The organism is Peribacillus sp. TH14 (genome assembly GCF_016651145.1).
Lineage (GTDB): Bacteria > Bacillota > Bacilli > Bacillales > DSM-1321 > Peribacillus > Peribacillus butanolivorans.
In genome coordinates this window covers 4,457,203-4,687,888 of sequence record NZ_JAEKEK010000001.1, presented here as the reverse complement: position 1 = coordinate 4,687,888, position 230,686 = coordinate 4,457,203, and the positions used below count along the sequence as shown (strand labels likewise).

At 37.0% G+C, this 230,686-nt stretch carries 215 protein-coding genes, 4 pseudogenes and 1 riboswitch (2 of these 220 running past the window's edge); of the genes and pseudogenes, 42 read left to right on the top strand and 177 right to left on the bottom strand.

Annotation, left to right across the window (positions count from 1 at the left end; genetic code table 11):
- On the top strand, positions 1-859 hold the 3' portion of the coding sequence (locus JFU50_RS22800) for a C40 family peptidase (protein ID WP_201185079.1). It extends 506 nt beyond the left edge of the window; 859 of the gene's 1,365 nt are visible here — the last part of the coding sequence; its start codon lies beyond the left edge, outside the window; the stop codon is at positions 857-859.
- 397 nt (positions 860-1,256) lie between these two features.
- Here JFU50_RS22800 and JFU50_RS22795 read toward each other — a convergent pair whose 3' ends face one another.
- The gene (locus JFU50_RS22795; protein WP_201185081.1) at positions 1,257-1,523 is read right to left on the bottom strand and encodes a hypothetical protein; all 267 of its coding nucleotides are present in this window, start codon (positions 1,521-1,523) and stop codon (positions 1,257-1,259) included.
- Positions 1,524-1,976: 453 nt separating this feature from the next.
- Between JFU50_RS22795 and JFU50_RS22790 the strand changes: the two genes are divergently transcribed.
- A complete protein-coding gene (locus tag JFU50_RS22790) occupies positions 1,977-2,441 on the top strand; it encodes a GNAT family N-acetyltransferase (RefSeq protein ID WP_201224258.1) in 465 nt (154 codons plus the stop codon).
- A gap of 494 nt (positions 2,442-2,935) precedes the next feature.
- Entirely contained in the window at positions 2,936-4,267 is a 1,332-nt protein-coding gene (locus JFU50_RS22785; RefSeq protein ID WP_201185083.1) for an oligosaccharide flippase family protein, read from the top strand.
- A gap of 808 nt (positions 4,268-5,075) precedes the next feature.
- Here the strand turns inward: JFU50_RS22785 and JFU50_RS22780 are convergent.
- The 3 genes from JFU50_RS22780 to JFU50_RS22770 all read right to left on the bottom strand — a co-directional run bounded on the left by JFU50_RS22780 (position 5,076) and on the right by JFU50_RS22770 (position 9,803).
- On the bottom strand, positions 5,076-6,701 hold the full coding sequence (locus JFU50_RS22780) for an acyl-CoA synthetase (protein ID WP_201224257.1): 1,626 nt from the start codon (positions 6,699-6,701) through the stop codon (positions 5,076-5,078).
- Between the two features lie 307 nt (positions 6,702-7,008).
- Complete coding sequence (locus JFU50_RS22775) at positions 7,009-8,241, bottom strand: acyl-CoA dehydrogenase family protein (RefSeq protein WP_201224256.1); 1,233 nt, start codon at positions 8,239-8,241, stop codon at positions 7,009-7,011.
- A gap of 338 nt (positions 8,242-8,579) precedes the next feature.
- Positions 8,580-9,803 (bottom strand): MFS transporter, encoded by a 1,224-nt coding sequence (locus JFU50_RS22770; RefSeq protein ID WP_242489079.1) that lies wholly within the window; start codon positions 9,801-9,803, stop codon positions 8,580-8,582.
- 332 nt (positions 9,804-10,135) lie between these two features.
- Between JFU50_RS22770 and JFU50_RS22765 the strand changes: the two genes are divergently transcribed.
- Positions 10,136-11,011, top strand: coding sequence for a LysR family transcriptional regulator (locus JFU50_RS22765; protein ID WP_201224255.1), 876 nt, complete (start codon positions 10,136-10,138; stop codon positions 11,009-11,011).
- A gap of 514 nt (positions 11,012-11,525) precedes the next feature.
- A complete protein-coding gene (locus JFU50_RS22760) occupies positions 11,526-11,717 on the top strand; it encodes a DUF3934 family protein (protein WP_201185089.1) in 192 nt (63 codons plus the stop codon).
- A 558-nt stretch (positions 11,718-12,275) separates the two neighbouring features.
- Here JFU50_RS22760 and JFU50_RS22755 read toward each other — a convergent pair.
- The 5 genes from JFU50_RS22755 to JFU50_RS22735 all read right to left on the bottom strand — a co-directional run bounded on the left by JFU50_RS22755 (position 12,276) and on the right by JFU50_RS22735 (position 17,563).
- Positions 12,276-13,199, bottom strand: coding sequence for a Gfo/Idh/MocA family protein (locus tag JFU50_RS22755; protein WP_201185091.1), 924 nt, complete (start codon positions 13,197-13,199; stop codon positions 12,276-12,278).
- 618 nt (positions 13,200-13,817) lie between these two features.
- Positions 13,818-14,444, bottom strand: coding sequence for a metal-dependent hydrolase (locus JFU50_RS22750; protein ID WP_201185093.1), 627 nt, complete (start codon positions 14,442-14,444; stop codon positions 13,818-13,820).
- An 829-nt stretch (positions 14,445-15,273) separates the two neighbouring features.
- Positions 15,274-15,663 (bottom strand): hypothetical protein, encoded by a 390-nt coding sequence (locus JFU50_RS22745; RefSeq protein WP_207198819.1) that lies wholly within the window; start codon positions 15,661-15,663, stop codon positions 15,274-15,276.
- A 70-nt stretch (positions 15,664-15,733) separates the two neighbouring features.
- Positions 15,734-16,192 carry a hypothetical protein gene (locus JFU50_RS22740; protein WP_201224253.1) on the bottom strand — a complete coding sequence of 153 codons (459 nt, stop codon included), beginning with the start codon at positions 16,190-16,192 and terminating at the stop codon, positions 15,734-15,736.
- 477 nt (positions 16,193-16,669) lie between these two features.
- Positions 16,670-17,563, bottom strand: coding sequence for a selenium metabolism-associated LysR family transcriptional regulator (locus tag JFU50_RS22735; protein ID WP_201185095.1), 894 nt, complete (start codon positions 17,561-17,563; stop codon positions 16,670-16,672).
- A 126-nt stretch (positions 17,564-17,689) separates the two neighbouring features.
- Here JFU50_RS22735 and JFU50_RS22730 point away from each other — a divergent pair, with 126 nt between their 5' ends.
- Entirely contained in the window at positions 17,690-18,715 is a 1,026-nt protein-coding gene (locus JFU50_RS22730; protein ID WP_201185096.1) for a YeiH family protein, read from the top strand.
- Positions 18,716-18,864: 149 nt separating this feature from the next.
- On the opposite strand, the gene JFU50_RS22725 is transcribed toward JFU50_RS22730, so the two are convergent.
- From JFU50_RS22725 to JFU50_RS22690, 8 genes are all read right to left on the bottom strand, one after another.
- Positions 18,865-20,223, bottom strand: a complete 1,359-nt coding sequence (locus JFU50_RS22725; protein ID WP_201224252.1) for an IS1182 family transposase — start codon at positions 20,221-20,223, stop codon at positions 18,865-18,867.
- A 259-nt stretch (positions 20,224-20,482) separates the two neighbouring features.
- Positions 20,483-21,319 (bottom strand): adenosylmethionine decarboxylase, encoded by an 837-nt coding sequence (gene speD, locus JFU50_RS22720; protein ID WP_201185097.1) that lies wholly within the window; start codon positions 21,317-21,319, stop codon positions 20,483-20,485.
- A 132-nt stretch (positions 21,320-21,451) separates the two neighbouring features.
- Positions 21,452-22,123, bottom strand: coding sequence for an ABC transporter permease (locus tag JFU50_RS22715; protein WP_053346307.1), 672 nt, complete (start codon positions 22,121-22,123; stop codon positions 21,452-21,454).
- A 17-nt stretch (positions 22,124-22,140) separates the two neighbouring features.
- A complete protein-coding gene (locus tag JFU50_RS22710) occupies positions 22,141-23,058 on the bottom strand; it encodes an osmoprotectant ABC transporter substrate-binding protein (RefSeq protein ID WP_201185098.1) in 918 nt (305 codons plus the stop codon).
- An 11-nt stretch (positions 23,059-23,069) separates the two neighbouring features.
- Entirely contained in the window at positions 23,070-23,723 is a 654-nt protein-coding gene (locus tag JFU50_RS22705; RefSeq protein WP_201224251.1) for an ABC transporter permease, read from the bottom strand.
- Between the two features lie 12 nt (positions 23,724-23,735).
- A complete protein-coding gene (locus JFU50_RS22700; RefSeq protein WP_201185099.1) occupies positions 23,736-24,890 on the bottom strand; it encodes a betaine/proline/choline family ABC transporter ATP-binding protein in 1,155 nt (384 codons plus the stop codon).
- A 209-nt stretch (positions 24,891-25,099) separates the two neighbouring features.
- Positions 25,100-26,275 (bottom strand): acyl-CoA dehydrogenase family protein, encoded by a 1,176-nt coding sequence (locus JFU50_RS22695; protein ID WP_201224249.1) that lies wholly within the window; start codon positions 26,273-26,275, stop codon positions 25,100-25,102.
- Between the two features lie 888 nt (positions 26,276-27,163).
- Positions 27,164-27,589: a VOC family protein gene (locus JFU50_RS22690; protein WP_053346312.1), complete on the bottom strand. Its 426-nt coding sequence runs from the start codon at positions 27,587-27,589 to the stop codon at positions 27,164-27,166.
- 171 nt (positions 27,590-27,760) lie between these two features.
- Between JFU50_RS22690 and JFU50_RS32030 the strand changes: the two are divergent.
- A pseudogene (locus tag JFU50_RS32030) lies at positions 27,761-27,880 on the top strand (IS3 family transposase); the annotation flags it as partial.
- Positions 27,881-28,004: 124 nt separating this feature from the next.
- Here the strand turns inward: JFU50_RS32030 and JFU50_RS22680 are convergent.
- The 7 genes from JFU50_RS22680 to JFU50_RS22650 form a co-directional block, all read right to left on the bottom strand.
- Entirely contained in the window at positions 28,005-28,433 is a 429-nt protein-coding gene (locus JFU50_RS22680) for a DoxX family protein (RefSeq protein ID WP_201185102.1), read from the bottom strand.
- Between the two features lie 70 nt (positions 28,434-28,503).
- Positions 28,504-29,358: a M56 family metallopeptidase gene (locus tag JFU50_RS22675; RefSeq protein WP_201185104.1), complete on the bottom strand. Its 855-nt coding sequence runs from the start codon at positions 29,356-29,358 to the stop codon at positions 28,504-28,506.
- A complete protein-coding gene (locus JFU50_RS22670; RefSeq protein ID WP_201185106.1) occupies positions 29,358-29,774 on the bottom strand; it encodes a BlaI/MecI/CopY family transcriptional regulator in 417 nt (138 codons plus the stop codon). Before JFU50_RS22670 ends, JFU50_RS22675 begins: the two co-directional genes overlap by 1 nt.
- A gap of 198 nt (positions 29,775-29,972) precedes the next feature.
- Positions 29,973-30,242, bottom strand: coding sequence for a hypothetical protein (locus JFU50_RS22665; protein WP_201224247.1), 270 nt, complete (start codon positions 30,240-30,242; stop codon positions 29,973-29,975).
- A gap of 87 nt (positions 30,243-30,329) precedes the next feature.
- Positions 30,330-30,998, bottom strand: a complete 669-nt coding sequence (locus JFU50_RS22660) for an NAD-dependent epimerase/dehydratase family protein (protein WP_201185110.1) — start codon at positions 30,996-30,998, stop codon at positions 30,330-30,332.
- Positions 30,999-31,090: 92 nt separating this feature from the next.
- The gene (locus JFU50_RS22655; protein ID WP_201187876.1) at positions 31,091-31,660 is read right to left on the bottom strand and encodes a histidine phosphatase family protein; all 570 of its coding nucleotides are present in this window, start codon (positions 31,658-31,660) and stop codon (positions 31,091-31,093) included.
- 28 nt (positions 31,661-31,688) lie between these two features.
- Positions 31,689-32,033: a n-acetylglutamate synthase gene (locus JFU50_RS22650; protein WP_201224245.1), complete on the bottom strand. Its 345-nt coding sequence runs from the start codon at positions 32,031-32,033 to the stop codon at positions 31,689-31,691.
- Positions 32,034-32,280: 247 nt separating this feature from the next.
- On the opposite strand from JFU50_RS22650, the gene JFU50_RS22645 reads away from it, so the two are divergent.
- A complete protein-coding gene (locus JFU50_RS22645; protein ID WP_056527290.1) occupies positions 32,281-32,802 on the top strand; it encodes a DUF2179 domain-containing protein in 522 nt (173 codons plus the stop codon).
- 199 nt (positions 32,803-33,001) lie between these two features.
- On the opposite strand, the gene JFU50_RS22640 is transcribed toward JFU50_RS22645, so the two are convergent.
- The 34 genes from JFU50_RS22640 to pdxS form a co-directional block, all read right to left on the bottom strand.
- The gene (locus JFU50_RS22640; RefSeq protein WP_201224243.1) at positions 33,002-33,409 is read right to left on the bottom strand and encodes a cytosolic protein; all 408 of its coding nucleotides are present in this window, start codon (positions 33,407-33,409) and stop codon (positions 33,002-33,004) included.
- A gap of 65 nt (positions 33,410-33,474) precedes the next feature.
- Positions 33,475-34,230 carry an exodeoxyribonuclease III gene (locus JFU50_RS22635; protein ID WP_201224241.1) on the bottom strand — a complete coding sequence of 252 codons (756 nt, stop codon included), beginning with the start codon at positions 34,228-34,230 and terminating at the stop codon, positions 33,475-33,477.
- A 74-nt stretch (positions 34,231-34,304) separates the two neighbouring features.
- Positions 34,305-35,810 (bottom strand): cardiolipin synthase, encoded by a 1,506-nt coding sequence (gene cls / locus JFU50_RS22630; RefSeq protein ID WP_201224239.1) that lies wholly within the window; start codon positions 35,808-35,810, stop codon positions 34,305-34,307.
- A gap of 115 nt (positions 35,811-35,925) precedes the next feature.
- Positions 35,926-37,365 (bottom strand): glycogen synthase GlgA, encoded by a 1,440-nt coding sequence (glgA, locus tag JFU50_RS22625; protein WP_201224237.1) that lies wholly within the window; start codon positions 37,363-37,365, stop codon positions 35,926-35,928.
- A 16-nt stretch (positions 37,366-37,381) separates the two neighbouring features.
- A complete protein-coding gene (gene glgD, locus JFU50_RS22620; RefSeq protein ID WP_201224235.1) occupies positions 37,382-38,488 on the bottom strand; it encodes a glucose-1-phosphate adenylyltransferase subunit GlgD in 1,107 nt (368 codons plus the stop codon).
- A 17-nt stretch (positions 38,489-38,505) separates the two neighbouring features.
- Positions 38,506-39,672 (bottom strand): glucose-1-phosphate adenylyltransferase, encoded by a 1,167-nt coding sequence (locus JFU50_RS22615; RefSeq protein ID WP_053346325.1) that lies wholly within the window; start codon positions 39,670-39,672, stop codon positions 38,506-38,508.
- Positions 39,672-41,612 (bottom strand): 1,4-alpha-glucan branching protein GlgB, encoded by a 1,941-nt coding sequence (glgB, locus tag JFU50_RS22610; protein WP_201185119.1) that lies wholly within the window; start codon positions 41,610-41,612, stop codon positions 39,672-39,674. Before glgB ends, JFU50_RS22615 begins: the two co-directional genes overlap by 1 nt.
- 243 nt (positions 41,613-41,855) lie before the next feature.
- The gene (locus tag JFU50_RS22605; RefSeq protein ID WP_201185121.1) at positions 41,856-42,869 is read right to left on the bottom strand and encodes a glycoside hydrolase family 15 protein; all 1,014 of its coding nucleotides are present in this window, start codon (positions 42,867-42,869) and stop codon (positions 41,856-41,858) included.
- 333 nt (positions 42,870-43,202) lie between these two features.
- Entirely contained in the window at positions 43,203-43,529 is a 327-nt protein-coding gene (locus JFU50_RS22600) for an AzlD domain-containing protein (protein ID WP_201185123.1), read from the bottom strand.
- Positions 43,520-44,260: an AzlC family ABC transporter permease gene (locus JFU50_RS22595; protein ID WP_056527315.1), complete on the bottom strand. Its 741-nt coding sequence runs from the start codon at positions 44,258-44,260 to the stop codon at positions 43,520-43,522. The genes JFU50_RS22600 and JFU50_RS22595 overlap by 10 nt, the downstream gene beginning before the upstream one ends.
- Positions 44,261-44,292: 32 nt before the next feature.
- The gene (locus JFU50_RS22590; protein ID WP_201185125.1) at positions 44,293-44,811 is read right to left on the bottom strand and encodes a mismatch-specific DNA-glycosylase; all 519 of its coding nucleotides are present in this window, start codon (positions 44,809-44,811) and stop codon (positions 44,293-44,295) included.
- 291 nt (positions 44,812-45,102) lie between these two features.
- Entirely contained in the window at positions 45,103-46,269 is a 1,167-nt protein-coding gene (locus JFU50_RS22585) for a MalY/PatB family protein (protein WP_201224225.1), read from the bottom strand.
- Positions 46,270-47,030: 761 nt separating this feature from the next.
- Positions 47,031-47,705 (bottom strand): C40 family peptidase, encoded by a 675-nt coding sequence (locus tag JFU50_RS22580; RefSeq protein WP_201224224.1) that lies wholly within the window; start codon positions 47,703-47,705, stop codon positions 47,031-47,033.
- A 774-nt stretch (positions 47,706-48,479) separates the two neighbouring features.
- Entirely contained in the window at positions 48,480-48,755 is a 276-nt protein-coding gene (locus JFU50_RS22575) for a hypothetical protein (RefSeq protein ID WP_242489078.1), read from the bottom strand.
- Positions 48,756-48,819: 64 nt separating this feature from the next.
- Complete coding sequence (locus JFU50_RS30920; RefSeq protein ID WP_242486033.1) at positions 48,820-48,969, bottom strand: hypothetical protein; 150 nt, start codon at positions 48,967-48,969, stop codon at positions 48,820-48,822.
- A 173-nt stretch (positions 48,970-49,142) separates the two neighbouring features.
- Positions 49,143-49,985, bottom strand: a complete 843-nt coding sequence (locus tag JFU50_RS22570) for a YitT family protein (RefSeq protein ID WP_098175024.1) — start codon at positions 49,983-49,985, stop codon at positions 49,143-49,145.
- Between the two features lie 473 nt (positions 49,986-50,458).
- Positions 50,459-52,027 carry a class I adenylate-forming enzyme family protein gene (locus tag JFU50_RS22565; protein WP_201185128.1) on the bottom strand — a complete coding sequence of 523 codons (1,569 nt, stop codon included), beginning with the start codon at positions 52,025-52,027 and terminating at the stop codon, positions 50,459-50,461.
- Between the two features lie 172 nt (positions 52,028-52,199).
- Positions 52,200-53,603 carry a helix-turn-helix domain-containing protein gene (locus JFU50_RS22560; RefSeq protein WP_201224223.1) on the bottom strand — a complete coding sequence of 468 codons (1,404 nt, stop codon included), beginning with the start codon at positions 53,601-53,603 and terminating at the stop codon, positions 52,200-52,202.
- Positions 53,604-53,625: 22 nt separating this feature from the next.
- A complete protein-coding gene (locus JFU50_RS22555) occupies positions 53,626-54,393 on the bottom strand; it encodes a hypothetical protein (protein ID WP_201224222.1) in 768 nt (255 codons plus the stop codon).
- A gap of 1,024 nt (positions 54,394-55,417) precedes the next feature.
- Positions 55,418-56,317, bottom strand: a complete 900-nt coding sequence (locus JFU50_RS22550) for a sulfite exporter TauE/SafE family protein (RefSeq protein WP_201185132.1) — start codon at positions 56,315-56,317, stop codon at positions 55,418-55,420.
- A 163-nt stretch (positions 56,318-56,480) separates the two neighbouring features.
- Complete coding sequence (locus JFU50_RS22545) at positions 56,481-57,110, bottom strand: NAD(P)-binding protein (RefSeq protein ID WP_201185134.1); 630 nt, start codon at positions 57,108-57,110, stop codon at positions 56,481-56,483.
- Entirely contained in the window at positions 57,091-57,852 is a 762-nt protein-coding gene (locus JFU50_RS22540; protein WP_201185136.1) for a sirohydrochlorin chelatase, read from the bottom strand. The genes JFU50_RS22545 and JFU50_RS22540 overlap by 20 nt, the downstream gene beginning before the upstream one ends.
- The gene (cobA, locus tag JFU50_RS22535) at positions 57,852-58,628 is read right to left on the bottom strand and encodes a uroporphyrinogen-III C-methyltransferase (protein ID WP_201185138.1); all 777 of its coding nucleotides are present in this window, start codon (positions 58,626-58,628) and stop codon (positions 57,852-57,854) included. Before cobA ends, JFU50_RS22540 begins: the two co-directional genes overlap by 1 nt.
- 18 nt (positions 58,629-58,646) lie before the next feature.
- Positions 58,647-58,862 (bottom strand): DUF3906 family protein, encoded by a 216-nt coding sequence (locus JFU50_RS22530; protein ID WP_201224221.1) that lies wholly within the window; start codon positions 58,860-58,862, stop codon positions 58,647-58,649.
- A gap of 21 nt (positions 58,863-58,883) precedes the next feature.
- Complete coding sequence (locus tag JFU50_RS22525; RefSeq protein ID WP_201185140.1) at positions 58,884-60,509, bottom strand: nitrite/sulfite reductase; 1,626 nt, start codon at positions 60,507-60,509, stop codon at positions 58,884-58,886.
- A 17-nt stretch (positions 60,510-60,526) separates the two neighbouring features.
- A complete protein-coding gene (gene cysC, locus JFU50_RS22520) occupies positions 60,527-61,126 on the bottom strand; it encodes an adenylyl-sulfate kinase (protein WP_201185142.1) in 600 nt (199 codons plus the stop codon).
- 41 nt (positions 61,127-61,167) lie between these two features.
- Positions 61,168-62,316: a sulfate adenylyltransferase gene (gene sat, locus JFU50_RS22515; protein WP_053346356.1), complete on the bottom strand. Its 1,149-nt coding sequence runs from the start codon at positions 62,314-62,316 to the stop codon at positions 61,168-61,170.
- A gap of 28 nt (positions 62,317-62,344) precedes the next feature.
- Positions 62,345-63,022 carry a phosphoadenylyl-sulfate reductase gene (locus tag JFU50_RS22510; RefSeq protein WP_342366361.1) on the bottom strand — a complete coding sequence of 226 codons (678 nt, stop codon included), beginning with the start codon at positions 63,020-63,022 and terminating at the stop codon, positions 62,345-62,347.
- A 214-nt stretch (positions 63,023-63,236) separates the two neighbouring features.
- Positions 63,237-63,380 (bottom strand): YezD family protein, encoded by a 144-nt coding sequence (locus JFU50_RS22505; RefSeq protein WP_082527691.1) that lies wholly within the window; start codon positions 63,378-63,380, stop codon positions 63,237-63,239.
- A gap of 178 nt (positions 63,381-63,558) precedes the next feature.
- A riboswitch (SAM riboswitch) is annotated at positions 63,559-63,667 on the bottom strand.
- A gap of 332 nt (positions 63,668-63,999) precedes the next feature.
- Entirely contained in the window at positions 64,000-64,536 is a 537-nt protein-coding gene (gene ssuE / locus JFU50_RS22500) for an NADPH-dependent FMN reductase (protein ID WP_201224219.1), read from the bottom strand.
- A gap of 426 nt (positions 64,537-64,962) precedes the next feature.
- The gene (locus JFU50_RS22495) at positions 64,963-65,550 is read right to left on the bottom strand and encodes a TetR/AcrR family transcriptional regulator (protein ID WP_201224217.1); all 588 of its coding nucleotides are present in this window, start codon (positions 65,548-65,550) and stop codon (positions 64,963-64,965) included.
- Between the two features lie 173 nt (positions 65,551-65,723).
- The gene (locus JFU50_RS22490) at positions 65,724-66,470 is read right to left on the bottom strand and encodes an SDR family NAD(P)-dependent oxidoreductase (RefSeq protein WP_201224215.1); all 747 of its coding nucleotides are present in this window, start codon (positions 66,468-66,470) and stop codon (positions 65,724-65,726) included.
- Positions 66,471-66,637: 167 nt separating this feature from the next.
- The gene (gene pdxT / locus JFU50_RS22485) at positions 66,638-67,237 is read right to left on the bottom strand and encodes a pyridoxal 5'-phosphate synthase glutaminase subunit PdxT (protein ID WP_201225157.1); all 600 of its coding nucleotides are present in this window, start codon (positions 67,235-67,237) and stop codon (positions 66,638-66,640) included.
- A gap of 1 nt (position 67,238) precedes the next feature.
- Entirely contained in the window at positions 67,239-68,126 is an 888-nt protein-coding gene (gene pdxS / locus JFU50_RS22480; protein WP_201224213.1) for a pyridoxal 5'-phosphate synthase lyase subunit PdxS, read from the bottom strand.
- Between the two features lie 373 nt (positions 68,127-68,499).
- On the opposite strand from pdxS, the gene pdxR reads away from it, so the two are divergent.
- Positions 68,500-69,897 carry a MocR-like pyridoxine biosynthesis transcription factor PdxR gene (gene pdxR / locus JFU50_RS22475; protein WP_201185153.1) on the top strand — a complete coding sequence of 466 codons (1,398 nt, stop codon included), beginning with the start codon at positions 68,500-68,502 and terminating at the stop codon, positions 69,895-69,897.
- Between the two features lie 43 nt (positions 69,898-69,940).
- Here pdxR and JFU50_RS22470 read toward each other — a convergent pair.
- From JFU50_RS22470 to JFU50_RS22430, 10 genes and pseudogenes are all read right to left on the bottom strand, one after another.
- Positions 69,941-70,707, bottom strand: a pseudogene (locus tag JFU50_RS22470) (D-serine ammonia-lyase); the annotation flags it as partial.
- Positions 70,694-70,840 (bottom strand): hypothetical protein, encoded by a 147-nt coding sequence (locus JFU50_RS22465; protein ID WP_201224211.1) that lies wholly within the window; start codon positions 70,838-70,840, stop codon positions 70,694-70,696. The gene JFU50_RS22465 and the pseudogene JFU50_RS22470, both read right to left, overlap by 14 nt.
- Positions 70,841-70,942: 102 nt before the next feature.
- Entirely contained in the window at positions 70,943-72,688 is a 1,746-nt protein-coding gene (gene pabB / locus JFU50_RS22460) for an aminodeoxychorismate synthase component I (protein WP_201224209.1), read from the bottom strand.
- A 105-nt stretch (positions 72,689-72,793) separates the two neighbouring features.
- Entirely contained in the window at positions 72,794-73,816 is a 1,023-nt protein-coding gene (locus JFU50_RS22455; protein ID WP_201225156.1) for an LLM class flavin-dependent oxidoreductase, read from the bottom strand.
- Between the two features lie 89 nt (positions 73,817-73,905).
- The gene (locus JFU50_RS22450; protein WP_201224207.1) at positions 73,906-74,904 is read right to left on the bottom strand and encodes an LLM class flavin-dependent oxidoreductase; all 999 of its coding nucleotides are present in this window, start codon (positions 74,902-74,904) and stop codon (positions 73,906-73,908) included.
- A 247-nt stretch (positions 74,905-75,151) separates the two neighbouring features.
- Entirely contained in the window at positions 75,152-76,549 is a 1,398-nt protein-coding gene (locus JFU50_RS30915; protein ID WP_342366297.1) for an AAA domain-containing protein, read from the bottom strand.
- Between the two features lie 41 nt (positions 76,550-76,590).
- Positions 76,591-77,457 (bottom strand): AAA domain-containing protein, encoded by an 867-nt coding sequence (locus tag JFU50_RS31570; protein WP_274606986.1) that lies wholly within the window; start codon positions 77,455-77,457, stop codon positions 76,591-76,593.
- A 245-nt stretch (positions 77,458-77,702) separates the two neighbouring features.
- Complete coding sequence (gene pepF / locus JFU50_RS22440; protein WP_201224205.1) at positions 77,703-79,499, bottom strand: oligoendopeptidase F; 1,797 nt, start codon at positions 79,497-79,499, stop codon at positions 77,703-77,705.
- Between the two features lie 120 nt (positions 79,500-79,619).
- The gene (locus JFU50_RS22435; protein WP_397329003.1) at positions 79,620-80,261 is read right to left on the bottom strand and encodes an FMN-dependent NADH-azoreductase; all 642 of its coding nucleotides are present in this window, start codon (positions 80,259-80,261) and stop codon (positions 79,620-79,622) included.
- Positions 80,262-80,560: 299 nt separating this feature from the next.
- Entirely contained in the window at positions 80,561-81,292 is a 732-nt protein-coding gene (locus JFU50_RS22430; protein WP_201224203.1) for a YqcI/YcgG family protein, read from the bottom strand.
- 354 nt (positions 81,293-81,646) lie between these two features.
- Here JFU50_RS22430 and JFU50_RS22425 point away from each other — a divergent pair, with 354 nt between their 5' ends.
- Positions 81,647-81,904 (top strand): alpha/beta-type small acid-soluble spore protein, encoded by a 258-nt coding sequence (locus JFU50_RS22425; RefSeq protein WP_201224202.1) that lies wholly within the window; start codon positions 81,647-81,649, stop codon positions 81,902-81,904.
- 465 nt (positions 81,905-82,369) lie between these two features.
- Here JFU50_RS22425 and JFU50_RS22420 read toward each other — a convergent pair whose 3' ends face one another.
- On the bottom strand, positions 82,370-83,257 hold the full coding sequence (locus JFU50_RS22420; RefSeq protein WP_201224201.1) for a R2-like ligand-binding oxidase: 888 nt from the start codon (positions 83,255-83,257) through the stop codon (positions 82,370-82,372).
- Positions 83,258-83,399: 142 nt separating this feature from the next.
- On the opposite strand from JFU50_RS22420, the gene JFU50_RS22415 reads away from it, so the two are divergent.
- Complete coding sequence (locus JFU50_RS22415; protein WP_201185167.1) at positions 83,400-84,086, top strand: response regulator transcription factor; 687 nt, start codon at positions 83,400-83,402, stop codon at positions 84,084-84,086.
- Between the two features lie 51 nt (positions 84,087-84,137).
- Here the strand turns inward: JFU50_RS22415 and JFU50_RS22410 are convergent, their stop codons facing one another.
- Positions 84,138-85,226 (bottom strand): branched-chain amino acid aminotransferase, encoded by a 1,089-nt coding sequence (locus tag JFU50_RS22410; protein WP_057218925.1) that lies wholly within the window; start codon positions 85,224-85,226, stop codon positions 84,138-84,140.
- A 757-nt stretch (positions 85,227-85,983) separates the two neighbouring features.
- Here JFU50_RS22410 and JFU50_RS22405 point away from each other — a divergent pair.
- The 3 genes from JFU50_RS22405 (at position 85,984) to JFU50_RS22395 (ending at position 90,132) form a co-directional block, all read left to right on the top strand.
- Positions 85,984-87,252: an L-lactate MFS transporter gene (locus JFU50_RS22405; RefSeq protein WP_201224200.1), complete on the top strand. Its 1,269-nt coding sequence runs from the start codon at positions 85,984-85,986 to the stop codon at positions 87,250-87,252.
- A gap of 604 nt (positions 87,253-87,856) precedes the next feature.
- Positions 87,857-88,669 (top strand): formate/nitrite transporter family protein, encoded by an 813-nt coding sequence (locus JFU50_RS22400; RefSeq protein WP_201185168.1) that lies wholly within the window; start codon positions 87,857-87,859, stop codon positions 88,667-88,669.
- A 395-nt stretch (positions 88,670-89,064) separates the two neighbouring features.
- Entirely contained in the window at positions 89,065-90,132 is a 1,068-nt protein-coding gene (locus JFU50_RS22395) for an AI-2E family transporter (RefSeq protein WP_201185170.1), read from the top strand.
- A 176-nt stretch (positions 90,133-90,308) separates the two neighbouring features.
- Here JFU50_RS22395 and JFU50_RS22390 read toward each other — a convergent pair whose 3' ends face one another.
- On the bottom strand, positions 90,309-90,761 hold the full coding sequence (locus tag JFU50_RS22390) for a YueI family protein (protein WP_082527393.1): 453 nt from the start codon (positions 90,759-90,761) through the stop codon (positions 90,309-90,311).
- 224 nt (positions 90,762-90,985) lie between these two features.
- On the opposite strand from JFU50_RS22390, the gene JFU50_RS22385 reads away from it, so the two are divergent.
- Positions 90,986-91,732 carry a L,D-transpeptidase family protein gene (locus JFU50_RS22385; RefSeq protein WP_201185172.1) on the top strand — a complete coding sequence of 249 codons (747 nt, stop codon included), beginning with the start codon at positions 90,986-90,988 and terminating at the stop codon, positions 91,730-91,732.
- A gap of 418 nt (positions 91,733-92,150) precedes the next feature.
- Here the strand turns inward: JFU50_RS22385 and JFU50_RS31565 are convergent, their stop codons facing one another.
- From JFU50_RS31565 to JFU50_RS32025, 10 genes are all read right to left on the bottom strand, one after another.
- Positions 92,151-92,273, bottom strand: coding sequence for a hypothetical protein (locus JFU50_RS31565; RefSeq protein WP_255264044.1), 123 nt, complete (start codon positions 92,271-92,273; stop codon positions 92,151-92,153).
- Positions 92,274-92,390: 117 nt separating this feature from the next.
- Positions 92,391-92,816 carry a nucleoside 2-deoxyribosyltransferase gene (locus JFU50_RS22380; protein ID WP_201185174.1) on the bottom strand — a complete coding sequence of 142 codons (426 nt, stop codon included), beginning with the start codon at positions 92,814-92,816 and terminating at the stop codon, positions 92,391-92,393.
- Between the two features lie 485 nt (positions 92,817-93,301).
- Positions 93,302-93,622, bottom strand: coding sequence for a type II toxin-antitoxin system HicB family antitoxin (locus JFU50_RS22375; RefSeq protein WP_201185176.1), 321 nt, complete (start codon positions 93,620-93,622; stop codon positions 93,302-93,304).
- A 108-nt stretch (positions 93,623-93,730) separates the two neighbouring features.
- On the bottom strand, positions 93,731-94,012 hold the full coding sequence (locus JFU50_RS22370) for a DUF4190 domain-containing protein (RefSeq protein ID WP_201185178.1): 282 nt from the start codon (positions 94,010-94,012) through the stop codon (positions 93,731-93,733).
- A gap of 174 nt (positions 94,013-94,186) precedes the next feature.
- On the bottom strand, positions 94,187-94,837 hold the full coding sequence (locus JFU50_RS22365) for an amino acid ABC transporter permease (protein WP_201224199.1): 651 nt from the start codon (positions 94,835-94,837) through the stop codon (positions 94,187-94,189).
- Positions 94,838-94,851: 14 nt separating this feature from the next.
- On the bottom strand, positions 94,852-95,490 hold the full coding sequence (locus JFU50_RS22360) for an amino acid ABC transporter permease (RefSeq protein ID WP_201185179.1): 639 nt from the start codon (positions 95,488-95,490) through the stop codon (positions 94,852-94,854).
- Positions 95,491-95,616: 126 nt separating this feature from the next.
- Positions 95,617-96,444, bottom strand: coding sequence for a transporter substrate-binding domain-containing protein (locus JFU50_RS22355; RefSeq protein ID WP_201224198.1), 828 nt, complete (start codon positions 96,442-96,444; stop codon positions 95,617-95,619).
- A 22-nt stretch (positions 96,445-96,466) separates the two neighbouring features.
- On the bottom strand, positions 96,467-97,195 hold the full coding sequence (locus JFU50_RS22350; protein WP_053346386.1) for an amino acid ABC transporter ATP-binding protein: 729 nt from the start codon (positions 97,193-97,195) through the stop codon (positions 96,467-96,469).
- A 506-nt stretch (positions 97,196-97,701) separates the two neighbouring features.
- On the bottom strand, positions 97,702-98,112 hold the full coding sequence (locus JFU50_RS22345) for a hypothetical protein (RefSeq protein WP_201185182.1): 411 nt from the start codon (positions 98,110-98,112) through the stop codon (positions 97,702-97,704).
- A gap of 500 nt (positions 98,113-98,612) precedes the next feature.
- Positions 98,613-99,080: a DUF421 domain-containing protein gene (locus tag JFU50_RS32025; protein ID WP_201224197.1), complete on the bottom strand. Its 468-nt coding sequence runs from the start codon at positions 99,078-99,080 to the stop codon at positions 98,613-98,615.
- Positions 99,081-99,538: 458 nt separating this feature from the next.
- On the opposite strand from JFU50_RS32025, the gene JFU50_RS22335 reads away from it, so the two are divergent.
- Positions 99,539-99,679, top strand: coding sequence for a hypothetical protein (locus JFU50_RS22335; protein WP_201224195.1), 141 nt, complete (start codon positions 99,539-99,541; stop codon positions 99,677-99,679).
- Between the two features lie 370 nt (positions 99,680-100,049).
- Here the strand turns inward: JFU50_RS22335 and JFU50_RS22330 are convergent, their stop codons facing one another.
- On the bottom strand, positions 100,050-100,256 hold the full coding sequence (locus JFU50_RS22330) for a hypothetical protein (protein ID WP_201224193.1): 207 nt from the start codon (positions 100,254-100,256) through the stop codon (positions 100,050-100,052).
- 161 nt (positions 100,257-100,417) lie between these two features.
- Positions 100,418-101,321: pseudogene (locus JFU50_RS22325) on the bottom strand (AEC family transporter).
- Between the two features lie 265 nt (positions 101,322-101,586).
- Here JFU50_RS22325 and JFU50_RS22320 point away from each other — a divergent pair.
- The 3 genes from JFU50_RS22320 (at position 101,587) to JFU50_RS22310 (ending at position 105,037) form a co-directional block, all read left to right on the top strand.
- Positions 101,587-102,039, top strand: coding sequence for a nucleoside deaminase (locus JFU50_RS22320; RefSeq protein ID WP_397443434.1), 453 nt, complete (start codon positions 101,587-101,589; stop codon positions 102,037-102,039).
- Positions 102,040-102,066: 27 nt separating this feature from the next.
- Positions 102,067-103,836 carry an adenine deaminase gene (gene ade / locus JFU50_RS22315; RefSeq protein ID WP_201224188.1) on the top strand — a complete coding sequence of 590 codons (1,770 nt, stop codon included), beginning with the start codon at positions 102,067-102,069 and terminating at the stop codon, positions 103,834-103,836.
- A 136-nt stretch (positions 103,837-103,972) separates the two neighbouring features.
- Complete coding sequence (locus tag JFU50_RS22310) at positions 103,973-105,037, top strand: lactonase family protein (protein WP_201224186.1); 1,065 nt, start codon at positions 103,973-103,975, stop codon at positions 105,035-105,037.
- 176 nt (positions 105,038-105,213) lie between these two features.
- On the opposite strand, the gene JFU50_RS22305 is transcribed toward JFU50_RS22310, so the two are convergent.
- The 6 genes from JFU50_RS22305 to JFU50_RS22280 form a co-directional block, all read right to left on the bottom strand.
- A complete protein-coding gene (locus tag JFU50_RS22305; RefSeq protein WP_201224184.1) occupies positions 105,214-106,011 on the bottom strand; it encodes an endonuclease I family protein in 798 nt (265 codons plus the stop codon).
- A 93-nt stretch (positions 106,012-106,104) separates the two neighbouring features.
- Positions 106,105-106,719 (bottom strand): NUDIX hydrolase, encoded by a 615-nt coding sequence (locus JFU50_RS22300; RefSeq protein ID WP_201185190.1) that lies wholly within the window; start codon positions 106,717-106,719, stop codon positions 106,105-106,107.
- 471 nt (positions 106,720-107,190) lie between these two features.
- Complete coding sequence (locus JFU50_RS22295; RefSeq protein WP_201224182.1) at positions 107,191-109,011, bottom strand: bifunctional metallophosphatase/5'-nucleotidase; 1,821 nt, start codon at positions 109,009-109,011, stop codon at positions 107,191-107,193.
- Between the two features lie 505 nt (positions 109,012-109,516).
- Positions 109,517-110,857: an aspartate aminotransferase family protein gene (locus JFU50_RS22290; RefSeq protein WP_098176458.1), complete on the bottom strand. Its 1,341-nt coding sequence runs from the start codon at positions 110,855-110,857 to the stop codon at positions 109,517-109,519.
- A 68-nt stretch (positions 110,858-110,925) separates the two neighbouring features.
- Complete coding sequence (locus JFU50_RS22285) at positions 110,926-112,383, bottom strand: CoA-acylating methylmalonate-semialdehyde dehydrogenase (RefSeq protein WP_201224180.1); 1,458 nt, start codon at positions 112,381-112,383, stop codon at positions 110,926-110,928.
- Between the two features lie 377 nt (positions 112,384-112,760).
- Positions 112,761-113,309 (bottom strand): GNAT family N-acetyltransferase, encoded by a 549-nt coding sequence (locus tag JFU50_RS22280; protein WP_201185196.1) that lies wholly within the window; start codon positions 113,307-113,309, stop codon positions 112,761-112,763.
- A 122-nt stretch (positions 113,310-113,431) separates the two neighbouring features.
- On the opposite strand from JFU50_RS22280, the gene JFU50_RS22275 reads away from it, so the two are divergent.
- Both JFU50_RS22275 and JFU50_RS22270 read left to right on the top strand, forming a co-directional pair.
- The gene (locus JFU50_RS22275) at positions 113,432-114,394 is read left to right on the top strand and encodes a D-2-hydroxyacid dehydrogenase (protein ID WP_201224178.1); all 963 of its coding nucleotides are present in this window, start codon (positions 113,432-113,434) and stop codon (positions 114,392-114,394) included.
- A 185-nt stretch (positions 114,395-114,579) separates the two neighbouring features.
- Positions 114,580-114,780 (top strand): cold-shock protein, encoded by a 201-nt coding sequence (locus JFU50_RS22270; protein ID WP_029714163.1) that lies wholly within the window; start codon positions 114,580-114,582, stop codon positions 114,778-114,780.
- Positions 114,781-115,024: 244 nt separating this feature from the next.
- Here JFU50_RS22270 and JFU50_RS22265 read toward each other — a convergent pair whose 3' ends face one another.
- The 10 genes from JFU50_RS22265 to JFU50_RS22220 all read right to left on the bottom strand — a co-directional run bounded on the left by JFU50_RS22265 (position 115,025) and on the right by JFU50_RS22220 (position 124,455).
- Positions 115,025-115,879, bottom strand: coding sequence for a crotonase/enoyl-CoA hydratase family protein (locus tag JFU50_RS22265; RefSeq protein ID WP_201224176.1), 855 nt, complete (start codon positions 115,877-115,879; stop codon positions 115,025-115,027).
- A gap of 232 nt (positions 115,880-116,111) precedes the next feature.
- Positions 116,112-117,104: an ABC transporter ATP-binding protein gene (locus JFU50_RS22260; RefSeq protein WP_053346400.1), complete on the bottom strand. Its 993-nt coding sequence runs from the start codon at positions 117,102-117,104 to the stop codon at positions 116,112-116,114.
- A 13-nt stretch (positions 117,105-117,117) separates the two neighbouring features.
- Complete coding sequence (locus JFU50_RS22255) at positions 117,118-118,131, bottom strand: ABC transporter ATP-binding protein (RefSeq protein ID WP_053346401.1); 1,014 nt, start codon at positions 118,129-118,131, stop codon at positions 117,118-117,120.
- Between the two features lie 50 nt (positions 118,132-118,181).
- Positions 118,182-119,111, bottom strand: a complete 930-nt coding sequence (locus tag JFU50_RS22250) for an ABC transporter permease (RefSeq protein ID WP_053346402.1) — start codon at positions 119,109-119,111, stop codon at positions 118,182-118,184.
- On the bottom strand, positions 119,111-120,040 hold the full coding sequence (locus JFU50_RS22245) for an ABC transporter permease (protein ID WP_053346403.1): 930 nt from the start codon (positions 120,038-120,040) through the stop codon (positions 119,111-119,113). The genes JFU50_RS22250 and JFU50_RS22245 overlap by 1 nt, the downstream gene beginning before the upstream one ends.
- A 128-nt stretch (positions 120,041-120,168) precedes the next feature.
- Positions 120,169-121,803: a peptide ABC transporter substrate-binding protein gene (locus tag JFU50_RS22240; RefSeq protein WP_242485407.1), complete on the bottom strand. Its 1,635-nt coding sequence runs from the start codon at positions 121,801-121,803 to the stop codon at positions 120,169-120,171.
- A 902-nt stretch (positions 121,804-122,705) separates the two neighbouring features.
- Positions 122,706-122,813, bottom strand: coding sequence for a DUF1572 family protein (locus tag JFU50_RS32020; protein ID WP_446728189.1), 108 nt, complete (start codon positions 122,811-122,813; stop codon positions 122,706-122,708).
- A gap of 233 nt (positions 122,814-123,046) precedes the next feature.
- Complete coding sequence (locus JFU50_RS22230) at positions 123,047-123,187, bottom strand: hypothetical protein (RefSeq protein WP_201224173.1); 141 nt, start codon at positions 123,185-123,187, stop codon at positions 123,047-123,049.
- 51 nt (positions 123,188-123,238) lie between these two features.
- Positions 123,239-123,673 (bottom strand): DMT family transporter, encoded by a 435-nt coding sequence (locus JFU50_RS22225; RefSeq protein WP_201224171.1) that lies wholly within the window; start codon positions 123,671-123,673, stop codon positions 123,239-123,241.
- Between the two features lie 245 nt (positions 123,674-123,918).
- Entirely contained in the window at positions 123,919-124,455 is a 537-nt protein-coding gene (locus tag JFU50_RS22220) for a GNAT family N-acetyltransferase (RefSeq protein ID WP_201224169.1), read from the bottom strand.
- A gap of 366 nt (positions 124,456-124,821) precedes the next feature.
- On the opposite strand from JFU50_RS22220, the gene JFU50_RS22215 reads away from it, so the two are divergent.
- Positions 124,822-125,715, top strand: coding sequence for a helix-turn-helix domain-containing protein (locus JFU50_RS22215; protein ID WP_201224167.1), 894 nt, complete (start codon positions 124,822-124,824; stop codon positions 125,713-125,715).
- A 389-nt stretch (positions 125,716-126,104) separates the two neighbouring features.
- Positions 126,105-126,704 carry an exonuclease domain-containing protein gene (locus JFU50_RS22210; RefSeq protein WP_053346408.1) on the top strand — a complete coding sequence of 200 codons (600 nt, stop codon included), beginning with the start codon at positions 126,105-126,107 and terminating at the stop codon, positions 126,702-126,704.
- A gap of 45 nt (positions 126,705-126,749) precedes the next feature.
- Here the strand turns inward: JFU50_RS22210 and JFU50_RS22205 are convergent, their stop codons facing one another.
- The 9 genes from JFU50_RS22205 to JFU50_RS22165 form a co-directional block, all read right to left on the bottom strand.
- Positions 126,750-129,134 carry a YhgE/Pip domain-containing protein gene (locus JFU50_RS22205; RefSeq protein ID WP_342366296.1) on the bottom strand — a complete coding sequence of 795 codons (2,385 nt, stop codon included), beginning with the start codon at positions 129,132-129,134 and terminating at the stop codon, positions 126,750-126,752.
- Between the two features lie 419 nt (positions 129,135-129,553).
- Positions 129,554-130,552, bottom strand: a complete 999-nt coding sequence (locus JFU50_RS22200) for an NAD(P)H-dependent flavin oxidoreductase (RefSeq protein ID WP_201224165.1) — start codon at positions 130,550-130,552, stop codon at positions 129,554-129,556.
- 171 nt (positions 130,553-130,723) lie between these two features.
- A complete protein-coding gene (locus JFU50_RS22195; RefSeq protein ID WP_201224163.1) occupies positions 130,724-131,467 on the bottom strand; it encodes a Cof-type HAD-IIB family hydrolase in 744 nt (247 codons plus the stop codon).
- 295 nt (positions 131,468-131,762) lie between these two features.
- Positions 131,763-132,755, bottom strand: a complete 993-nt coding sequence (locus tag JFU50_RS22190) for a cation diffusion facilitator family transporter (protein WP_201224161.1) — start codon at positions 132,753-132,755, stop codon at positions 131,763-131,765.
- A gap of 361 nt (positions 132,756-133,116) precedes the next feature.
- On the bottom strand, positions 133,117-133,875 hold the full coding sequence (locus JFU50_RS22185) for a hypothetical protein (RefSeq protein ID WP_201224159.1): 759 nt from the start codon (positions 133,873-133,875) through the stop codon (positions 133,117-133,119).
- Between the two features lie 445 nt (positions 133,876-134,320).
- Entirely contained in the window at positions 134,321-135,739 is a 1,419-nt protein-coding gene (locus tag JFU50_RS22180) for an amino acid permease (RefSeq protein ID WP_201225153.1), read from the bottom strand.
- 1,419 nt (positions 135,740-137,158) lie between these two features.
- Entirely contained in the window at positions 137,159-138,283 is a 1,125-nt protein-coding gene (locus JFU50_RS22175; protein WP_201185215.1) for a histidine kinase N-terminal domain-containing protein, read from the bottom strand.
- 390 nt (positions 138,284-138,673) lie between these two features.
- Complete coding sequence (locus JFU50_RS32015) at positions 138,674-138,811, bottom strand: helix-turn-helix domain-containing protein (protein ID WP_446728148.1); 138 nt, start codon at positions 138,809-138,811, stop codon at positions 138,674-138,676.
- Positions 138,750-140,525 (bottom strand): sigma-54-dependent Fis family transcriptional regulator, encoded by a 1,776-nt coding sequence (locus tag JFU50_RS22165; RefSeq protein WP_201224155.1) that lies wholly within the window; start codon positions 140,523-140,525, stop codon positions 138,750-138,752. The genes JFU50_RS32015 and JFU50_RS22165 overlap by 62 nt, the downstream gene beginning before the upstream one ends.
- Before the next feature lie 906 nt (positions 140,526-141,431).
- On the opposite strand from JFU50_RS22165, the gene JFU50_RS22160 reads away from it, so the two are divergent.
- Together JFU50_RS22160 and JFU50_RS22155 are read left to right on the top strand one after the other, a co-directional pair.
- Positions 141,432-142,913 carry an aldehyde dehydrogenase family protein gene (locus tag JFU50_RS22160; RefSeq protein WP_201185217.1) on the top strand — a complete coding sequence of 494 codons (1,482 nt, stop codon included), beginning with the start codon at positions 141,432-141,434 and terminating at the stop codon, positions 142,911-142,913.
- 203 nt (positions 142,914-143,116) lie between these two features.
- Positions 143,117-143,677: a cysteine hydrolase family protein gene (locus JFU50_RS22155; RefSeq protein WP_201224153.1), complete on the top strand. Its 561-nt coding sequence runs from the start codon at positions 143,117-143,119 to the stop codon at positions 143,675-143,677.
- A gap of 328 nt (positions 143,678-144,005) precedes the next feature.
- On the opposite strand, the gene JFU50_RS31780 is transcribed toward JFU50_RS22155, so the two are convergent.
- The 5 genes from JFU50_RS31780 to JFU50_RS22130 all read right to left on the bottom strand — a co-directional run bounded on the left by JFU50_RS31780 (position 144,006) and on the right by JFU50_RS22130 (position 150,693).
- Positions 144,006-144,926: an SRPBCC domain-containing protein gene (locus JFU50_RS31780; RefSeq protein WP_201224151.1), complete on the bottom strand. Its 921-nt coding sequence runs from the start codon at positions 144,924-144,926 to the stop codon at positions 144,006-144,008.
- 394 nt (positions 144,927-145,320) lie between these two features.
- Entirely contained in the window at positions 145,321-146,025 is a 705-nt protein-coding gene (locus JFU50_RS22145; protein ID WP_201185222.1) for a TerC family protein, read from the bottom strand.
- A 491-nt stretch (positions 146,026-146,516) separates the two neighbouring features.
- Positions 146,517-148,013 (bottom strand): tagaturonate reductase, encoded by a 1,497-nt coding sequence (locus JFU50_RS22140; RefSeq protein ID WP_201224149.1) that lies wholly within the window; start codon positions 148,011-148,013, stop codon positions 146,517-146,519.
- A 100-nt stretch (positions 148,014-148,113) separates the two neighbouring features.
- Positions 148,114-149,127, bottom strand: coding sequence for a zinc-binding alcohol dehydrogenase family protein (locus JFU50_RS22135; RefSeq protein ID WP_201224147.1), 1,014 nt, complete (start codon positions 149,125-149,127; stop codon positions 148,114-148,116).
- Positions 149,128-149,187: 60 nt separating this feature from the next.
- A complete protein-coding gene (locus JFU50_RS22130; protein ID WP_201224145.1) occupies positions 149,188-150,693 on the bottom strand; it encodes a UxaA family hydrolase in 1,506 nt (501 codons plus the stop codon).
- 199 nt (positions 150,694-150,892) lie between these two features.
- Here JFU50_RS22130 and JFU50_RS22125 point away from each other — a divergent pair, with 199 nt between their 5' ends.
- Complete coding sequence (locus tag JFU50_RS22125) at positions 150,893-151,762, top strand: AraC family transcriptional regulator (protein WP_201224143.1); 870 nt, start codon at positions 150,893-150,895, stop codon at positions 151,760-151,762.
- 204 nt (positions 151,763-151,966) lie between these two features.
- Here the strand turns inward: JFU50_RS22125 and JFU50_RS22120 are convergent, their stop codons facing one another.
- The 8 genes and pseudogenes from JFU50_RS22120 to JFU50_RS22085 form a co-directional block, all read right to left on the bottom strand.
- Positions 151,967-153,208, bottom strand: coding sequence for an MFS transporter (locus tag JFU50_RS22120; RefSeq protein ID WP_201185232.1), 1,242 nt, complete (start codon positions 153,206-153,208; stop codon positions 151,967-151,969).
- 172 nt (positions 153,209-153,380) lie between these two features.
- A pseudogene (locus JFU50_RS22115) lies at positions 153,381-154,381 on the bottom strand (substrate-binding domain-containing protein).
- Positions 154,382-154,600: 219 nt separating this feature from the next.
- Positions 154,601-155,437 carry an SDR family oxidoreductase gene (locus JFU50_RS22110; RefSeq protein ID WP_201185236.1) on the bottom strand — a complete coding sequence of 279 codons (837 nt, stop codon included), beginning with the start codon at positions 155,435-155,437 and terminating at the stop codon, positions 154,601-154,603.
- Positions 155,434-156,510, bottom strand: a complete 1,077-nt coding sequence (uxuA, locus tag JFU50_RS22105) for a mannonate dehydratase (RefSeq protein ID WP_201185238.1) — start codon at positions 156,508-156,510, stop codon at positions 155,434-155,436. The genes JFU50_RS22110 and uxuA overlap by 4 nt, the downstream gene beginning before the upstream one ends.
- Positions 156,511-156,522: 12 nt before the next feature.
- Positions 156,523-157,143, bottom strand: coding sequence for a bifunctional 2-keto-4-hydroxyglutarate aldolase/2-keto-3-deoxy-6-phosphogluconate aldolase (locus tag JFU50_RS22100; protein WP_201185240.1), 621 nt, complete (start codon positions 157,141-157,143; stop codon positions 156,523-156,525).
- Positions 157,144-157,156: 13 nt separating this feature from the next.
- Positions 157,157-158,176: a zinc-binding alcohol dehydrogenase family protein gene (locus tag JFU50_RS22095; RefSeq protein ID WP_201185242.1), complete on the bottom strand. Its 1,020-nt coding sequence runs from the start codon at positions 158,174-158,176 to the stop codon at positions 157,157-157,159.
- A gap of 8 nt (positions 158,177-158,184) precedes the next feature.
- Positions 158,185-159,195, bottom strand: a complete 1,011-nt coding sequence (gene allD / locus JFU50_RS22090; RefSeq protein WP_201185244.1) for an ureidoglycolate dehydrogenase — start codon at positions 159,193-159,195, stop codon at positions 158,185-158,187.
- 114 nt (positions 159,196-159,309) lie between these two features.
- Positions 159,310-160,266: a sugar kinase gene (locus JFU50_RS22085; RefSeq protein ID WP_201185245.1), complete on the bottom strand. Its 957-nt coding sequence runs from the start codon at positions 160,264-160,266 to the stop codon at positions 159,310-159,312.
- A 569-nt stretch (positions 160,267-160,835) separates the two neighbouring features.
- On the opposite strand from JFU50_RS22085, the gene JFU50_RS22080 reads away from it, so the two are divergent.
- The gene (locus JFU50_RS22080) at positions 160,836-161,753 is read left to right on the top strand and encodes a DMT family transporter (RefSeq protein ID WP_201185246.1); all 918 of its coding nucleotides are present in this window, start codon (positions 160,836-160,838) and stop codon (positions 161,751-161,753) included.
- A 461-nt stretch (positions 161,754-162,214) separates the two neighbouring features.
- Here JFU50_RS22080 and JFU50_RS22075 read toward each other — a convergent pair whose 3' ends face one another.
- The 25 genes from JFU50_RS22075 to JFU50_RS21955 form a co-directional block, all read right to left on the bottom strand.
- Positions 162,215-162,976 (bottom strand): SDR family oxidoreductase, encoded by a 762-nt coding sequence (locus tag JFU50_RS22075; protein ID WP_201185247.1) that lies wholly within the window; start codon positions 162,974-162,976, stop codon positions 162,215-162,217.
- Positions 162,977-163,628: 652 nt separating this feature from the next.
- The gene (gene larC, locus JFU50_RS31560; protein WP_098176427.1) at positions 163,629-164,105 is read right to left on the bottom strand and encodes a nickel insertion protein; all 477 of its coding nucleotides are present in this window, start codon (positions 164,103-164,105) and stop codon (positions 163,629-163,631) included.
- Positions 164,102-164,983: a LarC family nickel insertion protein gene (locus tag JFU50_RS31555; protein WP_201224141.1), complete on the bottom strand. Its 882-nt coding sequence runs from the start codon at positions 164,981-164,983 to the stop codon at positions 164,102-164,104. The genes larC and JFU50_RS31555 overlap by 4 nt, the downstream gene beginning before the upstream one ends.
- The gene (larB, locus tag JFU50_RS22060) at positions 164,964-165,731 is read right to left on the bottom strand and encodes a nickel pincer cofactor biosynthesis protein LarB (RefSeq protein WP_056520512.1); all 768 of its coding nucleotides are present in this window, start codon (positions 165,729-165,731) and stop codon (positions 164,964-164,966) included. The genes JFU50_RS31555 and larB overlap by 20 nt, the downstream gene beginning before the upstream one ends.
- Positions 165,728-166,543, bottom strand: a complete 816-nt coding sequence (larE, locus tag JFU50_RS22055) for an ATP-dependent sacrificial sulfur transferase LarE (protein ID WP_201224139.1) — start codon at positions 166,541-166,543, stop codon at positions 165,728-165,730. Before larE ends, larB begins: the two co-directional genes overlap by 4 nt.
- A gap of 224 nt (positions 166,544-166,767) precedes the next feature.
- Positions 166,768-167,400: a bifunctional 4-hydroxy-2-oxoglutarate aldolase/2-dehydro-3-deoxy-phosphogluconate aldolase gene (locus JFU50_RS22050; protein ID WP_201224137.1), complete on the bottom strand. Its 633-nt coding sequence runs from the start codon at positions 167,398-167,400 to the stop codon at positions 166,768-166,770.
- Between the two features lie 14 nt (positions 167,401-167,414).
- On the bottom strand, positions 167,415-168,371 hold the full coding sequence (locus JFU50_RS22045; RefSeq protein WP_201224135.1) for a sugar kinase: 957 nt from the start codon (positions 168,369-168,371) through the stop codon (positions 167,415-167,417).
- A gap of 23 nt (positions 168,372-168,394) precedes the next feature.
- Positions 168,395-169,258, bottom strand: a complete 864-nt coding sequence (locus tag JFU50_RS22040) for a fumarylacetoacetate hydrolase family protein (RefSeq protein WP_201224133.1) — start codon at positions 169,256-169,258, stop codon at positions 168,395-168,397.
- A gap of 14 nt (positions 169,259-169,272) precedes the next feature.
- Positions 169,273-170,232 (bottom strand): C-terminal binding protein, encoded by a 960-nt coding sequence (locus JFU50_RS22035; RefSeq protein WP_201185259.1) that lies wholly within the window; start codon positions 170,230-170,232, stop codon positions 169,273-169,275.
- Between the two features lie 75 nt (positions 170,233-170,307).
- Positions 170,308-171,255, bottom strand: a complete 948-nt coding sequence (locus tag JFU50_RS22030; RefSeq protein WP_201224131.1) for a U32 family peptidase — start codon at positions 171,253-171,255, stop codon at positions 170,308-170,310.
- Positions 171,255-172,163, bottom strand: a complete 909-nt coding sequence (locus tag JFU50_RS22025; RefSeq protein ID WP_201185261.1) for a dihydrodipicolinate synthase family protein — start codon at positions 172,161-172,163, stop codon at positions 171,255-171,257. The genes JFU50_RS22030 and JFU50_RS22025 overlap by 1 nt, the downstream gene beginning before the upstream one ends.
- A 19-nt stretch (positions 172,164-172,182) precedes the next feature.
- On the bottom strand, positions 172,183-173,331 hold the full coding sequence (dgoD, locus tag JFU50_RS22020; RefSeq protein WP_053346443.1) for a galactonate dehydratase: 1,149 nt from the start codon (positions 173,329-173,331) through the stop codon (positions 172,183-172,185).
- A 67-nt stretch (positions 173,332-173,398) separates the two neighbouring features.
- Entirely contained in the window at positions 173,399-174,868 is a 1,470-nt protein-coding gene (gucD, locus tag JFU50_RS22015; protein WP_201224129.1) for an alpha-ketoglutaric semialdehyde dehydrogenase GucD, read from the bottom strand.
- A gap of 21 nt (positions 174,869-174,889) precedes the next feature.
- Entirely contained in the window at positions 174,890-176,047 is a 1,158-nt protein-coding gene (locus tag JFU50_RS22010; protein ID WP_201225152.1) for a UxaA family hydrolase, read from the bottom strand.
- Between the two features lie 4 nt (positions 176,048-176,051).
- Positions 176,052-176,357: a UxaA family hydrolase gene (locus tag JFU50_RS22005; RefSeq protein ID WP_053346444.1), complete on the bottom strand. Its 306-nt coding sequence runs from the start codon at positions 176,355-176,357 to the stop codon at positions 176,052-176,054.
- A gap of 11 nt (positions 176,358-176,368) precedes the next feature.
- Positions 176,369-177,256, bottom strand: coding sequence for a fumarylacetoacetate hydrolase family protein (locus JFU50_RS22000; protein ID WP_201224127.1), 888 nt, complete (start codon positions 177,254-177,256; stop codon positions 176,369-176,371).
- 31 nt (positions 177,257-177,287) lie between these two features.
- Positions 177,288-178,055, bottom strand: coding sequence for an IclR family transcriptional regulator (locus JFU50_RS21995; protein WP_057219004.1), 768 nt, complete (start codon positions 178,053-178,055; stop codon positions 177,288-177,290).
- A 61-nt stretch (positions 178,056-178,116) separates the two neighbouring features.
- On the bottom strand, positions 178,117-180,321 hold the full coding sequence (locus tag JFU50_RS21990; RefSeq protein ID WP_201224119.1) for a dihydroxy-acid dehydratase domain-containing protein: 2,205 nt from the start codon (positions 180,319-180,321) through the stop codon (positions 178,117-178,119).
- Positions 180,322-180,385: 64 nt separating this feature from the next.
- Positions 180,386-181,636 (bottom strand): lactate racemase domain-containing protein, encoded by a 1,251-nt coding sequence (locus JFU50_RS21985; protein WP_201224117.1) that lies wholly within the window; start codon positions 181,634-181,636, stop codon positions 180,386-180,388.
- A 27-nt stretch (positions 181,637-181,663) separates the two neighbouring features.
- Complete coding sequence (locus tag JFU50_RS21980) at positions 181,664-182,704, bottom strand: TRAP transporter substrate-binding protein (RefSeq protein WP_242485406.1); 1,041 nt, start codon at positions 182,702-182,704, stop codon at positions 181,664-181,666.
- Between the two features lie 62 nt (positions 182,705-182,766).
- The gene (locus tag JFU50_RS21975) at positions 182,767-184,044 is read right to left on the bottom strand and encodes a TRAP transporter large permease subunit (RefSeq protein WP_201224113.1); all 1,278 of its coding nucleotides are present in this window, start codon (positions 184,042-184,044) and stop codon (positions 182,767-182,769) included.
- A complete protein-coding gene (locus JFU50_RS21970; RefSeq protein ID WP_201185271.1) occupies positions 184,041-184,616 on the bottom strand; it encodes a TRAP transporter small permease in 576 nt (191 codons plus the stop codon). The genes JFU50_RS21975 and JFU50_RS21970 overlap by 4 nt, the downstream gene beginning before the upstream one ends.
- Positions 184,617-184,647: 31 nt before the next feature.
- Positions 184,648-185,670 carry a TRAP transporter substrate-binding protein gene (locus tag JFU50_RS21965; protein ID WP_201185273.1) on the bottom strand — a complete coding sequence of 341 codons (1,023 nt, stop codon included), beginning with the start codon at positions 185,668-185,670 and terminating at the stop codon, positions 184,648-184,650.
- 1,469 nt (positions 185,671-187,139) lie between these two features.
- A complete protein-coding gene (locus JFU50_RS21960) occupies positions 187,140-187,358 on the bottom strand; it encodes a hypothetical protein (protein WP_201185275.1) in 219 nt (72 codons plus the stop codon).
- 171 nt (positions 187,359-187,529) lie between these two features.
- The gene (locus JFU50_RS21955; protein ID WP_053346454.1) at positions 187,530-189,245 is read right to left on the bottom strand and encodes an ABC transporter ATP-binding protein; all 1,716 of its coding nucleotides are present in this window, start codon (positions 189,243-189,245) and stop codon (positions 187,530-187,532) included.
- 221 nt (positions 189,246-189,466) lie between these two features.
- Here JFU50_RS21955 and JFU50_RS21950 point away from each other — a divergent pair, with 221 nt between their 5' ends.
- Positions 189,467-190,669, top strand: coding sequence for an MFS transporter (locus tag JFU50_RS21950; RefSeq protein ID WP_201224111.1), 1,203 nt, complete (start codon positions 189,467-189,469; stop codon positions 190,667-190,669).
- A 255-nt stretch (positions 190,670-190,924) separates the two neighbouring features.
- Here JFU50_RS21950 and JFU50_RS21945 read toward each other — a convergent pair whose 3' ends face one another.
- The 9 genes from JFU50_RS21945 to JFU50_RS21905 all read right to left on the bottom strand — a co-directional run bounded on the left by JFU50_RS21945 (position 190,925) and on the right by JFU50_RS21905 (position 199,708).
- On the bottom strand, positions 190,925-192,187 hold the full coding sequence (locus JFU50_RS21945) for a glycosyl hydrolase family 18 protein (RefSeq protein ID WP_201224109.1): 1,263 nt from the start codon (positions 192,185-192,187) through the stop codon (positions 190,925-190,927).
- A gap of 485 nt (positions 192,188-192,672) precedes the next feature.
- The gene (locus JFU50_RS21940) at positions 192,673-193,422 is read right to left on the bottom strand and encodes a (S)-benzoin forming benzil reductase (RefSeq protein WP_201224107.1); all 750 of its coding nucleotides are present in this window, start codon (positions 193,420-193,422) and stop codon (positions 192,673-192,675) included.
- Positions 193,423-193,504: 82 nt separating this feature from the next.
- Entirely contained in the window at positions 193,505-194,962 is a 1,458-nt protein-coding gene (gene cls, locus JFU50_RS21935; RefSeq protein ID WP_056520642.1) for a cardiolipin synthase, read from the bottom strand.
- 248 nt (positions 194,963-195,210) lie between these two features.
- A complete protein-coding gene (locus JFU50_RS21930) occupies positions 195,211-195,474 on the bottom strand; it encodes a metal-sensitive transcriptional regulator (protein ID WP_053346459.1) in 264 nt (87 codons plus the stop codon).
- A gap of 184 nt (positions 195,475-195,658) precedes the next feature.
- Positions 195,659-196,102, bottom strand: a complete 444-nt coding sequence (locus tag JFU50_RS21925; RefSeq protein WP_053346460.1) for a CoxG family protein — start codon at positions 196,100-196,102, stop codon at positions 195,659-195,661.
- 413 nt (positions 196,103-196,515) lie between these two features.
- Complete coding sequence (locus JFU50_RS21920; protein ID WP_053348102.1) at positions 196,516-197,124, bottom strand: flavin reductase family protein; 609 nt, start codon at positions 197,122-197,124, stop codon at positions 196,516-196,518.
- Positions 197,125-197,138: 14 nt separating this feature from the next.
- Positions 197,139-197,753, bottom strand: a complete 615-nt coding sequence (locus tag JFU50_RS21915) for an alpha/beta hydrolase (protein WP_201225151.1) — start codon at positions 197,751-197,753, stop codon at positions 197,139-197,141.
- A gap of 5 nt (positions 197,754-197,758) precedes the next feature.
- Complete coding sequence (locus JFU50_RS21910; protein ID WP_201185281.1) at positions 197,759-198,706, bottom strand: ring-cleaving dioxygenase; 948 nt, start codon at positions 198,704-198,706, stop codon at positions 197,759-197,761.
- Between the two features lie 24 nt (positions 198,707-198,730).
- Positions 198,731-199,708 (bottom strand): ring-cleaving dioxygenase, encoded by a 978-nt coding sequence (locus tag JFU50_RS21905; protein ID WP_201224106.1) that lies wholly within the window; start codon positions 199,706-199,708, stop codon positions 198,731-198,733.
- 446 nt (positions 199,709-200,154) lie between these two features.
- Between JFU50_RS21905 and JFU50_RS32010 the strand changes: the two genes are divergently transcribed.
- Complete coding sequence (locus JFU50_RS32010) at positions 200,155-200,277, top strand: hypothetical protein (protein WP_274608152.1); 123 nt, start codon at positions 200,155-200,157, stop codon at positions 200,275-200,277.
- A 189-nt stretch (positions 200,278-200,466) separates the two neighbouring features.
- Here JFU50_RS32010 and JFU50_RS21900 read toward each other — a convergent pair whose 3' ends face one another.
- Genes JFU50_RS21900 through JFU50_RS21890 form a run of 3 tightly spaced genes read right to left on the bottom strand, consistent with a single transcriptional unit; the run spans position 200,467 to position 202,827 of the window.
- Entirely contained in the window at positions 200,467-201,474 is a 1,008-nt protein-coding gene (locus tag JFU50_RS21900; RefSeq protein ID WP_201224105.1) for an alpha/beta fold hydrolase, read from the bottom strand.
- Between the two features lie 39 nt (positions 201,475-201,513).
- Positions 201,514-202,041: a hypothetical protein gene (locus JFU50_RS21895; protein ID WP_201185285.1), complete on the bottom strand. Its 528-nt coding sequence runs from the start codon at positions 202,039-202,041 to the stop codon at positions 201,514-201,516.
- A gap of 24 nt (positions 202,042-202,065) precedes the next feature.
- Positions 202,066-202,827, bottom strand: a complete 762-nt coding sequence (locus JFU50_RS21890; RefSeq protein ID WP_201225150.1) for an SDR family oxidoreductase — start codon at positions 202,825-202,827, stop codon at positions 202,066-202,068.
- A gap of 266 nt (positions 202,828-203,093) precedes the next feature.
- Between JFU50_RS21890 and JFU50_RS21885 the strand changes: the two genes are divergently transcribed.
- Positions 203,094-203,546: an OsmC family protein gene (locus JFU50_RS21885; protein WP_201224104.1), complete on the top strand. Its 453-nt coding sequence runs from the start codon at positions 203,094-203,096 to the stop codon at positions 203,544-203,546.
- A 45-nt stretch (positions 203,547-203,591) separates the two neighbouring features.
- Here the strand turns inward: JFU50_RS21885 and JFU50_RS21880 are convergent, their stop codons facing one another.
- On the bottom strand, positions 203,592-203,843 hold the full coding sequence (locus JFU50_RS21880) for a YkuS family protein (RefSeq protein WP_056520657.1): 252 nt from the start codon (positions 203,841-203,843) through the stop codon (positions 203,592-203,594).
- A gap of 98 nt (positions 203,844-203,941) precedes the next feature.
- Here JFU50_RS21880 and JFU50_RS21875 point away from each other — a divergent pair, with 98 nt between their 5' ends.
- Positions 203,942-204,076 (top strand): YuzL family protein, encoded by a 135-nt coding sequence (locus JFU50_RS21875; RefSeq protein WP_098176396.1) that lies wholly within the window; start codon positions 203,942-203,944, stop codon positions 204,074-204,076.
- A 36-nt stretch (positions 204,077-204,112) separates the two neighbouring features.
- Here the strand turns inward: JFU50_RS21875 and JFU50_RS21870 are convergent, their stop codons facing one another.
- The gene (locus tag JFU50_RS21870; RefSeq protein ID WP_162878628.1) at positions 204,113-204,274 is read right to left on the bottom strand and encodes a hypothetical protein; all 162 of its coding nucleotides are present in this window, start codon (positions 204,272-204,274) and stop codon (positions 204,113-204,115) included.
- Positions 204,275-204,374: 100 nt separating this feature from the next.
- Here JFU50_RS21870 and JFU50_RS21865 point away from each other — a divergent pair, with 100 nt between their 5' ends.
- Positions 204,375-204,569 carry a hypothetical protein gene (locus tag JFU50_RS21865; RefSeq protein ID WP_201224103.1) on the top strand — a complete coding sequence of 65 codons (195 nt, stop codon included), beginning with the start codon at positions 204,375-204,377 and terminating at the stop codon, positions 204,567-204,569.
- A gap of 31 nt (positions 204,570-204,600) precedes the next feature.
- On the opposite strand, the gene JFU50_RS21860 is transcribed toward JFU50_RS21865, so the two are convergent.
- From JFU50_RS21860 to JFU50_RS21850, 3 genes are all read right to left on the bottom strand, one after another.
- Complete coding sequence (locus JFU50_RS21860) at positions 204,601-205,539, bottom strand: magnesium transporter CorA family protein (RefSeq protein WP_201224102.1); 939 nt, start codon at positions 205,537-205,539, stop codon at positions 204,601-204,603.
- Positions 205,540-205,885: 346 nt separating this feature from the next.
- The gene (locus tag JFU50_RS21855) at positions 205,886-206,155 is read right to left on the bottom strand and encodes a hypothetical protein (protein ID WP_242486902.1); all 270 of its coding nucleotides are present in this window, start codon (positions 206,153-206,155) and stop codon (positions 205,886-205,888) included.
- A gap of 62 nt (positions 206,156-206,217) precedes the next feature.
- The gene (locus JFU50_RS21850) at positions 206,218-207,297 is read right to left on the bottom strand and encodes a nitric oxide synthase oxygenase (protein WP_201224101.1); all 1,080 of its coding nucleotides are present in this window, start codon (positions 207,295-207,297) and stop codon (positions 206,218-206,220) included.
- Positions 207,298-207,570: 273 nt separating this feature from the next.
- On the opposite strand from JFU50_RS21850, the gene JFU50_RS21845 reads away from it, so the two are divergent.
- Both JFU50_RS21845 and JFU50_RS21840 read left to right on the top strand, forming a co-directional pair.
- Positions 207,571-207,894, top strand: coding sequence for a winged helix-turn-helix transcriptional regulator (locus JFU50_RS21845; protein ID WP_053346472.1), 324 nt, complete (start codon positions 207,571-207,573; stop codon positions 207,892-207,894).
- Positions 207,895-208,039: 145 nt separating this feature from the next.
- Positions 208,040-208,960 carry an NAD(P)/FAD-dependent oxidoreductase gene (locus tag JFU50_RS21840; protein ID WP_201224099.1) on the top strand — a complete coding sequence of 307 codons (921 nt, stop codon included), beginning with the start codon at positions 208,040-208,042 and terminating at the stop codon, positions 208,958-208,960.
- Between the two features lie 110 nt (positions 208,961-209,070).
- Here the strand turns inward: JFU50_RS21840 and JFU50_RS21835 are convergent, their stop codons facing one another.
- On the bottom strand, positions 209,071-209,217 hold the full coding sequence (locus JFU50_RS21835) for a lmo0937 family membrane protein (protein ID WP_116820598.1): 147 nt from the start codon (positions 209,215-209,217) through the stop codon (positions 209,071-209,073).
- A gap of 298 nt (positions 209,218-209,515) precedes the next feature.
- Between JFU50_RS21835 and JFU50_RS21830 the strand changes: the two genes are divergently transcribed.
- A complete protein-coding gene (locus tag JFU50_RS21830) occupies positions 209,516-209,845 on the top strand; it encodes a YckD family protein (RefSeq protein WP_201224097.1) in 330 nt (109 codons plus the stop codon).
- 192 nt (positions 209,846-210,037) lie between these two features.
- Complete coding sequence (locus JFU50_RS21825; RefSeq protein ID WP_201224095.1) at positions 210,038-212,014, top strand: S9 family peptidase; 1,977 nt, start codon at positions 210,038-210,040, stop codon at positions 212,012-212,014.
- A gap of 40 nt (positions 212,015-212,054) precedes the next feature.
- On the opposite strand, the gene JFU50_RS21820 is transcribed toward JFU50_RS21825, so the two are convergent.
- The 6 genes from JFU50_RS21820 to JFU50_RS21795 all read right to left on the bottom strand — a co-directional run bounded on the left by JFU50_RS21820 (position 212,055) and on the right by JFU50_RS21795 (position 219,441).
- Positions 212,055-212,486 carry a CBS domain-containing protein gene (locus JFU50_RS21820; protein WP_201185302.1) on the bottom strand — a complete coding sequence of 144 codons (432 nt, stop codon included), beginning with the start codon at positions 212,484-212,486 and terminating at the stop codon, positions 212,055-212,057.
- Between the two features lie 327 nt (positions 212,487-212,813).
- Complete coding sequence (locus JFU50_RS21815) at positions 212,814-213,794, bottom strand: ABC transporter permease (protein ID WP_201224093.1); 981 nt, start codon at positions 213,792-213,794, stop codon at positions 212,814-212,816.
- Positions 213,787-214,701, bottom strand: a complete 915-nt coding sequence (locus JFU50_RS21810; protein ID WP_201185305.1) for an ABC transporter ATP-binding protein — start codon at positions 214,699-214,701, stop codon at positions 213,787-213,789. Before JFU50_RS21810 ends, JFU50_RS21815 begins: the two co-directional genes overlap by 8 nt.
- A complete protein-coding gene (locus JFU50_RS21805; RefSeq protein ID WP_201224091.1) occupies positions 214,701-215,489 on the bottom strand; it encodes a GDSL-type esterase/lipase family protein in 789 nt (262 codons plus the stop codon). The genes JFU50_RS21810 and JFU50_RS21805 overlap by 1 nt, the downstream gene beginning before the upstream one ends.
- Positions 215,490-216,004: 515 nt before the next feature.
- On the bottom strand, positions 216,005-217,192 hold the full coding sequence (locus JFU50_RS21800; protein WP_242485404.1) for an MFS transporter: 1,188 nt from the start codon (positions 217,190-217,192) through the stop codon (positions 216,005-216,007).
- A gap of 65 nt (positions 217,193-217,257) precedes the next feature.
- Positions 217,258-219,441, bottom strand: coding sequence for a PAS domain S-box protein (locus JFU50_RS21795; protein WP_201224089.1), 2,184 nt, complete (start codon positions 219,439-219,441; stop codon positions 217,258-217,260).
- A gap of 386 nt (positions 219,442-219,827) precedes the next feature.
- On the opposite strand from JFU50_RS21795, the gene JFU50_RS21790 reads away from it, so the two are divergent.
- Complete coding sequence (locus JFU50_RS21790) at positions 219,828-220,736, top strand: YitT family protein (RefSeq protein WP_053346480.1); 909 nt, start codon at positions 219,828-219,830, stop codon at positions 220,734-220,736.
- Positions 220,737-220,842: 106 nt separating this feature from the next.
- Here JFU50_RS21790 and JFU50_RS21785 read toward each other — a convergent pair whose 3' ends face one another.
- The 4 genes from JFU50_RS21785 to JFU50_RS21770 form a co-directional block, all read right to left on the bottom strand.
- The gene (locus JFU50_RS21785) at positions 220,843-221,037 is read right to left on the bottom strand and encodes a cold-shock protein (protein ID WP_053346481.1); all 195 of its coding nucleotides are present in this window, start codon (positions 221,035-221,037) and stop codon (positions 220,843-220,845) included.
- Positions 221,038-221,924: 887 nt separating this feature from the next.
- Entirely contained in the window at positions 221,925-222,131 is a 207-nt protein-coding gene (locus JFU50_RS21780; RefSeq protein WP_053346482.1) for a cold-inducible protein YdjO-related protein, read from the bottom strand.
- Between the two features lie 134 nt (positions 222,132-222,265).
- A complete protein-coding gene (gene recQ, locus JFU50_RS21775; protein ID WP_201224087.1) occupies positions 222,266-224,386 on the bottom strand; it encodes a DNA helicase RecQ in 2,121 nt (706 codons plus the stop codon).
- 145 nt (positions 224,387-224,531) lie between these two features.
- Positions 224,532-225,425 carry a 3D domain-containing protein gene (locus JFU50_RS21770; RefSeq protein WP_201224085.1) on the bottom strand — a complete coding sequence of 298 codons (894 nt, stop codon included), beginning with the start codon at positions 225,423-225,425 and terminating at the stop codon, positions 224,532-224,534.
- Between the two features lie 254 nt (positions 225,426-225,679).
- Here JFU50_RS21770 and JFU50_RS21765 point away from each other — a divergent pair, with 254 nt between their 5' ends.
- Genes JFU50_RS21765 through JFU50_RS21755 form a run of 3 tightly spaced genes read left to right on the top strand, consistent with a single transcriptional unit; the run spans position 225,680 to position 226,762 of the window.
- Positions 225,680-225,913, top strand: coding sequence for a spore coat associated protein CotJA (locus tag JFU50_RS21765; protein WP_053346484.1), 234 nt, complete (start codon positions 225,680-225,682; stop codon positions 225,911-225,913).
- Positions 225,914-226,180 (top strand): spore coat protein CotJB, encoded by a 267-nt coding sequence (locus tag JFU50_RS21760; protein WP_053346485.1) that lies wholly within the window; start codon positions 225,914-225,916, stop codon positions 226,178-226,180.
- Positions 226,181-226,192: 12 nt separating this feature from the next.
- Entirely contained in the window at positions 226,193-226,762 is a 570-nt protein-coding gene (locus tag JFU50_RS21755; RefSeq protein ID WP_053346486.1) for a manganese catalase family protein, read from the top strand.
- 47 nt (positions 226,763-226,809) lie between these two features.
- Here JFU50_RS21755 and JFU50_RS21750 read toward each other — a convergent pair whose 3' ends face one another.
- Entirely contained in the window at positions 226,810-227,682 is an 873-nt protein-coding gene (locus JFU50_RS21750; RefSeq protein ID WP_201185312.1) for a CvfB family protein, read from the bottom strand.
- A gap of 401 nt (positions 227,683-228,083) precedes the next feature.
- Between JFU50_RS21750 and JFU50_RS21745 the strand changes: the two genes are divergently transcribed.
- Entirely contained in the window at positions 228,084-229,277 is a 1,194-nt protein-coding gene (locus tag JFU50_RS21745) for an alanyl-tRNA editing protein (protein ID WP_201224084.1), read from the top strand.
- Between the two features lie 118 nt (positions 229,278-229,395).
- Here the strand turns inward: JFU50_RS21745 and JFU50_RS21740 are convergent, their stop codons facing one another.
- Both JFU50_RS21740 and JFU50_RS21735 read right to left on the bottom strand, forming a co-directional pair.
- Positions 229,396-229,809 carry a hypothetical protein gene (locus JFU50_RS21740; RefSeq protein ID WP_201185316.1) on the bottom strand — a complete coding sequence of 138 codons (414 nt, stop codon included), beginning with the start codon at positions 229,807-229,809 and terminating at the stop codon, positions 229,396-229,398.
- Positions 229,810-229,886: 77 nt separating this feature from the next.
- Positions 229,887-230,078 carry a hypothetical protein gene (locus JFU50_RS21735; RefSeq protein ID WP_056520676.1) on the bottom strand — a complete coding sequence of 64 codons (192 nt, stop codon included), beginning with the start codon at positions 230,076-230,078 and terminating at the stop codon, positions 229,887-229,889.
- Positions 230,079-230,219: 141 nt separating this feature from the next.
- On the opposite strand from JFU50_RS21735, the gene JFU50_RS21730 reads away from it, so the two are divergent.
- Positions 230,220-230,686, top strand: partial view of a GNAT family N-acetyltransferase gene (locus tag JFU50_RS21730; protein ID WP_201224082.1) — the 5' portion only. It continues 55 nt past the right edge of the window; the window shows 467 of its 522 coding nt (coding positions 1-467); the start codon lies at positions 230,220-230,222; the stop codon falls past the right edge of the window.

Below are 230,686 nucleotides of genomic sequence, written 5' to 3'. Positions count from 1 at the left end.
ATTAAAATCTAAAAACAATTTGACTAGTAATCTTATTTTTCCAGGTCAAGTTTTAAAGATTAATGAATTCAACAAATATACGAATAACACTACTAATACAACAGAAAAATATGTGGTTAAACTTGGGGATTCTTTATCTACAATTGCTAAAAGATATAATCTATCTCTTAGTGCATTAATTAAATTAAATCCTAATATTTCTAATTCAGATCGTATTCGTATTGGCCAATCTATCCGTGTATCTGGACAAGCCTCTACATCTAGTTCAACGGCTAGCAAAAGTAGTTCAAGTAAAACCTATACAGTCAAATCAGGTGACACCCTAGACAAAATTGCTAAAGCACATAATACAACTGTAAATTCTTTACTTTCTTTAAATCCAAGCATTTCAAATGCAAATACTCTTCATATTGGTCAGTCTATTAAACTTTCTGGAAAAGCTACATCATCTGTAGCTAAAAAAGAGTCCATATCAACTAATTCAGCACAAGCTGATAAAATATTAGCTGCTGGTGCGAAATATTTAGGGGCTAGGTATGTTTATGGTGCAAGCACATCACGTACAGATATATTTGATTGCTCTTCATTCACATTGAAAGCATTCCAAGCTGTAGGTATTTCCTTACCACGAACTTCATCGGCTCAATCCCAGGTTGGGAAACTTGTATCTTCGAACACCCTGCAAAAAGGAGATTTAGTATTTTTTGATACCAATAATGATGGAGTAATTAATCACGTAGGAATTTATGCCGGTAACGGTCAAATGCTTAATGCTTCAACATCTAAAGGTGTATCTTATGCAAACATTAACAGTTCTTACTGGGAACCTCGCTTTGTAAAAGCAGTTCGTGTTCTTTAACTAAATTCATATGTATCAAATAATAATTGTTAGCTACACTAAGTCCCCATTTTGATTTTAAATGGGGACTTAGTGTAAGATTCCAATTTAATTTGTAAGAGTCAATGGATGTTCGGAAACAGCTAGCCTTATCGAGTCAGTAAAGCAACAAGGCTAATAGTATTGTATTGTCCAAAAGAAACAAACTCTTAGTTTCAGATAAAAAAACTTCAAATCAGTAGCTAAAGGTTTAACTCGTTTACTAAAAGTTGAAAATTCGTTTGCTTCCAGCAATTGTAGACTTTGCATTAAAACGGAATCCCTTTACCATTTCACCCTCAAAAATAACAGCAGCTTTTAATTTAGGATAACAAATATGTAATTAATCAAAAAAATAAAATCATCTTAAACGATGATTTTATTTTTTTGCATATTCTTTTAACCGAGGTAGGATTGGCTCCAAAATTTCCTTGGCTATGTAATCTGTTTCTAATCCAATAAACTGTTTGCCTTCTAAATCGACTGATCTAGCCTTTTCCGGATCATTGCAAAAAATAAACGAGATTATTCCGTTATCTTCTGTCATATCTACATATTTGAATGTAATATCATGTTGTGTTAAACAACTTTCAAACGCAATGCATAATTCATCAATGTCTGACTTACTAATAGATGTAAATTTCATTTTGATCATCTCCTCTGAATACAGAATAGCAAAATATAGGCTGAATTACAAAGTGAATATATCCTCTAGTAGAAGGCCTTTACTATTTATCCGGCATTTCTAATCTAGTGGAAAATTGAAAAATCACTAAATTTTTTTAACTAAGTTCATCTGGTTTAGCCAAAACTTTTAATAATAAAACAAAGGTCACTTTAAGAGTGGACATCATGAGAATGAAATAATCAGCAAATATAGATAAAGCTTTGGTTTTTCCGCAAAATATGCGATGACTTGAATTAGAATTAATTTTTAAAAAAACTATGTTCTCTAAGCGTCTATTGTGGCTTTTGGATAAAGTCTCATCATTTATAAAAAAAGAGGAATTAACATTATTAAGCTAACAGGTATGCGATAGTTTTTTTAAAATATATTATGTTTAATAGAAGAATTATCAATATATTAGGAGGGAATTAAATGGTTACATTAAAACCTATTAAACAAGAGGATTTTAAGCAATATATTATTCATGCAATTGATGACTATGCAAAAGACAAAGTTGCTTCTGGAAATTGGAGTGAAGATGAAGCAATGGATCTTTCTAGGAAAGAATTTACTCAACTTTTACCAAAAGGTGAAAAATCCGAGTTTAATTATATATTCTCTATCTTTCACGACCAACACATAGTCGGAACGATTTGGATTGCACAAAAATCACCTAAAAATAATGACGAAGGCTTTATTTATGATTTTATTATCTTTGAGCAATATCAAGGGCTGGGATATGGTAAGAATGCAATGAAAGAAATTGAAATTATCGCTAAAGAATTAGGAATGAAGAAGATTTCACTTCACGTTTTTGGCCATAACAAAATTGCACGTGGATTATATGAAAAGTCGGGCTATGAAATTACGAATATCACGATGACAAAATCAATTTAAATAAACTATTGCATAGTGCATAAAGGTAACTTCCTATATAACGGAGAGTATTCGTCGTACTTAAACCCTGAAAATGATCAAACTTTATTCTAAAGTAACATCTATCTATACGCTCACCATACGATAATGTGCCATTAGCTGAAAAGAAAAATCTATGGATTAAATCAATGTGCCCCAAATAAAACAAAGAGGATTATCAACGATAAAAATGAAAATTCTTAGCAAAATCCAACAGGGTTTTGTTATTTTTATTTCCGTACTTTTTTCTGAACGATTTAAGGGGAAAAATATTAGTATGAAAAGATTAATGTGAAGGTTAAACTATGCTCACTTTCCATTAAGGTAGTTCTTAAAAAAACTTATATTCTTAATCTATATTTTTTTAGTAAAACCATGATAAGTCAATAAGTACCTCCGCTTTATGTCCTTCCTTATGAATATTCCATGGCATGTCTCATATCTTATACAAACACCTTTGTTAGGAGTGTGCCAACATGAAATCTTTCTATAAAGGAACGCTCATTTTGATTGTCGCAGCGTTTTTTGGTGAATGTATCGAATTTTTAGTGAACATGATCCTAGCCAGGGAATTACAAGAAGAAGGCATGGGGCTCTATATGTCTATATTGCCGATTTTCTTTTTGATATATGTGATTGCCAGTCTTGAATTACATATTTCCATTTCAAAATTCGTGGCAGAAAATAAACACACATTGCATTATAATCTTGTGATACATGCACTTAAAATGGCTATGGTTGTAGTGCTGGTTATGTGTGTCGTCATGCCTTTTATTCTTACCTTTTCATCCATAATGGACAGATACCACCCATATATAAAATGGCTGCTTATTACCTTAATCCCTATAGTCGCCTTTTCGTCGATTGCAAGAGGATATTTTATGGGCGTTCAGCAGATGGGAAAGATTGCATTTTCCAACTTTTTAAAAGATATTATTCAATTTGGCTTGCTGTTCTTCATCTTTACCTTATTTAATTTTAACCAGGAAAAGTCCCTGCTGATGGCCTTCTTTGTTTTAATAGGCAGTGAGTTCCTCGTCTTCTTATACCTGATTAGCCTATTGATTCTTCAAATGCGTATTATGAAGCGTGGTACAAACTCGCGTACCTCTGGTAGATATGCACGTCAAAAGTTGCTGGAGGTTTCACTACCTACTATGGGACTAAGAATCTTTCACGCAATAACAAATGCGATTCAACCTTTTCTGATTCATGCTGCCCTTCTCTCAGCAGGATTCGGCGCGGTAATGGCTACTGAACATTTTGGGATGCTCACAGGAGTTGCGATGACTATCGGCTTCTTCCCTGCTTTTATTGCTCATTCACTAATGATAATGCTTATCCCTAATGTATCGAATGCTTACAAGAGACAGGATGAGGAAAAATTGAGAGTTTTATTACAAAAATCGATGTCTTTTACAATCTTGTATGGGGTTCCTGCAGTGGTCTTTATTTATCTCTTTGCGGAACCTTTGACCTCACTCTTTTTTTCCTCCACTTCAGCTGCTTATTATTTAAAATTATTATGTCCTTATTTTCTTTTTCACTTTTTTGTTATTCCGATGCAAGCCTATCTTATTGGCTTAGGCTTAGTTAAAGAGGCTTTTTTCCATACTGTGTGGTCACATATCGTCGCCTTTGTGATGATGTATATTCTCGGCTCCCAAGCCTCTCTTAACATGGGAGGCATCATCTTAGGCATGAATACAGGTGCTGTATTATTAACCCTTATGCATTACTTAACTATATGTAAAAAAATAGGGATAAGCATCTGGTTAACAAAATCGAGATCTATAATAATGAAGTAACCTGTACTTATCTAGATAGTTAGTGAGTTTTCAACCTAATTTGATTTTAGTCAAGAATATTCTTTAAAATATCATACAATATTAATGAAGTGATATCATAAATAAAGCTAAGGCTAAGACCGGATAAACGTACGGGCAAGAAAGGTAAAAAAACCGAACGATCAACATAACATATGTAGTTAGACGTTAAACACTCGAATGATTCAAAATGTCAGCAATAATAACGGTGACAAAACTCAAAACCTTTTTAAAATATTCAAATAAAATGTGAAGAAAAAGACACTCCTCAATCAGGCTGTGTCTTTTCAATTCTTATGAGGTTAATTAATGTAGACTGCAACTTAAGGTAATTTATTGGATTGATTCTCGTTGTCGTTATATCTGTATTAAGGTCATTAGGTGCTTTTTAACCGTGCCTGTTACTCAATGAAAAATCACATACCAACAATTACACAAATCAAAAGCTTGATTTAGGGCAGTTCATCATTATTTTACCTTCTCTCCAATAAAAAGGAGGAATACTTATATTTACTTTTCGATATTCAGGAGGTAATACTAGGCCTTTTAATCTCTTCAAGACTTGGTTTTAGATTACTCATTAAAATACAAGGTGATTATTAAACTAGATGTGTCCACTCTACCGGTCTGTCCAATTTATAGTAACGCATGGTCTATGTGAAGCACCTCAGCTCCCCCTTGACATTAGCGAGCTCATTACTGTTTAAAAAATTATGTTAATATATGCTACGACTACGGAAACAACATTCACTATCATCATCATTATTATTAGAATTATTAATTCATAATATTATTCATCCTTAGGGACAGTTTGAGTTTTTATGTTTTCTATTTGTTTTCTTTGTTTTTCTAACTGACGTAATTTCCCTCTTTGAATCTTACCTGAGACGGTTTTGGGTAGTTCTGAAACAAATTCAATTTCTCTTGGATATTTATAAGGAGCTGTAATTGTTTTTACATAATTCTGTAATTCCTTTACTAGGTTATCTGACGGTATAACTTTTTTATCTATGACAACAAAAGCTTTTACAACGGCTCCTCTAACTGCATCAGGACTTGGTACAACAGCACATTCTTTCACATTTTCATAACTTAGCAGAGCCTCTTCTATTTCAGATGGTCCAATGGTGTAGCCAGAGCTTATTATGAGATCATCTGAACGACCTTCAAACCAAAAATATCCGTCTTGATCCATCTTCGCAAGATCACCAGTCATATACCAATCACCATGGAATACTGATTTCGTGCGTTCCGGATCATTATGATACTCTTTGAATAAACCTCGAACACTTCGGTGTACTGCAATCACTCCCACTTCCCCAAATGGTAATGGATTCCCATTATCATCATTAACTCTTACCAGATCACCCAGAGTTGATCTTCCTAGTGACCCTGGTTTTACATTCATGTCATTTAATGATGTAATTAGTAGAGTGTTTTCTGTTTGTCCATAACCATCTCCAACCTTCACGTTGAAGTGTCTCTTAAACTTATCGATAACTTGGTTATTAAGAGGTTCCCCTGCACTTAAAGCATTTTTTAGACTAGAAATTTTAAAACGATCTAATTGATCGACATTAGAAATTTTGCGATATTCAGTTGCGGTAGCACATAAAAAGTTTACATTGTATTTTTCTATCATTTGTAAATATTTCTCCCCATCAAGATGACCGTTATAAGCTAATCCTGTAGCACCAGACCCTAACGTGTTAATAAAGGCATTGTGTACCCACTTTATCCATGCTGGACTAACAGTGCTCCAAATCAGAGTATCCGGTCCACAGTTAAACCCAATTTTTACGGATAACGCTCGATGTGCATAAACCCATCCATGATCATGTATTACTCCCTTTGGATTCCCCGTCGCACCAGATGTATAGCAAAGGAAAGCGCTATCATCAGAACGGGTTGCAACAGGGTCAAATTTTGATGGCATTCCTTTGATTAAATTCTCGTAGTTTTGCCATCCTTCCACTTCGCCGCCAACCGTGAGATAATATCTAAGGCTCACCGTTTCTGAACTAATTTTATGGACCCGATCTGTTAAGGTATGATAACAAATGATTGCTTTAGCTTGTGATTGATTAATTCTATATAAAAGATCCTTAGGCATAAGCATATCTGAACCGGGAGATATAACTAACCCTAACTTTAAAGCAGCAATATAAGCAATATATGTCTCAGGAATTCTTGGAAGGACAATTAAAATCTTATCCCCTTTTGTTAAACCAATGTTTTTTAAGACATTAGCAAATTTATTTGATAAATGGCGGAGCTCTTGGTAGGTTAAGGTCTTTGTGATTCCTATTGCATCTTCCCAATAAATAGCTACTTGGGGCTCCCCATCAGCATAGCCATCAATGTCCCAAGCAATGTTATAGTATTCTGGGACAATTAGATCAAAATCTGTACCCATTTCATACCTCCCCCTAAAAAAATTAATGATATATACCTTAACTATTCGATTTGAAACTAAGAGGGCATTTCATTAGGGGATGCCCTCTCCAAAAAATACTGATATAGTATCTTACTGCTTAGTATGAAGCAATAATTGAAAGACAGTCTGACACTTATGTTCACACCACCCACCTTGAAGAGGAAGTAGACTAAAGGTATATCTTGTATTTCAACTCACTCTCATTTAGGATTTTATTTCAATAAATTTTATTACTCTCTTAAATGTAAACGCTTACTAATTTTCGGATCTTTTTCTAAAAATAGAGTTAATTCAAAACAAATTCACTACCTGCTTTCATCAATTCACCGACTTTTACTTTTTCTTTCAGTAAATTAGTAGCGATTGAACGGCGGAGCATTTCATCTGAACCTTCAAAAATACGCCAAATTCTTACCTCACGATACCAGCGCTCTACAGGCGATTCTTTTGTATAACCTAAACCTCCATGAATTTGTAAAACGCGGTCAACTACTCGACTTATCATATTAGTCGAATATAACTTTGAGATTGAGGACTGATGGCGGAATTGAATGCTATCTTGCCCAGTTTTCCATGATCCTTCTTGTTCAGCCATCCACGCAGAACGGAGAAAAATCCATTTTGCTGCTTCAATTTCGGTAGCAGAATCAGCGATCATCCATTGAATTGCTTGACGTTCAGCAAGTGGCTCTCCGAATGAAACACGATTATTTGCCCATTCTATTGCCATATTTAATAAACGTTCAGCACCACCAATAGCCCAAGAAGGAATAACCCATCCACGATTATGGTTAATGAACACCATTGCATATTTAAAGCCATCTCCCACTTCTCCAATAACATTTTCTTCAGGAACACGTACATTATCAAAAACTAGCGTTGCAGGTTCATGATGACTTCCAGACATCACCGGAATTGGCTCAGAACGGTACCCCAGTTCGCGGTCAACTAGGAAACAAGTGATTCCCCCATTCATACCTTTCTGTCTATCTGTTACTGCAAATACGATGGCAAAGTCTGATTCACTACCATGAGTAATAAATATCTTTTCCCCATTAATAATCCACTCATTTCCTTGTTTCACAGCAGTTGTTTCCATATTTGAAGCATCTGAACCAGAACTTGATTCTGTCAATGCAAAGCAAGCAATTTTCTCTCCATCAACAACTGGCAATAAATACTTCTTTTTTTGTTCTTCATTAAGTGCTATATATAAAAGATTTGGTGCATGTCCTCCAAAATCAAAAGGAACAATCGTTCTACCTAATTCCATTTGTATTAAACTACTCATTACAGGACCCAAGTCGGCTCCTCCATATTCCTCTGGAGAGTTAATTCCCCAAAAACCTATGTCCTTAGCTTTTAATTGAAGTTTACGTAATTCCTCCCTAGTAATTCCAGGTTTACCTTCACGTTCATTTCTTAACACTTGATTTTCGAGTGGCGCTAATTCTTTTTCAACAAAATCTCGAACTGTTTCTTGTACCATTCTTTGCTCATCAGTTAATCTAAAATCCATGTCTCTTCCCCTTTTCCATTTTAATTTTGGTGGCTTTTAAATTTATCTGAATATTCTAAATTTATTCTATCTTAGGTGATTTTAAGTGTAAATCACTTAAATTTTAAGGTTACTTCAATTTTTCCTAAAGAAAGAGTGAAGCGTTCAAGATTACCTAAATCAAAACATATATTTTTTACACTTTTAAATTTTAAGTAACATTAGCAATTTGAATCGAATAGTTTTCAATTATACGAGCAATATTTACATACGAGCATTATTTACTATGACTTCTGATTGATTATTTTTTATTCCTGGTTTAACAAAAATCATCAGGATGAATCCAATTAAGCAAACCACTACTGCTTTGCAATAAACATCGCTGGATAACCATTAGTCATGACAAGATAACCAGTTAAGGTCGGAGCGACTATAGCAATTGCGTTAATTATGAAATGGTTAACCCCTGTATATGCTCCAACTCTTGTAGGTGCAGTGTCCTGAATGACTACCCAAAACAAAGCACCACCTAAAAATGAAGAACCAGTCCCCAATGACATTAAGAGTAAAATGACTAATGGAGAATTAACAGTAAGAATGAGTGTAAAGAACAAACCTGTTAGGATAAATGAAATCATGCATAGTCCCGATCTTGCTATCCACAAGTTGTTCGTCCTTTTAAATAGAATATCTGAGATTTTTGGTCCCAGTAGAACAGTAATACAGGCTAATGCCCAAGGAATCATCCCTAGATAACCTAACGCTTTTAAATCGTAATTGAAGACGTCCTGCAGGTATTTTGGAGCCCAGGTTAAAATTAAAAAATTAATGTAGTTCGCACAAAAGTGAGCAATCGAATTTAACATTAATGTTGGACTTTTAAAAAAATGATACCAGGGGGAAATGGCCTTATCTCCACCTTCATTCTTTTTTATGTCATTAGAATAACGAATTACTTCTAGTTCTTCTTTTGAAACAAGGGGATGATCTTCAGGATAATCTGTAAATATTTTGCGCCATATAATCGCCCAAATTATACCAATCGCTCCCAATACGACAAACATCATTTTCCAACCTACTGTAGAAATTAAAAATACGGCAATTGGTGCCGTAATTAAAGCTCCAAATGGGACTCCTAATATACCTATTCCATTCAAAAATGCTCTTTCTTTTACAGGTGCCCAATTTGCCAACGTCCGGGCATTGCCTACAAGAGCAGGTCCTTCTGCTAATCCAAATAAGATTCGAAATACAGCAAATCCTGCAAGTGCAGAACCTCCAAAAACGGCAATACCAATATCCCCTGAAACCCCCATACCCAAAGCAAATATAGACCAAGTAACAGCCGAAAGCATCCACACAAATTTAGGACCTTTTTTATCGGCTAATAGTCCTCCAAAAAAACCGCCAAAAATATATCCGTATCCAAAAAAACCTAATACATGCCCCCATGATTTAGCATTTAATCCATATTCATTTATTATATACTCCTGTGCATAAGCCATTATAGAGCGATCAACATAATTAATAATTGTAATAAAGGTAATCATCATCATTAAGAAATAGCGGTATTTTCCACTCATCTGTTTCACCTCTTTTTAGTATTTTTGTAGAGTTTCTTATTCATCATTACTTAGTGAAATAAATTTAAAATCCAATCAATTTGTAAGGGCTTTCATTTCTAATCATTGCTTTCTTTTGAAAAATTCATTTAAAATATCTGTTACCAGCACCATACTTTATTCGTTGTGTACTCTTTCCATAATCACCTCTCCTCCTCACAATCGTATATTTAGCTGATAAATTATAATTATTGAAATATTCTAAATTTATCCTATAATGAATTTTAATAGGAGTATATCAGTTATATATTAAGGTTACTTTAGGTTTTCCTAAAGAAAGGAGGGAATATGCTATGCAAATACAACAAATTGAATATATTATTGAAGTGGCAAAAACAGGTTCGATTACTGAGGCGACAAATAACCTTCATGTTTCTGTAGCTACTATAAGTCAGTCTTTATCAAATTTCGAACAGAAATTTGGATTAAGCTTATTTAAAAGATCAAGGTTGGGAACCAAACCCACAGAACAAGGAAAAAGAATAATAGAAAAAGCATATAAAATTAGCGATTTGTTAGTAGACTTAGAAAGAGAAGCAAAATTTCAGAGCACAAATATCGATAAAGAACTTAGAATAGTTGCTAGCCCGAGTACTTTACTTACTTTTTTACCTAAAGCTATTTCCGCCTTTAATAAAAAATATCCAAACACAGAGATTATTATTGAGGAAAATCAGAATGTAATTAGGGAAATTTCAAACAATGAGCATGATCTAGGTTTCATCACGGTTGATGAAATGACTTGGATTAAGTGGGGAAATTCAAATAAAAATGTATTGCATTTTGATACATTATTTCAAGGAAGAATGTATATTTGTGTATGCGAAAATTCTCCTCTTGCTTTCAAAGAAAGTATTACACCTGAAGAATTACTAAATCAAAAATTAATTTTACATACCATAACCAAACCTATTTTAGATGATATAATACGCCAATATGGACCCCTTAAGGTTTTATTTGAATCTCCTAATACGGAAACGATAAAAAACTCGATAGCCGAAGGGATAGGGATTAGTTTCCTCTCTGAATTTACTGTAATTAATGATGAAAGAGTTATTAATGGTCAAATTATTATAATTCCCTTAGTTAATTATGAACGCTCCAATTTAACTTGTGGTTTTATCCGTTCAAAAAAAGATATTTTTCAACATCAGCAAGAGGTTTCTTAAAAATTATTAAGGAGCAAAATGGTAAGGGGATTTTTTAATTTATCATAATTCTTTCAATTAGGATCTTATTAATATCTCCATCAATAGGCTATAATCAACATTCATTACTATTAACTTCATAAAGTAAACTACAAATCCCTATAATTTTTGAATATTTTTAGTCCATTTCAGTAACCGCTTAAAAAAATCATTAGCTAAGATATTACACCGTACAGATGCATATGTAAGCTTTTGTACTATACTAAATAACTTTTTCACTTTTTAAAAAGATCTTCCCTTCTGTTCTCTCTTTGTTAGCATTATTTCTAATCAAAAAGTACCCCTTATTCAGTTTTTTATGTCTTATGTCAATATCGGATTCCCTTTGTATTTTGGTGAAAAAAATAAATCAATTTAAAATTTATTGAGCCTTTCTCTGTACTTATCTCCTTAGTTGATGTATATTTCAACATACTTGGATAATAATCAAGTAAAATGGTTTAAACTAACCATACAATATTAATGGAGTGATTTCATGAGTAAAGCTAAGGCTAAAACTGGAACAGGTAAGGGTACAGGTACGGGAACGGGTAAGAAGGGTTGGAATCGTTGGAAAACTAGTGCCAACAAGAAAAAGAGCGCAAAACCTTATGTAAGTAAAGGCGTTAAACACGCGAATGACTCAAAGACAACTACCAATAATACTGGTGATAAGTCTGAAAGATAATCATTATGTAATTCCTATGAGTTAAATTAAAGGTTACTAAATTATGTTCCATATTCTCATACAGGGTATTTAAAAATCTGTATGAGAGAAATGGGTCAAATAGATTAATAACTCTAACTTCCTTCACTCTATAGCTATTGAATTAACCAAGAGCATTTATATATAATAAAGAAAAAGACACTCCCAAACCGGTAGTGTCTTTCGTGTTCATTTGAGGTTTTTTTTAATTTATACAGATACAATCACGAAATGTTCATCTAATCTGACTTTTATGTTTGTTGTGTTAACTTTTTTCGATGATAACTTTATTGTAAAACCGTTTGTAGCCCTTTTTAACAGAGTTTGTTTCTGAATGTATGGCTTCACCAACAACTTGAGCAGATTCAATCAAAGGGGCTACATTATAAAAATGTACTATCTGTTTAGTTTTATTCATAAGCTAAGTAATTTTCGCCATAAGAAGGAACGAATTTTCTACTCTAAGAAATTTTGTCTCTTTTTTGCTAGACTCTTTGTAAAAAGTTAGAAAGCGCTCCAATATCATTAAATTGATATTATTTATTTGGCTACTGCTTTTAATAATTGATTGACTAACAATTGAGATTTCAGACCTTCTAGTCCATCAATCAGTGGTTTCTCATCATTTTGAATACAATTAATAAAATGTTGTACAGCATCTTCAAATCCTCTTTGCTTTAACGTTGTATCCCAAGATGGAGAAAATGAAGTTGAGTGGCTGTTATTAGAAGCAATTTCTAAAGTATTCATGTTCCTAACACTTAAAATTGCTCCATCTGTTAATAGTTCAAGCCTCTCAAGATTAGTACCTGCTTTTCGATGCATGTCTGTAAAGAAAGGTATACCCTCCTTGGATTTATAAACATGTCCTGCATAAACAAGGTAATTCTCACTACTGATATTTACTGTTCCATGCAGCACATCTAAATCACCATTAGCTAACCATCTTGCAGTATCAACTACATGTAAATAATCATCTAACATTCTAAAATCATAAGAATAAGGTCCCATACTATCTGTTCTATGTTTTTCTATACGAACTGATGCTATGTTTTGAGCTTGTTGTTTTGCTTGTACATACATAGGAGCAAAGCGGCGATTAAATCCAACCATAAGCTTTCTTCGTGATTTTTCACTTAACTCTACTAATTTTTCAGCTTCAGCAACAGTTGCAGCTAATGGTTTATCGACATAAACATCTATTCCTTTAGTTAATAGAGAAGATACGACTTCAAAATGTGAGCTAGTGGAACTATGTACGAAAACAGCATCACACTCTGCAGCGAGTGTTTGTAAGCTATTAAAATCTTGAATACGATACTGATTGCAAATCATTTTTCGTTTATCTTTACTTGGTGAAAAAGCACCTACAAATGACCAATCCGTTTCTTTAGTAAGGATTGGTAAATATGCTTTTTGAGCTATACTTCCTAAACCTATCATTCCAATACGAGGTTTTTTCATGTTTGACATCCTTTGCATTGATATTGTTAATAACAAAATTAGTTTACACTGTTTCAGTTGTAAAGCCAAATGAACAAATTATTTTTGCATGTGGTCGTGTAATAGGATTATCAAGTGAACATACTCGAGTCTGTCAAATCCCTTTGTTATTTTGTAGTTCAGATTCAATGCTACTATTTAATCAAGAACCTGGGGCGTACTACCATTTCATGTATGGTATTAACATCAAAACTCTCTTTTTCAAAATCTCCGAGAACGCGAATAATTTTCTCTATTTTTTCTCCTTCTTGTTGCGTTATAAACACCAAAAACGATTCTTCCATACACTCCATCAATTTTTATTCTTCCATTTTTATACTTTTTCACTTTGTTTGATTGCATACATTAATACGAATTCATGCAATCTCCACTATTCTATCTAAGCGTCTGTCCAAAAACTCTAACTGATCAAGAGTCGTATCATCTGAAAATGAGGAAGATAAGTTAAATTTACCCTATAATAGTTATCATTTCCTATTATTTTATATTTAATATTTTTTTACTTTATCAAAAAATACCATATCTCATGATGAATAGTAAAAGAAACAGTGGTTCTGACAGAACCACTGTTTCTTTTACTTAAAATTCCTTTGAGAAAAATGGCAAGAATAACTTTACTCCTCGTCTATTAAAAGGTAAAAATTTCATATCCGCAATTAAATGACTTATGTAGCCTAATATACAAGTAGTGAAAATCCCCTCTATCCCCAAAGATGATTCGAATTGATGAGCAATGACGCCAAAGAAAACGATGCCAGCAATCGAATGCGTATAACTTCTATGAGGTGTGAAAGATGCTAGAATTATATAGATACCTAACAGCCATAACCAGTTTTCCTGTAAAGATAGGCCGCCTCCTAATACCCCTAATCCTGTCAGGGTCAGCATATGCCTTTGCGTTATAAATGTAGATATTATAATAATGCCAATTCCTGCTCCTACACCAACCCACTTTTCCGTTTCAGAACCTTCCAAAACGCTATAAATAATCATGAGAATCCCGATGGTTTGTGCTAAAGTTCGGATGAACTTGTGTGAAAAGGTAATTCTATTGCTTAACTTTCCGTCAATATCCATGTCGGGCATTAGACCTGAAACACCCCCAACCCCAACTAAGAATAAAGTAGTGGTTGGATCGGTTTGAAGTGTGTTTGCTGTTAAAAATCCCACTGCTGCTCCTAATGCCATATGCGCTGTCCCGTTCACTGTCTCTCTCCTGTTCTTCTAAGAAGTTATCTTCCATATCACAATCGAATGTTTGTTCGAACACCTTGCTTTTTAACTATACAATATTTTTTACTGAATTTCTTTATTTCTTTTAAAAAATGGGATTATTCCTTGATTTCAAAATAAGAAGAACCTTATTCCCTCTTTGTAATGTTCTTAGAATCCTTTGAATTTTGTTCACTCACTTCTAGTCGTATCACCATTTTCAGGTTAAATAGTTATTGGGCTATCCTACTCGTGAAAATCATGAAAAACGAAGAGGCAATAAGTGCTAAAATTCAAAATAAATCATGAACAATATTACAAAGTACACAAAGAGGAATTGAAATAAAGAATATGAAAGCTCATCCTGGTGTCGCTAAGCTCGATGCAATAAGGCAGATTTCTCTTTTGAGAAAGAAACTCATAATGCTTAAGTAAATATAGCTACACAAAGCTAACCAGAAATGTTAGAGCCAAGTAGACTTCGTCTTGACTTACTCTATAAAAATATTATATTGAAATTAACCTTATTAAAGGCTCGTATTTATATACAAAACCTTTAAAATTTTTTTTCTAACGAGACTTTTTTATTAGAAACTTTATCAATAATATGAATATACTAATCTATAAGGGGAGTGATCCAAATAGCCTTTCTAAACGCCTTCAATAATTTTAAAAAAGGGAAAAAGTCTAAGAAAATAAAAAACATGGATTTTAGAGAGCAACACGTAAAGAAATCTTCTGAGCTTATTGGTAATAATGTAATCGTTCAAAATATAATTAACAATCACCTTACAAAAAAAAATAACCACTTGTAGGGTGGTTTTTATTTATTGTATGAAATTTCTTCATTCTTCACCATCGTCAACGTTACATCATATATATAGTTATATTGTAGATAATAATCGTATATGACATTGTGTAGAATTTTTATTAGTGATTTATCGAAGGTATCGAATTCCGTTTGATAACTGCTTAAAACCGTGACAAATTTGCCGTCTAGGTTTTCATAATAATGCAAGAGAAAATTCTTATAATATTCACTGTCACTGTTGCTTTTATTCGTTATACATGGATCACCAGTTTGGATGGACTTATCAAGCATCGATTTGATGGATTTAGGTAGCTTAGCTTTTTTGAATTGATTTAAGTTATAAATTTCATAAGTAAAGTCAAGTCCTAATTGATTGGAATAAAACTCGATCGTACTATCCAATGTATAAATTAAGGGAGCTTTAAAATCCTTGCTATTTGCAATCTCCTCTGATATCTCCAGCTGAAATTCCTCAGATGTTAAATATGCTTGCAAATTTCATTTTTGAACTGCTCACGCTAAACACCTCAAAAACAGCTGCATCTTGTTTTTCAATCTCAATTTCTATATTAAAAAACTTAAAGTGTTTTAGCCGGTAAAAAGCAATCGGTGCTAATAAAAAAAGTAGTATCCACACTAGGTAAAGAAATAATGTGTTGAAGATTATTTGATAAAACTCAGATGTTACAATCGGTTCTATGATTAACGTTATCAATGTATGTTCAAAGCCTTCAGAAATAGCTGGATTCTGTGTATTTACGGGATTGACGACTTTATCAGGCTCCTTCCACGTTTGGATTCCTAATAGGGCCATCGCAACCAGTGTATAAACAAAAATCAAAATAGTCCCAATCACATATAATTTTGGCATGAATCCTATAATTCTGTCGAAAACAGAAATTCGCTTATTTTTCTGCTCCTCTATAGCCAATGTGGACGCTCCTTTTACAAATTAATATAAAATAGAAAAAGTCAATAAAGGGACAAAAAAAGCATCCTAGTCTTTTCCTATTTAATAATATGTTTGTAATCAAGCGAACATACGTAAATGTTGGTTGAGGGTAACTGATTTCCTTTTTTCATCCATTCCGAAACAGATACCTTCCCGTTTGGCTTGATATCTACAGCCATTTCTAGTGTCATCTATGAAGTTTCACTTTCTAGTTTTATCCACACCAACATTATGACGTGGGTATTATCATATGTCCTAAATGTAACAGGATCTATGTACCTAGTGTCACGACGATTGCACCCCGAAATTCGTGAACTTCCCTTATACTTGAAATTAAGGCTATTACGGGTTCTTAAAAAAAAGGAATAATTCGAAAGCGCTTTCGATTAAATCAAAAATGCCAGGCTCCTCAATCGTGTAAATGAGGAGGTCAGCTTTTATACATAGAATTCCGTATCATTTTAGTTGTCCTTTTATCGCAAATTCTCTCACTTTATTTAAAAACATCTCCAATGCTTTTGATGCTTCGAAATCTTTCTTTTTCACCACTGAAAAAGGTCTAATAAAGGCTTCATTTTTCAAATGAAAGGTCTTCAATTCACCGGTTTTCAGTTCTTTTTGCACGGTTAATCGGGATAACAGTGCAATGCCAAGACCAGCCATAACTGCTTCTTTCACTCCTTGAATACTGGTAAAAATAAAGCTTCGTTTTATGTTTAGATCTAGTTTGTTTATAAGTTTATCTGAATACGTACGAGTTCCCGACCCTTGCTCCCTAAGTACCCATGTTTGATCCTGAAGCATGGCACCATCTATGATTTCCATTTGTGAAAGTGGATGATCAGGCGGAACGACGACAATCATTTCATCATTCATGAATGAGTTAACATCAATATCTTTATAATCCGTTTCCCCTTCAATCAGACCTATATCAATCTGGTTAGAACGTACGCCTTGAATAACTTCATTAGAATTTGAAATAATAATTTGAATATCAACTAGAGGATATAGGACAGAATATTCCGCCAAAACTTTCGGAAGATAATATTCTCCTATTGTAAAACTAGCCCCAATTTTTAGAGTCCCACTTACCACGTTATTAAAATCATTAATTTCTCTTATTGCTGTCTCATAGTGATTCAGCATTTGCTTTGCATGCCTATATAAGATTTTTCCAGGCTCTGTTATTTGAACCTGTTTCGGGGAACGGTAAATCAGTTTCGTCCCCAATTCATTTTCCAGATTCCTTATATGAAGGCTAACTCCCGGCTGTGACAGATTAAGAATATCACCTGCTCTTGAGAAATTTTTCTGTTCGATTACGGTTACAAAAACCTTTAAAGGATCCATAGTTACCTCCTCTTTATAATTTATTTTACCATAAGTAAAAGTGATTATTACAATAGCAAATATATATTTCACTTATTTTTAATTTACCCTTAAAGTAAAGGAAACAATAAAGATGGAGTGTTCAACTTGGGAAAAACAGCAAGAGAAACAATAAAGCTTGGCTTTATTAAAGGGATAGTTTTAACCCTACTAATTGCTATTGCAGCAAAATTCTTGGCAGAGCTCCCCTTCCTTCATATAATGGGGCAGCTCGTCATAGCGATATTAATAGGGGTGTTTTGGAAATCCATAGTCGGCTTGCCTGATTATGTGGTTGCAGGGACCAATTATTCTAGTAAGGTTCTTTTGCGATTTGGTATCATTTTGTTAGGGATGCGTTTGAACTTAAAGGATATTTTTAATGCTGGACCAAAAACTTTTGCTGTCGGAGCTATTAGTCTTGTATTTGCTATATTAATAGTTTATGGATTGACCCGTCTTTTTAAGGTCGAAAAAAAGCTGGGTATTTTGACAGCCTGTGGAACAGGAATTTGTGGAGCTGCGGCTGTCCTTGCGATTTCCACACAAATTAAAGCAAAAGAAAAAGATACAGCGATTGCCGTGGCAACGGTTGCGGTATTGGGAACAACCTTTACATTTGGTTACACCATTCTTTACCCATTCCTAGGTTTATCAGATCAGGGATACGGAATTTTCTCGGGAGCTACACTGCATGAAATTGCTCATGTAATTGCCGCTTCAGCACCAGGTGGAAATGAGGCAGTAGATATGGCAGTCATGGTCAAGTTAACAAGGGTTGCCTTACTCATTCCTGTTGCAATTTTTATTGGATTCATAATGAATTTGAAAGAGAGAACAGCTAATCCTGGGAAGAAATTTTCATGGAAATCTATCCAGATTCCTTGGTTTATTTTAGGGTTTTTAGCAACTAGTGCACTTTATTCTACAGGAGTAGTACCAGAAGCTATTGCTGAATACATTGTTTCACTTTCTTATATCCTCATGGCAATGTCTATGGCGGGACTCGGATTAAATATAGATCTTGTAATATTCAAGAAATATGGTGGAAAACCATTTGTTGCTGGTCTATTCGGTTCAATCTTATTATCAATTCTTGGTTATGTATTGGTCCGCGTATTACAATTAAATTAATATTCACAAAACAAGCATTCCTTAATTGGAATGCTTGTTTCAGTTTGTAGACAAAAGGGGTTCGGAATGTTTTAATTCCGGACCCCTTTTGAAATCCCCTTTGAATTTTGCTCAAGATTAAGAGATTGGGCCTCTACGAGCCCACTTTATTAAGCCATTCTTGGACCTTGCCATGTCCAATTGGCTATCTTCTTTAAATTCATGGCAGCGAAAGTAAGCATCGCCTGCATCGACAATTTTTTAAGTCCCCTTAAAGTAGTCCAACGCATACCATGCTTTTCTTTTGCATCTGCGAATACACGCTCTATTGTTTCTTTACGTTTCGCATATATAGGTTTTACATCCTTGTGATGACGCAGATGATCTGCTTCTTCCATATAATTTTGCCAGATATGGCGTGTCACCACTTTTTGATGGTCTTTGCTTACTGTACACTGTGATAAAAATGAGCATGTCGCACAAGTGTGTTTGGGTGATTTGTACTCGCGATAGCCCTCTTTATTTGTTGTTGAGTACTTTAAAATCTCGCCCGATGGGCAGAGGTAACTATCAAAATGTTCATCGTAAACATAGTCATGCTTGCGAAAGAACCCTTCTTTTGTTCGTGGACGTGTATAGGGTAAAGCTGGTGTGATTTCTTTCCCAAAAAGGTAGCTTGTAATAGCTGGTGTTTTGTAAGCTGCATCTGCGGCAACAGCTTCAGGTTTTCCAACTTTCTCAATCACTTGTTCAACAAGAGGCTCTAAGATATGACTATCATGCGTATTTCCCGGTGTTACAATCGTCCCCAGCACAAAACCGTTGCGGTCCGCAGCCGCATGAAATGAATAGGCAAACTGTTTTGTTCGTTCATCTTTTACATAGTAGCCACTCTCAGGGTCAGTTGTACTTTCTTTAATTTCTTTGGTTTCTTCTTTATCAAATTTATCCGGTGGAAAAGGCTTCTTTCCCTTGTTTTCACGATCTTGATTTATTTCTTCTTGAAGGCGTCCTTGGTATGCTCGTGTTTCCTTACGAACGATTTTCTTTTCGAATTTTCGCTTATTCGCACTGGCTTTCACATGTGTTGAATCAACGAATACGTGCTCTGCACTTATTAACTTTCTTTCTGAAGCTGTCATTAAGATACGATAAAAAATCCGTTCAAACAGGTCTGTATCTTTAAAGCGACGCTCATAATTTTTCCCGAACGTTGAGAAGTGAGGTACTTTATCATGGAAACCGTAACCTAAAAACCAACGGTAAGCCATATTCGTTTCAACTTCTTCAATCGTTTTACGCATCGAACGAATACCGAAGGTATATTGAATGAATGTCAATTTAACTAAAATAACTGGATCAATACTTGGGCGCCCTATCTCTGAATACATATCTTTCACCAAGTCATAAATGAAAGTGAAGTCAATGTCCCCCTCAATTTTACGAACCAAATAGTTCGCTGGCACCAGTTGATCCAAAGTAATCATTTCAAGTTGATCTCGCTGAATAGAATTATGTTTCGAAAGCATCGTCATCACCTCAAGTTTTAATACTTCTATATTAAAACAAAAAGGACTGTAGGCAAAAGTGGTTATATCTAATTGTTAAAACAAAGTTGATTGGAACGGAAGGTGCGAGACTCCTGCGGGAAATGCGTGTCCAAGGGAGACCCCACAGGCGCAAAGGCGCCGAGGAGGCTCCCTGACCGCCCGCGGAAAGCGAGTGCCTGGAGTGGAAATCAACGTCGAATTTTTACAACCCCTCAAAAAAACTGTAGACAAGCATTCCTTAATTGGAATGCTTGTTTTTCTTTAATAGATGCGGAACGTTAGCTCCATAAAAAATTTCATCCATCTCTGTTTGTAGTCTTTCTATAATTTCCTGTCGTTCCTCTGAATTTAATTTTTCTTCTGTGAAGCCGAATAAATAATTATTTATATCGAATCTTTTCAACTTACATTTCGTATGAAATATATTTTCCTGATACACATTGACGTCTATCATATCATATAAACTCTTTACTTCATCAGGGATGTAATTTTGAATGGAATTTATATCATGATCAATGAATAATTTCCGTCCATTTTTATCCCGTGTAAATCCTCGGACACGGTAATCAATAGTAATTATGTCAGTATCAAAGGAATGTATAAGATAATTAAGTGCTTTTAGTGGAGAGATTTCTCCACAAGTAGATACATCGATATCAGCCCTGAATGTACTAATGCCTTCATTCGGATGAAACTCAGGGTATGTATGAACAGTAATGTGGCTTTTATCCAGTTGCATGACAACATTATTGGGTAATGGGCCAGGGGATTCCTCATAGGTACCAGTCGGAACTTCGACGACAGGTCCTTCGGAAACAAGCATCGTTACACTTGCACCCTGTGGAATATAGTCCTGTTTTGCCGTATTCAAAACGTGTGCTCCAATTAAATCCGATACGTTTTGCAAAATCTTCGAAAGCCTTTCTGCATTATACTGCTCATCGATATATTCTAGGTAGGCTTCGCGTTCTTTCTTTGTTTTTGTAAAACAAATATCATACATATTAAAACTTAATGATTTCGTAAGATTATTAAAACCATGGAGTTCAATTCGTTGTTCTGGTGTAAGTTTCATGTTTGATCGATTCCCCTTATTTTTTTACAACTGTTCTTATAGTTACCCTTTATTAGAAATAAAAAACTAAAGGGAAGAATTTATGGCTAATAACCTTAATAAAAAAAGAGCAGTTGCAACTGCTCTTTTTCCCTATTTTGCTTCGGATTGTATTAATTTCTTTCTTTTAATTGGTGAAAGTGCACGTTCTAACCACCCTAATAAAATGTCAGCCAGAATAGCCATTAATGCTGTTGGTATAGCTCCTGCGAGAATAATTGCGGTACCATTCGAAGCATTGGTTCCCCTGACAATGATATCACCCAGTCCACCTGCACCGACGAATGTGCCGACTGCAGTTACACCAATCGCAACGACAAGTGCCGTTCGTAGACCAGCCATGATGACAGACAGGGATAATGGCAGTTCGACCATTCCTAGTAATTGGAACTTCGTCATCCCCATAGCCTTACCCGATTCTAAATAGGCATGATCAATGTTTGTAATTCCTACATACGTATTTCTTAGGATTGGTAGTAAAGAATATAAAAACAATGACAAAATAACTGTGTTTGTCCCCAGTCCCATTACTAACATAAGGAGAGCAAGCATTGCTAAGGCTGGTGTGGTTTGTATGACATTAGTTATCGAAAACACCCAATTACTCAACTTTTTATGCTTTGCGATGAATATACCTAGCGGGATAGCAATGATTGCGGCAAATAGAACTCCGTAAGCAGACATTAAAAAGTGGCGATAAAATTCAGTAAGTACGTACATCCAATTCTGGGAGTAATACGTTCCCAGTTGTTCCAAGGTTTCCATTAGATTGCACCTCCCATTTATTCAAAATAATTATGTGCTTCAAGGAACTCCGTTGCTACAATCGATGGTTCTTTCAAGTTTCCATCAACTTCATAGTTCAGTTCCTGCATCGTTTCGGTTGTGATTTCTCCAATTAACTTAGTTAGTTGATTTTCTATTTCCGGATATCGTTCTAACGCATCTTTCGTGACAACGGGTGAACAATCATAAGGAGGGAAATATTGTTTGTCATCTTCTAAAAGCTGCAAATTATTCACCTTAATCCGTCCATCTGAAGAGTATGCGAGGACAATGTCCATCTGACCATTTTTGACAGCGTCGTAAACTAGTCCAATTTGCATCGGATAGGTTTCTCCGAATTCTAATCCATAGGTGTCTACGAATTCCTTATAGCCGTCCCCTTTTCTTTTCAGCCAAGCACTATCGACACCTAATCTCAAATTCCCTGCATCTTTTTCCAAATCGGATATTTTTTTATAGCCTTTTTCCTCTGCCAATTCATTTGATATCGTAAATGCATAAGTATTATCAAATCCATAAGAATCGTAAAATTTGAATCCATATTGTTTTTTAAATTCCTTTTGAACAATTTCCATTGCCTTTACTGGATCTTTTTCAATATCCTGAGCTAAAACACTCGTTAAATCCGTCCCCGTATAACGAGTTGCGGCTACATCAATATCCCCACTCTCCATTGCTTGTTGCTGTACGAAATTCGAACCTAAATTCTTAATAATCTTCGTATCAAGGTCTGTATTTCGTTCAAGTAGTTGTGCTATCATGTTTGCCAAGATTTCGGATTCGGTCATACTCTGCGCACCAATTTTAACCGTTTTTTCAGAAGATGACCCCAACCCAGGCAATGAGCAGCCGCTGATGAATAATGAAAACAATAAAAGGGTAGTAAAACTTATTTTTCTTATTTTTTTATACATGGTATTCCTCCTCAAGCAACTTCCTTCATACCTTTTAATCCTTTTGGTACGACTTTTCGTTCAATGATCGAGAAAACATAATCCACCAGGATAGCCATGATGATTACCGGTACTGCACCTGCGATGATATATTCTGTTTGGTATAAATTCAAACCAATAAATATGTAATCCCCAAGTCCTCCGCCTCCAATAAAGGAAGCCAATGTTGCCCAGCCAATTAAATAAACGGAGGCAGTGCGAATCCCAGCCATAATGACGGAAAGTGCAAGTGGAAATTCAACTAGACGAATTCTCTCCCAACTCGTCATCCCGATGCCTCTACCAGATTCAAGTAAACTTTTATTTACACCTTTAATGCCTGTATACGTATTCCTGAGAATAGGTAAAACAGAATAGAAAAATAACGCAATAATAGCAGGTGTCTTCCCAACACCGAGGAATGGAATGAAAAATGCTAGTACTGCCAAGCTTGGCAACGTCTGCATGATGTTTGCAATTCCAATAATTATAGATGCGCTTTTTTTCATACGGGTCAACAAAATGCCAAGCGGTACAGCAACTAGTATTCCAAGGAATACAGCAATCATAGATATATATAAATGCTCCCACGCCTTGTAAAGCAACTCTAGCCAATTCGTTTGTAAAAAATCGAGCAATGTTTCCATCTCATTCACCTCCTAAAACATCTCAGCCATTTCAGCCACTAGATTATCTTCTTCCCCCCAGATGCTGTCGTACACGATGTCAACCAATGTAGCTCTAGTAACAATTCCGACCAAATGTTTATTTTGGTCAACGACCGGCACATATTTAAATCCGCGTTTTAAAATCTTCTGAACTGAATCACGGATTAATGAGTCTTGTTTCACAGAATAGACTTCAGTATTGATTACTTCACTAATAAATGTAGCTTTTTTACGATATTCACTAATCGTTTCAACATCTACAAATCCTTTTAATACATTCTCTTCATCTACCACGAGCAGAGAATCAACTCGTTTTTCTCTCATAATAGTGATAGCGTTAGTAAGAGACTTTTCCTCAGTAATTGAAATGGGATTACGACTCATGATTTGTTCGACCAATTGTACGTTCGGTCTTGTTTGAAGCAATCGTTCTTTACCGATAAATTCTTCAACAAATTCATTGGCTGGATTTCTGAGAATTTCATCCGGGGTTCCCACTTGAACAATTTCCCCAGCCTTTAAAATCACAATACGATCAGCAAGTTTAATCGCTTCATCCATATCATGGGTAACAAAAACAATTGTCTTATTAAGTGTGCGCTGCAGATTTTTAAATTCCTCCTGAAGAGCATCGCGGGTGATCGGATCTAGAGCACCAAAAGGTTCATCCATTAATATGAGTGGTGGATTAGAAGCTAGAGCCCTGAGAACGCCAATTCGCTGTTGCTGACCGCCGCTCAGTTCGTAGGGATACCGTTCTAAATATTCGGGACCCATATCAACGAGCTGCAGCAATTCTAGCGCACGTTCTTTTTTCTCTTGATCACTCCATTTAAGTAGTTTTGGAACGAGGGTGATATTTTCAAGAATCGTCATATGAGGGAAAAGACCAATTTGTTGAATTACATACCCGATCTGTCTTCTAAGCTTAACCGGATCCTTTTCCATTATATTTTCTCCATTTATGAGTATCTTACCTTCGGACGGTTCAATCAGGCGATTAATCATTTTCATTGTCGTTGTTTTCCCACAGCCACTCGGACCAATGAAACAGATGAACTCCCCTTTTTTTATATCAAGTGTTATATTCTTTACAGCTTTCTTCCCTCCCTTATAGACTTTCGATACATTTTCAATTTTTAACACGACAAGCACCTCCATCATTCGCATACAATTACAAATTTTACAAATTCATTTCACTTTTCATATGCACAGTCTCTTATACCCATACGAAAAAATATTAAACCTTTTATTAAAATAAACTAGTTCAATGTAATTACATTGAAGAAATGGAATGAAAAAAACTACCTCATTTTAATAAAGGTAGTTAATAGATTTAAGTTTTTAACATTGAATTAAAACCCGATATTTTTAGCGATGAGGGTTTTCACTATTTCATCTGACCCTGTATAGAATGTTGTCAAACGAATGTCTCGATGACGCCGGGCAATTTTATAATCACCCATATTTCCGTATCCATCATGTAACTGCATGCACTTTTCAGATATTCGCTTTGACATCTCCGTAATCCAATATTTAGCCATCGATACTTCAGTTATGATATTCTCCCCATTCATATGTTTACAGATCAAACCATCAACAAACGTTCTACCCAGCTGAATATCGGTCGCTATTTCAGCAATGGTAAACTGTGCCTTATTAAATTTACTTATTTTATTACCAAATGCTTTTCGTTCTTTTATAAAATTCATCGTTAAGTGGAGCATGTCCTTAGCTGCCATTAAAGACCCAATCGCACACATAAGTCTTTCCTGCTGCAGTTTTTGCATTATATATGATAGGCCCTTCCCTTCCTCCCCAAGGATGTTCCCAGCAGGAACTGAAGCATCATCGAAAAATAGTTCGGCTGTTTCTGAGCTATTCTGGCCTGCTTTTTCAAGCTTTCTGCCTCGTGTAAGCCCTGGCGTATCTTTATCAATAAGCAACAAACTGATTCCATCATTGGAAGGATTAGCATCAAGATCAGTTTTACATGCTACAATCAATAAGTCAGCTTTAAAGCCATTTGTGATAAACGTTTTGGCTCCATTGACAATATAATACCCTTCTTTCTTGATGGCTGTGGTTTGGATATTCGCTAATTCTGAATCCATTCCTGGCTCTGTCATTGCAAAAGCAGAAATCATTTCTCCTGAACTGAACTTGGGTAAATACTTTTGTTTTTGATCTATTGTTCCGAATGAAGCAATATACGGGGCTACAACATCAGAATGAATTGAAATGCCTACTAAGGCTGATCCAACCATTTCCAATTCCTCTGCCAGAACAACTGAATATCCAAAATCTGCTCCTACCCCACCGAATTCCACATCAAGCCATGGACATAAAAATCCGTTATCCCCAATCTTTTTCCAAAATGAGCGAGGTACTTCCCCCTCTTTTTCCCACTTATCATAAAAGGGGATAGCTTCCTTGTCGAGAAATTCACGAATTGATTGTTTAAATAATAAGTGTTCTTCTGTGAGGAAGGAACGTGAATCATTCTTATTGAACGCCATCGTGTTAACCATGGGTTAACCTCCATTCGCTAATGATTTTGTTGAGATACATCAATGTGAAATATCTTGTAATCCACAACCATAATCAAGATAAATAGGCTAAATATATAGATGTAAACGGTTACAATAATAAAAATCATCAAACTGTCAAAATGGCCCATAATATTCATGTTCAACAAAAGTATTGAATTCCCTTTTAAAAATCTATTTTTCACCATTTTAAATTCATTTTTGATTATATTATTTGAAAAGCTACATGATTTAAGAAAATGATGATTGATACTTAACTGATTAAATATGGGTTAATCTTGTATTCTGCCGAGGTTATTTTTGTAATATAGGGTATTTTGGGATTTAATAATTCCTCACTTTCCGAATGCCTACATATTGCACAAACGTGGTCTTCTCTTCCTCTGATACATGATATGATTACTTTAGGCATAAGAAAAGGCGATCCTTCTTAATGAAGAATCGCACCTATCATTCCATAAGGAGTACCTCAAGCAAAACGCAGAGTTACAACGTTAAGAATATTCCAGAATAAAAAAATCCCAATCTCTCAGTGATATAAATGAGAAATTGAGATTTAATTATTCTTCACCATTGCGCCTTAAGTTGGTTACCTTGGAAACGTTTTTAACCAATCATTTCCCTATTAGTGGAAAATTCAGTTATAATCTTTTGCCCAATCATATTCAATCATTAAATAAATTTTTTTCGCCTTGATTGTTTCTTATTGATCTCATTCAAAATAACCGCTATTTCGTGCGAATTTTCAATATGATGTTCCAATTTGGATTTATACAAGCTCAACTATTGATTATATGTTGGAACGGAAAAGTCACCAAATCAGCTGCTTTGGGCTTCATACATGGGGCTATTTTTTATACTAGAAAAAAATTATTGTTGACCCTCTGTGTAAATTTGAAAAGTTACACCGAATTTGTCCGATACAATCCCATAAGCAGGGCTAAAAAAAGCTTCCTGCAGCGGCATTTTTACTTGTCCATCTTGCGACAAGTATTCAAAAATTTGTTTTGATTTTTCGATATCGTTAGTTGAAATACAGATCGTAACCTGATCTCCAGTTTGACTAGTTTGACCTGGAAACATATCTGAAAACATGAGGTCCGTTTCTCCAACCTTTAACATTGCGTGTGACACAAGTTCCTTTGCTTCTTCTGGTATAGGAAATTCCGGGTTTTCTGGCATTTCTCCAAAAGTTTGATTAAAAAGGACTTTTGCACCCAATGCTTTTTCGTAAAATTGGATCGCTTCCTTCGCATTTCCGTTCATCATTAAATAGGGAGATAATCGCATTGTCATAATTAAATAGCTCCTTTGGTTCTAATTTCTTTACAAATCTTGAGTAACTTCCAAGCTTCCTTTTGAACTTGTCAGTGATAATAACTACTATACCATTATTACCCATGATTGTATTTTATAATAAAGAACGTATGTTCGTCAATATATATTACTTGAAGACTAACAATTTTTGAGCATTTCAAACAAGAACTAGAAGATTATATCCATTACTACAATCACCAACGCATCAAGGTGAAATTAAAAGGCATGAGCCCAGTAGATTACTCGGTTCATGCCCTCAAAGCTGCCTAACTAACTAAAAAAAATTGTCTAATTTCTTGGGTTCTCTTTATTTGATAAGCTCTTTTTTTGACTTTAGTCTAGCGTTTCAATTTGGTGAGCATAAAACTTAACACTTTGATATTGTATATCCTTATTAACTCGCTATTATTTCTGAATCTTGTCCTTTTTTATGGTTTGGTAACTTAGAATCTATCGATAGGAATCGGCTTCCATTTAATACTAGGTGAAGTGCAATAATCATAAGAATGAGGTCTAATTCGAATCCTGCACCTTCTCCATTCCCCATAAAGCCTGCTGGAAATTTCACATAAACAATTGCACCAGCCATAATGAATATAAGGAGGGCAGAAATTATTCTTGTTCCAAGACCTAAAATTAAAGCAATTCCTCCAACCAATTCAATTGTACCAACTACATAGGCCATAAATCCCGGAATGCCTATACTTTGAAACCATCCAGAAATGTTATCCAATCCACTTTGGAATTTTGACAAACCATGCATCAAAAATGTAAGTCCCAACATTACTCTTAATAAAAAGGTACCGATTTCTTGTTTTTTCATGACACATCTCCTTTTATTATATTTCACACTACAAAGTGTAGTGTAATGATATAAAAAAATCAAGTGAAAGTCATCCGACAATCACTATAGTCATTCCCAATAGTATAATCAAAACATATATAGAAACAAAAATCGTGGTAATATCAGCCCTTAAAGGAATTCTACTTTTAGGATCAACTAATTCCTGAAGTCTATAGTTAACTGATTCATTCGAGAAGTGGACAAGGACGGGAGAGGATTTATCAGAGCAAGAATGTTTAATTAACTTCAACAAAGCAGCGCTTATGCCTAATTCAGTCCCCATTTTATTAATCGCATATTCATCGGCTAATAGTTCACTAATTATTTTGTAATTTTCATAACACCATTTTGTCAGTGGGACAAACCATAACGCCTGTGAGATCAACTGTAAAATAAAGATTACTAATGGATCATATTTTTTTTGGTGAAAGGCTTCATGCTCTACTACTGCTTCTAGCTCATCAAAGTCCAATAATTGAATTAAACCAGTACTAAACACAATGAAAGGGCGCCTGAAACCAAGCGTAAACGCAAGAGGTTGATCAGCATTCACAACTAAGATATCTTTGTTGGCCCGTTTGAATGTTTCGTTTATAGACCTTGTCTTTTCAACGTTTTTGTAGTTAAAAAGCTTTTGTTTAAACCTTCTGGAAAGGAGATATTGCTCTGCAATTTTGAATAGTGTGATCAAAATACTATAGGATATTACTATAATGAGCAGTGTGATGACGACAAAGTAGTATACTGAACCTTCTTTAAATAGACTAAAGCAAAATTTAAAAAAGTTGGCTTTAATATTTACTCCAAAAAAGATGTGTACCAAAAACGCTCCCATTTGGCTCCATACTACACCGGCAATTAAAAGACTAAGGCTTATCACAAAATAAGACTTTTTCTTCCACATTATAATTTATCCTTTTTTAACGATTGAATTTTTTGTTCCAATTTTTCAATTAAAGCTTGGTCAGCGTCTTTCATGGCATCAAGCATATGGCTAATGACAGCACCACCAAATTCATCTAGCAAATTCTCAGTCAGTTTCTTTGACTGCTCTTCTAAAAACTCCGCTTTAGATTGCACAGGGCGAAATAATGAAAGCCTTCCTTCAGACCACTTTTCAAGAATGCCTTTTTCGACTAGACGATTCATGACTGTCATTACAGTATTAAAGTTGATAGGCTTTTCAAGCTCCAATGATTGCTGCACCGCTTTAATACTCTGTTCATTTTTATCCCATAAATATTCCATGATACTAGCTTCCAAGGGACCAAAGAAACGATTCAGTCCAACTTCATCATATTTAAAATTTTTAATATTCATCTTTTACCCTCCCATTACGAATTGTAGTGGAAATTCTTGTTAGAATCAAGTTTCATCAGGAAGATTAGATCTGATATATATCCAAATATCTTTATGGGCGGCACAATCGAATTTGTAACCCTTCTTGGATTATTAATTGTTAAGCTTAATTGAGTCGAGTAATGCATACAAGATTGAAGTATGGTTGGAAATAGCGTGTTAATTACATGATGCCGACCATCGAAATGATTTTTCATGACCTGACAACATTTGATTAATTGCTTTAATAGCTTTTCTAGCACCAATATGGCCTACCAAATGATTATTTTGCCATTCATTACCTCCAACACTGGCCTGGCTTTTTCCAGTACTTCTGGATCTCCACCTGCTATTACAGTCAAAATTCCTTTCAGCTCCAAATGTTTCCCTGCTAACAGGTACATCCAAAACCCGGATCCTTTTTTCCTGATAAGCAGAATGAATCTCCATAATAATTTGTTTTCACATTAAATCTCAGTTTTTGCTTCGAATTTTAAAGAAACGAGCCTAATGAAGGCTCGTTTCACTAATTAATGATTAACTCCTTGTTGTAAGTTTTTCTATTTCATCAGAATTATAGAAATGATACCCTAGTGTCGGCTTTTGGGCCGCACCATACATTGCAGCAGCTACTTTGTTTGCTTCTATGGCACGATATGGACGTAAAGGGCCAACTAAGAGAAATTTAGCAAAAGAACCAATCATACCAGAAATCTTTTCACCTGCCCTAAATTCCTTTCGTTCACCAAGAAGTAAGGACGGGCGAAATATATGTACAGAATTCAATTCTAGTTGTTGTAGTGTTCCTTCCACATCGCCTTTAACACGACTGTAGAAAAACTTGGATTTGGAATTGGCTCCCATGGCTGTTATGACGAGAAATTTCTCAACATTAGAGGCTTTCGCCATTTTCGCCGCTTCAATAACAAATTCATAATCAACTTTACGAAAAGCTTCTTTCGATTTGGCTTTCTTAATAGTTGTACCTAAACAAATAAAAACATCAGTGACATTGAATAAATCTGCATATCTGACTAAATTATCAAACTCCACAATATGGACTTCGCAATTAGGTTCTTTAGATTCTATTTCCCTTCTAGTTAGCAAGTGGATTTCCTTATAATTATTGCTGTTACTTAACTCTTTAACTAAATGGGTACCAACGACTCCAGTTGCACCTAAAATCAATGCAGTTTTTATAGTCATGATTTCCTTCTTTCCTTTATAAGCTACTAAATAGCGACTATACTTTTATTTCATTTTTTCTTCCTAAAGAACTTTTTGAAAATCATAGAGTATTAGGATAGATGATTTACTTGATTAAAATCCTCAATAATCCAGGAATCCATCTCAAATTTAATCGTACTTAAACAAGCATTAAATAACCTCATTTGTTTTGAAACGATTGTCTCATTTGACATCAATCGTAAAATAAAATGAATCACTGCGCCATGTGCAACAAGGATCACTTTCTTCTCAGGATACCCCTGCTGAATCTCTTGAAGTCCTTTTACCAGCCTACCACGTAAAGACTCCTGACTCTCCTGATTAGGATAGACTTTATCACTGAATGCAGACTCTCTTTCATGCGCTGTCATTCCTTCAGCAGAGCCAAAGTTCTTTTCTATGAATTCTAATTTTTCAATCACTGGCCTATCAATATAGAAGCTAATGATTTCGGCAGTTTCTTTAGCCCTTTTTAGAGGGCTTGTAATAATTACATCCCAATCTGCTTTAGACAAAAATTCACCACACTTCTGTGCTTGTATCTTTCCTTGTTCATTTAGTGGGATGTCAGTCTGTCCCTGCAGTTTTCCCAGTGCATTCCAATCAGTTTGACCATGACGTACTAGACAAATAGTAGTAATTGTCCCCAAACCTCTCTATGTAAAATCTTTATTTTTTCACTTCTTCAATGATGGAATGACCTTCACTCTGCTCGAGATCTAACCATTTCCACTTTTCATGCAATCGGACTCGTCCATCAGGCAACATTTCCGGCGTGGAAAGACAGCTACCTCCTCTAATTTCACCTTTTTCATTAATATGATTGTACCTAAATTCCAGTGACCCATCCATATTAACAATACCTTTTAAAGTCCCTTTAATAATCTCTCCCCCTTCATAACTTGCTGTAAGAATATTTCCTTCTTGTGAATAGTAAAAGAATGTATTTGCCGATACTTCTCCATTTTCCGAATTATCTTTAGCTATAAATGTTCTTCCGTTATAATTAAGCATAGACAATCCCCCAGATAAATTATTTAGGATAATGATACCAAATTAAAGCAAAAAAGAGTATTATGAAATTCTCAAACACATTAAATTATAGGATTTTCTATGATTAGAAATGCTGAGAATAAATACATAATATTTCCATTGAATTCATCCATTGTCTTATGATTAGATTATGGAAGATGTTTCATATGGGAGGGCGATTCTATATGAAATATCAAAGAAATTATAAAAAAATTGGTGAGGTGCTCAATTGAAAGAAATTCTGCTCATTTTATTATTGCAACTTATTTATGTTCCAATTTATACACTACGGACTATATTTTTAGTGAAAAATATAACCGTACTGGCATCTATATTAGGCATTGCAGAAATGTTAGTATACGTTTTTGGTTTATCTCTTGTATTTGGCGGTGACCAAAGCATAATCGCCATGGTTGTATATGCAGTTGGTTTTGGTATCGGGATTATTTTTGGAACGAAAATTGAGCAAAAACTCGCCATCGGTTATATAAATGTAACCGTTAATACTCAAGCAAAAAATGAATATTTGATTGATACTTTAAGAAATATTGGATTCGGTGTCACTCTTTATACCGGTGAAGGAAGGGACAGCAACCGTTATCGGATGGAAATTTTAACAAAACGAAACCGAGAGCAAGAATTAATTGCAACAGTTGAAAAGTTTGAACCAAAAGCCTTCATTATTTCTTATGAACCAAGGTATTTTAAAGGTGGGTTTTTACTGGATCGGTTGAAAAATAAAGCAAGCTGAATAAAAAGACTGCAAAAGCCCATCTTTTTCAAGATGGGCTTTTCCTTACGTTATATAATTTTTTGGCTATCTCACGATTTGAATACAAGACGTGAATTTGTTTATGACACGATTTATAGAGAAGAACACGATCTTCCTAGGTGTTAATTGATAGTTGATCAAGCTCACAAGTACCTCACAGACCATAATCTAAAATCGGTTACGGTTTAACGGACTTTCCTTCTTCAACTACATGAAACATCAAGTGTGCAAGATGATGAATTGGTCCATAATCTTCATCCTCTTCCTCTTCCTCTTCCTCTTCCTCTTCCATTTCATCCATGCCTTGTAAATAAAGGGCCATGAATTCATAAAAATCATTTTTGGAGAACGAGTAACAATCACTAGGATCCTGACTATCTTCTTCATATTGTAGAACAAGATGTGATAAATCTCCTTCATCATCCTCTGCATCAAAAAAGACGAAAGATCCCATATTTGTATCCAGTTCAAATAACCTGCGGAATCCACGTGATGCTGATTTTTCAAATTCTCCGGTCGTCAATTTTTGTACCTGCATGCTGTCAACATTATCTTCTTGATGGAAACTCACAATAAATGTGTTCATAACGTTTTACCTCCTGTTGAGTATGGATAACCCATAGTATCCCCATTTTACCGAATTTATCCGAGTTAAAGAGCTGTTTCCAAAACAACCGGACAATGATCACTGCCCATAATATCGCAATGAATATTGGCCTCTATTAAAGAATCCACGAGACGTTGGGAAACAATAAAATAATCGATTCTCCATCCGATATTCCTCTCCCTTACCTTACTCATATATGACCACCAGGTATAAGCACCTTCCTGGTCAGGATAAAAATGGCGGAACGTATCAACAAACCCTGCATCAAGTAAATCAGTCATTTTACCTCGTTCTTCTAATGTGAAACCAGAATTCCCAACATTTGGTTTAGGGTTTTTCAAGTCTATTTCCTGATGTGCTACATTTAGATCGCCACAATAAATAACTGGTTTTACTAAGTCTAGCTCTCTCAGATAATTACGAATTTCATCTTCCCATTCAAGACGGTAATCAAGTCTTGATAAATCTCTTTTAGCATTTGGCGTATAAACATTAACCATATAAAATTTCTCATACTCGAGTGTTATGATTCTGCCTTCCGGTTCCTCACCGCGTTCCCCTACACCATATTTGACTGAAAGCGGTTTTTCCTTCGTGAAGATGGCTGTACCTGAATAACCTTTTTTCAAAGCATAATTCCAATATTGATGATACCCCTCTAGTTCAAGTGAAATCTGCCCTTCTTGAAGTTTAGTTTCTTGAAGACAAAAAATATCTGCGTCCACATCTTTAAAGTAATCTAAAAATCCTTTTTTTACACAAGCTCGAATTCCATTTACGTTCCAAGAAACCAATTTCATATTCTTTTACAATCTCCTTATAGCAAACTTTTCTTTTCTATCACAACTATACTATTGATTTGATTTTTTGCCCATCAGAGTACATTGGAAAATAACCGGGCAAAAGATTCTTTTGAACGTTCCAGCAAACCTCGATTATTATAACTTAATGGATCTAGTTTTTCGCTATCCTTCATATCCTCTTGATAATGAGTGACTAGATCGTTAATGGAACTGCTACCCATAAGGAAGACATTCACCTCGAAATTAAGATGGAAACTCCTCATATCCATGTTTGCCGTTCCAATTGAAGCAATATCACCATCCACAATGATAAGTTTTTGATGCAAGAAACCCTTTTTGTACGAGTAAACTTCTACACCAAATTGAAGAAGTTCACCGAAATAAGAACGACTCCCATATTGGGTTAAAAAACCATCATTTACCGCAGGAACCATAAGTCGGACTTGTATCCCTTTTAAGGCAGCATGCTTAATCGCTGCTTTGATCGCTTGATTCGGTACAAAGTATGGACTTGCAATCCAGATTGATTTTGTTGCACAAGTTATCAGAGAATAGTAAAAATCACTCATGATTCCCTGCTGTGTATCAGGGCCACTAGCAACAACCTGAACCGCTCCATCTCCTTTTTCAACTCTGGTATTGATCTCCGGACGTTCTTCTAAAACATCTTCTCCACTTACATATTCCCAATCTAACAGGAATACCGTATGAAGCATGTAAACGGCTTCCCCTTCAAGGACCATATGCGTATCACGCCAAAATCCAATGTTTTTATTTCTTCCTAAATACTCCTCACCAATGTTCAAACCACCCACAAAACCAATTTCCCCATCTATGATGATGATTTTTCGGTGATTCCTAAAATTAAACTTTTGATTGAAAAATCCGTGCTTTAACGGCGAAAATGGGTATGCTTTAACACCTGCCTTTTTCATCCGCTTAACTTCATTATTTGAAAGACTTAAACTACCTGCAGCATCAAAAATAAATAAAACTTCTACACCTTTTTTTGCCTTTTCAATTAGAATATCTATAATTTCTGTTCCAAGTCTGTCTGAACGGAAAATATAATACTCAATATGAATGAATTTTTCCGCTTTCTTTAACTGTTTAATGATTTCTGAAAACGTTTCATTTCCATTTTTCAACACTTCCGTTTTTGAAGCTGTACTTATAGTCGTCTCAGAAGCATTCTTGGCAAAAGCTGCAAAGGACTTCTGATGATTGTTCAAGAACGTAAGGTCTGGTGAAGATACATGAGTGACAAGACTTTTCCATTCTTCCCGGTCTTTTTTTCTTTTACTTTGGAACAAATACCCCTTTAAATAAAGTTGGCCCGAAAACAAGTAAAAGACATAGCCAAATACAGGGAAAAATAAAAGCACATACATCCATAGAAGAGTATCATGCGCAAATCTATTTTCTAGCATCAGTGAGTATATTGTAATAAACATAACAAAAACATATAACCCAATAAAAAATAGCTTCGTGTTGAAGCTAACCTGACTAAAAACGATCATATAAACCGATACGAGTAAAATAAATAAAAATACAAATTCCATTCTTCTTCTTCTCATTTTTTCATTCTCCTACACTGCAATATTTTATATATCTGTCATATACCCATATTTCATTGCAAAAGAAACAAAAACACTTACGAAGACAAATTTCGTAAGTGTTTTATCTTTTTCTTTATCTGATTTTTACAGGAATTAAGCTTTCATACAGGTCAAGATATTTTACGGATGACGAAGCCCAACTAAAATCTAGTTTCATTGTATTTTCAACCAACTTCTTCCACCTTTTCGGCTGGAATTTATACATTCCTACTGATTGCTCAATTGTATGAAGCATATCGTGTGCATTATAATTCGTAAAACTAAAACCATTTCCCTCGTCAGTAAATTGATTGTATGGAATCACCGTATCCCGAAGCCCACCGGTCTCCCTTACTATCGGTAATGTACCATACCTCATCGCCAAGAGTTGCCCGATTCCACATGGTTCGAATTGAGAAGGCATTAAAAATAAATCAGATCCAGCATAAATCCGTCTTGCCAATCCTTCATCAAAGTATGTATTCACCGAAACTTGATTTGGATATTGATCAGCCAGATTACGGAAGACCGATTCATATTGTTCATCACCGGTACCTAGTAGAATGAATTGAATTCCTTGGTTTATCATTTCATGAAAAACATGAAGAATAAGGTCAATTCCTTTTTGATCAACCAGCCTGGTTACCATTGATATAACAGGGATGCCATCATTGACTGGGAGATTCAATGATTCCTGTAACTGACGTTTATTTTCCATCTTTCCATTATAGGTGTTAAAGGGAATCGAAAGGAATTCATCTGTGACAGGATTATATTCTTCATAATCAATCCCATTAATAATTCCTCTAAGATCGCCACTTCGTTTACTCAAGAAACCATTCAAATTCTCACCATAATATGCAGTCTGAATTTCTTCTGCATAACTTGGGCTTACAGTTGTGACAATGTTTGAGAAAGCAATACCTGCTTTCAGATAACTGACATTTCCATGGAATTCTAGTCCGTCGATATTAAAATACAATTCACTCAAATCCAATAATTCTGCTAGAACAGTTTTTGAATAAACTCCTTGGTAGCGTAAATTATGTATCGTAAATACTGTTTTAATATCTTGGTAGAAAGGATGATTGTGATAATGAGCTTTCTTCAGGACACTGACCAGGCCTGTTTGCCAATCATGACAGTGAATGATGTCCGGCTTTTCTTCTAAATAAGGTAGAGCTTCTAAAATGGCACGGGAGAAAAAGGCAAATCTCTCACCATCATCGAAAAACCCATAACTTCCATGTCTTTTGAAATAATATTCATTATCAAGAAAATAATATGTAATTCCATTTGCAACAAGCTTTTCAATTCCGCAAAATTGCTGACGCCATCCAACAGGAACTTCGATACTCGTAATATGTCTCATATCCTGTTTAAAATGAAAAGGAAGATCCTCAAATTTTGGAAGAATAACACTTACATGGACTCCCTGTTTTTTTAGCGCTTTCGGGAGCGCACCTATTACGTCTCCTAGCCCTCCCGTTTTTATAAAAGGGGCGCATTCTGAAGCAGCAAATAAAACATTCATTGCCGCACCTCCTCTATTAAATAATTTCTGCTTTTTTTATTACAGTCGGTTGTTTTATACCAATAACTGTTTTCTCACTAGTAATTTTTACTTCTTTGTCAGTAATAATATTTTCTACGATTGCCCCTTCTTCTATCTCACCTTTTTGCATGATGATACTATTCCTTATGATAGCACCTTTTTTTACCTTTACCCCACGAAAAAGTATACTGTTTTCGACAGTCCCCTCAATAACACAACCGTTGGCTATTAAAGAATTGGTAACCTTAGAGGATCCTGAATATTTGGTAGGTGCTTCATGTTTAATTTTTGTATAAACATCCCATGTATCACCGAAGAAAGAGCGGATAACTGAGGGATTCAAAAAATTCATATTGCTTGAATGAAAACTTTCAATCGAGTGGATAAATGGCATATCTCCGGTGAAATTGTAACCTTTAACATTAAAACGATGAAGGTTAGCTTTTACAGCATCTTTCAAGAAGTCATTTTCCCCACTAGCTACACAGCCTTTGATCAATTTCACCAAAAGGGTTTTACTAATAATGAAGGTTTCTAGACACACATGGTCTCCAGGTCTAGGGATCGTATAAAAGCTAATGTCCGTGATATCTTCATCTGAATCAACTGAGCAGGTGTGATAAATTGGTTTTTCTATCAATTCCCCTACATAATCTTTATAGACGACTGTGATATCTGCTTTATGTTTTTTATGATAAGCAAGTACTTCATTAAAATCTATTTTGCATACATGACTTCCAGGAGAAATGATAACTGTTTCTGCATCAGCCCTCTCAAAAAAGCTGAGATGATCATAAAACTGTTTCATATCACCTGTCACAGTTTCATCTGGATGGATAGGAGGCAAGATGAACAACCCTCCTGAACGCCGATCCAAATTCCATTCTTTCCCCGACCCAAGATGATCCATAACAGAAAGATATTTTTCCTTTGGAAAAACGGCTACCTTCGATACATCTGCATTTATGAAGTTCGACATCGTAAAGTCAATTAGACGGTAACGTCCACCAAATGGCACAGATGCTACATTACGATGAGCAGTCAACTCTTTTAAATGTTGTCTTTCATTGATTAAGTTAATAATTCCCAACACGTTATCCATAACATCGTCCCCTTTTTCTAGTTAAGAGTAATCTTTTTTTTGTTTGGATTTGTAATGGTCTGATTTTCGCCTATCAAGGTAATTTCAGAATTAACGGCTGAATTGCCTACTACAGCACCATCTTCTATAACACAATTGCTGGCAATAATACTTCTTTCTATATGAACGTTTTCACCAATCGTAACATTAGGCATAATGACTGAATCTTTAATCGTTGATCCATATCCCACCTGTACATTATAGGATAAAACTGAGTGATCAATGTTTCCATGTATCATGCAGCCCTCATTAATAAGCGATTGGCTGACCTCTGCTTCTGATGATATATATTGTGGAGGGTGATTTGCATTTCGAGCAAAAATCTTCCACTGCTGATCATCCAACTGGAAATTTGGTGTTTCCTCCAATAAATCCATATGTGCCTGCCAAAGGCTCTCAACGGTTCCAACATCCTTCCAATAATCATTAAAACGATAGGCAAAAAGTTTTTTTCGATCTTCCAGCATCTTTGGAATAATGTTGCTGCCGAAATCATTGGATGAATTCACATCTTTTTCATCGTTAATTAAGTATTTCCTTAAGGTCTTCCAATTGAAAAGGTAAACACCCATAGAAGCCAGGTTACTCTTTGGATATTTTGGTTTCTCATCGAATTGGGTAACCCTATCGGCCTCATTCGTATTCATAATGCCAAAACGGCTTGCTTCCTGCCAAGGTACTTGAATGACAGCTATTGTGGCCTCTGCATTTTTTTCGATATGATAATCAAGCATTTTGCTGTAATCCATTTTATAAATATGGTCACCTGATAGGATCAACACGTGTTCCGGATCATAGTTATCAATGTATTGGATATTTTGATAAACAGCATTGGCTGTTCCTTTATACCACTCGCCGCCTTCTTTCCCTTGATATGGAGGAAGAACAGAAACCCCGCCAACATCTAGATCTAAATCCCAAGCTTTACCGTTACCCACATAATCATTAAGTATCAAAGGCTGATATTGGGTCAGTACCCCAACAGTATCAATACCAGAATGAGTGCAGTTACTCAATGGAAAATCGATGATTCTATATTTACCCCCGAACGGAACAGCTGGTTTTGCCAGCCCAATAGTTAATTCACCTAATCTTGAACCCTGCCCTCCTGCCAATAACATTGCAATCCATTTTTTCGCTCCCATTAATCGTTCACTCTCCCGCGTCTTTTTTTGGTTTGCTTCATGTAAATCGATACGCCTAATGGAGGTACTGTTATTTCCATACTGAATAGTTGATTATGATAAGGCTCTTTTTTTACATTTATGGGTTCTTTATTAACCTGACCTGACCCTCCGAAAGCTACAGAATCACTATTAAAGACCTCTATATATTTCCCCTGAGATGGTACACCGATTTTATAATGATTATGAGTCTGAGCAGAAAAATTACAGACTACAATACAATAATCGCCTTTGCGTTTACCTTTTCTCATAAAGGTAAGAATACTCTGACTACTATTGTTAGGATCTATCCATTCAAAACCCTCCTGATCATGATCTAGTCTCCATAGGCAAGAAGTTTCTCTATATAATTCTTGGAGGCTACGGAAGTAATGTGCTAGCTTTGTGTGTGATTCATATTCCAATAGCAGCCAATCTAATTGCTCCTCATCTTTCCACTCAATAAACTGACCAAATTCCCCACCCATAAAGAGAAGTTTCTTTCCAGGATGAGTCATAAAATAACCCAAGAGTAAACGCAAATTCGCAAATTTCTGCCAATAGTCACCTGGCATCTTATTCAATAAAGACCTTTTGCCATGAACTACTTCATCATGTGAAAAGGGTAATACGAAATTCTCTGAAAAAGCATAGAAAAATGAAAAGGTTAAAAGGCTGTGATGATTTGGTCTTTCACTCGTATCAAGTTTCATATATCGAAGAATATCGTTAGTCCATCCCATATTCCACTTATAATTAAAACCTAGACCGCCTATATCGGTAGGAGAAGTTATAAGTGGCCGGTCTGTTGCTTCTTCAGCCATCATTAAGGCGTTTGGATACTTCTTAAAAACCACTTCATTAAGTTTTTGCAAAAATTGTATTGCCTCAATGTTTTCTTCACCGCCATTTTGGTTTTTTAACTTTACCGGCAAAGGGTTATCATGATTTAAATACACCATAGAAGATACCGCATCGACACGAACCCCGTCGATATGGTAAACGTCCATCCAAAACAACACATTTGATATGAGAAAACTAATTACCTCTGGTTTAGTAAAATCGAAATTGTATGTTCCCCATATTGGGCGATCAGCTCTAGTATAGTCAATTGGTTCATAGAGAGGTGTTCCATCAAATCGGGCAAGACCATGCGCATCTTTACAAAAATGGGCGGGAACCCAGTCAAGAATTACACCAATACCATTTTGATGGCAGCGGTTTATAAAATACTTGAAATCTTCTGGTGAGCCATAACGGCTATTTACTGAATAATATCCAGTAACCTGGTATCCCCAAGATTTATCGAATGGGTGTTCCAATATGGCCATGATTTCCACGTGTGTAAAACTATTATCAATCACATAGTCAACTAATCTATCAGCCAGTTCACGGTACGAATAAAATTCCCCGTCCTCTGTCTGTTTCCATGTTCCCGGATGAACTTCATATATCGACATAGGTTTATGATAAATATTTTCTTTTTTCCTATCGGCTATCCATTTCGAATCTTGCCATTCAAAATTATCCAACCTTTTAATGATAGAGGCTGTATTTGGTCTTATTTCCGAATAAAAAGCATAAGGATCGGCCTTTAGGATACGTTTATTTCCGGGTGTATGTATTTCGTATTTGTATAGCTCTCCTTCTTGTAATCCTGGTACAAACAACACCCAGATACCTGAACGCTCAATCCGCTCCATAGCATGATCATTTCCATCCCAATTATTAAAATTACCGACTACTGAAACTTGCTTGGCATGGGGTGCCCAAACGGCAAATCTGACTCCTGTTTTACCTGATGATGTAACAAAGTGTGCCCCAAGCATTTTATAACTTTCATAAAGGGTTCCTTCATGAAATAAATACAAATCAAATTCGCTTGGATAAATCTCTTGTAGCTGGTCGATAATTGTATTCAAATTTTACCCCTCCATCAACATGAACTCGATAGCATTTTTCCCTTCCTTCCCCAGATATTATATATATTCGATGGAAATTATATTAATCCTTCAAATGGAGGTGAAGTTATTGTAATTAATGCCCTTTTTTTAAATTTTAAAACATTTTTCGTAAAATATAACCATTTTATGTAAAAATAAAGTACAAAATTAAAGCCCTTCCCATATTTTAGGAAGAGCTCTAAGTAGCCATGTACGAAAACTTCATGTTACTTGTTCAGTACGTATCATTTTAGTTTTTGTTAAGAATAAATAAGATAAAGAAACGGACCATGCCAGAGGAGTATTTCCGTTAGGAATATTACTGCCTCCGATATATAATTCAGGAACTTCCCAGTTCTCTGGTATTATATTTTTTGTTTTCTCTATATATTCCTTTGCCTTGTTCATCATACCTAGTTCATGATAGCATAATCCCAGCCACGGAAGTCCGAAACACCACTCTGCTTCTTGACCTTCATTATAATAAAGGTCCCTTTCATACCGTATACAGCCGTTTGTTCTTTCAAGACGTTCTGAAACATTCTGCAATATTTTAAGGGCTGTATCTCGATCGACAAGCCGGTAAGGATAAATTAAAGATAGTAGGGCTAAGTCCGTCTCTTTCGTATAGCTTTCTCTTGGAAGCAAAAAACGAAGTGTTTCCTCACCCCTTTTAATTAATTCCTCTTTTACGTTGACCAGCATTTTAACGGAATTCAAACCAGCTACACAGGCACCGATACTGGAAGCGTGAATTTCTATATTTTCTTCCCACATGCCATTATCTTCTGATTGCCAATATTGAAGGCATTCCAAGTAGTTAACTAACTTTTGAACAATCCGTAAATCATGCTCATCTCTTAACACCTTTTTACCATGCCGATACCCTTCACCAACTCCCCATAAAAAGGCACCAATCGCATCATTTTGAGCATGCCCCCACTCTTCCGGAAGTTCTTTAAGATCAGTGGAATATCTAGAATGGATAAATTCAAAAAGATACTGGGGTTTCTGTTCAGTATGAATATCTATTTTCCATTCGTAGGTTCGAAATAACTCAAATAAAGCATGGTACGCTTTCTCATAACGATCGGATGTATCATTTAAAAAAGGCAATACTGTATATACGACATCCCGGATCCAGACATAATTATAATCATTGGAAACACTCGCTGTATACGCTCCATTGGAAAGACGCATACGATCAAGAACCTCTAGTGCACCGTTTACATTCATTAGTTATACACCTCCGAAGCTATTTGCTTATTCTCATTGTTGACAGCCTTCCATTTTCTAAACGTTTTGTCATTTATTTTAAATTAGAAGCGCTTTCAATTCAGTTATCAGAAACTACATTCTAGAAGTTCATTTACATTAGTTTATGTACTAAAGGTCTCTTTTGATAATCAAGCTTTCAATGTTCTCTAAAAAGCGTTATATGCCTATTTGATAAGAAAAAACTTTATATTTTTTGCTATTTATATATGAGCACGAAAAAACTAGTAATGATTACTCACTACTAGTAATATTGTCCTGTCGTTATAATGTTTAGTCTTTATTTTGCCTATTTTAAAAGAAAAATCTCATTACCATCAAAGATAGTACTCCTATTAGAACAGTTACTAATAAACTTCTAGTAAAAATGGCAACTATAAACGTCGGTATAGCCGCAGCTAAATTCAGTGCATTTTCCTTAATTGAAAAGACCTGCTCTGATAAAAGAAGTTCTTGTGCAAGCAAAGCAGCCATAACGGCTACTGGTACATGCTTTAACCAATTGATTCCCCACTCAGGAATCTCCATTTTGCTAAGCAGCATTAATGGAACGACTCTGGGGATGAAGGTTACAATTGAAGTACCTAAGATAACAAGAAGGATATATCCTGTTATTTCCATCTTTCAATCACCATCCCTATCGCTGAAGCTAATATTGTTGCAACTATAACGCCTGTACTTCCAGGAAAGATAAAACTTATAGCAACCACAATTAAAATGGCACTTAAAGCGACTACAAGATCTATGAAAAACTTTTTTTTACTTAGAATCTGTAAAACTAATAGACCAATAAACATAGCAGGCAAGGCAAAGTCCATCCCGTATTTTTCTGGATTCGGAATCCACTGGCCAAAATAACCCCCTGCCATGTTTGCAACAAACCAGTTTAAATAGGCTGCTAGATTCAGGCCTAACATCCATTTAAAATCAAGTTTTTTCTTTTTCTGCGCTTGGGTGACAGCCACTCCGAACGTTTCATCAGTTAATAAGGCTCCTGTTATCAGGTTTTGCCTCGAGGTTTGATGTCGGAAATAAGGTGCCAATGCTGCACTTAATAAAAGATGACGACTGTTAACGAAAAATATCGTGAAAATAATGGCCGATACCGGATGGCTTGCAGCAATCATACCTGCTGCTATAAATTGGCCGGATCCTGCATATAGTAAAAGAGACATAAGTGCCACTTCAATCATGCTTAATCCTGACGTTTTTTCGACTACCCCTGCTGCAAAACCAATGCTTAAGTATCCCAATAATGTCGGAATACAATCCTTAACGCCCTGCCAAAAGCCTTCACCTTCTTTAACATCGGAAAAAGTACCACTTTTCCATTCCGCACTATCCTGACTCATATAAAACTCCACCCTTGTTTTAGTATGTAACATTAACTATATTTTAAATTGTCGATAAGTACTGGCAACTCACTATATATTTCAATAATTTCTTCAATTCTCATTCTTACTAAACCGCTTGATGATGGAGCAACAAATTCCTTCGTCACGACATCGTCTGAATTTTTTTGGAGTCCCCATGCAATTTTTCGTATTTGCCGATATTCCTGATAGACACCCTTACCAACGAAACAGACTAGTAAAGGTTTATATTTTTCAATTTTTTTCTTTAATTGTTTCCTGCCTTCTTTATACTCTTCTTTTGTGATTTCATCAGCAGCTTTGGTAGGCCTAGAAACGATATTTGTAAAACCATAGCCTAAATCTAGTAATGAAGAATCTTCAGTTGGGTGATATTTTCTAGGTGTAAGTCCAGATTCGAAGAGAATTTTCCAAAAGCGATTGTTGGGATTCGCATAATGATGACCTGTCTGTCCCGAACGGATACTTGGATTAAAGCCAACAAACAAAATATCTAGGTTTTCTTTCAAATGATCGGATATGCCTTCCATTGTAAAACCCCTTTTCCATTTTCTTATATATTATTGTACAAAACTGAAAAATATTTTCCTACCATTTCCGACATTATTTTGCTGAAAATGTAATAGGTAACTAGGAGTGTTGGCGCCACCCATATAGTCCGAGGTTTTCGGGCCATATAATGCCGAATCGACACGCACCAGACTTTACAGAAAGGGTCTTTTCCTTTCTGGAAAGTCTGTAGTAACACCCGCCTAACACAATGGAAAGGTAGTGGATTTATTCATGAGTAAAATAAAGAAGAAACCTGCTAGCAAAAATCGTTAGCAGGTTTCTTCTTTTCCTTTTACTGCCGCTTTCATTCTAAGTAAAGCCTCAGTTAGAACCTCACGCGGACATGCAATATTTATACGTTCAAAACCATAGCCACCGCTACCGAACTTCATACCTTCATCGAGGCGAACTCTTACATTTTCTAAGAAGAACGAATGCAATTTGTCATGTGGAATTCCTAGATCTCGACAATCTAACCAAATCAAATGGGTTGCTTCTGGTTTCACAACTTTAATTGAAGGAATATATTCTTTTAAAAAGGAACAAACATATTGAAGATTCTCTTCCAAATACTCCTTTACTTCTTGTAGCCAAGGTAAACCTTTATAGTAGGCAGCAATCGTTCCCTCCACGGCAAAGGCATTTGGACGCATTAATCCATATCCTGTTAAAAGCGCCTCATACTTTTCTTTAACATCTCTATTCGGAATAATAAAAATAGAGCTTTGCATTCCCGCAATGTTAAATGTTTTACTCGGTGCAGCACATGTAATAGAAAATTTTAAATGGTTTGGATGAACCGTTGCAAATGGTATGTGTTTATAACCTGAGTAAGTTAAATCTCCATGCATTTCATCCGAAATAACAAAGACACCATGTTTATCACAAATTTCTCCTATTTTTCTCAATTCTTCAGGAGTCCACACTCTACCTACTGGATTGTGAGGGCTACACAAAATAAATACTTTCGTATTTGGCTGTGATGCTTTTTCCTCAAAATCTTCAAAATTCATTTCATAGGTACCATTCGAATAAATGAGAGAATTGTTTAAAATGGTACAACCTTGTGTTTCAATCGTAGAAAAGAACGGATAATATACGGGGTCTTGTACGATAACCCCATCACCCGGTTGTGTTAATGCTTTTAATAATAAATTAATTCCAGGAATGATTCCCGGGCTAAAAGAAATCCATTCTCGTTTTAACTCCCAATCGTATTGTGTTTTCCACCAATACTGAACAGCATCATAATAACGCTCACAAAACGTACTATACCCGTAAATTCCGTGCAGTGCCTTTTGACTTATGGCATTTACTATTTCTTCTGAAACTTGAAAATCCATATCGGCAATACATAATGGAATAATATCTTGATCTTCTATGTACCATTTAACCGAATGTGTTTTTCTTCGATCAATTAATTTTTCTAGATGCATGACTTTCTCTCCTATCTTTCATCCCCTATTGATAATCAATTCATATTATATAGGAGATTGAAGCACATATTTGGTATGACTTTGGCTTTAAATAAAGTCAGTTATTAACTTAGCAGCCTCGTCCATAAATCTCCTCCAACAAATAATAACATATCAAAAAATGCAGTAACTTTAAGAATAAAACTAAAAAAACAGGCATGCCAGTTAAGTAAGCGTCAATAACAAAGCCAGGAGTTTGTAGTGCCCAAAACATCCATATCTACTTAATTTCACTCGAAAAATTTATAACGCCTTAGATTAAACAACATAATTGATGATACTTAAAAACATACTACAGATCATAAACAAAATCCCTATTTTTTTGATGTCCCCATTTCAGAGCCCCTTCGAATTATTATTTGCTTCAATAACTGCATTAATAATTTTCACATCATACTCACTTTTTACTCTTTCTGACTTCCCACACCCTTTATCTTCCAAACACTAATCATTATGTTTCTAAACGGTCAATTCAGACTGGCGACGACTTTAGACTACCAGTAGACCTCATTTTCACAAGTTACGATGATGTTTACGAAAAAAGAGGAGCCGGCACGAACCTAAATATAAAAAAAGCAGAAAAAGAAGTTCATGAATTTTTCAATAAACCTAATGAAGTGGTCTATATAATAACCCTATTGTACTAAAAAAAGCAAAAGCCAGTCCTTTTTTAACAGAACTGGCCTTAAACTCTATATTTATATGTCAGAAAAGTAACCCTATCATTTATATGTTTTTGCTCCTATATATCTATCCGACCAATAACTATTATTCATCGAAGTAATTGATACACCTTTTGAGGAGGAGCTATGAATGAATTGGTTTCCACCGATATAAATCCCCATATGAGAGGCACCTGATTTATAGGTTTCAAAAAACACAAGATCCCCGGCTTTTGGGGAAGAAACCTTTTTCCCCTTCTTGTATACTTCCCCAACAGTTCGTGGCATAGTCACATTGGAACTTTCTTTAAAAACATATTTTACAAACCCACTGCAATCAAAACCTTTTGGCGAACTCCCTCCCCATACATAAGGGACATTCAAATGTTTTTTAGCGTTACTTACCAGCTTAGCAGATGAATAACTGTTTGCTTGTTGGGCGTTTTTTTTGGTTATCCCCAAAGCCTTATAGGTATTCGAACCGACAATACCATCTGCTTTTAGGCCTTTTCTTTTTTGAAATTTCACAACTGAGCTTTTCGTAACCGTCCCAAAATATGTAGTCGTGTTTTTACTAGTGAAGTATCCTTTTTTCTTCAGAACCCCTTGTAATTGTTTAACTTCGGTATGCGTCATTCCACTTTTCAACGTACGATCACCTAATGCAGCATTACTAACTAAAGGATTGGATAGCAACAAACCGGTCACAACACATGCGACTATAATTTTTTTCATATTATATATTTTCCTCCAGAAAATCTCTTTTTTTAATTCTATCACTCATTCACGACACTTTTTTTTACAGTTTCATTACAAAATCATGCATATTTTGATCTTATATGACATAAACTACAAAACTTGGTAATATATTAGTAATTTTTGCTTACAGTCGAGAAAGTCAACAAATTGTGAACATACTATGTGGCTTTTTACCTTGTCTTTAGCAAAAATATCAAAATGACAAAAGGGGTGCTTCGTTAATTCTTCAAAATAAAAAAACACCAAATGGTAATAGGTGCTTTAATTTCTCTCTATTTTGACTATTTCTTAACGCCTAGATACATTTTTTCGCTCATTTCAATATAGGTCTGATTAGATTATAGTACTCTTGCCGATATTAACGAATGACGTCTCTGAACGATTAAATAAATAAATAAATATAACGCTACTGATTTAGAGCTAAAAGTTGTATTTGACATATCATATCAATGCGCAAGATTTTCGCCAGCAACTTGTACTAATTCACCGGTCACAATTGGTGCAACTATACTTTAGTTAACATTTGCATCACTAACTTTTTTAGAAGTTTAAGAAGATTTATAATCTATCATAATAAAATCTGTGCCCTTTTCAGTATAAATAGTCAAAAAGAAATATTGGATATTAGAAACGTTGATTCCTTCATTTTTCTTCTTTTTGTTTCGGTTCAATGAGGTTTTTTCCGCAATTCCAAACGCCTCTCTCTTACCAGTGAATAGCATTTGCTTCCTTGAGCAAACCCTTCTTCTTTTATTGTCGAGTTTCTTGTATATATAAAATGCTCTTCTTAAAATCTTTTTCATATTCCTTAACCAACTTATAAAAAGTCGTCTTTATAATGTCTAGTTCTGACATGGCTTTAGCTTTACCAGCTGTCATCTCTTCTGCTTTCCAAAAATCATAGACTTCATTAAACTCTTCCGTTTCTTGAATTTTCGGTCGTCCGAATAGCACACCATTTTGCAAAGCCACATCAATTGCCCCATTCCGTAGTTTTCGAATACGGTCCTGTTCCACTTCCACCATCTAGGAATTGATTTGTAAAACAAGATCCGCAATGAATGTACCTTGGACCTTGGCTATCTTTAAATTAAGTAGTATCCAATAATGGAATATCCATGACAACGATATCCGCTTGGATATTTTTTGTGATCTCATGCCAATCCTGAAGGATTTCTTCTTTGTTTCTGCCAAAACGATCTTGTGAATGAAAGTATAGAACATTCCTGTTCCCAATCATGGGCTTTAATAATTGATATTGAAATTACTTGAAATCCCCCCTTTTTTTCATAAAGATGTCTCGTTCATTTAGTACTTTAACAAAAGGATAAAAAAACCATTTTATAAAAAAAGACCCATCCGCAAAGGTTTTACTTTTACGAACGGATCTTCCCTTATATCTAATTCTATTTTCTACCAGACATTTTTAAAATTACCAATGACTTTTTGAGCTGGCATGGCTGAAATAAATGCGTGATCATCTATACTTTGTACAGTTTGACATAATTCTGACCATTGAATATTCACAATCACACAAAGTATGACTTGTTTTTCACTATGTGAGTAGGCACCTAAAGCGTCCCAAGATGTAACACCGCGATGGAACGCTTGATTGAGAGCTTCAGATATCTCTTCTCCCTTATCCGTCACAATAATTACAGAACTTCTTTCCGCCATATTAAGTAAGGATTCATAAGTCTTAGCTCCAACATATAGCGAAAGAATGGTAAACATGGCTGCCTGTACATCAAAAATCACAGCAGAAATAGCAACAATAATCAGATTAACGATAAGACCAAATTTTGCAATGGACAGATTTTTGTGTTTAGCAATGATCCGTCCAAGAACATCTAATCCGCCATTTGAACCTCCTACACGAAGCATGATTGCTCCGCCAGCAAAAGAAATTATACCCCCGAAAATAGAAGCTAAAATAATATTATCCGTCCACATTAGACGAATGGGGATAAAATGAAGGAATATGGTGTCAGAAATGACAGCAAGAATTGTATAAAGGATAAATTTTTTCCCTAAATGGATATATCCTAAGATTAATAGTGGGATATTATAGATAAAATATTGTACTCCCACTGACCAATGAAAAAAGTGGTACAAAATCATACAAATCCCTATGACACCTCCAGACAGTAAATTAGCTGGAAGTAACAATGTATTTGCACCAATAGCAATTAATAAGCTACCAAATATAATACTCAATATCTCAATAACAATCCGGTATTTTCCTTTATTTCTCATATTGTATCCCTTCTCCAATTGTTTGGTAAATTAGATTATTCTCATTCAGAATTATACAATAAAATTCGATTAAGCGTTTACTAATTTTAGGAAGAGACTCTTCAATAATCATGACTGTTTGATGCAAAATACGAAACCACTTCCTTTAAAAAAAGCATCTGCTAGTCTGCAGACACTCCTTTTTGACTTGTTTCTTTTATTATTGAATATAAAGAAGCCTTGAGAATTAAATCTCTAGGCTTCCATTCAATAGAATACATCTTCCCATTCCCTTTAAGAGACACTTATATGACCGCTTTATACCATCAGTTTAGAAATCTTTTTTTATGACTATTTCAATGGTTTCCACATTTATTAGACCTGCTTCGTCCATGTATTTGCAACATTTTTACTGAGTTTAACTGAGCTCTTTTCAGTGTAGAAACAGGCAATAAAAATAATATTTAGTATCCACATCGAATAAGGAATTATATTTAGCGTAAAGTAGAATGCAATTTCGCTCTCAATTCTTCCTGTAACGCTAACTTTTTAATTTTCCCACTAGGGGTCATAGGCAGCTCATCTAAAAAGATAAAACGGTCAGGTACTTTATAATTTGCTATACGGTCTTCAATAAATTCCCGAATGGATTCCTCTGTTTCCTCTTTACCCGGTTTTAATTTGATAGCCGCACAGGCCACCTCACCCATAACAGTATCTGGCAGACCAATAATGGCCACTTCTAATACACTATGATGCTGATAAAGCAATTCTTCGACTTCTCGGGGATAGATATTATAACCTCCCCTAATAATCAGCTCTTTTTTCCTGCCTACGATTCGGAGGTTCCCCTGATCATCTATTGTTCCAAGATCCCCCGTATAAAACCAGCCATCTGAATCAACGGCTTCACTAGTTTTTTCAGGCATCTCAAAATAACCTTTCATGACCCCAGGGCTCCGACAGATTATCTCTCCAATTTCACCTGTAGGCATCTCTTTTCTGTTTGAATCAATAATTTTCACTTCTGAACCAGAAGTTGGCTTTCCAACTGTTTGAGAGCGTATTATATCATCATCTTCCAAGGATGTTACAGTAAGTGTAGAAGACGTCTCTGTAGAACCATAAGCAACAACAATATTACAACCCATTTCGATTCTTATTTTTTTAACAATTTCTTCGGGACATGGAGCTGCAGCAATAATCCCTGTTCTTAGTGAGGATAAGTCCATGTCTGCAAATTCAGGGTGATTAAGCTCCAAAATAAACATAGTTGGGACTCCTTGATGGACTGTTATTTTCTCTTGTTCTACTAGTCTTAAGGCTTTTAATGCTTTATACTCTTCCAACAAAACCATTTTTGCTCCAGCCTCAACGGCTGGCACAATCGATGCAGCCATCCCAAATATATGAAAGACAGGAACAGGAATTAAGAATACATCCTCCTTCGAACTTTCCAATGCTACATTGGTTAATTGAGCAGTTTTTAATACATTATAATGAGTCAGCATTACACCTTTTGGATTACCAGTCGTACCAGATGTATATAGAATCGAAAATATATCTTCTCGAGAATCAATCATGATTTTAGGGGTAGACTTTTCCCTACCTAGCTCGATTAATTCTTCTAAAGACCTATATCCTTCAGATTTACATCGAACCGTAAAGATTTGTTCAAGTCCTTTACTTACTGTTGTGTTATTTACTTTATTCTTAAAAATCTCTATATGATCATTATTGTCTATTAAAAACACTGCTTTTGACCTCGAATTTTCTAATATGTATGAGAGCTCATCTGCTTTATATCTTGTATTACAAGGAACAATGATCGCTCCTATTTTAGCAAGGCTGAATGTAATAGTGACGAATTCATGCCAATTTGGCAAGCAGACCATCACTCGATCTCCTTTTGTAATATTTAAATGAGCAAGCGCTGATGACAGATTTTCTACATCTGAATATAACTCCCTATAGGTAATTCTCCTATAACCATCGAATATAGCTTCCTTATCCGGTTCAGCCTTGTAAGCATTCTCAAGAATACTCTGTATGTCCTTCATCATATTAGCCCCTCCCTGTAATCGCTTTCATTTTTCTGTAAGTCTTATCACCAAACCTTTTAAAAACCACACTTGTTTTTTGTTTATTCTGTATTTTCATTATAAAAAAATAGGGCAGTCAAAAATACCTGCACCGTGAAGGAAAAAGTATTTAGTTTTTCATCATCATGTCGAATTACAAATCAATGATGTCATTTAATTTAAATGCGAGCTGCAGATTAAATCGCTGTTCAGAACTAGTCAATTCGATATCCAACAGGCTCTGAACCTTTTCCATTCTGTACTGCAGTGTACTGCGATGAATGAAAAGTTCCTCAGAAGTTTCTTTAATGCTTCCATTATTATTTAAATAAGCTCGCAGTGTCTGAAAAAGGGTATTATTTTTGTCATCAGAGTCATTTAAAATAGGGCTTAGATATTTTTTTATGAACAATCGGGTCGATGTACTGTTCTTCAAATGATGAAATAAAGGGTATGCTCCTAAATCATCATAAAGAACAAAATTCGATTCTTTAAACTGGTTTATTATCACGTTTTGCGATTCCACAGCTTGTTGATAAGAAACAAAATAGTCACCGATTGCTGCTGTTTTTCCTCCTATACCTAAATAGAAGGGCTTTGCCAGTTCAGTCTTGCTCCACTTTTGGATATAGGTAAAGAGTTTAGTCCAAAATTCCCTCGGGTTATCTTTCTCTATTGAAATTGGGACGATTAATATAAATAATTCCCCTTTAGTTGCAAATAGAATTTCTTTATCAAATGCTGCAATCCACTCCCTCACCCGGTTAAATAACAAGGTTTTTTTCTCTTGAAACTCAATAATTCCATTTTCAGATTCAACTTTGTTTCCAAAATTAAAAGAAAGTACAGAAATACGGTGAGGTAAAAATAAATTCCAATTGAATACATTTGCATATTGAATGATTTCTTCTTCATTTATCAAATTAGGCACTAACAATTTATTGATAAAACCATCCTTAACCTGTTCTTTCGTATCAAACACAAGCTTTTGTTTAATAAATTGCAAATAGAATATATTTCTAGCGATATTGACACTGAGCTTAAAAAAGTCATCCATGTGATTTTGGTTTAGATGAATAGCCAAATGTCCGAGAAGATCTCCTCCGTGATTAATTGGCCAGATCATTAGTTTTTTTTCCGTGTCACCCATGGATGCCTGCCAAATTTCTTGATTACGCCCTTGAAATACCTGGTAAGTCGCCTGTTCAATAAGTAACTGAACGTCAGCGTTATCTAATGGATACATGGAATGGGCAATAGGTCTCATGAACCGATCAAAGAGTAAGACCGAACTAGAGAAAAGTTCGCTGACTGTATTGGTTATACCAATAAAACTATCTTGCTCAATCGTTTCTTTTACCAAAGCCTGCTGATAATCTAGCAGCATATGCAATCTTTGCTTATGCTCCTTTTCACTTTCAAATAATCGGATATTTTCAATTAATGCAGCCATATGTTGAGCCATTAATTTTAAAGTTTGTAAATCATCTGCTGTATATATTCCGTTGTTAGTTTCCTTCTCTTCTACGTGGAGCACACCAATCGTTTTTAAATTCATCGTTAAAGAAACTGTTAATGCTTTACCTCCCCATGCGAGCAAGATATGGAAAGTAGTCGATAAGTTTATTATTCTGGGGAACGATTCTTTTTAGTGACAGTGGTTGGCCAAAGCATGGTTCTTGCAAAATGAAACTATTATCTTTTTCTATATATAAATAAACACAAGCTCTCTTTGATTGCGTTCCCTTTCCCGCTCTCTCTATTATTTTCCCAATAGTTTTTTCTATTGGCGAATTAACGGATAAACTTTCCGTAATCCACTCAATTCCAATTTTCTTTTGTTCTTCTCTTTGCTTTGCTAATTTGATTGCAACCGCAATATCTTTTCCAAAGTCAGTAAAAATCAATACCATTTCTTGATATAAAGGAACCAAATCTTTAAAACCAATTAAACAGACACCTGATACTCCGTAATCCCCTTTATAAGGAACAGTGAACCATGATTGTATCTTTTCTTTTCTAATCACATCCGAAAGTTCATGTATTTTCTCTACTTCCGAATCGGAAAACGCCAAGGGATATTCTAAAAGGTCAGAACTGTTATTCCTGATATTAATAGGGAAATTCTCTATGAATGAATCGGATTCACCGTTGAATACCTTTGGAATTAAATATCCATCTTCATTCAAAAGAATACAGACAAAGTCACAGTTTAAATCTGATTGAAACGAATCTATTAGAAACTTCAGCGTCTCTTCTTCTGTATCGAACATAATAAGTTGCCTAGCCGTTATACGAAGATGACGGTCAATTCTTCTTATCAATTTTTCTCTCTTTGTAAGCTCCAATCAATTTCTCCCCTTTTCATATACCTTTACAACAAAATCCTTTTATACCAATATTAACACATCACGATTTTACATTTTTCTAAATTAACAGAAATTTTAATTAATAACGAACCTCTTATTTGGCAGTTTTTCAGTTTAACGCCTTTTCATATACCTTTACAACAAAATCCTTTTATACCAATATTAACACATCACGATTTTACATTTTTCTAAATTAACAGAAATTTTAATTAATAACGAACCTCTTATTTGGCAGTTTTTCAGTTTAACGCCTTTTAATAATAATTATGTCGGCTCTTGTACCATGCCTAACTTGTTTGTTTCTATTCAGCATCATACTAATAAAGTTCTTGTAAGCAATACTTTACTTTTGAATACTACATCGAAAAAACTTGAAGATTGATAATTTATTGCGTTTAACGAACGGAATTCTGTCGATAAAGAGAAATCACTTTTTAGTTCACTCTGAATCTATCTGGAAAGCAGATTATGCAGCGGGGCTATAACATGGTTCATCAAATTCATTCGGTTGAAAGCAGTAAATAGAGATTGGAACGATATATTGGATCTATAATAAAGAATGGAATATTGAATGATGGAGAGTTGGGATGAGATTTTTATACATGTTCGTTTAATAATGTAGGAGCTGAATTATTCAATGAGGCGTTTAGACACGAACTCCAGAAATGGTCAAATCAGTCCTATAAAGTCTGAACAAGAATGAAACGTTAAGAACTCATCATGTCTGGTAGCCTTTTGGTTCGATAGTTTTAGTCGTGGTCTCTTTATTGCAAGGCGAATACGTCCCTTCCCTTTATTAATGAAAGAAGCCATTTCAATGTTTATTTACATTATTGCATTGTAACAGGTGTAAACTATACAGAAGAATACATAGGTAGATTTCATACTCAAAAACATATTGCTTTTATTGAAAGACCTTTCTCGTAGGTATTCTATGTACCTACGAGTTTTTCATTAGTTATTAAAACAAATCTGTAATATCAACTTCTGCCTTCTACCGCAATTAAGAAACATTCTGCTGTTGTTCCACGTAACCTTGTTTTTTCGCCGTAGACATCTTATTGATTGTAAAATAAATCCCTGCAATCCATCCAATGACAATAACTGCATAAATATAGATGTGTGCATCGTCTGGAACCCATGTAGATAAAAGGGTTCTTACATTAATTAAAATGATGAAACCACCTACTAAAACCCCCATTAATTGAGCAGGAAGCATACGAACAAGCCAGGCCGCAATCGGTGCGGCAATTACTCCACCGATAATCAGTGCTCCAACCCAAAGCCAATTAACCGCTTCCCATCCAAGAGAAATGATAAAACCAAGGCTACCAAAAAAAGCAATCGCAAACTCACTAGTATCAACTGTCCCGACAGCTTTCCTCGCAGTCATTCCTTTTTTGGACAATAGAACAGGCGTCGCTATCGGTCCCCATCCCCCTCCACCTGTTGCATCACAAAACCCTGCAAAAAGTCCTAGCGGGATAGATTGTTTCGCTGTTAATGGCTTTACGGTTTCATTTTCCTTAGACGGCTTGAAAATAAATAGAAAACGAAACAAAACGTATACTCCTAGGCCAAATAGAAAGATAGCAATATACGGTTTTGCTAATTCAGCTGGCAAATTGCTCAGAAAACATGCACCCACAAATGCTCCAACAGAACCTGGAATAATCAAACGATAGACCATATTCTTATCTACGTTCCCAAACTTGATATGAGATGCTCCAGAAACAGCTGTAGTTACTACTTCAGATAAGTGAACAGATGCTGATGCTACTGCAGGTACGATCCCGAATGTCAACAATAAGGAAGTTGAACTTACTCCATACCCCATTCCAAGTGAACCATCTATTAATTGGGCTAATAACCCGATAAAGGCTAAAACGATTAACTTTTTCATGACTTCCCCCTTTTTTTTACTTAGATAGAACCTAAATTACCCTCGACCCGACCTACATACAATTCTCTAGTAAATAGAACATTCAAAATTTATTTTCAGACACAAAGAGGCACCTAACCAAAATAATTGTTTCATTTTGATTAGGTGCCTTCAGTTTTTCTGATCAGCCCAATGATTTATATTCAGTTTCTACTGGCAAAAGCCTAGCTAAAAAACGATATCTTTCTTTAAGGGAATATTTATAAATATCCTCAATTGAATCTTTTAGTAACTGAGATTTTTCATCTTTTGATAATGAACTCTTTTTTATATGCATCCTTACTTCGAAAAGAAATTCAAGGTATTCTTCATATGACTCATCATAAACTTCCTGTAAATCATTTCGGATTTTTTTAGCGAGTTTTGGACTTGCCCCATTGGTAGAAACGCTAATTGTGAGCTTACCTCTATTCAATGTAGCTGGTATATGAAAGTTGCCCAGCTCTTGATTACTAATAACGTTAACAAGTTGGCTATGAGATGTGTTCTTATAGACTTGCTCGTTAATTTCTGAGGAGTTTGTTGCAGCTATGATTAAAAAAGCATCTTTATAGTCAGTTTCTTCTACTTCTTTAAGTAAAACATGGATTTTCCCTTCCTCTTGTAGCTTCTGGAAACCTTCGCATATTTCAGGACTTACAACAGTTACTTCAGCACCTGCTTCTAGTAAGGGGCCCGCTTTAAAGTAAGCTATTTTACCACCGCCGATAATGATACACTTTCTATTCTCAATATTAAGAGTAATTGGATACATAAGCACCCTCCTCAGACACTTCGTGAATTCGTTCTGATAATGCTTTTTCTATCTTCGGATGATAACCGAGATAACGGCAGAGAACAAAATTCTGTTTGCCTTTTTTCTGGATCTTTTTAATAGCTGTTTGGATGGATTGCATTAAAATACCGGTAAATAAAAGGTAAGGAATAATAAAAATTTGATCTGATTGGGAATCTTCAGCCATTTCCAATGCTTCTGCAAAAGTTGGTGAAGCAGCAGTCAGATAACAATCTTGTACTTGGCTTTTTGGTAACCTGCGCTTAAGTAAACCCGCTAATTGGCTTAAATCTCGTTTCACGTCGGGATCACTGCTGCCCCTTCCAACTAATAAAACTAGTGAATTCTCCGTTACCTTTTCGTTTGTCTCTTTCAATCTTTCTACTAAAATGTCAACCATTTTATCACTGACCCCTATGGGTCTTCCGTACTTCAACTCTACCTCTGGATACTGTTTTTTCATTTTACATAGAATTACTGGAATATCATATTTTGCATGTGCAGCAGTTAACAGAAGAACTGGAATAGCAATGATTTTCGTCGCTCCGCGTTGCACACATCGATCATAGGCATCTTCTATCGTAGGACTTTGTAATTCTAAAAAGCAATACTCCTGAATTGTGTTAGATTGTCCTTCCATGCATACATGAATAAAATCAATCGCTTGGGCAGATGCTTCTTTGACACGGCTTCCATGGCAAATATATAATATAGCTTCCATTAAAAGGCCTCATTTGCCAACAAATTTTCCGCTTGTTTTTGTTCAAACCATTTGATCTTCTCTCGTAAATTGACCACATCTCCTACAACTATCATGCAAGGATTGGAAATTTGCTCACTTTTGGCTGTTTCTACTACATTATCTAATGTACTGACAGCTGTCTTTTGTGTTTTTAACGTTCCCCAATGAATAAGAGCTACTGGAGTATTGGGATTTTTTCCATGCTCCAAAAGTTTCCCTTGAATATACGGTAGATTCTTCACTCCCATGTATATAGCTAATGTATCAATACCATTTGCAAGAGATCCCCACTTGATATTATCATCTTCGTCTTTTTTCCGATGGCCGGTAACAATGGCAAATGAAGAAGCATGATCTCGATGGGTCACTGGAATTCCAGCATAAGCTGTGGCAGCAATTCCAGCCGTAATGCCTGGCACAATTTCAAAACTTACGCCATTTTTTGCAAGGGCTTCAGCTTCCTCTCCGCCTCTTCCAAAAACAAAGGGATCGCCACCTTTTAATCGCGTAACAATTTTCCCCTTTTTTGCATATTTAACTAGAAATCGATTGATTGTATCTTGCTGCAACAAATGATAATCCGGCAGTTTACCGCAATTAATCAATTCGACTCCTTCTTTTGCATAATTCAACAGTTCTTTATTGACAAGACGGTCATATAAAATGACATCGGCTTCTTGAATGCACTTTAATCCTTTTATTGTAATTAAATCTGGATCTCCAGGACCGGCTCCTACTAGATATACTTTCCCCATTATGCAACCTGCCTTCCCTTAGAGAATTGTTTCGAATTCCGATAATACGTAACCTGTTCCATAATTAATTTTTCTTTTTTCGTATAATGATATATCATCCACTTCAGGCATTTTCAAAAAACGCTTTTCCAGCTCGATATCAACGAGCTGGAAGGCCTTTTCATCCGAATCTGCGGCGATGATGACATGAATTAGTTCTTCTTTAATAGTGACTTCAAAACGGTATAGATTCATATTCTTCTTACCTTCCGCTATTTAAACAGCAACCTCTGTTAAAATATTATCAAGTTTACTTTGTAATTCTGATTTTCCTACTCGCTCTACAAAATCCAAGAAAGTTTCAGACAATAGCTTTGTTTCTTTGAAAAACAGGATAAGCTCTTTTAATACGTCATAAAGCTTTTCAGCTTCCACTTTCCCTTTTAATTTTTCATTGAACTTCCCACCAGCATTAAGTGTTCCGCCTACGTATATTTCAAAAGCCTCGACCATTTTTTTGTCTTGGTTTTTCATTTTGATACCTTGCAACCCGATTTCAGCAATAGCTCGTTGACCACAGTTATTAGGGCAACCCACCATATGCATTCTTACCGGTACATCTAAATCAATTTCTTTATCCAGTTTTTCAGCAATAGTTTTCATCCGGTTTTTTGTTTCAACAAGTGCCAGGTTGCAATACTCAATGCCTGTGCAAGAAACGGAATATCCAATGAATTTTTTTGGTTGATATGGAAATCTTTCAAAAATTGATTCTTGTTTTAATTCTTCAAGTTTTGCATCCGGAACATTAGGAATAATTAGATTTTGCGAATTACAGTTGCGGATTTCACCATTTCCGTATTTTTTAGAAAGTTCAGCAAACTCAATAACTTCGTCTGGAGTTAAACGGCCAACTGGGATATTGACTCCAACATAGTTAAGTCCTTCTTGTTTTTGTTTATGGATACCATAGAAATAGCCAGCATTCCATTCCTTCAATGCACTTTCTCCCTTTTCTGGAAGTGGACCCGTGTATTCAAGCAATTTTTCCTTAAATTGCTCTGGACCCCAATCAGCAACAAGGAATTTCAAACGAGAGCGATGACGCTTTTCACGGTAACCGAAGTCACGGAAAATCGTTGTGATGGCGGCTGCCACTTCCACTGTTTTCTCCGGTAAAATGAATAAATCAAGTTCTTCTGCTAGCATAGGAACGGAGGATAATCCACCCCCTACTTTAACGTGAAAACCAACTTCTGTCTTTCCATCAATAACCTTCGTAGCTGGATTAAATGAAACGCAGTTAATTTCAGCATTGGCAGCATTATGAACATTAGCACTGACTGACATTTTATATTTCCTTGGAAGGTTTGAAAAATCTTCGTTAAGTCGGAAATACTCAAATACATTATAAAGGACGTCACGTGTATCAAAAAGTTCGTCAGGATCGATTCCAGCTAATGCATTTCCGATTATATTCCGTGTAATATCACCACATGCACCAGCAGTAGTCATCCCAACCTGTTCTAGACGGTTCAAAATATCAGGGACTTGTTCAATAGTCAACCAGTGAAACTGAATAGCTTGGCGAGTTGTGATGTCATAAACATCTCTACCGTAATCTTTCGCAATATTAGCAAGTGTGATTTGTTGGTCATAAGTAAGGATACCACCAGGAATAACGACACGCATCATCCAATAGCCCGCTTCTTTTGGTCGTTGCAAGTATAGACCTGCCCACTTGAACATATCCCACTTTTCTTTAGGAATGGATTCAAATCCATTTGCTGCATAATGAGGAATATCGTCAAAGATCTTCAAACCATCTTTTTCTAATTTCCAGACTTCAGTTTTGTTTTTAGCAATTACCGGATTTTCAGACCAAAACTTCTCATATACCACTACTTTTTCCTCCTCGATTAAATCGCTCTCTTAGTTGTCAAATAGTTGATTACCTGTTCGACGCACTCTTCAACACTATATTGGTTGGATTCTAAAACGATTTCCGGCTGTTCAGGTTCTTCATATGGAGAGTCAATCCCAGTAAAGTCTTTAATGATTCCCTTACGTGCCTTATCGTAAAGACCTTTTGGATCACGCACTTCACATTCTTCAATCGGACATTTTATGTAGACCTCAATAAACTCGCCTTCTTCAAGCAAATCGCGTACAATTTGACGGTCTGCTCGAAAAGGGGAAATAAATGCCGTTAATACGAACTGCCCGCTATCCACAAAAAGCTTGGAAACTTCACCGATCCGCCTAATATTCTCAGTCCGATCCTCTTCAGAAAAACCCAAATCTTTATTTAAGCCATGACGAATATTATCTCCATCCAAGACATAACTTCGAATATTTCGGTTATACAACTCTTTAGCGACTGCATTTGCAATCGTTGATTTTCCGGAGCCTGAGAGTCCTGTGAACCATAGAACTGTACTCTCATGTCCGTTTTGCTTACGACGGAGTTCCTTAGTCAAAGACGCTTCATGCCAAGTTACATTCGTGCTATTACTCATTATTATCCCCCTCTTACTACTTACATATATTTGAAACTAGTTTAGTTAAATACTTCATTCTTTTTCAGGCCTTCGATTAACACTTCGATGACTTCTTTACGACTGAAGGTAGCTGGTGGAATTTCACCATTACGCAACATTTCCCTAACCTTCGTTCCGGATAAGATAACATGATCTTCTTTACCATGCGGACATGTTTTAGCAGAAGCCATATTTCCACATGTTTTACAATAAAAGCTATGTTCAAAGAATAATAGCGTGATTCCTAACTCGTCAGGTTTGAAATTACCAAAGATTTTTTGTGCATCATAAGTGCCGTAATAATCGCCCACACCGGCATGGTCACGGCCAACAATAAAGTGGGTGCATCCGTAATTTTTACGAACCATGGCATGGAAAATGGCTTCTCTTGGCCCTGCATAACGCATGGCAGCAGGGAACACTGCTAGGGAGACACGATCCTTAGGATAATATTTCTCTAGTAGTACTTTATAACTCTCCATCCGTACATCAGCTGGTATGTCATCTGATTTAGTAGCACCTACTAGCGGATTTAAAAATAAACCGTCTACAATCTCCAATGCAGTTTTTTGAATGTATTCATGTGCACGGTGAACAGGATTTCTTGTTTGGAATCCAACAACTGTTTTCCAGCCTTTTTCAGCAAAAGTTTTTCTTGTGTCAACAGGATCCAAATAATGATCTTGGAATAGTGGACGTTCGATTCGTTTAACTAATTTAATATCCCCGCCGACATATACTTCACCACGGTTATACAAATTTTTCACACCAGGATGTTTCTCATCATCCGTTTGATAAACTAATGTGGCTTCCAATTGTTTATCAGGTCTGAAGATATCAGAAACAATGAGAACTCCGTATGTTTCTCCTTCATGATTCAACTTTACTTCTTCTCCTAGAGTAAGAGCTTTTGCTACTTCATCAGTAATCGGCAAAGTAATCGGGATGCTCCAAACATGGCCGCTGCTAAGCCTCATATCCTTAACCACTGCTTGATAGTCATCTTTTGTAAAGAATCCTTTAATAGGACTATAGGCCCCAGTACCTATTAATTCCAGGTCACTTAAAGCAATCTCATCAATTTCGATTGAGTTGTTTATTTTAGTAATATCATAGTCTGGTTCCCAACGATTGATCAACGTTCCTCCGTGCGGTAAGCTAACTGTCATACTAATTTCCCCCTAAATTTTCTATTTATTAAGATAAATGTAATCCGCATTCTGTTTTTTGCGCGCCCTGCCAACGTCCTGAGCGTAAATCATCGGCATTGATAGCAGGTGCCGTACATGTTTTACAGCCAATACTAGGATATCCATTATCGTGAAGAACATTATATGGAAGTCCATTTTTATGGGCATAGCGCCATACATCTTTCCATGTCCATTGAATAAGCGGGCATATTTTAATTGATTTAAACTTATTATCTTGATTAATATATTCCGTTAATGCTCTTGTTTCAGATTGCTCCCTGCGTAGTCCCGAGAGCCAAGCAGTTGCCGTTGAAAGTACCTCAGTAAGCGGCGCGATCTTACGTATGCTGCAACATTTATTTGAATCACGGAGCCATAACTCATCTCCATATTCAGTTGCTTGTTCCTCGAGCGTCAATGCCGGCTTTTTCATTTCAATTGAAAGCTGCGGATAGCGCTTTTTAACTTGTTCAATTAATTTGTAAGTCTCTTCAAAATGAACATCCGTATCCAGAAAAACAATTTTGGCTGAAGGATTGACCTTTGCCAATAAATCCGTAAGTACTATTCCTTCAATGCCGAAACTACATGCATAAATGAGTTTGTTACCATATTGGGAATTTGCCCACTCAAGAACTTCTAAAGCACCTTTTGTCTCACTGTCCTCAGGAAATGCAGGCAAAATCTCTGTGTCGAAATTTTCATAGTTTACTAATGCAGACAATCTTAAAGCCCCCTCTAAAAACTTGCTAAATGTTTCACAGAATAGAGTAACTTGTGATTAATACTCGCTGTTGTTTTTTAACGCTTAAAAGACCCTAGAAAAAAGAGACGAATTTAACTAATACTCTCTTTTATATCAGTTAAATCCACCTCTAGTTTTCTAGTCAGCAGATACCTTATTTAATTCTCAGCTTTTCATTTCTTTCCATTTGAATAATTTTACCATCCTGGACGATAAGTGTTATGGATCCATATTTCATCGACTTAAGCATTTCTTGTAGGCGTTCAAATATTTCCTCCAGCTGATTCTCTTTTTCCAAGCCAGTTCCTCCTTTAAGAAAATCCGAGACTAGCTTATCGTATAGCTGACCCGTTTATAAAATGCATTTTCTTAAATTTATATATTCCAAAACATCTTACAATGCTATGGTTTGCAAACGAATTTTACAGAAATAAAAACCCTTCCATGATGGAAAGATTTTCAAGGTAATATTTTTTACCTTATCTTCCAAAATGATCAACATTTTGTTGGATGTAGCACCTTGCATCCATCATGCAGGTTGCTGGACTTCAAAGGGCCAATTCCCTCCGTCGCTCTGGATAAGTTTTATTATTTTAAATATTAACATATATTTATTCCTTGTCAATGGAGTTTTCTTATAAAATAACTTGGATTAATAAAATGGGTGAACTGTTATTATTATACACACTTTTCCTTGAACGGATATTGTATAAGTTAAATATGAAAATAGACTCATTTTCAAGAGAAACTCTTAAAAAAAATGAGTCTATTTCATTACTTACCTCTTTTTACAATTGTTTAAGGCCTAATTGTTAAGGTTAATTAGTTTTAATGATTGTACATAAATAATCTTTAATCTCATGAAAATAAAAATAGTTCAAAACCTTAAGCCTTTACTTTTAGTCTATTAACAGCATTTAATTATTTCTTAATTGAATCGCTTCAACAAATTCTTGCACCTGACTTTGCACACGATCAACTAATTCGCTATCTTTAATTGGGCTTTCTGGATTCTGCTTATCTATTTCCTTATCTACAAAATATAAGCCCTGCAACGGCTCACCTTTTAAAATTGAAATTAAAGGTTTAAGTGCGTAATCAATCGCCAATAAATGCCTGTTACTTCCACCAATCATAATTGGCAGAACAGGCTTATTTTTAAATGCACCCTCAGGTAGCAAATCAATCAAAGCTTTTAACACGCCTGTGTAAGATGCCTTATATACTGGTGAACCAATAATGATACCTCTAGCTTCCTGAATTTTTTCTGAAAGCTTTATTATATCTTCACTATTATACCGGCCTTGGAATAGATCATCTGCGGAAAAATCCGTTATAGAGTAATAAGCAGTGGTAAACCCCACTTGTTCAACTAGTGATCGAACATGTTTTAAAGAGATGTCAGTTCTTGATGGACTCGCTGGACTGCCTGATAAAATTACGATTTCGCTCATATAAATTTCCTCCTATTATTTTCTTATCTGCGATAAGACTTGCTGATTCAATAAAAATCACTCAATCACTAATAAATCGGATAAGAACCCTGCCTAGGTAAAGTCATGTATCATATAATCATCGTAATATTCAGAAAAATAAAAGTCAAGTGTTTAACTCGGGATTAATATGAATAACCTATTCAGAAACTTTCATCAGTTATCCCCCTCTATTTTTCCTGAAATTTAAATCTGTTTCTTCCTTGACCTTTTAATTTTTGCATCTCCAAAATAACAGGTATAGTTCCATTCTTCGGATTACACTAGTTTGCACAATGTATCGTCAAGTCTAGAGGTACAAGCTTGAATAACTAATACTAATAGTAGATAAAGCAACGGTCATATTTGCGGCTTGTTGACTCATACGCCTTAAATATGACCGTTTATTTATGTATTATTGCTTTTTCCATGAATCCCATATACTAAAAGCTGAGCAATACTCTTTATTCGTTCCTCAGTAAAATACGGTTCCGTTTTCTGTTGATGAATCTCATAATGGGTCGATAAAGCTAATGTAAAAGAAATAATTCCTACATTAAATAAGATAATATCGGAAATATAGTGAATCTCTCCAGTATCAATTCTCTTCTGAAGTTCAATAAGCTTAGCATTTGGCTTGAAGATTTGCTCAACATATTGTTTAGAAATTTCTTGATCGTATTGAGTTTCTCGAAATAATATCGAATACTGTTCTTTATTTTCAAGAATTTTTTTTATCAATGTGATAACGTGATTCTCTACAAGCTCATCCGTAGAAAGGTGGCTAGTCTCAACTTCCGCATCTTCTTTTTCACTAGGAGTAATCGTAGCCAAAAGCAACTCTTTTTTGCTGTCAAAGTATTTGTAAATCGTAGCTTCGGAAACATTACAGGCAGAAGCGATTTCATTCGTTCTGGTCATGTCAAAACCTTTACTGGCAAAAAGAGTCCGGGCTACATTAATGATCCGTTCTTTTGTTTGCTGCCCTTTTTTCAAAAATATCAACCTTCTTTTAAAAAAGATAAGACCGGCTTGTCCGATCTATTTTCCATAATAGCCTGATGATACCAATCGGTCAATATAACCTTTGGTCTATGAGACTTGCATTAGTCATATAAGACATAAAAAGAAAACATCGTCGGATTAGGACGCTGTTTTCCTTTTCAAAATTATTTAAAAGATGCATAGCCATCATCAACCATAACAATACTGCCATTAATCGCATCAGCTTCATCTAATGATAGTAGATAAACAGCATTCGCAATTGCTTCCGGCTTAATTAATTTGCCGCGCATTTGGCTTGCATTCAATTTATCGATGATTCCCATATCTTTATATCCTTGGATAATTGGAGTATCCACACCGCCTGGTGCGATACCTACTACTCGTATTCCATAAGCACCCAATTCCAAAGCCGCTGTTTGTGTCATCATTCTTACAGCGCCTTTAGAAGCCTGGTATGCGAAAGTCCCATGTGAAGCTAAATAGCCAAACACCGAAGCAGCATTTATAATAACTCCCTTACTTCCTAGTTCCTTCATTTTACGTCCGGCTGCCATGATGCCAAAAGCCACACCGTGTTGGTTTACTCCGATCGTTTTAAAGTACCCTTCCATATTTTGTTCAAGAATCATGCCACCCGCACCTATGCCAGCGTTATTGAACATAATATCAATTCTTCCATAAACATCTACAGCGATATTGACCAATGCTTCCACATCTTCTTGCTTTGAAACATCAGTTTTAACAAAAATAGCTTCTCCGCCTTCTGCCTTAATCAGTTCAACAGTTTCTTCTGCCATGGCCTCGTTAAAATCCGCAACAACGACTTTGTCCCCTTTTTTTGCAAATTTTAGACATGTTGCACGGCCTATTCCACTTGCTCCACCTGTAATAACTGCCACTCTTGCTGTCATATAAATTCCCCTTTCAACGCTCAAAATAAATAAGTAAGTATTTACTCACTTTTATTATTGATTTATTGAATAATAATTTCAAGCGAAATGATGTTTTTTTAAAGTTCCCTTTATATCTTATTGCATACAAAAAGTCGCCCTATTAAAATAGGACAGCTCATTAATATTTAGCACATTTTTACTTCAACTTTACTGATAGATTCTTTCACCATTTCGATGAAGAGTTGTATAAAACGATTATCCCCTGTTAATTCTGGATGAAAAGCACTAACCAGGACATGTTCTTGTCTCGCAGCAACAACATGTTCTTCATAAAGAGCTAATACCTCTACGTCTTCACCAATTTCTTCCGCGAATGGTGCCCGGATGAAGACAGTTGTAAATGGTTCTTCCATTCCTTTGATCGAGAGTTGTGCTTCAAAACTATCCCGCTGACGTCCAAATCCGTTCCTTTTCACGGAAATGTCCATTAATCCAAGATAAGCCTCTTCATCCCCAGTCAATTTCTTTGCGGCCAATACCATTCCCGCACATGTACCGAAGACAGGTTTTTTTAGTTCAAAAAAGGTTTTGATGGGTTCCATAAATCCGTAACGATCCATGAGCTTTCTCATCGTAGTGCTTTCTCCGCCTGGAATAATTAAGCCATCAATTTCTTTTAACTGTTCAGGTTTTTTAACAATTATAGCTTGTTCACCTGCAGCTTTAATTTGATTTAAATGTTCTTCAACAGCACCCTGTAAACCCAAAACACCGATGGTTATCATATTACCAGCCACGTTCCTGCATCCGTTCTGATGGAGCAAGCTTAGAAATATCAATACCTTTCATTGCACTGCCTAACTCTTTTGACAGCCGGCCAATCAATTCATAATCAGTATAATATGTAGTCGCTTGAACGATTGCAGTTGCAAATTTTTCAGGATTCTCTGATTTAAATATACCTGAACCCACAAATACGCCATCTGCGCCCAGTTCCATCATCAGTGCTGCATCTGCTGGAGTAGCAATTCCACCTGCTGCAAAGTTAACTACAGGCAATTTACCTGTCCGCTTAATTTCTCTTAGAATCTCATAAGGAGCACCTAAGATTTTTGCTTCTGTCATTAATTCATCGTCACTCATTACGCTCACTTTACGAATTTGGGACAAAACCTTTCTCATATGTCGAACAGCTTCCACAATATTTCCTGTTCCAGGTTCTCCTTTTGTACGAAGCATCGATGCTCCTTCACCAATCCTGCGTGCAGCTTCGCCTAAGTCACGGCATCCACATACAAAAGGTACTGTGAAATCGCTTTTTAACAAATGATATTCTTCATCAGCAGGCGTCAGCACTTCGCTTTCGTCAATATAATCAACACCCATTGATTCCAGAATCCTTGCTTCAACAATGTGACCAATCCTTGCTTTAGCCATGACCGGAATAGAAACAGCATTCAATACTTCCTCAACGATACGAGGATCTGCCATTCTTGCTACACCACCAGCTGCACGAATATCAGAAGGTACCCTTTCTAAAGCCATGACAGCAACAGCACCCGTCGCTTCGGCGATTTTTGCTTGTTCAGCATTAATGACGTCCATAATTACGCCACCCTTTTGCATCTGTGCCATTCCTCTTTTTACTGTGTCAGTTCCTAATAATTTTTCCATTACTTTTCCTCCTAATATTTGCATTTTTTAGATTTGTTAATTAGTATAAAAAATAGATGACCGTATTGAAAGTGTCAGTTTTCAATAATTTAATGGGGTCAGTTCCTAATAATTTTCCCTCTACTTTCCCCCCTAATATTTGCATTTTTTAGATTTGTTAATTAGTATAAAAAATAGATGACCGTATTGAAAGTATCAGTTTTCAATAATTTAATGGGGTCAGTTCCTAATAATTTTCCCTCTACTTCCCCCTAATATTTGCATTTTTTAGATTTGTTAATTAGTATAAAAAATAGATGACCGTATTGAAAGTATCAGTTTTCAATAATTTAATGGGGTCAGATACGAATTATTTAAAAAAGGCGGAAGCAAAATGAATATGTTAACCTGTAACTTAAATCGTATGAGTGAAGAACCATTATACGAACAATTATATTCGCATATTAAAAAAGAGATAATTGATGGACGTCTTCTCTTTGGAACGAAGCTGCCATCGAAGCGAAAATTAGCGGAGTTTCTGCAGATTAGTCAAAATACAGTCGAGACTGCCTATGAACAATTAACTGCTGAAGGATACGTTGAAGTTATTCCCAGAAAGGGATACTACATACAAACATTTGAGGATTTAGAGTATACTCAAACTGACAATGTTCCCTTAGAACAGAATGATAATAAAGTAAGGGAATTGCTCTATCATTTTCACCCAAGCCAAATTGATACTGAGAACTTTCCATTTGAAAAATGGCGAAAGTATATTAAAAATAAAATCGATGAATCTCATCAAGACCTTCTTTTACTGGGAGATTCTCAAGGTGAATATGAATTACGTTGTGAAATTGCCCACTATCTATATCATGCTCGTGGGGTCCAATGTGTCCCTGAACAGATTATCATTGGTGCGGGACTGGAAATTTTACTACAGCAGCTTGTTCTTCTTTTTGATAAAACCACCATATACGGAGTCGAAGATCCCGGTTATCACTTGATTTATCGTATTTTACGTAGCTATCCAAATGATGTATATCCATTAGAAGTTGATGAAGAAGGGGTGAAGGTCAACCCTATTGAGCAGTCTTCAATTGATGTAGTTTATGTAACCCCTTCCCATCACTTCCCCTATGGAACAATTCTGTCTGTTAACAGACGTACACGATTGTTGAATTGGGCCCAAGGGGCAGCAAATAGATATATTATCGAAGACGATTATGATAGTGAATTTCGTTATAGTGGAAAAACGATTCCTTCTTTACAAAGTATGGATGTTGGAGAAAAAGTGATTTACTTAGGATCGTTTTCCAAATCATTGATGCCTTCGATTCGTATCAGTTATATGGTTCTTCCAGCTCCGTTATTACAGAGGTATCAAGAGGAATTATCTTTCTACCATTCAACCGTATCAAGGATTGACCAACATGTTTTAACAGAGTTTATGAGGGAGGGAGATTTTGAAAAACATTTAAATCGTATGAGGAAAGTTTACCGCCGTAAATTAGAAAAAGTGATTGATTTGATTAAACCCTATCATCAACAAATATCAATCATTGGTGAACGATCAGGACTGCATATTGTTCTCACCGTAAAAAATGGGATGGATGAACAAACACTAATTCAAAAAGCGGCTGATGACGACATTAAAATATACGGACTTTCCACTTATTCCATTGAGAAAATAGATGAACATCCTCCTAAAATTATATTAGGCTTTGCAGGGATACCTGAAGCAGAATTAGAAAAAGCTATTCATCTTTTATTGAACTCCTGGGGGTTTTAAAAAGAAAAAGGAAGTTCACAAATGTAAACTTCCTTTTTCTTTTTTAACTTTTAGTTAAATATTCTTCCATCATGACCTTTGGTACCATACTGCCACCTGTAGCCCAAATAATATGTGTGGACTGTTTTATTTTTTCTTGAAGTTTTTGATCCTTGAGATATTGTTTTCCCTCTTCGCTACTGAACAATTGAACTGGTCCATATACTCCTGCGAGGGCAGACGGCTCTAAATAATATCCTTCTGTCTCAGCCAACTCTCGAAGCAAGTCAAATAATCTTTTGTCCTGTATTGTATAGCTGCCGCTTACTATTCAGATGACCTTCCGACCGCTAGTCCATCTGCTTCCGTTTTGTTATCAATTCCAAAATCCTGTACCGAGACTTTGTCATGAAGTTCCGTTGCCAATCCAAGCAACATACACGGCGAATGTGTTGGCTCTGCAAAAAAGCAATGGACATCGTCTTTGAAGGCCAATTTTAGCCCATATGTTATACCGCCGGGGCCACCACCTACTCCGCATGGTAAGTAAACAAATAAAGGATGATCTTCGTCAACCAGGATCGACATTCCTTTTAATTGATTTTTCAGACGTGTTGCAGCTGTCGCATAGCCTAGCAACAAATCTTTTGAATTTTCATCATCAATAAAATGGCAATTTGGGTCAAGAGATGCTTCTTTTCGCCCTTCTTCGACGGCTTTACTGTAATCGTCTTCATATTCCTTTACAATGACACCAAGGTTTCTTAGTTTATCTTTTTTCCACTGCTTGGCATCTGCCGACATATGTACAGTAACCTTAAATCCAAGCGATTGAAATGCCCTGATTGCTTCCATAATTGGGATTCAACCAAAAAACTTCATCTGTCTTTATAAGTTTTTTTATTAAAGGATATTTCTCTTTCCACTCTATCAAAGATAAACCTGCGATTTTTTGTTTCTCCATAGCATTTCCCTCCTAGTCATATGTAACAATATTTATCATCTACTATAACTTAGCAAATTGCTATGTACGAATACAGTACTCTTTTACTAGGACAATTTTGGTTTAAAATGTAAGATTCACTTTTAATCCCCTTCGCACACTATTAATAAACCAAACTTCCTCAGCATTATGAAGATCAGCCTTTGTTATTAATTTTTCTTTTATTTCTTTCTTCCTTAATAGCTCCTGACGGAAAGTCCCTGCAAGCAATCCTGATTCTACTGGAGGGGTGAACAGATCTCCATTTATCTTTACTACTACATTTCCGTTCGTGAACTCTGTAATATATCCTTGTTCATTCCAAAGTAAAACGTCATAGAACTCAGGGTGCCTAGTTTGAAATTTTTCATAAACTTCCCGGTTAGTCGTCTTATGATAGAGAAATGGATTTTCAGTTGATATTGGACTTTCGGCTATGATAGCTGAAATTTCTGCTTCCATTGTCTTGATTATTTGTCCTGAAACTTCAAAATCTCCATTTTCAAAAAGCAGAACCCGTACTTTTTGCATCGAATCATAATGTGAATCTGCATATTTTTGGAGCTTATTTCTAAGTTCTGTTTCAGAAAACGGATAGTCAAAGTATCCAGCTGACTGCATCATTCTATCAATATGCTCATCCAATAAAAAATACTGGCCATCTTCAAGCTTAATCGACTCTAACAGCTGATAGGTAGGTCTTTCCTCTGACAATAATTTAGCTTTTAAAAAGGCTTCGTCATACTCCTCAAGTAAGACAGAATCCCAGGTTATTCCCCCTCCTACCCCATATTCAGCTTTTCCTGTTTCCTTTTCGATAACAACCGTCCGAATAGGTACATTGAAAACTGCTTCACATTCCGGGGTAATAAAGCCGATTGCACCGCAATACACTTCACGTGGAGAATTCTCAAGTTCAGTGATAATTTTCATCGTTTTGATTTTCGGTGCTCCTGTTATCGATCCACAGGGAAAAAGCGCCTTGAATATATCAATAATCGTTGTTTTTGGTTTCGTTTTAGCTGTGATGGTTGATGTCATTTGCCACACAGTCGGGTACTTTTCAATTTCCTTAAGTTTCGGTACCTGAACGCTCCCTTGTTCAGCAATCATTCCTAGGTCATTCCTGAGCAAATCAACAATCATTAAATTCTCAGCCTGATTTTTTTCAGAACATGCTAACCAGTCCGCATTTGCCTGATCCGTTTTCACGGTAATCCCACGCTTGACTGTCCCTTTCATTGGACGAGTAATTAGCTGACCATCCACCCAGCGGAAAAATAACTCGGGAGAAGCCGACAGAATTCGATGTGTCCCGATATTCAAAAAAGCACTATAGTTCGATCGTTGTGCTCTCTTTAGCCTATCATAGAAAGCAAAGTCGTCCCCCTCGAACATAGATTGCAATCGCATCGTATAATTCACTTGATAGGTATTGCCTTTCTCGATTTCAGCTTTTATCGTTTGAAACCCAGAATGATATGTATGGGAATCCGTTTCTGATTCCCAATCATTTAATTGAAATGAACCAGTTATTTTTCCCGGGAACTCTTCCGGTTTCTCAAAGATACCGAACCACAATAACGGCATTTTTGCTCCTTCTTTTACTTTAAAAGACTTTTCAAAAGCAGGCGCCGCTTCATAAGATACATAGCCTGCTGCATAATATCCCTGCTCGATTGCTGCCTGGACCTTTTGGAATTGAGGGAGGACATCCTGTAAAGAATGGGCGATAAAAACTTCTTTCGGTTCCGTAAAATATAACGGTTTTTTAACATCTTGTTTATCTGTGAAGTGAAATAATAGTGATAAAGGTTCTTCCTGTTTCATGCTTCTCTCCTTACTTTATTTATAAGATTCTAAGTAATTAGATATGGTATGTAATTGAAAATGAGCTTGCAGACACATAATCTGCAAGCTCATTCACATTTACACTTATTTCATTCCAGTAACTTCTGCAATGATTTCATAGGAACGAAGGCGTGCGTTATGATTATAAATGGCAGAGTTAATAATCATTTCATCCGCCTGAGTCTCATCTAAAAAGGTCTGTAATTGTTCTTCAACTTCTTTCGGGTTTCCGACAATAGAAGCGTTCAGTTGTTTCATGACAATGGCTTTTTCATATTCTGTCCAAATACCTTCCATCGTATCAACTGGCGGAGCCATTTGTCCAGGTGTATTTCGAATCAAGTTTAAAAATTGCTGCTGATAAGAGGTAGCAATTCTTTGTGCTTCTTCAGTAGTATCCGCTGCAAATACATTGACACCGACCATCACATACGGCTTATCTAAAACTTCTGATGGCTGAAAATTATTACGATAACGTGCTAAAGCCGGTTGAGTATTTTCAGGTGAAAAATGGCTTGCAAATGAGAATGGTAATCCCAGCTGTGCTGATAGTGCCGCACTGAAGCCGCTTGAACCAAGCAGCCAAATCGGGATATCTTGCCCTTCACCAGGAATAGCACGGACTCGATTATGTTTTGAATCAGCATCTAAATAGCTGCGGAGTTGCGCTAACTGCTCAGGAAAATCTTGGCCATTATTACGGACATCGCCACGGAGAGCCATTGCAGTATATTGGTCACTTCCTGGAGCACGACCTAATCCTAAATCTATTCTACCAGGATACATAGCTTCTAACGTTCCAAATTGTTCTGCGATGACGAGTGGTGCATGATTTGGAAGCATTATGCCCCCAGAACCCACACGTATTTTTTCTGTCCTTCCAGCAACATAACCGATTAACACAGAAGTCGCAGAGCTAGCGATTCCAGGCATGCTATGGTGTTCTGCTACCCAGAAACGGTTATAATTCCATTTCTCCACATGCTGAGCTAAATCTACTGTATTTTTAAAGGCTGCTGATACTGTACCACCCTCGACAATAGAAGCTAGGTCCAGTACGGAAAAAGAAATGTCTCTAAGTTTTTTTGCAGGCTGATCAGCATTCATATCTTCAACTTCTTTCAATTATGATTAATTGGACGCAAAGTCATCATATAGAAAATGCAGATAAATTGCACACAAAATGCTCTACCTGATTATTTGAGCAGAAGTTCATTAGCAATCAAACGATACGACTTCAGACGGTCCTCCAACTTATGAGTTATAGTAATAAGCATGATTTCATCTGCTTGATATTTCTCCTGTAACTCCAAGAGCTGGTGCTTTACTTTTGAAGGTGTGCCCATAATCATTTTTTTATCCATCTTTCCCTTCAGTTCTTTTTCTTTTGCATTCCATGCATACTCCCTCGCCTCTTCTATACTTGGGACCATTTTTCTTTCCCCAAAGCCACTTTGGATTTTCCAGAGTGTATTGCTTAGTGCTATCTCTTTCGCTTGTTCCTCGGTTTCGGCACAAAGGGCCGAAACCGTTAATATTGTTTTAGGCGCATTCAGGATCCCTTTTGCTTGAAAATGTTCACGATAATACTGAAGACTCTTAATCCCATCATTGTCGCTCATGAATTCACCGAATGCGTAAGAAACCCCATTTTCCGCCGCGAGTTTTGCACTTTTTTCACTTGTTCCAAGTACCCATGGTACAGGTGGAATTTTTGGGATTGGTGCAGCAGAAGTATTTTCAAAAAGGTGATCTTTTGGAAATTTCTCTCGAAGAAAATACAATAGTTCCTTTACGAGGTCAGGCATTTTGTATACATTTTGCAGATAATTATCGGATAATGCCATAGTCGCTTCTGCCGATCCTCCTGGAGCACGTCCTATGCCGATATCAATTCGGCCCGGAAAAAGTGTTGCAAGCATATTATAGGTCTCTGCAACGCGATATGGCTTGTAATGCGGAAGCAACACAGCCCCTGCTCCAATTCGAATGTTTTTTGTTTGCGCACCAATATAGCTTATCAATACCTCCGGAGCTGAACAGGCTAATCCTGGTAAATCATGATGTTCCGTAAACCAAACCCTGCTATAGCCAAGTCTATCTCCCTCTTGTGCGAGTAAAAGTGAATCGTTCAATGCCTGCTGCGCGGTTTGACCGGATGCGATTGGTGATTGATCTAAAATGCTTAGCTTCATTAGGGTTCCCTTCTTCCCATTTCTCTCTTAGTTATATAATCGTAAAACATTGAATATAAAATGTCGCCTAATACGCTTGTTGTTAGTTTAGTTTGTAACTCTTAGCTGAAATAATAAGTGGATATTCTGGATTGGTAAATAGGAGTGAATTGTAAATTCTAACGAGGTTATTTTTAAAATATACATTTTTTATTACTCTTATAGATGGAACCCGATTTGTTTTTACCATATATTCTAAAGAGATGTTTTAAGGAATATTTATTGAATAAAAAAATAGAAAGACCCTAAAATTGGGCCTTTCCTTTAAATTATTCATTTTTTTAAACTGAGATAAGATTTCTTCTGCAATAATAGGTGAATCCAAGCGAGCCGCTACAAAGGGAGGTTGCACTCGATTATTCGATTCTACAGGCAATCCTAACCAGACAACATGACCATCGATGATAATAAAAGAGAAGGAAACTGGCATACAAATGAAATAATCTGTAAAAATTTCCGGATTTCTATTCCCTGAAATGATAGTCAATTTGACTTCAGGGTCTCTTTTCATTAGAATCAGCTTCCATTCCTCTGACAAATTTTTAAAATCTGGCACGGCCACAATAATTTCTTGTTTAGAGGAATCTATATCTGCTAATAAGTTGTCCAACTTACGGGCATGCATCCATTGCAGTCGGGGATGCTGAAATTTCACCCATTTTCCAATATCTTTCCTTGCGACCATCTGACCGTTTTGGATTTGATGATCAACAAGCTGACGAAGTGTTTTGCTACGATAAACATGCTTATTAACAAAAGAAGTATCACAAACATGTACGAACTTCCCTTTGGTCCTTGTTATCGCCACATTTATTAGCCTTTCACTTTCTCTTCCGGTCAGCAACATTCCTGCACGATTTTGCGGATAACTATCAACCGTGTCAAAAATCATGACATCCCTTTCACTGCCTTGGAAACGATGTACAGTTGCAGCTATGATGTCTGCTGTTTGCCTTTCTTGACTATACAAGTCATCCAAAAGTTTTTCCATCAAGTTAGCCTGGGCACGATATGGAGCAACATAACCAATGGATCGAGCCCCGCCAACATACGATTCATGAATCAGCTGAAAGGACAAAAGCAACTGCCATGGATTCATTCTCGAATGGGATGTGCGTTCCGTCATGCAATATTCACCTGAAAAGCTAGTATCGACAAGTGCAGCTGCCTGATTTGCAAACGGTTCCGCTGATCTTATGCTATCTCTACTTGTCAAAACACTTTCATGGTCTCCAACAAAATTGTTATAGACCACACGATTCGTAAATGCCGAAATTTCTGGATGCATACGGCGCTGTTCTTTTAAGAGAAATAAATGAGGATGAAGTTCCCCCTCTTCTACTGATTGTGCAACCCCCGCGCGATGAAAGATGTCTTCTTTCAGCCAAAGTTTCACTAGAGAATCACGTGCAGAAGCAATTGGTGGCAATTGTTTGAAATCACCGCAAACGATAATATGTTTGGATAAGGCTGCCGCAAAAGCTACTTGCGGTACGTAAGCCATGCTGGCTTCGTCCAAAATGATTAGATCATATTCTTTTTGGTATACCGTTTCATCGCTAGCAGCTTTAGCCAAGGTCATTCCAATAATTTTAGCCTCTTTCACAAGTAGCATCTCTTTTTGACGAATTTTCTCTAATACTTTAGCTAATTTTTTTCTAATTCAATTAAATGATTGGTATCTCTTTTGCTAAATGAACCAGCTAAATCCTGCTTTAACAACCTCTTTTCTTCTGCAAGTTGCTCTTTTTCTTTCATCAAGTCCGGTTCATGCTTCCCTAATAGTTGACCTGTAACAATATCATCATGGATAGCTAGAGAATCACCTATTTGTGAACCATAGCGAAGCACATCCCCTTCATGGAAACGGTCTTTCTTTTTAATAAATGTAGAGATTTCAGCCATCAGTACATCGACAGCTTGATTGCTATGTGACAGCACCAGGATATTTTTATCTTGGAAATAATGATTTGCAACTGTACGTGCCAATGTATAAGTCTTTCCTGTTCCTGGAGGTCCCCAGACAAAAGTGACAGGATTAAATTTTGAACGTGCATATAATTCTTTTACACTGCTTTGTTTTTCATTTACCGGATGTTTTTGGGGCATAGATGGATCCATTAGACGCTTAATCCGTAGCCTTTTCTTTTTGCTTCTCTTGATTTCATCTAGACGGGTAATCAATTGTTCTAGTAATTCCCAGGGATCATGGTATAAAAAAGCTTCCCCGATTAAATCACCTAATGATCGTTCAAAAGCGATGATTATACTTTTCCCTTCAGATGATAAGACCCTCCCATCCTGTTTTATTCCTCCCCATTCCAATCGAATAATGGAACCTATAGGAATTTTTATCGAGGAGCTTGTTTCAAAATAGTAGGTGAAAGAACCATCACTTGTAAGTAAATGGCCATTCGAAACAAGGTATTTTGTGCTTCCGTATTTTTTCAAATGCAAAATTTCAAGTTGAAGTGCCTGTTGCCATTCTTTTATATAGTTAACCGTTGAATTCATTTTTCACTTTCCTCACAAAATATGCCTTTGGATGTATAAAGAACTGGCCCATTAGCTAGGCGCTATTGCGATGAATAACCAAGGCTCTAGGCTTTTTATGCAAAACCTGTCCCGTGACAATATCTCTTCTTTAACATATAAAATAAGGCCCAATCAAAAGATTGGGCCTCTCATTTGCCAATAGTCTTACTATAGCATTTTTTATTTCATCATACCATGGGCTCTTTTGGAAGAAATGGTTTACATTAGCCCTTTGACAGCTCTGTGAATTGTTCTACTAAATCACTGAAAATCCTCATAGCATTTTCAATAGGCTCAGGTTTAGTTAAATCTACGCCTGTTTTCTTGAGCAGGTCTAACGGGAATTCAGAACTGCCGCTTTTCAAGAAGGTCAAATAACTTTCGAGGGTTTTTTGATCTCCGGAAAGAATTTTATCTGCAATTGTAATAGCTGAAACGTAACCTGTAGCATATTTATACACATAAAATGGACGATAAAAATGCGGAATGCGTGACCAGCCATACTTCACTTCTTCATCGAAAACTATTTCATCACCATTATATGTTCGGAAAATTGTTTCATAAGCTGTGTTAAACACCTCGGCATTTAGTGGTTCATCATTTTCTGCCTTCTCGTGAACGATCTTTTCAAATTCTGCGAACATCACCTGTGTGAAGAAAGTTCCCTTAAAGCTATCGATAAAATGGTTAAGTAAGTGCTTTTTCTTTTGAACGTCTTTTGTTGTATTAATTAAATGGCGAATCAGCAGAATTTCATTCACCGTAGAAGCAACTTCCGCTACAAAAATGGAATAGCCTGCTGTTATTTGCGGTTGATATTTTGAGCTATAGTATGAATGCATCCCATGGCCAGATTCATGCGCAAGTGTAAATACGCTGTCAAGATCATCACGGTGATTTAGTAAGATAAATGGATGAACACCATAAAGTCCTAAGTTGTAAGCCCCAGACCGTTTTCCAGGTGTTTCTCTGACATCAATATAGCGTTTTTCTTTAAAGGTTTTTAAGATAGAAGTATATTCTTCACCCAGCGGTTTCAACGCCTCAATCATTAAAGCAAAACTGTCATCATATGATATTTCTTCTTTTGCACCTTCGACCAATGGCACACTTAAATCGTATGCACGCAATTCATTTACACCCAAAAGCTCTTTCCGCAGCTGGATGTATTTATGCATCGGTCCTATATTTTGTTTAGTAGACATAATTAAGTTATCATATACCTCTTTTGGAACTTGATCACCGAACAATGATTTTTCTAATGCAGAAGGGTAGTTCCTTAGTTTAGAGAGATTCACGTTATTCTTGATTGCTGTTGAAAGTGTTGAAGCAATCGTATTTTTCAGTTGTACATATGGCTGATAATACGCAATGTATGCCTCTTTTCGAATATCACGATTGTCATCTTCAATCAATTTTGAATATAATCCTCGGGTCAGCTCTACTTTTTCGCCGTCTCCATTTGTCACTTCACCAAACTTAATGTCAGCATTGTTGATCATCCCGAATGTTTTTTGTGGTGCTGAAAAGGCTTCACCTATTTGGGAAAGGACCTCTTCCTGTTCTTTCGTTAACACATGGGTTTTATATCGATAAGAATCTAGTAAATCTTCTTCAAAATATTTCAAACCCTCTATTTCTTTTATGTACCCTTTTAGCGTTTTTTCTTCTAGGCTTAAAAGAAATGGCATGAAGAATGAAGAAGCATTGCTAATTTTCTGACCTAACTGACTTGCCCGATCAAGCAAAGCCTGTGATGAAGTAACCCTTGTATCCAAATCTGTTTGCAGCATCGCAAATACATAGAGTTTATTATAAATGTAACCAAGTTCCTCACTTGACCGTAAATACTCAAACAAGTCTTGAGCTGTCTGAATTTGTCCATCATAGGTTTTTAATTTTTCTGTCATCTTAAGGACTTCTTGATAATCCTTTTCCCATTTATCCTTGTTATCGTAAATATCATTTAGATTCCAAGTTTCTTCCTCTTTGATTTCGTCACGTGTTTTGTACGTTTGCATTTTATTGGCACTTCCTTTCATACTTATAGGCTTACCCTCTATTATAAGCGACTTTCAGAAAAACCTGCATAAAAAAACCAGTATGCTAAAAATACATACTGGTTATTACATAAAATATAATTAGAATTTAGCTGCAGCTTCTACAACTTTCGTCAATCCTTCAGCAATAATGTCTTGTGTGCGGTCTGGATATTGATTGTGCCCTTCGATAACAACTGTTTCTGGGTTCGTTATCCCCCATAGGTTTAGATTCATTGTTACAAATTTCACTGCCATTTCAGCAGCATCCATTCCTGGTAAAGCATAATCTGAACCACGAGCATTAAGTACAGCCACTTTTTTCTCTGGAATAAGACCAACTGGGCCTTCCGCAGTATATTTAAATGTTGTACCTGCTTGAGCAAGATAAGAAATATATGTTACAAGAGGAGCCGGTACCGTAGCGTTCCATAACGGGAATGCAAATACTACTTTATCAGCAGCAAGAAACTGGTTCAAGTATTGTTGCACGTTATCCGCTTCTTTTGATTCTTCTTCAGTCAATTCCATACCTTGGTTGCGTTTGAATATCGCTGTAATTGCTGTGTTTCCGTAATATGGTAAGTTGAGTTTGAATAAATCCAATTCAGTAATTTCATCGTTAGGATTTGCTTCTTTATATGTGCTTAAAAACGATTCATACATTTTCACGCTGATTGCTTGCTCTGCTGGACGGTCGTTTGCTTTGATTAATAATACTTTAGACATAGTTGGTTCCCCCAATTGTAATTAATATGTGTATGTGAATAGCACAGTTTAATCCGAAATATTTAATCAAGATATCTCGAAGTAACTGCAATTCCTACATACACATTATAATTGTGTTAATAAAATAAAACAAGATATATGTTTTTGGGGTTATATACTATATTTTGTGTTTTAGATACTTTTACAGACATATAAAGAAATAAATATCGGAGTTCTCGAGTTATGGTGAACTTTCTAAATCCCCTTTTTAACAGTTACAAGCATATAATATAGAAGAAAAGAGCAAATAAATAAACGAGAGCAAATACTCTCGTTTATAACTCTTTATGATTGAAAGGACATTTTCCTTTTATCGGTTCAATATCATCACCAATAAAAAATTGTTTCCATTCATTATGATTTACATCGCCAAAGTGGCTGATATCCGGATGTTTCGGGAGATTATCCCATTTTTCTACTCGTTCACGCACCTTTTCACGTGACATGATTCCGCCTTTTTCTGTACCTTCTAATCCTTCAAAGATCATTCGGGGTTGGAAGCCTAGTACAAGACTATTTCCTAAATCACGGGTTTTACGCTGTTTATATGCAGGTGCATTACCAAAGATAAAAATTGGTTCCCCTGCAAAATGGTAATCCCATAAATAATGATCCGGATCTTTTGGCTTTTCATTTGGCCAAGGTTTCTTATCATTTATATGAAGATACTGAAGGATTTCCCAAAATCGTTTTCGATATAATTCTAAATCTCCCTCTTGCTTTTCTGGCTCCATAAAAACAAACAAACCATGTCTGACATATGGAGGTTCCTGGAATAAGTCTAGAAAGCTTTCCACAGCTTTTGGGAGATTGGACCAATCTTTCTGTGTAATATATGCATAACGAAGCTCACCTTTTTTTTCCGCGTTCATACCAAAATAACAAGGAAATGTTTTATCCATCACTGTATTGTGGAAAGTTTGATATTCCTTGATTAACCATCGAGGTACTCGATCAGGATTTTTCATATCTTCTTTCGTTAACAAACATGAATTCGCAGTCAGCATCTCTTTTCTCCTTCAAATTGATATACTATCTTATACCCAGAATTTGATAAAGTAAACGTCCATAACAGCTAATTCTCTCGTCATATTAAAAGATGCTGCAATAGATTCAAATTTTTTTGATTTCATCTGTATCAGCCTGAGCTAGTCTGCAAAAAAAAGCAGAGTGAATCCAATCTCATGAATTATTATAATGGACTGGTCTGTGGCAAAAACTCCTAGAAATCAAACTAAAGCAAATCTCCCTATAATGTTAAGGTAAATACAAAGTAGAACCTAAATAAAAGATTAAAATAAAGAGGTTAATGATCATTTTCTATACTTTAGGATAACCTAAAAACTAAGGAGTGATTATATATGACAAGAAGAAATAAAATCCTAGTAGCGGGAGCTAGAAAAGGTCTTGATGATTTAAAAGCCAAAGTAGCTGGTACGAAGAATCATGAAGATGCAAAGTTTGAAGTTGCAAAAGAAGTTGGCGTACCACTGAAAAAAGACTATAACGGTCAACTGACATCAAAGCAAACTGGAAAAATTGGTGGAAAGTTAGGAGGAGGTATGGTCAAGGAACTTATACAGATGGCTCAGGAAAACTTAGGAAAAAACAATAACTAATTCATTGAATCACGATTGCTTAACAAATATAAACTCAAATCTGTTTAACATATAGAAGGAGACGGACATTTCCTTATACCCGCCTCCTTTTTGCTCAAATTTCAAATATATAAATGATTTTCATAAATTTTAAGTTAAAAATTTATTCATTACATCTCGGTTTAGTTGATCATTAGTACCTGCAAAAACAACGGACCTTTTATCAAAATTGATCGACTAGAAGTATTGTCGTTCCTGTCTGCCTTTAATTGTTTTATAATTTTAATGACTTATTGAACCATAATTGGAGACACCCTGTGGTTTATGTTAATAGATTAGACTTTAATGCTAAAAATAAAAAGCAGCCAGGAATGTTAAGATTCCCAAACTGCTTGAAAAATTATTGCGCCGTATATCCACCACCTATTTAAATGAATAAATTTCTTTACATCATCACGTACAGTCATATCCTATTTTTCATTCTTTTTACAAAACTCCATATTCCTTTTCGTTACTTTGATAGATTTCTTCAATTTTCTTACCCTTGGCCCGTGCCAATACTTCCATCCGAACAGCTAATTGTTTCATGGTGAAATCTAAAACAGCTTGTTTATCATTATCAAATGGATTGCCAAACCGATCATATCCTTCCATATTTAACGCGATGGCAAGTGGGGCAAGTTCTGCCATTCTTTTTTCAACTTGTCTAAAAATATGTGGATGCTCACTGATAATCCTCTGGAGCAAAAAAGTGCCATATGCAATATGGCGCGATTCATCTTTTTTCAAAAGGCCAACCCCTTTTAATAAACCAGGCATCATATTATTGTTTTCGAGTGTCTGATAAAACCCAAAATACCCGGTTTCAGCAAGTACTCCCTCGGTAAACATATTATATACAGTGGCCGCTTCCGCCAATGCTTCAGGAGACTGATCGTGTATTAGTTTCTCCATCGCCTCAGGCAGTATTTCGTAAAAAATAGATTTGTATGTTTCTGAATGATAAACTGTTAGATCACCTGTTTCACCAATTTGATCTAAAGTATAACGGAAAAATTCCATATGCTTTGCTTCCTCGAATAAGAAAGTTGTTAAGTACATTTCCTCTTCAATTCTACCTTCCTTTGCTATAGCCATAATAAGCGGAAGTAAATCCAATGTTACGGCTTCTTCTCCGCCCTGGAAAAGCGAAATAATCCGTAATAAAACTTCTCTTTCAATACTAGTAAACGACTTCCAATCTTCTATATCCTGACTGAAATTAATGTCACGCGGATTCCATACACCGAATTTTTTTGCCTTTTGATAGAGTTTAAACGGAAGGGTATCTTCTCTAAAACTTCGGCTGCTGGTCGTCAAATTCGTTCTTTTCATTTTTTATCCTCCTTAAAATAGAGAATCGTAAACTTGTAAACACATAAGCATAGATAATCAAATTTGTAAGGCCCTACCTTATATTGTAAGATATTAGTAAGTTTTTACCTATCACTGAAAAAGTAGGGAGGAATAAAGTCGAATGCTTGAGGAAACCTTGTTGAATCATGTTAAAAATATTTCCATACAAAAAGATATGAGAAATAAATCCAAAATGATTGTAAAGGGCTGTGTAGATTTTTTTTCATTTCAACGTGCCTCTTTGTTCAGTTACTCTTGTTTAAGTGGTATGGGTGAAGGTATTTACTCATGCACAAGTAAAGAAACAATTTCGTTACATCATGTCAAAGAAAATATTCATGATATATACCCCATCCACCAAGCTCTCATAAATAACAAACCAGTATATTTAACAATTAAACATACGAAATCATCCATACCTGCAAAATACGTTAAAAGATTTGCAATCTCTTCATTAGCTGTAATTCCGGTTATGGTCAATGAAATGGTTATTGGTTTTGTTTTAGTTGACCCAATACAGACCAACGAACCTGTTACAAAGCATGATTTAATGAAGCTTTCCCATTATTTAGAACTGGCAGTCAGTACAACTTTAGAATCCTCCCCCCCCTCATACCTTCTTAGTAATCGTGAAGTCGAAGTCCTACAATATTTAGCTAATGGTCTAGGGTTAAAACAAATGGCACCAAAGATGAGGGTAAGTGAATACACTGTTAGGGATTATATTTCTTCTGCCATTAGGAAATTAGGAGTCAATCATCGTACAGAGGCTGTAGCTGTCGCTATCCGGCACAAGATAATTATTTAAAAGAATATAAAACAAAAAAACCTTCATAGAAGGTTTTTTTGTTTTAAAATATTATTGAGTGACTTTTTCTTCAACTTTCGTAGTCCAGTTTAATTCATCTTCAACCTTACCTGTTTGGATACCAGTTAATGTATCATAAAGTTTTTTAGATAATTCACCAGTCTCTCCGTTTTGAACTATCATTTCTTCACCATTCCACAAGAATTCACCAATTGGAGAAATCACAGCGGCTGTACCAGTACCGAATGCCTCTTCTAATTGTCCTGATTTAAAGGCTTCATAGACTTCCTCCATAGAAATACGCCGTTCTGTTACTGGAAGATTCCAATGCTTTAACAATTCAATAATAGAATCCCGAGTAATTCCTGAAAGGATGCTACCATTTAAAGCTGGAGTAATGATTTCACCATTGATTTTGAAGAAGACATTCATGCTTCCTACTTCTTCAATATATTTTTTTTCTACTCCGTCTAGCCAAAGCACTTGAGAATATCCCATCTTTTCAGATTCCTCTTGAGCTTTAAGGCTTGATGCATAATTACCACCTGTTTTAGCTTCTCCTGTACCACCATTTACGGCACGTGTAAAAGCTGATTCCACCGCTATTTTAACAGGGTGAATTCCCTCTTTATAATAAGAACCTACCGGTGACATAATGATGATAAATTGATAGCGATCTGATGGAGAAACTCCGAGATAAGGTTCAGTAGCTATAATGAAAGGTCGAATATATAAGGACGTCCCTTCTGCTCGAGGAATCCATTCTTTATCAACGCTAATTAAGGTTTTTAAGGCCTTTAACGCGAAATCCACATCAACATCTGGTATACATAGGCGACTATTTGAATTATTTAAGCGTTCAAAATTCTTTTTCGGGCGGAATAAAATAATTTCATCATCTGATGATACATATGCTTTTAATCCTTCAAAAACAGATTGGCCATAGTGAAAAATCATAGCTGACGGCTCTAATGCGAGCGGTTGATAAGGAACAATTCTTGGATCATGCCACCCTTGCCCTCGTGTGTAATCCATAATAAACATATGATCGGTAAATTTCTTACCGAACTCAAGCTGGTCCGCTTGTGGTTTTTCTTTCTTTGTTGTACTAAGCGTGATTTGCATGTCATGTTCCTTCATTACCAAAACCCCTTGTTGAATATTTTTACAAGATTTCACTTCCATAAAATCTATCTTAACTTAGTTTACTCCTATCAGGAATCATAGTTCAAGCCCTTATGACTAAATTTTCGGAATTTTTTCAAAATAATTTGATTTTTTTGATTACTTTACGTATGATTCCTGAAAAAAGACTCTAATATTCCTTTTTTGTAAGAAAAAAACTTTTATTATCCCTATTAAAATCCTTTAATACTAATGGCTTGATTGGAATTCTGAAGATTCTTTTATAAAGTCTTAAGTTAATTTTAACAAATATCATTGAATAATGCCAATGTGCATCTTTTCCGTTTGCCGTTGAAGATTACCATCTTGATTACATAAGACCTACAATAGCGAAGGAAAATCATTACCGATTCAAAATAGATAGAATGGAGCGAATTAAGGGCATTTGCCACATTCAAAATGCCAATCACAATCAAGATACAAGAGATTCTTATATAACATTCTACAGTTGCTAATTTATGCCTCTCATCTAAAATTGGCTTCCTATTCCCTATGTGAGTAAGATATAAAATAAAAATTTTCCCTAAGCCGATTCGGATTTGTACAAGAATGTTATAGCAACATTTTTTTTAGTAAAATTTAATTTAGTAGTTTACTACTAAATAATAATCTTATATACTTATCCCACGAGATAGATAAAATGCATGCAACTCATATTATTATAGATAAAACGCATGCCACTCTCTTATAATTCACGAAAAGGGGTAACAATATGACAAAAAACAGGTGGTTAATTGCTTTATCAGCTATTGCTATTCACCTTTCCATTGGTGGTGCATACGCATATAGCGTATACAAGAAACCTTTAGTTGAGACTATGGGGTGGTCAGAAACTGAAGTAACTTTAGCATTTACAATTATGATGGCGCTTGCAGGAACCTCTGCAGCTTTCTTTGGGAAATTTGTTGAAAAGAATGGTCCAAGAAAATCAGCCTTAGTTGCTGCTGTATTATTCGGTTTAGGACAAGCTGGTTCTGGTTTGGCTGTCATGATCGATTCACTTCCACTTTACTTACTAACATATGGAGTATTAAGTGGTCTTGGTATGGGTATTGGATACATTTCACCAGTATCTACTCTTGTCAAATGGTTCCCTGATAGAAGAGGACTAGCAACAGGAATGGCTGTACTCGGTTTTGGTGCTGGAGCTCTTATTACAGCCCCAGTTGCAGCAAGCCTTATGGAATCCGTTGGAATTTATTCTACTTATTACATTTTAGGAGCAGGCTATTTCATTCTTATGTTTTTAGGTGCTTCATACATTGCACCACCAAAAGCGAATTGGATTCCTGAAGGTATGAAAAAAGATATTGAGTCAGGAAAAAAAGAAATTAAGAAAGATCTAAGACAATTAACTGCAAAAGAAGCGGTTAAAACAAAACATTTCTGGATGCTTTGGTCGATGAAATTAATTAATACTAGTGCAGGGATTATGATGATTTCTGTGGCTTCTCCTATGGCTCAAGACGTAGTTGGATTGTCTGTAGCTGGCGCAGCAACTCTGGTTGGTATCATGGGAATCTTCAATGGTGGAGGCAGACTTGGTTGGGCAGCAGCCTCTGATTATATTGGTCGCCCAAATGTTTTCGTCATTTTCTTTATTATTCAAATCGGAGCGTTCCTCTTACTTCCAACTACTACAAATTCGTTATTGTTCCAAGGTCTTATATTGTTAGTTGTTAGTTGTTATGGTGGAGGTTTCTCAAATCTTCCTGCATTTGCTGGAGATTTATTTGGAACAAAAGAAATTGGTGCTATCCATGGTTATCTTTTAACAACATGGTCTCTTGGAGGAGTTTGTGGACCAATGCTGGTTACCGCAATTAGAGAAAGTACAAACAGTTATATTCCAGTGTTCTATGTTTTCGCTGCATTAATTGCAATTGCTTTCTTGATTTCCATCTGGTCGCGTTTAGATATCAAAAAAATGCAAAGAGAACAGAAACAAGGATTTACTAATAAATTAAGTAAAATATCATAAATTTAGAGAGTAGTTTTTCTGACTATTTTGTTCGATAAATATACTAGATCAAGGCATTATCAAGGTAACTTCCTTATTGGGAATTTTCTTGTGATAATGCCTTTTTCATTTTATATTTTACTCTTTATTATATTTCATCAGAATTTACATTTTATAAAAATTGAAAACAATTACTGAATGGCACTTTTCAGGAACTTCAATATAAAACTTCTAGAAACCTCAGTAAATTCATAATCCCTCCCTTCCCTTTCATACATATTACTATCTACCCTACTCCCCCTATTGCACTCAAACTCAAAAGTATAAAATCGTTTTATCATATTTAAAAGGCAGTTATAATTTACACTTTTAAAAATTCAGGCTTTATATTATTAGCATTTTCTTTTTGTATTATATATTTTTGAACCACCCTAAACTGTGATAAAGGCTTAGTTTTTTCTATAAAAAAATCCTAAATTAGTTATTTCGTTATAGCATATTTTTAAAACTAATGTATAATAACTGTTGGTAATCTTTGTTTAGTAAGTATTTTCAAGGGTTTTTACTACTAAATAAGTAACACATTCTAACAAATTTTTTTGAAACATCAACTAGGGGGAGCAATATGAGTTATTATAACCCGCAACAAATGGCGAAAATTGCAATCAAAGCAGGAACTAAGAAAGCAACATTGCCGCTAACTAGTCTAATAATACTAGGTTTCCTAGGTGGGGCCTTTATCGCTTTGGGCTATTTATTTAACATAAGGGTCACCGCAGGCTTACCACATGAGTGGGGTACACTGAATAACTTAATAGGTGGTTTAGTATTCCCGTTAGGTTTAATACTTACTGTAATTGCCGGCGGAGAATTATTAACTGGAAATATGATGGCTGTATCGATGGCTGCGCTTGCTAAAAAAGTATCTGTTAAACAATTATCAATAAACTGGATCTTAATTGCTATAACCAACTTCGCAGGTGCCATTTTTGTTGCTTACTTTTTCGGACATCTACTTGGATTGACCGAAACTGACATCTTTTTGAATAAAACGATAGCTGCAGCACAATCAAAGGTTGATGCCAATTTTATCGAAGCATTCATTTCAGCTGTCGGCTGTAATTGGCTGGTAGCCCTGGCTATTTGGATTACATACAGCGCTGAAGATACTACAGGAAAAATCATTGGATTGTTCTTGCCGATTTGTGCTTTCATTACACTTGGATTCCAGCATATTGTTGCCAATATGTTTGTCATTCCAGCAGGAATTTTCGTTGGTGCCGTTACTTGGGGTGAGTATTTTATGAACTTTATCCCAGTCTTCCTTGGAAATGCTGTTGGTGGTGCCATTCTCGTAGGCGGTCTGTATTACGGAGCTTATGCACGTCAGGACAAAAAAGTTGTAGAAGAAATAAAGTATATAAAAAAATCATCATAATTTTTTTAATACAAGGCCTTCATTTTCCAATGGAGGTTTGTTTTTCATTTTAACCAAAGAATTTTGGTATTTTAATATGAGGTTTCAGTCTGCCTCTTACTTGAAATATATTGGTTTATTAAAGAACTTCAATGATTCTGTGAAGTAAATGAGATGAATGCATCTGCCCTAAATTAGAAATTACTTTAGAATACACCCTTTGTTCCGAATTACGAAATATTTGAATTCTAATTAAAGGTAGAATCAACATCTCGCTTGAAAACAGTCTGTACTTGAACCATCTAATGTCAAATTACATCTATTTCCCCCTAATCATTTATTACTGTTGGTATTATTGTTTAACTCTAAGCCTAACAAGGGTATTAAGTAGCTGATGAGATTTAGGGGGGATTGTCTTGTGGATAAACAAACCATTTTTTAAGTATGCATGTGGAATTATCTTAATAATTTTAATTATTTTTTTGCTAGGCAAGATTGATTATATTCTTTTGCCGATTCAAAAAATCATTACAGCAATGTTTTTCCCAATCATTGTGGCTGGACTCTTATACTATATATTACGACCTGTCGTTAACTTTTTAACTAAATTTATACCAAGGACAGTCAGCATTTTTATTGTCTTCTTGGTTATATTTGGAATAATCGGGACAGGCAGCTACTTTGGAAGTCCTGTAGTCATGGATCAATTCCAAAATTTATCTGCTAACCTTCCAAGCAAAGTCAAGGAATTCTCTAAGGAATCTGAAGACATGATAGAACAAAATGATTTTGGTATGGTTAATATAAAAGACTTGAAAGCAAATGGCATATCTCATTTTAAAAATTATTCTGAAAAACTTATAGAAAATGTTAATACCATATTCTCTGCGATTACAAGTGTTCTAACTGTACTGGTTATTACACCATTTATCTTATTTTATTTCTTGAAGGATGGAGATAAGCTAAGACCGTTTTTATTAAAGTATATACCGAATGAAGTTGAACCAGAAGGGAACGCGATTTTAAAAGATGTAGATAAAACCCTTTCAACTTATATCATCGGCCAATTCATCGTTTCAATCGTAATAGGGGCTTTTATGTATGTGGGGTACCTAATTATTGGACTCGATTATGCACTCGTATTAGCCCTTTTCGCAATGATTTTTACCGTTGTACCCTTTCTAGGTCCATTAATCAGCGTTATTCCAGCCCTTTTCATAGCCTTACAGCAAGATGTAGGGTTGGCTGTAAAAGTACTCATTGTCCTTACTGTCGTTCAACAAGCAGAAGGCCACCTCGTTACTCCGAATATTATGGGGAAACGACTTAATATTCACCCATTAACCATTATCTTATTGCTACTTGCTGCCGGTTCAATATACGGATTCATTGGAATTCTTATAGCCATCCCTGCTTATTCTGTGGTTAAAACGATTATAGGAAACTTCAGAAAGTTTTATAGGTTAAGGAAGATGAATACATAATTAACAGATTTGCTATCTGATCAACTTTTCCAACTGATAAAACAAAAAGTGGCCTATACATAAAGCAGATAGGCATCCTTTTTATTTTATTTAGGTAATTGAATATAACTTCATTAATCACTCATGAATTTCAACAACCCTATAGGAGTTTACTAAAAAAACGCTGATTGAATTTTTCAGCGTTTTTTTATAAATTTTCTAACCAATTGTTTGATAAATGCTTTGACACTGTTTTTCTTTTTAACTTGATTGAACTGCTTCTTCTTCTCAATATAAATCTCTTCTTTATTTATGGCATTTTTTTCTGCAAGTACTAGGCCTAATTCGGAGTTATGGTCTTTGTTTAGGACAATTTTGTAAGGTATATTATGTCGATTAGCTAATTTAATATATTTCCCTAGGTATTGATAGTCCATTTGACCATTTAAAAACAAATTTGACAGAGGAAATTGCTTCATCATTTCCTCGATCTCTGGATATACATTTAGTTCAAATACTTGAGGTTTTTTTAGGACGACAATAACGCGCTCTCGTAATGTGCCAAGGAATTCCCTTCGTTCACCAGGCTTTATTTCTTTTGGACCGTACATTCCTTGTTCAAGGTAGTCCTCTACTTTTAAGCGTGACAATCTTTTCCCACCTCCGGTTTCACTTCAATAATGTATGTAATGTGACCACAAACAGTGCCCTGCTTTCTTTTTAGTAATTTTGCAACGATAAAAATCCGATTTGAGTAAATCCTTCTTATTTTAAGTTTACCTTTCCTTTGAAAAAATGTCACTTTAGCTTCACTTCGTGCATAGGATAGTATATGCGTGAATATGCAGGTACTTAAATAAGGGACGGGGAAAACATGAAAAAATTTATCGTATTTGTATTAATGTTCTTTTTTTGTTTTGGTGGATACAGTAATTCTTCAAATGCAGCATCAAAACAGCTGATTATCATCAATAAGTCCAATAATCAGCTTGCCTACTATGAAAATAATAAATTAGTGAGAGTATTTATTGTAGCGACTGGAAAAAAATCCTCCTACACTCCTGAAGGAAAGTTTAAGGTAGTTACAAAGATTGTCAATCGCCCCTATTATAAAGGTAAAATTAGAGGAGGAGATCCTAAAAATCCTCTAGGCAATCGATGGTTGGGGATTAATGCACGAAATACACCAGGAAATACGTATGCAATACATGGAAATAATGATTCAAAGTCCATTGGAAAATATATAAGTGCCGGCTGTGTTCGTATGTATAATGAAGATGTAAAGTGGTTATATGGTAAGGTTAATATGAACACAACCGTCATAATTACCAGTTCCAGTAAATCATTTGCTTCCATAGCGGCTACAAATGGATATAAGGTTAACGGATCAGAGAGTATCCCAGTGGGGAACACAATTTCAATTTTAAAGAAAGGAAGCAACGGACCACAAGTACGTGAACTTCAAAAAAGATTAACAACTCTTGGATATAGTACAAAGGGAATAGATGGGGTATTTGGAAATAATACAGAAATAGCTGTAAAGAAATTCCAGAAGAATAACAAACTAACACCTGATGGGGTAGTTGGACCAAAAACGAAGAAAGCCCTAGGAATTAAATAATCGATCATTGATATCATCTGTTATTGATGATATCTTTTTTTTGGCTAGATTTTAGTCTAAAATGTAACAATTATTACATTATCATACATTTCGGTTCCTTTTTCCCACCTTCACTTGTAAAATTTATGTTATAATTTATACATAAACAGCTAATCATAACCGCATTGTCTTTCATTACATACAAGGAGGGAATACAAATGTACGATGAACTACTCATAAATATAATTAAAGTAACTTTTGTTGCCGGTACTATATCAATGTTTGTGATTTTAGGATTCGTTAAAGGGCGCCATTTTTAATTTTTTTCCCACTTCTTAATATGAACTTCATTGCCTGATTACTTTATATTTCTTTTTATAATGGTAATCAGGTTAATTTTCCCACAGAAAAGAAGCATATCCTCTAGGCATGCTTTACTTTACCAGTTATCCGTTTTATCTAATAATTGATCAATGTCAAATGTATAGAGATGGAATGGAACTGACTCTTCGGCAATCTCTTCTGTAGCTAGCAACAATTGGTCGATATCTATAATAGCCAAAACAGTCTGCCTCCCTTTTAGTTTAAGTAATTTTTACCCTCATGTTTAATATATTAAACATTACGTTCAAAAGATATTTTATTTGAGGGTATCTTTACCTATTTCTACATTTGAGATTTATTTAAGGTGCAGTGAACTTGTTTCATCTACTCCTTGTGAAGAAAGCGTATTTATCAATTTAACAAGCTTATATAACGTTCCACTACAGATAGTTACACCGGGTAGATTATGGAAAATTGATTTTTTATTAATGTGGTAATTGTCTTTCTCTGGAGAATATACAACAATTTTCTTATTTAAAGACAAAGCATATCCAAGCTCATAAAGATTTCCTTTACCTGCAGTAAGAAAAATTAGCATAAAATCTGCATCCTCAATTCCCTTTTTTTCGTACTCCCCTATACTATCTATAACTCCTTGTTTATCGTCGTTCTCGATTAAATTCCAGTCATTTACACATGTAAATCCCTTGGCATTCAATTTCTTTATCAACGATCTAACTTGCTTCAAATTTTTTTCGTCTGATGCTATATAATATTTCATTCATATACCTCCAAATCTTTAACTATTGATACTTTTTACCTAGATTACCTTTACTATACATATTCGTTATAGAGAACGCAATATCCTTTCCAAAAAAATATTAATTTTAATAAATAAGGATTATTTCTTTAAGTATTTGTTTTTCATGGTTTTATTTAATTTTAAAAAACAAAACCATCATTCCTCTATAGGTAATGATGGTTTTGTTTTCAATAGTCTCTTTCCCCTTTGCTCCCATACTATAACTCAATAATCGGATGGCTCTCCATGCCTTCAGGAAAAAAGGTCTCATCTTATATCTCTTCATTTGCTATCATTGTTTTCCTGGTTTTGCGAAACAAGTAAGCCTTTTTAGGCTCGAAAATACAAGACCCAATATCTTTGTAACGGTTTTTACATACCTTCCGTTTTTACAACTTCTAAAGGACTCATAGATGTTATTATTATCAAACAAAAAACCTTGTCTTCTACCAGGCAAGGTTTTTTTATTTCTCATATATGATATTTTCTATTTCAATGCGAAATGGAGCAGCCTCGCATATATTAATACCTCTATCTAAATTCACTTTTTCCATTTCACTGGCATCAGGGATTGTTTTTTTGTCGTGAATAAAATGTTCGACCATGGATTCTAACAGTTCTTGAGCACAAGCTAAAGCTTCGACCCGATTTCTGCCGCTAACGGTTGAGATAAATCCATTTCGCTTAAAATCTGGAAAACAAACTTGAACGGAAAATGAGTCTAATATTAAGGGGTGTTTTTCGTAATAAAAAACGGCTGGATACTCATAGATCTGAACGGTCAAAAATATCATCCCTCCTATGAATCTTTAGGTTTTTATGTTAATTATAGCACAAAATTCCACCTAAAATAGTTTCAACTTATTTTTCTTTGTCAAGTTTGCATTTGAAATTTAATAAACCATACTGTCCGTATTTACTGTGAAAAAAAATAACACTAGAAAAATAAGAATCATAATCACATTTAGGATTATTCCGATAATACTACATATTTTACCAGCAGTCACCAAACCATTTCCAGATTCCCCCGATTGGGCCATTTCTTTTTTACTCTTTGAAGCAAAAATCAAACCTAGAATACCTAATATAATTCCGATGAATGGAATAAGAAGAGATAAAATCCCCATAATTAATGATACAATTGCTTTACTATTACTTTGTTTAATTTCAGACAATTATTCCACCTACTTTCTTTTTTACTTATATATACGGTTTATGTCAGTAAAAGATTCATTTATTGAGTAATTCATTACAAACTACTTTTTGATACAATGCCAATTGAGTGGATTGAATCCTCCAAATAAAACATGAATGTTAAAAAAACCGACTCAAATAATGAGTCGGATTTTTTAAGTTCGTTTCAATTCAAGTCTCTGTGCTACTATAGACAAACTATAATTAACGACGAAATACATGAGAGCAACGAGAATTAAAATTGGTATTAAAAATTTTTGACTTTGCCCATAAATAATTTGGCCATGATGAGTTAGCTCCGGTAATGATATAACAACCGCTAAAGAGGTATCCTTTAATAAAGATATAAATTGACTGACAATAGGAGGTACCATGCGGCGCAAAGCCTGAGGGAGGATGATATGTATCAATGCCTGTACATAGCTCAAACCTGATGAACGCGCAGCCTCCATTTGGCCTTTATCAACGGATTTTAATCCACTTCGAATTACCTCAGAAAGCATGGCTGACTCAAAAATTGTCAAGGCAACGATAGCGACCGGAATGATCTCTAATTTTATTCGTACCTCTGGTAAAGCAAAATACGTAAAAAATATAATTAATAGCAATGGTAAATTACGTACTGTTTCCACAATCATTGCTAATATTTGTGATAACACTGGCACTTTTGCATACCGGATTATTCCCACAAGCCCACCAATAATGAAACTCAAAATAATAGATACAAAGGCCACCTGTATTGTTACCCAAAAACCTTCTAATAAAAATTTGATATTATCTGGTGTATAGGCACCTGCAAAATCCATGTCTTATACCTCCCTCAATTACTCTTAGCCAGACGTTTTTCTAAATAACCAACGCCAAGACTTAAAGGAATGGTAAGAATTAAGTAAAAAGCTGCGACGAAAATATAGACATCGAATACAATAAATGTCCTTGAAGAAATCAAATCACCATGGTACATAAGATCAAGCCCAGCAACCACGGCTAAAATGGAAGAATTTTTAACAAGATTGATAAATTGGTTTCCGAGCGGGGGAATAACTATTTTTACTGCTTGTGGCAGAATGACAAGTCTCATTGCCTGCCCATAAGTCAGTCCTGATGAACGCGCAGCTTCCATTTGGCCCTTTGGTACAGAAAGTATACCAGCTCGAATGGCTTCTGCTATAAAAGATGACGTATAAATAGTTAAGGCTAAGGTTCCTGCGTATATTCCACTTAATTTAAGACCTAAAAAGAAGAAAAATGTAATAATCAATAACGGAATATTTCGAATAATCTCGACATAGGCGGTTCCAAACCAGTTTAGTGGCTTTAGCGGGGCTATCCGCATAATAGCAACAAGCACACCAAGAATCAAACTCGCTACCAACGCTATCAAACTCGACATGATTGTATTTTTGAAGCCTACTAAATACATATCTAGATTCTCTGTTAAAATGGAGAAATCAAGCACGGCATACACTCCCCTAACTAATCAGGATGAGTAATTTGCTCATCCTGACAGATGACAATGTTTAAACTTCAGAATTATTATAAAAATCCAATTTAAACTTATTCACCTTTTTAAAAGGTAAATGTATTAATGTTTAATCCATTTATCATGGATTTCATCATACTTGCCTGAATCTTTAAGAGATTTAAGTGCCTTATTCAATTCAGCCACAAAGTTTTCATTTCCTTTTTTAACAGCAATTCCATAAGGTTCGTCTGTAAATGTACCACCAACAAGCTCATAATTCGGATCTTCATCTGCCATTCCATAAAGGATGGAATCATCTGTAGTTAAGGCTTCGCCTTGGCCAGACTTAAGTGCAGCAAATGCTTCAGAATAGTTTTCAAATTCCAGTACTTGTGCGTCAGGAGCTTTTTCACGGATATTTATGGCTGAAGTAGAACCTTTTACAGCCAATACCTTTTTACCTTCTAAACTATCAATACCTTTAATATCGCTTCCTTTTTTAACAAGTAAAGATTGTCCAGCATCAAAGTATACATCAGTGAAATCAACTTCTTTTTTTCGATCATCTGTGATTGTCATAGTAGCTACAATCGCATCGATATCTCCATTATTCAATAATGCCATTCTTGTTTTCGAAGTTACTTCTTTGAATTCAACTTTCTTTTCGTCACCAAGAATCTCAGCTGCAAGAGCTTTAGCAATATCAATATCAAAGCCTTCTACCTCACCTGTACTCGGGTTTTTCAAGCCGAATAACCGTGTATCATTTTTTACGCCGAAAACAATCTTATCATTATCCTTTACCTGTGTTAGAACGTCTTTATCTTTGTCTTTGCTTCCGCTTTCTTTACCATTATTGGACACTTTGTCCCCGCCACAGCCAGCTAATAAAATTACAGCCAGTACTGAAAGCAATGATAATTGCAACCACTTTTTTTTCTTCAACATGTTATTCACCCCTGTTTTTTATTTAATGATTTAATATACGGCTAAGAAATAATCGAGCCCTCTCTTCACGAGGATTTGCGTAAAACTCAGCCGGTATTGCCTCTTCTAAAACCTTGCCCTCGTCCATGAAAACGATTCGATCTGCGACTTCACGGGCAAATCCCATTTCGTGCGTTACTACGACCATCGTCATTCCTTCATGGGCAAGTGCCTTCATTACATCCAGTACCTCGCCAATCATTTCTGGATCCAAGGCTGAGGTTGGTTCATCAAACAACATGATTTCCGGTCCCATAGCCAAGCCTCTGGCAATGGCTACCCGCTGCTGCTGTCCACCTGAAAGCTGCGAAGGAAAAGAATTTGCTTTATCTGCAATTCCCACCTTTTCCAAATACTTTTGCGCGATTTTTTTCGCTTCAGCATCTGTTTGTCCTAAAACCTTCTTAGGAGCAAGCATGATATTCTCAAGCACGGTTTTATGAGGATAGAGATGAAAATGTTGAAAAACCATACCAATATTTCGGCGCAGCTTGTTTATATCTGTTTTTTTATCCGCTACATTCAAACCGTTAACCGAAAGTGAACCTTCTGATATCGTTTCTAAGCGATTAATACAACGAAGCAGTGTACTTTTTCCAGAACCGGATGGACCAATGACAACAACTACTTCCCCTTTGTTAATTGTAAGATTAATATTTTTCAAAACATGAAAATCACCATAATACTTATTAACTTGATCAAAAACAATCATAATTAACCTCCCTAAGCCTATAAGATATGTAAAAGTGATTAAAGTCCGAAAATTAATAATAATCAGAATTCTAAATATATAAAGTTGCAATCTGTTGGGTAAAAAATCTTCTTTTTAATATCTATCTGAAATCATAAGTTAAAACTTCATCTTCTATTATTTCCCTTGAAACGATGAAAATATATAAGACGATTATTAAAGCTATATTAAACTAGTAATTTAAATATCATATTCTATCATTACATTTTTATTATATCTAATACTTCTTAAAATTACCATATAAACTTAAAATTGTTAAAAACCTCATTGTGTTTCATGATATTATTGCTATATTTCATAAATTTCACCTAATTAGGTCCATTTTACCACTCGTTTTTTTCCTCCATAATCAAAAAAAGTATTTATTTCCCAAAATACCAGTCAGTGGTACGTACGTTTTAGCGGAAGACAGCAAATGTTAATAAAACAAGTAGACCAATAAAAAAGACAGCAATACGCCGTCTTTTTTATTCCTTTATAGCATCTTCAAACGGCGCTGAAAATAGACCTTTTGGTCCCAACATATCCGTTTCCGATTCACGACTTTCCCCATCCACAATATAATAACCTGCAGGAAAAAAATCAAACAAATTACTTTCCTTATGCAGCTTTAAGAAATACTCGTATAGATCATCCATAAGTTGTTGGTGTTCTTCTAACTTTATGATTTCACCACATTCATCAATTTCAAAATTTTCGTTAATCGCATCTTGAAGTTCTTCATGATTTGAAGCGGCGATATAAAGATCCACATCTCCACATTCCATACATAGCAGAAGTCTTTCTTCCCGCACCTCTTCATAGGAGTTTTGAACAATTTCTTTTAAAACGGAATCAATTTTGTCAGGATTAGCTAGTTGGATTTTAGTCTGAAACACAAAATCTCCTCCCCAGTTTTTTTAAAAATAATTGTATAGAAAATTATAAACTAGTCAGCGCAGAAAATAAAAAAAGTAAGCTCAGCTTTAAGATTTTATGCTAAATTCCACATGCCAGACTGCCCGATTTTTCTTTAGTTGAATCATTCCAATACACTATAGCTACGCATCCTGTAACAAGATCCTGCATCATTCCAAACTTCTCCAGGAAGTTTTCTTTTTTTATTTTTGAAGTTAAATTAGCATATAGGATTTTATGAATCTTGTGGTGTTAAAATATCCTGAATGCCGCATAATTATCTCCTATCAATTCATTACATAAAAAACTCCATTCCTGCCGACGACTCCATATCGAACATCCTTAGCCGTTATTTTGCGATCTTTGCATTGTTTCATAACCCATTCTTTGTTGTAGACAGAGGTTAAATTTTTTGTAATAATTACACCATTAAATATGAGTTCAATGGGAATTTCGGAAGATAATAGATCTTTATCTTTCTTCAATAATGGTTGGTATTCTTCTTTTTTTGAATCGAAAGTTTACCACTAACTTCGAGTATTGCTGTTTCAATTTGATCTATCTTAAATACCCCTTGTTCCCTGATTTGCTGTTTTAAATCATCGATAGAATATTTAGCTTTTCTCATGTTGAACTCATTGATTTCCCCTTTTTCAATAATAATAATAGGCTGTCCTGATAAGTATTTTCGAAAACCTCTTTGTTTGAAAGAAAAAATAGAAGATAGAAAAAAGATAAAAATCAGTGTTAGAAAAGAAGCGAGTGTTGGAAAAAATTTAAGGTTTGTATCAAATCCCATATTTGCAATATAGGAGCCAACTGTTACGGATAAAGCAAAACTATAATAATTTAGTTGGGAATTCATGCGTTTACCAAACAAGTATGTAAAAACAAGTAAGACTATATAGGAAATACCTGTACGAATAATTGGTTGCATTAAGTCTTCCATGAAAAGCTCCTTTTAGTATGTTTCAAATTTCATTGAGATTTCTTATTCCAATAAATACAACAGATCTAAATTAAACCCGTATACTTTTCGTGGTTTTCTCCTTCCATATATAAAAAAATCCACTCACTTTATTTGCTCTATAAACCATCATAATTATTATGTCCATTTTTTTCAAAGCCTTATGATTGATAATAGCTGCATTTGTCATAGACAGCTTAATTCCTTAGTTTGAGTTGTTCTACTAATGCTATTTCTATTTACCCTTGCCGCTACTAAGTTCAGACAGAGTAATACCGTTACAATTATTAAGTAACTTTCCTAACTTAGGCCTTTTCTATTCTTTCCTACCCATAACTTTAAATCAGATCTCTTAGCTATTTTTCGTTCCCTATTATTGACTGATCTTTACGTCTTTATTCACCATCTATTATTTGGTTTTCGCAAAAATATTGTGAAATATGAAGAAGCATTTTCCATTGGCAATTACCCCATCCTTATTAAGCGTTATTCTCTTGAATCTTGCAGTTATGATTAATCCAGTCTTTATCGGAATCGCTGCAGGTCTTCTCCTAATTGCGCTAATTGGGGTACCGTTCTGAAAATGCGGTTTTACAACATTAAGTATATCTTTCTAACGATTCCCACCTATACAAAGAGAAAAATAGTCATTGGGCAACCTTTTCTGAAATCCCTTTATAGTAAAATTAACATTTCGAAAGGATGGTTAACTTGATGCTAACTAAAGAGAAAAAACTGTACTCACCCACTTATCTATCATCTATTATCGTTCTTAATTTCTTTTTGATGGGTATTTATTTATTAGGGTTTTTGTTTTTTTTCATCTACTTGGATGGATGCATTGCTTTTTATCCACGTATCTCTTATTGCATAATAAGTAATTATCCTTATACACTTTTGCAATGTAAAAAAACTTGTACAGTTTATTCATGTACAAGTTTTTCACACATCTTATTCATGGCCAAGAGGTTTAATCAGATTTAATCTTGACGCCTTTTTCGCCGATAAAATATCAAATACAATTCCTATTGCAGAGAAAAAGAAGCTCCAAGAATATTCTGCCACAAAATAAGAAATGGCTGTACTATATATATACGTATTCATAGCGAATAAAGCTTGAAGCTCACTTCTGAATTTGCTATTTTTTTCAACAGTCATTAATACTTCAAGAGTAATAAAAACCGATATAATTTGGGACAAAATCCCTGTAATAATCAAAGTAATATTTCGGTTTGTTTTTTTGTAGGTACGGAAAGATTTTAAGTTTCATAATAAACTAATGTTTCCTAATTAATTTTCATAAATATTAAAATATTAATCTATAATACAAAGAAAAAGACGATAGGAAGCGTAATCAAACTTAAGGATGTACTAATGAACGTGGCACTTGATACAAATTCAGGCTCCGTATTAAATTGGAGCGCGTACATCGTGGTGTTAGCTGCCGTCGGCATAGCAGCTACGATAATCATAATATGCCTGACCATATCATCTACCGGCAAAGCAAGTGATAATAGGAAAGCAATGGCTGGAGATATAGCAAGCTTTACCAGCAACGAGATAGAGAGCTTTTGTAGCGCGATTTTTTTTAGTGAGATGTTGGCAAGCTGCATTCCAAGTGTAATCATAATTGTCGGAATTGCCGCATTTGCAACAAGGTTGACGGCTTCCATAACCGAATTGCTTAAAGGAATGTTCACAAACTTAAAAACTACACCTGCAATTGCTCCGTACACAATCGGCATCCTACACACAGCTTTAAGTGCAGAATGTACTCCGTTACCTTCCGGACTTCCCTTTGCAGCAAAATATATACCTATTGTACACATGACTAACTGCTGGCCTACCATTAGAATGATGGCATAATCAAGTCCTGTCTGCTCCAAATAGAAGGAAAATGACTGGTGTTCCGTAATTTCCATTATTCATGAATGCGGACGCTAAGATCATCCCACTCGTTTCCGTTACTGTATAATTACGAAAAAACGAAATGATATAGACAACTAAAATAAGAGAAAGACAGAGTACAATCGTGAATAAAAACAGATAAAAATAATTAACATTAAATTCAGCTGTATAAAACGTACGGAACACAAGAAAAGGTGACATTAAATATAATGTCGCCGTCGAAATGGATTTTGTATCAAGTTGAAACTTTTTTTGACCGACGAACCCTAAAACAAAAATACCGAATATCGGTAAAAGAACTCCCAAAAACCCCATACATTTCACCTTCATAATCTTAATGATTTTCTTCTAACAATATCAGTTTTAAAATAATTTGTAAAAATACTTCTCAATAATTTTAATATTATCGACGTTATATTTACTAACACAAAAGTATTTTTCATTATTTTCTGAAAATATTATTCAACTTTTATCCATATATGGTATATTATTTATTGTATTTACGTCATGAAATATCACACAAACTCTTTACTGTTTATCAAAAATATTTTAAGGGGTGTTTTAATTGGATGTAAAATTCATGGAGATGGCAGTTCAACTTGCATATGAAAATGTATTGGCAAAGAACGGAGGACCATTTGGGGCTATTATTGTAAAAGATGGCGTGATTGTTGGAAGAGGTTGTAATAATGTGACAACAGCCAATGATCCGACCGCTCATGCTGAAGTACAAGCGATTCGTGATGCTTGCAGAAATCTTAACAGTTACCAGCTTACTGATTGTGAAATATACACAAGCTGCGAACCGTGCCCAATGTGTATCGGTGCTCTTTATTGGGCCCGTCCAAAAGTGATTTATTACGCTTGTACAAAAGAGGATGCTGCCTGTATCGGCTTCGATGATCATTTTATATACCAAGAACTCGCCCTACCAATGGAGAACCGTTCTATTAAAATGCAGCAAATACCTTTCAATAACCATGATTTACCTTTCCGTACATGGGAGACATATTCGAAAAAAGTGAAATACTAATCGGAAAGTTTTTTTGAAAAGGAGGGTATGATAATGGAAAAAAGTTTGCTTCAAAGGAGAATCGACGTTGCGTCAGGAAGAAAGCCTGCTGATTGCATCATTAAAAATGGTCGGATTATTGATGTATTTAATGGTGATACCTATACTGGCGACATCGCAATCGTGGACGGTTTTTTTGCCGGTATTGGAAGTTACGAGGGCAAATCAGAAATTGAAGCCGCTGGTAAATATGTTTCACCCACCTTTATCGATGGTCATGTCCATATTGAATCCTCAATGGTTCGTCCTTCTGAACTAGCAAAAATACTGCTTTTACATGGAGTGACCTGTATTGTTGCAGATCCGCATGAAATTGCCAACGTTTCAGGAACAAAGGGCATTCAATACATGATCGAACAATCCAATGACCTTCCTTTTGACTTCTACTTTATGATGCCATCTTGTGTACCGGCGACAAAATTCGAACATTCAGGTGCTGTCTTAAATAACGAAGATCTAACTCCATTCTATCAAAATCCAAGGGTGCTTGGTTTAGCCGAAGTGATGAATTTTCCAGCCGTCTCCAATACAGAAGAGGATATGCTGCAAAAATTAAACGATGCAATAAAACATGGCAAAAACATTGATGGCCACGCCGCGGGCTTAACCGAACAACAGCTCAATGTTTATATGTCTGCAGGTATTAAAACCGATCATGAATGCACAACAGCAAAAGAGGCAAAAGAGAGACTTCGTAAAGGAATGTATCTTATGATCAGGGAGGGCACTGTTGCAAAAGACTTAATAAACCTGGTTCCAGCCATAAACGAGAGAAATTCCCGTCGTTGTTTATTTGTCACAGATGACCGACATCTGGATGATATTGTGTCAGAAGGAAGCATTGACCATAACGTTCGACTTTCCATAGAAAATGGCATTCCCCCTCTGACTGCAATTCAAATGGCGACCATTAACGCGGCCGAATGCTTTGGGTTAAAGGAACACGGGGCAATTGCACCTGGATATAGGGCAGACTTTCTTCTATTTGATGATCTTGTTTCTCTCCAAATTCACTCCGTATTTAAAGATGGAAATCTTATTGTACAAAATAATCAACTAATAAACTTTCCGGAAAGCAAGGAATGTATTATGGAAAATGATTTAAAACATTCTGTAAACCTTCATAATATAACAGAGAAAGATTTATCCATTCAGCTCAAAAATAAATTGGCTAATATTATTGAAATAACACCAAACAGCTTGATTACAAAGCACCTAATTGAACCGGTTTATCTAAATAATGGCCTATTCCAATTTTCTGAACGAAATGATCACATTAAGCTCGCAGTTATTGAACGGCATCATGTGACAAAACAAATAGGGCTCGGAATTGTCAAAGGACTTGGCTTGCAATCAGGTGCGATTGCCACGACAGTCGCCCATGATTCACATAATTTAATCATTGCGGGCACGAATGATCAGGATATGCTCATAGCAGCAACGGAAATTAAAAAGATGCAGGGTGGATTAGTCGTAATCCAAGATGGAAGAACACTTGCTTCCCTTCCTCTCCCTATTTCCGGATTAATGAGCACAGGTACTTATAATGAAGTTGTTGATTCCTTAAAAAGGATCGACGAGGCGTTATTAACACTCGGTGCTAATCGCCATTTCAATCCTTTCCTGACTCTCGCCTTTTTAGCACTTCCTGTTATCCCGGAAATTAAACTGACAGACCAAGGCTTATTTTCGGTCTCCTCTTTTATGCACATCTCTATCGATGCAGTTTTACCAGTCAATAGAATGGAAATTAATTAATCCCCTAAAAGGGGGATTTTTATTCATTTAAAAACTTTTACATAATAAAGGTTCCAACTCCACTTAAACCGGGAAAAAGGTATATATGTGCTTTCTATGTTAAAATAAACTCAAATCTTTCTTGGAGGGGATAAATATGGTAAAACAGAATCAACAAACCATTATAGGATATATAGGAACATACACAAAAGGAAACAGTAAGGGCATTTATCGTTTTACTCTCGATACAGTTGAAGGAAAAATAAGTACACCTGTACTTGCAGCAGAATTAACCGATCCAACATATATCACAATTAGCGAAGACAATAAGCATCTATATGCCATATTAAAGGAAGCAGGAAGCGGCGGTGTTTCTGCCTACTCCATCAATGAAGATTCAAGCGATCTTACTTACCTAGGCAAACAACTTACACCTAATGGGTCTTCTTGCCATATCAGTATTGATAGCGAGAAACACATTTTAGTTACTTCCAATTACGGAGACGGCATTATTGAAGCTTATCAACTTCAGAAAGATGCGACCCCCCTACCTGTATCATCCACTATCCGCCATGAAGGAAAAGGACCGAATAAGGATCGTCAGGAAAAAGCACATACACACTTTGCAGGGTTCACACCGGATGAAAAGTTCATAGCGGTAGTCGATCTCGGAATTGATAAAGTCATCACCTATAAAATACATAATGGAGTCTTGGAAGAAGTAAATAGTCTATCAATAGCTCCCGGCAGCGGCCCCCGGCATCTGACCTTCCACCCTAATGGAAAATTTGCATTTGTGATGGCAGAGCTAGTACCCGAAGTTATTGTGTTAAGCTACGACAGCTTAAACGGGCGCTTTTCTGAATTACAAACAGTACGGACTGTTCCAGAAGATTTTAGTGAAAATAATCAAGGCAGTGCCATTCATATTTCAGCGGATGGGCATTTCGTATATGCCGCAAACCGTGGACATGATAGTATTGCTGTTTTCCAAACTAATCATGCAACCGGTAATCTTACATTAGTTGAACTGGTATCAACCGAAGGCCACTGGCCACGGGACTTTGCAATAGATCCTAGCGGGAAATTCCTTGTTGCTTCTAATGAAGAATCAGGAAACTTGACACTATATTCTCGGAATGAAAGCACTGGAAAATTAACATTACTTCAAAAGGATGTTCAAGTTCCCTTCCCTGTATGTGTGAAATTTCTTCAAGGCTAATCTTATTGGTAATACCTAAAAAAAGGATTGGAGCTAAACTACAGCTTCAATCCTTTTCTTTTTCAATAAACAAATGCATTATTATCTAATATATCCATTTATAAAATTGATTTTTTTAATCTATTTTTACGACAGACTTTCAAATTTGATAATAATAAATGAATAAATTTATTTAACTACTTCCATACCTCCACCATTTCTGGGAAATCAATAAATGGATTTCGGTTACCCTGCACTTCAAATATAGCTTGGTTTCTATGCTTTTCATAAAGACTGACTGGGAAAAGCTGATGCCATTCTAACAATAGTTCCATGTTAACATTGGCGCTATCAATGATCCCCTCATATCGGAGTAAAAAATACAGAGTCGCCCTGGCCACAATACCTTTACCATATTCTGGCTCGAATTTTCCTTCCTCTGTCTTTCCGCAACCCTCTTTTATACCTCTAGATGATACCTCAGGCACATAATCCTTGAAGTCATGATATGGATAGTTCCCTCGGCTACTGTTACAAGTTGGTTCACAGGCAAATAAGTGATGCAAATCCCCCCTCATCGGTTCTTTTTTATTAAACCATGATTGAGGTACGACATGTTCGCAATTAACGATATTATTTTCAACATTTGATGTTTGAATGTCTTTTGTCAAGATTTCAAGGATACGAATATCTTCCTCAATGACCTGCACAGGGTCCATCCTTTTCCCGGAATACAAACTTTTCAGCTTGCCGTTTTCCTGTAAATCAACCCATGGATAAACATGACGATGTGGGGAGTAGTTCAGCTGGTTTTTGTGGGTGGTTACAAGCAGGTTGTTCAGTCTTTCTCTGTCCCAAGAGCCAGCCTGATAGTATTCTTCCTGAATTTTTCGATCTTTTTTTTCATCGTAGTATTCACGGTTTTCACTGAATTTCACAAGTTCAGCCAATGCCAATTCTCGTTCCCTTTCAAGTAATTCCAAACTATTCTTCATCCACTCATCCCCCCGCCTTTTATTAAACCTAACTTTTACCATATTTAAAGTTTAATAGATTTCTATTCAGAATAAAAGGTGCTTTAGAAGTGTCTAACGTAGAATTTCAATAAAATGGGTAAGAATTTTCGCCGTCATTCCCCAGATTACTCGGCCGTTATACAAGTAGAAATATTCTTCCATTTGTCTAGGCTGCCATTTATAATTTTCCCCGCCAACTACTAATTTGTGGGGGAAGTTTTCGGGTGGTTCGACTCTATAGTTCACATGATAGATCTCTGGCGGTTTTTCCATAAAAAAAGACAGGGGTACCGTAAAAATTGTTTCCACTTCAGAAGGGTTAGGTGTTATTTGATGATGGTTACGGACAAATCCTGCATAGGGATAAACAATCATCCCAAACGGAGAAACCAGATAATCAATCGGAAAGACATTATATATATCTTCCTTTTTCAAACCAAGTTCTTCATGTGTTTCCCTGAGAGCTGCTGCCTGCTCATTACTATCCTGTTTATCGATTCTTCCGCCTGGAAAACAAATATCCCCTGGCTGCCTTCTTAGTTTGTGTGATCTCTCTTCAAAAAGAACATGTATGCCATCTTCTTTTTCTAAGAGAGGTAAAAGCACTGCATACTTTGAGAAATTCCCACTCCCTAAAATTTCGGGGTTATGTAAAGTTAATTTTTTGGTTATGTCTTCATTTTTCATGTCCCACACCTCTTTTGACTGATAATAATAAAGATGAGATCTTTTGTTCTCCAATCATTTATTATAATTCTATTTTCAAACATCTTGTATAACTAAGCAAGGAAAACGATTCCATTGTATTATCTTTAATATGTACAATGTTTATCATTCATTTAAACAATAAGGTAGCTATTCTTTTTAGTTTTAGTTGTTTTTCAGCATCCGTATGCTAAACAATATTTTTGACTGCCTGTATTTACGACTCGACCAAACTAAGCTTCTAGTAAAAGCAACCTCCTCTTTATTTCAGCTTGTTATTGTTTCTGGTAGTGCGCTGATTAAATTGATAGCTGCTGACATTGCCATATCCTTCAGATCCAAGACTTGAATTCATAATTGTGGAATCAATCAAATCATTTACATAAATATACGTTGATAATCCTTTAGATGAGAGAGCTATTGAATGTGGTCCTGATTTGATATGACCAATAGTCAAAATCCCTTTTTCATCTGTTTTCCCCTTAAATGCTTTCCCTTTATCAATCGTATACACACTTCACTATTAGCGACAATCTCTCTGCCTTTTTTGATTGTAATAGCTGCAGTATAAGGATAGTACACATGAGAAGTAACTGCCCTTGACCTTCTTTTGCTTACCGGATAGTAAAAAACTCCATCCCCCGCTTTGGTCAACTTTGTAATGTACTCTTCAAATATTATATCCAATGAAGCACCTTCACCAATATTAGTTAGGCTTTTTAGCATTGTATAGCCATCTCCACCGGCTGTTTCAAAATTATTTGTAGCAAGTACGATTTTTGTCGTAGTGTCTGAACGATTTAATACTTCGCCATCTGACCCTTCTGCATCAAGTAAAATGATTTTAGTGACCCGTTCGCCTTTTGTAAACGGCTTTGTAGTGTCTTTCGTATTGGCAGCGGTTTTGGATGGATCAAATTCAAATCGCATTCCTGAAATTTGTGGATACCTTCCATCCACACCGGTAATAAACCCAGTTTTCGGATTAACGCTCTCTATTTTTGAAACACCATTTTCCAGTACATCATATAAAATAGCAGGACTAACTTCTTTGAGAAATAAAATATTACCAAAAGGGAGGATTGAAATGACTTGTCCTCGGTTAATAATACCCTCAGGTATCGAATCGCGTATGCCTCCCCCATTTATCAAGGAGACAATCGGCTGGTTTTCATAACTGGATTCTTTAACCTGTGACGCAGCAGACCAAACCATTGAATCCGCAATCAAATCTCCTAGGTTAGTTTCACTAATCCTGCCGATAGCAATCCCATTTACTGTCGCACCCCAAAGAGGGGTTTCAGTTCGGCCAAAAAATTGATTAAAGCTCGTACCTTGTGATTCACTGATTTTTTTAGTGAAGTTAGCCACTTCGACTTCAGACTTGTAGGTCACAGATTCTGTTTTGGATATCAAGGTTTCTTTTGCTTCGACTATTTCATCATTTTTTAGAGTAATGTCCACTTTGCCTACATTTGCACTTGCACTGCCGGTTTGAGCAATCAACGTTCCATTCACATGCTCATTAATGAGAGTATGACTGTGACCATCTAATATAACATCAATTCCATCTACTTCAATTGCAATATCTTCACTTTTCAGTTTACTGGAAGTTTCATTGCCTAAATGAACAATACCGACAATAACATCTGCTCCTGCTTTTTCTAACTTGTCGACCTGATTTTGGGCAGTTTTTATAGGATTTTCAAATGTAACTCCCTTCACATTATTCGGGTTAGTTTTATACGCGGTTTCTTGAGTGGTAATTCCAAAGAACCCTACTTCTACACCATTAATTTCTTTAATGAAGAACTCCCCGTTATTTCCGTTTATACCTGCAAGAAGTGGTTTGCCCCTATATATCGTGTTGGCTGAGATAACAGGAAATTTAGCAAGTGCCACATTCTTTAACACTTGTTCCAAGCCAAAATCAAATTCATGATTCCCCAAAGTCATACCATCATAACCAGCTGCATTCATTAAGGTAATCACATCTTTACCTTTTCTTAAATTAGCAAAAGGAAGGCCTTGGGTTGCATCCCCAGCATCAATCAGCAGAGAATTCGACTCCATATTTTTCATACTTGTAATAATATCAATACCAATCTGATTCGAATTATTCAGCAAATGGCCATGCATGTCATTGGTGTGAAAAATCGTGATTTGCTTGTTTCCATTCTCTGCTGTTGCCACCAGCACATTATTTGGTAATAACGATAAAACGATTACCAATGAACTAAGCATAGATAAGGTGCACAAAATTGATAACTTCAACCCAGATCCTCCCCTTATTCACCATTACAGTTCATTAAAGAACAACCAACCATCTTAAATTAGGAATATTATTATTTATTGCCTTTAATTAAAAAAATAATAAGTTCTATAACAATAGGAAAATAATGTGAAACAGTGATGGTTTTCGTATTCTTGAAACATGCCTTGTTTGATTCCCTAAAGATAAGAGTTTCAAGGTCTAAGAACAATATCCGTCTAAAGATAGACAATAACAAAACCTGCAGTACATCAGAAATACTTTGGGATTTTTTCGTAATTTGCCAAGGTTTTAAGGAAAAAAAAGAATCTGTAAAATTAGAGCGCTGATTGCATCTGAATTTCCTATAAATTGGTGATATAAATCATATAACCCTACAATCTTTAGTGCATTCTAGTTTTTCAGCACTCCTCTAGTACTTTTCAAGGAACGGAGTTAACATACTTTTATATACAAAAAAGGAACAGAAGAAAAATAGATTCTGTTCCCACTGTTTATTAATATTTATTACAGTTCAGCTAATACTTGCTTTACCGTCATTACAATAAAAGAAAAATCCTCTTCAGTAATACTTAACGGAGGTGCGAGCGTCAGGACATTATTGAAACCAGCTACGGTATCACCATTCTTGCCGATGATGAGTCCTTTATTTTTGCACGATGCAATTACTTTATTGATTTTGGAAATATCAATCGGTTGTTTTGTTTGTTTATCTTCCACAAGTTCAATTCCAACCAACAAACCTTTGCCACGGACATCTCCAACATTTGGATGAGACTTAATTTCATCTAATTCTTGTAGAAAACGAAGACCTAAATCTTTGGACCGTTCAATTAGTTTCTCATTTTCATATATCTCCATATTTTTCAAAGCCAAGGCACAGGAAGCAGGATTGCCACCAAATGTATTTACGTGTCGGAAGCGGTCATATTCTTCGGAACCAGCGTACGCTTCATAAATTTCACGTTTTACAGCTGTAGCGGAAAGCGGCAGGTAAGCGCTAGTAATCCCTTTTGCCATTGTAATGATGTCTGGTTGAACATCATAATTCATAAATCCAAACTTCTTCCCAGTACGGCCAAAACCGCAAATAACCTCATCTGAAATAAGAAGAACTCCATTTTTCTCACAAATTTCTTTAACCCTTTTCATATATCCATCAGGAGGCATCAGAATCCCTCCGCCAGTAATAATCGGTTCCATAATAACTGCTGCTACCGTTTCACTTAATTCCCATGTTATGGCACGATCAATTTCCGCAGCACTTTTTTCACCGCTTTCGTCTTCTGGATTACGGTATAAATCAGGAGGTGAGACATGAAGAAACCCTGGCGCAAGCGGTTCGTATTTATACTTCCGTTGTGCCTGCCCAGTCGCTGCAAGCGCTCCCATTGAATTTCCATGATAAGCACGATAACGGGAAATGAATTTATAGCGTCCATGTTCACCCTTTTGCTGATGATACTGACGGGCAATTTTAAAAGCGGTTTCATTTGCTTCTGAACCACTGTTCGAGAAGAAAATTACATAATCTCCTCCCAGCCAATCATTTAACTTCTCTGCAAGCTTAATAGCGGGAATGTGACTGTTTGTTAAAGGAGAATAAGGAAGTTCCTTCAGCTGCTCATAAGCTGCTTCTGCTAGTTCTGTCCGTCCATAACCAACATTGACACACCATAATCCTGACATCCCGTCAAGATAACGATTTCCATCAACATCCGTGATCCATGCCCCTTCCCCTTTTTGAACGACCATTGTCCCAGGATTCGGTCCAGCTCCTTTCATATGATGCCAAACATATTTTTCATCTATTGTCTTAAGATCTTGACCTTGTTTTTCAACCTGCATAATCCCCACTCCTCTTATAATTGTATAAAGGAAGGCCGACCATAAATAGCGTCGACCTCCTTTCTATATCAGTATCTTGCTGTTAGCATTTTTTTCCTTGTGTAAAATTCTACGCCGTCTCTTCCATTTGCATGCAGGTCTCCATAAAATGAGCTTTTATAGCCGGAGAATGGAAAGAATGCCATCGGAGCAGGTACACCAAGATTCACCCCTAGCATTCCTGCATCAATTTCTTCACGGAATTCACGGACAGCTTTCGCGCTATCTGTATAGAGACAGGCACCATTAGCAAATTCGGATTGGTTAGTTAATTCAATTGCTTCCTCAAGTGTATTAACCCGCACTATTGATAAAACAGGAGCAAAAATTTCATCCTTCCAAATTTTCATATCTGTTTTAACATGATCAAATAATGTTGGTCCTACATAATAGCCGTTTTCCTGATCACCTTCATTTCGACCGTCACGAAGGAGAACAGCCCCTTCTTTTTCACCAATCTCAATATATTGTTCCGTCCTCTTTTTATGAGTATCACGAATGACTGGGCCAAGGAAAACTTCTTTATCCATTCCATTTCCAATCTTGATTTCATCAGCTGCTGCCTTTAATCTTTCTACAAGCAGATCTCCCACTTCTCCTACTGCAACAACTACTGAAGCGGCCATACAGCGCTCACCTGCAGATCCAAAAGCAGCGTTGGTAATGTTGGTTACTGCATTATCCAGATCTGCATCAGGCATTACAATTGAATGATTTTTTGCTCCTGATAAAGCCTGAACGCGTTTTTTATTAGCAGCTGCTGTTTTATATACATACTCTGCAACTGGCTGGGAGCCAACAAAAGATACTCCTTTAATGTCTTCATGCTCCAATATCCCATTCACCACATCGTGTGCCCCATGGACAATATTTACAACACCATCTGGAACACCTGCTTCTGTTAATAACTCAACAAGACGGTTGGCTAGAAGAGGCGTTCTTTCAGAAGGTTTTAGAATAAATGTGTTTCCACAGGCAATCGCAAGCGGGAACATCCAACATGGAACCATCATTGGGAAGTTAAATGGAGTAATGCCTGCTACTACTCCCATTGGATAACGGTACATGCCCGATTCAATACCCGGAGAAATATCCGGAAGCTGGCTGCCCATCATTAAGGTTGGCGCACCTGCAGCGAATTCCACACATTCTATGCCACGTTGAACTTCACCATATGCTTCTGTATAGCTTTTTCCATTTTCAATGGTGACGAGCTTCGCAAGCTCATCCCAGTGTTCAATCAACAATTGCTGGTAGCGGAATAAGAAGCGAGCTCTTTTAGGTACAGCTACCTTTTTCCATTCTTTATAAGCATTTTTTGCCACCCGAACTGCTTGATTGACATCTTCTTTTGTGGAAAGCGGTACAATCGCCAACACTTCTCCTGTTGCCGGATTAGGCACCTCTTCATGTTTTGACGTTGTGGATTCTACCCACTTGCCACCTATATAATTTTTCAACGTTTCTACATCATTAATAACTGCCATTAAGACACCCTCCATTTCAACCCGATTTCATAGTTTTATTATATTTTTTAAACGGACTTTTTACATTAGACGTTTTGTATAGTTTTTGAATGATTATTTGCACATTTTGTTTGTTTTTAAATTTCATATCTTCCTAGAGCCATGGAATATTCCTCGTCAAAATTTACGAGAGCTAGAAATGCAAATTGAAGGCTGTCAGTTTCCTTTCTTATTATTCTTGATAAAATGGGAAATGAGTGTTTTCCAGAATTTTCACATAGACGGAAACAGTGAGCTAACCTAAGATTTGGTTTGACTTCTTCAACATTTATAAATCCATCCCCTTAAAAGTACAGCAACCCTTATAGATTTTTCGTAATCCTTACATTAATGTATGATCATTTAATAATTGAATATAATTTCAGGTCCTCATGCTTACCTTTAACAAACATACCTTTTCGCAAAATACCTTCAAAAGACATTCCAGACTTTTGCATGACCCGTTCTGAACCAAGATTATCCACAAAGCAGCGGGCCTGAATACGAACAAGATTCATATTTTCGAAACCAAACTCTATTACCTTTTTGGCAGCCTCCGTTATCATGCCATTTCCCCAATATTGTGGAGCAAGGACATACCCTATTTCAGCGATTTGATGATTCAAATGCCATGAAACAAAGTCGATAGTACCAATAAACTCACCATTGTCCTTGTATTCAATTCCCCATGGAGCAAGCTTATTATCTTCATAATTCTGTAACACGAATTGGATAAAATCTCTTGTATCAGATAGTGAACGATGCGGTTCCCACGTGACAAAACGAGATACTTCACTTTCGGAAGCATATGCATACATATCTTCAGCATCCTTCATAGTGATTTTCCTCATAATTAAACGTTCTGTTTCTAAAGTTGGTAGCTGCCCATATATATCCTTCACCTTCATGATTACACCCCATCCTTGTTAGATATTTGTATTATATCAAGATTGCTTAGTAATCACTGTTTCCAATTGAATTATTCTCAAAACTTACGTATAATTCAGAAAAATGATAGAGGATGATGATTATGCCAAATAAAAAACTCATTATTACCCAAAACCTGAATGAACATTTATTGCGACAAGTTAAAGGATTGATTCCCGATTGGACTGTGATTACTGGAAGAGCCCCTGCAATATGGCAGGATCATATAAACGATGCGGAAATAATCGCTGGCTGGAAATCAGAAATGTACGAATCTATTTTATATGAAGCAAGTGAATTGAAATGGATCCAGACATGGAGTGCTGGAGTGAATGCTTTGCCACTGGAAAAGTTAGAACAAAAGAATGTGCAGATTACGACTGCAAATGGTGTCCACGCATATCCCATTTCAGAGACCATTTTCGCCCTAATGCTCGCCTTTACAAGAAAAATAGATACATATGTTAAGCAACAGCAGGAAAAGACTTGGCACCACGCTGATATGAAGCAGGAAATTCACGAAAAGACTATAGGCATCATTGGGGTTGGAAAAATCGGGAAGGAAACAGCTAAAATTGCCAAGGCTTTTGGAATGACCGTATTAGGGGTTCGTCATTCTGGTAAATCAGAAGAATATGTTGATGAGATGTTCACCCAGAAACAATTGAATGATCTTCTCCCTAAGTGTGATTATGTTGTCGTGACATTACCTTTGACTCCAGAAACACAGGATATGTTCGGCACAAACGAATTCAAGTTAATGAAGCCTTCCGCTTTTTTCATTAATATTGGAAGAGGATCCCTCGTTGTTCAAAATGAATTGATTCAAGCGCTTAAGGACCAGCAGATTGCAGGTGCAGGACTAGATGTGTTTGAAACTGAACCACTTCCGGAAAGTAGCCCTTTATGGGAAATGAACAATGTCATCATCACGCCACACACATCCGGAAACACTGAATATTACGACAAACGATTGATTGAAGATATTTTCATTCCCAATTTGAAGAACTATCTCAACGGTAAAAACCCTACAACAAATTTACTTAATTACAAGAAAGGATATTAACGAATCTTCATAGCAATTTCACAAAAAATAATCTTACTATGATAGCTTGCAGATTCCGACATTATCTGTTATATTTAATAAGAATTATTTTTGTTCGGGAAGATTGATAAGTGAAACACTTTTCGTCTGAAGATTGAGCAAGGGTAGTAACACATTGTGTGGATTCACACTAGGAGGCAACAACAATGGAACAAGGTAAAGTGAAATGGTTTAACGCAGAAAAAGGATTTGGCTTCATCGAACGCGAAAACGGAGACGATGTATTCGTACATTTCTCAGCTATTCAAAGCGAAGGATTCAAATCATTAGACGAAGGTCAAGAAGTTACTTTTGAAGTTGAGCAAGGTCAACGTGGACCCCAAGCTACTAACGTTCAAAAAGCATAATTTTAAATACAATATATAACGGACTCTACTTGTAGAGTCTGTTTTTTTTGAATAAAAATATTCTTTATAGAATATCTTTTTTGAAAATAAAAAAACCCCTATTCACAAGGAATAGGGGAATATGAAACAAGTTTAGTAAATGGTAAACACAGTATAACACACTAAGAAAAGAAACCCTAATTTATCCGAAAAGTAAAAATTCTCACACAGTTCCTAAGAATGATTTCAATACAGAATTAATCATTTATTTTTTATCTGATTCGTATGTTCGATCCAGACCCCACGGGTAAAACGGCGGCATATCAGAGCTGCTCTTCATTGTAAATTCAGCTTTCCGTTTTTCTAAGAAAGCTTCGATTCCTTCTTGTGCATCAGCTTGCTTTCCGGTCCAATGAAGCATTTTCGATTCTATTTTATGTGATTCAACTGGATGATTTGCTCCAAGCATAGTCCACATTAGCTGCCGAGATAATGTCACAGATACGGAAGAGGTATTTTCCGCTATTTCAGATGCGATTTCCATTGCAGTTGGCATCAATTCATCAGGCTCTACAATCTTGTTAACTAGTCTCCCCTCATAGGCCTCCTTAGCTGAAATCATTCTTCCAGTAAAAATCCATTCGGATGCCTTCCCCATTCCGACAAGTCTAGGCAGGAACCAACCACTGCAAGCCTCCATTGTAATTCCTCGCCTTGCAAAAACAAACCCCATTTTCGCATCAGTTGAAGCAATTCTAATATCCATAGGCAAAGTCATAGTTATACCAATACCAACCGCTGCTCCATTAATGGCTGCTATTATAGGTTTCTTCATCTCAAAAATCCTTAATGATAAAACACCACCTGCATCACGGTACTCAACTAAAGGAGTGTGATCCATAAAAGTTTCTGCACCTTTTTCCAAATCCATGCCAGCACAGAAAGCCTTCCCTGCCCCAGTTAAAATAATGGCTCGTACGTCATCATTTTCATCCGCTTCATCAAAAGCACGAATCATTTCCTCACACATTTTTTCATTAAAGGCATTCATTCTTTCAGGACGGTTAAGTGTAATAATCATGACATGATCGACAATTTCACTAGTTATTGTGGAATACAACATTATTCCTCCTTATCTCACAAAATGAAGCCATTTCTGGGTAATTTTAATTTTACATATAATTACATTTTATATGTTTTATTTTCAAATTCCTAGATTTAATTATTATAAATCTATAAAAAATATTTTCTAAAAACCTAGTGGCATCTTTCCTGAAAATAAAAAGTTTTTTTAATGTGTATTTTCAAAAAAAGACCAGCCGCAGATTTTGCAACTGGCCTCATTATTTTATTTACCAATATAAATGACAAGCAACGTAGTGCCCAGGTTTTTGTTCTTTCCATTCAGGCACAGCGCTAGAACATATCTCCATCGCTTTCGGACAACGAGTACGGAATACACAGCCGCTCGGCGGATTGATCGGACTTGGTACATCGCCTTTTAGTACGATCCTTTCCCGTTTAATAGTGGGATCTGGTATCGGCACCGCAGAGAGCAAGGCTTGTGTGTATGGGTGAAGCGGATCCTTCGTTAAAGAATCACTATCTGAAAGTTCCATCATTCTCCCAAGATACATGACTAAAATACGATCTGAAATATACTTGACCATCGATAAATCATGGGCGATGAATAAATAAGTCAAGCCCATTTCTTTTTGTAACTCTTTTAATAAATTTACTACTTGAGCTTGGATTGAAACATCAAGTGCAGAAATTGGTTCATCACAAACAATGAATTTAGGATTCAAAGCCAGCGCCCTTGCAATTCCGATACGCTGACGTTGTCCGCCACTGAATTCATGCGGAAAACGAGTGATATGTTCCGGACTTAAACCAACCAGTTTTAACAGGTCTTCCACCCGTTTTCTTCTCTCTTTACCTTTTGAAATCCCATGAATGGCAAGTGGTTCACCAATTAATTCTTCTACCTTCATCCTTGGGTTTAAGGAAGCGTAAGGATCTTGGAAGATCATCTGGATTTCACGGCGAATATGTGACATTTCACCAGGTTTGTAATCAAAAATATTTTTCCCTTGAAAAAGAACTTCTCCTTCTGTCGGTTCATAAAGGCGGGTTATCGTACGCCCAGCAGTAGATTTTCCACAACCGCTTTCCCCAACAAGTCCGACAGTTTCCCCTGCGTAGATTTTGAGATCCAAACCATCTACCGCTTTCAACGACTGTGAACCAACAGGGAAATATTTCTTCAGATTCTTTATTTCAACAAGAGGAGAATTTTCGTTGACTGTCTTTTCTTTTACTGACTTATTCTTTAGTGAAACCATTGGTTCTCCTCCTTTAAACATTAGTCGGTGCTTGAACGCGTGTTGCTTTTGCCATTGGATGGTGAAGCCAGCATGCAGCTGTCTGTCCCTCTTCTACTACCTCAAGTTCCGGGTCATGTTCTTTGCACACTTTCATTGCAGATTCACATCTTGGATAAAATGGGCATCCTTTAGGCGGATCTAACAAATCAGGTGGTGATCCGATAATGGGTACCAACGGAGCCGTTTTTTCCATATCCAGTCTTGGCACCGTTTTAAGCAATCCTCTTGTATATGGGTGTTGCGGGTTTGCAAATATTGCTTCAACTGTACCTGTTTCCACAACTTTACCTGCATACATGACTACTACCCTTTCGCAAGTTTCCGCAACCACACCTAGATCATGAGTGATTAAAATGATGGAAGTATCCATTCTACGTTGGATATCTTTCATCAGTTCTAAAATTTGCGCTTGTATCGTTACATCCAATGCCGTTGTAGGTTCATCCGCAATTAACAATTTCGGTTCACAGGCTAGAGCCATCGCTATCATCGCCCGCTGGCGCATGCCCCCTGAAAACTCATGTGGATATTGCTGCATCCTTTTTTCCGGCTGAGGAATACCTACCAGTTTAAGCGTTTCTAACGCTCGTTCATATGCATCTTTTCGAGAGATATTATTATTATGCTTTAAAATACCCTCCATAATTTGGCTGCCGATTTTAGTCGTTGGATTGAGCGAAGTCATTGGATCCTGGAAAATCATACTGATTTCATTTCCACGAATCTTCTGCATTTCCTTTTCACTCATTTTAATAAGGTCTTTACCACCAAATGATATTGACCCTGTTCCATACTCTGCTGGAGGTGTTTCCAATAATCGCATGATCGATTTTGCAGTAACGCTTTTTCCGCATCCGGACTCTCCTACGATGGCGACTGCTTCCCCTTTTTTCACTTCAAAGTTCACGCCGCGAACAGCTTGTACTTTTCCTGCATACGTATGGAAGGTGATGTGTAAATCGTTAACTTCTAATAGGTTCTCCATCATCGTCCCTCCTATTCTAGTATTATCAAAATCTTTATGTTATGACTCATTTATTTCCGTAGTTTTGGATCTAGGGCATCCTGTAGTCCATCACCAGCCACATTAAACGCGAACATGGTTAATGAGATCAATATCGCCGGGATTAAAAGTTGATAGAAATTCCCTACCAAAATGCTTCCCAGAGCATCACTGGTCAATGTTCCCCAACTTGCCTGAGGTGCTGGCACACCCAGTCCCAAAAAGCTTAGAGTAGCTTCGGCAAAAATCGCCGTAGGTACAGTCAACGTTAAATTGACAAGGATCGGTCCCATTGTATTTGGAATCATGTGTTTTCTTAAAGTCCAGCTCGTATTAGCACCAGAGATGGTTGCAGCATGAATATATTCATTCTCTTTTAATTGTAAAACCTGCCCTCTTACCAGTCGGGCCATAGGAATCCATCCTGTAATCGACATGGCTATGATTATCGGCAATATACCAGGTTTTAATACAACCATCATCAAGATAACCATCAATAGGTAAGGGATCGCATAGATCACTTCAGCAAACCTCATCATTATATTATCGGTGCGTCCGCCACGAATAGCTGAAATCCCGCCATATAGGACACCAATTAAAAAGTCTATTAGCGCCGCCATCAAGCCAATGAACAAGGATATCCTTGCACCATACCAAGCTCGCGTAAATAAATCCCTTCCTGATGAATCCGTCCCAAACCAATGCTCGGCATTGGGGCTAAGATTCTTTTTCTCGAAATCTTGACCATAATAAGTATATCCATTAATATACGGACCAAAAATAGCCAGCAAGACCAACAGGATAATTAGAACAAACCCCGTCATTGCTAGTTTATTTTCTTTAAAGCGACGCCAGACGTCAGACCAATATGAAACCGTTGGCCTAGCAATTTTTTCAGCTTCCTTAAAGTTTCCTTCAGCGGGTAGGAACATATCTTCGGTTAAATGCACTTTATCTGCCATTATTTTTTCTCCCCCGTCACTTTAATTCTAGGATCAATCAACGTATAGGCTATATCAACGATGAATATCAATAGGATAAGCACTGCACTATACACAATTGTGGAACCAAGAATGACCGGATAGTCTCGATTGGATATTCCCTTTACAAACATATCTCCCATGCCCGGAATACCAAAAATACGTTCAATAATGAAGCTTCCTGTCACGATATTAGCCGTTAGGATACCAAGAATCGTGATAATCGGCAATAACGCATTTCGGATCGCATGTTTGATTATGACACCGCTACGTTTTAGCCCTTTTGCCTTTGCGGTCAAAATGTAATCTTGTCCCATTACTTCAAGCATGCTTGTCCGCATCAATCTGGCAATGAAAGCAAGAGGCATCATCGACAGGGCAATGGATGGTAATATGGTATGCTGCCATGTCGCCCATGTAGCAACAGGGAATATATGCCATTTTATTGCAAAATAATTGATTAAAATAGTCGCCAAAATAAAGTTCGGAACAGATATCCCGACGATGGCAATGACCATTGATAAATAGTCAGGCCATTTATTTCGTTTCAGTGATGCCACTACACCTAAAATGAGCCCAAAAAAGATGGCAATCACCAGTGCTTGCGCTCCTAAATGCAAGGACACTGGAAATCCCTTCAAAATGTAATCATTCACAGAAATGGATGAGGATTTCAAAGAAGGACCAAAATCAAATTGAACGACTTCCAACAAATAATTTCCATATTGGGTCAACAAAGGCTTGTCCAATCCATAGTGGACTTGAAGGTTTTCATAAACAGCGGGAGGCATTGCTCCTTCTTTCGCAAATGGATTTCCCGGAATCGTATGCATTATGATGAACGTTAATGTAATAACCGCCCATAAAGTAATAATCGCCCATTTAAAACGATTTAATGTATATCTCAACATGGTAATCACCCCAATCATCGATTTTCTAAGGAGTTGAAAACGGAAATGAATTCATGAAATATTCAAATTCGCAATTGAAAAATGGGGTATGTCCATAATCGGACATACCTCCTATTTTCATCCTTCTTTTATTTTTTATCCGCGTAAATAAAGTTCGGATAAGCGTTTATTGGTGCATAAACCCCAGTAACATTCGATTTAACCATATATGGTTTTGTATAGAAGTAAACCGGGAGAATCGGCATTTCATCAATCAGAACTTCCTCTGCTTTATGCAAAGCAGCCATCCGTTCTTTTGGTTCCATTGTAGATTTCGCCTCTTTTAAATATTTATCATATTCTTTGTTGGACCAATCCGCATCATTATAGGCACCGTCTGTCTCCCAAAGCATGAATGTCATCGGATCTACATAGTCACCAACCCATCCTGCACGGGAAATCTCGAAGTCCCCAGCTTTTTCACGGTCAAGTTTAACTTGGAATTCAGCATTTTCAAGTGTAACTTCAACACCTAGGTTATCGCGCCACATTCCTTGAACGGCTTCAGCAATTTTTTTATGAGAATCTAATGTATTATATAAAATTGAAAAATCAGGAAGTTTTTTCATGCCTTCTTCAGCAAGTCCTTCTTTTAACAATTTCTTAGCTTCATCAACATTTTCCGCAAAAAGGTCTCCTGTATTTTCTTGGAAATCTCCAGTTGCATCCGGAATACCCGGCGGGATTACTCCAAATGCAGGCTTTTGACCACCTTGAGCAACATTATCCGTAATTTTTTTACGTTCGATAGCCATTGATAACGCTTTTCTTACTTTAGGATTATTGAAAGGTTTTACTTTAGTATTAAAGTTGTAATAGTAGACAGCAAGTTCTGCTCCATTTTTGAATTCTTTATCTCCAGAATTAACCAATTGACCTTGTACATCCACTGGTAGTGGATAAGCGATGTCCAATTCGCCACTCTGATACATTTGCCATGCAGTATTTTCATCTTCAATTAGAGCAAAATTAACGGCATCCAATTTGATTTTGTCTTTATCATAGTAATTTTCATTCTTTTCGATTTTCAGACTTTCTTTATGTTTCCACTCCGTTAACTTGAATGGACCGTTTGATACATGTGTTTTGGCATCCAAAGCCCATTTCGGATTTTCTTCTTGTACCTTTTTATCGATCGGGTAGAAGGTATAGAAAGAAGTCAAATCAAGGAAATATGGTGTAGGCTGTTCCAATGTAACCTCTAACGTAAGGTCGTCTGTTGCTTTTACTCCTACATCCTCTTCCTTGCCTTTTTTACTGTTGTAAGCTTCCCCGCCTTTAAGATAATAAAGTTGGTAAGCATAATCAGCAGCTGTTTCTGGTTTCAGTGCGTATTTCCAAGCATATTCGAAATCATTCGCTGTAAGCGGATCTCCATTTGACCATTTTAATCCATCTTTCAATTTAAATGTCCATTTTAATCCATCTTCACTGATCTTCCATGATTCTGCAGCACCTGGTACGATTTTACCTTCTTCTGTTTTCTTGGTCAGTCCTTCAAACGTATGTTCAAGAATCCATGATTCATGAGTACCTTGCGCATTGGCAGGATGAAGCGAACCAGGTTCACTTGAGTTGTTTACGTTTAATACTTTTGATTTGGCTGAGTCACTCGAGCCACCTTCTTTTTCATTCGAAGTTTCCTTCGAACCGCTGTTACATGCTGCAAGCACAAGCATAATAGCCATTAGAAGCGCAAGCACTGAAAATTTAGACTTTTTCAAAAATATTCCCCCTCATCTTTAGTCTATCTTGGAGTATCCCTAGTTTAAGAGATTATCCTTCTTCCATCTATTAACTTCTGGTTTAGTACACTAAAATATTCTGCGAGGATAGTTAGAAGTATTCATAGCAGAAACTCACCAAAAATAACTAGCGAAGCGTTTGCATAAATTTACGTTTTTTCTCAAAAACCCAAAATCAGTAGTTTTATAGCTTAAAACCACCTTCCTTTCAACCTCGCAAAAGGGTACTATACTTTGAATTAAAGATGTTGAATATTAAGTATATTACGAATAAATTAAAAAATCAATAAACCAATGAGTACTTTTTCACAAGATAGGTATTAAACGCTAGTAATTTTGATTTATATAGTAGGTAAAAAGAATTGAAACATTAACTTATTTCAATTTCAAACCCCTTCATTATGCGTTTCATTATAGACTCACAAGTACAAATCACTATATTTATATCAACTTGATTGGAAGCTATATTTGATCATCTTATTATACATATTTTTCTCATTATTCAGAAGAGGTTGAATTATTAAGTGACTCAACTTCCCAAGTTAACCACTTTTTATTAGATTCCATTTTTGAATAAGGGTCACAGAAGTGATCAAACTTTTTTCAAAACAAGCTCTTTCTATTTGATATTTTTAAGGTCATTAGTATCATTTGAGCAAACCTTATTCTAAAACAACACCTGTGGTCTTTAGTACGTCTTAATGAACCAAGGTCGTTCACCCAAAAAAAACACAATTCCTTGTAAAAGGATTGTGCCTGAATACTTAATAAACTTAATTCACTTAAAAAAGCCTCTATAAATGGTTAACTCAATAGTCGCTTTCACTTATGTTTTTTAAGCTTGTGTAGCAAGTATTCTTCCGATTTTCCTTTCTTGATAACTAAGGGGCTTCCCAATTCTCATCTTTTAATTGATTACTAATATAAAAAATTTGGCCTAATGTCTGTCTCTCTATTGCTCCAAGTACTGTATGACTTTCACCACGAATATAAATATTCTTTAATAAATCTTGTTCTCTTAAATTAGGGGGCGGACAATTTAGTTCACGGAATCATGTCCCACGCACCTGTACGTCCTACCCTAGCTCCTGATATAATAGATTCTATTAAAAAAAGATCAACCAGTAAAAACCAGCTAATCATAAAATACGAACGCACCCGTTACCTTAATAAACCAACTTGTACATAATAATGTCATCGACATATTCACTTTCATTACCCACTAGCTAATCAAATACAAAAATTGGATAATCAGAGAAATTATGATCGCACTGTTGATGTCAGTCACGCTGCCCCACAGGATCCATGTCCGAAGTTTAGTTGCTTTAATGACTAATCCGTGCTTCAAATGTCTAATATCCATTTTATGCCCTCATTAAAACATAATAATTAAGTATTTTATTTCTGTACTACTTCACTTATGATTAAATAAATACAATGACACAAAGAGTAAACAAATACCTGCTATCTTTTTCGCATCCAATGGAATACGTACCCCACCCAATAAGCCAAAATGATCAATGACAGCTCCAATCAGTATTTGTCCTAAGATAACCCCAACTAAAGTAGGGGCCACTCCAATTTGAGGGACTACTAAGACGATGACTATGACATAAATAGCCCCTAAGAGACCACCTATCAGTTGCCATTTAGGTACAGAAGTGATAGCTGAAATATTTCCATTTCCTGCAAACAAAACAATAAATAATAAAGCAAGTGTCCCGATTCCAAAAGAAATGAAAGAGGCTTCAATGACCCCTACTTTTTTTCCTAAACCGCCATTTATCTGTCCTTGAATTGCTATTGTAATGCCGCCTAGGACTGCAAGTAACGGAAATAAAATTTTCACAATAAATATGCTCCTTTTCATGTCCAATGGACGTGATGATGAATTCATTTAATTTTATCATGAAAAATATGTATAGATTCCCTTTTTTATCAAAACAAATAGTAATATGCAGATTCTTTCTTTATAAACAAAAAAAGGCCCAAATGGGCGACCCCGATATCCTTTTACATCTTTTTATTAAACTATTTATCAATGATTCTGCCTTAATTAATTGGGGAAACTGACTAAACTAGGTGATGTATAAGCTAAAACTCCGTATATAGCAAGGAAAATATCACGGCATCATGCGATTGATTACGAAGAAATATATAATTTCTAAGATTCCCCTCTTGCTTAAAACCAAATTTCTTTAAGAGGTTTGTTGATGCAATATTATCAGGGAAGGTTAATGCAGCGATTCGATGTAAGTTTAATTCTTCAAATGAATAACGTAATACTTCTCTGACAGCTTCCGATGTAAAGTGTTTCCTCCAATAATCCGGATGGATTTCATACCCGATTTCAGCACGTTTATTAGATATGCTCAAATGATTAAGGCCAACAGTACCAATAAATTTCTCGGAATCTTTCACCACTACTCCCCATCGAATCCCCCTTTTGTTTATATATGCACTTTTAAACGAGTCTATTAATCGACGAGCCTCTTCCACTCGAATTAAGCTTTCTATCCCATCATATTTGGTTACTTCATCTTTTGAGAGAATTTCAAACAGACTTTCCGTATGCTGGTGACCTATTTCGATTAAACGCAGCCTCTCTGTTTCTAACTCTTGAAATCTCATCCTACAATCCCCCCGTGGATTCACTATCTTCTTTATTCTATTTGTGAAAAAGAGATACCTGTATTAATGGACAAAACTTTTCAATAATTTCCTTTCCTTAAGGTATAATGCAGAATCGGGATGCCCGCCCTTAATAATCAAATCTCTAATAATTTGTGAGAGAATAACACTGTAAACCGTTCCGTTCCAACCATACCCGCCCGAGATGCGATAGTAAGCTTTCCCATTAAAAAGGAAGGATAGGGATTTCAAAGGATGCAGCAGTTTAAAAGTAGTTACATAATACTATCTTTTCAGTAATCATATTGAAAAAAAAAATTATGTTACAATAGAAAATCTAGACATAGGTATAAAGGGGCAATTGCAATGAAAATAGAGGTTGGCTCTGTTATCAACGAATTAAGAATAAAACAAAATCTCACAAGAGAAGAATTAGCAAAAGATATTTGCGAGCCTATTACCTTGTTAGATTATGAAAGAAGCATCTCATCACCAACAATTGATGAGTTGGGACTATTAGCAGATAAACTTAAAGTTGATCTTTCGTATTTTTTCACTACCAAAAATGAACCGATTTATAATTACATAGAAACTATTAAATTATTAATAAACAGATATAAACGTACACGTAATTATGAAGCAATCTATGAAATCGTCCAAAAAGAAATGGCAACGGCACCGGAAAAATCCATATCATTTTATCAATTCTTAAAATGGCATGAGGGTATGTCTTTTTTTTATTTGTTCAAGAATAAACAAATGGCTATTGATCTATTAAATGAGGCCATTCAGATTACAATGGGCAAACGGGTAATTCTTCATCAACAGGAAATAGAAGTTTTAAATAGTATTGGAATTATTCACTTTAAAACAAAGGATTACGATGAGGCTATAATCATCTTCAATGAAGCATTGGAATTTATCGAGAATATTCCTCATGTGAATCAGGAAGGTACAATTTTAGTAAAAATCATTCATGGATTAGCTCAAACCTTAACCGAACTTCATTGCTATCAAGAGTCATTAAATTATACGCTAAAAGGCATTAATATTTGTAATTCTATCGAATCTTTATATTTATTTGCAGAACTTCATTTTCTTACCGGGAAAAATCTGATTCATCTTCAACAACAGAATGAAGGACTGCAATATTTAAATCACTCCAGAACCATATTCAGTATTCAAAAAAACGAAGAATATGTACAAATAATCGACCATGAATTAGAAAGAATCTTACAATCTATACTAGTCCTGAATTGAATTATACAAAGTTAGAGAGTGCTTTAAAAAGCATTTCTCTACCTTTTTTAGTTTCCTATTATTTCATATCAATAAGAAAGTGTTTGAAAGTGATCTTCTAATATTTAGTGATTAAGCATAGAAATTACACTAACAATCGTAGATCTAACTGAATTTTTTCGCATAAAAGTTAACCGATTACTCCGTCACCTCTATGCTTCCCATGAGCATCTTCAATAATTTTTCCTTTATTACTCAAATTCCTATGTACCTAACTATAGTCTGTAAAATTTTAACAATAAATTAATTGAAATCTCAAAGGAACACTATCATTTAGAAATACGGCACTTTCAATAGGCAACCAAAATCAGATATAATAGATAAAAGTAGCCAAAATGGAGGAAAATTAATTGTCTAATAGATTAGGTTTAGTACTAGACGTAGAGACAACTGGATTGCGTCCTACTTCTGATGAAATTATCGAACTTGCCCTTATTCTTTTTACCTATAGCAGCGAAACCGGTGAAATTATTAACCTTGTTGATCAAGAATCGTTTTTAAGAGAGCCCCTCTCTTATCAAGCAAGAAGGAATTATGATCAAGCATACAGGGTTCATGGAATTCCATATAGCTCTGTCGAAGGAAAAAGCTTTCACGATGAAAAAATAAAATCTTTTATAGATCGTTCTGACTCAATTTTTGCCCATAATGCTTCATTCGACAGAAGTTTCCTCTACCATATGTATCCAGAAATCAATAACCATCAGTGGTTCTGTACAATGCGCAATGTCCCATGGAAACAATACGGTTTTGTAAATAGTAAACTCTTAACATTGCTGCGGGCTCATAACATCACAAATTTCCAAACACACCGGGCAATGGACGACATTTCTTATCTAATGGAGCTGCTGCGAAAACCTAGTCCTTCGGGCTATCCCTATTTAAAAGATGTTATTGCTAAAAATCCTATGAAAAAATATGCCCCTTCGTCTCAAAAATCTTGGGTATAATAGAAAAAAACAGCGAACCCTATTCGAGTCGCTGTTTTTTCATTATTATTTGCCTGCATCTTCCGTAAATACGTTTTTCATCTTTTTATATCTATAAATGAAGTATACGAAAGATAGTATTAATGCCACTACAAGGAAAATGGCAAGTATACTAAGGTTATGCCACATGAATCCAAAGTCTCCAGTTGAGATTACTGCTCTAAAAGCATTAATCGAATACGTCATCGGTAAGAATGGCGTGAACCCTTGCAGGAAGCTAGGAACTAATTCATTTGGGAAAGTTCCGCCGCTGCTGGTCAGCTGTAGAATTAATATGAGTAACGCTATAAAACGACCTGGATTATCAAAGGCTGAACCAAGAAATAGAATGATAGCCATAAATGTGCAGCTAGCAAGAATGCTTACTACAAAAAATAATGGCAGACTAGTGACTTCAATTCCAAGTCCTAATATTAATATCAAATCCACCAATATAGCCTGACATATTCCTATAATAGCCATGACCCCGTATTTACTAATAAACCAGCTGAATCCATTTGCAGGAATAACAGCAGGATCTCTTAATGGGAAAATGATTGTCAGAACGATTGCCCCAATAAATAAACTCAATGAAATTAAATAAGGTGCAAAGCTAGTTCCATAGTTTGGCACATTATTAATAGGCAATTTATCAACCTTTACTGGACTTGCAAACATGTCATAAACATCTTCATCGGCTTTTATATTACCTGCTTCGCTTGCTCCGTCTTTCAATTCGTCATGTAATTCTTCCGAACCATCTGAAAGTTTGGCGATTCCATCTTGAAGCTTAATAGCTCCATTCGCTAACTCTCCCATGCCACTTGTAAGACTTGATGTACCTTCTTTTAACTTATCTGTTCCAGTAATCAGACTTTTCGAACCTTCTGATAGCTGAGAAGTTCCATTTGATAATTGCTTCGACCCATCTTCTAATTGATCAAGCCCACTGACCAAATTATTGCTGCCTTCCGTTAATTGTCCAAGTCCACTCTGTGCTGAATCTATACTTTCGCCAAATGTTGTCAATCCAGCTACTAATTGACCCTGTCCGCTTTGCAGATCATTCGCTCCATTGGCAAGTTTATCTTGAGCTTGTTTTAATTGAGTAAAACCACCGCTGAGCGCATTGGCGCCTTTTCCTAACTGATTTGCCCCTTCACTAAGACTTGTGCCTCCCTTAGCAATTTCAGAAGCACTTGCGGATAGTTTTCCTACTCCTTCAGCTACTCCTCTACTTCCTTCACTAATTCCAGATAGAGAAGCAATTAATCCTTCTAAACGAGCTTTCTCTGCAGGATCATCCGCAGTTTGAGATTGTTGTTTTAAACCGGAAATAACTTCTTCCAATCCGGCCGCAACGTTCGATGCTCCTGCTTTTGCTTCACTCGTAGCAGCACTCCAATCGGACAAAGAACCTGAGAGCTGGCTTGCACCAGTAGCTACACCATTTGCCCCCTCGGTCAGAGTAGGTAGCTTTTCTTCAATCTGATTGAACCCTTCTAAAGATTGTTGCAGTCCTGAAGCTAATTCCCCAGAACCTGCTTCAGATTTTTTGGCTCCTTCTAAAAGTTTTGATTGCCCATCTTTCATTTGTCCAATCCCAGAACTAAATTGTTGTAAGCCTTGATTAAGTTCTTTCGAGCCAGAAGCTGCTGAACCCACTCCATCCGAAAAGGTCAAGGACTTTTCAGCTAATGTTTCCAGGTTTTTATGGATTTCAACTGAACCTGAATGTAGAGAACCAATTCCTTCATCTACTTTTTGTGAACCTTCTTTAGCAGAGTTAATTCCCTCTCCTAGTTCTTTAGACCCATTTTTTACCTTATCGGTCCCGTCTTTCAGTTCACCTGCTCCATCACTGGCGGATCCAAGTCCATCAGCAACTTCTTTCAAATTATCAAACATTGACTCAGCATAGGTTTTTGTAACGGCCGCAGAAACCTCACCTTTAATTTTCTCGGAAGCTGCGTCACCTATCTTAGTAGAAATATAGTTATACCCTTCATTTGATGTATATATTAAATCAAGTTTTTCCGGATTTTCTTCTTGCAAGGTAGTTGCATTTTCCGAAAAGTTTTTCGGAATTTCAATCTTCATGTAATAGTCCTGGTTCGCCAGGCCTTCATTCGCTTCTTTTTGACTGACAAAATGCCAATCAAAGTCCTTTTTCTCCTTTAACTCTTTCACTAAGTCTTTCCCAATGGTAAGTTCTGATTCGTTAAGCTCGGCTCCTTCATCCATATTGACAATGGCAACCGGCAATTGATCGACCTTACCATACGGATCCCAAAATGCCCATAAAAATGTCCCGCTATAAAGTAAAGGAACACTAATAATTCCTAATATAGAAATGAGAATTATTGGTTTTTTTATAATAGCCAATAATTCTCCTTTCAGCGATTTTAACACACCTATCAAATCCTCCTATACGACAAACATGTCGTTTATTTACTCTACTTCGGTGTAAAGCGAATTGAAAATACATTCATGACTGTTTATCATCTAAAATATATATATTTTATTTCTTTATTATAAATATATATTTTCTTCTAGAAAAATTATGACTATATTGTTCATCCGGTCATTATCACGAAAAATAATATAACATTTCTACTGTTGGATATCAAATTTATTTACTTTATAAAATCACATAATTTTTCTTCTTATCTGTAGTATTTTTGAATGGTTATTTATACAAGATTATGTAATCCATTAAAATAATGTATTCTAAAATAGTATGTAGCACTAAAAAAAGGGTACCCATAATGGATACCCTCTTCAAACAAAAAAACAACAAATTTCGAACAACTTGATAAAGCGCTTTCAAATCACTTTGATATAATACCCTTTAATTTACCCGCCTGCTCGGTTAATCTCTCAAGGGATTCCTGATACTCTTTTTCTAGCTGTTTGATGATACCAGCAGTGGTATCTATTTGTTTTATCGCCCCTACTCCATGTCCCGCGGACCAAATATCACGCCATGCTTTAGAATCTGATGATTTAGACATGCTGTCAAAATCGACATTTTCTTTTTTTGCTAATTGATCTGGATCCATACCTGCCTTTTTAATACTTGGTTTCAACATATTACAATTAACCCCGGAAAATGCATCAGTCAAGATAATGTCATCATGATTCGACTCGACAAGCATTTCACGATATTCATCATTTGCCCTGCTCTCTTTTGCCACGATAAAACGTGTACCCATATAAGCAAGATCCGCTCCGGCAGCTTGAGCAGCTAAGATGCTGTGACCTGTACTAATGGATCCAGCAAGCAAAATGATTCCATCCCAGAACGTCCTTACACTGTCAACGAAAGCAAAACTATTTATCTCACCCGCATGTCCGCCAGCTCCTGAAGCAACTAAGATCAATCCATCCACACCTGACTCTGCAGCTTTTTTGGCAAATTCCACGCTGCTGACATCTGAAAAGACCAACCCACCATAGCTATGTACGACATCTACAACATGTTTTGGAGATCCAAGAGATGTAATAACGATGGGAGGTTGGTGCTTTTTGACTAATTCCAATTCTTCTTCAAGACGGCTATAAGTTCGGTGAACAACCATATTCATTGCCCATGGAGCAATTTTCTTGCTGGGTTCTTTATCTCTTGCTGCAATTAGTGTGTTTTTTATATCACCCATCCATTGATCCAGTACTTCTATCGGCCGAGCATTCGGTGCTGGAAAAGAGCCAATTACTCCATTCAAACAGCATTCTTTCACTAATTCAGGACCAGAAATTAAAAACATAGGCGCTGAGATAACTGGTAAAGATAATTGATTCCACCAGTGTTCAGGTACAGTTCTTCTCATCTATAAAACCTCCCATTTTTAATATATTACCAAAATATAACACTATAAGATTATCATACTTCTTAAAGACAAAATTTTCAAGAAATTATTTTCAGCGGCAAAATACCACTCTTAACGAGTTAAATTTAAATAAAAAGCTGTATATGGATTAAATCCACATACAGCTTTCAATTAATTGGAGAGCACCCATTTTTGGATTGCTTTAGCCACTCCATCTTCTTGGTTAGTTGCAGTGACCCAATCTGCTTTTTCCTTAACTATCTTTTGAGCGTTACCCATCGCTACACCCATCTTTGCTTCTTGAATCATGGCAAGGTCATTTAGACTATCTCCTACTGCCATTACATTATCCATTGTAATATTGAGCAATGAACAAACAACGTCAATTGCTTTCGCTTTATTGACTCCAAGTGCATTCACTTCAATATTCGTTGGACTTGAATTGCTTATTTCAAGATTTCCTTTTGATTTAAGTTCGTCCATAATAGTTTGGCGAATGGCTTCATCTTTTGTATCAAAGCCGAATTTAAGCCATTGCGAGTCATGAATTCGTTGAGGCATTTCAGCCCTATATATACTATCACAGCTAATTGCCCAAAAATGCGTACTATACTTTTGGCTTAATTCCCACATCCACTGTATGGATTCACTATCGACTATATTTCTTTCCACCAATTTCCCTTGATTGTCGTAAATTTCACTACCATTAACCGTAATAAGATATGACTGCAGCTCCATTGACTTTGCAAAATCACTGCAAGTCGCATAGGATCTTCCAGTGCTTAGCACCACGAAAACCCCCTGATTTTCTGCTTCTTTAATTGCTTTCCGATTTTCCGCAGAAATCTCTCCCGCTTCATTTAGAAGTGTCCCATCCATGTCGAGCGCTACTAGTTTAATTTCTGGTTTATTCATTCTTATTCACCCTTTCTGAATTCTTCTCTATGTACATAATTCCATAATAGCGTATATTGCTTATCCAAGGAAAGAACGTGATTCAATGAACAGGTTTCAAGGTCACAAAAAATTTTGTGACCTTTTAGCATTTTATTTAGATTTATATTTTATTAATTTTAACTATTTTGCATAAATAAATGTTACTTTTTTATTTAATATTATCCTAAATCAAACCTAATTAAATTTTCTATTTTCAAAAGAAGCCCCTACACCAATTAGACAAGATTCAAATTTTGGAGATAGGACACTCCTTCTATTTATCTTGTTTCCTTTCATTTAGTTCTTTATTAAGTTCACCTTCCCAATTAGCAACGCCGTCATTTTCATCAAATTCTATAATGACATCCGTTACCCCTCTTTCCTTGAAAATTTCATCAAAGAGCCGGTCTTTAATGTCATCAGCCTGGGCGATAGAAATGTGGGCATCAAGTTCTACCTCTAATTCCACATGAAAATCTTCTCCTTCTTTTAATACCGCCAGTTTTTGGATATCTCTCACATCCGGATCACTCATGACCATAGTTCCTATTTTCTGACGCATCTCAATATCAGCTTCACCAAGAGCTCCCGCTGCATTATCAAGAAAAACCCTTCCAACCACATAAAACATACCGAGACCAATCATGACAGAAGCAACACCTTCTGCTTGAATAAAGGGTGTGAAATTCGCCAACAATATGGCTACTAACGCCAGTATACCGCCACCTGTTGCGACCATATCTTCCATAAATACTAATTTCGTTGCTGGTTTTGCACGTTTTAAACCAGCGAAGCTTTTATAGATGACTGCAGTTCCTTTCGCCTCTATCCCCGCTTCATGTACTACTTCTTTCATCGCTTTAAATAATACATATGATTCCAACACAACCGCTAACGAGAGAACGGACAAATTAATTATCATCCCACTTGACTCTACTGGATGCAAGATGTGATGAAATCCTTCTTTTATCGTTTCATAAGACATGATCCCAACAACCAACACAGCCCCTAAAAGAACTAGGTTAACCAGTCGTCCGAATCCATCTGGAAAACGATTTGTTGGTGACTTTTTACTTAATGCGGAACCAATGAAAACGAAAAACTGGTTCGCAGCATCCCCCAAGGTATGCAATGTTTCCGCAAACATAGCCACATTCCCCGTCATGAAATAAGCTATCCCCTTTAACACAGCGATAATACTATTCACACAAGCGGCAATAAATGCCGATTTATTGCCTTGTTTTAATAACCGGAATAATTCTTTCACAATAGAGGCCCCCTTTACTTTTAATAAGCTTTTATAATATTGTATTATCCCCAACGCTGTATTATATGAAACCAAAAAAGGGAAAAAGCTCTCTATTTCAATTGAGTTCAACATTCTCGTCATGAATGAATTGCCAACGTACATTTCAAAAGTGCCCCTTCATCCTTCAGATCACTGATGAGTTCAGCAGTTCTCCATATTCATGATTTTATTCCACTTCTAAACATCAATTACTAAGATAAAAATCGAACCCCTCTGTACATTTTTTGCTATAAATACCTGTCACTTGGAGCAAACAATCCATACAAAAAGGCAGTAAGCAATAGCCTACTACCTATTTTACTAAGGTATAAAGTTAGAATTAAGCTTCCGTTTTTTTTAACTTTGATGGATTGTTCACTTTATAACGAATTTCTTTATCGTATTTCTTGTCAACCACTTTTCCGTCAAATTCTATTTCGTCGCCTTCTTCAAGTTCTGCCTTTTTTAATGTTTTGCTATATCCACACCAGGCATCACCAATGGAGAGTTCTGGATCTGTGGTCACTTTGACATTCTCTAACAGGATTACCTCATCTTCTTCACCGGTGAAATGGTTCATTTTTGCAGTAAATTCCTTGACGGTTGCTGTGAAATGGACTTTGTCTGCTGGTAAGTCCAGTTTAGGTTTCGCTGGTGCCTTTTTACTCTTTGACTTTGCCTTTTTTGGTGCTTCACTTAGCTGCTCAGGACTTTCTGTCACTTGGACAACTGTTACTTGTTCACCTTCAGTTAAAGGTGCTGATGCTTCAGCAACTGGCCCACTCAATAGCTCTTTACCGAAATTCGAACTTTGCATTTCCTTTAAATATGAAGGGTGAATGCAACTTAGCTTACCATTTTCAAATTCAACAACAATCGTATCAAGACCGTTACCATATTGTTCATAACCAGCCAATTTCACTTTTCCTTGATAGCTTCCGCTTTTATATAGTAGTTCTCTTTTTACTGAACGAGCAGTGAATAATTTCCATTCTAAACCTTTAGCGATATAATCCGCCTCATCTGAAAAAGAGATAAACTCTCCCTTTGGTTCAATATAGTGAATTAAATCCTTTACTTCAGCTGGAGTTTCAGCCACAGTCACCACTCCTATTTTTTTCTTTATGCTTATATTCTAGCAAAGGAATGCAAAGTTGCAAATGAATGAGCATAATTAAGTTTAATTCAACTGACCACTCCTAACTAACTCCGGCTAATTCCTATAAAAAATAATTATTCAGTTTTTACGTTTAAATGTAAGTAGTCTGCCATGATAGTAGTTACTATACCAAAGGATTGTAAAGATGTAGTCATTCCGCACACTTTCATCTGAAAATATCAACTCTACATCCTCCCTTTATTTATGGAACAGAATAAAGACTACTCATCAAGAGTAGCCTTTTTACATTAATCAATTTAAAAGCAATGAATATATCTAAACGGATTTAAATAAGAATAATTTGTCTATAAATGCTACACTAAGAGCTAGAAACTACTGTAAGTATTTATTAAATATGTTATCAGTCATTCAGAAAAAGACTTCTTTACACTTTTTTAAAGAATTTTTTTAGTTTTTCTTCTTGCTTTGGAGTTATTACCTCTTCTTTCTTATGATAAAACAGAAAGTAGGAACCTATAACGAGAATCGTGAGAAGAGAGGTGAGAAAGAATTGCAAGCGCATGGAATCAATGAAAGCCTGGGCAACAAAAATAGCAAATAATACTGCAATAGTTGCGTAGGTTAAATAAGGGAATAACCACATTTTCACTTTGAGTGTCCCTGGATTTTCTTTTTCAATCTTATTTCTTAAAAACAGATGAGAAAAAGCGATAAAAATATACATAATCATCGTAACTCCACCCGAGCTATTAGCTAGAAAAGCAAATAATTTATCAGGAGACACAAATTTAAATGTCGTGCACACATAAGCAAAGAAAACACTTGCCATTAACGCCCAAATCGGGATGCCTCTCTTATTCACACGGGATAAAATTCTAGGGGCATCTCCCTTTTTTGATAGGGAGTAAAGCATGCGTGAACTTGTATATAGCCCTGAATTTAAAACAGAAAGCAATGATATGAATATTACAATATTCATTACTTGACCAGCACCAGGAAGTCCTGCCATGTTAAATACGCTAGCATAGGGAGTTTTAAGTAAACCTTCAGCCCCCTGCGGGATTAGTATAACTAACACAGCTACCGAACCAACAAAGAATAGAAGAAGACGCCACACTACAGCGTTTATTGCTCTTATAATATTTTTTTCGGGATTTTCAGACTCTCCTGCTGCAATAGCCGCTACCTCACTCCCAGATAATGAAAAGGTAATAAATATTACACTAAGGAGTACAGGTAGAAAACCATTCGGAAAGAATCCGTCATTTCCAGTAATATTAGAAAGACCTGGTGTTTCAAATCCAGGAACAAATCCAAAGATCATTGCTGCACCTAAGCATAGGAATATTACAATAGCAGCTACTTTAATAAAAGCTAACCAGTATTCAAATTCTCCATAAGCTTTGACAGAATAGATATTTGTAAGTGTCATCAAAATAGGGAAAGATAAACTTGCTATCCACATAGGTATAGCAGGAAACCAATCATGAATCATAGTACCCAATAAAGTGGTTTCAATCGCAATAATGATTACCCAGTTAAACCAGTATAACCAGCCAATCGTGTAACCGGCCCAAGGACCAATCGCTTGATGTGCGTAAGTTGAAAAGGACCCACTATCAGGATTCACAACAGCCATTTCACCAAGCATGCGCATAATAAGAACGATCATTAATCCTGCGATTATATAAGATAAGATTGCACCAGGTCCTGCTGAATCAATAATATTCCCGCTCCCTATAAATAAGCCTGCACCGATAACACCACCAATAGAAATCATTGTTACATGTCTAGTCTTGAGACCATGTTTCAGTTCATTTGGTTGATAAGCCACTATTGTCACCATCCCTTAAAAATTGTCACTGTTTTTAATAGCAGTAAAAAACTCAATTGCTACATGTCCTTGTTCACGGGTAACAGAGCTTGACTCTTTCATTCCACCAATTATTTCTTCGGTTCATCCTCACCTGTTACTCCATTAATTTGAACAAGTCCAAATTCACTGTTATTGATAAAATGAAAAGCTTTATCTAGATTTGTTGCAAAAAGCGAAGCTCATAAACCATAAGTAGTATCATTCGCTTTTTCTAGTGCTTCTTCATAAACAGCCACCTTTTTATATCAGCAACTACTGATCCGGAAACCTACTCTTTAGTAATCATCATCAGGCCTTAAACGAACCGCACGAATAGCACTATAAATCAGCCTTCTCCTTGCACAGGTTCCATAATAACGGCTCCTACTTCTTGGCGATGCCTTCCGCTATAAAGAAATCTCTTAATTTGTTAAGAATTTGATCATCTAATTGATCAATAATCATGCTACCTTCACTGCGGTATAATTGAATTTAACAGACGGCTACTACTTACAAAGCGACGGCTTTTGATGTATAAATCATTATATATCTGACTCTATCAATACTCTCTTTACCTCACCTTTTTTTATATAAAGCATCCTCTCTTAATGAAAATTTGTCATTATATATAAAAACAAAAGCAATATCCATGCCAAAAAAGGATTGTTAGTATATAAGGATTTTAAGGTTTCATGACTTTTATTTGATTCAAAATTGAATCAAAAACTTAATTTTCGATTCATAAATTAATTATTAACACTTTTTGATTCATATCCGAATCACAAAATGACAATTTAATTGTTTTCTTTTAGAATTTCGACATAACTTTTATGGTGAACTTCTAAGGTATATTGCATCCGTTCATTTCGGGTGAAAATGAATTGATCGTCATACCAGGACAATTTATTGAAAATGTCTAAAAATCTGACACTTGTAGTAAATGCTTAAATCCGTAAATATTCAAACATGTCCGTAGTGAAGAATATCTGACTAGAGGGTTAATAATTAAATGAAAAGAAGATGCCTAAATTTCCAATACTAATTTAGGCATCTTCTTTAAATATTTATTTTTAATTCTTAGGAAAGACGAAATCACCTTTATCCGATTATTCGCTTTCATCACTCCGCCGCCCTTAGAAATCATTCTTGCCCTGTAAACTCGTACACCTAAAACCTGTAAAAGTAAGAGAATCTTGATTTTCGGGGTATATTGGCCATACAGAATTTGGTCCTCTCCCTAAAATAACCGTAATTTTAGTGATGTGCTTCAACTATTTAGCTAAATACAACACTACATCGAGTTTCTGCTGTAAAATATGTGAATATGTATTAAGGAAATAATGGGTCTTTATATTCCTAAGATATGTATGAATCCCCATGAACTTGAACTTTTAGGTCACTAATAATTTAACTATTGGGGAAATGTATACTGAATGTTGTTAAATTGTCATTAGACACACAATTCATATAACCATCATTACTTTCTATAATCTTCTTACATACGTAAAGTCCAATTCCTGTACCTAACTCTTTTGTTGTGAAAAACGGCTCAAAAATTGATTCTATCATTTCACTTGCAATAGCAGGTCCATTATTTGATATTCTAATAACCCGTTCATTTGGCTCAGTCATTGTATGTATTTTTAATGTTCTAGGCTGGTCTTTCCCCTTTAAAGCATCAATTGAATTTATAAAAAGGTTAAGAAATACCTGCTTTAGTCCATCCTTGCTCGCTGTTATGACAAAGTTCGGATAAATATCTATTTCTACATTAACGCTAGCATCGACAATACTCGCATATGTTAGTTGTTGGATTTCTTCAAGTAATTCCAACACAGAAATTTCCTCTCTTTGTTCCTCGTTAAAATCAGATTTAGAGGTGTGGAGGAATTGGGTTATTCTAAAATTCAGCTGATTTAGTTCATAATCTATTATATCTAAATATTTTAGATTGGGGTTCTCCCTTATTAGTAATTTATTAAACCCCATAATAGCTGTAAGAGGATTTCTGAACTCATGTACAAAGCTTGATGATATTTGTCCCAATACCGCTAATTTATCTTTGTGATTTTCACTTATAAAAGATTGTTTTTCCTCAATCACTTCATTTGTTAGATTTGTATACCTCGTTACGGCATGATAACTGAATGTATCGAAGTGTGTGTTGATTTCATCAATAAACTTCTGTATATATTTAATGGGGATATTTGCCCCAAAAACATTTCTGACAATGATATTTCTACCTAAATTAATATTGTACAAAAAATCTCCAATATTAATATTTGCTTTAAGGCGTTCATTTGCTACCTGGTAAGCCAATTTTGTTAGCACGTCATTTGACAATGACCCATTAAAAATATTAATGACTAGGGAGTACATCCCATATCCATTTTCTTTTATTTTTTCTTTGTAGGGGTCGATTTCATTTACTTTGATGGTCTCGTTCCATTCATTTAAAAACAGTGATTGATTTTCTTCTAAATATTGAATCAATACTTTTTTATACTTCTTTTGTTCTGATAACAATTCCATACTATTGACCACCACATTCTCTTTCGGAATTTTAGTTTATTATATTAATAACATTATTCTATATGATGTTTTAATTTCCTGCACTTCACACGACATATATATATATAAGTACGATAAGCCTATCATTGTTTTATTCAAGATCTGTTAATCTTCTTATGATACGATTTTAGAATAGAAAAAACAAACTCCAAAAGGAACAAACACATGAAAAAACAGCTCGTAAAGTAGATGAAATGTTGATAGGTGACAGGGAAAATAGTCTGGAGACCACAAGTATGATTGGTGGATAACAAAGAAACCGACCAAAATAGGTCGGGGAAGTTGGTGATTGGTTAAAAAGTATCATCAGTTAAATACTTCAAAAACACTCTGAATCACCTACTTTTTGAGTTATCGCATGATTTTGTAGGTTCTCATCTTTCTATAAAGAGTATTACGGCCAATTTTAAGTTGTTTTGCTGCGTTGCTAATATTTCCATTTGTTCGTTCCAACGCTTTTTTTATAAGTTGGATTTCTTGATCTAGCATGCTTGTAGGTTCTTGCTCCTTTGTTTCTTCTACATTTCTTGACGGAGATGAAACTGGACAAAGTGAAACGAGCAAAGCCTTTGTAATCGGATTCTGATTGGCTAGAAAAGCAGACCTGCCCTAGCACGTTTTGTAATTCGCGGAAGTTTCCTGGCCATTCATATTCAAAAATAAATGTTTTAGCATCTTCTGTTAATTCTGTACTTTCATTTCTATATGGTAAATGCGATAAAACATGTTCAGCTAACATTAATAAATCTGTACGATTCTTTAATTTTGGAAGTTTTAAGGTTAACCCATTCAGACGAAAAAATAGATCCGCACGAAACTGTCCTGCTTCTATTTCTTTCTGTAAGTCTTTGTTAGTTGCTGCGATTATTCTCACATCGATGGGGCGCGAAGTATTACCGCCGACACGTGTAACACAACGTTCCTGAAGCACCCGAAGTAAAGTCGCTTGAGCAGTAAGGGGCATATCCCCGATTTCATCTAAAAACAAGGTTCCACCATTTGCCGCTTCAAACTTCCCCTTATGTCCACCGCTATTTGCACCAGTAAAGGCACCCTTTTCATACCCAAATAACTCACTTTCTAATAAATTTTCAGGTATTGCACTGCAATTAATCGCGATAAATGGTTTATCTCTTCTAAAGCTGACACCATGAATAGATTGAGCAAACAGCTCTTTGCCTGTGCCGCTTTCACCAGTGATAAGAAGACTAATATCAAGTTTCGCAGCCCTTTTTGCTATAGATATCGTTTGATTCATTTGAGAATCATTACTGATGATATCAGAAAAATGATAACGATTTGTTTGTTCATCTTTCTGTTTTAGTTTCTCTAACCGAAGAATCACATAGGACAGATGTTGGGTATCTTTAATAAGGGGCTGAGCTGTAAACTTCTGATTTTTTATTGCAACCTTTTGTTCTAGTCCTTTAATTAATGCAAGAGTATCTAGTCCTGATATTATACTCGATATCGGTTGCCCCGTTGTGGTTTGTTCTAAACTGCCAATAGCATGGGATGCTGCGATATTAAGACTTGTAACGTTACCTTCTTTATTAATAGTAAATAGAGGGTCAGGATGCTGATCATATATAAAATAAAGATTTTTCTCTCGTTTTTGTGTTTGGGCTAATAAGAGGGCTTGTTTAATACTATCTGCCACTCTTTGAACTAAACTTATAGAAAACGGATGATAATCCTGTTGATGACTGCTTAAGTTTAAAACACCAAGCAGATGTCCATCAGGATGATAAATGGGAGTTGCGGTACAAGTAAGGAAATGGTTATCCTGATAAAAATGTTGGCTCCCGTGAATAAGTACTGTTTTTTTCTCAACTATAGCTGTACCTATTGCATTTGTCCCTTTTGATTCCTCCAGCCAATTTGCCCCTTTTCTAAGGGCAACATTGTCAGCATGCCGAATAAATGATGGATCTCCGACAGTTTCAATGATGTATCCTTCAGGAGCAGCAAGTAATAGAATAGATTCCATGCCATGTATAGAGCTATACACGTCTTCTAAAATGGGTGAAGAATAATATAGGAGCTCTGCATATTGATCCTGGAATTCGGCCAGCTCAAATTCACCCAGCATATTTTCCTTGTCCATTATTCTAGGTTGTAGTCCTTTTGAATGGCAGCGCTTCCAGGATTCTTGAATGAAAGTAGGAATGGTTTCTTTAGGCGCGCTAATATTGACTGACATAGAATAACTCCTCCCATTTGTAAAATACTCTTTATGTAATTTTGTTGATTCACTATCTTAACTTTGAACACATAGAACAACAAAATTTTTATAGGATAAAAAGGGTTTGTCCATACAACTTCATTATAGCAGAAAATTCAGAAACTAAACCAACGAATTCTACCTTTCGTTCGATTTTGTTCTAATATGGAACATGTAATTGTTCCATACTAGAACAAAAACTATTTTTCTAAAAACTAGCCAATCATTTTTTACGGTTTTCATAGGGTTTTTGTTATTGGCATGAGTCTTGCATTATAACCAGTTGAGTACCTTATTCCAATTTTTTTAAAAGGAGGATTAAATAACTAGGAAAGATAGATAAATAGAAAGAATGAATGGCAGCACAAACCTGTTTTAAACATGAGTTGCATCCGAAAATTGGATAAAAAAACACAGATTCGTCACGAAGCATTGTGGTACTAACTGAACATCAACAGCTCTTGAAGGTCTTAAAAATGCCCGATTCAGCACTAGCTGCAGATGATTTGTCGTAGAAATTGCATGCAAGGATAAATATTTTTGTTGATTCGGTCTAAGTATCCCCTTTGTTATTGGACACAAATTTCGTGCAGTAATTGATGAAGTTGGTAGTCACGTGTTTATGAGTCATACTCTTAATCTCGCGAAGGAATTAGGTACTGCCGTTTCAATAAATGGTAAGGCTAAGAATTCTGAATAAAGGATAGTTGAATTAACAAAAGGTAGCGCACATATATCGATTGATAATCTAGGTATAACATCTATATGCCATAATTCTAATAGCAAACTGAAGTTTGATAGGTTTCATGGATAGACTTTCATATTATCTGAGCGAATTTGCAAGAATAAACATTTACTTATACCAAATGAAAAGGGGTTTTATAAATGGAACAAACAATTCGACTTAATCCACGTGTACAAGAATTCTTAAAAGGTACTAAAAAGCTTTTGATTAATGGGGAATTGGTAGAAGCTACTTCTGGTCAAACTTTTGAGACCCTTGATCCTTCCAACGGGAAAGTTTTAGCAATTGTGAGCGAAGCCGGACCAGAAGATGTTGATAAAGCAGTCAAAGCAGCCCGCCAAGCATTTGACAATGGTCCTTGGAAAAAAATGAGTGCTTCTGAACGCAGTCGCCTCATTTATAAATTAGCGGATTTAATGGAAGCTCACAAAGAAGAGTTAGCACAATTGGATACACTAGATAACGGGAAGCCTATTGGTGAAACAACTAATGCGGACGTCCCTCTTGCCATTGATCACTTCCGTTATTATGCTGGGTGGACTACTAAGATTGTCGGTCAAACGATTCCTGTTGCAGGGAATTACTTCAACTATACTCGCCATGAAGCAGTAGGTGTAGTTGGACAAATTATTCCTTGGAATTTCCCTCTTCTTATGGCAGCGTGGAAATTAGGTGCAGCCCTTGCAACCGGATGTACAATCGTTTTAAAACCAGCAGAGCAAACACCACTTTCAGCATTGTATTTAGGTCAACTCGCACTCGAAGCCGGGTTTCCTCCTGGTGTTCTTAATGTTATACCAGGATTTGGTGAAACAGCAGGCTCACCACTTGTAGACCATCCGGATGTGGATAAAATTGCTTTTACAGGTTCTACCTCAGTAGGTAAAATGATTATGCGCCAAGCTTCAGGTACAGTGAAAAAGATTTCACTAGAACTGGGTGGGAAATCACCAAATATCATTTTACCAGATGCTGATATGACTAAAGCGATTCCCGGTGCTTTATCGGGCATTATGTTTAATCAAGGACAAGTTTGTTGTGCTGGCTCTCGCCTTTATATTCAGAAGAAGTCCTATGATAATGTGGTAGCTGATTTAGTTTCCCACGCAAAAAACATTAAACAAGGGGCTGGCCTTGATCCATCTACACAGATAGGGCCATTGGTATCTAATGAGCAACTAGAACGTGTGGGTAGTTATATTGAACAAGGAAAATCAGAAGGTGCAGAAGTGGTTACAGGCGGTAGTTATGGACAAGGCGATGGCTATTTTGTAGCACCTACAATATTTGCTGGTGTCAATGATGAAATGACTATTGCTAAAGAAGAAATCTTCGGACCTGTTGTAGCTGCCATGCCGTTTGACGATTTAGACGATGTGATTCGCCGTGCAAATAACACCGAATATGGATTAGCAGCAGGTTTATGGACACAAGATGTAAAAAAAGCCCATTATGTAGCCAATGAATTAAAAGCAGGTACAGTTTGGGTAAACTGCTATAACGCTTTTGATGCCGCTTCTCCTTTTGGAGGGTACAAACAAAGTGGAATTGGTCGAGAAATGGGAAGCTATGCGTTAGATAACTATACTGAAGTTAAAAGTGTATGGATTAACTTAAACTAATAAAACTTTATAAACCACTTAAAACAGGGGCATCTTTGTCCCTGTTTGCTTATATATTTTATTTATGTTACACGCAAATAAACTTAATTTGTAATTTATCCCTTCTATATTATTAAGAGATAGGTAGGATTTGCAGAATCCCTAAAACCAACACTTAATACTAACAGATTTTATCTAAATGGAAGAATAAGGATAGAGATTAAATGGAAAAGACAGCTTTAATTCTTGTTGACGTTCAGAATGATTATTTTCCAAATGGTCGGATGGAGCTATTTGAACCTAATAGAGCAGCAAATAACTCCCGAAAGTTGCTAAATTTTTTCCGCAACCAAAACATGCCAATATTTCATATTCAGCATATATTCAATGATCACAACGCTCCATTTTTTGCTCCAGGAACAGAAGGTATCACGATTAACGAGGCTGTTACACCACTTGAAGGAGAAACTATCATTCAGAAGAATTATCCGAATAGCTTCCGAGAGACTCCCCTCCTTAATCAACTTCGTCAAGCTGGCACCGAGCATGTTGTCATATGTGGCATGATGAGCCACATGTGTATCGACGCAACTGCCCGTGCCGCCGTAGACTATGGGTTCACGTGCACCGTCATTGAAGATGCCTGCACATCTCCTGACCTATCTTTTCGCGGACGCAACATACAAGCCACCGATGTCCATGACGTATTTATGGCAGCGCTTGGAAGCCTCTACGCTACAATTGAAACAGCAACTGCTTATTTAGAAAAAGCAAAAGTAAAGTAAAAATAAGAGTGATCTAGACTTGATTTAGGTTAGGCTTTAAAAATGCCTTTCCAGTATGGTTTAAAGTTTGTTGATTTATCTGGCATTTTTCCAAATCAACAAACTTTCCATTTCTCTCTTACACATTCCTATTGTAATAGCTCGATAAAAGATTACGGAACCAGAATACATCTTTTAATTTTCAGATTTTTTACTCCATCTTCATTCCAAATTGCCATCCCTTTTTTTGTGTGATCATTCATCGAAAACAAAAGCCGTTTTCTTAGACTGAAGAAGAGAGTATCGCTGCATTATTATGATATCTCCCTTTTACTAACGGGGCTATTCTTTATTCTTGGGTGGTACTTGCCCTCATTCGCTTGTCTAATTCTTCAAGCACAATCGGCCAAGCCTGTTCGTGCTGATTTCTCGACTCCTCATCTAGAAAGCCAGCATGAGTAAGACGCAAATGCGTACCGTTTGTGTAAGATTCTAGTTCAATCGTAACAACCGTTTCAGCTCCTCTTGTTCCCTCAGCCCCGGTAACCCACGTTAATTCGATGAGTCTATTGGGTTCAAGCCTAAGAAATCGGCCGTAATGGGGATGACGCTTTGCCTTTCTTTCGGTCTCGAATTCGTAGATTGTCTCAAAGAAGAAAACCGAGTTGACTTCTCCATTCATTAACACCGATCCTGGAGATGCAAACCAGAGGTCAAACTGTTTAGTCCACGCTAGGAAAAGAGCATCAGGCAATGAATCAATTATACGGTCCACCGTTAGAGAAAAAGGTCTTGATGAAAGGTCTGGTATTGAAATAGGCATTATCATCAATTTGTCTTTGATACCGGAGCGTAAATTGATACCAAATTCAAGAAAAGCCTTCATACATAAGATCATATCAACCCAGCCTTGCGTCTGTTGTCCGTAACATTTTATTCCTTGTTCATTTCCTTCCCAGCCATCCTCACTCACCTTTACCAAGGTTGAGGTTGCGTCTAACCACTCTAGCTTGAATTCTACATTAGTTTCTACTCCACTAGCCGACCACAGAAATGTTATATAGTGCTCTTCTTCGCTTACTTTCTTAACAATAATAGGAAACTCTGCACCAACATCGTCCCATCTCCAAGTAATAGTTTTATTGCTTTCAATGCGACTAGTCCCGCTAGATATAAAGTATTGAGACATTATTTCAGGATCAACAATTGCTTCAAAAACCTTGTCAATTGACTTAGAGATTTTTCTTTCAATTTCAACTTTTAGTTTCATCTACTAATTCTCCTGTTATAACATGTATTTGAATCCCATTGGTAATATACCTTAACGCAGTTTTTTTCTTCTTATATAAAATATTTCTGTTTTTCTTATGATATCCCTTTAATTTTTTTCTTGTTTAGTTACGATGCAACCACTATAGTATGACTCCCGATTTGTTATTTTATAATGGGTTTTCTCCCCTTCATTATTAAAAGGGGGGCTAATTATTTTCCAACTAAGGACCATTATCCGTTAAAATAAAAAAATATATACTAGTATAGTACATCAGCTGACGACACACTCCATAAAGGTTTCAAATTAAAACTCTGAAAGAATTAACTAGTACTGGCCAAATAGACGAAAAAAAGAGACCTTTCTTTTACGAAAAGTCTCTTTGGATTACCGTTTAACCATTCTGTTCGATTTGGATTTTATTTCTGATAGCTTTTTCTTTTTCTACTTTTTGTTGTCTAAGGTTACCCGCCACTAAAATCCCAATCACGACTATTGCTTCAAATCCGTATTTTACGAAGGGATTAGCAAAGTAGTTGTGCATGAAAGGTTCAGCTACGATCATCTTAGCAGCTGTCCAGCCTAGTATCCCGGCTCCAATTACTATGATGAATGGGTAGCGTTCAATCAGTTTCAGGATCAAAGTGCTTCCATACATCACTACTGGAATCGACACAAGCAATCCAATCACAACTAATGTGAAATTTCCATGTGATGCGCCAGCTACAGCTAGAACATTATCCAATCCCATTAAAGCATCTGCAATAATAATAGTTTTAATGGCAGCCCACATTGAGTCAGCGGGTTTCACATCATGTTCTTCCTCATCAATAAGAAGCTTATAAGCAATCCATACCAGCAGTAATCCTCCAATTAAATGCAGGCCAGGCACCTCTAAGATTACAACAACCAATAGCGTTGCAATAATCCTGATAACAATTGCCCCGACTGCTCCCCAAATGATCACCTTTTTTTGCTGATCTTTTGGAAGCTTTCTTGCAGCCAATCCAATAAGGATCGCATTATCTCCAGCAAGAACCAAATCTATCATAATGATTGCTAAAAGACCTGAAATAAATTCACCTGTTAAAAAATCCAACACATCTTCCTCCTTTTAAACAAAAATAAAGAGACCTCTGCCATAAATGGCAAAGGTCTCGCTAAGCACTAATTGATTAGGCCAATAAAGCCGGTGGAGAAATTCCACGTAATGACGACTTTATTTCAGGTAACACCTGACGCTACTCCCCTTCACGGGATAAGTATTATGAAATTTTTCCCTAAAATCTAAGTATCTTGCATTATAGAAAACTTAAAGAAATCTTATTGCAATTCTATTATACCAAATATATGAATAAAATAAAGTAAAAAATAATGATTAATTTTCTGGACTTTCCTAGGAAATAATTGGTTTATCAGCTTATAGATAGAATATATTGTCTTGGTCTATCTTCTGGCTTGGTATATTCATCATATTTCCGCTTAGTTTTTCTTTGTAAAGAGCTATTAAAATTCTACATCATACAAATACGATAAGGAAACTATTAGAGAAAACTTGATATCTTGCAACTGAGCCTGGGTTACCTAACCTTATTGTTTCCTAAGCATCACTTCTAAGTGGTAGCATAATTCGTCAACAAGAGCAGTGAACTTGTTCAAATCCTTCCCCCATAAATGTTGATTACCTAGAAAGGTCTCAACCAATTGTTTAAGTGAAATTTCTTCTGCCTCATAACGAAGCCACTGTTCTCTAAAAAATTCAATTGTTTTTACATCATCTTTTACAACATACTCTTTACCACCAAAGCTTTCCCCTACATAATTCCCTTTCACTTTCTGTACCTTATAAAATCTGATCAGACCAGCAAATGCTCGTACAACGCAAACAGGCAACCTATCTTTCTTCTCAAAATAATCTTCTATAGTCGGCAGAAGACGAACCTTAAACTTCGATACACTATTCAATGAAATGTCGGCCAGACGATGATGAACAAAAGGATTCATAAAACGCTCCATAACGCTTTCTCCATATATTATCATCTCATTACGATCAAATGGTAATGAGGGAATTATTTCCTCATTAATTGCTTGTCGCAGAAATTGATTAAAATCAGGGTGATCGATTACCTGTTTCACTTCTTCCAATCCAGATAATATACCCAGAGGAGCCATTAACGTATGTGAGCCATTTAGAATACGTATCTTCCTCATTTGATAAGGAACTAAATCCTTTACCCAATGCACGTTTAAGCCTGATTGTTTCAAAGGAAGACGCTGGTCAAAAGAAGGGTCACCTTCTATAGCCCATAAATGATACGGCTCAGCTGTATTTAATAAAGAATCCTCATATTCCCACGATGCAAATAATTCATCCGCCTCTTTAGCAGGAAATCCTGTTACAATACGATCTACAAGGGAGTTAAGGAACAGATTATTTTGGTCTACCCAATCCATAAATGACTTCGGTAATTCCCAGTCCCTACTGTGCTGAAGGACACATTGCTTCAACATATCACCATTTCTCTCCAAAAGCTCACATGGTAACATAATGAGACCTTTTTCTGTTTCTCCGTTAAAATATAAATATCGCTGATATAAAAATGCTGTTAATCTCCCCGGAAAAGATTCAATCGGTACTCCCTCTTCCCAAGGAATATGCTGGTATTTTAGCCCAGCCTCTGTCGTATTAGAGACTATAAATTCCAATGTAGGGTTTTGGGACAACGCCAAAAACTCGTCCCATTCTTCATACGGATCAATTGCCTTCGAAAAAACGGAGATAATCTCTTTATTATCTACTTTCTCACCATTCTTAAATCCCCGTATCATCAACGTATATAATCCATCTTGTTGCTTCAATTTCTCTATTTTTCCTTTTCCAGTGGGGCGAGGCTGGGTAACGACAATACTTCCTTGGAAATGCCCTTGTTTATTACATTCAGAAATCATCCAATCAAAGAAGCCACGCAGAAAATTCCCCTCTCCAATTTGCAGCACTTTTACTGGGTAATCCTGCATCATATGTCCAATTTGCACAGCTCCTGTTTCTTTACTTAGGCTCTTCACATGACTTTGATTTTTATTCATGATTATTAATCTCCCTTTCATAACAGAAAATTTCTCTCTACAGAAGATGAACAAAGCAACCACATCACACGGTTGCTTTTATTAGACATGAAACCATCGTTTAAATTTCAACAATAGCCTTAATGACTTTAGCATCTGGAGTTAACCATCCTTCAAACTGTTGGATCATTTCATCCAAATGCGTACGGTGTGAAATATACAAACTTAAATCCACTCCACCATTTTTCACCGTATTCACTACATAATCAAAATCTTCTCGAGTAGCATTTCGGCTTCCCATTAGGGTAAGCTCTTTGCTATGGAAGTCAGGGTCATTAAAGGAAATATCAGACTTCACTAAGCCTACATAGATCAGTCTTCCTCCGTGAGCAGGGAATTTAAACGCCTCCATCATCGACTTCGCATTACCAGTTGCGTCAAATACAACGGTAGGCATTTCTCCATTTGTCAACTCGGCTAATTTCTCTAATGGTTGATCCAAAACGTTCAACGAATAATCTGCCTTGGCCCATTTACCAGCAAACGCAAGGCGCTCATTGTTTACATCCATTGCAATTACTTTCGCTCCTTGTTCTTTAGCAAATGCCATAACTCCTAATCCTATTGGACCTGCACCAATAACGAGTGCAAACTCCCCTTCTTGAATCGCAGCACGTCTAACCGCGTGAGCCCCTATACTTAAAGGCTCTATCATAGCTGATTGATCAAGGGTAAGCCCTTCAGTTTTCACTAAATGATCATAAGGAACCGTAATCCATTCACGCATTCCACCTTCCATATGTACACCCAACACTTTCATACTCGTACAGCAGTTCGTTTTTCTGTTTTTACAAGCAATACATTTTCCACACTCCATATATGGAATGATCGAGACTTGATCACCAACTTTTAGTCCCGATGCATTTTCAGGGATGGATTCAATATGCCCAGATAGTTCATGACCAAGTATCCGTGGATAGCTAAAAAATGGTTGATTACCTCCATAGGCATGAATGTCCGTTCCACATATTCCAATGCGCCTCACACGAATTAAAGCTTCTACTGAGTTTGGAACAGGTTGTTCAGCCTCTATCATTTTAAATTGATAAGGTTGCTCACAAACTATACTTTTCACAAAATAACACTCCTTTTTTTATACTTTTAATCTAATTAAAAGATGAGAAAATTACCTATTTTAAAGAATGACTCCCTCTTTAAAAATGCTTATCTCCCTATAGCCGAATTTTTCATTATTGGTTTTCTTTTCACCAGATGCAAGCTCAAGAATGTAACGGAATAAATCATGCTTTAATTCATCTATGTTTTGACCTTCAATTAACTGTCCCGCATTATAATCAATCCAATGCTTTTTGCGTTTGGCTAAATCTGAGTTTGTCGCTATTTTCACAGTTGGCACCGGGCCGCCAAATGGTGTTCCTCTTCCTGTGGTAAATAGAACGATATGAGCCCCTGATGCTGCCAAAGCCGTAACCGATATCAAGTCATTACCAGGAGCATTGACCAAATTCAGTCCATGTTTTACTACTCGTTTGCCATATGGATTGACATCTACAACCGTAGCATGACCGCCTTTTTGCGTACATCCAAGTGATTTTTCCTCCAGTGTACTAATACCACCTTCTTTATTTCCCGGTGAGGGATTTTCATAAATTTCCTGATCATGCCGAATGAAATATTGTTTAAAATCATTAATAAGATGAACGATTTTATTAAATGTTTCTTCATCTTTTGCCCGGTTCATTAATATAGTTTCCGCTCCAAACATCTCTGGAACCTCTGTCAAAATTGTTGTCCCACCATTTTCAACAATAAGATCGGATACCGCTCCAACTAATGGATTGGCGGTAATACCTGAAAAACCATCAGATCCTCCACACTTTAATCCTATTTTCAACTTTGAAACCGGTATCGGCTGACGTTCAAATTGTTCCGCGTATCCCACTAATTCTTCCAATAATCGTAAGCCGCACTCTAATTCGTCATTAACCTCTTGGGCTTTGAGAAATTTAATACGATTCGGGGGATACTCGCCAATGACTTCTTTAAATGCTTCAATTTGATTATTCTCACATCCTAATCCCACAACCAACACTCCGGCTGCATTCGGGTGTTGAGCCAAGGATGCTAATAGCTTCTGTGTATTAGTCAAGTCATCCCCTAATTGAGAACAACCGTAGGGATGAGGAAAGTGATGAATTCCATCAATTTGTCGCTCCTTAAACTGCTCATTGCCCATTTTAGCAAGCACTTCACATGTTTTATTGATACAACCAACCGTATTGATGATCCATATTTCATTACGGATGCCCACATCCCCGTTTTCACGAATATATCCTTGGAATGTATGTTTTGAGTCTTCGACTTCTGTATTTTGAATGCTTGGTTGATAGGAATATTCCAATATCCCCTGCAAACCGGATCCTAGGTTATGAGTATGAACCCACTCCCCAGCATCCAGATCTTTTTTGGCTTTCCCAATCGAGTAGCCAAACTTAAGAACATCTGCCCCCTGCTTTACCGGGTTTACTAATATCTTATGTCCTTTCGGAATATCATCACGAGCCTTTATATTGATAATTTCATTGTCTCCCGATTGAATTTGAAGGCTCTCCCCTTTTCGGATCACATGCAAGGAAATAACCACATCATCTTTTGAATGCAATTGAACAATCTTATTCATTTTGTCCCCTCCTATTTTGAGTGTTGGCGTACAACACCTAAACGGTAATTACTATTAGAAAACCCTTTCATTTTCAAGCATGAATTTACTTCCTTATGAATCTATTATCATTTTAACATCAAGAATTGAAATATAAATTGCATTTTTTGATATATATATACTCATTTTTGTTGTAATATACAATCAGGTGATGAGCGAAATGAAAAAATATCAAAAAGTGTCCAATCATGATTTACTGTTCCCTTTATCTTTTGTCTATCAAGATACTAAATGTCCTCAGAAAGAACTATCTGATCATATGCATGATTATTATGAAATTGTTTATGTTTATAGCGGTAATGGGACCTTTTTTGTCGGTGATGTGTTTTATGATATGCAACAAGGAGATGTATTCCTAATCCCTAACAATACGATTCATAGAGCAATGCCGAATAAGGACGACCCTGTTACTTCTACGATTATCTTTTTCAGCCCCACATTAATATATAAGGACATTGTTGATGATTCTTTTTCATATTTAAATTTGTTTGACCTGACAAAAAAGAGTAAGAATTATAAAATATCCTTACCACCAAAGAAACAGGTAAAAATGGAAGAACAGCTTCTACACATTTATCAAGAAACATCAGAAAATGCATTAGGCGCAAGGCATGCCACTTTGCTGATTGTTCACCAGATTATGCTTGATTTATGCCGTATACGAATAAATAACGAACAGGATATGTCGGAGACTAATACCTATAGTTCAGTATGGATTAAAGATATTTTGGCATATATTAATGACCATTTAAGTGAACCATTAACCTTGACGATACTTGCTAATAAATCCTTGGTCAGTCCCTCTCATTTCAGTAGAGTCTTTAAAGAAACAACTGGAATCGGGTTAATCGTGTATCTGAATACGAAAAGAGTCATTAAAGCAAAGGAACTGTTATTGGAAACGAATCACACAGTTTCGCATATTGCTGAAATGTGTGGTTTCGAAAGTATGCCCCATTTTCATCGTATCTTCAAAAAATACAATGATAGGACTCCAGCTAATTTTCGAAAAGCACACCATAAATCTTAGATTCAGAAAAATTGAGTAGGTGCATGATGATTCATACAGCTCCCTCGGACTCGTACAGATTACCGCATAATTCCTTATTTGGATAAAATATAAGCTAACTAAACTTTCGATATTGTGTAGTTGCAAAAATATGTATCCTATTAAAATAGAAGTGTCCCCCCATAGATAATTCCATTGGGGGGACACTTCTATTTTATTAATCTATTACGCGGGTTTAACTATCGGACGTACAAAGCGAATTACTGCAAGCGATGCAACAATAGCTAATCCACCTGCAAGCAAGAAAGCTACTGTGTATGTGCCTGATGTATCAACAATGTATCCTGTTAAAGTTGGTCCGATAATTCCTGCTGTATTTGCTAAGAAATGCATAAAACCACCAACTGATCCAACGTTATCTGGGTCTACGACATCATTAATAATCGCCCAGTATATTGCACCTGTTAAATATAGGAAGAACACAGAAAGTGCAACTAGAGTTACTGCACTTAATGTTGTCGATACAAGGCCGGCAAATCCGATACAAACAGCCGATAAGAACAAACAAGTAACAAGCACGAGCTTACGTGAGAATAAAACGCCTTTTTGTGCGAACTTTTTAAAGAAGAAATCCGACACGAAACCTCCCAAAGCAAGACCAATAAACCCAAATATCCACGGAATTACTGTGATGATACTCATATTTTCTACGCTTAGTCCGCGTGCATTTACCAAATAGCTTGGGAACCATGTTAAGAAAAAGAACAAGATATAGTTGTACGAAAAAAATGCAAGTGCTGTAAATAATACAGTTTTTTGTTTTAAATAGAAGGTGAATTTCAATTTTCCTTCCGATGCTGCTGCTACATATTCTTTTCCCATATTTTCCTGTTCAGTTGACTCTTCTGGTTTTTCTTTAGCAAATTTCCACCAGCAAACAGCCCATATAAGACCAATCACCATGATAGCAATAAATGAAACTCTCCAACCATATGAGATTGCTATAAAGCCAACAATCGGTCCTGCAATGGCTCCACCAAGTGGTGTCCCGCTATTAGTCAAACCAACAACAGATGCCCGTTGATTAGAAGGAAACCAGTTATTTACCATTTTATTAATTGTTGAGGAGAGTGGACCTTCACCCATCCCGAACAAAATACGAATAACAATCATACTGACAAACCCGACAGCCAGTACAAGTGCACCACTGAATATAGACCAAACAATCATAGCAACGAAAAGTGTCAGCTTCGCACCATATTTATCGGATGCCATTCCTCCAAGAAAGTTAAATATCGCATATCCTACAGAAAAACTACTAAAAATAATCCCCATCTGTGTCGCTGTTAACGATAAATCATCTTGAATAAACGGCGCTGCTATAGACAATGCAGAACGGTCTAAATAATTTATTACACCTGCTAAGAACAAGAAAAGAATGATCATTCCTCTACCTTTTGTAAACATAAAGAACCCCCCTAGATGTTTCAATAAATGTAAAAGTACCTTTGAAAACGTTTCCAATTTATAACCAAGAACCAAAACATATAAAATAAACCCCTAAAAAACATGAAAAAGTAAATCGGTTTAGTAAACTCTAGTAAAAAAAGCGCTTTCTTTTTTACTTAAAATCTTGCGTCTAGCAAGAATTTCTTGACAGCAAATTCGGTTTCAAACGATGCACGCTTGTGTCTTCTTTTCCAGTTTTATTTATCTGCCTAAGCAATAACTCTGCTGCCTGATTTGCCATTTCAATTGCTGGCTGATTAACCGTTGTTATAGTCGGTGTATAGAAGTTAGCGTACGGGACTTCATCAATTCCAATAACCGCAACATCCTCAGGAATATTCATATCGTGTTTTTTCATATATCGCAAAATTTCATTAAGTACGATATCATTTCCTGCTAATATGGCTTGAGGCGGTTTTTTTAATTCGAAAAATTCTGAAAGTGCATTCGGGATTTCTTCTGCATTCACTGTTTTAATATAATCTGCATTGAATTGTATTCCATGTGACGCGAGTGTATCTTTGTACCCTTGGATACGTTCAATTCGAGGACTGATATTATGGATTATAGAAGTGGTTATGATTGCAATTTTTTCATAACCTTTTTCTACAAACCGATCAACCGCTAACTTTGACGCAAGATGATTATCAAGCATAACAGTCGCAATATTTAATTCTTCTATCGTCCGATCCATAAATACAATTGGAAACTGATCACTCTTCATACATTTATATAAATCAAGATTGTCCCCTGTGGGGAAAATGATGATTCCATCAACTTGCTTTGCTCTTAGCATTTCAATATAATTCTTTTCCTTCTCAGGATTATCATCTGCATTACATACAATAATATGAAACCCTTGTTTATAAAAGTAGTTTTCTATTGCACGTATAATTTGTGTGGAAAACGTGTGAAGAATATTGGCAACCACTACTCCAACCGTAAAAGTCGATTTTTGTTTTAAACTGCGCGCTATAATATTAGGTTGATAGTTCAACTCTTCAATAGTCTCTTCAATTTTTTTCTAGTTTTTTCACTCATGTACTCGTATCGCTTATTCAAGTATTGGGAAACAGTGCTTTTCGATACTTTCGCATGTTTGGCGACATCAGTAATTGTAATAGTTTTCATTTCATTCATTCCTGTCTCGTGTTTTCATTTCTGTGCTTATCACCATTTAACAAAGTGGTTTATGATATATAAGAAATATTCTATTATATTAAGAACAGCTTTACAATCACCTTCTGTTATACCGAAAATGCACATCCCAATACCATCCCATAATCAGTGAGCTATCATAAAAAGACCAGTCGCCTGCATGGCTTCTTTATTTTAAAAAAAGAAATTTGTTCACACTCCTGAGTAGGCCATGAAACCGCCATCAACTGGCACCGTAATTCCTGTGACAAAACCCGAATAGGATTCATCAACAAGCCAAAGCAATGTACCAAGCAAATCTTCAGGTTGCCCAAAGCGTTTCATAGGTGTTGCTGTAATAATTTTATTGGACCTTGCCGTAAGACTACCATCTTCATTAAGCAAAAGGTCTCGATTTTGCTTCGTCAGAAAGAAACCTGGTGCAATAGCATTCACACGTAAGCCCTCTTCAGCAAAATGAACAGCCATCCACATTGTAAAGTTATTTATCGAAGCTTTGGCAGCACTATATGCTGGTACTTTAGTCATTGGAGCGTAAGAGCTCATGGAAGAAATATTTAATATAACTGGTGCTTCCACTTGTAATAACGCTTTCCCAAAAACCTGACTCGCCAAAAATGTACCTGTGAAATTACTGGCAAAAACTTGAGAAAAACCATTTTCATCTAAATCGAAAAATGACTTTCCATCTACATCTTCCCCATATTTCTCTGGAGCTGTAATGGCATCAGGGTGATTGCCTCCAGCACCATTTATTAATAGGTCCACTCGTCCGAACTTTTCCAGTATTTTCTCTCTTGCATTCTCTAATGAGATTCTATCCAAAACGTCTGTCGCGATGGATATTGCAGTTCCGCCTGTTTGGCCAATGATATCGACTATCTGTTGTCCTTTTTCAGCCGTTCTGTTCAATATAGCTATTTTGACACCATGACGGGCTAACTCTACAGCCATTTTGGAACACAATACACCACTGCCGCCGGTGATTACTGCCACCCTATTTGTTAAGTTTTCGTGGATAGGCATCATGATTGCTTACCAACTTTGGAGGCTTCATATGCATCCCACAATCCAAGTAAATACATAATACCTAATGCCCTGTCGTATAATCCGTAACCTGGGCGACAAACCTCTCCCCAAATGTGACGGCCGTGGTCAGGTCTTACATAGCCAGTATAATTTTGCTTGTTCAATTCTTCTACAACACCCTGCACATTAATGGATCCATCCTGTGTATAATGCGATGTTTCCACAAAGTCACCGTTTTCATAAATTTTCACATTACGGATATGCGAGAAAGGAGCACGGTAAGCATACTTTTTAGCTACTTGTACCATATCATTTTCAGGGTTCGCACCCATCGAGCCTGTACACATCGTAAACGCATTCGATGTCGAATCCGAAATGGCGATTAGTTTTTCATAACTTGATTCTCCCGTGATGATTCGTGGCAAGCCAAAAATGGACCATGGTGGATCATCCGGATGTATCGCCATTTTAATGCCGCATGCCTCGGCAACAGGTAATATTTCCTTAAGGAAAATTTCTAAATTCGCCCATAGCTGATCTTCATCTATACTTTTATATGCTTCGAATAATTCAGAAATCTGCTCCATCTTTTCTGGTTCCCAACCAGGCAATGTTAAATCTGAAGCTTCTGCTACCGTACGAATTAACTCTTGTGGATCTAACGTATCTACTTTTGCTTTTTCATAAAATAATGCAGTTGAACCATCTTCTAATGGATGGAACATTTCTGTTCGAGTCCAATCAAAAATCGGCATAAAATTATAACAAATGACTTTTACGCCAGCCTCTGAAAGGTTACGGATCGTCTCTTTGTATTTCTCGATATACATCATACGATCTTCATTTCCTAATTTAATCGATTCATGAACATTTACACTTTCAACAACATCTGTGTGAAAACCAAATGATTGGATATACTCAATTTCTTTTTTAATTTCTTCTTTTCCCCATACCTCACCAACAGGTTTTTGGTGCAATGCCCAGACAATCCCCTTAACTCCAGGGATTTGTTTAACCTGCTCCAATGTAACGGTATCATTGTCTTTCCCATACCATCTAAATGTAATATTCATTGTGCACCCCCATTATTCTGCAATTTTCTGCATGTATTCTCTACTTAATTCAACTACGGCTTCATAGCCACCGCTTCTATAGGCTTTGTTTAAGTCACTACCAATTCCTGCAGCTACTGCACCTGCATTCAGCCAGTCCTTCATATTGTCCAAATTAATTCCCCCGGTAGGCATAATCCTTACATTAGGTAGCGGACCATTAACGGACTTGATGAAAGAAGGTTCAAAGTGGTTTGCCGGAAATAGTTTCAGAACATCACAACCTGCTTCAAGTGCTGTAGCCATTTCTCGAATTGTCATACAACCAGGCATATATGGAATGCCATATCGATTACAAAGGATAGCAACTTCTTCAACAAAATAGGGACTTACAATAAAACTGGCACCAGCTAAAATGGCATGGCGAGCTGTTTCAGAATCCAATACCGAACCTGCTCCTATAAGTGCATCTGTATTTTGCAGTTCCTTGAAAGCTTCTTCAATTCGTGGTGTTGTATAAGTCAATTCGATTGACCGTATACCACCTTCAACAGCTGCTTTAGACAGTTGTGCCGCTTCCTCTGCATCCTGTCCCCGGATAACAGCTACAACTTTCGTTTCTGTTATTTGGTGAATTATTGAATGTTTATCCATTACGTCAACCCCCTTAATTAAATACGATGATCGCTTTTCGAACCTGTTCTGGATGGTTTTCAACAAAATTAAATGCCTCTTGGACATCATCAAGGGAAAATGTATGTGTAACTAAACCTTCATGTCGTAGATTACCTTCATTTAACAGTTTCACTACTTTTGGGAACTGGTTGGTTTGCAATCTAGAACCTTTCACCGAAACTTCCTTTTTAGTGATTGGAAGCTGGGAAACCGCTGCAGTTCGCTCATCAAAACCTAGCACGACTATCCGTCCTGCAGTAGAAACTACTTCAAAGGACAATTCAAAAGTCATGGGCAAACATACGGCATCAATGACAACATTGGCACCTTCGCCATTCGTCCATTCCTGTACACGCTTTTGAACATCTTCACTGCCCGCATGAACAGTAATATCAGCGCCATTTACTTTAGCAAAAGCCAAGCGCTCATCACTTAAATCCGTGATCATTACCGATGCCCCTTGAAGCTTGGCCATCTTTAATATACAAATCCCAATAGGACCTGCTCCTTGGATAAGTACTGTGTCCCCTTTCTCTACTTCTCCTCTCCAAACCGCTTGTGCACCGATTGTATAAGGTTCAGCTAATACTATTTCTTCCCAAGCTAAAGCGGAATCCACAACATGTAGTTGTTTTTCGGGAAGAACACACCATTCCCTCATCCCACCATCTTCATGTACACCAAAAACAGACAATGTTTCGCATACATTTTGGCGACCTTTACGGCAAGCATAACACTCTCCACAATAACTGATAGGCTCAATAACCACGTGGTCTCCCACTTTAATACCTGTGACATCTTGACCAATCTCCACAACTTCTCCAGCTACCTCATGCCCTACAACTCGGGGCAATGTAGCAAGAGGATTTGTACCATGGTAGATATGCATATCTGATCCACAAATCCCGACTCTTTTAACTTTAACAAGGACATCTGTTGAGTTCGAAATCTCGGGTTTTTCTACTTCTTGAATAACAAGTTCATGTGCTTTTCGTACTTGAACCGCTTTCATTTCTCCACCTACTTTGTAAGAAATTCATACACACTCGACGCTATCGTAATACCTTGTACTAGGTTTCTTTCTTCATGAAGCTGTTCTATTTCACCCGGTACATATACTCGGTCGAACCCTGGAGCTGGTTGAACCTGTTGAAGCTCTTCTATCATCCGATCCATCTGCTCCAAAAACAGGTCAGAATCAGTGAAGAACGAAGGATTAATTACACAGAAATAGTGACCAAGCTTTCTTTTCTTTTCAAGATCATCATACATTTTTCCAATGTGTGGACCAAATGCCGCACCTGCTAATAATCCAGAAAACACATCCACTATGACAGATAACCCATAGCCTTTTGGACCTCCAAAAGTGGAAAGGGAAACGACTTTGTTTGGATCTGTGACAGTAGCTCCATTTTCATCGACTCCCCAGCCTTCAGGGATTGCCTTTCCTTCTTCTCGTGCTTGAAGGATTTTGCCCAATGCTACATTGGATGTCGCCATGTCTAGGATAAAGGGTTTCTTTGTCTTTGTAGGTACTCCATAAGCAATAGGGTTTGTTCCAAGAAACGATGTCTTACCTCCAAAAGGAACCACGATTTTATCTGTATGTGACATCGCAATCCCGATTAGTTTTGCATCCGTAGCTTTTTGAACGAAATAGCTTAATGCTCCGCAATGGCTACTATTTACAACAGTCACCATACCCACTCCATTGTTACGAGCCATTTCGATTGCATGATCCATAGCTACTTCCCCGATAACATGCCCAAATCCATCATCCCCATCAACTACTCCCGTTACAGGTCCGCTCGATTGAAAGGAAATCTGCGCATCAGGGTTAATTCCTCCTGCCTGTAAACGGTTTATATAATGCTCTGTCCGCAATACCCCATGGGAATTCACATTTCTAAGGTCAGCATGGACCAATACCTCTGCGATTTTCCCTGCATGCCCTTCACCTAAACCCGCTTCTGTTAACTTCTTAATAACTAGTTGTTTAGCTTCCTCTGCTTGTATTGTTACTGTTGTCATTTTCTCCCCCTACTCTACATTTGTATGTTTCGCTCTTAATGTATCGTTTGTTTGACCCTCTGATAAACTATCTTTAATTGCATTGATTGACGGTAGACATGCTCCTTCTCCACCTTATCTTTCAATAACAGCTTCATTCTGTATGAAAGGCCATACCTCTTCCAAATAGGGTAACCCCTCATTATCTCCCGAAACAGTCGTTACAAGAGCTCCAACGCCATTTGCGAATTCCAATCGTTCTTCGATAGATAAACCATGAAGATATCCGTATATATAGCCGGCATCAAAGCCATCTCCCGCACCAACAGTGTCTATCGGGGTAACAGGGAATGCTTCTTTTTTATGCCAAACACTATTTGTATATAGTTTTGAGCCATGTTCCCCGTCCTTGATGACAAGCTGATCTATATTATTTACATTTGCGAATTCCGCCAATGATTCTTCAGAGTCAATCCCGATAATCAATCGTATTTCGTCTAGACCTGTTAGCAAAATATCAACAGATGGAAAAACTTCTAAATAAACAGATCTCGCTTCTTCGATAGACCATAGCTTTAGGCGGATATTCGGATCAAATGAGACAGGGATATCTTTTTGTTTAGCGATTTCTATAACCCTCTTAGCAATATCTACATTTTTAGGATCTATAGCCAAAAAAACACCAGTAAGATGGACAAGGTCAATATCTTCAAACATCCGATCTGTGATATCTTCCGGTTTTAGAGTTAATATGGGTGACTGATAGCGATAATAAAAAGTCTTTCCGGAACCATCCTCTCGAATTTCTTTGAAATTTAGGGATGTTGGATAACCATTTACAAAGGCAACATCACTCATATCCACCCCTTCCCCACGTGCGAAATTATAAATAACACGACCAAACTCATCCTTACCCAAACGGCTTAACCACTTTGCCCTCATACCAAGCCGAGCACAACCAATGGCAAAATTCAGTTCAGCCCCTCCTACTTTTCGCTCAAATCTGTTCACGAATCTTAAAGGCCCAGTTTCTTCTGGGTTTAACGTAATCATGGCGTCACCCAGTGTTAAAACACCAAATTTTGATGACAATACAGTACCTCCTTTTTTCGAACATTCACAAATAAAAGGTAATATATTTGATCATATCCAACATTTCCTTTTAAGGTAAATCGATTTAGTAATTTACTAAACCGGTTTGGTAAATCATAAGGAAATTGTAATTGAAAACCCTACCAAAAACAATAGAAAAATTTAATAATTTGTAATTTTATTTCTATTCGTGAATTTTCCACACCATTAAACCCTACATATTACCAAATAAACCTACATATCCCTAAGAATCTCTACATAAAAAGTTTAGTTCAATACTTTTCACTCCTCTTGGTAACTCTGCCAGAGGATCCATATGGATTTATTTTGGGATAATCTGAACAGGACAACTTAAGTTAGTATGTTTTAACACACTATCATTTCCATAATCTATAATCTTTTAACCATTCTCCCTTCACCACACATGTACTACATAGGTTCTAATTGATTAGCAGTTTCGATTTTCCCCTTCCCCCTTTTAGTATTATCAAAATTTACTTTTTTGCTATTAATTTGGGGATAGTTGTATAATATATCAATTGTTAAATTTGTTTGAAAGGTTGTTTTGAATGAGCTATTTAAAAATCTACATCTTACTTATCGGAATCATGATTACTTGGGGGTTAAACGTTTCTGTTATTAAAATTTTAGTTGAACATACCCAACCTGTGACAATTACCTCTTTAAGAATTTTTGCGGCTTCTTTAATAGTTTCCCTTATCCTCTACTTTCTTGGTCTAATACGTCTCCCTAAAAAAAACGAACTTTTTTACGTTTTCGGAGGCGCCCTTTTAAGTGTGGTTTTTCATCATTATTTTTTAGCGGAAGGGTTAACAAAAACGTCAGCTACAAATGCTGGATTGATTTTGGGAATGGGGCCAATTTTGACAGTCATATTATCAATGATATTTTTCCGTAAAAAGCCGACCATTATCCGATTTCTTGGTTTTGTTTGTGGTGCTCTTGGTGTGAGTTTTACCGTTTTGGCAGGAAGTGGTGGTATTCATTCTATTAATCTGGGAGATGTGGATATCTTACTCTCCATTCTTTCACAAGCGTTAAGTTTTATTTTAATTAATCAAGCTTCAAAAACAATGGATCCACGCTTATTAACCGGCTATATGATGTTAATAGGATCTTTTATTCTTTTCGCCATCAGCTTATGGAAGGAACCAGATGGCTTAGCATTACTCGCTTCTGCTCCACCTTCCATATGGGTAGCTTTCATTTTCTCAGCAGTGATTGCCACGGCACTTGGGCATCTGGGCTATAATTACGCCATTGGTAAGGTTGGTGCGGCCGAATCCTCTATATTTCTTAATTTAAACACCTTATTTTCTTTAGTCGGGGCAGCCATTTTTCTTAATGAAGCCATTGTTCCTGCACATTTCTTGGGTCTTATCTTCATTATTTCAGGAGTCCTGCTTGGATCGGGGGCATTAGAAATATGGATTCTTCAGAGAAAAAATAAAGGTATATCTGCATAGTTGCAATCAACTTAGATTGAAGATGTTGCTAGTCTATAATCCTTGAACAGACTTCGAACTTATACAAGAGGGGTCTGGGGGCTAACCTTATATATTGAGAGACCATTAACCTTCCAAAATAGTACAATAATAAAGTACATATATTGAAAGTTAATGGTCTCAAAATGTTTAATTCACCTTTACGTATTTTGTCCCCTCGACACTTAATATTTATTGCGGATTCATTCAGCAGGTAATTTCAATAATTTTTAATCTGAGGAAAATATACTGATTTTTGAGCCATCCTTCATTTACAAACCTTCTGGAAATATAACTTCATTTCAATAATATCCGTATTTTTTTGTTTTTGTAATTTAATTTCAACATCATAATTTTATTAGGATTCTAAAACGGGTTAAGCAAATACATAACTGTCTTTCTACTAAAATATAAATATTCGCCAGATATAACACATTTGAAGATTATCTGCCTAACCATCCACCATCAATAGATAATAAATGACCATGAACATAACCTGCTGCCTCCGAAGCTAAGAATACAACAGCCCCCTTAAAATCTTCCGAGTTTCCCCAGCGCCCCGCTGGAATTCGTTCAAGTATTTGCCTGTTTCTTGCAGCATCATTGATTAGAGCCTCATTCATATCTGTAGCTATATAACCTGGAACAATGGCATTTACATTCACATTGTATTGTGCCCATTCATTAGACAACGCTTTTGTTAGCTGTGCTACTCCGCCTTTTGCTGCTGCATACGCTGGGACGGTTAATCCCCCTTGAAAAGAGAGCAGAGAGGCCATATTAATAATCTTCCCTTTTCTTTGTGGTACCATATAGCGACCTGCCATCTGACATAAAAGCCAAACTGTTTTTAAATTCACCTGGATCACATCATCCCAATCGGATTCTGGAAAATCGACTGAAGGTGAGCGGCGCTGAATACCAGCATTATTAACTAAAATATCAATCTTTCCAAAATGCGCGACGACACTAGGAATTGCTTCCTTTACTTGATTTAAATCTTCTAAATCACAGGGAATAATCAAGCATTTTCTTCCTAATTTTTCAATTTCGTACTTTACATCAACTTGTTCAACCGAACGCTGAAGTAGTGCAATGTTTGCACCCGCTTCTGCTAATGCTATAGCCATAGAACGTCCTATTCCTCTAGTAGCCCCTGTCACCGCTGCAACTTTTCCCTCTAATCCAAATAAATTAACTACCATATCTTCACCTCTTTCGTTTAATCCGGCCAAATAATATCTTTAAAGATACATCCGGGATCTCCATTAATCCAAAATCCTGCACAATTTCTTCAAGCGGCAATTTCACTGAACTGAATGGCCTCAATCATTCCTTTTCCTATTAAGGGAATAGGCTTTTCAAAGTCCCCCCGACTGTAGCATCTTGTCGTCGTTCTGAACTCATGGCACATAGCACGAGGGGCTTTTGCTATTGGGGGCTTTCCAAAATAAATCACCGACGAGAAAACATCTTTACCTTGATGAGGGCTTCCCAGTAATGTTGTGTACTTATCGACAATCTTAATAAATAAATATAAAAAGAGACTGCCTGGACGTTACCGACAGTCTGTACTACCCTGGTTTCCTTTTTAAAGAGAAAACATGTTACTCATGCTCATGATCGTGCCTGATATTCTGACGGTATGTAAAAAAACAGCTTAGTCCAAATATTTCTAGCCTAATACAAGGCAGGAACAGAGTACAAGTATGGCCGAATCCCCAATACACGCCCGTAAGTGTGGACCGCAATATTTTTTTCTTATTGCCTGCTATAGTTGCCTCTGCAATAACATTCTCCGGTACTAACGCATGTTTTTTCCCTAATAAGAATCCAATGTAAGAATCGACACAAGACTCAATTTTCTTTCTCCTCCCCAAGACACTTCCATACTTCTTCATACACTTGTTTAAGTGGTATATTGTTCTCAACAGCAATTTTCCGACAGTCCTCAAATTCAGGTGCTTGTTGCACGAGCTGCCCGCCATATACCCCTTTCTTTACCGTTACCGCGCCCCATAGTGAATGTACTTTGGAAAATGAGCGTTCAAGCCTGTGCACCGTAAGCGGATAGTAGCGGATACCAAGAGTCGTTGTTTCAGCAAATAATATCTTTTTCATTTCGGGAATCATCTGTTGTGAACAGAGAAGCTGCAACAATACTCCCGGTCGATTTTTTTTCATAAAAATCGGCGTATAAAAAACATCATTTGCCCCTGATTCAAACAGCAAATCCATTACATAGCCTAGCCATTCACCGGAAATATCATCTAGATTAACTTCCATTTTGATCATTTGGTCATCGATATGCTCGTGATCAGGTGGGTGGTTCATTGCATCTCTCCTATGATAATGCGAAGGACGTTCGGATGATTTTTAAATGTTTTTGTTCCCGCACCATAGCCGATTGATTTGACAGTCATGGTCGGGAGCGGACAAAATGATTCTGCTAAAACAGCTGCGATTGCAGCCCCTGTGGGCGTAGCCAATTCCGATCGAATATCGCTTGCGGCAATCGGTACACCTTTTAATATTTCCAGTGTAGCAGGTGCAGGAACCGGGTATATACCGTGATCAATATGAATATGTCCAGACCCCGTTGGGATGGCTGATGAAAGTACCGATTGAATACCGAGTTGATTGATTAAAATTGCTGTTCCAATTATATCTATAATCGAATCAACCGCTCCTACTTCGTGAAAGTGAACTTTCTCGAGGGGAAGCCCGTGGATGTGCCCTTCAGCTTCACCAATCTTCTTAAAAATAGCAAGTGACATGTTCTTAACCGATGCATTAAAGTTAGCCTCATTGATTATCTCGACAATTTGTTTGTACGTGCGGTGATCATGATGATGATGGTGTTCATGGCTATTACTGTTGGAGTGACTATGTTCATTGTGATCAAGAATTTGACTTTGCTCGTGATCATGGCTATGGTCGTTGGAGTGACTATGTTCGTGATGGTGATGGTGTTCATGACTATGGATGTGTTCATGAAGGCGCTCCGGTTTTCTGGAAAGAATGACATCAAATTTTGTACTGGCAATACCATTTTTAACAACTTTTTCCCAGGACAGAGTATATTCTTCTTCAATATTTAGCTTTTTTAACTCTTCTTCCATTTGAAAAGGATCGGCACCTGCATCAATCAAAGCACCAATTACCATGTCGCCGCTTATGCCAGAAAAACAGTCAAAATATAATGTCCTCATCATTGACCTCCTTTTTATGTACGAGTTTGTAAATGAGCGCTGCGTTGTATGCCGCACCAAATCCATTATCAATGTTGACAACGCTTACACCTGATGCGCATGAATTGAGCATCGATAAAAGTGCCGATAATCCGTTGAAATTCGCACCATAGCCAACACTTGTTGGCACAGCAATAATCGGATTCATGACAAGGCCTCCTAGCACGCTCGGAAGCGCTCCCTCCATTCCCGCGACGCATACCGAAACAGTCGCATTTCGTATTTCGTCTATATTATCAAGAAGTCGGTGCAGCCCTGCGACACCCACATCGTAAATACGCCTGACTGGAATACCTAAAGTTTCGGCCGTGACGGCTGCTTCTTCCGCAACGGGCAAGTCCGATGTCCCAGCACACACAATCGCGATATATGAACCATTAGTTTTCTTCTTTTCTTTAACCCATGCGAGTGTCCGTGCAATCTCGTTGTACTCAAATTCCCCACATTCTTTTTGTACAAATAACGCTTTTTCTCGAGAAATACGTGTCACTAGTACAGAATCATTCCTAGCCCGTAACGATTGAACAATCGTTAAAATTTGTTCTGCTGTTTTCCCTTCTCCAAATACAATTTCGGGAAAGCCTTGTCTTTTTTTACGATGATGATCAATTTTTACAAACCCTAAATTTTCATAGGATGCAAGTTTTGTTTTTGCTTCCGCTGCTGTCAATGTACCATTTTGTACCTGCTCTAGAATATCGTCAATCATACCATTTCTTCCTTTTTAAGCGCTAAATTCATACTCCCGCTTGTATAGCCCGTGAGATCCAAAGAGACATATTTATAACCAAATTGCTTCAGACGTTTCGTAATTAAAACGTGATATTCAAGCACAAGTGGCATATCAGCAGGATCTACTTCTATACGGGCGGTATCCTCATGGGTCCGAACACGCACCTGGTGAATATCTAATGATTTTAAATAAGCCTCTGACTTATCTACTTTCGTCAATTTTTCTTTCGTAATGATTTCGCCGTAGGCTATACGTGATGATAGGCAGGCAAATGATGGTTTATCCCAAGTTGGTAAACCTACTTCTTTAGACAACACTCTTATTTCTTCTTTGAATAAATTCGCTTCTTGAAGAGGTCCCCGGATGCCTTTTTCTTTTGTCGCTTTCATGCCTGGACGAAATTCATTCGCATCATCGGCAATAACCCCATAAATAATATTATTAAATTCATAATCTTCAAGAATAGGAAGCAAGTGGTCAAATAAACTACTTTTACAAAAGTAACAGCGATTTTGGTTATTTTCTGTATATCCTGGAATGGCTAACTCTGATGTTTGAATGACACGATGGCTGGCACCGATCCATTTTGAGAGCATAATGGCTTCTTCCAGCTCGCTCGACGGATAAGTTTCCGAATCCGCTGTAATGGCTAACACGTTGTCATATCCCAAAGTATCAATTGCAACTTTAAGCAAAAATGTGCTGTCTACCCCTCCTGAAAATGCGACCACAACAGTCTCCATCTTTACAAGAATATCCTGAAGTTTTTTGTATTTTTCTTGTATCATGCCAAATTGTTCTCCTTTCTTGATAAAATAATACTAATTTTATCCTCCTGTACTGCTAACAGGAACACCTGTAAGTGCCACATAAAGATTGAACAGAGGCTCTACAGGGATTTTTTTAAGTTGCCAATGACAAAATGGAGAAGGTGGAAATGGCTCCAGTTTTTTTTACGTTTTATTTCATCCCTATTTCCCTATAAAGCCCCGCGTATTAGCTTCGGTTTACTCTAATTATTTTGTACAATAGCAGAGAATTTTTTGGCCGTTTCTTCCAGTTCAGTGTAATCTTCCTCTGAAAGCAATTTCTTTGGGTTGATTAAAGAACTGCCGATTCCCGCTGCGACGGCACCTGCCTTTAAAAAGGAAGCGAGGTTATCCAAATTAACACCGCCAGTCGGCATTAGAGGGATGTGAGGCAGCGGACCTTTAAGATTTTTAAAGTAACCAACCCCAAGTGCATCTGCCGGAAATACTTTAATAACGTCGGCTCCATGCTCGTAAGCTGTCAAAATTTCAGTTGGTGTAAGCGCACCGGGGATGCTAATAATGCCATAGCGCTTTGCCATTTTAATCGTTTCAATATTGACGGTTGGCGAAAAGATAAATTCCGCTCCAGCCATGATGACCGAACGAGCCGTTTCTGGATCCAATACTGTACCGGCACCCACTATGATATCATCGCCGAACTCCTCTTTTACTTTATCAATTAACTCGCAAACTTTGGGTGTTTCTACTGTTATTTCGAGTGTTCGGATTCCACCTTTATTCAGGGCTCTGGCGATTGGTACAATTTGATCGGGACGTGCACCACGAATAACGGCGACTAACTTCCCTTGTTTCAGCTCTACTAGTTTAGTCATTCTTTTCCACCTTTCTACCTAGTCACATCTTCTGCTCCGCCACTCATAAATAAATCGAGGTCGTCACGTATCGGCAAACCCTCTACATCGCCATTTACCATCGTTACCATTGCTCCCATGGCATTTCCGCGCCGTGCAGCTTCTTCTAACGCCAGTCCATCAAGAAGGCCGGAGAGTACACCAGATGCAAAAGCGTCCCCAGCACCGATTGGGTCTACGACACGATCTACAAAAAATCCTGGTACGTGTGTTTTCGGTACAGACGGGGATGAAATTAGAGAACCTTCTTTGCCCAATTTCAGCAAAACTGTTTCGACTCCGAGTTCATGAAAATGATCGATAAACTGCTCCGGTGTGTAGGAACCGAATAAAAATTCAGCTTCTGCCACACCCGGCATGACGATATCACTTTCCGATGCGTATTTTGTAATGAAGTGACGTGCTTCATTTTCATCCGCCCATATTTTCAACCGAATATTCGGATCGAAGACGATTTTTGTTCCGGTTTCCTTGGCAATGCGGATCGCTTTGTCTATGAGCAACTGGCACGACTCACCAAGTGCAGGAGTAATACCGGTAATGTGTAAGTAAACGGCGTCTTGAATCACATGTTCCGCCAGTAATTCTGCTGTCATTTTGCTAGCCGCCGAATCTTTACGGTAGTAATAGACTCGCGTATCATTTAGCCGCCTGAATTCTTTGAAAAAGACTCCGGTCGGCGCATTAGCATCTCGTGTTACATATGAGACATCGACACCTTCACCGCGAATAAACGAGTGCATCGCATCGCCAAATTCATCCTCACCGAGACGGCTTATCCAGCGTGACCTGTGACCGAGACGGCTTAACCCGATCGCGACATTGGATTCCGCACCGCCGAACTTCATTGAAAAAGAGCGGGCGTGGCGAAGGGGTCCTTCTTCATTCGGGGTAAATACTGTCATCGTTTCTCCGATTGTTACAACATCCATATCATCAACTTCTTTCTCTCATGTTAGGCTTTAACGTGATTAGAAAGCGTACCGATTCTTTCAATACTGACGTTCATCCGGTCACCGTTTTTCAACCAGACTTTCGGATTACGTCCCATTCCAACGCCAGGTGGTGTACCAGTTGCAATCAAATCACCTGGCTTTAGCGTCATGGACTGTGATAAAAATGAGATGATTTGCGGAACGGTAAAAATTAAGTTACTTGTATTGGAATCCTGCATCATTTCTCCGTTTAATTCAAGGGAAATCGCCAGCTCATGGGGATCACCCACTTCATCATGTGTAACGACAACAGGACCTATTGGCGCAAATGTGTCCGCCGTTTTGCCGCGTGACCACTGGCCATCCTGAAATTGCAAATCCCGCGCGCTAATGTCATTCATAATTGTATAGCCAAAGACGTAGTCATTCGCCTCTTCTTCTGACACATTTTTCGCTTTTTTTCCAATGACAATCGCAAGCTCTGCTTCAAAATCGACTTCTTTTGAATTAATTGGGATTTCAATAACATCATTTTGACCGACAATCGCATTCGCATATTTTGAAAAAATGACCGGTGAAGCCGGCGGCTCCATCCCAGTTTCCGTGCAATGATCTATATAGTTCAGCCCGACGCAAATGATTTTTTCCGGCTGTGCGATCGGTGGGAGGAATTTTACTTCTGATAGTGAGAATTTTGCATCGTCATTACCCCGTTGCTCGATTAACTGTTCAGCACGTTTACGCAACTCGCTTCCTCGTTCTATAAACGTTTTCATACAAGCAGGAAAATCATCTGGACCGAGTGCCGTTAAACTTATGATTTGATCATCTTGTACGATGCCGATATGATGGTATGATTTTACCGAAAAAGATGCTATTTTCATATTTTTATCCTTTCTTACGTCAACGCGTATGGTGTTTTTTCGCCGTTTAAGACCTGAACGATATTTTTCGCTGCTTTTTGACGAAGTTCAATCATCGCTTCCTCAGAATACCAGGCGCTGTGCGGTGTGATGATGACATTGTCCATTTTGAGAAGCGGGCTATCGATGCTGACCGGCTCATCTTCTGTAACATCAAGTGCGGCACCTGCAATTATCCCTTTTTCAAGTGCTTCAGCGAGTGCTTTTTCATCGATTATCGGCCCACGAGCTGTGTTAATGATGACCGCGTTTCTTTTCATTTGTTTTAAGCGCTCCTCATTGATCAGATGAAACGTATCATCAATTAGCGGTACATGTACTGACAAATAATCAGCTTCACTAATAATTTCTTCGAGATTCATTTTTTGAACGCCGACGGCTGCCATATCTTCTGCCGATACGAATGGATCGTATGCAGCCGTTTTAAAGCCGAGCGGTTTCACCTTTTCCACGAAACGACGCGGAATACGACCAAAACCAAGAACCCCAACCGTTTGCTCGTTAAAACGATGAATCGGCACACAAGCTTTAAAGTCCCAGTTACCTTTTTTTACCTCATTGTTTAACAGCGTCACTTTGCGCGCCCATGAAAGCAAAAGCGCCAATGCATGGTTCGAAACTTCTTCCATACCATAATCAGGTACATTGGCAACAGTAATCCCCTTTTCTTTCGCCGCATCGAGATCAATTGTATTGACCCCGACACCGTAGCGGGATATGATTTTCGTGTTTTCAAGTGATCCAATGACACGGCGTGAGACAGGAGCATATTGATTTAAAATCGCATCCACTTCTTTTGCCAACTCAATAACTTCTTCTTCTGTTTTGCATTGCGCTTTTATGAAATCAATGTCCAATCCGCTTTCTTTAAAAACGTCTTCTTCATATTGCAAATGCTCAAATTCATAATCCGTTAATAATATTTTAAAGGCCATTTAGACTCCACTCCCACATATGGTATTAAACCCCTTTAGGTCAGGGGGATTCCTCCCGTTTCAGGTGAAAATCATTTATTTCGCAGCTGCTTTTTCGACTTTCGCAATTCCGAGGCCTTCCGCACCAAGTTTCGATGTTTTCGCTTCTGGATAATATCGTTCAATCATTTGAATTCCAATTGCGGCACGGCGTACACGTTCATGTGCAAGTGAGATGTTCGTACTCTCCCATTGTTTCCCAGATGGGTATACATCAGGGTGATTACGAAGACCAAATTTGATGTAAACTGGCGCCAATACACGGATAATTTCCGGTATTTCATAATAGCGCAAAAAGCCGCCAAATGTATCCGGTACCTCGACATACAAATCAATTGGAATGTCTATTGCTTGACGAATCGCTGCAAGTTTAGAAAGCGTCAATGCAGGTGGCACGTTGTACGTATTCGCTCCGATGTCTTCCATTAATTTAACGGATACTGGATTGGCTGACCCCATTTGGACCGAAACTTTTACAACAAAATCTTCCGGCAACTGTCGGTGCTTTTTCATTTCTTTCGTTATAAGAAGAAGTCCTTCATCTGCAACTAACGCACCCCGTAGACCAAGAGCTGCTCCTCTTTTCAAATCTTCCATTGCATAAACAAGCTGGTCAGCACCTTCATGGCGTATCCCCTGTGATTTGCCCCCAGGTGTAAGCGGTCCCGCACTGACATCCCATGAACCTCGGGGACCGACAAACAAACTAAGCTCCATTCCACGTTCTGCTGTCATTTCACACATTTCTTTAATTTCTTCATCCGTTTGTAGCATGATGCCGCTTCCTTGAGATATTCTGTGAATCGTTAAGCCTAAGCGGTCAATTTCTTTCAATGTTTCTTTTAGTGCAACTGGACCTTCTACACTTGGAAGCTCAATGCGGTATTGCGCCCCGTCTGGAAATGTTTTCGTTGATGTCGGAAGTTCTTTAAGATCAGTTGATGGGTAGCCTAATTGCTCGAGCAAGTCGCGTGATTCTTTCATTATTGGACACCTTCTTTCATATCAATATTTTTTAAAAGAGCCGTTACTTTGTCACGCAAATCAGCCGGGAATACATCACACGGAGCACGGTGTCCAGCGGATACGTCAAACCAGCGCTGATGAACGGCTTCTTTCATGGCAGTAAAAAATGTCGGTCCGTACGTGTAGATATCCATCAGCTTTGAAATCATTTGATGATTTTTCTGTGCTTTTTCCAGATCACCTTTTTGATATGAATTATATAAATCAACGGATATTTCAGGTGCAAAAACAGCGCTTCCGTTAATGCTACCCGCTGCACCAATCATTTGAGCTGGAAGTAAATGCTCATCAAATGCAGAAAAGACACGGAAATCACTGCGAACTTTTTTCACTTCGGTCAGGACTTGCCGCAGGTGGCCGAAATCACTGACTGTTTCTTTAATACCGGCAATATTTGAATGATCTACTACTAATCTTTTAATCAATTCTACCGATATATTTTGTCCTGTTAAAAGTGGAATGTTATAAATGAACACTTGTAGATTTGTGTGATCAGCTACGCTGGAATAATAACGGTATAATTGTTCGTCAGACAGTTTCCAGTAATATGGGTTGACTACAAGAACCCCATCAGCTCCATGCTCTTCTGCATAAGAAGTTAATTCATGTACCTCTTTTAATGCGGTATGTCCAACGCCAACCATAACCGGCACTCGACCGTTAATGTGCTTAATCATTTCGCGTACGTATAGCTTTCGTTCTTCTGTTGTAAGTGATGAGAACTCACCTGAACTTCCCATCAATAAAATACCGTCAATATTCCGTGAAATTATTTGATCCATATAGCTTCTGTTCAGCTCTATATCTAAATTTCCCGCTTCGTCAAAAAGAGTGACTACCGGCGGAATGATTCCATGAAAATTCATTGTTTTGACCTCCTCTTTTTTACCATTCAGCGATACTTCCGTCTTCATGACGCCAAATTGGGTTTTTCCAATCATGTCCTATTTCTGCTGCCTGCTTCACTTTTTCTTCGTCAATTTCTAACCCAAGACCCGGTTTATCCGGAATGTTCACATAACCATTTTCATAGTCAAATATTTCAGAATTTTTAACATAATCGAGAATATCCATCCCTTTGTTGTAATGAATACCAAGGCTTTGCTCCTGAATAATGAAATTCGGCGTCGTAGCATCCAGATGAATCGATGAAGCGAGTGTCATTGGGCCGAGCGGACAGTGCGGCGCAATGGCTACATCATACGCTTCTGCCATCGCGGCAATTTTTTTCCCTTCTAAAATACCACCTGTGTGAGACAGATCCGGCTGAATAATATCGACATAGCCATCTTGAAGAAGCTGCTTAAAGCCCCAGCGAGTATACATCCTTTCACCCGTCGCAATCGGGCACGTCGTGTGCCAGGCAATCTCACGAAGTGCTTCATTATTTTCTGGCAGCACCGGCTCTTCAATGAACATTGGGCGGTATGGTTCGAGTTCTTTCACGATCGTTTTTGACATCGTTTTATGAATCCTCCCGTGAAAATCTACACCAATGCCAAAGTCTTTCCCTACCGCTTCCCGAATTGACGCTACGCGTTCAATGACCGCTTCTACTTTCGAAAAGCTGTCTATGTAGTTCATTTCTTCTGATGCGTTCATTTTGACAGCGAGAAAGCCCTCGTTCTGTTTTTCTTTTGCGGCAGCAACGACATCCACTGGACGATCGCCGCCGACCCACGAGTACACTTTAATTTTTTCACGTGCTTTGCCCCCGAGCATTTGGTATACAGGAATATTAAAGTATTTTCCTTTAATGTCCCATAATGCCTGCTCAATGCCAGAAATGGCACTCATTAAAATAGGGCCTCCTCGGTAAAATCCCCCTCGATAAAGCGTTTGCCAAATGTCTTCAATGTCGTTCGGGTTTCTCCCGATTAAATAATCGGTCAGTTCGTTAACTGCTGCTTTTACCGTTTCAGCACGGCCTTCAACGACAGGCTCCCCCCAGCCAGAAATGCCTTCATCCGTATCGATTTTTAAAAATAGCCAGCGGGGTGGAACTTTGAATAGAGAAATTTTTGTGATTTTCATTTGGCACCTCGCAATGTTTTTTTGGAAGTAGAGAGATCTTCAAATATGAAAACCTCTCTTTCTTTTGTTAAGAACCTTTAATAAAAACCGTTTTTAATGCTGTATAAAATTCTTTCGCCGCTTCACCTTGCTCTCGAGAACCTGTGCTTGATGCCTTCATGCCGCCGAAGGGTGCTTGCAACTCAACGCCTGCGCTTTCTGCGTTAATGCGGACAAGCCCTACTTCGATTTCATCGATGAATTCTAAAATTGAGCTAATATTTGAAGTAAAGATCGATGCACTCAATCCGTATTTCGTATTATTTGCCATGTCAATTGCTTCGACAAGATCGGTTGCTTTTATAAGTGCAATAACTGGTCCAAAAATTTCTTCCTGTGCAATCACCATATCCGTCGTGACGTCTTCAAAAATCGCTGGAGTAATGAAAAAGCCCCTATCGTAATCTCCGCCAGTTAATATCTCTCCGCCATGTATGAGTTTTGCGCCTTCCTGCTTGCCTTTTTCAATGTATTCTTTCACCGTATTAAACTGGCTTTCGCTTGCACACGGACCCATCCAAATACCCTCTTGTAGACCATTGCCAACGGTAATTTTTGCAGTTGCGTCTACAAGTTTTTGTTTAAATTCATCATAGACTTTTGATTCAACGACCACACGACTTGAAGCTGTACATTTTTGGCCAGAAGAACGAAATCCACCGCTGATGACTGCTTCGACTGCTTGATCGATGTTCGCATCTTTCGTCACGATAACTGGATTCTTGCCACCCATTTCAAGCTGATATTTAATGCCACGCGCGGAAGCTGACTTCGCTACACCTTGCCCGACACTTTCAGAACCGGTAAATGTGATTGCATTTAAAAGCGGATGATCGATGAGTCCTTGGCCGATGATAGATCCTGTACCGGTAATGAAGTTCACAACACCCTCTGGGAAGCCGGCTTTTGTGAAGCATTCCATCACTTTTGCTGCTGTAACAGCTCCCTCCGTAGCAGGTTTCCACACGATGGAATTGCCATATACAAGGGCCGGAGCCATTTTCCATATGGGAATCGCAACTGGGAAGTTCCATGGCGTGATAACGCCGACAACACCAAGTGGTGTACGTTTTGTAAACATAAGGGCATCTTTATCAGATGATGGAATAACATCGCCATCTTTGCGCATTCCTTCCCCTGCATAGTAACGTAAGATCGCAACACCTCGTGCCGTTTCGCCTTTTGCTTCGGGTAATGTTTTACCCATTTCGCGGGTCATTGTTTCAGCAATTTCATCGAGGTTTTCTTCTAAGATATTGGCCGTTTTGAAAAGAAGTTGGCTACGTGCAGACTGTCCAAGCTTACGCCAAGCTTTCTTCGCCTTATCCGCAGATACTACCGCTTTGTTCAAGTCATCTTCCGTTGAGCTCTGAACGTAGCCAACCGGTTCTTTATCCGCCGGATTAATGCTTTTAATCGTCTCCATAGAAGATGCGTTTACCCACTCATTGTTAATAAAATTTTTATATGTTTTCGTTGCAAATGTAGTTGATATCATTGTTTTTGGCTCCTTTTTATATTAAAATGTTGGTCCAATTCTCCAAATCCCAAAGTCATGCTGCTTTAATATTTCCGCTTTTGTGAGTTTTCCGTTTGAAACGTGTTGAATTTCATCCATAATGCGCCGGCCCACTTCATCAACGGTTTCTATACCATCGACAATCGTACCTGCATTTAAATCCATATTTTCATTCATCCGCTCAAACATTGGCGTATTCGTTGAAATTTTAATAACAGGTGCAATCGGAGAACCAGTTGGCGTGCCTCGTCCACTTGTAAAGAGAATGATTTGGGCACCGCCTGCGACCATGCCCGTCAATTGCTCAATGTCGTGGCCAGGCGTATCCATCCATACGAGCCCTTTTTTCGTCGGTACCTGTGCATAATCAATGACTTCCTCCAGCCGGGTTGTACCTGATTTTGTCGCAGCCCCTAGTGATTTTTCTTCGAGTGAGCTGAGACCTCCCTCAATGTTGCCCGGACTTGGATTTCCGGTGCGAATGTCTACGCCCATTTGAATCGAGCGGTTTTCCATCATTTTAATAACCGCATAAGCTTTTTTAGCTACCTGGTCGTTTGCTGCCCGGTTAGCTATCAAATGCTCTGCTCCGATGAGTTCAGTCGTTTCTGCTAAAATAGCCGTTCCCCCCTGTTGGACAACCAAATCGCTCGTACGCCCGACTGCTGGGTTCGCCGATAATCCAGAGCATGCATCCGACCCACCGCATTCTGTGCCGACAATCAGCTCGCTAAAATCACATAATTCTCGTTGTACCATCGAGGCATCCTGTACCATTTTGACTGCAATTTTAGCTACTTCTGCAATGGTTTGAAGTGTGCCGCCATGATCCTGTATCGACACCGTTTCGACTGGTTTGCCGCATTTGGCAATCTCATCTCCAATTCGATGCGCCTGATGTGTTTCACAGCCAAGGCCAAGTACAATGACACCGTATACATTTGGATTCATACCCATTCCCGCATAGGTTCTGGCCGTTTGATCATAATCAGTGCCTACTTGCGCACAGCCATGCTGGTGAATAAATGTGACTGTTCCGCTTACCAGCTCTGTTACGCGCTGAGCTGTTTGCGTTGCGCAAGTAATCGTCGGTAAAATCAGAACATGATTCCGGACACCTACGCGTCCATCCTGACGGCGGTAGCCCCAAAACTGCATTTTTTCATTCAGCAATCTTGTCACCCCTTCCTCTTTTGCCTTCTAAATTGTGTACATGAACGTGTGCTCCAGCAGGAATAAAAGCGGAGGCTGCACCGATGACTTCACCGTATTTAATGATGTCTGCTCCATGTTCGATCGCTTTAACTGCGAACTTATGGCCAAAGCGAATCGGTTCAAGAATGGTTACGGTTACAGCGAGGTCATCTTGACCTACTTTCACAACCACTGATGTCTTTTCAGGAATTTCGGATAAGGCAACAGCTACACTATCTTCCTTACTTAAATACAGGGTTTTATATTCGCTCATTTTGTCACTCCTTAAATTGTTTGTACGGCATTACTTTGGATGACGGGGTTATTCAAAATTCCAATGCCTGGAATTTCAATTTCAATCCGATCGTTGTCATACAATGTAAATTCATTCGGTGGAACCACGCATGTACCTGTGAGCAGAACTGTTCCGTCAAAAATAATGTTATCTAACACTAAATACTCTACAAGCTCTTCCAGTTTACGTTTCAGTTGGTTTACTTTTGCTTCTCCGTCAAATACCTTTTCTTCATTTCGATAGATACGGCACATTATTTTAAGGTCATATGGATCCGAAACAGCCTCTTTTAATAAGATGGCCGGTCCGATAGAGCAAGAATTTTTCCATACTTTTGCCTGTGGAAGATAAAGTGGATTCTCACCTTCAATGTCCCTGCAGCTCATATCATTACCTGCGATGTATCCGAGTATCGTCCCTTCTTTGTCGATGACAAGACCAAGCTCTGGCTCCGGGATTTGCCAGTGTGAATCTGAACGTAAGTAAACTGGATCATTCGGTCCTACGGTTCTTGCTGCAGTCGATTTAAAGAAAATCTCGGGACGCACTGCATCATAAACTTTGTCATAGAACGTTTGGCGGTCAAGCTTTCCTTGCGTTGCTTCGTAATTACGTGCTTCCTTGCTTTTTTTATACGTTACACCAGATGCCCATACTTCTGGTGCGTCGATGGGCGTTGTTAATTTAAGACCTTCTAATGGCTGTTTTTCTTCTTCGGCAACTATTTGTTTTACAATATCAAACGCAGTTTTGTTTTTCTGACGTGCCGTTTCAATCAACGACATAAAATCTATAAACGGAAGATCCACCACCTTGTTTTCGTTTGTCACGGCAGCAAGTTGTTTCTCGTTTTCTTTTACATAGCGAATAATTCTCATTTGCTAGTCCCTCCTAAATGGCAGTCACGTTTTATATTTTTTGATATTCATATCCAAGCTCCTGCGAAATTTTACTGCTGCATTCCTTTAATATACGTACATAATACTCGTGTGTTTCTTCATTTACTTTCGATGAAGGCATCGATACGCTCATAGCGGCTATTACTTTGCCTGAATAATCTTTTATTGGCACAGCCAGACAGAAAATTCCTGGTTCGTTTTCTTCATTATCCATTGAATACCCAGCAATACGTGCTTTTTCGATTTCAGCTAAGAACTGTTCTTTTGACCTTATTGATCTTTCGGTTGGTCCTGTATATACATAGCCGTCCAAGAGCAAATCTAGTTCACTATCGGTTTTAGTTGCCACTAGTGATTTACCTACTGCACTTGTATGTATCGGGACACGGCGGCCAATACGAGAATACAAAACCGTAACCCCTCTGCCTTCCACTTTATCGATATATACACCTTCCTGCCCGTCTAATATGACGAGGTGGAGCGTTAAGTTTGTGGTCTCGGAAAGCCATTCAAGATGTTTTCTTGCGACATTACGCAAATCGAGATGGGTCACCACCACGCTCCCCCTCTCTAATAGCTTTAAACCTAGAGAGTATTTGCCATTTTCTTCACCTTGTGAAATATATTGATGCAACTGTAAGGTTTTTAAAAGCGAATGAACCGTGCTTTTATGCAAATTCATTCGTTTGCTTATTTCTGTGATAGTTAATTCCCTGTCACGCTCGTCAAATAAATCCAATATTTTCAATGCGCGCTCCACTGATTGGATGATAGGCATTGTTCTTCACTCCTTCATTTTCTGTCTATCTTTATTTTATCGGATTTATGACGAGCGTTCCTTACTTTATTACTATGTTTTTTTCCAGAAGCAAAATATCCTGTTCATAATCAAGTGTAGCATCTTCTACGACGGCGATTGGTACAACCCCATTTGCCGCATCTGTATGTCCATACATCCGGTTGCTGGCCGCAACCATTTTTTGACGATCTTTCATTCGTTGCTTACGTTCCGTGACCAATGATTGTCTTTCTTCTTTTATATAATCCTCAAACTCATGCACAACCTTTCCGGTAAGAAGTTGAGCGGCATTGACAAAATCAATGCGGCCCTCGCGAAGCTGAAGATGAACAACATCACCCGTTTGGAGGAAACCAATGCCTCCATCTTCATATGCTTCTGGTGTCATATGACCAATAGCGGCGCCGTAAGTGACACCCGAATAGCGGCCGTCGCTAATGATTGTTGCGAGTTTTTTCATAACACGGTTAGCATTAATATGTTGCATCGGTGTAAACATTTCTGGCATACCGAAAGCAATGGGACCCTGCCCTGCGATAATGACGGCAATTTTCAAAGTACCTTGATCAGCCATCTCGTCAAATAATTCCTCGTAAGGTGCATCTTTTATTCGTGACCATTCAGGCTCATTATTGTATTTAAGTGATGCAAGAAGATGATCATGCTCGAACAGCTTTTGCTCTTTTATTTTCGAGAGCAGGCTTGAATCAAGCAGGCCTCTATTGGCATCATCTTCATTTTCGTAATAAAGAACGAATGCTAGCTTATCATCGAACTGATTAAGCTGCGGTGTCGGCATCCCGCTAATTTTCACAACAGCACTTTCAAAAAAGTTTCCTTTTAATACATCTACACCGCTGAATCCACGGCGTGGAGTGGATAAAATAACTTGATTATTCTTTACATTTACTGCCTGAAGGCTGCGTGTAATCGCAAGACGTTCTTTCCACGTTTTTGCGGCGACTGTTGGAACATCCTGATCCATTGGTACACCATTTTCAATAAGTTCGTAAACAAGCGTTTCCATCCCACGGCTTGTGCCACTGCAACACTGCATTGCAAGTGAATAAATGTCACGTCCTTCAGTCAAGCTGTAATCAAATAAATCAGGAATCGGATGTAAATGGTGAATGCGGTCAAGATCCCATAAGCTGAATTTGTATCCTGCATATAGCATGGCAGCTACGATATGCATCATTAAGTTCGTAGAACCACCCGAAGCGCTGTGAATGCGTATTGCATTTTTTATATTCGATGCGACAATGTTGGCCACTCCGTATCGCTCGTCGTTAATCATTACAGAAAAGCTATCAAGCACGGCGTTAATCTGGCGCTGTGATGGTGGATCTGTTAATAGCTCAACTGCTGGATGAACGAGTCCCATGCCTGCAACTAGATGACGTGAACTATTGCCTGTTCCGTTAAAGGCACACACGCCTCCCTGGCCATCACAAGTAGCCACAGCAAGCCTCATTTCAAAATATTTATGCTGTTCTTTCGTCAAGATGCCACGTTCATATGCACGTTCGAATACACCCTGAAATGCAGTATTCGATGAACATTGCAAGATATACGCCATCGTATCACGTAAATCAACCGCTACATCAGCTACACCTTCACTTTCCGCTTTTTTCGCCAGTGCTTCCAATTCTTCTATCACGTCGGCAGGAATTGAACCACCTTCTAATACGTGAGCAGGTGCGAATGTCGCGAAAAAGGGCGCTTCACCGCGGTTGCGACGCACACGGTCGACATGCGCGAGCGCGCTTACAACACCAAGAGGCTGTTTATCACACCCTTGAATAACGAATGCACCATGATAACTGTGAGCTTCAAGCTGATTGACAACCATTTGTGCAACCGCATTTCTGCTTTGAAGTGAGTAACTCATCCCTTGATTGCTTTGTGCAGTTCCATCACACATTACCGGTGTCGAGAAGTGAAACGGCACACCGCCATTTTGCCAGATGCGGATTGCTGCCCGTGCGGACGTTTGGTAATCCATAATGTGCGCCGGGTGATCGGATGAACCGCCGATAATCGCAATACGCGGCGCATTTCTTTCAAGCCGCATATAAATTTCTTCCAGCGTCCAGTCCGGCTTGCCACCTTCATAGGTAGAACCAAGTGTCAATTTGGAGCGGTCAAGCAGACCCGCGACCGTAATCGGTTCATTTGCTTTTCCCTGTACGTTATCTCGGTAAGGGTTAACTTCGTTATCAATGAGCGGATATAGGTGAGTCATTTAAAGCACTCCTTTTCACTATTTTCAAATGAAATCTATTAAAAGAAATAAAGAAGGGTATCTATTAGTCTAAAACCAAGTCTTCTAATTCTGACAAGATTTCTAACTTGCTATTTCTTTCAGCCTCTTCCATCATGCTTTCAGAAATCCAAATTTCACCGATCTCAAGTGTATTTTTTATTCTTACGACTCTTACTTGATTTAAATCGAAGGCATTGCACGTTTTAATTGCAGCTTTTACAGCCAATTCCTGAGTATCTAAAAACATAGGGAGCTTTACAACATCTGTCACGGTGCTGGTGAGTGCATTGGCATACCCTTTTTCCCATTCAATTTCATTCATGACCGCTTTCGTCGTCATATCAGCCATACCGATGCCGTTTGCATTCCCATGAGTTTTCTCGGTAAGTCCAAGGACAACGGTCCGTTTAACTTCTGGACCGCCAGAAGCATAAGGAGTGGCGAAGTTGCCCGTTATGTTTGGATCCATTCCATCTCCGGAAATGTCTTTTCCTAGTTCATTTACAATAAGTACATCCATCTTATCGAAATGAATCTTTGGCATTAACGATTTCGCTTCTATCAACAGTCCCGGCTCAACCTTTTCTAAATCCTCCGCCGGTACAGCTACGATTTTCGCAGGTTTATCGTAGGCATTCTCAATAGTCGCAATGCCGAATATAATCGGAGCTTTCGATAAGGAAATTTTCGCCATCTCAGGTACATGCTCAGCCATATACTTAAAACTATATGCATGAGCTGCTTCGGCTCCTTTTTGTTTACCTAAACCAATTGTGATCATTTTCATTAGACCACTTTCAACCGGCCCACGAAATGCAGTGTGTGGTTTTATCCGATTAATGACTATAATTTTGTCCGATTCATAGGCAAATTTATCGATATATATAGGGAGCCCATTAGGCAACTCATCCAGTTTCACCACTTCCATTGAAGACCTTATTGGCGCTCCAACCACTTCTTCTGTCACACCCAGCTGATGCAACACGTCAATTTGCCCTTCCGCTGTTGCTCCGCCATGGCTCCCCATTGCAGGTACAATAAATGGATTGCCTCCTGCATTCTTAACTGCAGCTGCTGTTTCTCTTACCAATATAGGGAGATCTGCTAGCCCCCTGCTTCCTACAGCAATAGCCACATTGTCATTTTCAATTATTCTTGATAAGACCCCAGCTTCTTTTATCGCCTTTTGCACCTCACCCGCTACATCAGCGAGTTGAGGTGCATGAAATACCTGCCGCACTTTGACCATTTTCGGTAATTGAATTTCTCGTAAAAGCTCAGAGATAATATTCATTATCATTCCTCCATACTGCAGTGCTGTTTAATTACCGCGCACTTTTTCAACTTCGGTCATCATTTCTTCAACAAGATCCGGGCCGAATTTTTGGGCAAACTTGTCCGTCACTGGTTGAATAACTTCCTTCATTTTTGCCATTTCTTCCGGCTTTACTTCGTTGATTTTCATTCCTTCTTCTTCTAGATATTTAAGTGCTTTCTCATTTTCCTTTCTATTAAGTGACCGTTGGTACTCTCCAGCCTCTTGTGCAGCCTCACTCATGATTTTTTGTTCTTCTTCCGATAAGTCATCCCAGAACTTTTTGCTGACAAGGAATACAAATGGTGTATAAACATGCTTTGTAAGGCTTAAGTAGTCTTGTACTTCATTGTATTTTTGCGTTTGAATTGTCGCGAGAGGATTCTCTTGACCATCAACAGTGCCTGTTTCTAATGCGGTGAATACTTCAGAGAAAGCCATGGGAGATGGATTAGCCCCTAACTTTGAAAATGCATCTAAGTGCACTTCATTTTGCATAGTACGTATCTTAAGGCCCTTGAAATCATCAGCTGTTACAACTGGGTGTTTGCTGTTTGTTAAGTTTCGGAAGCCGTTTTCCCAATATCCCAGACCTACTAAATCATGTTCCGGTAATTTATCCAAAAGCTTTTTACCTATAGCACCATCAAGTACTGAATAGGCTTCTTCTTCATTATTAAAGACAAATGGAAAGTCATAGATTCCAAATTCCTTTATCATCCCCACAAGTGGAGAAGTTGAAGGAACTGTTACTTCCTGTAAGCCTCCTTGAAGAGCTTCTGTCATTTTTTGATCATCTCCAAGGGTGGCATCAAAGAAGTTTTGGACTTTCATTTTCCCTCCACTTTTTTCTTCAAGCAGTTCTTTAAATTTGACCATCCCCTGCCCTTGTGGGTGCATTTTACTATTTCCGATACCTGCTTTGATTGTTCTTTCCTGGATACCGTCTGTTGTAGCGCTTTCATTTTGTGCACTTCCACAAGCACTTAAAAGTAATATTCCCGGCAAAATCACACCAGCTGCCAAACGCTTAAGCCAATTATTCATCATATTTCCTCCTAAAATGTTATAACTCTGAGCATACAAATCCAATTACTGGTTTCATTCCATTAGGATGTAAACCATCCTAGGGGGACTAACACTAAGGATGGGAACAAGATTAACAAAATCAAAACAATTACTTCAACGAGCAAGAAAGGCCATATCCCTTTCATGATGTCTTCCATACTGATTTTACTTATCCCACACATGACATTTAAAACGGTTCCAACCGGTGGTGTAAGCAAACCAATGGCATTATTCAGGATAAACAGGACACCAAAGTATACTGGGTCAATTCCTGCTGCTTCAACTAGCGGCATCAAAACAGGTGTGAGAATTAGGATCGTCGGCGTCATATCCATCGCTGTTCCAACTACAATAACTAGCAAGTTAATCATTATTAATAGAAGGAGTGGATGATCCAAAAATGGTTCCAACAAGCCAATTACCTGACCAGGTAAATCAGCTACAGTAATCAGCCAAGATGACACGAGTGCTGCTGCGACCAGAAACATGACCACACTTGTCATTTTTCCGGCATGAACAAAGACATCGTACAAATCTGTCACTTTCATTTCACGATAGATTACTAGACCGACAAATATTGCGTACACTGCAGCCACGACTGCAGCTTCAGTCGGTGTAAATAATCCGAATTTCAATCCCCCAATGATAATGACGGGTAGGAATAGAGCCCATATCCCTTGACGAAGTGAAATAAGTATTTCTTTAATTGAGGCACGAGGTTTAACGGCTACATTATCTTTGCGTGCTATAATGGCCCAGGTAATAGTAAGTCCGACCGCAAGTAGAATCCCCGGAACGATCCCTGCCATAAATAGCTTTGTAATGGACACACCACTGGCTACACCGAAAATAATAAAACCAATACTCGGTGGGATGATTGGGGCAATAATTCCACCAGATGCTATCAACCCGCTTGAACGGTTCACATTATAGCCAGCTTTTGTCATCATTGGTATTAAGATAGCCCCAAGAGCTGCTGTATCAGCAACGGCTGAACCTGATAAACTTGCAAATAATACACTCGCAATTATTGCAACATAGCCAAGTCCTCCTTTGATATGCCCAACCATAGACATTGCCATCTCAACGATACGCCGTGACAATCCACCCCGATTCATTGCCTCCCCCGCCAACATAAAGAACGGAATCGCCATGAGTGGGAAATTATCAGCACCACTGATTAAGTTTTGCGCGATGATTTGACTGTCAAAAATACCAAGAGCGTACATTAACACTACGCTACTTACGAGTAAGGCAAAAGCAATAGGCATTCCCAAAGACATTGCTCCTAGTAAAGATCCGACAAATACACCTATCATCCTTGTTTCTCCTCCTTCCCTTCTATAATTCCTTCTGTTATAAATTCATCACCATGGAGAGAGATTAGCTCTTCAGACTCACTAATACTGACTAATTCTTCGTCCTTAATCTTATTGAAAAAGATCCTATATAAATTGTTAATGATCAATAAACCCATGGAAACACTAACAAGGATACCTGTCCCATATACAAATGCTAATGGCATACCAGTAGCAGGCGCTGTACTATCAATGTTAATCAAAGTCATTTTCCAGCTACCATCCAGGACAAGGAGAAGGACAAACAATATCATCAAATCACTAATAACGAGCACCACTTTTTTCATCTTATTTGGAAGCCTTTTAATGACCATGTCAACACCCAAGTGTTCTTTGTTTTTATAAGCACCAATGGCACCGAGGAACGTCAGCCAGATAAAAAGGTACCTTGACATTTCTTCTGACCAAGTGATACCTGAATTAAAGAAATATCGAAGAACTACATTGCCAAAGACGAGAACAACCATGATCGCTAATGCAGCAGCCATAACAATGTTCAAAGTATTTTCTAATAGTCTGGATATTTTACTCATCTTTACATCTCCCCCTTCCTATGACCTTGCTTTATTCTGCTTTAATTTTTCCAACTAGCTCTTTTGCCCAATCATTTTCTGCAAAGACTTCATCATATACAGGTTGAGACGCCTCTACCATTTCTTGGGTAAATCTTTCGTCAGGCGTAGTAAATTTGATTCCATTATCCTGGAGGAATTTTTTATCATCTTCATAGCTTTGTTCCAGTAATTCAAACTCATATGCTGCTGCTTCTTTTGCTGCTGTTTCAATAATCTTTTGTTGTTCCTTAGTCAAACCGTTAAAGAATTTGCTATTAATAATGTAAATATTAGGGCTAAACATATGCTTTGATTCTAGTACATCACTTTGTACTTCATTCCATCCTGAGGATCTAAGAGTAGCAATAGGGTTTTCTTGAGCATCTACTACCTTTTGTTCAAGAGCAGTAAATACTTCAGAAATAGGCAGTGGACTAACGTTTGTTCCGAGCGATTCACCTAGTTTTATGTAGTTTGGAATGTTGGGCATTCTAAGTCGAAGACCATCAAAGTCATCCATACTTTCTATCGTACGATTGCTCGAAAACATTCTAAATCCATTTGCACTCCATGCTAGTGGTGTTACTCCATGTTTTGGATTTAGGTCAGCTGTCAATTCTTCACCGATCGGGCCATTCAGTACCGATTTTACATGTTCGAAATCTCTAAATAGGAATGGCCATTCAGGAACCCCCATTTTAGGAATGTCAGCCTGCATTATTAGACCTGGGATACCCATTTCGATTGTTCCGTTTCTGACACCATCATAAAATTCTTTTTCCGCTCCTAATGTACTGTTAGCATAAATTTGGACCTCTAATTCTCCATTGCTTTCCTTTTCAACCTGTGTTTTGAATTTTTCTTTTAATGCAATATTTTGAGGATGATCTTCAGCAAAATAATGTGCAACTTTAATGGTTTTCTTTTCAATCCCACCGCTAGTCTTTTCTCCCTCACTTCCACATCCTGAAAGAAGTAATACCCCAGCAAGAGTTACGCTTGTGGCAAATCCATAAAACTTTCTTTTTTTCATTTAAAACACCCCCTATAGTTTTTGTAAGCGTTATCATTATAGACTGATATTAAGAACTTCCCCTTACTATTTCTTGTTAGTTTCACAGAATCTTGTTTTATAATATAAAACTCCGTTTTGTTTTAACCGGAGCAAGGAAGATTGTTTATCAATAAATATCTGTTTACCCATTATTTATACAATTTTTAGACCTAAGTTTTTCTTCAGTATTAAAATATAGATTAAATGTGTTCTATAATGTAAAACTCAGTTTTCAAAATTAGAACTTACGTTGATTATAAGCTTCTGTTTTTATCCTTGTCAAACCATTTTTTGAATTTTTTAACAACTTAACAAAATACAATAGATACTCTTCTTTCCAGTCTATATTTAAACATCTCCTCCCGATGTCCTCAAGGAAACAAAGCATAATTCTGTTGCCCTATCTGTCATTTTCGGTTCGGTGGAGGAAGTTATTTCAACTGAGCCCAAGCACAAAGATTTTTACTCACAAGTGGAATAACAACATTCTGGAAATTTCACTAAATTAATTAAACAATAAATATTTAAACCATTTGAAGAATGAATAGAAGTTTCATTTTTTCTATATTAGGATATTTTTAAGATTTCTTAAGACATTGATTAGTCGACATTAAAGTCGCTCTTTCCTACTCTCTTTAACAGAAACCTTCTTGATGTTATTTTTGTTGTCCATAGCATCAATCAATTCTCTAGCAGAATCACATGTTTCTAAAAAGATAAAGTTTTGGTACCTTCAGAATGTAGGCTGGGGAACATCCAGAACACATGTTTCGACAATCGTTTAAACCTCTTTCGACCTAAACGTCTTGGAGAGGTAATGGGTTACTATAGGGTATGTCTGGTAATTATTCTCGCATTCGGACCTCCCCCCGAGTTAATTTTGGCGGAGATTGACATTATGATAATTTTTCATAATATATAGAGCTATCGGGGATTATCGGCATCCTCCTAGCCTTATCGATTCTATAAAAAAGTATTCCTATACCTGTTAGCAAGTTACGATTTATCAATCCATTCTTTTATTTTTCATTATGGTGACATTCGGAGGTACTTAACTTCACCTTCCTTCGCACTATTCCAATGAATCTGACATGGACGGAGTTTTCTTGAACTTTTTATATTTTACGATAGCTCTCATGCTTAATCGCCGGATTTTTGATGGAGCCATTTTAATAGTTAATCTTGCCTTCTGAATTCAGGGTTCCGGTTACTTAACGCATGATACGTTCCGTTTTTAAGCACTAATATCGAAAAGTCAGTTTCTCTTTTAGGTATGCAATAATGCTCAGCAACTTGATGAAGTTTCCGCCACTTTCGATATGGCCTTAATCTTAGGCCTATAAAGCAAATCAAAAAGCATCAGTAACCCCTTTTATTCAAAGAGATTACTGATGCTTTTTTTACTTGCGGGAGATTCTTCTTTAAATAAATCTTGATACTTGAGCAAGCTATCCTTCCAATTGTTTCTGCACATGATTCTTCCATTTTTCAATTTCGATTTGCTCTTGCATAAAAAGTGAGTCCTTAAGGGTGTATAAAGTTGTTTGGAACCTTTTTGAGATATCCTCCTGAAATTGTACTTTATCAAACTCTTTATCCATTGCCCCCCATTTTCCCTCCATTTCATTCATGAAATCTTCCATTCTTTTAATGATATCCGTAACCAATTAACGCACCCCTACATGTTTATATAGTAAAAATTTATAATTCCCTTGCAAACTTTTTTCCCGTAACTTTGTTATCATTAATTAAAATTACTTCAATAACTGAGGAATAATTCAAATAAATTAAGAAAGCTACATATCCTCAATGAATGGACATGTAGCTTTAGATCACTATTATTTTTGAAATTGTAATTTATGCAGATTAGCAAAGATACCACCTTGCTTAAGTAAGTCTTCATGGCGGCCCTCTTCAGCAATTCCTTCTTCTGTAACAACAATAATTTTGTCGGCGTTTCGAATCGTTGCTAATCGGTGGGCGATAATGAGTGTAGTTCTATTTTCAGCAAGTTCGGTAAGTGCCTGCTGGATGATTCTTTCGGTTTCAGTATCAAGCGCAGATGTTGCCTCATCGAGAATTAATATCGGTGGATTTTTTAAGAACATCCTGGCGATTGCAATTCTTTGTTTCTGTCCTCCCGATAACTTTAAACCTCGCTCACCTATTTGAGTTTCATATCCTTCTGGTAATCCTTCAATGAAAGCCTCTAGATGGGCTTTTCTTGCTGCTTCTTGAATTTGTTCATGCGTTGCATTAAGCAATCCGTATGAGATATTCTCTTTTAATGTTCCTGTAAAAAGAAACACATCTTGCTGGACTATGCCTATTTGTGACCGTAGTGATTTTTTTGTCATCTCTCGAATATCAATTCCATCAATAGAAATTGAACCGGAAATAACATCATAGAATCTAGGGATTAACGAACAGATAGTCGTTTTTCCAGCTCCGGATGGACCTACAAAAGCAATGGTTTCACCAGCTTTGATATTCAAATCAATGCCTTTTAAAACAGTTTTTTTGTCTTCATAATTAAAAGTGACATCATTAAAAGAAATATCACCTAAAAGAGCATTAACGGCAAATGCATTCTTTTTATCCTCGACATCTGGCTCTATATCCAGAAGTTCAGTAAAACGCTTAAATCCAGCCATCCCTTTCGGATATAGTTCCATCAACGCACTGATTTTATCGATTGGCTTAAATAAAACGTTCACATATAAGACAAACGCGACTAGTTCCCCATATGAGAGCTGTCCATGAAAAGTAAGCCAAGCACCCATTACTAACACTGCGAGTGTCATAAACCTTGTCATCATGTAAATGCCTGATAAGCTGAAGGACATTACCTTATATCCAAGTAACTTCGCCTTACGGAATCTGCGATTATTCGTCGAAAATCGTTCCATTTCATATGTTTCATTAGTAAAAGACTGAACGACCCTAACACCTGAGACGCTGTCTTCCACACGTGCATTAACATCTGCAACTTCTTTGTACATTTGCTTCCATGCTTTATTCATCTTTAAATTACTTATAACAATTAGCAAAACAAGGAATGGCAATATACAAACGGATATGAGCGCCAACTTCACATTGATCGTCAACATAATCCAAAAAGCTCCAATAAAGGTCATAATAGCAATGAATAAATCTTCGGGACCATGGTGTGCTAGTTCTCCGATATCAAACAAATCATTCGTGATTCGGCTCATGATATGGCCAGTTTTTGTGTTATCGAAAAATCTAAAAGACTGTTTTTGAACATGTTCAAATAGCTCTTCGCGCATATCAGTTTCGATATTAATCCCCAGTTTATGCCCCCAGTAACCTACGATAAACTGCAAGAATGTACTAATTATATAGAGAAGTAATAAGCCCGCACTCACAGAAACAATTGCCGACCAATCGTCACCCGGCAACAGTGTATCTATAAACCATTGAACAGCTAGCGGAAAAGCAAGTTCAAGCACAGCAACAACCACTGCACTGAAGAAATCAATAATGAATAACCGCTTATGTGGCAGGTAATATGAAGCAAAACGTCGAATCATCAAATTATTCTCCTTTTAAACATATATAAAGGAGTATAATTCCATATTCATTAATATTCAAGTATTTCGGATTACGAAGCTAAAATTATGGTAAAATTATCTATATTAAACAGCCACTAACCCGGCTCATAAACCTATTAATTTTAAGGAGTGAATCCAGTGTAATTTAAAAAATCCATTCTAATACCATATAACATTATTCATTCAAAAGGATGGTAATCATGAAGAACAAATCGTTTCGCCACCTTTGGATTGGTCAGGCGTTTGCTAATCTTGGAGATATATTTTATGTAGTCGGGTTGATTTCACTTATATATGCCTTAACAGGATCGGCTCTTTATTTGAGCTTGCTTCCGTTCACAACAACGATTTTTCGGTTTATCAGCAGTTTACTTGCACCTCTCATTATTGACAGATTTACTTTAAAACGAATCCTTGTACTATCTCAATTGTGGAAAACTATCTTACTCATTATACTAGGAATCTATATAACTAATTTTAATCAAGCTTTTGCTGTGGTAGCTCTAATCTTTATCGCCATGATTTCATTATTAGATGGAGTAGCTGCCCCGGTAAGTGCAGCTTTGACTCCTCAATTAGTTCCAAAAGAAGAATTGATAAGGGCAAATGGTTTTTTGAATGTAATCACCCAGACAATCTTTGTCTCAGGGTGGCCACTTGGTTCTGTTTTATTTATATCCACCAGCAGTAGCTTTATTATTTGGATGACAGTTATACTTTATGCCGTTTCAACAATCTGTACCATAAAAATTGAAATCACTGAACAAACAGCAGAAACCATTCTTTCATCAAGTCGGGATTCGATTAAATCCGGATGGGTGGCGATCCGAAAAAAACCAACTATCCGTACACTCATCTCCCTTGATTTTATAACAACTTTAGCATCTAGCGTCTGGATCGCTGCTATTATATATGTATATGTCGAACAGAACTTAAAACTAGGAGAGCAATGGTGGGGGTATATTAACACAAGCTACTTTATCGGCATGATTGTTAGTGGATTGCTTGTCATCCGTTTTGCAAAGTTACTAGAAAGATATATCTGCTTTTTCATTGTTTTCGGACTATTTCTCAGTGCCCTACTGACAATGCTATTCGGTGCCAACACTAATCCAGCAATTGCTTTGCTGCTAGCATGTATGTACGGCCTCCCAGAACAAATTCGGGATGTATTTTACACCAAGCTTATCCAAGATCAAGCATCGGAAAAAACATTAGCGAAAATATATGCGGTTTGGGGAGCTGTTATCAATCTTACGTTTGCAAGTTCCGTTCTGCTTCTAGGCTATATAACGGAAACATACGGTGTCAATACAACTTTCCAATTCTCTTCAATTTTAATATTCATTGCCTTTCTTTATGCGATTTGGAAAAGGAAGGACTTTCAAGGGAAAGAAATATAAAATCATCACTGCAAGCCTTCTTGTCTGTGTAACGGTACCTCCATTTGTTTCTGTATTTGAAAGGAGCTTTCATTTCGGAGCTCCTTTCCCTTTTTAGTGACACCCAAGGCTGTGTTGAACATGATTGGCTGTCCTCATATTTTTCCTCGGTAGGAACTTGCTTAGACCCGTTAACAGCAAACCAACAGAACGATCCAAAATTGTACGATTGATCGATATTCTCATTTTAATGCTCATTACTTACACCAAAACATTCTATTTTATAATTATAATATTCTGTTCCATATACGCCCAATTCTGCGGAAATTCCAAACCAATCTGCCAATAAGTGGCACCTATCAGTTCATAGGCATCAATCACTTCATATTTTGCGCTTATCGAACGAATATCTTCAAACCAAACGACATGATCCAAGTTTTCTTTTCTATAAGAATAGGTAGGTGATGCCGCTGACGTGTCGAAAGAGATTTCCGAGCCAGTCGCAATGGCAAGATTTTGTGCATTTTGCGCTGATAATGCCTTCGTCTCATTGCTTGGTACAATCCAATCGTATCCATACATAGGAAATGCCGACTGCAATTTATACGCAGGGATATTCGTTAAAGCGTAACGAAGAACCTCGACCATCCACCAAAGTGGAGAAATTGGTTCGGGTGGGCCAGTTGGATACCCAAAATCAATTGTCATTACGGCAACAAGGTCGGCTACCTCTCCAATTCCCCGATAATCATGACCGCCTACAATTCGATTGTCAGGATTATCTGATGTTTTTGCATGTACGTTAACATGAAGAATTAGTTCGTTCAACCCCTCTTTTAATTCTTTTAAAAAAAGCACATAATCAGACCGTCTTGCAGGAGGGATGAATTCGATGTCCATACTGACCCCCCCATAGCCTTTCTCCCTTACGATATTCAGCATACTATTAATCAAATTCCCTCTGTAAATCGAACTAGTGAGAACTTCACCCGCCAAGTCAGCATCAAAATCACCGTCTTGAAAATTCCGGATCATCAATAGTGGCGTCACCCCGGTCTGTTCGCATTTCGCGATAAGAGGGAGATCATCACCATCAACGAATGCATAGCCTTCCTTGGTAAAGGAATAAGCTACAATTGCTAAATAGGATAACTTATCACCATTCTCCTCAAGCGTTTTAAACACTACTCCACCTGAAGTTGGGAAGGCAAACCCAAGCGTGATCAATTGATTTTTATAAGGAGACGGAATCAAAATTTCCGTGTCGACCTTAAGTGAGCTTGCAACAAGCCCTGGATTTGCTTTCATGATGGCCGCTATACTTGTTCCAAAACGTCGGGCAATTTCAGAGAGCGTATCACCATTTTTTATAAGATACGTTCGATTCACCACTTTGTCATCCGGGATATACAACGCCAGACCCGGAACCAGTGCTGTTGATTCCAATCCGTTAACTTCGACTATCCTCGATGGGTCAACCTTATTCATTTTAGCAATTTCCCATAGGCTAGCACCTTTTTTCACAATAACGATCGTCATTCAAAACCCTCCCACTCCCTCGAAAAAGTGTATGTTATTCGGGTATTTATATAGAACGAATTATCAAATTTTCATCGTGTTGCATATTCTGAATATATTGACACTCAGAGTCCGCCATGTTATTAATCTATACTGATTGATCTGTAAATAAAACTTACAATATTCCAGTCTCCCCGCACTTTTATACATGACGCAAAAAAACAGTCATAGGAGGCTAATTTAAAGGAATTATCAAAATGTCAACAAAACCATTTCTATTGATCTGGCTGCAAACTACTTACGCTCTTTATGAAATGTACTTCGAAAAGCATATGAAGCAAAGAAAATTGGTTTACATAGATAGAACCTTGTCAAAATGAGAGAAGTGTACAAAGAGAAAAATATATTATCATCACTGTTTAAAATGAAAAGAGGCTGTCCAAAAGGACAACCTCTTACCTTTAATACTATTTGCTAAGTTTCCATCCCAGCTTTTCTTCTATACCTCAAAGTAAACTTTTAATATCGTAAAACTTTCCATTTTCCAACTCATCCACTTCGAGTAGCTCCAATAGTTTTTCCGCAACGAATTCTGGGCTTCTTAGAGTGCCTTTTTCTTTATAGTTATGAAATTTTTCCCTGTCGGAAAAGTCCTGTTCATTAGCTGAACGAATTGTTTCTTGCATCCCTGTGTCCATTACACCTGGTGAAAAAGATATGAGAGTCATAGGGAAAGGCGCCTTATCCTGTTCCAATCCTGCAACACGGGTGAACATTTCAAGTCCCGCCTTTGTACTACAGTAGGCAGCCCAGCCATGATAGGGATTTTTCGCTGCTCCTGAAGAAATGTTGACCATAACCTTCTTTCGGTCCCAATGCTTTGTTCGTTTAACGAATGCATCTGCTAATACTACTGGTGCCATAAAATTTACTCGCATGCTGGTTTCCAAACTTTCCTGTCCCAGATTTCCTACCGGCTTGATTGGTTCAATTACACCAGCATTATTAACAAAGTAAATCTCGCTTTTTTCATCGACCTCTTCAAGAATCTTATTGACTAACGAAGTAAGCTGCTCAATTTCAATTAAATCAACGGAAATAAAAGTAAGTTTTGTTCCGGATTGAGCAGCTATTTCCACCATTTCAGGATGAGCTGTACGGGATAATAAAATACAATGGTCACTTTTCTGCAAGCATTGCTTAGCAATAGCTGCACCTAATCCTCTCGAAGCTCCTGTGATTATAAAAGTCTTCACCACAATTCCTCCCTTTCATTGATTATTATTTATTGTACCAAAAGAAGCAGCCCGTATAGTGTTTGGCTGCTCCGAATAAAAATTATAAAATGGGTGATAACAGCCTTGCTATGGACTCTTTAAAACGAATCCACTTTGAACGTTTTTCAAACTCTTCAATTGTTAGTTGTCTACAAACTTCTACATCATTATAAAAATTTTTCGTCAGCGTTTCGGCCATTCCTTCATCATAAATAAAGGCATTGACTTCAAAATTCAATTTAAAACTCCGGACATCAATGTTAGCAGTACCGACCGAAGAGACCTCTTCGTCCACAACAATCATTTTCGCATGTATAAAACCGTTATCATAGATGTATACCTTAGCTCCCGCTCTTAATAACTGCCCTGCATTAAAGGTTGTTGCCCAATAAACGAAAAGATGATCAGGTTTATTTGGAATCATGATTTTCACATCCAGCCCTGACAAGCTGGCAATCCGGAGTGCATCCAATAAACTAGCATCCGGTATAAAGTAAGGTGTTTGAATCAGAATCGATTTCTTTGCTGAAGAAATTAATTTAATATAGCCATTTTTTATTTGTTCCCATTCAGAATCAGGACCACTTGTCACAATTTGCAAATCAATATTACCCTGAGGCTTCAAATTAGGAAAATAATGTGGCTGATAAATAATATCATGATTTTTTGAAGCCTGATTCCAATCAAGAATAAAACGAGTTTGAATGGCTTTGACCGCCGATCCCTTTATTCTAAGGTGTGTATCACGCCAATAACCGAACTTTGGATTAAGCCCCAAATATTCATCTCCGACATTAAAGCCCCCAACATACCCTACTTTTCCATCTATGATGACGAGCTTTCGATGATTACGGAAATTCAAACGTAAATTAATAAATTTTAACTTGGATGGAAAAAATGCTTCCACTCTGCCGCCTGCCTGCCTAAAGTCCTTGAAAAAACTTTTTGTCATTCCCCTTGACCCTAATTCATCATAAAGCAGGCGGACTTTGACACCTTCATTTGCTTTTTTCGTCAAAGCCTCAATGAACCGTTTTCCGAGACCGTCTCTTTGAATAATATAATATTGTATATGTATATGGTTTTCTGCCTCTTCGATATCTTTAAAAAGCTGTTCAAACTTCTTTCTTCCATCCGAAAAAATATCGACATGATTATCTTCCGTCAGAACTGCATCATTATTTCGAAGGTGCATATAAATCAAATCACGGTAATTGCTCGAAGAGGTATTTCGAAAAGGAAAGTGATCCGTAGAAAGCTCTTCCATCTGTTTATCAAGGATTTCTTCAATCCCAATTTTTTTCTTATCCTCCCATTGGAATAAGTGAGCGTGCCTCAAACTTGTTCCAAAAAGAAGATATAAAATAAAACCGACTACAGGTAAAAAATATAACACCAATAACCAAGCCCAGGTCGTGCTGGCTTCTCTTCTTTCAAAAAATATAACAATCGTTGCAAATAGAATATTAAGAATAATAACGAGGCCTAACAAAACCGATGTAACATGCGTAAATTCCATAGCATACCCTCACTCAATTTTTATCCCTTTAAGGATAACATGCAAATTCTTTATATCAAAGGATTTGCCTATTAGAAAAAAGAAAACAAAAATTCGCAAAAATAGGCCCCTTCCTGTAGGGGCCTATCTCTATTTAAGTATTTTCGAACCAACCCTTAAAACATCCATAACTGCCAGGGTGACTTTTAATCTTCTTATACAAACTTTCATTGCAATATACAGGATACATTGTATTTAACTCATTTATTTTATCGGCTTTTCACTAATAAATTAACTGCCTCTTTAACAAGTTCTTCAGGGTTCTTTTCACCTGTCTCATTAGCTTCCCGGACACATTCTACAAGATTGGAGCTCACAATTACACCAATTGTACGGTCGATTGCAGATCGAGTGGCAGATAACTGTGTTACGACATCTCTACAGTCTTTATTTTCTTCCATCATTTTCAAAATCCCACGAAGCTGTCCTTCAATTCGTTTAACTCTATTTTTCATTTGCTTTTCATATTCCATGTGTGAGGTTGACCTCCTATCCCTTGTAACTTATTATTCTTATCAGGCATATCATCCACGTTTAGTCCCATATGGAATGAATGTAAAAAAATAATCTTATCGCCTTACAATTCATAATACATACCTCTCAGGTATACTTGTCAAGTATTTATCTCAAATAACCCTTATTCGATAGGTAAATACTCTATTTTTGTACAAGGAGATTTTGTGCAATAGCCTCTGAAAATTCCACAGTCATTTGGGGAACGTAGGATTTTAACAACGCATTTACAATCGGCGCTTTAGCTCCTTTAGCCATTATCGCAAGACAACCAGTCATCTTAGTCTGTCCTTTCCCGATCTGTTCAGCAAAAAAGTAACCATATCCATCAAATTTTTCATTTAATCCCCGAAGGTTAAATGTTACCTTATTAGGTTCGTTCCATTCTAATATATCAACTTCAAGTTTAATTTTCTTTTTCATTAATCCCAAATCGCTTTTAAACTCCCATACGAGTGTCTCATCATTTATTATCTCATGACTAATATATCCTGGGACCAGAGGCGCCCATAGATCAATGACACTGACAAACCCCCATACATTTTCAATTGAAACGGGTAAGATGATACTATGTAATCCTTCTGACAACTGAGTTCCCCCTTAATCATTTTACTTACATCTTTTTAATGTATTCATTGCAGCTTTTAGGTTAGACCTGATATTAGAAAAGAGTCCGAAACAAATTTCTCAATATCGCTTGCAATTTTGACCATTTAAAAAGAAGGACTGTAATGACAGATGATACGTCAAAAGATGAGCCTAAAATGAAAATGTTGATTTAACAGGGTTACTTGTTATTACAAAAGATATAAACGCACTTGCATTCAGCATCCCATTAGGTCCTGTCGGCATTAGGCATTAAGGGTCTACTTGCCCCACTAAGGGACAAACAAAAAATACATGTAACTACATGAATAAAGTCTTTATCTTAAAAAATAACAGTAAGAACAATGGCGACATCTAATAAAGATGTCGCCATTTGTTGTATCCAAATGTGATTTTTAAGGACGCTCAAGATCAAATAACTCGCCTAGTTTAGTATACGTATGACCGGCTAACCGGGCTACTGGTTTGAGTCCATTCTGGTCAATTCGACCATTGTGATAGATGTCTTGCTTGATATGGTAGCACACTACTTTCCCTATCAACAAATCACAACCTGGTTTATCTGATGAACCTGCTAATGGTATAGCCCGTTCAAGTTTGCATTCAAGGCGTACCTTCGCTTCTCGTAACCCAGGAACCGCAACCTTATCACTAGCCGTCGTCGTGAAATTAGTTAGCCTTAATTCACTTTCCTCAGCTGGGAGTTCTGCTGCAGTTTGATTTGCATCTACAACATTGTCTTCATCAGTGATGTGAACAACAAATTCACCGGTTTCAATCGCATTTCGTGCAGTATCTTTTGACACTCCTTTTTTCCTTTGAACGGATACTGAAATCATTGGAGGATTAGAACTGACTATATTAAAAAAACTAAACGGCGCTATATTGAATACTCCAGTTTCAGATTGTGTGGTAACAAGGGCTACGGGTCTTGGAATAATACTTCCAGTCAAAAATTTATAATTTTCCCGTTCACTTAGACCTTCAGGATTTACTGAAATCATCTTCTCTCCCTCTTTCAATCTTTAAATAAATGTTTTTGAAACCATGAACTAGCTGCTTCGACCTCTGATCGTGTTAACTGATGTCCGTGATTTTCCCAGTGAATGTCGACTGTCGCACCTGCTTGCTGTAAGAGTTGCAAAAGTTCACCCGTTTCTTGAGCCGGGCAAATCGGATCGTTTTTCCCAGCGGCAATAAAGATAGGTACATCGGAAAGTGACGGCAAAGTCATCCCTCGTCTAGGCACCATTGGATGGTGAAGAATTGCCCCTTTTAATGCCCCTTCAAAATGAAACATCAAACTTGCAGCGATATTAGCACCATTAGAATAACCTAATGCTACCACATTCTCACGGTCAAAATCGTACTTTTCGGCTGCTATATCCAAGAAGTCATTAAGCTCTTTTGTACGAAAAATCAAATCCTCTTCATCAAAAATACCCTCAGCCAACCTTCGAAAAAAACGTGGCATACCGTTTTCAAGAACATTTCCGCGCACACTCAATACGGATGAACCTGGTGAAACCATTTCTACTAATGGTAAAAGGTCTGTTTCCGTTCCCCCTGTACCATGCAAAAGCAAAAGTAACGGAGCTCCTGGATTACTTCCTTTTTCAAAAATATGTTTCATTAACATTATATATCCTCCTTAAGAACCCTTGGTACAGCCGGAAGTAACGTTTTTTCCATAATTTCTCGCTTTTCTTCCAACCATTGTGGCAGCATTAATTTACTTCCCATTGTTTCCTTCGATTCATCGTGAGCAAATCCGGGTGGATCTGTGGCAACTTCAAAAAGAATGCCGCCTTCTTCACGGAAATAAATGGCATCGAAATATTGACGGTCCGTAAAAGGTGTCACTCCATAGCCAAAGCTTCCGATATGCTCTCTCCAATCCTTATGATCATCAAAATCATTCGCACGCCATGCGAGATGATGTACTGTCCCTACTCCTATTTTCCCAATTGGCATAATAGTTTTTTTGATATCAATCAAATTCCCGATGTCTGAATTGGATTTGAAGCGAATAAAGTCCCCTTCTTCTGCAATTCTCTTCAATCCCATCACTTCTTCTAATAATTTCATCGTTTTGTCCGGTTTTGCCGTCAATAATATCGCGCCACCGAACCCTTTGACCGCCTTATCAGCAGGCACACCGCCAAATGACCACTCGCTATTTTTACCCTCTTTACGAGCGACAAGTTCAAGGTGCAAACCATGAGGATCGTTAAATTCGAGATATTCCTCTCCGAAACGGGTGGCTTTCTCGAATTCAATATTAAATTTGGATAAACGTAGTTCCCAGAATTCAATAGATCCTTCTGGAACGACATATGTCGTAATCCCTACTTGTCCGGAACCAATTCTTCCTTGGTATGCATCAGGCCACGGAAAGAAAGTGATGATGGAGCCAGGTGAACCTGATTCATCTCCGAAATATAAATGATAGGTACCTGGATCATCAAAATTCACAGTTTTTTTCACCATTCGCATTCCCAATACCCCTGCATAGAAATCCACATTCTCTTGCGGATTACCTACTATGGCGGTTATATGATGAATTCCTTTTGTCTGCTTTCGCATGGTGTCAACCACCTTTCAATTCAATTAAAATGTAGATTTTGTATTTAGTGGTTTTAAATTCGCCTCTATATCCGCTCTTTTTGATTCTAAAAAGGGTGGCAAGGCCAAAGACTCTCCTAGGTATTGCTCTTCTTCATCCGTTGCAAAACCAGGTCCGTCTGTTGCTAGTTCAAACAATATACCATTTGGTTCCCTAAAATAGAGGGAACGAAAGTAAAAACGGTCAATAAACCCAGAGTTTATTAAACTTGATTCATTTAATTTTGCTATCCATTTTCTCAGTTCTTCTTCGTTATCGACACGAAAGGCAACATGGTGTACGCCTCCCCTTCCTAGTCGTTCACGCGGCAAGTCATTCCGCTCTTCAATATGAATTTCTGCACCAGTTCCACCTTTGCCTGTCTCATAAACGATAATCTTGCTTTGACCCCTTATAGATGATGAATAAGCGCCTGATTTCCTGAACCCCAACACCTCAGTAAGTACTCTTTCAGTCGGTTCAATATTAGGAACTGTAAGCTTAACTGGTCCTAATCCAAGGATAGAAAATTCCTTCGGTACCGGGCTCTTATCCCATGGCACTCCTCCGTGAACGCCTTTATTATCCTGATCGGAAACCAGTAGTAGTCTCTGCCCTTCTGGATCTTTAAATGCAAGTACCTGTCGTTGAAAACGAGTCGTTACTTCGCCGTGCTCAACATTATATTCTACAAACCGTTTTTTCCAAAAATCCAGCGCTTTATTATCTTTCACTCTTAGAGCAATTTCTGAAATACTATTGTTCCCCTCATGTGTACGGGCAGCTTGAGGTATTTCAAAAAACGTTAGTTCTGTCCCCGGAGAACCTGCCTCGTCTCCGTAAAATAAGTGATACACACGAATATCATCCTGATTCACCGTTTTTTTGATTAATCGAAACCCTAACGTTTTCGTGTAGAAATCAAAATTCCCACCCGCTCTAGCCGTAATCGCCGAAACGTGATGCAATCCTTTTAATTCCATCTGCACCACTCCTTTCTATATATATCTCCCCTTTAGAGAGATAAATTAACCTGTGATTAATATCTCGACTTCGAGGTATCAGCATAAAGAACAATACTTTTAATCCAAATATCTTGATTTAAAGATAAACTAGAGTGATATTTTTGTCAACCATTCTTGCCTTTCACTTATAGAAAATACTATGAAAAAAATACGACCATTTATTTCTACTTATTATAAAAAAAATTTCAGACAATCAGTAGAGAAAATGGATATGGTAAGTTTTTATTTGTTGATTATCAGGCTTTTATTAAAGGTCTTCAAGAGCCATTTAAATTGTATGCTGAAAACTTCCCGATTTGGTCCAACTAATCGTCAGGTATTTTTCAGTTTGTCGTTTGGACAGCCTTAGAAATTAAAGGGTTCAGAGCGACCTTCAGCACTATAATCCCTAAATTGGTGTCGAAATGAGCAAGACATTGAACATTCATCAGAATTGGAAGCTGACTGCACCGATGCCATTTGGAAAACCCACTGCCTATCCAGGTGATAAAACCTTCTCCCCACTTGAAGATCGAGTAAAAATATAACTCATAAAGTAGTAGGGCTGGCTCAACTTCCGAGCCAGCCCTACTATTTTCAACCGATATAATCTGGAATTGTTCCAAAAAATCTTGTGAATACTACAGGTGCAAACCCTAAATAACCTATAATTGGCATAATTTTAAAATTTTCATATTCATTTACCACGTACATCATACATCTCCCTTCAAAAACTGTTAATTATTTATTGGAGAGGATCGCTTCGGAAGCCATTCCTTAAGGTAAAGTGGGAGTCCACTCACATACTCCTTGGAAGCATGTCCACTTGGTAGGAGAATGTACGTCTTATCCTTACAAGTCAAATGCTTCATAACCGGATTAATCATTTCCTGCGGTACCAGACGGTCATTTTCATTTGCTGATACTAATACACTAGCGTCAATATTGGATAGCCTAGCTTTTTTTCCTCTGATTCTTAAACTCCCCTTAACCAAACGATTGTTTATCACAAGATCTTGACCTATCTGTTTTGCAGTCGCTCCAGCTAAAGGCACGTGTCCATTTGTCCACGCATTGAATCGACGCCAATGTTGAACATATTCTTCATCATCAGCTTGATTTAATAAAGACAGATAGGGTGATATATAGATAGGTGATGTGATCAAGCGGATTCCATATTTAACCTCACTAGCTGGGATCGTTTTAAAAATGTCAATCGTCTCGTCAAAATCTGCGGTACCATCTTTTATTGCAGCTTGCCATTGATCAAAAGATTGGGAGGCACTAAAATCTATAGGTGTAACGGAGAGAATTAAATTCTTAACAGGCTCGTCTGCAATAGCCGCATACATAGCAGCTATTGTACCTCCAAGACAAAAACCCATCACAGTTATCTCTGACGCTCCGGAGTGTCGCAATGCGCGCTGGACTCCTTTTTGAATGTAATCGACGATATAATCATCAATCGAGATGTCCCCATCTTCATAGCCTGGACTTCCAAAATCAAGCAAATACACTTCAAACCCTTCATTTACAAAAGCTTCTATTAAACTATTACCTGGAGCTAAATCGAGAATTAACGGGGTATTGATGAGTGAATAAATTAGAAAAACCGGCACGTTATATTTTTTTTTTACCGCCGGATAATACCAAAGTGTAGATTTATTTTTTTCCACACCGAAATTTTTGGTGTTAATCCCATTTCCGGCATAGGCTGATTGGGAATATCCGAAAAATGTTTCCATTTAGAAATCGATTCAGGTTGATTTTTTGGCACTTTTCGTTTAGACATTTCTATTCCCCTGTCCAACAAACTTTAAATCTTGTAATTGGTTTATTAAATCTAAAATCCTTTTTCTATTCTCTTCCTTTTTGTTAGATTCCCCTCTTGAGTTCATTTTTTTACTAACTTCCTTTTTATTAGATTCCTCTCTTGATTTCATTTTTTTACTACCTAATGAATAAACGACCCCTAAATCACTCAAAGAAGGTTGACTTCTAAGAAACCCATCCCTTTGTGGAATTACAGTGGAAAGTAGCTCTTCTAATTTGTCAATTTTTTCTTCGAGCTGGAGGACTAATTTCGCAATATTGGCTACATCTTTTTTTGTGGGATAATTCATGATAATGGACCTTCTTTCTGAGGCCTCCTGCATCTTTATTATCTCTGGAACCTGCATTTGTGAACTTCTACTAACTGATTCTATTAACTCCCTATTATTTATTAACTCCTGAATTTTACTATTCAACTGTTGCTCTTTTTGTTTGCCAAACACTTTTAGCTCTTTATATAAATCTGATTTTTCTGCCATATATATCGTTCCTCTCTTCTCGGATTATGCTAATGCTGCTATACCTCCGTCAACGATTAAAACATGTCCAACCAAATAATCGGACGCTTTCGAGGCTAAAAAAACGGCGGCTCCTTTTAAATCCTCTTCATTACCAAACCGGCCAGCCGGAGTTTGACCTACGATGTCAAAGTTGGATTCTTCAAGGATTTTTTTTGTGATTTTAGTCGGGAAAAAGCCTGGTGCTATCGCGTTGACTTGAATCCCGTGTCTAGCAAGTTTAACCCCTAGATCCTTAGTCATTGTTATCACAGCGCCCTTACTTGTGTTATAAGCAATGGTATCCAATACTTCAGGTATCGAACCGCCAAGACCCGACACAGATGCAATATTAATGATTTTACCGGCCTTTTGCTGTAACATGACCTTTGCTACAGCTTGCGAAAACAAGAACGTACCCGTAACATTTACCTTCAACACTTTCTCCCATTTATCCTCAGGAACATCCAATAGCGGGCCTGACCAAGATGTACCGCTATTATTGACAAGAATATCAATGGCACCGAATTGAGAAACAGTTTCTTTTACAATATGTTCGATGTCACTCTTATTGGTAATATCACATTCAAAGGCGATCGCTTTAATTCCTAATGATTGTAGGTGATCACAAACCTCTTTACATACAGAAAGATTGCGTGAGGCAATAACAATATTAGCTCCTGCCTCTGCCAGCGCCAAAGCTATCTGTTTGCCTAGCCCTCTACCGCCTCCGGTAATAATAGCCGTTTTATTCGTTAAATCGAACATATTACTTAATGTTGTCAACTTATCAACCCTCCCGTAATGAAATATCTATCTTTTTATAAAGCGATTTATATTATTATAGAAAAGCCTATCCATTATGGTGCTTAAAATAGCCTAATGCCTCTGCCTTTTTGTTTCACTAGCTTTATTAATTTTTGCTTTCCATATGAATTCAATATGTATGAGATTACTTCCTGATTTACGAGCAAAATCGAATACATACCCTGTTTATTCGTTTACACTAAAAGAATATTAAGGAGGTTTTAGATATGACGATGCATCACTTTCATTTAAGCGCGGAATGGCCAGGCGGAAGAAATGATATCGGCACGATTCAATCGGGGAATCTTCAGACCCAAATAAGCGTGCCAACCGAAATGGAAGGACCTGGGATTGGAACTAATCCGGATGAAATGCTGCTCGGAGCAGCTTCGACTTGCTATATCATTACCTTTGCTGCCATGTTAGAGCGAAGTAAAATTGAAAAGGTCAGTTTGACTATGCAATCAGAAGCCTTAGTGGATGTTACGAATGGTGTATTCACTTACAAGAAAATCATTCATCGGCCAACTCTCGTATTAGCATCCATTACATCGGAAAAGGAGGCAGAAAAAGCCCGGAAACTTGCAGTAAAAGCGGAATCAAGTTGTATGATTTCCCGAGCCATCAAAGGCAATGTAGAAGTTGAATTAATCGCTACTATTTCCATAGCTCAGCCCTGAACAGAAGAAGTGCCTAACCCTATAGAGGGTTAGGCACTTTTTGTACTATTGAATAGAGTTAATTTTATTTTCAACCTCGCGGCACACTTCATCAGCCGATAAACCATTTGCCTCTATGATAGAAGCTTTAGATGAAGTATCGATTATTCCCATCACATTAGTTTCCAAACCTGTTACCACACAACAGTCCAAGTTTTTTGCGTCAGCTTCTTGTTTAATCTCTACAACATCAAAACCTTTTTCACGAAGTGCTTCCTGAATATTCGTTAATGATTCTTCAACACCGATTTTTGACATCAACACACACCTCCTCTACTTGCTAAGCTGTCCTTTTTACCTTCAATATATGTATAGGATGCAAAGGAAATAGGAAAAGTAATGTCGAGGTGATAAATATGAATGGAAAAAATAAAAAAGACGCATCGCAAACTCGTTTAGGTTCTTCACAAATAGAGGGACAAGGTACAACAACGAAAGAAACTGGTTCCTTTACCCAATCCTCATCACAAAAAAAGCAGAAACGTTCATAATAACAAAATGGGCCTAAAACTAGGCCCATTTTGTTATTATATATTCTGTTTCATGATTTCCTGTTGAATTTTCACATCATTCAATTGATCTTCATCAATGATCATTGTTTTCGATTTTGCTTTTACAGCTCTTTCTGGTTTTATATCAGTTGCCTTTAAATTATTATCAGGAGCTGCCTGCTCATTCCATGTAGTCATCATAATCTCCTCCTCTTGTTCTTTTATGATTTCCATCAACGAGCATATTCATGAATACATTGCATCATTTTTTCCAAAGATACAAGTGGAGGTGATTTTTTTGGAACCAAACAATCCCGGCAATAAGGAGTTACCAGATTTTAAGGATTTAAATGACCGTATCATTGCGCAATCATCACAAAGCCCCAGACTAGTCATTAAAACAAATTTAGATACAAAGAATGTAACGGATAAGAACCCCTATACCGATAGAATAAGCAGTGAAGGCTTTGAAGAATATTTTGAGGAATCATAACAAAACCGGCTTACTTGTAAGCCGGTTAACCTTAAAAATATTTCTTTTTCCAAAAAATAAATGCTGTTGTACCCGCTAAAGTAATAGCAATTAATAAAGTAAAGATAAATGCAAACGAACTATGTTCAAACGGGAGTTCTACATTCATTCCGTAAAAACTCGCCACCATGGTTGGGAGTGTTAATATAATCGTAACTGATGTTAGGAACTTCATAGCATTATTAACATTATTGGATATAATGGAAGCGAACGCATCCATCATCCCGCTAAGAATCGATAGATACACTTCTGCCATTTCAATAGCTTGTGCATTTTCGATAATTACGTCCTCTAGTAAATCTTTATCTTCCTCATACATTTTCAAATAATTAAAACGGAGAATTTTATCAAGAACAACCCTATTAGATTTCAATGATGTCGTAAAATAAACCAGGCTTTTTTCCAATGCTAAGAATGTATATAGTTCTTTGTTTTTCATTGACTGGTGCAATTCACGTTCCGCTTCATTAGTCATCTTGTTAATTTGTTTTAAATAACGTAAATAATAAGATGAAATTTCAAATAATAATTGCAAGGCAAACCTTGTCTTCTTGTTTGTAAAAAACCCTTTGATTTTATTGTTTTTAAAGTTTGTTAATATAGGAGTCTCTTTTAATGATACTGTAATAAAACAGTCTTTGGTAAAGATCATCCCAATGGGAATCGTTTCATAGATAGGCAGGTTCGCTTCGTCTTGAGTCAAATAAGGAAAATCGACGATAATTAACACATTATCATCTTCTTTTTCGATTCGTGGCCGTTCCTCATCATCTAGCGGATCTTTCATGAAATTAATCGGTAATTGCAAAGTCGTACATATATATTCAATTTCGGCTTCTGTCGGTGCAACAATGTTCACCCAAGAACCTTTTGTCATTTCCCCGGTTTTATTCAGAATACGGTTTTCATTCGTCTTGTAGATTTCAATCATTTAGTTGACCTCCTCTTCTATAGAGAAAGCACTATTTACCTTCTTCGAGCAGATACTCAGGAAGAATAACAGTCTCGACGTCTAGCATCATATTGGCTTCCTCTTGCTTTCTGGGTTCAGGATCATAAGAACTGCTGCTCACTTGTATCCACTTCCTTTCGATTCTTTTATCTTAATCCTTATTCTAATAAAGCACAATAACGAATTTCCCACCTTGAAACTACCTAATATAAATTTAGAATTTTCTGATTATTAACTTTTAAAAGCAAGAAATTTTATAAATATGCCAAAGAATAATATCATAAAAAAATCGCTTGGGGACATCCCCAAGCGATTCTTCACTTAATTATCCATGCTTCGCATTATTATAGTAGTTCACACTGTACATAGCGCCTTCGTCAACCATTTTATTATCTTCATGATCATATGGATCCGGGTGACCTGCCTTTTCAATTAAAGGATCCAAATCTGAATGTTTTTTTTGCCATAAGCTCATAGTCTTATCTTTTGCATTGGACCATATATCCTTCACTTTTCCTCTGTTCGTTTTTGTTGATAAAAACGAGACTCCGGCAACTCCGACTCCTAGCAATACTACGTTTCTTCCTAATGCCATCATTACCTTCCTCCTTACGTTGGGTTAATATAAATATACCCAGTGTAAGTTAACGTAAACCTCTAATTATATGGAGGCTTTTGATAAAAGAAATTCGGCTTTATTATTTCATTGTTATACGGTTTATGAAAAACGTGTGTCGTAGCTGGTGATACTGGGGGAATTAACCATGTCCAATCCCCCGTTACTTTTCGGTTACAAGAGGATTCTCTTTCCTCAAATTTCTTGAACTGTTTAGCGGCTGTATGGTGATCCACAATGCTAACGCCATATTTTTTAAAGGAATAAAGGACCGCTTCATTTAATTCAATCAAGGCTCGATCTTTCCATAGATTAGATTCTCGTTTAATATTCAAACCCATCTTCTCGCCTATTTTGGGAAGCATATTGTAGCGATCCTCATCTGCAAGGTTTCTCGCACCAATCTCCGTCCCCATATACCAGCCATTAAATGGTGCAGCAGTATATGTAATACCGCCGATTTCAAGTCTCATGCCTGAAATGATTGGAACTGCATACCATTTAATCTCAAGATCTGTGAACCAGGAAAATTCAGGATGGCTGATTGGAACTTCTTTAACTAGCTCTTTAGGAATTTCATAAAGTTTCGGTTCTTCTCCGTCCAACTGGACTACAAGTGGTAAAACATCGAAAGATCCAAATTTCCCTTCCCACCCTAATGCTTGGCATTGCTTCGTAAATTCTACTGAACTTGGATCTCCAATAACACCATGTTCTGTTTCATACCCTGCGTAGCGGATAAGCTGGTGATTCCAAATACCCACCTTTTTTTCATCATCTTTTTGTTTGAAAATCGTAATCACAGGTCTGATGTTTCCATTATTCGTAGCGTAACCAATATGTTCAAAAAGAGCGGATGAAATATCTTCTTCGCTTTGAAGCATCCTTTTATCAATCACTCTCAACGACTCCCAAAAAAAGCGACCAATGCAGCGATTGCTATTACGCCATGCTAATTTAGCACCATGTTCTAATTCTTCTAATGTATGTTCATATCTACCTGTATCTATAATTTCCTTTTTAATATGTTCAATTCTACTATTCGTTTCTTCTTCTGTTTTTACTAATTCTGAATAGCATTTCCTGATAAAGGATACGGCCTCTTGCAGTAAATCACTCATCTATCCCACGAATCCTTCCATTTACACAAACTTTTAGTTCACTAATAAAGTACCACATTTCTCATTTTATCTCTAAAGGAACTTCTTTTTGAATGATCATTTCTTTTAAAATGTGGCATTTTCGAGGCGAAAATTTTTCTAACATCTTATATTATACCTTAAGTAAGCTAATATATTTTTTATACTAAAACGTCTCTAGTAACTAAATAATATTCGGTAAAGTTGTTACAGAAGCGGTAAATGCATTATAATATATAATAATGGGGTGATATGATGAATAATACGACACTTTGTCCGCGATTTGAAAAAGGCATGCAAATCTTGAGTAAACGTTGGACTGGATTGATTGTCAATCAATTGCTTACTGGCCCTCAACGGTTTTGTAATATTGAATCTGCCTTCCCAATCAGTGGCAGGATTCTTTCTGAACGTTTAAAGGACTTGGAATTTGAAGGTATTGTAAAAAGAGACGTTTATCCAGAGACACCTGTCAGGATTGAATATTCTTTAACAGAAAAAGGCAAAGCTCTTGCGCCCGTAATGACTGAAATTCAACACTGGGCACAAGAATGGCTCGAACCAATACAGAATCAATAGCATATGCAAGAAAAAGAGGAAGGTCGCAAATGGCGATCATCCTCTTTTTATGTCTTCCAATAGTTTACCGATCTATGTCTGGTGGTATATTTTTTACAGAAAGAATAAAACTAGGTTTATTCCTAAAATTATGGGCGGTGAATTTATGAAGCAAGCAGACTGCATTATTATTGGCGGGGGAATCGCCGGTATCCAAGCAGCCATTCAGCTCGGTAGATATAAACATGATATTATCGTAATTGATTCTGCACACGGCCGATCTACAATAGCTAAGGCTTACCATAATATACTTGGATGGCCAGACGGAGTGAGCGGCAGCCGATTAAGACGTCTGGGCAGACAGCACGCAGAAAAATTCGGTGTCGAATTCTTTAATGATTCTGTGACATTACTGGAAAAAAGACAGGACAAGTTTTTCATTCGTACAGCGAATAGCCTGGAATACCAAGCAAAAACAATTTTTCTCGGAACAGGCATTACCGATAACATCCCTCCGATTAAAAACCTCTATCCCACTCTTGGAACATCCACCTATATTTGCCCCGACTGCGATGGTTATGAAATTATGAATAAGCAAACGGTGGTTCTCGGCGGGGGAAATGCGGGTGCAGGTATGGCCCTTACTCTATTATATTGGTCAAAAGATATCGTTTACGTAAATCACTTAAAATCAAAAATTGATGATAAGTATAGAAAAAAGCTGGAGGAAAATAAGATTCCTGTATACGAAGAAGAAGTACAAGAAGCAATTATTGATGCTAAACAACAGTTGACAGCGATTCAATTAGTAAATGGGAAAATAATTGAAACTGAAAAGGCATTCACCGCTTTTAAAGGTAACAAACTGAATAATAATCTTGCCTTGCAATTAGGTGTGAAGGTAAATGATAGTAATCACGTCGTTATCCATCCACGTACAAAAGAAACTAATATTAACGGTGTCTGGGCTGGTGGCGACCTTGTTGCCCATTCCGAACAAGTCACCATTTCCATGGGAGACGGGACTCAGGCAGCAATATGGATACACAAAAGACTGATGGGTGAGCCACCTCCTTACATGGATTAAAGCAAGTTAACTTATAGAAAACTCAAAAATGCGCCCTATATGCGAGGGCGCTCTTTGTATTTGTACACTTATAAATGCTATTGCGTATGACCATCGAATCGCAAGTAAATCTACACTCGTCTTCTCCCTTGAAAAACCTTAACAAGTATAAGAATGACCGCTATGATAAGCAATATATGAATAAAGCCCGCGGCCACTTTAAACACTAAACCAAGTACCCATATTAATATTAATGCCCCTATTATCGTCCAAAACATTATAATCTTCCTTTCTTCTCAGTCATATTCATCATCTGACTCCATAAATTTCACTTCCGTGATGATGAGTTCCTGCAAAAGTTTCAACCTTAAATTTACATTACCCATTTCTGCCACTTACAAACCATCTAGCGAATGAACAGAAAAATATTACATATATCTGTTAATGCTGTAAAAGATAAAAAGGTATAAAGTAATTCTTCCTGCAGCTGAGAAACCTACTAGAAGGCACAATAGTAAGTTTTTTAAATAGGTTCCACAGCTTTAATAAGACAAATAACAAAGGAGACGTTTATTCATGAAAAAGTTTTTAGTCATTTGTTTTGCCGTTTGTTCTCTATTCTTGTTAAGTTTGAATCACCCGGCTTCAGCAATGGATACTCAAAAATCTGATAAACCAGAAAGCGTACAATTCACCGATGCCCAAAAGGCAGAACTCGCAAAAATCCAACAGCAGATTCTGGCGGACAAAAAGAAATTAATTGAAAAATACGTAGAGTTCGGGGCACTTTCCAAGGAAGAAGCCGATAAAATGTTTTCACACTTTGAAAAGCATTATAAAATGATGGAAGAACACAATTTCCAAATTCCGCCTCACCGTCCACATACACAACACAAGTCTAATTAATCAAGGAAACAACCTATTAACAATTTATTTATCCATATATCTTGATCAATCCGTCCATTATAAAAAGGTCGGATTTTTTTCAAATCCTTCGTTTCTCAATAAATAATACTTAAGAGTTAAATATTTACTAAAGGGTTTATATTTCTCTTTAGCGAAATACATAACTATGAGAAACATGAAAGGGTGAAAAGCATGAACAAAATAGGAATAGTAGCAAAAGACTTATTCCACTTGAAATCAGCGACCGATCCAAAGTTATCACCTGATGGTAGCATGGCGGTTTATGTTCAAACAAGAATTGATGAAAAAACAGAAAAATACGTTTCCAACTTGTATATGTTCAGCTTGATTACGAATGAAACACAGCAATGGACATTTGGAGAAAACCGAGACACATCTCCATGCTGGTCCCCAGATGGAAAGAATATAGCCTTTATATCAGACCGGTCAGGAAAAAAACAAGTCCATTTAATCTCTACCGTTGGCGGGGAATCTCAACAAATAACCCATTTTATCAACGGAGCAACAAATCAGATTTGGTCCCCGTGCTCTACAAAGCTGTTACTTTCAACCGGGTTAAAGGAGGGTGAAGCCCTTTTTACTGTGGAAGAAGAAAAGGGCCTGTCCAAAGAAGTTCAGCGCTATGACCAACTTAAGTATAAATGGGATGGCAGAGGCTATTTTGATCAGCTATATCAACAGCTTGTTATAGTAGATATAGAAAAAGACGAAACCATCTTGCTAACAAAAAATAACATCGATTATCGCCCAAATGCCTGGTCTCCTGACGGGAAGCAGATTGCTTACATATGCGGAGAAGCTGAAAAAAGCGATGACGATCTTTTCAGCGATATTTTTATCATGGATCTTGAAACAAAATCTTCAAAGAAAATAACGGGCAGTTCTGGTTTTTTTAAAGATCCGAAGTGGTCTCCAAATGGTCAGTATCTCTCCTTCATTGGTCATAACAAAGAGTTTGCCGGGGCTACCTTTTCAAAAATTTGGCTATACTCTATGTTTGATCAAACCATACAGTGCCTGACGGAAGGATGGGACGTTCAAATAGGAGATTCTGCAATCGGCGATTTCCAAATTGGGGCAGTAGACCCAGGAATTTTATGGACAAACGATAGCCAAGGCTTTTATTTTTTAATAAGCGATTATGGAAATACCGGAGTTTATTATGGATCGATTGAAGGAGCCATGTATCCATCAATCCTTGACCCACAGCATATATACGGTCTAACCATAGATCCTGAAAGTCACCGTGCCATTGTCGCCATCAGTACACCTGTTCATCCCGGTGACCTTTTTGTTTATAACCTTACGAATGGAGAAAAAGCACAAATCAGTTTTGTGAATGATGAATTTTTACAGCATAAATATTTATCACAACCTGAACCTATTTCTTTTCCATCTGTTGATGGGCTTACCATCCACGGCTGGATTATGAGACCGACCGAATTTAAAGACAACCAAAAGTATCCACTCATTTTAGAAATCCATGGCGGGCCACATATGATGTATGCTAATAGTTACGTTCACGAATTCCAGACATTGGCTAATGAAGGTTATACTGTCTTATTCACCAACCCACGTGGGAGTGTGGGATACGGTCAGGACTTTGTTAATGCATGTCGAGGAGATTATGGAGGAATGGATTATAAGGACTTAATGGCCGCTGTAGACTATACTTTAGCGACCTATGATTTTATAGACCATGAAAAATTAGGAGTATCCGGCGGCAGTTACGGAGGGTTCATGACAAACTGGATTGTCGGTCATACGAATCGTTTCAAGGCAGCTGTGACTCAGCGCTGCATCAGTAATTGGCTAAGCTTTTATGGCGTAAGCGACATTGGCTATTATTTTACGGAGTGGGAAATTGAGGGTGATATTTTTGACTCGGCGGATAAATTGTGGCAACACTCGCCCTTAAAGTATGTCTCTAATGTGAATACCCCTTTGCTTTTACTGCATGGCGAAAAGGATCATCGATGCCCAATTGAACAGAGCGAACAATTTTTTGTTGCTTTAAAACGACAAAAGAAAGAAGCTCAACTCGTTTCATTTCCAGGAGAAACCCATGAAGTATCGCGAAGCGGTTCTCCAAAGATGCGTCTTCAACATGTTGAAGAAATCAAAGGTTGGTTCAATAAATATTTTTAAAAACAAAACTCTGTTAGCAAAAGCTAACAGAGTTTTGTTTTTAGTGTTGAATTTGATCTCTGTCCTCGGAAATTGAACTTAAAGCATTTCCCGCAATTGAATTTGTCTGATGGTGTACAGCAAGATCACCTAATGCTACAACTCCGACCAGCTTGTCATTTTCAACTATAGGGAGCCTTCTGATTTGTTCATTCCCCATTAAATCCTCTGCTTCTTCTACGGACATATCAGGGGTGCCTGTTACAAGATCCGTGGAAATAACATCAGTTATTCTAGTTGAATTCGGCTTTTTCTCGGCAACACAACGGATAACGATATCCCTGTCTGTAATGACACCAATTAAATGGTTATTCTCCAATACAGGAATGACTCCAACATCAGCATCCTTCATTTTGACTGCTGCTTCATATATATTATCTTCCACAGTGCAACAGTCCACGTCTGTTGTCATAATTTCTCTTAGTGTAGTCATAGAAACCCCTCCATTTAGCAATAGTTGCTTGATTATTGTTGACTATTTAAAAGATATTATTCAAAACCCCAATAGCATTCAATTCACATGCTTACCATAATCCGGTCTAGCTATTTTCATCTTTTGGGGAGCCTACAAAAATAATATTAACAATTTGAATCGGGAGACAATAAATATCATCTTTAACAATTTTAACTTCTCACTGGAAACTGAAGTCATTGGAAGGAATTTTTCATTCAAATGAAGATCATCCATTTTATCTACTTAAATGGATACCCTGTAAAAAAAAATAAAAGACAGCCTTGATTTTTACAAAGCTGTCCTTCCTTAATAAACATCCCTTCTGGTAAATACTGCAAAAGAAACAATCAAACCAAGCGCCCACCAGACTAAAAGAGTAATGACGGAGGATAATAAGGTCATTCCCTCAATAGGTGGTGCTGTTCCGCTAACATAAGTGGTTAATTTTAAATTTACCATAAAGAAGTACTTCGCCGATTCCCATGACGACACCATATTGTTCAAAATAGCCCCTGATATGAGTGCCGCAAGCATTATGCCCATACCCGCAGGTGTACTTCGAACTAAAACCGATAACATGAAAGAGAGAGTCCCTACAACTACTGCTACCAGCCAGACAAGCCCCATATCCATTAATAGAAATCTCCATTGCTCAACTATTCTAACCTGACTGACATCCACATCGCTGCCATTCAATCCAAAACCGGTTATTACAGGGGCTTCCCATCCATGATACCCAAAAACAAGTCCCGATAAAAAATATGACAATAACGCTGTCATAGCCACGATAATAGAAACGGACAATAATAATGTCACATATTTGCTCATTAGTATTTTCCAGCGATTCACTGGTCTTGTAAGCAGAAGTTTAATCGTGCCCTGACTGTTTTCGAAAGAAACCATATCGCTTGCTACAATCATGACCAGCAGTGGGATGAACAAATCAATAGCATTTTCTAAAAACATACGCGTAAATGTCGTGGCCCCTGGTTCTGAAGGGTTAATGTCATGATCTAGGTAATATTGCTGCTGTTTTAAACTTACCTGGAGCTGTTCACGCCACTCATCTAGCATCCTGTTTGATCCTAACCGATTTTGGGTATCAATGATTTGCTGCTGAAGAGCTGCACGCCAATCATCAGTACCTAACTTCTCCTGTTGCTCTTTCACTTGTTTGTATTGCGCATATGTAAACATCAGCACTAAAACACCCACAATGATACCAATGATGACTAACCGTTTCTTTGCCAGAAGCTTCATCATTTCATTTTGGATCAGGTTATTCAATACCAGCACCTCCGCCACCAGTTATTTGTAAAAATAACTCTTCCAATCCCGGAAGCTTACGATTCATTTCATACACCTTTACACCAGCTTCGTTAAGTGCAGCATTCCACTTAGGCGTTTCATGTTCATTAAAAGCTGTAATGATATTGTCCTGATCTACGGTAATTTCCGTAAAACTGCTAAGAATTTCTTTTCCCTTTTCTAAAGGCCACACCCGCCAAATTAACCGCTCTTGAGTGGTTAATAAACTTTCCACCGTATCGGTTTGAATAATCTCTCCACTTTTAATGATGGCCACCCGGTCACATAGGAGCTGGATTTCACTTAATAAGTGGGAAGAAACCAGAACACTCATCCCTTCTTCTTCCGCAAGCTTTCTAATGAATTGGCGCATTTCACGAATTCCAGCAGGATCTAGGCCGTTAGTTGGTTCATCCAAGACCAATACCTTTGGACGGTTCAGCATTGCCTGAGCTATCCCTAGACGCTGCCTCATACCTAAGGAATAGGTTTTCACTTTATCGTAAATTCTCGATTGTAGACCGACGAGTTCCACTACCTCATTGATCCTTGACTCTTCAACATCAGGTAGCATTCGTGCAAAATGAAGCAAGTTATCCCAGCCGTTCAAAAAAGGATATAGCTCTGGATTTTCAACTATACATCCCAGATGTTGCATCGCTTTCGTGAAGTCCTGGCGCACATCATACCCACATATTTGAATGGATCCTGAAGTTGGCTTTATCAAACCGACCAACATGCGAATCGTCGTCGTTTTTCCAGCTCCATTCGGTCCAAGAAAACCAAAAACCTCTCCTTCATTTAACTCAAAATCTATTCCCTTAATAATTTCCCGTTTACCAATCCTTTTTTTCAGGCCCTTAACAGACAATGTCACATTACTCATTATTTCTCATCCTCCCATTGTATTAAAGGAGCAACCCTATCAGCAATTAAACGATATCCTGCCTTGTTTGGATGAAATTTGTCTGAATACAAATAGTCATTGACCGACAATTGAAACAAATCAAATGTAGGAACAAAAATAGCATTTTTATAAAGAGCCACCACTTCAGCGGTTTCATTATTCCAGTCCCGGACAATTCGGTTTGTATCAAAATCTTCATCCAACTCTATGAATGGATTATATAAGCCAATCAATAAAATGGCTGCCTTATCATTGACATTATTGATTTCTTTAAAAATGGTATTCAAGTTTTCCAGATAATTCTCTTGTAACTCAGAAGTCGCAGTAAGATCATAATCAAACAGGGTTTGGCCTTGTTGAAATAAATCGTTCCCGCCAATAGTAATTAAAATAACATCAGCTGTATGCAATTGGCGTTTCACTTCCGTTTGTTTCACCTGCTGCACCAATTCTTGAGACACTTGTCCATTAATCCCAAGATTATGAATAAGCGGTTTGCTATTATATTTACTTTCCAAATCTTCCACGACAAGGCCGACATAGCCCTTCCCTGTTTCATCACCAGTTCCGCGCGTCAACGAATCCCCTAATGCAACTACTGTAAAGTCTTCGGGGAGGTTCTTTTCAATGGGGTTTGTTTCATTTAAACCTATATCAGAAGCCTTTTTTCCATAATAATCAATTATCGCCCATCCAAGACAAAATAAAAAAAACAGTCCGATAACTACTGATACAACGGTAACAGCGAGCACTTTGGTTTGGCTCAATAACACTCATCCTTCCATACATTCTCTTCCTTCCATTAAAACATATTATTTCCAAAAATAAAAAACTGAATGGGTCTCATTACAAAAACAGAGGAAATCACCACACCGTAATTCTGCTCTTTTTGACAAATACGTTGTAAGCAAGTGTTCGAAAATATTATGCCAGGCACTGAAGTTAGCCCTATAGGAACTGCGAGCAAGAGGTGAAAAATGAGCAGTGGCCAACGCAACACCTAACTTCTTTTGTCCCCAGATTTACTTTTTCTTTAAAAATAAAATTAACGATAAGAACTAATTTCTTTATCTTTTTAATACTTTTTTTATTTTTCTTAGCTACATCAGACGCTGAATCAAATACACAATTATACATTAATAATCTCTATGGGATTTTCAGTAAAATACTAAACCTTTTTGCAATAAAATATTTCCACTGAAAATAGACCTATTCGCTATAACGAATAGGTCTATTTAATAAACAAAACAATATATAAAATACACCTTCATGCTGAACAAAATTATTTCCAAAAAATAGTTTTCATTCTTCCAGGTACTTTCTCAAGCCTCATGAGCCACACTGTTAGAAGCATCCCCATAAGTGTGAGCAAACTGTAAAATAAGTACACCATATAAATCCCTGATTTATCCAAGATTATTCCGCCGCTAAAGGTACTGAACCAGTTACCTAACCCATTACCTATTGCAGAATAAAGCGTTACTGCAGTAACTGTTATATGAGGTGGGACGACTTCTCTAATATATTGTAAAGCTGCAGGAATGAATAACCCCAGTGAAAAACCTTGGATCATGGAAGTCACATATACTATTGCCAAACTTGGTTCCGTAAAATAAAACAACCAACGAACCAACGAAGCAATTCCAGCTAATAATGTGATTGGCAGCAGGCCTAATTTATTTATCCAGCTGCCTGCCATTCTCATAAATGGTATTTCCGACAATACAGCTAGCAGGAATGCAATACCAATTCCTGTATATGTCCCGCCCCTTGCCTCAACAAATAGGCCATAATAGACATTATTAGCAAGGTTAGGGCCGAAGATTAGAAATGTTACAGCAAGAAAGATTAGGAAACGTTTCATTGTTAACAGTTCTTTCATCCCACTGAAAAGTTTTGCCTTTACTTGAGGAGGCTCTTCAGGCAAGCGTAAAGCTAGAAGTGCCGCAATTAATAGGCCGATAAAAAAGGCGTAAAATATAACAGAAGGACCAATAAATGATTCCGATAACTTTCCCATTACAAAAACAGCCACACCAAAACCAAGCGAACCGAATAAACGTATTTTTCCATAATTCGATTTGATTCTTGTTGTATATTGAAGGGTAATACTATCTGAAACCGGTATAATGGCACTTTGAAAGATTGCCAATACAACTGCGACTGATACTAAAAGTAAATAGGGTTCGAAGAGCAAGTATCCTAAGCCAAACAAACCAGCGAGCAACGATGTCATTGCAAGAATTTTAGCAGGTTTTCCGCTCCAATCACAGACAATACCCCAAATTGGCTGAAAAACGATCATTACTATCGGCCCGACAGACATAATAGTACCTATTTCAATTCCATTTAACCCTGCCTCATTTGCTAAATAAACACTTAAGAGCGGTGTTAAACTTCCCACAGCAAAAAACGAAAAAAGATAAAAAATCTTCAAACTTAAGATATTAGCTTGTTTTTGTTTTTCCAAATCCAGTATCCCCCATGCGGTCATCTTCTTCAAAATTATCATATACATGCATCAAATACCAGATATTATACAAGCCCCACTTTTTCGATTCCATCATTGGAAAAATCCTTTACTATTTCCATAGGAAGGACAATATTAAAAACTGTACCTTTGTTAACTTCGCTTTCTACAAATACTCGCCCTAGGTGGCTTTCAATGATTTTAAAGCTAATCATAAGTCCTAACCCATTACCGGATTTTTTCGTCGTGAAAAATGGTTCTCCAATCCTCCTGAGCTGATCGGGTGGCATACCAACTCCCGTGTCGATTATGGAGATATGTACTTTCTCTTCTTTAAGTTCTGTAACGACTTTTATTTCTCCCCCGTCAGGCATTGCTTCTATCCCATTTATAACAAAGTTCAATAAGACTTGTTTTAAACGATTCTCATCACATCGAATTAGGATTTCCTCGTGATAACAATCAAAGAAGAGAATAACATTCTTCTTCCGTGCATCAAACTCTGTTAGAGATAAAACATTTTGAATAATTGGTACTATATTCTTCGTTTCCAAAATCAGGGACTGCGGTTTGGATAGTTCTAAGAATTCTTCAACTATCTCATTTACACGGTTAATCTCATCCATAATAATTCCCAAATACTCAAGTCTATTTTCATCTTTTTCATCTAATTGTAAGTATTCAGTATACCCTTTCATCGAGGTAAGTGGATTCCGAATTTCATGTGCGACACCAGCAGCAAGCTGGCCGACTGCAGCTAGTTTATCCTGTCGATGAAGCATCTCTTCTGTTTGTTTACGCTCCGTTATATCATACCTAAGCGCCAAAAACTGAAATGGTTTACCTTCCACAGTGTAAAATGGAACGATTGTTGTATCGACCCAATAATAACTGCCATCTTTCGCTCTGTTTCTAATTTCACCATTCCATACTTTACGATTTTGAATGGCCTTCCACATATCATCGAAGAATTCCTTTGAGTGATATCCGGAATTAACCAATTGGTGAGTATGACCAATTAACTCACTTCTCTTGTACCCGGAAACTTCTGAGAATTTATCGTTTACATCGACAATGATCCCTTTCTCATCGGTAATCGCCACTATGGATGATTGGTTAATAGCATAATACATATCCTCTAATTCCTTAATTGAGACCCTTAGGTCGCTTTCCGCTCTTTTTCGACGGGAAATATCCGAACGAATTGAAATATATTGATATGGTTTTCCCTTTTTCATAAATGGTACGATTGTAGTATCCACCCAATAAATCTCGCCATCTTTTGCCCGATTACAGATTTCCCCATTCCACGTTTTTCCTTGTTTGATTGTGCACCAAAGGTCAGCGAAAAACTCTTGAGGATGATAACCCGAATTAATGATAGAATGACTTTTTCCAATCAGTTCATGTTCTTCATATTGTGAGATTTCTATAAATTTTTCGTTAACATATGTAATGATTCCTTCTGCATCAGTTATAGCTACAATAGAAGATTGATCCAAAGCATAACGGATATCACTCACTGTGCTATCACTCTTTGCCAAACGCCTTCCAACAATCGTGCTAGAACCAATTAAACTGGCAAGGATAAATAACGAAACAAAACTGACTAGATATAAAATAAACGGGCTAAGTTGAACAAATTCATTTTTCTCCTTTTCTCCAGTAACCGGAAACACTCTCAAAAAAAGAAAATACCCTTCGATGATTGCCGCACTCATAATCAGTGTACTGACTGGCTTAAGGGAAGATTGACTTACTTTATTTATATAAAATAAGACTAACAGTGAGATTAAAAATAAGCTAAAAATAATGAGTAGTGTAATAACAAGTAACAAAGGGTTAAATTGCACAGAGTTGTTTAAAACAAACATGCCCATTATATAATTCGACAAAATCGCCATGGTAAACATAAAACTGCAAAAAATCATTTGTAGTAACTGTTGTTTATAAGAAATAGCTAATAATCCTACCCCTGCAAGAACAACCCCTATTGCTAATGAAAGCATTATCGAAGCAAAATTGTACGATGCCATTCCCGTATTCTCAAAAGTAAAAATGACCACAAAATTAAGCGTCCAGATAGCTACTCCCATAGAGCAAATGCTCCCTACATACAAAAGACGTTTGTATTTTACTATTGTAATTAATGTTGTCAGTAAATCTAACGCTGTATAACACGCCATAAATACCAACAGTACGGCAATCATAAAAAGGATAGGATTAAATGATACTATTGATTGTTCCATTGTTTACATTGTCACCTCTGTCATTCTATTCTCCTATATTGTAATGGAAATATGTTGTACCTTAAAGACTTTTATTTCCTAATACCTATCTATTTACATATACTATCTTCCTGCTCATCATTTTTCTAAAGAAAAAGAGAAGTTTTTTAATAAATGCAGTAAAATGAGAAATACTATTCTTCTGTATAGAGTAAAATAGAAAGGGCTTGTGAATTGACAAGCATTCATATACGGTTTTTTATTGCATGAAACACTTAAATGTACAATTACACTGGTTATTATTTAAAAAGTATATTAATTAAGAATGTTAATTTCTTTATTTAATTATACCTATAGGTTTATAATTAAATAGTACATATATAGAGAGAAGGAGTGGGGGCATGATTATGTCAGACTTGGCAAATACAAATACAACAGAAATTATGCAAAAGAAGACCCAGCATAAAAAATTAACACTAAGGCAAATATTACAAAGAGGTCTTTTAATTACAATCGGTGCTGTTTTAATGGCTGTCGGCCTCGAGATTTTTTTAGTACCAAATAATGTAATAGATGGTGGTATAACAGGTATATCTATTATGCTATCTTATATCACGGGCTGGAAGCTCGGTATCTTTCTTTTTGTTTTGAATCTCCCTTTCTTTTTTATCGGTTATAAACAAATTGGAAAAACCTTCGCATTATCTACTCTATATGGGATTTTAGTCCTTTCCATAACCACTACATTGCTTCACCACGTACCAGCTTTCACTCAAGATATCCTCCTTGCGTCCGCTTTTGGCGGAATGATTCTTGGAATTGGTGTTGGAATGGTTATTCGATATGGCGGTTCTCTAGATGGAACAGAAATTCTAGCTATTCTAGCTAGCAAGAAGCTTCCTTTTTCTGTTGGAGAGATTGTCATGTTCTTTAATTTATTCATCCTTGGCAGTGCTGGCTTTGTTTTTTCATGGGACCGTGCCATGTATTCGATTATAGCGTATTTCGTAGCTTATAAAACGATGGATATTGTTATCGCTGGTTTGGATGAATCTAAATTTGTTTGGATTATCAGCGATGAGTTTGGAGATATCGGTGATGCAATTATGAGTCGGCTTGGTCGAGGTGTGACCTTTTTAGCTGGCGAAGGTGCTTATTCGGGAGACGATAAAAAGGTTATCTTTTGTGTAATAAATCGCCTTGAGGAAGCAAAGCTTAAAGATATAGTCAAAAGCTTTGATCCATCTGCCTTCCTTGCAGTCGGAGATATTGCTGAAGTTCGTGGGGGCCGGTTCAAGAAAAAGGATATTCACTAATCTTCCTTATCTTTAATTTTTCTGGCTTTTTGCTACATCTACTTAAATAAGCAAAAAGATAAAAAAAGCTGAAGGGGAATCCCCCTTCAGCTTTTTTTATAAAGACTTAATAGTTTCTTGGATTGTTGATTGCTTGAAGCATTCTAGTGCCGGGTTTCATTTCGCTGCCACATAGTGGACAAACGTGCTCATCATTACTTGTAAAGTTATCGCGGATCCAGCCTTTACAATCTTCTGATGTACATTCCCACACCTTTGTTTCTTCAGGAATGATTTCTTCCGTATTATTTCTTCTATACATGTATCTCACTCCTTAGAATTGAATTGACTCCGTCCTGCATAACAGATCCCAAGCCATAAAGATAAAAGAAGAATAGATGGCGATTAATCTAAATAATTGTGAGTAAACACTCATTCACTTATCTAAGATTTGTTGTTATTCTATACACTCAAACTCATTGAGTGGAAAGAACTTGAGATCACAACCATGAATTTTTAGTATCCCAGAAACCATTATATCATATATATGCATATTATAATTGAGTAAAACTTCTTATGAAGAAATGAAAGCCATTATTCTTTATATCCTCGTATCCATAGATCAGATAATCATGAAACACAGTCTCTGATTTCCCTAAGGCAATCAAGACTGCGTTATTGAAGAATCAATTTCACATGATTCTTCCTGCTCATTCGAATGAATAGAATGCGAATCAAGCATGAGAGTAATTTTAGTGCCAAAACCTAAAACAATGAAAGCCCTGCCTCTCTCCCATCCATACGGTTCCTAGACCGTGCCTGATAGAATCAGATAAAAGCTTGTAAGTACATGTTTATTAATTAAAACCGTCCGTAATTCCAATTGGGAAACTTAAATTCCAAAAGATAAATGGTACATAGAAGTAAGTTAATGAAGAACAAAAATGGATCGAGGAAAATACTTGGTGATTAGACGTATTTCTTTTTCTAGATGTGTTTAACTTGATTCTACTCCATCATAAAGATGATGAAAAATATTTTATTAATAAAAATGTTACTTTAAATTACCCTCCAGTGTTTACTCTTAATAACACTGAATCTCTATCATACCACATATGATTTTATATGTAAAGGATGCGACTAAAACAGAACACCGCGTGATACTCATACTATAAAATAAAAAATAAAAGAGGCAATAATTCACCTCTTTTATTTAAACGCATTATATTCATTTTCAATTTTTGGCAGTTCCCTTACTTCTTCAACTAATTGACTGCCGCACATTGGACAATCATAGTTTTCAGAGGCAAAATCTTTCCTCATCCATCCATTACAATCTGCTGATCCGCATGCATATACAATTGTATCTTCCATAATGATTTCTGGTTCCTCTGAATTCTTTTTACCAAAATACATGAGCAACCTCCTCTTTTTTATATAAAGATTCTGATTAAAGGCACTGAGTTTTTTACCTTTTTTCATTCCTAGTATACGCATCAAATCAAATTCTTATTTATCCAATGAAAAAATTATCCAAAAACCTTATTCTATTAGTTTTTTAATCCTGCTTTTACCATGATTGCTTTTATCATAAAGTATGAAAAATGGTCAGGAAGGGCCTCTTTCAATGGTTTTAGTTTCTCAGAATCCAATTGTTTGGCTGTTTCCAGTACAAGGTCATACTCCTCATCTAAGAAAAACTCTTCCCACTTGATCTCCAAACGTTCTTCTGCACACTTTAATAGATGATTTTCAATGGAGATCGAAGACAGTCCTCTTAATGTCGCAATTTCTTTGAGGGATTTGCCTTCCTGATAGAAACGGTAGCTTTCTAGATGAGATGGTACCGTGGTTCGCTTTGTTGTTTCTTTTTTAACCATTGTATTCACTTCTATTTCAGGATGTGCTTGTAAATAATGAGAAATCACTTCTAAGAACACTGCTCCAAAGCGGTCGTATTTCTGAGTGCCTACACCCTTAACATCAAGGAATTCCTGTTCTGTTCTCGGCAGTTTTGCTGCCATATCTTTCAAGGATGCATCGGAAAAAATAATGAAAGGCGGTACATTTTCCTTGCTTGCGATTTCTTTTCTTAAATGTCTCAATTCTTCGAACAATCCATGATCGATACTAATGCTGCTTACTTGTTTTATTTCTTTTCGCAGGACTTTTTTCTGTCCTAAAAGCACTTCTCGTCCAGCATTGGTTACTTTAAGAACTGGATATTGCCCGCCTGTCATTTCGATATACTGTTTAGCAGTCAGGAAATCAATGAAGTCAGCAACATCCTTTGCCGATTGATTTTTGATAATTCCATAAGTTGAAATCTTTTGAAAGCCAAACTCTTCAATTTTCTTATTCCGGGAACCAGTGAGTACCTGACTAATCATCGTTTTGCCAAATCTTTCACCCATTCGTAACATACACGAAAGAACCATCTGTGCCTGAGTCGTTACTTCAACTGAGTCACGTTTATCTGTACAGTTTTCACAGTGGCCGCAATCTTCAGGATTCTCTTCTCCAAAGTATTGAAGAATATAGGCTTGTAAACAACCTTCAGTAAAGCAATAATCCTTCATTCTATTCAATTTCTTCAGTTCTTGTGCCTGCCACTCTTGCGAAGGGTTCGATTGATCGATTAGGAAGCGTTGTATCTGTATATCTTGAGGGGAGTATAAAAGAATACATTCGCTATCCAAACCATCTCGACCTGCACGACCTGCTTCTTGATAATAGCTCTCCATATTCTTAGGGGTTTGATAATGAATGACGTAACGAACATTCGACTTATCGATACCCATTCCAAAAGCTGATGTCGCTACTATCAAAGGAACATCATCACGAATAAATTGCTCCTGCTGTTCCGAACGGTCTTGTTCATTCATACCAGCGTGATATCTGCCTGTTTTGAAGCCAGCTTTATTAAGCTTGGCGTACAATGAATCGACTTCTTTCCTTGTTGCTGCATATATGATACCCGACTCATTTTTGTTTTTTTCAATATAGCGCATTAAAAACCGTCCGCGGTTCTCTTCCTTGACGACGGAAAAAAACAAATTATCTCTTGCAAATCCTGTTGATATTGTATGTTGTTCAGATATTCCAAGTGACTGACAAATGTCCTTCGTCACATGTGGTGTGGCTGTCGCCGTTAATGCTAGAACGGTCGGAGCTGAGGGCATTTCTTTCAACAAGTTTTTGATTTTTAAATAGCTTGGTCTGAAATCATGACCCCATTGCGAGATACAGTGAGCTTCATCAATGGCCACCAATGAAATATCAACATTAGCCAGTTCCCTCTGAAAAGCAGGGTTTTCCAATCGTTCAGGTGCCACATAAACAAGCTTGTACCTTCCCTGCTTAATATCGTTCATTCTATTGGAAGCTTCTATCCCTGAAATAGAGCTGTTAAGTAATGTGGCATCTATACCATTTTGTTCGAGGGCATCTACTTGGTCCTTCATCAAGGAAATAAGTGGGGATATGACGAGGGTGACACCAGGCAATAGAAGAGCTGGAATCTGATAGCATATTGATTTGCCTCCGCCAGTCGGCATGATTCCTGCTGTATTTATTCCTCCTAAAACTTGTTCAATTATCTGTTCCTGACCGGTACGGAATGACTCATATCCAAAATACTTTTGTAAATAATCACGTGCTTTTTCTATCAATGTACTACTCCTCCTATTTAACTTGTAAGGATTTATTACTTTCATTGTACCTGCTTTTTCCGTGAACCAAAAGGACAAAAAAAGTAGACACCTGAAAACTCTGTGCCTACTTTTTCTATATATAAACATGTTTTACATGACTAAATTAGTTTAAGATTTGTAATTTAACGTTTTTAACGCCCCAATTAATAGCATCCTGCTCATTTGGAATAAAGATGTCTACTTTATTTCCCTTTATGGCACTGCCTGTATCAGCCGCTGTTGCGTAGCCATAACCCTCCACATAAACTTTTGAACCAAGTGGGATAACTGATGGGTCTACTGATATAACTTTTGTATCCGGATTTGCTTTTAAGTCGATTCCAGTAGCTGTAGTACCGCTACAACCTTGACAATCAGCAGTATATGCAGTTGCTCTTACAGTAATCTCTTTTTCTATGCCTGATTGATTCGTAGATTCACTGTTAGATACTGTTTTTTCTTTTTCTGCTTTTTCAGCTGGTGCTGCTGGCTTTGCTTGCTCAGCTGGTGCTGCTGGCTTTGCTTGCTCAGCTGGTGCTGCTGGCTTTGCTTGCTCAGCTGGTGCTGCTGGTTTCGCTTGCTTAGTTGGCGCTGATGGTTTCGCTTGCTCAGCTGGCGCTGATGGCTGTTCAGGCTTAACGCTCGCTGCCTCATCTTTGTACGTCGCAGGTTTAATAACTAGTTCCTGCTTTGGATGGATTGTATCTGAATTTAAACCGTTCCAAGATTTAAGGTCATTTACTGATACATGATATTTGCCTGCAATTTCCCATAACGTGTCCCCGGACTTGACCTTATAATGCTTTTCTTGAGAAATATGTAATGTTTCTCCTGAATAAATCGTATCTGAAGACAAATGGTTCCAATCCTTAATATCTTCTATTGATACTTTATATGTTTGAGATATCCCCCATAATGTGTCTCCATCTTTCACATTGACATCTTCTGCTTGTACCGGAATAGTGAATGCACCGGATATTGCAGCCGCTGCCGCTAACGATAAGATTGATTTTTTCATATGTTGTTACCTCCTTGTGAGCTTTTTCATAAGCTAACGTTTTCAATATTACCATAGTTATTTCCTATACAAAGAACAAACAGATAAAGAATAGATGACAAACATCACAGTAAGATAACGAGCCGATAACAAATAGTCTGAATATTACAATGAATAATGGCTTGTATTTAACTGATCCCCCCCTTTTTGGGTCATATTTTTTTTATCCAAGCATAATTATTTAAGGATGTACCTTTTAAAAAGGAGGTTTCAACTTGACACGAGCAAAGACTTTCACCCTAATCAAGTCTTATAAACCGTTCCATAGCAAATTCGATCCCTGCCCACCGATTGGAAGAAAGTATTTCAGTACACCTCCCCAATTGTATATAAATTTCCAGCCACCAAATCTAGAACAGTTCACACCAGAAGAGGCACTCAAATACGGTACCCTTTGGAAATTCTTTTACGATTTTTATGATAATCCTTATCGCGAAAGGGAGACGTAAATGAATAAGAAACTGGATGATGAATATTATCAGTTGCTTGAGCAAATACAGGCTGCAGATTTCGTACTTGTCGAACTAACCCATTATTTAGATACACATCCCACTGACCAGCAGGCACTGCAGCAATTCAATCAATTCCAACTGTACTCCAAACAATTGAAAGCAGTATTCGAGCCTAAATATGGGCCATTACTTGGATTCGGAAATAGTCCTGGAGGGGAAAATAAATGGGAATGGGGCCAAGGCCCTTGGCCATGGCAAGTATAAGGAGAGATATCTATGTGGGTTTATGAAAAAAAGCTACAATACCCAGTAAGGGTTAGCAACTGTAACCCCAGACTGGCAAAATATTTAATAGAACAATATGGGGGAGCTGATGGTGAGTTGGCTGCCGCACTCCGATACTTAAATCAACGCTATACAATACCTGATAAAGTCATCGGATTACTTACGGATATCGGAACAGAAGAATTCGCTCACTTAGAAATGATTGCCACAATGGTTTATAAGCTTACAAAGGACGCCACACCACAGCAGATGGTTGCAGCTGGTCTTGGCGAACATTATGCGAATCATGATGGTGCCCTTTTCTATCAAAATGCAGCAGGTGATCCATGGACAGCCACATACATCCAAGCTAAAGGCGATCCTATTGCTGATTTATATGAAGATATTGCCGCTGAAGAGAAAGCCCGTGCAACCTATCAATGGTTGATTGACATCTCGGATGACCCGGATATTAATGATTCACTAAGATTTTTAAGGGAAAGAGAGATTGTACATTCCATGAGGTTCAGAGAAGCTGTAGAAATTCTAAAAGAGGACAAAGGGAAAAAAAAGTTTTTTTAATAAAATCCATATAAAAAAGGCAACGGAAATTTCCCGCTGCCTTTTTGTCATTTTCGGTCTGAAGAATAGGTCCATCCATCTTCCTGATAAATCTTTTCTTCTTTCATCAGTTTGCCCAGAGCACGTTTGAATGCTCCCTTACTTAATCCGAAGTGGAACTGGATATCATCAGGTGGAGTCTTATCGCCATAAGGCATCGCGCCACCACGGTTCAATAAATAAGTGAAGATGACATCTGCATCTTCTTCCATTAAATCTTGCTTAAACGGAAATAAAGAAACATTGAGGGTACCATCTTCTTTACTATCAATGACACGCCCTTCAACTAATTCTCCTAGGCGGGGCTCCTGTTTGCGTTCACTTTCGTGAATAAAGCAGCGATACCCTTCTTGTGAAACAAAGAAAGAACCAACCATTAGCAAACGATAGACATTCCCTTTCACGGTCGTGTTACGGACTCCTTTTAAAGGAGCTTTAACAGCAATCTCTTGAATTACATCTTCTGTTGCAAGTTTACCGAACAACCGTTCATTACGATCGGTTTTCAGGGAAACATATAGTCGATCACCAACTTCAGGCCATAAATGGTCAATGTTTGGCAGATCATCCAGTGATACCAGAATATCTTTGGAAAGGCCGATGTTGACAAAGACCCCTAGTTTCTTTTTCACATTGACTACTTCTGCCCAGCCATACTGATCGATCTGAATTTCAGGAATTTTCATTGTTGCTGTCAACCTGGCTTGTTTATCATGATAGATAAATACCGTTACTTCATCACCAATTTCAAGCTCAGTTTCTTCATTCATTTCATTATGATGAAGTAAGACATCTTCCGAACCATCCGTCAAGAACCAACCGAAATCTGCCTTACGTTCTACTTCTAACTCTACAGCCAAACCGGCCTGAATTTTTTGCATGTATAAAAATCCTCCTGTAACTTACCTTTACCTACAATTGTACCCAATTATTTATTTTTCCAACATATTTGAATTTATCATTTTTTTGTTGTTCTGTATACCTATTACGGTTTTTTATTTTTTGCTCCTTGTCAACTTCCATGGTTGTTTGAGGAACTAAAATTTGAACTCGTTTTCCATTACCACAAAGTTTGCATAATGAATTTTGAAAAGTGACTGGGTTTGTATGGTTTAACTAGTGTTCCGAAATACCTTTTACGTCGTAATAGTCTTGGATTCGTCCAACTCTAACACACCTACTAACCATAAAAACCTTTGCCAATCTACAAACCTTGCTTTTTCATAAAAATGACTTGCGATGTTATAATTTAATGACCAACTGAAAGGGAAAGGAATTATTCATGACTAGAAAATTGTATTACACGTCATCAAAGACATCTCAATGGGATACAAAAATCCAGCAGATTTTCGAAGAAAATGGCTTTTATTACATCACTCTTGAAGAAACTGCTTTTTATCCAGAAGGAGGTGGTCAACCTTCCGATACAGGCAGTATAGAAGGAATCACTGTCCTTGACGTTACAAAAAGCGAGGATGGAAATATCCTTCACAAGCTTGAATGTAGGCCAGGTTCTGAATTTGTTCATTGTGAACTCAATTGGGAACGCCGCTTCGATCATATGCAACAGCATAGCGGTCAGCATCTACTCTCGGCTGTCTGCCGGGAACTGTTTGATGCGAATACTGTCAGTTTTCATCTTGGAACGGAAAATATAACTATTGATATAATCGCGCCCCAATGGACCGAGGAACATACGATAGCTACTGAAAAGCAGGTTAATCAATATATCTATGAGAATCGCAAGCTTCTCACATATTTTGTGACAAAAGAGCAAATACAGGCACTTCCTGTCGTCAAAATGCCAAAGGTGTCAGAGAATATCCGTATTGTTGAAATTAAAGGGATTGAGTATAATCCTTGTGGCGGAACGCATGTAGAACAAACCGGGGAGATTGGCCTAATTAAAATCCTCAAAACGGAGAAACAAAAAGAACATACACGTCTATATTTCAAATGCGGATTAAGGGCATTGAACGATTTTTCTGATAGTCTTAATGTTCTTTCAGCATTATCAACTAAATTTAATACCGGACGAAAAGAAATAATCAACAGGGTGGAAAAACTAGAAGATGACTACAAACAACTAGCAGCAACACATGAAAAACTCAAACTTGAAAATGCAAAGTTCCTTGCTGATTCCCTGCTTGAAAATAATGGGGATGGGTTCATATCTCATATTTTCGAAGACAGCTCATTGAAAGAACTCCAATTTCTTACAGCTACAATGGTTCAAAAAGAAAAAGTGCTCGTGTTATTTGCATCATATAAGGAACAAAAGATCCTGCTCGCGCACAATGGGTCCTCCTCCATTCATTGCGGACAATATTTTAAAGAAACACTCAGCTCGTATAATGGTAAAGGCGGGGGTAATGAAAAGTCTGCTCAAGCGGGGTTTGCTTCACAAAAAGATTTAATGGCTTTTTACGAATTCACAGCTGAACAAATCCGCTCAAAATTTGGTCATGATGAATAAAAAGCTATGTGGTAAAAAAATCATTATAGTGGTGGAATTCATATTATTTTCACTTCGAAGTTATAGAACCGAAAATAAAGGAGAGAGGACAAATAATGCCCTCTCTCCCTTTCACCCCTTATTCTTCTATCTTTAGATTCTCTAACCCACGTTCTTCAATATGAAGGTGATATTTTTCTTCGAGTTCCATAATTCGTTTAAATGCTTCCTCTTGAGTATACTCTTGAAGGTTCGATTCCTTTGCAAACTCTTTTCTTGCCATATGATAGGCAAGCTTATCCCTGAAAACCCCTTCTTCATATTCATCTATAACTTCATGAAGTTTATTTTCCAAGTCATGACTTAAATCATATATTTCATATTCCTTCACAAAGTGGATTCCTTCCATGCCAAAATCCTTTGCATAGGAATTCAGGTATTGTTCTAAGTCACTAAACTCTTTATTATTTTCAATATCGGAAGCAACCCAATATCCATACTGAACCATTTTGAACAATGTTTCATATTGTTTTTTCGTAAAATTAATTTTCATTGTTTACTCCTTTTCAGGTCATCTCTACAACAAAAAGAATAAACCGTATTGGAACAAAAGTCCAATACGGTTTATAATCAATCCAATATTTCAGTTACAGAAAAATAAGCTGCTTTTTCAGTATCTACGACATAATGGCAATCGCCTTTAACTAAATTATAATAGCGGTGTTTTTGAATATTTGAAATCATTTGAGTTGAGTCATCGCCGTCTACCTCATGCTCTATTTCTTTGCCGCCCGGAAAATAAAAACTAACTTTCAATTTCATCTTTCTCATCCTTCCCTTCATCTGGTTGAATCACTCTCTTATTTCTTATCCTTTTTAGAGTAGTAATAAACATAAATTAAATGCTTATTCACTTTTTACATGATATTCTAGAAAAAATAACGAAATCAGAAGGTGATTTTTATGAAAATAAGGAAGGCTACAGAAAAAGATGTAACCGGAATAGCCTATGTACATATAAACAGTTGGCAATCGACGTATAAAGGAATCCTGCCGAATCAATATCTGGCTTCTTTGAATCTAGAAACCAGAAAAAAAAATTGGCTAAGAAATTTAAAGATGCTGCATAATGCCACTTATGTAGCTGAAAATGGTGAAGGACAAATTATTGGTTTTGTAGCTGGTGGCCCCGAACAAACTAATGATTCCCATATTCAAGGAGAAGTATATGCCATCTATTTATTAAAAGAGTATCAAAGACAAGGAATTGGTCGAAAAATGATTAAAACGGTTGTTGATGAACTCATAGATAAAGAACATAAAAATTTAATTATCTGGGCTTTAAAAGATAATCCTTCATGCGGTTTTTACAAAGCTCTCGGTGGTCATGTAATCGCTGAAAAAACTGTTAAAATGGCCGGAATTGAGTT

Coding starts and splice junctions, on each gene's coding strand:
- JFU50_RS22795 (WP_201185081.1), bottom strand. CDS start 1,523: ATGAAATTTACATCTATTAGTAAGTCAGACATTGATGAATTATGCATT.
- JFU50_RS22790 (WP_201224258.1), top strand. CDS start 1,977: ATGGTTACATTAAAACCTATTAAACAAGAGGATTTTAAGCAATATATT.
- JFU50_RS22785 (WP_201185083.1), top strand. CDS start 2,936: ATGAAATCTTTCTATAAAGGAACGCTCATTTTGATTGTCGCAGCGTTT.
- JFU50_RS22780 (WP_201224257.1), bottom strand. CDS start 6,701: ATGGGTACAGATTTTGATCTAATTGTCCCAGAATACTATAACATTGCT.
- JFU50_RS22775 (WP_201224256.1), bottom strand. CDS start 8,241: ATGGATTTTAGATTAACTGATGAGCAAAGAATGGTACAAGAAACAGTT.
- JFU50_RS22770 (WP_242489079.1), bottom strand. CDS start 9,803: ATGAGTGGAAAATACCGCTATTTCTTAATGATGATGATTACCTTTATT.
- JFU50_RS22765 (WP_201224255.1), top strand. CDS start 10,136: ATGCAAATACAACAAATTGAATATATTATTGAAGTGGCAAAAACAGGT.
- JFU50_RS22760 (WP_201185089.1), top strand. CDS start 11,526: ATGAGTAAAGCTAAGGCTAAAACTGGAACAGGTAAGGGTACAGGTACG.
- JFU50_RS22755 (WP_201185091.1), bottom strand. CDS start 13,199: ATGAAAAAACCTCGTATTGGAATGATAGGTTTAGGAAGTATAGCTCAA.
- JFU50_RS22735 (WP_201185095.1), bottom strand. CDS start 17,563: ATGGATCCTTTAAAGGTTTTTGTAACCGTAATCGAACAGAAAAATTTC.
- JFU50_RS22725 (WP_201224252.1), bottom strand. CDS start 20,223: ATGCTTTCGAAACATAATTCTATTCAGCGAGATCAACTTGAAATGATT.
- speD (WP_201185097.1), bottom strand. CDS start 21,319: ATGAAACTTACACCAGAACAACGAATTGAACTCCATGGTTTTAATAAT.
- JFU50_RS22715 (WP_053346307.1), bottom strand. CDS start 22,123: ATGGAAACCTTGGAACAACTGGGAACGTATTACTCCCAGAATTGGATG.
- JFU50_RS22710 (WP_201185098.1), bottom strand. CDS start 23,058: ATGTATAAAAAAATAAGAAAAATAAGTTTTACTACCCTTTTATTGTTT.
- JFU50_RS22705 (WP_201224251.1), bottom strand. CDS start 23,723: ATGGAAACATTGCTCGATTTTTTACAAACGAATTGGCTAGAGTTGCTT.
- JFU50_RS22695 (WP_201224249.1), bottom strand. CDS start 26,275: ATGGTTAACACGATGGCGTTCAATAAGAATGATTCACGTTCCTTCCTC.
- JFU50_RS22690 (WP_053346312.1), bottom strand. CDS start 27,589: ATGACAATGCGATTATCTCCCTATTTAATGATGAACGGAAATGCGAAG.
- JFU50_RS22680 (WP_201185102.1), bottom strand. CDS start 28,433: ATGAAAAAACAAGAAATCGGTACCTTTTTATTAAGAGTAATGTTGGGA.
- JFU50_RS22675 (WP_201185104.1), bottom strand. CDS start 29,358: ATGTGGAAGAAAAAGTCTTATTTTGTGATAAGCCTTAGTCTTTTAATT.
- JFU50_RS22670 (WP_201185106.1), bottom strand. CDS start 29,774: ATGAATATTAAAAATTTTAAATATGATGAAGTTGGACTGAATCGTTTC.
- JFU50_RS22665 (WP_201224247.1), bottom strand. CDS start 30,242: ATGGAGATTCATTCTGCTTATCAGGAAAAAAGGATCCGGGTTTTGGAT.
- JFU50_RS22660 (WP_201185110.1), bottom strand. CDS start 30,998: ATGACTATAAAAACTGCATTGATTTTAGGTGCAACTGGAGTCGTTGGT.
- JFU50_RS22650 (WP_201224245.1), bottom strand. CDS start 32,033: ATGCTTAATTATAACGGAAGAACATTTATAGCTAAAGATAATTCGGAA.
- JFU50_RS22640 (WP_201224243.1), bottom strand. CDS start 33,409: ATGAACACATTTATTGTGAGTTTCCATCAAGAAGATAATGTTGACAGC.
- JFU50_RS22635 (WP_201224241.1), bottom strand. CDS start 34,230: ATGAAATTGGTTTCTTGGAACGTAAATGGAATTCGAGCTTGTGTAAAA.
- cls (WP_201224239.1), bottom strand. CDS start 35,810: ATGAGAAGAAGAAGAATGGAATTTGTATTTTTATTTATTTTACTCGTA.
- glgA (WP_201224237.1), bottom strand. CDS start 37,365: ATGAATGTTTTATTTGCTGCTTCAGAATGCGCCCCTTTTATAAAAACG.
- glgD (WP_201224235.1), bottom strand. CDS start 38,488: ATGGATAACGTGTTGGGAATTATTAACTTAATCAATGAAAGACAACAT.
- JFU50_RS22615 (WP_053346325.1), bottom strand. CDS start 39,672: ATGGGAGCGAAAAAATGGATTGCAATGTTATTGGCAGGAGGGCAGGGT.
- JFU50_RS22605 (WP_201185121.1), bottom strand. CDS start 42,869: ATGAATGTAAACGGTGCACTAGAGGTTCTTGATCGTATGCGTCTTTCC.
- JFU50_RS22600 (WP_201185123.1), bottom strand. CDS start 43,529: ATGGAAATAACAGGATATATCCTTCTTGTTATCTTAGGTACTTCAATT.
- JFU50_RS22595 (WP_056527315.1), bottom strand. CDS start 44,260: ATGAGTCAGGATAGTGCGGAATGGAAAAGTGGTACTTTTTCCGATGTT.
- JFU50_RS22590 (WP_201185125.1), bottom strand. CDS start 44,811: ATGGAAGGCATATCCGATCATTTGAAAGAAAACCTAGATATTTTGTTT.
- JFU50_RS22585 (WP_201224225.1), bottom strand. CDS start 46,269: ATGCATCTAGAAAAATTAATTGATCGAAGAAAAACACATTCGGTTAAA.
- JFU50_RS22580 (WP_201224224.1), bottom strand. CDS start 47,705: ATGAAAAAAATTATAGTCGCATGTGTTGTGACCGGTTTGTTGCTATCC.
- JFU50_RS22575 (WP_242489078.1), bottom strand. CDS start 48,755: ATGGTGGAAGTGGAACAGGACCGTATTCGAAAACTACGGAATGGGGCA.
- JFU50_RS30920 (WP_242486033.1), bottom strand. CDS start 48,969: ATGATTGGGAACAGGAATGTTCTATACTTTCATTCACAAGATCGTTTT.
- JFU50_RS22570 (WP_098175024.1), bottom strand. CDS start 49,985: ATGAGAAATAAAGGAAAATACCGGATTGTTATTGAGATATTGAGTATT.
- JFU50_RS22565 (WP_201185128.1), bottom strand. CDS start 52,027: ATGATGAAGGACATACAGAGTATTCTTGAGAATGCTTACAAGGCTGAA.
- JFU50_RS22560 (WP_201224223.1), bottom strand. CDS start 53,603: ATGAATTTAAAAACGATTGGTGTGCTCCACGTAGAAGAGAAGGAAACT.
- JFU50_RS22550 (WP_201185132.1), bottom strand. CDS start 56,317: ATGAAAAAGTTAATCGTTTTAGCCTTTATCGGGTTATTAGCCCAATTA.
- JFU50_RS22545 (WP_201185134.1), bottom strand. CDS start 57,110: ATGTATCCAATTACTCTTAATATTGAGAATAGAAAGTGTATCATTATC.
- JFU50_RS22540 (WP_201185136.1), bottom strand. CDS start 57,852: ATGGAAGCTATATTATATATTTGCCATGGAAGCCGTGTCAAAGAAGCA.
- cobA (WP_201185138.1), bottom strand. CDS start 58,628: ATGGGGAAAGTATATCTAGTAGGAGCCGGTCCTGGAGATCCAGATTTA.
- JFU50_RS22530 (WP_201224221.1), bottom strand. CDS start 58,862: ATGAATCTATACCGTTTTGAAGTCACTATTAAAGAAGAACTAATTCAT.
- cysC (WP_201185142.1), bottom strand. CDS start 61,126: ATGAGTAATAGCACGAATGTAACTTGGCATGAAGCGTCTTTGACTAAG.
- sat (WP_053346356.1), bottom strand. CDS start 62,316: ATGACAGTTAGCTTACCGCACGGAGGAACGTTGATCAATCGTTGGGAA.
- ssuE (WP_201224219.1), bottom strand. CDS start 64,536: ATGAGCGAAATCGTAATTTTATCAGGCAGTCCAGCGAGTCCATCAAGA.
- JFU50_RS22490 (WP_201224215.1), bottom strand. CDS start 66,470: ATGACAGCAAGAGTGGCAGTTATTACAGGTGGAGCAAGTGGAATAGGC.
- pdxT (WP_201225157.1), bottom strand. CDS start 67,237: ATGATAACCATCGGTGTTTTGGGTTTACAGGGTGCTGTTGAAGAACAT.
- pdxS (WP_201224213.1), bottom strand. CDS start 68,126: ATGGAAAAATTATTAGGAACTGACACAGTAAAAAGAGGAATGGCACAG.
- pdxR (WP_201185153.1), top strand. CDS start 68,500: ATGAATATGTTAACCTGTAACTTAAATCGTATGAGTGAAGAACCATTA.
- JFU50_RS22465 (WP_201224211.1), bottom strand. CDS start 70,840: ATGGAGAAACAAAAAATCGCAGGTTTATCTTTGATAGAGTGGAAAGAG.
- pabB (WP_201224209.1), bottom strand. CDS start 72,688: ATGAAACAGGAAGAACCTTTATCACTATTATTTCACTTCACAGATAAA.
- JFU50_RS22455 (WP_201225156.1), bottom strand. CDS start 73,816: ATGAATGCTGATCAGCCTGCAAAAAAACTTAGAGACATTTCTTTTTCC.
- JFU50_RS22450 (WP_201224207.1), bottom strand. CDS start 74,904: ATGAAGCTAAGCATTTTAGATCAATCACCAATCGCATCCGGTCAAACC.
- JFU50_RS31570 (WP_274606986.1), bottom strand. CDS start 77,457: ATGAATTCAACGGTTAACTATATAAAAGAATGGCAACAGGCACTTCAA.
- pepF (WP_201224205.1), bottom strand. CDS start 79,499: ATGCAAACGTACAAAACACGTGACGAAATCAAAGAGGAAGAAACTTGG.
- JFU50_RS22430 (WP_201224203.1), bottom strand. CDS start 81,292: ATGCTGACTGCGAATTCATGTTTGTTAACGAAAGAAGATATGAAAAAT.
- JFU50_RS22425 (WP_201224202.1), top strand. CDS start 81,647: ATGACAAGAAGAAATAAAATCCTAGTAGCGGGAGCTAGAAAAGGTCTT.
- JFU50_RS22420 (WP_201224201.1), bottom strand. CDS start 83,257: ATGAAAAGAACGAATTTGACGACCAGCAGCCGAAGTTTTAGAGAAGAT.
- JFU50_RS22415 (WP_201185167.1), top strand. CDS start 83,400: ATGCTTGAGGAAACCTTGTTGAATCATGTTAAAAATATTTCCATACAA.
- JFU50_RS22410 (WP_057218925.1), bottom strand. CDS start 85,226: ATGAAGGAACATGACATGCAAATCACGCTTAGTACAACAAAGAAAGAA.
- JFU50_RS22405 (WP_201224200.1), top strand. CDS start 85,984: ATGACAAAAAACAGGTGGTTAATTGCTTTATCAGCTATTGCTATTCAC.
- JFU50_RS22400 (WP_201185168.1), top strand. CDS start 87,857: ATGAGTTATTATAACCCGCAACAAATGGCGAAAATTGCAATCAAAGCA.
- JFU50_RS22385 (WP_201185172.1), top strand. CDS start 90,986: ATGAAAAAATTTATCGTATTTGTATTAATGTTCTTTTTTTGTTTTGGT.
- JFU50_RS22380 (WP_201185174.1), bottom strand. CDS start 92,816: ATGAAATATTATATAGCATCAGACGAAAAAAATTTGAAGCAAGTTAGA.
- JFU50_RS22365 (WP_201224199.1), bottom strand. CDS start 94,837: ATGGATTTTGCAGGTGCCTATACACCAGATAATATCAAATTTTTATTA.
- JFU50_RS22355 (WP_201224198.1), bottom strand. CDS start 96,444: ATGTTGAAGAAAAAAAAGTGGTTGCAATTATCATTGCTTTCAGTACTG.
- JFU50_RS22350 (WP_053346386.1), bottom strand. CDS start 97,195: ATGATTGTTTTTGATCAAGTTAATAAGTATTATGGTGATTTTCATGTT.
- JFU50_RS32025 (WP_201224197.1), bottom strand. CDS start 99,080: ATGGAAGACTTAATGCAACCAATTATTCGTACAGGTATTTCCTATATA.
- JFU50_RS22335 (WP_201224195.1), top strand. CDS start 99,539: ATGAAGAAGCATTTTCCATTGGCAATTACCCCATCCTTATTAAGCGTT.
- JFU50_RS22330 (WP_201224193.1), bottom strand. CDS start 100,256: ATGACTGTTGAAAAAAATAGCAAATTCAGAAGTGAGCTTCAAGCTTTA.
- JFU50_RS22320 (WP_397443434.1), top strand. CDS start 101,587: ATGGAGATGGCAGTTCAACTTGCATATGAAAATGTATTGGCAAAGAAC.
- ade (WP_201224188.1), top strand. CDS start 102,067: ATGATAATGGAAAAAAGTTTGCTTCAAAGGAGAATCGACGTTGCGTCA.
- JFU50_RS22310 (WP_201224186.1), top strand. CDS start 103,973: ATGGTAAAACAGAATCAACAAACCATTATAGGATATATAGGAACATAC.
- JFU50_RS22305 (WP_201224184.1), bottom strand. CDS start 106,011: ATGAAGAATAGTTTGGAATTACTTGAAAGGGAACGAGAATTGGCATTG.
- JFU50_RS22300 (WP_201185190.1), bottom strand. CDS start 106,719: ATGAAAAATGAAGACATAACCAAAAAATTAACTTTACATAACCCCGAA.
- JFU50_RS22290 (WP_098176458.1), bottom strand. CDS start 110,857: ATGCAGGTTGAAAAACAAGGTCAAGATCTTAAGACAATAGATGAAAAA.
- JFU50_RS22285 (WP_201224180.1), bottom strand. CDS start 112,383: ATGGCAGTTATTAATGATGTAGAAACGTTGAAAAATTATATAGGTGGC.
- JFU50_RS22280 (WP_201185196.1), bottom strand. CDS start 113,309: ATGAAGGTGAAGGATATATATGGGCAGCTACCAACTTTAGAAACAGAA.
- JFU50_RS22275 (WP_201224178.1), top strand. CDS start 113,432: ATGCCAAATAAAAAACTCATTATTACCCAAAACCTGAATGAACATTTA.
- JFU50_RS22270 (WP_029714163.1), top strand. CDS start 114,580: ATGGAACAAGGTAAAGTGAAATGGTTTAACGCAGAAAAAGGATTTGGC.
- JFU50_RS22260 (WP_053346400.1), bottom strand. CDS start 117,104: ATGGTTTCACTAAAGAATAAGTCAGTAAAAGAAAAGACAGTCAACGAA.
- JFU50_RS22255 (WP_053346401.1), bottom strand. CDS start 118,131: ATGGAGAACCTATTAGAAGTTAACGATTTACACATCACCTTCCATACG.
- JFU50_RS22250 (WP_053346402.1), bottom strand. CDS start 119,111: ATGGCAGATAAAGTGCATTTAACCGAAGATATGTTCCTACCCGCTGAA.
- JFU50_RS22245 (WP_053346403.1), bottom strand. CDS start 120,040: ATGTTGAGATATACATTAAATCGTTTTAAATGGGCGATTATTACTTTA.
- JFU50_RS22230 (WP_201224173.1), bottom strand. CDS start 123,187: ATGGATATTAGACATTTGAAGCACGGATTAGTCATTAAAGCAACTAAA.
- JFU50_RS22220 (WP_201224169.1), bottom strand. CDS start 124,455: ATGAGATTTCAAGAGTTAGAAACAGAGAGGCTGCGTTTAATCGAAATA.
- JFU50_RS22215 (WP_201224167.1), top strand. CDS start 124,822: ATGAAAATAGAGGTTGGCTCTGTTATCAACGAATTAAGAATAAAACAA.
- JFU50_RS22200 (WP_201224165.1), bottom strand. CDS start 130,552: ATGAGAAGAACTGTACCTGAACACTGGTGGAATCAATTATCTTTACCA.
- JFU50_RS22195 (WP_201224163.1), bottom strand. CDS start 131,467: ATGAATAAACCAGAAATTAAACTAGTAGCGCTCGACATGGATGGGACA.
- JFU50_RS22175 (WP_201185215.1), bottom strand. CDS start 138,283: ATGGAATTGTTATCAGAACAAAAGAAGTATAAAAAAGTATTGATTCAA.
- JFU50_RS32015 (WP_446728148.1), bottom strand. CDS start 138,811: ATGCTAGATCAAGAAATCCAACTTATAAAAAAAGCGTTGGAACGAACA.
- JFU50_RS22165 (WP_201224155.1), bottom strand. CDS start 140,525: ATGTCAGTCAATATTAGCGCGCCTAAAGAAACCATTCCTACTTTCATT.
- JFU50_RS22160 (WP_201185217.1), top strand. CDS start 141,432: ATGGAACAAACAATTCGACTTAATCCACGTGTACAAGAATTCTTAAAA.
- JFU50_RS22155 (WP_201224153.1), top strand. CDS start 143,117: ATGGAAAAGACAGCTTTAATTCTTGTTGACGTTCAGAATGATTATTTT.
- JFU50_RS31780 (WP_201224151.1), bottom strand. CDS start 144,926: ATGAAACTAAAAGTTGAAATTGAAAGAAAAATCTCTAAGTCAATTGAC.
- JFU50_RS22140 (WP_201224149.1), bottom strand. CDS start 148,013: ATGAATAAAAATCAAAGTCATGTGAAGAGCCTAAGTAAAGAAACAGGA.
- JFU50_RS22130 (WP_201224145.1), bottom strand. CDS start 150,693: ATGAATAAGATTGTTCAATTGCATTCAAAAGATGATGTGGTTATTTCC.
- JFU50_RS22125 (WP_201224143.1), top strand. CDS start 150,893: ATGAAAAAATATCAAAAAGTGTCCAATCATGATTTACTGTTCCCTTTA.
- JFU50_RS22120 (WP_201185232.1), bottom strand. CDS start 153,208: ATGTTTACAAAAGGTAGAGGAATGATCATTCTTTTCTTGTTCTTAGCA.
- JFU50_RS22110 (WP_201185236.1), bottom strand. CDS start 155,437: ATGATGCCTATCCACGAAAACTTAACAAATAGGGTGGCAGTAATCACC.
- uxuA (WP_201185238.1), bottom strand. CDS start 156,510: ATGAATATTACATTTAGATGGTATGGGAAAGACAATGATACCGTTACA.
- JFU50_RS22100 (WP_201185240.1), bottom strand. CDS start 157,143: ATGGATAAACATTCAATAATTCACCAAATAACAGAAACGAAAGTTGTA.
- JFU50_RS22095 (WP_201185242.1), bottom strand. CDS start 158,176: ATGAAAGCGGTTCAAGTACGAAAAGCACATGAACTTGTTATTCAAGAA.
- allD (WP_201185244.1), bottom strand. CDS start 159,195: ATGACAACAGTAACAATACAAGCAGAGGAAGCTAAACAACTAGTTATT.
- JFU50_RS22080 (WP_201185246.1), top strand. CDS start 160,836: ATGAGCTATTTAAAAATCTACATCTTACTTATCGGAATCATGATTACT.
- JFU50_RS22075 (WP_201185247.1), bottom strand. CDS start 162,976: ATGGTAGTTAATTTATTTGGATTAGAGGGAAAAGTTGCAGCGGTGACA.
- larC (WP_098176427.1), bottom strand. CDS start 164,105: ATGAACCACCCACCTGATCACGAGCATATCGATGACCAAATGATCAAA.
- JFU50_RS31555 (WP_201224141.1), bottom strand. CDS start 164,983: ATGAGGACATTATATTTTGACTGTTTTTCTGGCATAAGCGGCGACATG.
- larB (WP_056520512.1), bottom strand. CDS start 165,731: ATGATTGACGATATTCTAGAGCAGGTACAAAATGGTACATTGACAGCA.
- larE (WP_201224139.1), bottom strand. CDS start 166,543: ATGATACAAGAAAAATACAAAAAACTTCAGGATATTCTTGTAAAGATG.
- JFU50_RS22050 (WP_201224137.1), bottom strand. CDS start 167,400: ATGACTAAACTAGTAGAGCTGAAACAAGGGAAGTTAGTCGCCGTTATT.
- JFU50_RS22045 (WP_201224135.1), bottom strand. CDS start 168,371: ATGGATGTTGTAACAATCGGAGAAACGATGACAGTATTTACCCCGAAT.
- JFU50_RS22040 (WP_201224133.1), bottom strand. CDS start 169,258: ATGAAAATAGCATCTTTTTCGGTAAAATCATACCATCATATCGGCATC.
- JFU50_RS22035 (WP_201185259.1), bottom strand. CDS start 170,232: ATGGCCTTTAAAATATTATTAACGGATTATGAATTTGAGCATTTGCAA.
- JFU50_RS22030 (WP_201224131.1), bottom strand. CDS start 171,255: ATGAAAGAATCACGCGACTTGCTCGAGCAATTAGGCTACCCATCAACT.
- JFU50_RS22025 (WP_201185261.1), bottom strand. CDS start 172,163: ATGAATTTTCATGGAATCATTCCGCCGGTAGTCACTCTTTTTGACGAA.
- dgoD (WP_053346443.1), bottom strand. CDS start 173,331: ATGAAAATCACAAAAATTTCTCTATTCAAAGTTCCACCCCGCTGGCTA.
- gucD (WP_201224129.1), bottom strand. CDS start 174,868: ATGATATCAACTACATTTGCAACGAAAACATATAAAAATTTTATTAAC.
- JFU50_RS22010 (WP_201225152.1), bottom strand. CDS start 176,047: ATGCAGTTTTGGGGCTACCGCCGTCAGGATGGACGCGTAGGTGTCCGG.
- JFU50_RS22005 (WP_053346444.1), bottom strand. CDS start 176,357: ATGAGCGAATATAAAACCCTGTATTTAAGTAAGGAAGATAGTGTAGCT.
- JFU50_RS22000 (WP_201224127.1), bottom strand. CDS start 177,256: ATGAGAATTATTCGCTATGTAAAAGAAAACGAGAAACAACTTGCTGCC.
- JFU50_RS21995 (WP_057219004.1), bottom strand. CDS start 178,055: ATGCCTATCATCCAATCAGTGGAGCGCGCATTGAAAATATTGGATTTA.
- JFU50_RS21990 (WP_201224119.1), bottom strand. CDS start 180,321: ATGACTCACCTATATCCGCTCATTGATAACGAAGTTAACCCTTACCGA.
- JFU50_RS21985 (WP_201224117.1), bottom strand. CDS start 181,636: ATGAATATTATCTCTGAGCTTTTACGAGAAATTCAATTACCGAAAATG.
- JFU50_RS21980 (WP_242485406.1), bottom strand. CDS start 182,704: ATGAATAATTGGCTTAAGCGTTTGGCAGCTGGTGTGATTTTGCCGGGA.
- JFU50_RS21975 (WP_201224113.1), bottom strand. CDS start 184,044: ATGATAGGTGTATTTGTCGGATCTTTACTAGGAGCAATGTCTTTGGGA.
- JFU50_RS21970 (WP_201185271.1), bottom strand. CDS start 184,616: ATGAGTAAAATATCCAGACTATTAGAAAATACTTTGAACATTGTTATG.
- JFU50_RS21965 (WP_201185273.1), bottom strand. CDS start 185,670: ATGAAAAAAAGAAAGTTTTATGGATTTGCCACAAGCGTAACTCTTGCT.
- JFU50_RS21955 (WP_053346454.1), bottom strand. CDS start 189,245: ATGATTCGACGTTTTGCTTCATATTACCTGCCACATAAGCGGTTATTC.
- JFU50_RS21950 (WP_201224111.1), top strand. CDS start 189,467: ATGAAGAACAAATCGTTTCGCCACCTTTGGATTGGTCAGGCGTTTGCT.
- JFU50_RS21945 (WP_201224109.1), bottom strand. CDS start 192,187: ATGACGATCGTTATTGTGAAAAAAGGTGCTAGCCTATGGGAAATTGCT.
- cls (WP_056520642.1), bottom strand. CDS start 194,962: ATGGAATTTACGCATGTTACATCGGTTTTGTTAGGCCTCGTTATTATT.
- JFU50_RS21930 (WP_053346459.1), bottom strand. CDS start 195,474: ATGGAATATGAAAAGCAAATGAAAAATAGAGTTAAACGAATTGAAGGA.
- JFU50_RS21920 (WP_053348102.1), bottom strand. CDS start 197,124: ATGATTTCAGTAAATCCTGAAGGTCTAAGTGAACGGGAAAATTATAAA.
- JFU50_RS21915 (WP_201225151.1), bottom strand. CDS start 197,753: ATGAAACATATTTTTGAAAAAGGAAGTAATCCAGGAGCTCCGTTACTT.
- JFU50_RS21910 (WP_201185281.1), bottom strand. CDS start 198,706: ATGCGAAAGCAGACAAAAGGAATTCATCATATAACCGCCATAGTAGGT.
- JFU50_RS21905 (WP_201224106.1), bottom strand. CDS start 199,708: ATGGAATTAAAAGGATTGCATCACGTTTCGGCGATTACGGCTAGAGCG.
- JFU50_RS32010 (WP_274608152.1), top strand. CDS start 200,155: ATGAGCAAGACATTGAACATTCATCAGAATTGGAAGCTGACTGCACCG.
- JFU50_RS21900 (WP_201224105.1), bottom strand. CDS start 201,474: ATGGAAACATTTTTCGGATATTCCCAATCAGCCTATGCCGGAAATGGG.
- JFU50_RS21895 (WP_201185285.1), bottom strand. CDS start 202,041: ATGGCAGAAAAATCAGATTTATATAAAGAGCTAAAAGTGTTTGGCAAA.
- JFU50_RS21890 (WP_201225150.1), bottom strand. CDS start 202,827: ATGTTCGATTTAACGAATAAAACGGCTATTATTACCGGAGGCGGTAGA.
- JFU50_RS21885 (WP_201224104.1), top strand. CDS start 203,094: ATGACGATGCATCACTTTCATTTAAGCGCGGAATGGCCAGGCGGAAGA.
- JFU50_RS21880 (WP_056520657.1), bottom strand. CDS start 203,843: ATGTCAAAAATCGGTGTTGAAGAATCATTAACGAATATTCAGGAAGCA.
- JFU50_RS21875 (WP_098176396.1), top strand. CDS start 203,942: ATGAATGGAAAAAATAAAAAAGACGCATCGCAAACTCGTTTAGGTTCT.
- JFU50_RS21870 (WP_162878628.1), bottom strand. CDS start 204,274: ATGACTACATGGAATGAGCAGGCAGCTCCTGATAATAATTTAAAGGCA.
- JFU50_RS21860 (WP_201224102.1), bottom strand. CDS start 205,539: ATGATTGAAATCTACAAGACGAATGAAAACCGTATTCTGAATAAAACC.
- JFU50_RS21855 (WP_242486902.1), bottom strand. CDS start 206,155: ATGGCATTAGGAAGAAACGTAGTATTGCTAGGAGTCGGAGTTGCCGGA.
- JFU50_RS21850 (WP_201224101.1), bottom strand. CDS start 207,297: ATGAGTGATTTACTGCAAGAGGCCGTATCCTTTATCAGGAAATGCTAT.
- JFU50_RS21845 (WP_053346472.1), top strand. CDS start 207,571: ATGAATAATACGACACTTTGTCCGCGATTTGAAAAAGGCATGCAAATC.
- JFU50_RS21840 (WP_201224099.1), top strand. CDS start 208,040: ATGAAGCAAGCAGACTGCATTATTATTGGCGGGGGAATCGCCGGTATC.
- JFU50_RS21835 (WP_116820598.1), bottom strand. CDS start 209,217: ATGTTTTGGACGATAATAGGGGCATTAATATTAATATGGGTACTTGGT.
- JFU50_RS21830 (WP_201224097.1), top strand. CDS start 209,516: ATGAAAAAGTTTTTAGTCATTTGTTTTGCCGTTTGTTCTCTATTCTTG.
- JFU50_RS21825 (WP_201224095.1), top strand. CDS start 210,038: ATGAACAAAATAGGAATAGTAGCAAAAGACTTATTCCACTTGAAATCA.
- JFU50_RS21820 (WP_201185302.1), bottom strand. CDS start 212,486: ATGACTACACTAAGAGAAATTATGACAACAGACGTGGACTGTTGCACT.
- JFU50_RS21810 (WP_201185305.1), bottom strand. CDS start 214,701: ATGAGTAATGTGACATTGTCTGTTAAGGGCCTGAAAAAAAGGATTGGT.
- JFU50_RS21795 (WP_201224089.1), bottom strand. CDS start 219,441: ATGGAACAATCAATAGTATCATTTAATCCTATCCTTTTTATGATTGCC.
- JFU50_RS21790 (WP_053346480.1), top strand. CDS start 219,828: ATGTCAGACTTGGCAAATACAAATACAACAGAAATTATGCAAAAGAAG.
- JFU50_RS21785 (WP_053346481.1), bottom strand. CDS start 221,037: ATGTATAGAAGAAATAATACGGAAGAAATCATTCCTGAAGAAACAAAG.
- JFU50_RS21780 (WP_053346482.1), bottom strand. CDS start 222,131: ATGTATTTTGGTAAAAAGAATTCAGAGGAACCAGAAATCATTATGGAA.
- JFU50_RS21770 (WP_201224085.1), bottom strand. CDS start 225,425: ATGAAAAAATCAATCTTATCGTTAGCGGCAGCGGCTGCAATATCCGGT.
- JFU50_RS21760 (WP_053346485.1), top strand. CDS start 225,914: ATGAATAAGAAACTGGATGATGAATATTATCAGTTGCTTGAGCAAATA.
- JFU50_RS21755 (WP_053346486.1), top strand. CDS start 226,193: ATGTGGGTTTATGAAAAAAAGCTACAATACCCAGTAAGGGTTAGCAAC.
- JFU50_RS21750 (WP_201185312.1), bottom strand. CDS start 227,682: ATGCAAAAAATTCAGGCCGGTTTGGCTGTAGAGTTAGAAGTAGAACGT.
- JFU50_RS21745 (WP_201224084.1), top strand. CDS start 228,084: ATGACTAGAAAATTGTATTACACGTCATCAAAGACATCTCAATGGGAT.
- JFU50_RS21740 (WP_201185316.1), bottom strand. CDS start 229,809: ATGAAAATTAATTTTACGAAAAAACAATATGAAACATTGTTCAAAATG.
- JFU50_RS21735 (WP_056520676.1), bottom strand. CDS start 230,078: ATGAAATTGAAAGTTAGTTTTTATTTTCCGGGCGGCAAAGAAATAGAG.